This window comes from uncultured Roseobacter sp., from assembly GCF_947495025.1.
Taxonomy (GTDB): Bacteria; Pseudomonadota; Alphaproteobacteria; order Rhodobacterales; family Rhodobacteraceae; genus Roseobacter.
The window spans coordinates 627644-854860 of the sequence record NZ_CANLXG010000001.1 but is presented as its reverse complement, the minus strand read 5'-3'; the positions used below and the strand labels follow the sequence as shown (position 1 = coordinate 854860).

Genomic DNA, 227217 nt, shown 5'->3' with positions numbered 1-227217 from the left:
GATCGGGATCAGGCGGGAAGGGGCCGGGAGGCCGCGCTGGCCTGTTCCGCGTCCCGTCGGGTTTCCATTTCGCGGATATGACAGCCGAGCAACACCAGAGCAGGCCACATCAGATAGGCTTCGATTTCGATGTTCTCGCCAAACGACAGCAGCAGAAAGGTCATCAGGATGCCCAGTGGCAGGCGACCCTGTGATGACCGTACTGTGTCGACGGTAACCATCAGAAAATGCACCACAAAGGGAATAAAGAAGGCGAAAAAGCCCACCACGCCTTTAACAAAAAGCAGCGCATACCAGGTGTGGTGACTGCCGATCGGCATGTATTCAACAAGATGCGGTCCGGGCTGGACGGTACCATGGCCGAACCAGACCGCATCGTTCTGCCAGCGTTCCCAGGCAATCCGCTGGAGCGTCTCGCGCACCCGCGTGCTGTCGGCGCGGGCGCTGCGAAACCCCTGAATACCGGCGCGGCCGGCGTCGATGGCAAAAGAACCCCATATGGCCAGGCTGGCCATCAGACCGGATACCATCATCCAGGCCCAGGTCCGGGCGATCAGAGGCAGCAGGCGGGGGCCCATCGTACAGGCCACCAGACCGACCAGCCCCATGCGGGACTTTGATGCAAGGATCATCAGCACGCCGGCGCCAAGTCCGGCGATCATCCATCCTCTGTGCCGTTCCTCGAGCGCAAAGAGCACCATCAGGATACCGAGAATCGCCGCAAAGGGTGACCAGGGTGCATAGAATTGCCAGCGCACCGTCCAGCTGGCCGGATCGAGCGTGTAGAGATAAACGCTGAAGTATTCCGGACCGGGACCGCCAACCGCCCTGAGTGGTGACGTGAAAATGCGTTCCGGCAAACCGATGAACGGGGCAACCAGCAACAGGGGGGCAATGATCAGCGTCGCCAGTCCCAGAATACACTGTGCACGGATCAGCACCTCGCGCCGGATCGGAAGCACGGCGCCTGCCAGCGGGAACAATGCGAGCAACGCCCAGCCCTTGGCCCAGCCCACCGATGATTTTATGGTCTTTTTCAGACCGAGGCCCCAGTCGATATGGCCGGTCCACAGCGCAAAAAGCATCACCGCCATGCCCGCGAACCACAGCCAGATCAGCCAGGGCACCGGGCCGGTCGCCCGCAGGTCGGACCGAATTGCCGGCCCCAGAAACAGCGAGAGGAAAGCCAGCGCACCGAGACACCAGGCCAGAACAGGGCCAACCACGTAGAGGCTGCCAAAGGCATAAAACCCCCATGTCCAGATCAGCGTTGTCCAGACGATCTTTTCGGCGGGATTTTCGGGCGCTGCTTTCATGCCCCGTTCTGCCCGCCGGGCTTACTGATCAGCCGTGAGATCAGCGGCTGGCGCAGCCACGCAAGGAGCAGGCCCATAAACAGCATAAGGGTCGCTGCGACGCCGGCCGCAAGCGAGAGTTTTCGCTTGGGTGACGAGGGGGCGGCCGGCAGGGATGGGTCCTCAAGGACCTGGATCAGCGGATAGGATGCGTAAACATCGGTTTTGGTGGATTCCGACCGTGCAATCGCCGAGGCAAAGACCGCTTCGGCAACAGAGAAATCTCGCTGGCGGTCTTCGAGCTCTGCAGCAACCGGCGCCAGATCGTGCAGGCGGCTGCTTTCGGCTTCTGTACGTTCCGTCAGATCGGTGACCTTTTGCGATATCCCTGCAAACCCGGCATTCGCGCGCACCAGCTCGCTCAGAAGGGTCGCTCTTTCGCCCGCGGGAGCACGGTCGAGGCCGTCCAGCAGTTCCGGGGCAAGCCCGGTCACAACAGAGGCACGCTGACGTGCGGCCAGCTGTGCACCGCGATAGGCTTCTTCAGCGCTGATATAGGTAGGGTGTTTCACGCCGTATCCGGTGCTCGCCTGCGCCAGAACGGCACCATGCGCAGCGACGTCATCCAGCAGCGACAGATACTGGCGGTCCGCAAAAAGCTTCAGGGTGATCGCAGCCGTTTTCGGCGGCAGGCCAAGCGCAGTTTCGAGCGCAGCAACGCGTTGCGACTGTTCGGCAGCCTGAGCCCTGAGCTGGCGAAGCTGTTCCTTCATCCGGTCGTTTGCGGCTACCTGGTCGGCGTATTGCGCGGCTGTGAGCAGACCACTCTGTTTCTGCAGTTGTGTAATGGCGGCACGGATTTCGCTGACGGACCTTGTGTATTCCTCAATGGCACCCTGACCACCGGTTTCGCGCGATTTGATTTCGTCGGCGCGCAGCGCGTCGATTTCGGTAAAGAGTGCGCGGATCAGGGCGTCGCCATATTGCTGCGCCTCTTCTGGCGAGGCGCCTTTGAGCTCAATGTGAATGAGACTTGTCTGATCGACGAGGGTCACTCTGGGTTTGCCCAGCACCGCAGGTGAAATCTCCAGTTCATCGGCCGCAGCTGCGAGGATACGATCCGCGCCGATAAGGCGTTTGTAGGTTTCTGTCGGGCTGATGGATCCGTTGGAAAACGCCGAACTGGCATATGATGAGGCCTGACCGATGTTGCTCAGGTTAACAGAGGCTGATGCGCCCGAGCCGGGCAGAATCAGCGAGGCATGCGAGCTGTACTGCAGTGGTGCGGTTGTCAGATATCCGACTATGGGCGCCCAGAGACAGCTGGCGCCCAGCAGAAACACCGCAAAGTAGCGGGGCAGGCGGCCGGCATCGGAAAGGCGTCCGCCGCATATCAGCCTGCGCCATCCAAGGCTCGCCAGTGGCCGGCGATAAATGCTCAGCCATCCGGCAGGCTGTGTGTTGTGATGTTCAGCGACGGTGGGGGTAACAGATCCAAACATAGAATACCTCTTAATCTGAGGTCGTTCTACATCGGGGTGGCAGCCAGCGTCCGCTGCGACCAGGGATAGGTCAGGGGGCAATTAGTTCGTGGACTATCCGGAAGGATAGGGCCTGTCAGAAGAGACCCGCTTCGCGTGCGGTAAGTGCCGCCTGTGTCCGGTTGCTGGCGCCGACCTTGCGATAGAGCGTTTTCACGTGCAGCTTGATTGTCGGTTCCGAAAGATCAAGATCGCGCGCTATCTCTTTGTTTGATTTGCCTTCTGTCAGGCCTTTGAGAACCTGCATCTCGCGCTGAGTGAGTTTCTTGGCGAGCGGGTGATCACTCTCTTTGTCCGCGGCGGCCATGAAACCCGCAGGCAGATACTGCTCTCCCATCGCCATAAATCGGATCGCATTGACCAGTGATTTCGCCGGCAGTGTTTTGGGCACGAAACCAGCAGCGCCGGCTGCCAGCGCGCGTTCGGCAACGTCACGACCAGCCTCGCCAGTCAGCAGCGCGACACGCGATGCTCCTTCCATGTCGATGGCCGTTTTCAGACCCTCAAGGCCGTTCATACCGGGCATGTTCAGGTCCAGAAGGACAAGATCGAAGGGCGGCTGGTTTTCTATATGATCTTTTGCCGCGTGAAAGTCCGGAGCGGTTACAACCTCAATACCGCCCGCCGCTTCAACAAAGGCGACAATCGTGTCGAGTACCAGCTCGTGGTCGTCGGCGATCAATACTCTCACTGTTCGTCTCCCGCGGCGAATCATATCTCTGGGGTAAAGCTATACCCTTCCTGAATTAATCAAATAATACGGGCAATTGGACAGTGTTTTCTACCCATTCGGGTAGGAAGGTTTCCACCTGGCATGAATTCCGCTGCTTTCAGACAGCCCGATGGCTCCGGCTGCGTCGTTCACTGTCCGGACGCCCGTCTGTTGCAGATCTGTCTCTTTAAGCATCCTGGAGGCAAGACGAAAACATTCCCCGGAGCGAACCCATGCACTATCAACCCGCCCAGTCACTGATGCCCGGCGCTCTGCCGGCCGCCGCCAGAACCCTGCCTGTCACAACGGTTATGGGCATACCGCTTGTCAGCGCAGAACCCCACGACGTGGCCCGCCACCTGCTGTGCGGCAGTCGCGCAACGGTTGCTTTTGCGAACGCACATTGTGTCAACGTCCGGGCGCGCGACCGGGCATATGCAGCAGCGCTCAGGCGCACGGATTACATCCTGCCGGATGGCATCGGCGTAGAGTTGGCGGCCCGGATGCAGGGCCGGAACCTCACTGCCAACCTGAACGGCACGGATTTTGTACCGCTCCTGCTGCAGCATGCCGCAAGGCTTGGCCTGTCCGTTTTTCTGATCGGCGGCAAACCGGGCACAGCCGCTGCTGCAGCGGCGCGTCTGAGTTTTGACATTCCGGGCCTGCGCATCGCGGGATCGCGCGATGGTTATGGGGGTGCAGTCCCGGCAGGTCCGGCTGTGCGAGACATTAATGAAAGCGGCGCCGATATTGTACTCGTGGCAATGGGTGTGCCGCGCCAGGAACTCTGGGTTGACCAGAACCGCCACCTGCTGAATGCCTCGCTTGTTCTGAGCGTCGGGGCGCTCCTTGATTTTCTCGCAGGCAATGTCAGGCGTGCGCCTGCGGTTGTCCGCAGGGCGCGCATGGAATGGGTCTGGCGGCTGGCGCTCGAGCCGAAGCGCCTTGCCCAGAGGTATCTGATCGGAAATCTGACCTTTATGACGCGCGCCGCACACTATGCCATTGCCCGCGCCGACCGGGAGCAGGCGGCGCAACGCGGACTTGATGCGATGTTGACCGGAACAGCTCTCGTGGCGCTTGCATTGCCGATGATGGTGGTGGCCATGCTTATCCGTCTGGACAGCAAAGGGCCCGCATTGTTCCGCCAGACCCGCATTGGACGCGACGGTAAACCCTTTGAGATGCTGAAGTTCCGTTCCATGCAAACAGACGCCGAAGCGCGTCGCGCAGATCTGCTGCAGACCTCTGATCGGGAAGGTGTCTGCTTTAAATCCCGCAATGATCCACGGGTGACACGTATCGGGCGTTTCCTGCGCCGTACGTCGCTGGATGAACTGCCGCAGCTGATCAACGTGCTGCGCGGTGACATGTCCCTTGTCGGACCGCGTCCGGCTCTGCCCGAGGAGGTTGCGGCCTATCCCGGTCACGCCAGGGGCAGACTGAAGACGCGCCCGGGTATCACCGGCATCTGGCAGGTTTCAGGCCGCGCAAGCATCGGTTTTGACAAAATGATCGATATGGATCTGGCCTATGTCCGGTCGCGTTCCATCCTGCTCGACCTGATGCTGATCGCCCTGACGTTCCGGGCAGTGGTCTCTGGCCGCGGCGCTTACTGAGTTTCTGATTTACCCTGAGGAGAATAACCATGACACACGTAACCAAAGCAGTTTTCCCTGTCGCAGGTCTTGGGACCCGCTTTCTGCCCGCGACCAAATCCGTTCCCAAGGAGATGTTGCCCCTGATTGACCGGCCGCTGATCCACTATGCGGTCGAGGAAGCCCGGGCCGCGGGTATCGAAGAATTCATCTTCATCACTTCAGCGGGCAAAGCTGCTCTGGAGAATTACTTCGTGGACATGCCGGAGCTTGAGGAAACGCTGGCCAGGGCGGGCAAGACATCTGCGCTGCATGCATTGCAGTCGACACAGATCGCAGGTGGCACTGTCCGCTTCGTACGTCAGGAAAACCCGCGCGGTCTGGGTCATGCGGTCTCGCTGGCGCGAGACCTGATCGGTGACGAACCCTTTGCGGTCATTCTGCCGGATGATGTCATCCGCGCAGATACGCCGGCGCTGGACCAGATGATCCGCGCTTTTGGCCAGTTCCCGGCCCACATGGTCGCCACCGAAACCGTCCCTGCCGAAAAGCTCAGTTCCTATGGCGTTGCCGATATCGCGCAGACTTTTGGCAGAATTCAGAACCTGCGCGGTCTGGTCGAGAAACCGCGCGCCGGAGAAGCGCCGTCCCGTTCCGGTATTGTCGGCCGCTACATCCTGCAGCCGTCGATTTTCGACCATCTGTGCGGTCTGGCGCCCGGCTCCGGTGGAGAGATCCAGCTGACTGATGCAATTGCAGCCGACCTTGCGAACGCGGGCGTGAACGGTTTTGCCTTTGAGGGGCAGCGCTTTGACTGCGGATCGGTACGTGGCTTTCTTGAAGCGACAATGGCGTTTGCACAGGATCGCCCTGAGTTGTCGGACGTCTTTGCAGGTGACAGCAGCAGCTGCATCCGGGCGGCCTGATACGTGGGAACCTATCCGAAAGGGTAGCATGCTATACGCATGCCTGATTGTCGCGGCGGACCGCATTTGTGCATAAGGTCCCTGCGATCTGTATGGAGGAAATGATGCGCATCCTACCTGGAATTCTTGCCGGTCTGGTACTGGCGCTGGCGGCACCGGCCTCTGCTGAGCAGCTGGCCGACCCTCAAAGCGATGTCGTTCTGACAGTAAGTGGTGACATCGGCCTTCTCAATGACGACGGTACGGCCCGCTTCGACCTTCAGATGCTCGCTGAAATGCCAGCCGTTTCCTATACAACCAGCACAATCTGGACAGAGGGCGAAAAGACATTTGTCGGTGTGCCGCTTGCAGACCTGCTGGATGTCGTGGATGCCAGCGATGGCACGGTCCTGGCCACCGCAATAAACGACTATACCGTAGAGATCCCGGTCGCATCAGTAACGGCGACCGCACCGATTGTGGCCTATCAGATGGACGGCAGGGAAATGTCACGGCGTCAGAAAGGTCCGCTCTGGATTGTCTACCCCTATGACAGCGACCCGGAATTCCGAACCGAAGTGATTTATTCGCGCAGTATCTGGCAACTCGACAGGCTGGAGGTCGTGCAATAGCGTGAAGCCACGGAACGCTGTGACGGGATGTGTCAGTGAAGCAGTCTGAACCGGAATACCTTCGGCAAAGCCGGTGGGCCATATGGCTCATCGGCTTTGGGTTTTTTGTGATTCTGACGGCAACCGTTCTGCTGGGGCGGCAGGTCGTGGAGGATCTCGAACAACAGCGATCGGCCAGTTCGGACAATGTGCAGTGGACCCTGACGCAGGTCGAGGTAGAGTATCTGTCCTTTCTCAATGCACTGGAACACCACGGCCACGACGGTCCGGATGAAGCTGCTGACCAGGAGGAATTTGACCTCTCGGAGATCCGCCGTCAGTTCGATGTTTTTTACAGCCGCGTAGACACGCTGGAACATTCGCGGCTGTTCAGTGCCCTGCGGGAAACGCCGGAGTTCGCCAAGCCGCTTGCGGCGCTGTCGTCACTTCTGGACGCAACGGTCCCTGCAATTGATGGTGACGATGCCGCTCTGGAGCGCAGCATCGGGGATATATGGCTGGATGCCAGCACGTTGCGCGATGATGTCAGGCGGCTGTCTGTTTCCGGTCTCGATTTTTTCGCGCGTCAGTCTGATGCGCGCAGGGCCGACACCGCCGCGACGCTGGCAAGACTTGCTGCGTTCTCGGCAGCATTGCTGCTGGCGCTGGCTGGTGTCAGCGTCTACCTCTTTTTCACCAACCGGATGATCCGCCGCAGCAGCGCACGCCTTGCACAGGCAAACGCGCGGATGAACACGGTTCTGTCGACCTCGCTGGATGGCGTGATCGTGTCGGATGCCGAAGGGAAGGTAATCCAGTTCAACCCGGCCGCAGAAGCGATTTTCGGCTACACAGAAGCCGACGTCAGGGGGCGTTCAGTCGGTGAACTTGTTGTGCCACCCCATTTGCGTGACGCTCATGACGAGGGCATGGAGCGCATGCAGCGGGGCGGGGACCGTCATGTGGTCGGCAAGGGCAGGGTGCAGCTGGAAGCGATGCGGGCCGATGGCGCGGTGTTTCCTGTCGAACTGGCGCTGCAGTCGGCCACGGACGAAAGCGGCGAAATCGTCATCGGGTTTCTGCGCGATATCTCGAGGCGGGTTGCAAACGAGCAGGAGCTGATTTCAGCGCGGGACAGAGCCCTGGCAGGACAGAAGGCCAAGGATGATTTTCTGACGGTGATGAGCCATGAAATCCGGACACCTCTGAACGGGATCATCGGAAACCTGTCGCTGCTGGGTGATACGCGCCTTTCTGCGGATCAGAAGCAGTTCATCCGGAACATGGAGATATCAGGCGAGGTTCTGCTCAGTCACGTAAATTCAGTGCTCGACATTGCCCGCTATGAGGCCGGGAAAATGACAGTCACGCGAGAGCCTGTTGATCTGGGCGCGCTTGTCCAGGAGATTGTCGACAGCCAGAGCGGCAGCGCGGCAGAGCGCGGTAATGTGATCGAGTGGCAGTGGCTGGGAACGCCTGTGCCCTGGGTGCGCACCGATGGTCCGAAGATACGCCGGATTCTGCTGAACCTTGTAGGAAATGCGATCAAATTCACCAAAGATGGCCGTGTCTCTGTCGAGGTCGAGATTGACGGCGAGGACGATCAGACCGGTGCGCCGTTTTATGAGTTCCGTGTGATCGATACCGGCGTCGGCATCGCACAAGAAGACGCCGGAAAAGTGTTCGAGGATTTTCACACAACGGATCCCTCTCTGGGCCGTGTGGCAGATGGTACCGGTCTTGGGCTGGGCATTGCCCGGCGTCTGGCACGTGCTCTGGGCGGCACTGTCGGTGTGGAGAGTGAGCCGGGCGAGGGCAGTGTCTTCTGGGTACGTTTGCCGCTTCCGGCCTCTGATCCCGGGCTGGCCAGCGCTTCGGAGCAAAGCGCAGCCGGCGCGCAGAAAGCTCTTGATCTGCTGGTGGTCGAAGACAACGAGATCAACCTTCTGGTGATCCGTAAGATGCTGGAAAAAGAGGGCCACCGGGTTACCACGGCCACCGATGGCAGATCAGGTGTCGATGCCGCCGGTACCCGGCGTTTTGATGCGATCCTGATGGACATCAGCATGCCGGTGATGGACGGTCTGACGGCAACCCGTCACATCCGCAGCGGCGGGGGGCCGTCCGCGGATGTGCCGATCATTGCGGTATCGGCGAATGTGCTGGCAGACGCCGTGGAAAAATTCCACCAGGCAGGCATGACATCCTTTGTGGGCAAGCCGATCACGGTGCCTGCGTTGCGTGACGCGTTGCAGTCAGTGACCGGAGCGTTCAGTGGTACAGACAGTGCCGGTCCGGTGCCGACCAGCCTCGACGACATGCGCGAAGACCTCGGAGATGCAGCATTTGAGCGTCTGCTGAAACGGTTCTGCGAAGAGATGGATGCTCTGGCAGTGCAGCTCAGGACGGCGGCATGGCAGCATGGTGATCAGAGCGCGCTGAAGATGGAATGCCACCGCATCGCCGGAAGTGCAGCACTGTTTGGCCTGTCCGAACTGCGAACGGTACTGATTGACGTGGAAAACGCGATTGAGGCTGCGGAGAACGATCGCCTCGAAGTGCTGGCGCACCGGACAAAAAGGCTGTGGGCAACCTCCCGCAGGAGATTGCCCCTGGCCGTCTGAAGGTTACTGCGCCAGCAGCAGACCGGTACCGACAACGCCCAGCACGCGGCCGATTTCGGCAATACCGGTTACCGTGCTGTCGTAGCAGGCGATGGAATCGCCCGGCAGAACATAGGGATCAAAATCATCCCGGTCGCCCCGGCGCAGCAGATCCTCGATATCGCGCTCGATCACAACAGAAACGCCGGTGATCGGGTTGCGCGAAAACAGGACCGCGCTGCGGTTTGCGTTGGTCGTTTTTGACCCGCCGACGCAGTTGCTGTCGACCACGGCCTGCATGAAACGCGTGCCATAAGGGGTCTGGCGCACTTCGCGACCAATGGCCGAAACGGCATTGCCTGTTGCCGGCTGGGTCAGGTTCGACAGGAACAGCGACACACCCGGAGGGCTGATCGGACCCGGACGCATCAGTTCGTCCTGAAAACAGTGGCGGCTTTTGACGACGATTTCATCACCCGAGAGCATCATGATGTCAGTGGGATCTGTACCGTCAAAAATGCCACGCAGGTCCATGCGGTAAACCCGTCCGGCCCGGTGCAGCTCAACCGATGACAGATCGGCATCCGGGCGCACACCACCGGCGGCGCGCAGTGCTGCTGCAAGGTTGCGGCCTTCTGTCGATGCGCCGAGCGCATTCTGGCGACCCGTGTCCAGCGCATCACCAGCGATGCCGCCGACTTCAACCGCGTGTGGTTCGAACACGGCTCCCTTGACCCCGACCACAACGGAGGCAAAATCGGTAATGCGCACGGTCAGGCGCGGCGGGTTTTTGTAGAACTGTGCGGAAACGAGCGCATTGCTCAGCATGCGTTCCACCTCGACGGCCGTACGTCCCTGTGCGGGGACAGCGCCCAGATAAGGCAGCTTGAGCGTCCCGTCGCGGGACACGACAAATGTTCCGCTCAGCGCGTCATCGCCATCAATCGTGACCTGAACCATATCATTGCGCGACAGCTTTTCACCCAGCAACCCGTTCAGCGACGGGCCACCCCATTTTGCTGCGATGGCTTCGCGGCTGCCACCGGCTTCGGGCAGGCAGCTGCTTTCATTCAGCATGCTGGATTGCAGGAACCCCATGGAATTCCGCGCAACTGCCGGTTCGCGGTACTGCGACTGGTATCCTTTGCCGGTCTCAACCGCTTCAATGTTCTGCGGTGTTTTCATGCTGGTGCACGCGGTAAGCGCCGCCAGAGAAGCTGCACCGAGAACAGTATTTTTCAGAAATCTTTTCATCTTTAACACACTCCGTTTTTCTGCCCCTGACCTACGCCAGACCGGCTCATTGCATAAGACTGGCAAGGGGATGGCCGAAGCATCCAAACGGATAGGTCATACCCCCGATGGCCTGCCACGCTGTCCGCCCGGGCGGGGGACCTGCGTTCTCAGCCTGTTTAGAACGGCAGCATGTAACCAGTTCGGATCGGATGAGTGATGACACGTTTTTTTGCAGGGAACAGATTTGCGCAGCAGCTGCTGTCCTATGCGGCATCAGAAGCGGCGGGTAAGATCACCCGCCTGCTGGTGGTCGTTGTCATTGCGCGCACCATGGACCCGGCGGCCATCGGGGTGGCCGCTGCCGCGCTCGCTGCCGGTGACCTGCTCAAGGCACTTACAGAGAACGGCGCAGGCCAGCGGATTATCGCATCGCCGGAGAACGAGCTGGAACAGCGCTGCAACACAGCGCGCTGGATTTTCCGCTGGTGGTGCGGGGGGCTTTTCCTGCTGCAGATCTCTGTTGCCGGTCTTTGTGCTCTGATGGGCCAGCCGACGCTGGCGGCGCTTCTGGCGCTGCTTGCGGCAGAGTATCTTTTTATGCCTGCCGGGCTCGTGCAGGCAGCGCTGGCAATGCGCGAAGGCAGGCTTCACCAGACGGCTGCGATTGCCGGGGCCCAGGTGGCGGGCGCAAATATCGCTACTGTCATTCTGGCGCTTTTCTGGCCATCTCCGCTGGCGCTCGTACTGCCGCGTGTGATTGCTGCCCCGATCTGGCTGGTCCTGATGCGGCGGCTGCGCCCCTGGCGCGCGGATGAGAAATACGGGTTCGCACCGCTGCGTGATTTCATGACCTATGGCTGGGCCGTGCTGGGGACCGAAGTCGTCAGGGTGCTGCGCATGCAGGCGGACAAGCTGATCGTCGGCGCCATGCTGGGGGCGGAAAGCCTCGGGATATATTTCATGGCGTTCAACGCCGGGCTGGGACTGGCCACTTCCTTTACACAGGCCTTCTCGGTGGTGCTGTTCCCCTATCTTTGTGCCGCCGGTGACCGGCTTGCCGCACTGCGCGGGGGGCTGGGGCTGTCGCTGGTCGTGCTGACCCCCGTGGTCGCGCTTCAGGCCGCGCTGGCGCCGTTTTACGTGCCTGTGCTGCTGGGGGATGGCTGGCAGGATATTGCACCGGTTGTCTCCATCCTTTGTTTTGCCGCCCTGCCGTCAGTGATCTGGTCAGCTGTTGCAGGCTGGCTGCGCGCCAGTGAGCGCCCGGCGGAAGAATTTGCTGTGAGCGTCCTGATTGCTGTCGCACTGATGCTGAACACTGCCGTGCTCACGCCGCTTGGGCTGACCGCGGTTGCCACCGGGTATCTGGTGACGTCGGCGGTCATCATGCTTGGCGCTGCTTTTTACTATGTCCCAACGGGTTTTCGTACCCACCAGAGGAGGAGCTGATATGCCCCTGTTTTCAGTTATTGTCCCTTTCCTGAATGAAGCCGAAGTGATCGCACCGACGCTTGAAAGCATCCGCACTCAGACCTGTGCAGACTGGGAAGCAATCTTTGTCGACGACGGGTCACAGGACGGCACAGCACAGATGGTCGCTGCGGCAGCTGCTGCGGACAGCCGGATCCGCCTGATCCGCCACCCGGGCAGGGGGCCTAGCGCCGCGCGCAATGCTGCGGCGGTTGTGGCGACCGGCACGTATCTGTCCTTCTGTGATGCAGACGACATCTGGGCGCCTGAACGTCTTGCTGAACTCGCTGCTGCTTTTGCACAATCGGATGCGGACGGGCTCTATGGACAGATCGGCTTTTTCAGGCAGACACCTGCGGACAGCCGTACGGTTTCCACAGTGCATGATGCACCACTTACAGTGCCTGTCCTGCTGGCCGAAAACCCGGTCTGCACCATGTCCAATCTGACAGTCGGGCGGCACGCATTTCTGGCTGCAGGCGGGCTGGACACCGGTGTTGTGCACAACGAGGACCTTGAGTTCCTCGTGCGGTTCGTGGGCAAAGGGGCCTGCATCCGTTCGGTTGACAGCCTTCAGGTCTGGTACCGTGCCAGCCCCACCGGCCTTTCCTCTGACCTGCCGGCGATGCGCGCCGGACGCGAAAACGCCCTCAGGACAGCCCGTCGCTTCGGCTATGCCCCGGACCCGTCCGCAGAAGCTGCTTACCTGCGGTATCTCGCCCGCCGCGCATTGCGGATCGACAGTGGTGCCTTCGATCCGGCGCGTTTTACGCTGCAGGGACTGCGATGCAGCGCCCGGGGTTTTCTGTTCCCCTTGTGCCGTGGCGGCATGACCGCGCTCGCGGCATTCGCGGCGCCGGTTCTGCCACGCAGAACCCGCCATTTCCTGTTTTCCAACTGACCGAGGACACAGCCATGCCAACAGCTTCGATTGTCGTACCCGCCTTTAACTCTGAAACCACGCTTGCCGGGACCCTTCAGTCACTGCTCGCGCAGTCGTTCCGGGATTTTGAGATACTCGTTGTCAACGACGGCTCTACGGACGGCACGCTGCGCGTTGCAGAGGCATTTGCATCTGATCCCCGGCTGCGGATCATCACCCAGGCCAACCGGGGCCTCGCCGGCGCGCGGAACTCCGGTATTGACGCGGCCCGGGGACGGTATGTGGGGTTCTGTGATGCAGACGATATCTGGATGCCCGAGAAACTGGCTGCCCATGTCGATCACCTGAACGCATCGCCTGACGTCGGTCTGAGTTTTTCGGGGTCTGTGCTGATTGACGACGCATCCCGCCCGACCGGGATGAGACAACGCCCGCGGCTGCGCAATATTTCGGCACGCACTATTCTGTGCCGCAACCCGGTCGGCAACGGATCGTCCGCTGTCATGCGTCGCGCAGCGCTTGACGACATCGCGTGGCGGCCGGCAGTCGAGCGCCGGCGCGACTGGTATTTTGACGAAACGTTCCGCCAGTCAGAGGATATCGAATGCTGGCTCCGGCTGGTGCTGACAACAGACTGGCAGGTCGAGGGGATTCCGGGGTTTCTGACAGGCTACCGGGTAAACCCGAACGGCCTTTCTGCAGCGACCGAGCGCCAGCTGGCATCGTGGGAGCGGATGATCTCGAAACTGCGGCCCTGTAACCCCGGATTTTTCACGCGCTGGGAAGGCGTCGCGCGCGCGTATCAGCTGCGCTATCTGGCGCGCCGGGCGATCAGTGCGCTGGATACCCGGCAGGCCTGGCCGCTGGTCTGCAGGGCAATGGCAAGTTCCGCGCGCCCGCTGCTCGAGGAACCCGTCCGGTCCTCTGTGACCATAAGTGCCGCTGCCATGCTGCACGTCCTTGGCCCCGGGCCCCTGCGTCAGGCTGCGCGCCTGATTGCATTCCGCGCCCGCTGAATAGGAGAAAAAAGATGAAACCTCTGAAAATCGTACACCTTGTTGATGACTGCACGCCCGGCGGTGTGATGCGGATGCTTGATAATCTGCTGGCACTCCCCGACTTTGCCGGCAGGTTAAGTCAGACCGTAAAGCCCGTCAGTAAAAATGCGCTGGGCGCAGACAGACACGACGCTGATGTCGTGGTGTCTCACCTGTCGTTGCGCTGGCGTGGCCTGCCGGCGCTGATGACCCTGCGGGCGCTCAATCCGACGGTGCGCCTTGTTCATATCGAGCACAGTTATACACCGGCGTTCTCGGCCCTGAATGTTCCGAACAAGCGACGTTTTCATACGATGCTGCGCGTTTCCTATGCGCTTTTTGACCGGGTCGTAGCCGTCAGCAACGAACAGGCCAAATGGATGCAGGCACGTAACCTTGTGCAACCCGAGGCGCTGTCCGTGATCCATCCACAGGTCGATATGACCGGACTTGCGGATATTGCCCCGGTTCAAACCGCCCGTCCGGTTATCGGGGCTTTTGGCCGGCTGGAGCCGCAGAAGGGTTTTGACATGCTGATCGAGGCGTTCCGGATGTGTCCGCAATCAGACGCACAACTGTTGTTTTTCGGGGAAGGGGACGAGCGCGGACGGCTTGAAACTCTTGCCGGGCCGGATCCGAGGATCACGTTCTGCGGACATACAGATGATGTACGCGCGGCCTATGCCGCCGTGAGCATGGTCGCGATGCCTTCGCGCTGGGAGGCCTTCGGCCTGGTCGCTCAGGAAGCCAGGGCCGCAGGCCGGCCGGTACTCGTGGCCGATGTCGACGGGCTGCGCGATCAGGCGGGAAACGGCATCCGGGTTCAGTCCGGGCGGTCCGCTGAAGCCTGGGCCGCAGGCCTGCAGAAAATGATGACCGAGCCGCCGGTCTGTGAAACCGGTGGTATGGCTCGCGGCCTGTCGGAACCGTCACTTTATGCCGCCAGGTGGCTGCGCGTATTCACCGGCAGTTCCTTGGTGGAACAGCCGCTTGCAGACACCACATTGATGCAAGCGGTCTGAGATCACGGGTGACGGCGCACCGTCACCCGTGCCTGTGGATTCATGCGGCTTTCGCCACGGGTCCGGACAGCCGGATGCTCTGGCCCTTTTCGTCCGCGACGCTGCCCGCAATGATCCGGGCTGTGGCCGCCGAAAGAGTCCAGCCCAGATGGCCATGCCCGGTGTTATAGAAAACGCCCGGCGCTTTGCCGCGGCCGACGCGTGGCAACATGGACGGCATCATCGGACGCAGCCCGGCCCAGGGTGTGACATTCTCGGTCGAGACGCCGGGGAAGTGACGTTCGCACCATTCGGTCAGGGGCCGGATACGGTCTGCGCGGATGTCCCGGTTAGCGCCGTTGAATTCGGCCGTTCCCGCGATGCGGAAACGATTTGCGCCAAAGCGGCTGGCGACGATCTTGGCACGGTCATCCAGCAGGCTGATCCAGGGAGCAGCTGCCTGGCTTTCTGCATCATCCAGCGACACAGTGACGGAATAGCCTTTGACCGGATAGATGTTGACGCGGTCCCCCAGCTGGCGGGCGAACTCGCGGCTCTGAATACCCGCGCTGACGACGACAGCATCAAACACGTCGGTGACGCCACCAGCTGTAACACGCACGGCGCCATCACGCGCTGCGAGGCGCTCCACGTCGGCTCCGAACCGGAGCTCGGCGCCGCGGCGGGCGCAGGCCCGCGACAGACCCATGGTGAATTTGTGAATGTCACCCGAGCTGTCGGATTCTGTCACAAAACCGCCGATGATGTCGCCCTGCAGGGCGGGTTCGATTGCGCGCACCTCGTCGACGGAAACCTCGCGTCGGTCCAGCCCGCCTTCGCGCAGCAGTTCGTTTACGCGCCGGGCATGCGCCAGGTCTTTCTGACGGTCGTAAAAGTGCAGAATGCCGCGACGCTCCAGATCAAAATCGATGCCTTCGCGGTCGGCCATCTCGAAGAGAACCGCGCGCGCAGCAATGGCGAGCCTGACGGTTTCTATGGTGTTGGCTCTGTAGTTGGGGATGTTGGACAGAAACTCTGCCATCCAGCGCATTTTGTGCAGGGTGGGGGCCGGGTTGACCAGCAGTGGCGCATCGGCCTGCAGCATCCAGCGGATACCCTTCAGCACGGTCCCCCACTGCGTCCAGACCTCGGCATTGGAGGCCGACAGCTGACCGCCATTGGCAAAGCTTGTTTCCATAGCCGCATAGCGGTTGCGGTCGAACACTGTGACATCAAAACCCCGGTTCAGCAGTTCATAGGCGGTGGTAAGGCCGGTGACACCGGCTCCGATAACGGCAACTCTGGACATGTTTGCTTTCCTCGCACGTGCGGCCTCGGCCGCGTGCCCCCTCCGTGCGTGGAACCTGAGAGTTTCACCCGGTGTCCCGGGCTTTCTCCTACGGTGGACCCCGACAGGGGCCGCTTTCCGGAGTGTTTCAGCCATACCGGTCCTGGGACCTGAGAGTTTCCGGGGCGGTTGCTCCTTCGGCGACGGTGACCCGTCTTCTCCCGGTATAGCCTTGCTGAATCGCGGCTTAGTAGAGGACTGTGATTCGATCAACCGAAATCTCGGCAGCCCTGAAAAGGTGGTGTCCCGGCGCCGTAAGAGCACACCGATTGTCTCGCGACGTTCTGAGTTGTTGGTTTCGGGTAACTTTTGTGGCTAGTCTGTTCAAAACGAGCAACCAACCGGTATGAACAGGGCGATCTGAACACTTTGGAACAAGACAAACGCCCCTCATCTGCTGCAGCGCCCGACCCGCGTCCGGAACTGAGCGCTTCTGATCTGCAGGCGCAGCTTGCGGCGATGTCAGAGATCATGCAGGTGATGAGCACGTCACGCCATGATGAAACCCCGATATTTGATGCAATTCTGGAAAACGCCCGGACACTGTGCAATGCGCGCATGGGCGGGCTGATCCTGGCCACGGCACAGGACGAACACCAGACGCTGGCCGCGCACAAAGGCCTGTTGCCCAGGGCCGTCGAGATGTTTGAGACTGGCCAGCTGAAAATGGATCCGAACCTGTCATACGCCGCCAGGTGCGTTATCAACAACGAACTGATTGCCCATGCGGATATGGGCGAGAGCCGGCTCTACCGGGAAGGCAGCCCGGTTGTCCGGTCGATGGTGGATGAAAACAATATCCGCAGCGTTCTGTTTGCCCCGCTGACCCGGGACGGATCAGCCATCGGACTGATCACGCTTTTCCGTGACGAGGTCGATCCCTTTACAGAAAATGAGATTGCGCTTGTCCGGGCGTTTGGCGCTCAGGCCGTCATTGCGCTCGACAATGCGCTTCAGTTCAGGGACATGCAGGCGCGGCTCGAACGCGAGGCCGCGACGCGTGAAATTCTCGCCGTTATCAGCCAGAGCCGCGATGATGCAGAGCCGGTGTTCCGCGCCGTCCTGCAGCAGGCCGAGCGGCTTTGCGGCGCTGACGGCAGTGGGCTTCAGCTGGTCAACGATGCCGGGACGCATTTGTACATCGCAGCAAGCAGCGCGCACAAAGATTACGGCTCGTTCCCGCCAGGTACCGCGTTTGATTTGTCAGAGCCTCTGGGTATGTGCGTGGCGGTGCGCGAAGCGCGGGTGGTTCAGGTTGAGAACCTCGCGGACACAGACCTTTACAGACAGGGCCATGAAGGACGGCGCAAACTGGTGGACGTTGAGGGCGTTCAGACGCAACTCAGTGTACCGCTGCTGAAAAGTGGCGTGGCGTTTGGTAACATCACCCTGTCACGGCGCAGGCTCAGCGCATTCAGTGCCGATGAAATTGCTCTTGTCGAAACATTTGCCGCCCAGGCTGTGATTGCAATCGAAAACGTGCGCCAGTTCCGAGAGGTTCAGACCCGTCTGGAACGCGAAAAGGCCTCGGCGGAAATCCTCGATGTTATCAGTCAGAGCCGGGATGACGAAACGCCCGTTTTTGACGCAATCGTCCGGAACGCTGAACGGCTGTGTAAGGCACCGATGACGATGTTTCTGCTGCTGGAGGACAACGACACAAAATGGCGTCTGGTGGCCAGTGCGGGAGAAGCAACCCGGTCGATGACCGTGGGTGATACCTGGGAGGCAAACGACAGTCAGACCACTTTTCAGAGCATCCTTCAGCGGCGGGTGATCCAGCAGGATGACCTCAAAGAGACCGAATACTATCGGTCCGGTCACCCCATTGCGCGGCAGCTGGTAGACGAAGAGGGATTGCGGACACGGGTCTGTGTCCCGCTGATCTCCGAAGGAAAAGGACTGGGCGTTCTGGTGCTGTGCCGTCGTGAGGTGGCGCGCTTTTCCCCGGATGAGACGGACCTGGTTTCAACTTTTGCTGAACAGGCCGTCGTTGCTGTTCAGAACGCGCGTCAGTTCAGGGCGACGCAGGATGCGCTCGCCCGTCAGACAGCCACATCGGATATTCTCGGTGTGATTGGCGGGTCGCAGTCGGATACCCGGCCGGTTTTCGAGGCAATCGTCCGGACCGCTTCAGAGATGAGCAAGGCAGTGTACTGCATGCTGCTGCGGGTTGATTCCGGCGTTTCAGAATTCTGCGCCAGTGCGGGGTATTCTCCGGCTGCGCTGGACGAACACGATGTGCGTGAGCCGATTGCGCTGAATGAGAACACAATCGCCGGTCGTGTTGCCAGCAGCGGTGAGATTTACCTGCTCGAGGACGCGTCATCGCCTGACTATCATGACCACGCTCTGGCCAGCCAGATGGGGCTCGAAAAAGCAATGGGGATACCGATCCGCGTCGGCGGCAGGGTATGGGGCGTGATCTCGCTGGGCTGGCATCGCGGGTATACGCCGCCCGCCGAAGACGTGCAGCTGGTCGAAACCTTTGCGGATCAGGCCAGCATTGCCATTGAGAATGCACGGCTCTTTGATGAAACACAGGATGCTCTGGCCCGCCAGACTGCAACATCGGATATTCTGCGTGTTATCAACAGCTCAGGAAACGATCTTCAGCCAGTATTCGATCTTGTTACACGCAGGTCAGCGGAACTCTGCGGGGCAGCGTTCTGTATTGTCTGGCGCTACGACGGACAGCTGAACCATTTCTGTTCCAGCCACGGTTTCAGTGATGAACGGATTGAGGCTTACAGGGCCAACTGGCCGGCCCCTCTGATCGAAGACAACATCACCACAAAGGTGATCCGTTCCGGTGAGATTGTTCATCTCGAAGACGCTCAGGACCCTTCGTACTATGACCACGCAATCGCGCGGGAAGTCGGGTTCAGACATCTTGTGGGCATACCGATGCGCGTTGGTGAGGACATCTGGGGCACGGTCGTACTGGCGTTTCCGGACGGAAAAACGCCCTCGCAGGCTGACATTGATCTGGTTGATACATTTGCGCGGCAGGCCGGTATCGCGATCCGGAACACGCACCTTTTCAAAGATACCGAAGAGGCCCTGCAGCAGCAGACCGCGACCGCAGATGTGCTCAAGGCGATCAGCGAGGATGCTTTCGACCTGCCGTCGGTTCTGCAGCGACTGATCGAGGCCGCGGCAAGGTTGTGCGATGCCTCAATATGTATTCTGTTCAACCGCGTAGGCGACGAGCTTCATCTGGGCGCAAATACCGGATGCTCGGCGGAGATGATCGCATTTCATTCTGAAAACCCGCACAGGCTTGATCGCACGAATGTCGCCGGGCGCGCGGTCATCGAAAAGCGGACAATCCACATTCCCGACATCACGCAGGACGCGGATTTCGCGACACCGGAATCAACTGAGCTGGGGGGCTGGCGATCGATCATTGCGGTGCCACTGATCCGTGACGGGCAGGTCATTGCAGTGCTTGATCTGGCCCGTCCCGAACCCACGCCGTTTACGCCCAGACAGATCGAACTGGTGGAAACCTTTGCGGATCAGGCGGTCATCGCCCTGAACAACGCGCGCCTGTTCGAAGAAGTGGAGGCACGCACCGCAGAAGTCACCGAAGCGCTCGAATATCAGACAGCCACATCCGAAGTTCTGGATGTCATTTCCCGCTCTCCGAACGAACTGGACCCGGTTCTGGAACAGATCCTGAGCGTGGCCTCCCGTATCTGTGCGCCGGAATATGCGTTCTTTGCCATGCGCGACCCGCTGGACGGCCTTTACCGTGTTGCGGCGTCAAACAATGTTTCGCCCGCGTTCCTTCAGTACCTGAGCGACCATCCGATTGCGCCGGGGGAAGGCTCCTGCATCGGCCGGACGGCGCTGCACGGAAAAACGGTCTGTATCTCTGACACGCGAAACGACCCGTCCTACACCTGGAAAGAGGCCGCTGATATTGGCGAATATCTTACCACGCTTGGTGTGCCGCTTGTGCACAAGGGCATTACGGTCGGTGTTATTGCCATGGCCCACAGTGAAGCGGGGGCGTTCACGAAAAAGCAGATCGGGCTGCTGGAAACCTTTGCCGCCCAGGCTGTGATTGCGATCAGTAATGCCCGGCTCTTTGATGAGGTACAGCAACGCACAGCCGAGGTGGAGGACGCACTCGTGCGCGAACAGGCCAGCGCAGAAATCCTGCAGGTCATCAACGAGGCAACCTCCGATCTGCAGCCGGTTTTTGACCTGATCGTGCGCAAATCGGCCGAGCTGTGCGGCGCCAGGTTCTGTGTGTTTGACCGCGTTGAAGGCGGTGTTTTTCACTTCACGGCCCAGCATGGCTTTCCGCCTGAAGCCGAGACTGATCTCAAGGCGGATTACCCGGTCACGGACGGCACCGGGCATATGTCGTACAAAGTCAGCCAGTCAGGCCGGACTGAGCATTTTGAAGATGCCTGGAACGGAGAGTACTTTTCGCCGGAACTGGCCCGCAGTGTCGGGTTCCGCAGGGTTCTGGGCGTTCCGGTCAAGGCGGAAGGCCGCGTCTGGGGCGTGATCATTCTTGCATGGCCCGACACCACGCCACCGGCGTCGGAATATGTCGAGGTGGTTCAGACATTTGCCAGCCAGGCGAGCATCGCGATCGAGAACGCCCGGCTTCTGCGCGAAACCCAGGATGCGCTCGCACGGCAGACTGCAAGCGCGGATGTCCTGCGGGTGATCAGCGAGTCGCCTTCTGACACCAGACCCGTGTTCGAGGCGATTGTGAAACAGGCAGCCGCACTGATCTCGTGTGATCTTGCCATCTCGCTGCTGCTGGAGGGGGATGAGTTCTGGCAGGTTGCTGTGGCAACACCTGACGGTCTGGAAAAAGAAATCAGCGAGATGAGGACAAAGCTTGACCCAGAGGCAAACCTGCCCTCGCGCGTGCTGGCCGGAAAGAAAATCATTCATCTTCCCGACTGGGATGCGGTTGATCTGCCGGCGCGCGACGCCGCGATCCGGGACAGGCACGGGTTCAGATCGTCGCTGATGCTGCCCCTGATGCGGGGTGATGTGTGCCTCGGCGGGCTTGGTCTGATCCGCAAAACCAAACGGGCCTTTACCGACGACGAGACCGCAATTGCGAAATCGTTCTGCGATCAGGCGGTGATTGCTATTGAAAATGTTCGTCTGTTTCATGAAACGCAGACAGCGCTGGCGCGCCAGACGGCCAGTGCGGATATTCTGCGTGTTATCAGCCAGTCGCCGACTGATACCACGCCGGTGTTTGAGGCCATCGCGCGGGCAGGGTGTCAGTTGCTCGGGTGTGACGGATCAGTTGTTATGCTGCGTGACGGCGACACGCTGACCCCAACTGCCGGCGTTCAGAACGGCGGGGTGCTTGATACGCTGGTGCGGCGGAAAATTCCGATTGATCCTGGCCGGAATTACCCCTCACGCGTGGCCGCAACAGGGCAGATGGTGCATATCCCGGACCACCGGGAGGCGGAACTGTTGCCGCATGAGGTCGACACCTTTGAAAAGTTCGGTCTGAAATCAGTTCTTTACCTCCCACTGCTGCGCGAGAATGAAAGCGTCGGGGTCCTGATCTTTACCCGAACAGAAACCGTGCGCAGTTTCTCGGAGGACGAGATTGAACTGGGCCATTCGTTCTGTGATCAGGCCGTTATTGCCATCGAAAACGTCCGTCTTTTCAATGAAACTCAGTCCGCGCTTGCCCGGCAAACAGCCAGTACAGATATCCTGCGTGTGATCAGCAGCGTTCAGACGGATGTTGCGCCGGTTATGAACGCAATCTGCGAGGCTGCGACATCCCTGCTGTCCAGCGATCTTGCCTTTGTCATGATAAGCGACGGCAAAACCTATTCACCTGTGGCGGGCGCGACGCCCGACGGCAAACTGGAAGACCTCGGGCCGCAGAACCTGCCGGTTGATCCTGCGGCGAACTTTCCGTCGCGCGCGATCAGCGAACGCAGAATTCTGCACCTGCCGGACTGGACGAACATTGAACTGCCGCCGCATGAACAGAGAATCCACGACCGGTACGGCGTTCATTCGGCGCTCTACGTCCCACTGGAATACAAGGGGGATTTCCAGGGTCTGCTGGTGTTTGCCCGGGCGGAAAAGAAGGCCTATTCCGGGGACGACATTGATCTTGCATCTTCGTTCGGCAATCAGGCGGTCATCGCGATTGAGAACACCCGCCTGTTCCGCGAGGCCGAGGAAGCGCGGGCTGCGGCCGAAAAGGCAAACGAGGCCAAGAGCGCATTCCTTGCCACGATGAGCCACGAGATACGCACGCCCATGAACGCGGTGATCGGCATGAGCGGGCTGCTGATGGACACCAGTCTGGATGCCGAGCAGCATGATTACGCCCGTACGATACGCGACAGCGGGGATGCGCTTCTGGGGATTATCAACGAAATACTCGACTTCTCCAAAATCGAAGCCGGCCAGATGGACATTGAGGATCATCCTTTTGACCTTCGGGAGTGCATCGAATCTGCACTGGACCTGGTTGCCGGCCGTGCAGCGGAGAAGCAGCTCGATGTTGCCTATATTCTGGATGACAATGTCCCGGCGGCCATCAGCGCGGACCTGACCCGGTTGCGACAGATCCTGCTGAATCTTCTGTCGAATGCCGTGAAATTTACGGAAGAGGGCGAGGTTGTCCTGTCGGTCAGCGCCACGCGCAGCAGCGGCAAATCGGTGTCGCTGGAATTTGCAGTCCGGGACACCGGCATCGGTCTGACGGAAGCCGGAATGGGACGGCTCTTCCAGTCTTTCAGTCAGGCCGACAGTTCCACCACACGCAAATACGGTGGAACCGGACTGGGTCTGGCGATCTCAAAGCGTCTGGCCGAACTGATGGGCGGCACCATGTGGGCCACCAGCGAGGGCGCGGGCAAGGGCTCTTGTTTCTGCTTTTCCATCGATGCGCGAAAGAGCGATCTGCCGGAAGCGCGCTCCCGCAGCCTGGCGGGAGAGCAGTCCGAGCTTTTGGGCAAGCGCCTGCTGGTGGTGGATGACAATGCAACGAACCTGAAAATCCTGTCTCTGCAGACACAGAAATGGGGTACCCGGACCGAAGCGTTCTCCTTACCGGGCGAGGCGCTCGATGCTGTGGTGCGGAACGATGCATTTGATCTGGCCATTCTTGATATGCACATGCCGGACATGGACGGTGTGGCCCTGGCGCATGAAATCCGCAGGCATCGCCCGGATCTGCCACTTGTGCTCTTCAGTTCGCTTGGCATCCGCGATGCAGAGGCGGAGGACGACCTGTTCGCAGCCTATCTTGCGAAACCCCTGCGCCAGTCGCATCTCTTTGACACGCTGGTCACACTTTTTGCGCCTGCGGGCGTTCCGAAAATCGAACCAAAACGCAGCGACAAGCCCAAAACCGATCCTGGAATGGCCATGCGTCACCCGCTGCGGATTCTGCTGGCAGAGGATAATCTGGTAAATCAGAAACTTGCGATCCGTCTGCTGGAACAGATGGGATACCGGGCGGATCTGGCCAGCAACGGCAAAGAGGCGCTCGAGAGCGTCGCACGCCAGACCTATGACGTTGTCCTGATGGATGTGCAGATGCCCGAAATGGACGGGCTGGAAGCGTCCCGCAGAATTACGTCGGAGTACGACGCTGACGCGCGCCCGCGGATTGTTGCGATGACAGCCAATGCCATGGAAGGGGACCGTGAAATGTGCCTTGCTGCAGGCATGGATGATTACATCGCCAAGCCCATCCGCGTTGACCGGCTGATCGAGGCACTGCTGAATGTGCCGCCTTATGTCAGGGAGAAAACATGACAGAAACTCTTGTAGACCCCGACGCCATTGCCGAACTGGCGGATACGATGGGCGCCGATTTCGCGTCCGAGCTTGTTGAAACCTTTCTGGGAGATGCGCCCGATATGATCGCAGCGCTCAAAGAGGCGCTGTCAGCCGGTGATGCAGATGGCTACCGGCGTGCGGCGCATTCCATCAAATCGAACGCACAGACGTTTGGCGCCGGCGCGCTGGCCGATCAGGCACGCGAAATGGAGCTGACAGGGCTGTCTGCCGGCGCGCCCGCGATACCGGAGCTCGAAGACATCTGGCATCGGACAGCCGCCGTGCTGAAGGGCCTTCCGGATGGGTGATGAAAAGGGTCATCTGCTGATTGTTGACGACAACAAAGTCAACCGTTTGCTGATGTCGCGCAGCGTCGAGCTTCTTGGCCACCGGGCGTCGGTTGCCGAAAACGGCGCTGTGGCGATGCAGATGCTCGGGCAGGGGGCGTTCGACATGATCCTGCTTGATATCGAAATGCCTGAGATGGACGGTTTTGAGGTGCTGGAGGCGCTGAAAGGCGATGCGGAACTGCGCGATCTGCCGGTTATTGTCACATCGTCTGTCGAAGGCCTCGACAATATTGTCCGCTGCATCGAACTGGGCGCGGATGATTACATTCCCAAGCCTGTGAACAAGACGCTGCTCAATGCGCGGGTAAGCTCGGGACTGGAGAAGAAGCGTCTTTACGACGAGCAGAAACGTCTTCTCAAACGGTTTGCGACGGACGAGGTGGCTCAGGACCTGCGCGAACAGGGATTTGCCATCGGCGGGCGGCGGATTTCGGCAACGGTCCTGTTCTGTGACATCCGGGATTTCACCGCCATTTCCGAAAACATGTCGCCTGAAGACACGATTGAGCTGCTCAACACCTACTATACGCTGATGTTCGAGGCGGTCACCTCACAGGGCGGCATCGTAAGTCTGATGGTCGGAGACGGTCTGATGGCGCTTTTCGGTGCGCCGCAACCTCTCGAAAACTCAGCGCAGAGCGCCGTTTCTGCAGCTCAGGAGATGCTTGGCATGATCGAGGTTCTCAATGCCGAACCCGTATCGCTGGATCAGCCCGAACTCCGGGTTGGTTTCGGTATTGCGACAGGTGAGGTTGTCGCCGGGTATGCAGGGACAGATGCGCGCGCGACCTATACCTGTATAGGCAGGACAGTGAACCTCGCAGCACGTCTTGAGGCGCATACCAAGCTCGCAGGGCACAGCATTCTTCTGGACCCTGAAACGCACCGTCACCTTGACAGTCCGGAAAGTTGTTCGCCGGTTGAGGCCGTACGGTTCAAAGGGTTCACAGATGCTCTGGACGTCTTTGGCCTGTAAAAGACTGCGCGCAGCAGCAGGTGAAGTGTACCCCGGGTCTGAAGCGGGCCGGGCACTGGCCTGCGCAGAATAAACGCGCCGTTGCCACGGTGGTTCTGGCTGATGGTTTTGTGCATTCAGGGAATGGTGCCCCCACACGGACTCGAACCGCGGACCTACTGATTACAAATCAGTTGCTCTACCAGCTGAGCTATAGGGGCACTGGGCGGTCGTTTAGTCAGTTTGTGGCGCTGGTGCAAGAGGGGAAATACGAGAAATTTCGCCATTGCGATAAGGTTTGAACCCGCCGCATGCACACGATAGCCTGCGCTCACTGAAATTGCCTTTTCCCGGGATACTGATGCAGCTGGTTTTCCACACAGGCGCGCACTTCACGCAGGAAGATCGCGTGATGAAATGTCTGCTGCGCAACAAAGACAGCCTGGTGCCGAACGGAACAGCCGTGCCCGGACCGGGACGGTACCGCAAGCTCATGCGCGGGATGCTGTCTGCGATGGAGACAGCCCCTGCAGCACCTGATGCGCGTGAGTTGTTGCTGGATGCCATTCTTGAGGGGGAAACAGCAGACCGGGTGCTTTTGTCCCATCCTCATATATTTGGCGTGCCCCGGGCAGCACTGCGCAAAGGAGTTCTTTACCCTAAAGCGCCCGCGCGGATGGCCGGCCTTGCAGAAGTCTTTGCACAGGATGATCTTGAGTTCTTTATGGCTCTGCGCAACCCGGCAACTTTTCTGCCTGCTGCTTTTCGCGAATCCCCGCGCGAGGAAATGGCCGACTTTACGGATGGTTTTGATCCGCGCGTGATCCGGTGGTCAGATACGCTGTTGCGTATGCGGGAGGCAGCGCCGGATGTTGCCCTGACGGTCTGGTGCAATGAAGATGCGCCGATCGTCTGGAGCCAGGTCATCCGCGAGATTGCGGGACTGGATCACGGCGTGTCCGTGACCGGGGCATATGACCTGCTGGAAGATATTATGGAGCCGGACGGGCAGGTGCAGTTTCGCGAGTACGTCAGAACGCGACCGGGGCTCACCGAGATCCAGCTTCGCCGCGTGATGGTTGTTTTTCTTGACAAATTTGCCCGCGACGACGCCATCGAAGAAGTCATCGATATGCCCGGCTGGAACGCGGAGCTGATCGCTGACATGACCGCCGCCTATGAAGAGGACGTCTTTGAGATTGGCAGAATCCCGGGCGTCACGCTGATCGCGCCCTGAAGTCTGTGATTATGCTGACCCCATGGTAACGGCCTGACCTGTCAGCGCCGACTGCTGAGCAGCCATACCCATCCGTACGGCCATCAGCCCGTCGGCAAAGGACACGTCGGGAGCCGCGCGCGCGCCCTGCACCAGTTCAAGGAATCCGCGGTGCTGGTAGAAGGTCGATCCGTTGTGGTCGCCGGCTTCCAGCAGTTCGGGGTCCACAGGGATTTCGCGGACCTCCGGGCGCTTCGGGTGTCTCGGACTCAGCTCCAGAAGCGGTGTTGGCGCCGGGCCAAGATCGGCAGGCCAGAAGCGACCCGGCCCGGGAACAAAGGCCTCGATGCGGCCAGCGGGGCCGACGGCAGAAATTTCTTCCTGGTAGCGTGCCCCTTCGGCGAACATGCACAGTTCGAGCATCGCGCGGGCGCCATTGGCAAAATCAACGATGACATATCCGTTGTCGATAATGTCGGGTGTCTGTCCGTCATAGCTCTCGTCCAGATGGTTGACCGACTGATCCGCGCTGGCCATCACACGGACCGGCTCTGACCCGATGGCAAGTCGCATCAGATCAAAGAAGTGGCAGCACTTTTCGACGAATGTGCCGCCGGTTTTGGCATTGAAACGGTTCCAGTCACCGACCTTTTCCAGAAACGGAAAGCGGTGTTCCCGGATGCTCAGCATCCGGATGCCGCCTGTAACCTCCGGCGCTGTCAGCAGCAGGGCCGAGATCGGCGGCATATAGCGGTACTCCATTGCCACCCAGACCGGCGCGGGATAGGCCGCAATGACCTGCTGCAGCGGTTCGATGTCAGCGGGGTCTGTCAGCAGAGGCTTTTCGACGAGCAGGGGCAGGGGGCGGATGCGCGCGATCTCGGATATCTGGCCGGCATGGCAATGGTTCGGGCTGGCAATAACCAGACAGTCCAGCGCATTGACGGCGAGAAGCTCTGCGACTGAACTGGCAAACTGCACATCCGGCACTAGCGCCGCAGCCTCGCGGCGCATGCCGGCGTCGGGCTCGAAAATGGCGTGGACCTGCGTATCCGGCAGCAGCGCGATGTTGCGGATGTGCTCCTGGCCCATCATGCCGCAGCCAATGATACCGTAACGTGTTGGAGTGCTCATGAGGTCATTTTCCTATTTCAGACGCTGCACATAGTTGGCCCGTGCCGGATCAAACCATGTGCGTGAAAATTCGATGGCCCCGGGCCGGTCTGCCCAGGAATAGCGTTCGATGTATCCGCAGGGCGCGCCTTTGCGCCCGAATCTCTCTGGTGTCCAGTCCGGAAGCGCACCGATGCTGACCCGGTCTTCGGCCCGTGTCACCCAGAAGCCCAGACGCTGCAGATAGGTCTGGTAAAGCGAATCGGACAGCATATCGCGGCTCAGTTCTCCCATGCCCGCATCCAGCCAGATCTCTTCGACAGCAATTGCTGTATCATTGAGGAAACGCTCGCGGCGGATGCGCGTGGCCCGGTCTGACGTACCGAACTCCGGCAGGTCTGCCGGTTTCACAAGAGTCTTCACATCAAGAACGTCAGCGCGCGGGAGCCCGCCACCCGACAGCAGCTCCAGTCGGAACATCGCATATGTCCCGCCGGGTCCGCCTTTGCGCTGTATATAATTTCCCGAGCCCTGCACGCGCCGCAGCAGACCTTTCTGCTCCATTACACGCAGAGCCTTGCGCAGCGTACCAACGGATGTGCGCAGCTCAGCAGCCATCCTGCGTTCCGGTGGCAGGCGTTCACCGTCCATCAGCCGACCGGTGTCAATATCGCGGATCAGCAGCTCAGCAAGCTGCACGTATTTGGGCAGGGGCCCCGGATTTTCTGGTGCAGATGACATGTCAGCCCGCGGGGAAACCGAAAATTGATACACGATTGATCTACCACGAAACGGATGCTATGCAAGAACAAACCGAAGATCTTTTCACAGGGAACAACAATGACGATTGTGCCGGTCACATCTGCCGATCTGGACGCCGCTGAGGTGTCCTGGTTCTCGGCGCTCTGTTCTGACGATTACCAGTTTCTGGGCGTGCCGGACGGCGACCTGCGGTCAAGCTGGGCGCATTGCTCGGACATCGTAAAAACAGCTGAAGCGCAGGGGTTCCGCAATATTCTGTGCCCGTCCTCTTATCAGGTAGGGCAGGACACGCTGAGCTTTGTGGCGGGCTGCGCGCCGATCACTGAAAAGATCAACCTGCTGGCGGCCGTGCGCTGCGGTGAGATGCAGCCCATTATGCTGGCACGCACCATCGCGACGCTTGATCATATGCTCGAAGGGCGGCTGACCATTAACATCATCAGCTCGGATTTTCCGGGCCAGAAAGAACCCAGCCCCTATCGGTATCAGCGCTCGCGCGAGGTGGTCGAAATCCTCAAACAGGCCTGGAGCCGGGACGAGATCAACCACGCCGGCGAGGTGTACAACTTCTCGGGTCTGACAACCGATCCGGTGCGCCCGTATCAGACCGGCGGTCCGCTGCTGTACTTTGGTGGCTACTCTCCGGATGCGCTCGATCTGTGCGCTGAGCATTGCGACGTTTATCTGATGTGGCCGGAACCCAAAGACCAGCTGGCTGAGCGGATGAAGGCCGTGCACGCGCGTGCGGTGGAAAAGGGCCGGACGCTGGACTATGGCCTGCGGGTACACATGATCGTGCGCGACACCGAGGCAGAAGCCAAGGAATACGCGGAGTATATCGTCTCGAAACTGGACGACGAATACGGCCGGAAAATCCGCGAACGCGCGCTGGATGCAACATCGCTGGGCGTTTCTCATCAATCCGCCAACCGTGATATCGCCGACGAGTTCGGGTACATTGAACCGCATCTGTGGACGGGCGTCGGGCGCGCCCGCTCGGGCTGTGGTGCGGCGATGGTGGGTTCGGCCGATCAGGTGCTGAGCCAGATCGAAGAGTATCAGAAAATGGGCATGCGCGCGTTTATCTTCTCGGGCTATCCGCATATTGACGAAGCCGAGCACTTTGGCCGTCTGGTTATGCCACAGCTGAAAACCTGTTCGCTGCCAGAGGCTTATGGCAGGGTGCCTGCCAGTGCTCCGAACACACCTCTGGCCGCAGGAGAGCGCCGATGAAAATGCCCCGTGTGACCCTCTCTGAAAGCCTTGAGGTCAGCCGTATCGTATATGGTATGTGGCGTCTTGCCGATGACAGCAACACGTCACCCGAACATGTGCGGGCGAAAATTGATGCCTGCCTTGAACAGGGCATTACCACGATGGACCAGGCTGACATTTACGGCGGTTATGCTGCCGAAGAAGTGCTTGGTGCCTGCCTGCGGCAGAGTCCCGGCCTGCGCGATCAGCTCGAGATCGTCACCAAGTGTGATATCGTGGCACCCATCGGAAAATACAGTGACCGGCGGGTAAAGTATTACGATACGTCCGCGGCTCATATCACTGCCTCTGTTGAGGCGTCGTTGAACTATATGGGGATTGATCACATTGATCTCCTGCTGATCCATCGCCCCGATCCGATGATGGACGCAGCCGAGACCGGCGCTGCGCTCGATGCGCTGATCGCGGGCGGCAAGATCCGGAATGCAGGCGTGTCCAATTTCCGCCCCTGGGACTGGGATCTGCTGCAGTCGGCGATGACAAACAAACTGGTGACCAACCAGATAGAACTGAGCCTTGCCGCACGCGACAGCTATACCAACGGCGATCTGGCCCATCTTCAGATGCACGGCATTGCGCCCATGGCCTGGTCCCCGCTGGGCGGCGGAAGTCTGATGACTGAAACCAGCGATGTTGCGACGCGCATGGATGCCATCGCTGCTGACCAGGGCGTTGATCGTGCGGCGGTTGCCGTGGCCTGGCTGCTGGCGCATCCGGCGGGCATTCTGCCGGTGATGGGCACAAACACGCTTTCACGCATTGCGACGTTCGGCGATGCGCTCCGGGTCAGTATGGACCGCCAGACCTGGTTTGAGCTTTACGAGGCGGCAAACGGATACGAGGTGCCATGATGGCTGACGGATCGCTCCAGATGACTCAGATGCAGCAGTTTGTGCCTGACGCTGCAAACGCCCGGGACCTGCGCGATGCTTTTGGCCGTTTTGCCACAGGTGTGACCGTAATCACCGCGATGACGGATGACGGCCCGATCGGCATGACCGTCAACTCTTTCTCCAGCGTATCGCTCGACCCGGCGCTGGTTTTGTGGTGCCCTGCCAAATCATCGGGGCGTTATGATCATTTTATCAACGCAAAGCATTTTGCGGTTCACGTGATGGGTGCCGACCAGGCGCATATCGCGATGGGTTTTGCAAAATCGGGCGCTGCGTTTGACGGGCTGGATGTTGCGGTCAATGCATATGGCGTGCCGCTGCTGGGAGGCTGTCTGGCGCGCTTTGAGTGCGAAACACAGGATATTCACGACGCCGGCGACCATTCGATTGTTGTCGCACGGGTAAGGGCTGCCGCGTTCCGGGAGGGGGATGCGCTGATTTTTTGCCAGGGGGGCTTCGGACAGTTTGACAAAGACGTCTGAAGACGCGCCAATGGTACCGCGGGGAAAACCCGCAATCTGATCCGGGGAAAACCCGGGCAACAGGGAGGAGGCGCCTCATGGGTGCACTGCTGGCGGTTATGACACCGCTCCGGCTGGTCAACGAGGCCGTTCTGGCGGTTGGCCGGGTTATAGGCGTCGTCGCTGTGGCCGCTATGGTGGTCGCAATCCTGATACAGGTATTTTATCGCTACGCCCTTAACAACGCCCTGCCATGGCCGGACGAGGCCGCGCGTTTCTGCATGCTCTGGATGACGGGACTTATGGCTCCCACGGCGTTTCGCCGGGGGGGCTTTGTGTCGATTGATACGCTGGTGCGTCTGCTGCCCAAAGCGGTCGGCGCGCTTTTGTCCCTGCTTCTGCTTTTCATGAGTCTGCTGGTGCTGATCGTCGCAGTGCGCATCGGATGGTCTGAAGTAACGGGTTTTGCCGGGCGGTTTGCGACTGCCTCGCTCTACTTGCCTACAGACATGAGTTTCGAGAACTGGTTCAGGGTCCCGCGCAGCTGGATGATGGCCTCATTGCTGGTCGGCGTCGTTCTGCTGATATCGGTGAACGTCGAGCTGATCCTGCGCGCGCTTGTGCGCATGATGGGGGGCGAAGATCATCTGCCGCCTGTGTCCCTCGAAGAACAGGTGGGGGCTGAATAATGCTGGTCTGGTTCCTTCCGCTTTTCCTCGTCTTCCTGATGATCGGCCTGCCGGTGTTCTTTGGGTTGCTGGCTGCGCCCGGACTGCTTCTCTGGCTGGACCCGGAATTCAGTACCAAGGACATCACACTGCTCTACCGCAATGTTTACAACGGGATGGACAGCTTTCCGCTGATGGCGATCCCGTTCTTTATGCTGGCGGGCGAGCTGATGAACCGCGGTGGCATCACCATGCGTCTGGTGGAGTTCAGCCAGGCGATGATGGGGCATTTCCGGGGTGGCCTGGCGCACGTGAATATTCTCAGCTCCATGCTTTTTGCCGGTCTGTCCGGTTCGGCTGTGGCGGACACGTCAGCGCTCGGATCCATGCTGATCCCGGCCATGGAAAAGCAGGGCTATACACGTAAATTCGCCGCCGCAATCACGGCGGCCAGTTCCGTGATCGGGCCGATCATTCCGCCGTCGGGCATCATGATCATCTACGCCTATGTCATGGGCGAAAGCGTTGCAGCACTCTTTCTCGCGGGCATCGTGCCGGGTATCCTCGTCGGACTTGGTCTGATGCTGATGGTCAAACTTCAGGCGGATAAATACGACTTCCCCGTCGCCACCAAAAAACACAGCTGGGGCGAGCGGGGGCAGGCGAGCCTCAAGGCCTTTTTCCCGCTGCTGACACCTGTCATCATTCTTGGTGGTATCCTCGCGGGTGTTTTTACGCCAACGGAGGCGGCGGCCGTTGCCGTTGCCTATGCGCTCTTTATCGGCCTGTTTGTCATGCGCACGCTGAAGCTCAGTGATCTGCCCGATGTGCTGGGCCGCTCTGGCCTGACATCGGCTGTTGTGCTGTTGCTGGTTGGTGCTGCGATGGCGTTCAAAACGGTTGTCAGCCTCAGCCATGCGCCCGAGGCGATGGCCGAGTTTGTCCTGTCGCTGACGTCCAACCCGCTGATCCTGTTGCTGCTGATCAACCTGTTGCTGTTTGTGGTGGGGATGTTTCTAGATGCGGGCCCGGCGATCATCATTCTCGGCCCCATTCTTGGCCCGATCTTTGTCGAGCTGGGTGTGGATCCGATCCACTTTGCCATCATCATGAGCGTGAACCTCACGGTGGGTCTTGCAACACCGCCTATGGGGCTGGTGCTTTTTGTTGCCTCATCAGTTTCCGGTGAACGTGTTGAGGCGATCTCGAGGGCAATTCTGCCGTTCCTGGCTGTTGAAGTCGTGGTGATCTTCCTGATCACCTATTTCGAGCCGATTTCCATGACGATCCCGCGTCTGACGGGTTTCGCGAACTGAGTATAAACAAGATCCAATGGGAGGATACTATATGATCAGAACAACCCTGAAATCGCTGACGGTAGCGGCCATGCTGGCCGGGTCGGCGATGTCGGCAGCCGCAGCGGATTTCTCGATCCGTGCGACGGCCAACTCCAACGAGAACGACGAAGACTATGACGGTCTTGTTGTATTCAAAAACTACGTCGAGGCAGCCTCCAACGGCGCCATCGAAGTGGAGCTTTTTATCGGCACACAGCTGTGCGGCAACGGCGCTGAATGTCTGCAGGGCGTGGCAGACGGCACGATCGACGTCTATGTGTCCACGTCGGGCGGCGCATCCGGCATTTTCCCTTATGTTCAGGTGCTTGACCTGCCGTATCTGATGGCGGATGACCGGATCGCCGAGCATGTCCTTTCGGGCGATTTCACCCGCAAGATGCGTGAGATGGCTCTTGAAGATTCCGGTGACAGCATCCGTCTGATGACGATCGGTAACACAGGCGGCTGGCGCAACTTTGCCAATACCAAACGCCGTGTTGCAGAGCCGGCGGACATGGAAGGCCTGAAAATCCGGACGGTGGTTGCGGACCTGCCGCAGGAACTGGTCAAAGCGCTGGGCGCTGCCCCGACGCCGATCCCGTGGCCCGAGCTCTTCACGTCCTTCCAGACCGGTGTGGTTGAGGGGTCCAAGAACGGTATCACCGACATCATGGGGATGAAATTCCCCGATGCGGGCCTGAAATATGTCACGCTGGACGGACATGCTTACATGGGTGCGCTGTGGTGGATGAACAACGAGAAATTCAACTCGATGCCTGAAGACATGCGCCGCGTCGTGGTCGATGGTTTTTATGCGCTCCAGCAGGCAACCTTTGCATCGCCCAAGCGCAAGTCCATCGCTGCGTATGAGCAGTTCGTGGCCGAGGGTGGTGATCTTTATGTTCCGACACCCGAACAGAAAGCAGCCTTCAAAGAGGGCGCTGCACCGGTGTTTGACTGGTTCAAAGCCAACGTTGGCCGCGGAGAGGAAATCTTTGACGCGCTGACAGCCGCCGTTGCAGAGGCTGAGGCCGATGTGAACGCTGCGCGCGACGCCGACCTGAACTGATACCGGCTGGGGCGGTCATGTGACCGCCCCGCCATTTACCGGAACGGGTACATCCAGACCTTGTAATCTGCGACGAGAATATGCGCCTTCTCAATCTCTTCCGCCGTCATCTTTTTCACAACTTCCTCAAGACTGATCGCCGCGTCGGGGTCACCGCCAATGGCGCTGAGCGTGTACCACATATATGCGCGCACCAGGTCGGGGGCGGGCATGCCGCGCCCGACCTCATAATACCAGCCGATGCCCGACTGCGCACCGGGATGGCCTTTCATGGCCGACCGCAGATACCATTCAAAGGCGCGCTGATCGTCCCGCGGAACACCAAGACCCATGGCATACATCACGCCGATAAGCTCCTCGGCATCGGCATTGCCCGACCGGGCCGCGGGCCAGAGCGCGTCATAAGCCTCTTCAAAGAGACCTTCCTCCATCATGTCCCGCGCGGCCTCGATCTCGGCAAAAGCCGGCGTGGACATCAGGGCAAGGGCAAAAAATACGGCGCGCATGGTCTGGTTCTCTCCTGCTTTGCAACGCTTGCGATGGCGGGTGATCTGCCGCCGCCGCTGACGCAGGCGGATTTCATTCAGTTTGATCCCGCCCAGGCCGCTCTGGGCCATTCGCTGTTCTACGATACGGTGCTTTCCGGCAACCGCAATATCTCCTGTGCGCATTGCCATCACCCCGACCTCGGCACCGGCGACGGGCTGTCTCTGGGCATCGGCGAAGGCGGGCAGGGGCTGGGGCCGGAACGGACACCGGGCACGGGTGCTGACCGCGTGCGCAAACGAATCCCGCGCAACGCGCCGGGCCTCTGGAACCTGGGCGCACGGGATCTGACAGTGATGTTTCACGATGGGCGTCTGAGCATATCGGACATATACGGCAACGGTTTCAACTCACCGGCCGAGGAATGGCTGCCCACAGGGTTCAATTCATTGCTGGCAGCCCAGGCTGTTTTCCCGCTGGTAGCACAGTTTGAGATGGCCGGAAATCCGGGCGAAAATGAGGTGATCGGTGCGGTGCATGACCGGATGGACAACGCCTGGCCCATTCTGGCAAAGCGCGTGCGGACAACCGGTGACTATGGACCGCGGTTCGTCGCAGCCTTTGATCACATCACTGCACCCGAAGAGGTGACAATCGTCGAGATTGCCAACGCGCTTGCTGCCTTTATGGCCGTGGAATGGACGAGCTTTGACAGTCCTTTCGATCAGTATCTTGCCGGTGACAGTTCTGCGCTGACGCCCGACCAGCAGGCCGGAATGGCGCTCTTTTATGGCGATGCTGGGTGCAGCACTTGCCATGCGGGGGCGCTGATGTCGGATCAGGAATTCCATGCCCTCGGACTGCCGGCTTTCGGTCCGGGCCGGACCCGCGTTTTTGACCCCTATGCGCGGGATGTGGGGCGGATGAGCGAGAGCAATCGTCTGGAGGATGCCTATGCGTTCCGGACACCGATGCTGCGCAATGTGGCGCTGACCGCACCCTATGGGCACAATGGTGCATGGCCCACGCTGGAGGCGGCGGTGCGCCACCATCTGACTCCGCAGGCCGCGCGCGAAACATGGACACGGGCGGACGCGGCCCTGCCAGAGATCCCCTGGCTCGCGGCCGTCGATTTTGTCATACAGAACGACCGGCTGGAGATGGCGCGTCAGGCCGCAGTAGTGCCGGGCGACACCCGTGTTCTGGAGGCGCGCCAGATTTCTCAGATCGTTGCGTTTCTGGAAAGCCTGACGGGCAGCACCGTCGACACGCCACCCTTTGGCGTGCCGGCATGGTTTCAACCCTGATCAGCGACGCAGCGCCTCGGCGACGGCATGATATGACGCCTTGGGGGTGCGTTCGAGCGTATCAAAATCCACATGCACCATGCCAAAGCGTTTCTCGTAACCCAGCGACCATTCGTAGTTGTCCATAAGCGACCAGAAGGTATAGCCGGCCAGGGGTACGTCCTTGTCGATCGCGCGCAGCGCAGCCGCAAGATGGCTGTCGAGATAGGCCATGCGTTCGTCGTCAGGGCGGTCCGGTGTATCGGCGTTCGCCATACCGTTTTCCGTAATGTAAACGGGCAGATCGCCGGTATAATTCTGGTGTAACCAGGTCAGGATATATTCCAGCCCATCAGGTTCGATCTCCCAGCCCATCTGGGTTTTTGGCAGCGGCCCAGGCACTTCCTGCAGGGAGGGCCAGGCGCCGCTGTCGGGAGCAATTCTCTTGCAGGTGTAATAATTTACCCCGAACCAGTCGAGTGGCTGACCGATGAGGTCAAAGTCATTCTGCCAGCCCTTCGGCATGTAGGGTTCGATCCCTTCCATGACCTCTGCAGGGTATTCGCCTCTGAAAAGCCCTCCCACAAAGAAACGGTTGTAAGTCGCTTCATAGGTGGCCGCCGCGCGCTGCGCCTCTTCGCTGTCGTCGACGGGCATCACATGTTCAAAATTGCATACCGCACCGATGTTGCTGATCCCCAGTGCACGCATGGCCTGAACCGACCTGCCGTGGGCCGTCAGAACGTGATGCATGGCGTGTGCCGCCGCGCTGATATCGCGCATGCCCGGTGCCTGCAGTCCCAGAAAATGCGACAGCCAGGCCACGCACCAGGGCTCATTGATCGGCGCGACGCTGAACACCCGGTCGCCGATGCGCTCCATGATCACAGTGGCGAAATCGGCAAGCCAGTGGCTGATGTCCGGATTGCGCCAGCCGCCCAGATCCGCCAGCGCCGCTGGCAGCTCCCAGTGGTAAAGCGTGGCCATGGGCTTCAGATCCCGTGCCAGCATGCCGTCGACCAGACGGTCGTAGAAATCCAGCCCTTCGGCGTTCACAGCCCCGCGCCCTTCGGGCATCACACGCGCCCAGCTGGTGGAAAACCGATAGGCATCCAGACCCATGGCCTGCATCAGATCGAGGTCTTCTTTCCAGCGGTGATAATGGTCGCAGGCGGTCTGCCCATGCTCTGCGCGCACCACATTCCCGGGAGTAGCTGCGAAAGTGTCCCAGTGTGTCCGGCCGGCACCGCCAAAGGCATGTCCTTCGATCTGATAGCTTGATGTTGCAGCTGCAAACCGGAAGTCGGCCGGGAAATCGGAACGGCTGAATTTCATGATACACATCCTTCGGGGCAGGGGCCGGTGGACTGGCCAAGGATCAGTTCGGCTTCCCACAGATCGTGACACAGGGGGCCGTCGGGTGCTCTGATCCGGTCAATCAGCATCTGCGCGCATCTGCGGCCGGCATCCCGCACAGAAGAGCGGACCGCCGTAAATTCCGGCCGGTCACCCCCGTTGCTGAGATAAGAGATGTCGTCGTCGAAACAGGCTACAGAGATATCCCGTCCCAGCACATGGCCCCGCGCGCTCACAGCCCGCCGGATTCCCAGCGCAGGCACGATCGAGGATGCAACAAAAGCCGTCGGGGGCTCGTCGAGATCAAGCATTATGCTGGCCGATGTGTGACCATTCTGCTCGCTCATTTCAACCGAATGCATCAGCGCGGGATCCGGTTCGATCCCTGCTTTTTCCAGTGCACGCAGATACCCCGCACGACGCCGCTGTGCAAAATCCATTTTTTCCTGCCCGTTGATGAACCCGATCCGCCGGTGCCCGAGATCCAGCAGATGACCGGTCAGAACCTCAAGCGCGCGGGTGTTGTTGACGTCCATCCAGGCATAGGGCGTGTCGATATCGGATGCGCGCCCGTGCACCAGAAACGGCACACTGAGTTGCGCCAGATGTGTGATCCGGGGATCATCGCACACGGGCGACTGAACGATCAGCCCGTCGACGCTGCCCGTTTCGGCAAGCCTGCGATAGGTGTCGAACTCTTCATCATCACGGACGACAGACAGGGTCATGTTATAGCCGTTGAGTGAATAGACCTCTCCGGCACCGGCAATGAAATCCGCAAATACGATGTTCACGATCTCGTTCTGTTTGGAAAACGGAATAATGTGGCCGATCGACATTGAGCGTCCGGTGGCCAGATGCAGTGCCCGGGCGTTGGGGCGGTAATTGTACCGCTCGGCGGCTTCGGTCACGCGCCGTCGTGTTGCCTCATTGACCTCCGGGTACCCGTTCAGCGCCCGGCTTACCGTGGTGGGAGACAGGTCGAGCCGCTCTGAAAGTTCCTTGAGATTCATCCGCGCTGGTCCGCTTGTCGACGCAATTTCCGACCGACCCTAGGCAGAGAGCCGGTCCAGGTCAAAGAAGAATCCGAATTATGTTAGCGCCCAAACTGGTCTGCGATTCAAAACCTCCTGATTTTTCATCCCTGAGTTGACAGACTCGTCAGCTTGCTTCACCTTTTCGCTATTCAAAGCGCTTTGGAGTGATTCTTGGCGCCTAAATAATGAGCACTAAGGCGCCGCCAGAAGGCGCTGCAACGGGAGAAAATCATGACGGCACGCTTTTACGCCGGCGCAGCAGCGCTGGCTCTCTTCGCAGGAATGGCGCATGCGGACGGGCATCAGCCTTTCGCCGTGGGCGAGGGTGGCTTCAGCTGGGACAGCTTCAACGAATTCGCCGAAAAATATGACCTGTCCGGACAGACCGTGGAAATCACCGGGGCATGGACCGGAAACGAAAAAGAGAAAGTCGATGCCGTCTTCTCGTATTTCGAAACGGCGACCGGCGCGACTGTCAACTATTCAGGCTCGGACAGCTTTGAGCAGGACATTGTGATTTCCACGCGCTCAGGCTCTGCGCCGAACCTGGCAGCCTTTCCGCAGCCCGGTCTGGCAGCAGATCTGGCCAGCCAGGGTCTGCTGAGCCCGCTGCCCGAAGGATCGGCCGAGTGGATCGCTGACAACTACGCTGCGGGCCAGTCGTGGGTCGATCTGGGCACCTACGCAGATGCGGATGGCAACGATCAGACCTATGGCCTGTTCTACCGTGTCGATGTGAAATCGCTCGTCTGGTATTCGCCCATCGCTTTTGACGAAGCCGGTTATGACATTCCGGAAACCATGGAAGAGCTCAAGGAGCTGACGGACCTGATCGTTGAGGATGGCGGTACGCCCTGGTGTATCGGTCTGGGTTCCGGTGCGGCGACCGGCTGGCCGGCAACTGACTGGGTTGAGGAAATGATGCTGCGCACGCAGCCACCAGCGGTCTATGACCAGTGGGTTTCCAACGAAATGAAGTTTGACGATCCGGCAATCATCGCTGCAATGGAAGAATTTGGTTACTTTGCGCTGAATGACGACTATGTCGATGGTGGCGCCTCTGCGGTTGCCAACACAGACTTCCGTGACAGCCCTGCAGGCCTCTTTGCTATCCCGCCGAGCTGCTACATGCACCGCCAGGCGTCCTTCATCCCTGCCTTCTTCCCTGAAGGCACCGAAGTGGGCGAAGACGTGGATTTCTTCTACTTCCCGGCCTACGAAGGCAAAGATCTGGGCAAACCGGTTCTGGGTGCGGGTGCACTCTTCGCGATCACAAACCCATCCGAGGCCACCAATGCGATGGTCGAGTTCCTGAAGCTGCCCGTCAGCCATGAACTCTGGATGGCGCAGGGCGGTTTCCTGACGCCGCACAAGGGTGTGAACCCCGAGACCTATGCCAGCGACAGCCTGCGCGCACAGGGTGAAATCCTGCTGAATGCGACCACGTTCCGCTTTGACGCATCAGACCTGATGCCGGGCGAGATTGGTGCGGGCGCATTCTGGACCGGTATGGTGGATTACACCACAGGTGCCAGCGCCGAGGACGTCGCCAAAGGTATTCAGGAACGCTGGGACGCAATCCAGTAAACCTGTCAAAGACCACGAGCTCCGGCGTGTTCTGCGCCGGAGCCCATTCAACAGGGTACATTACGTCTTGGGAGGGATGCTATGTCGCCGCTGGTTCAGGGCCTGCTGACAATCTTCATCGGTGTCGGCGGCTGCGTCGGATACTTCTTTCTGTCCAACCTCATTCTCGACAAGGTGATCTTTCCGGCACGCGCCGAAAACCCGGGCCTGAATATCAACCGTGCCAATCTGGTACGGCCCTGGCTGTTCCTGTTTCCCGCGATGGCGGCTCTGGGGCTTTACCTCGTTTACCCGGTTGTGGGCTCGTTCTGGCGGTCCCTGTACAACAGGTCGGGCGATGAGTTCATCGGTTTTGGCAACTACGCCACGATGTTCTCAGACGATGGCTTCCAGGTGGCCCTGTTCAACAACTTTCTCTGGGTCCTCATCGTGCCGGCCTCGGCAACCTTTCTGGGCCTTCTTGTTGCCCAGCTCACCGACAGGCTGAAATGGGGCAACATTGCCAAATCCCTGATCTTCATGCCGATGGCGATCTCCTTTGTCGGCGCCTCGCTGATCTGGAAGTTCGTCTATGCGAATAATGCGGACATTGGTCTGATCAACGCGCTGCGCGACTTTTTCGGCGCTGAAGAGCCGCTCGATGTGCTTCAGGTTCGCTTCTGGAACAACTTCTTCCTGATGTTCATTCTGATCTGGATCCAGACGGGTTTCGCGATGGTGATCCTGTCGGCTGCACTGCGCGGCATTCCCGAAGAGACAGTCGAGGCCGCGATTATCGACGGGGCCAATCCGTTCCAGGTTTTCTTCAAGATCAAGGTGCCGCAGATCATGGGAACGATTGTGGTTGTCTGGACGACGATCACCATTCTCGTGCTCAAGGTTTTCGACATCGTCTACACCATGACAGGGGGCAACTTCGGGACTGAAATCCTGCCCAGCTACATGATGTCCTATATGTTCCGCGACGACGGTCGTGCCACCGCCGTGGCCTTTGTCATCATGATTATCGTTCTGCCGGTGATGATCTGGAATATCCGCCAGGCCCGCGCTGAGATGCGCTGAGAGGAAAACTGACATGGACAATATTGCAGGAACAAAATCTTCTCTGACCTGGGCGGTGCAGATCTCGGTCGTTCTGCTTGTGGTGCTCTGGCTCATTCCAACGGTCGGGCTGCTGGTCTCGTCTTTCCGGGATCGCGATCAGATTTCGGCGTCCGGCTGGTGGCTGTCGCCCTTTGCGGTTGAGCAGAATTTCCAGGCCAGTATCCCGGCTGAAGAAGCGCGTAAAGACGGCGAATTCTTTGTCATCGAAGGCAACATTTTCGCCGGTGGCGAGGGCGAGGTTATCCGCTTTGGCGGCGCGCGCTCGGCACCGACCGCCTATGCACCCGGAGAGACCGCTGACCTGCGCCGGGACCGGACGCTGGTGGTGCAGGCAAATGGTGATTTCGTCTACAAAAACCCGCAGGAAATCAAACGCGACCCGAACATCTATTATTCGAGCTCAACACCGCCGGAATTCTCGCTGGGCAATTACAGGACCATCCTGTTTTCGAATGGCATGGACGTGGCGTTTATCAACACCTTCACCGTGACGATCCCGGCGACGATCATTCCCATTCTCATCGCTGCCTTTGCCGCATATGCGCTGGCGTGGATGGACTTCAAAGGCCGTGGCTTTCTGATCGCCATGGTCGTCGGGCTGCTGGTGGTGCCCTTGCAGCTGGCGCTGGTGCCGTTGCTGCAGCTGCACAACAAGGTCGGCATCGGGCAGAGCTTTCTGGGTATCTGGCTGGCGCACACCGGCTTCGGACTGCCGCTCGCGATTTACCTGCTGCGTAACTATATGGTCGGACTGCCGCGGGACATTATCGAGAGCGCAAAAGTTGATGGCGCGACGGATTTCCAGGTATTCACCAAAATCGTTCTGCCGCTCAGTTTCCCCGCACTGGCGTCCTTTGCCATTTTCCAGTTCCTCTGGGTCTGGAATGACCTGCTGGTTGCCAAAGTTTTCCTGCCGTCGAACTCTGAATCCTGGGTGATGACCGTGAAAATCGCGGACGACCTTCTGGGGTCGCGGGGGGGTGACTGGGGCATCCTTGCCGGTGCGGCCTTTATCTCGATCGCGGTCCCGCTGGCCGTGTTCTTTACGATGCAACGCTATCTGGTGCGCGGTCTGCTGGCCGGCTCCGTCAAGTAATGAAAGCCCCCTCTCATGAGTAAGATGGACACTGTGGCCATGCCTGTAAACGCGCTCTCTGATGATACCGACTGGTGGCGTGGTGCGGCGATATACCAGATCTATCCGCGCAGCTTTCAGGACAGCAACGGCGATGGCATCGGCGATCTGTCGGGCATTATTCACCGGCTGCCCTATGTTGCCGAGCTGGGCGTGGACGCGATCTGGATATCGCCTTTCTTCCGCTCGCCGATGCTGGATTTCGGATATGATGTTTCGGACTATCGCGACGTGGATCCGATGTTCGGCACGCTGGGTGATTTCGACGCGCTGATCGAGCGCGCGCACCAGCTGGGCGTTCGCGTGATCATCGATCTGGTGCTCAGCCACACAAGTGCACAACACCCCTGGTTCCGCGAAAGCCGGACATCGCGGGACAACGCCAGATCGGACTGGTACGTCTGGGCCGACCCCAAACCCGATGGATCGCCCCCGAACAACTGGTTGTCGATCTTCGGCGGGTCCGCCTGGGAATGGGACGGCGAACGGATGCAGTACTATCTGCACAATTTCCTGTCTGAACAGCCTGACCTGAACTTTCACAACCCGGATGTGCAGGACGAACTGCTGGACATCACCCGCTTCTGGCTGGAGCGCGGTGTCGATGGGTTCCGTCTTGATACAGTGAACTTTTATGTTCACGACAAGCAACTGCGGGACAATCCTCCGCTGCCGGAGGAAGAGCGCAATGACAATACGGCGCCGTCTGTAAATCCGTATAACTTCCAGGATCACCTCTACGACAAATCGCAGCCTGAAAACCTGGAGTTCCTGCGACGGTTCCGCGCGCTGCTGGATGAATATCCGGGTTCGACAGCCGTGGGCGAAGTTGGCGAAAGCCAGCGGGGCATGGAAGTGCAGGCGGCCTATACTGCCGGCGATGACCTGCTGCACATGTGCTATGACTTTGCTTTTCTGGCGAACGCCTATCCTACAGGCGGACATGTCGGAGACATTCTTGAACGGTTTAACCGCATAGTCACCGAGGGCTGGGCATGCTGGGCCTATTCCAACCACGATGTGGTCCGGCACGCGAGCCGCTGGAATATGGACGAGCCGCGCCTGCGCCTTTACGCGGGCCTTCTGATGAGCCTCAAGGGCTCTGTCTGCCTCTATCAGGGCGAAGAGCTGGGTCTGACCGAAGCCTATGTGGCCTACGAGGACCTGCAGGACCCTTATGGCAAGCGGTTCTGGCCGAAATTCAAAGGGCGGGACGGTGCGCGTACACCATTCCCCTGGACGCGGGACAACCGGAACGGCGGGTTCTCTGACGAGAAACCCTGGTTGCCGGTTGCCATGGAACACGTCCAGCGTGCGGCACAGGAACAGGCCACGGACGCGGGCTCGATGCTGCAGTTTTATAAAAACATGCTGGCGTTCCGCAAGGCGCACGAGCCTGTTCTGAAAGGCGACATCGAACTGATCGCTGCAGATGACAATCAGATCAGTTTCCTGAGACACCACAATGGTGCGCGGGTCTTCTGTCACTTCAATCTCTCCGGGGAGGATCAGCGCGTTGCGCTGCCGGATGGGCAGTGGGACATTGACCGCGGGGCGCCGTTTTCATTCACAGAGACAGCGGATGGCATCAGTCTGCCACCGCACCAGGCGCTGTTTGCAATCGCGTCGGACGCGCAGGCCTGAAACGGGAGGGACAGCAATGGCAAATCTTAAACTGACGGATGTAGGCAAAGCCTACGGAGGCACCGTCGAAGTTCTTAAAAACATCAACCTGGACATTCAGACCGGTGAACTGATTGTGTTCGTCGGCCCGTCGGGTTGCGGCAAATCCACCCTGCTGAGGATGATTGCAGGTCTGGAAAAAATCACTGCCGGCGAGTTGCAGATTGACGGTGACCGGATGAACGATGTCCCACCGGCGCAACGCGGTATTGCGATGGTCTTTCAGTCCTACGCTCTTTATCCGCACATGACGGTGCGGGACAACATGGCCTTTGCACTGAAACTTGCCAAGAAATCACCGCAGGAGATCGACGAGGCCGTGAACCGGGCAGCCAAGGTCCTGCAGCTTGATGAGTATCTCGACCGCCTGCCCAAGGCGCTGTCGGGCGGACAGCGCCAGCGGGTTGCCATCGGGCGCTCCATTGTCCGGGACCCCAAGGTTTACCTCTTCGATGAACCTCTCTCGAACCTTGATGCATCCCTGCGTGTCGCAACCCGGATCGAGATCGCGCAGCTGAAAGAGAGCATGCCGAACTCAACGATGATCTACGTCACGCACGACCAGGTCGAGGCGATGACACTGGCGAGCCGTATTGTCGTGCTTGCCAACAAAGGCATTGCGCAGGTGGGGACACCGCTGGAGCTGTACGAGAAACCAGAAAACGAATTCGTTGCACAGTTCATCGGGTCACCGGCGATGAACCTGCTGTCGGGCGAGATTGTCGAGGCCGGAGCTACCACACGGGTCTGTCTGGATGCCGGTCAGGGTACAATTGCAGCAGCCATTCCGACACGCGAAAGCGACAAGGGCATGAAGGTCAATGTTGGCATTCGTCCCGAAGACATGGTGCCTACTGACGACGAAAATTATGCTTTCGCCGGAAAGGTGGAAATTGTCGAAGCGCTGGGTGAGGTGACCCAGCTCTACTTTGCGAAGAGTGGTGCTGAGCAGTCCTCGGTTATCGGCAAGCTTCCGGGGATCCACGCAGATGTGCGCGGGAAAGTCCTCCATATGACCGCAGTCCCTGAAAAGGTTCACCTTTTTTCCAACGGACACTCTCTTCTGTACCGTGACTGATGTGTAGCAGGGGAGGGAGGCGCGGGCCTTTTTTCCCCTGAAACGGGTGCGTCGGACGCTTCATAACGAATATTTAGCGCTTATAGGTAAAATTGCGTGCAAGGCGGATTTACAGGTCGGGTCCGCTGGTCTTAACCTTTGTTAACGATCTGGTGTGTGGAAGGACGCGTCTTGGGCGAAACGTACGGTGTGTTACTGGTGCTGCTGTGTTTGCTGCAGATCAAACACATGCTGGGCGATTATTTTCTGCAGACACGGATGATGCTGGACGGCCGTGACCAGTACGCCCATTTCGGACGGTTCCTGCATGCCGGTATTCATGCGGCAGGTTCTCTGATCGCGTTTATCGTCATTGGTGCGCCGCTCGGTTTTGTAATCCCGCTTGTTCTCGCAGAGTGGGTTGTCCACTTTCACATCGACTGGTGGAAGGGACGACATACGTCGGATCAGAACCTGACGCCTGCTGATGCAGGATACTGGCGCGCCTCCGGTGTCGATCAGGCCCTCCATCAGCTCACATACATCGCGATGATCTGGGTCTGGCTGATGATGATTGCCGCCTGAGACGGTTGATCGGCGCCGGATATTTACTCGGAATTCCACCCTAAGTAGCAGACTTTTCAGCAGATTGCTTTTTCCCGGCAGTTGGTTAACGTTGGGGCATAGTTAAAGTGTCCGGGCTTTTCTGCCTGTCGGGGGAACATCTGTTGAAGAAACTAAACCGGTTTTTGTGTGCCTGTTTTCTGGCGCTGCCGGCCGCAGGTTCTGCGTCGGCTGAAACCCTGCGCGACGCTGTTCGCTTTGCCGTGACAACCAATCCGTCGGTGCGCGCGACTGAGGCCGAGATGAAAACGGCGGCTTTTGAACTGATGCAGTTGCGTGGGGAATATCTCCCGACACTCACGCTCAGCGGCGAAACGGGCTACCAGCGCGTCGACGACGAAAATTCGTTGTCAGAAGCGGACAACCGCGAGACCAAACCGCGGCACCAGCTGGGCGTACGGGCCGAAATCGTGTTGTTCGACGGGTACCGCCGGTCAAATCTCGTCTATGCTAACGCAGCCCGTGTCGATGGCAGTATCTTCCGGTTGCTGGATGCTTCCGAAACGATGGCGCTGAACGCGACAGAAGCCTATATCGACGTCGCCCGCCACAGGAAACTGCTTGAGGTTGCGCGCCGAAATGTCAGTAAACACGAGGAAATCGGGCGTCAGGTGACCGGCCTCGTTGAGGGCGGCCGCCTGCCGTTCAGTGATCAGCTGACAATCGAAGACAGGATCCGGTCCGCACGTCTGGCCCAGCTCGAAGTGGAACGGGCGCTGCGCGATGCCGGCGCCCGGTATGAGCGTGTCGTTGGTCGCCAGCCGTCGGGGTCCATGCAGGTATCGGCTGCTCCAGCTCCTCAGTCTCTCGAAGTGCTCACGCAGAACGCTCTGAACAACAGTTACAGACTGCTCTTTGCGCGCTCTCAGATCGACCAGACGAAGTCAGAAACCGAAGCTGTTCTGGCCGACAGATATCCGCGCTTTACGCTGGGTGCAGGAGTTGTGCGTGACATCAACCGCAACGGTGTTCGTGGCAACCGGACGGATGAGAATATCGGCATTGGCATGCGCTGGACGATTTATCAGGGCGGACGCAAGGCTGAACGCAACGCGCTTGCCGCAATGAACAGCCGTGCGATTGCCGCACAGGAAGTTGCGGTGCGCGAGATACGCGAACTGGCGGCACGGACCTGGAACACCTATGTCACGGACCGTCAGAGGGCCTCTCAGTTGTCGGACCAGCTCCGCATCAACAGGTCGATAGTCGAAGTCTATGGCGATGAATTCGAGGCGGCCAAGCGCACACTGCTGGATCTGCTCGAGGTCGAGCGGGCGCGGTTCACAGTCGAATTTGAAAGCGTCGGGGCCCAGTCGGGGCTGGTATTCAGCACCTATCGCGCGCTGGCAGCGCAAAGTCAGCTGGCGTCGTTCTTTGGATTGCCCAGAAGCGAGCTCGCCCTTGAACCGGCGTTCCGTGACCGGGCCAGGGTCAGTCCTGAGAATGTCTTCAACGTCAACATCGAGCCGCTGAAGTGACGCCCGAAGACGGCACCGCCCCCAAGGCTGTGCCAGCGGGGAAAACGCCGGTGACAGACCGGTTGCGTCTTGTCGCCTGGCTGGCCGCGCATTTCGGAAGCACCTTTACCGAAGCAGCCGTTGCAGCCCGTCTGCCTGAAGGAGCTGATCCGGACGACCCGGAAATGCTCGCACGCGCGCTCGAGGCCGTTGGCCTGCGCAGCAGGCTCATCACACGCGACATCGCCCGCATTGATCCGGTGACGTTGCCCTGCGTCGTGTTTCGCAGATCGGGCGATCCGCTCGTTGTCACAGGTTTCAGCGACAAACGGCTGGTCACCACCGTTGACCCGGTGGCGGGGGGGCTCGAGACCGAACAGAAGATTTCGGCTCTGAAGCGCAGCCTGCGCCCTGGTGTTCTGCTTGTGACACGTGCTGATGACGCGGCAACGGGGCGGTTGTCACCGGAAGCGGCGGCGGTCACACCCCCGCGCGGACACTGGTTCTGGGCGCCCGTGCGCGCCAGCTGGTCCGGATGGTTGCAGGTGCTGCTTGCTGCATTTCTTCTCAACCTGCTGACACTTGCGTTGCCGCTTTTTGTGATGAACGTCTACGACAAGGTGATCCCGAACCTTGCCTATGTCACACTCTGGACGCTGGCAGTCGGAGTATCGGTTGCGCTGGCGCTTGATCTGGTCATGCGCACAGTCAGGGCCAATGTGCTGGAAACCATCAGCCGTCGGGTGGATCTCAAAGTGGCTTCGGGCCTTTTCAGGCAGGCAATGCAGGCCCGCCTGCTGGAGCGTCCCGGCGGGGCCGCGGGCATCGTCAGCACGATCCGTGATTTCGAGGTGGTGCGGGAATTTTTTGCCTCTGCGACCTTTGTTGCCGTAATTGACCTGGCCTTCATCGGCATTTTTGTGGCGGCTCTCTACTTTATCGTCGGGCCTGTTGCGCTTGTTCCGCTCTGTGCTGTGCCAGTGGTGCTGGTACTTGCTCTGCTGGCGCAGCTGCCGCTGGGCCGGGCTGCATCCCGTGCCCAGCAGATGGCAACCAAACGCCATGTGGTGCTGGTTGAATCGCTCAGCGGGATTGAGACCATCAAAAGCCTGAATGCCGAACCTCTGATGCAGCGCGAATGGGAGGCTGCGGTCACGGCGTCCTCACGCGTGAACGGGCGTACGAGGTTCTGGTCGAATGCAGCGGCGAACGGGACAATGCTTGTGCAGCAGTCCGTCAGCGTTCTGATTATTGTATGGGGTGTTTTTCTGGTAGCGGAAGGGCGGATTTCCATCGGGGGTCTGATCGCTGCCAACATTCTGGCGGGACGGGTTCTCGCTCCACTGGGGACAATCGCACAGACGATCTTCCGCGCTCAGTATGCGTTCAGAGCACTCGGGGCGCTCAACCGTTTTATGGCACTGGAAGTGGAAGAAAGCGGACCAGTCCGGTCAGATGCCATTGTCACACGCGGTGCCCTGGCGATCCGGGATGTGAATTTCACCTATCCCGGCGCGCAGCGACCGGCACTGGCCGGGCTGAGTTTTGACATGGCGCCGGGCGAGAGCATTGCGCTTCTGGGGCGTGTCGGGTCCGGCAAAACCACAACGGGCAAGGTGCTTTCCGGGTTGATCCGTCCGTCATCGGGGACCGTGCTGGTGGATGGTATCGCGCTGGATCAGTATGACACTGCAGAGCTGCGTCGTGGTGTCGGTTATCTGCCCCAGATGCCCGAGCTCTTTACCGGAACGCTGCGCGAAAACCTTGTGATCGGCGCGCCCGATGCGACTGACGAAGAGATAAACCGCGCGCTTTACTATGCGGCGATGGATGAATTTGTGGCGGGTCTGCCCGAAGGTCTGGACCTGTTTATCGGCGAACAGGGAGCGCGGCTGTCCGGAGGTCAACGCCAGGGGATAGCGCTTGCCCGTCTGCTGTTGCGCCGGCCACGGGTTCTGTTTCTTGACGAGCCGACGAACGCGATGGATCACCGGATGCAGCAACAGATCGTTGAGCGGCTGCAGGAACTGAACCGGAGCGGTATGGGGCTGTTGATTTCCACCCACAGGCAGTCACTGGCAGCCGTGGCAGGTCGCCTGATCGTGATGGACGAGGGCCGCGCGGTGCTGGATGGCGCGCCGGGCGACGTCATGGACAAACTGCGCAGTATGGGCGCGGCCAGAACAGCGGGAGACAGCAGTGTTCGGTAACCGGGACGAAGATCTGTTCGTCAACGAGATACGCTCTGCCGACAGAGCAGGACGTGATCGCGGACCTTTGCGTCTGCTGCTGGTTGTTGCCTCCGGTATCGCGCTTTTTGTTGCCTGGGCCGCGACGCACAGGATCGAGGAAACCGCCCGCGCGACGGGTCGTGTGATACCGTCACAGCAGGTGCAGGTCGTACAGAGCTCCGAGGGCGGGATCGTTCGGGATATTTCTGTGCGTGAAGGTGATCTGGTCGAGGCGGGTGATGTCCTGATGCAGATTGATGATATCCGCTTTGATGCCGAAAGGGGGCAGCTGCTGGAGCGGGAGGCGGCCATTCTGGCCGAAGCTGCACGGCTTGAGGCAGAGGCCTCTATGGAGAGGACGCTTGAGTTTTCCGCAGAACTCGCCGCGCGGGCACCTCTGGCGATAACGGCCGAGGCACAGCTTTTTGACAGCCGGCGAGAGCAACTTACACGCGAGCTGGAAGTGCTGAACTCGCAGCTCACGCAGCGCCGCAGCGAACTGGACGAGGTACGTGCGATCCGTATGCGGACCCGTGCCGTCATAGCGCCGCTGACAGAAGAAATCTCGCTGACCCGGGACATGTTTGACCGTGGTCTGGTGCCGCAGATTGAACTGTTGCGCCTGCAGTCCCGCTTTGCTGAACTGAGCGGTGATATCGCTGTGAGCGAGGCCAGCGAGCCGCGTCTGCAGGCGGCCATTGGAGAGGCTGAGAACCAGATTAACGCAGCACGCTCAGCCTATATTCTGACCGCACGCCAGCGACTGGCGCGGCTTCAGCTGGAACTCGCTGTTGTGCAGGAAACGCTGCGCAGTGCCAATGACCGTGTTACGCGCGCGCAGTTACGGGCGCCGGTGCGTGGTACGATCAACAGGGTCAACACGACCACGATCGGAGCCGTTGTGCAGCCCGGTGCTGCGCTTGTCGAGATCGTGCCGGCGGATGACAGCCTTCTGATCGAAGCTGACCTTGGTCCGCGTGATATCGCCTTTGTGCGCACCGGCGAGCCAGCCTCGGTCAAGATTTCCGCATATGACTATCTGGTTTATGGCGCTCTGGACGGCGAGGTGGTGAGGATCGGGGCAGATACCATCACGACACAGGAGGGTATGGAGTTTTTCCGCGTCATTGTCAGAACGGACAAATCCTGGCTGGGTACCGACGACAACCCTTTGCCTATCACGCCGGGTATGATCGCTTCGGTTGACATACAGACAGGTGAAAAGACGGTTCTTTCCTATCTGGCCAGGCCCATTCTGCGTGCCCGGTCCGAGGCGCTGCGCGAGCGCTGATCTCTCACTTTCTTGTTGAGGCGTAGACGCCGTCCCAGTCAGCCGGCGGTGGATCTGACCGCAGTTCCGAAATCCTGGTTGCGTAGAGTGACAGGTATTCATCCAATTCCAGCCCGGCGTTCGCGCAAAGGTCCCGCAAATCGTGCAGCACGGTTTCAGCGTCTTCCCAGTCTCTGGCCCGATAGGCTGACAGCATATCGGCATTGCGCGCGACCATTGCCTGGAACGCCTGCGTCGACCGCATGCCGTCGTGACCAAACAGCCCGTAAATTGTCTCGGGGACTTCTTTGCCCACTACGCGGATACGGTCCAGCTCCATCAGCGCCATATCGGCCGATACATGTGCGGCTGTCGCCTGTCCGAGAATGATCGCACAGCCATAATACCGCGACTGGCCCTCCAGCCGCGAGGCAACGTTCACCGGATCGCCCAGGGCAGTATAGTCAAAACGGGTATCGCTGCCCATATTTCCGACCACACACTGGCCTGTGTTGATCCCGATACCGACCTGCAGACGGTGCACTCTGTGTCCGTCACGTCCTTTGGTCCGCGTGCCGGATTTCATGCGCTTTGTGTTGAAGTCTTCGACATCGGCAATCATCCGCAGCGCAGCATAGCAGGCGGCATGGGGATGCTGTTCATGATCCAGAGGCGCATTCCAGAAAGCCATTACCGCGTCGCCCATGAATTTGTCGATGGTCCCTTTGTTGTCCATGATCGCCTCTGACAGGATTGTCAGGAACCGGTTCATCAGAACTGTCAGCGCCTGTGGGTCGTCGCGGTACTCTTCGGCGATCGCTGTGAAGCCGCGTACGTCGCTGAAAAGCAGGGTAAGTTGCCGGGATTCTCCGCCCAGCGTCAGCTGCCCCTGGTTGCGGCTCAGCTGATCGACAAGGTCCGGTGAGACATACTGGCCAAAGGCGTTGCGGATTTCGCGCCGCTGACGTTCTTCGCGCAGGTAGTTGACCGTCGAAATCAGCATAATTGCTGTTGCGGTTGCCAGAACCGGGAACGTCGGGTCCACCAGCACCCTGAACTCGTAGAACATGTAATAGGACCAGCCGACATAGCCTGACAGCAGCACGACTGATGACGAGATCAGCAGACGTGCAGACAGACTTGGTGCAAAGATGATCACCAGCGTACAGAGCACAAATGTCAGCACCAGTTCGACCGCGATCGCGTAGTTGGGTCTGTTCAGCAGGGTCTTGGCCATGATGTTTTCAAGAACCTGTGCATGAATTTCTACTCCGGCCATGGGTACGCCGAGAGGCGTTGCGCGGAAATCCTCGAGGCCGATGGCAGATGTCCCCACAAGGACCAGATGTCCTGCAAGGCGACCCGGCGGCATCCGGCCTTCGAGCAGATCAGCCGCCCGGACATAGCGCGACTGTGACGAAGGAGTGAGGTACGGCCAGACTGTGCCATCCCGGGCGGTAGGCACAAGCTGGCGGGCCAGAACCACACCCTCGATACCGGCGTCATTGGTCCGGATCGCATAGGTGCCGCCCCCCGTCGCAACACGCAGCAGTTCCGGCGTGAGACCCAGCCGTATCTTGTTCTGAACCAGCATCACCAGCGGCACCCGGCGGTACACACCGTCTGCGTCAGGACGGGTGGCAAACATGCCCCTGCCTGCGGCATTGGCTTCGAGCTCCGGCAGATTTTGCAGAATGTCAGGAAAACTCAGCAGAAAGGGTTTAGGGTCCTGGCCGATCAGAGCAGGGGGCAGGTCTACCATTTCGCGTTTTTCGCTGCGGTTCCCGGCCAGTGAGCGCACGGTTGCCTGTCCGACAATAACCCGTGACCGCGCAAAGGCCTGCGCCAGAAGTGTATCGTTTTCAGGCATGCGGCTGAGCTGATCCGCGAGCTCTTTCGGCATGCCCGGATTGTCGCGCGCGATCTGCGGAGGCGACAGCCGGTCCGGCTCGGCAAACACGATATCAAATCCGATTGCGACTGCGCCGTCCGCCGTCGCCCGTTCCACCATTTCGGCAACCAGCGTCCGGGGCCATGGCCACTGGCCGATCTCTTCGATGCTGCTGTCATCCACATCAAGAACGGCTACGGGCAGCGGGGTAAGCTCCCGTGGCTTGGACTGGTGATAGAAATCAAATGCGGCATTGCGTAGCGTTTCGAGCGGCAATGGATCCCCGATCCGAATCGCAAGACCGCAAATAAGTCCGAAAAAGGCAATTACCCTGATCCAGCCCAGCCACTTTGAAAACCATTCTCTCATGTCCGGACGCTTCCTGACCGCATTTTTCTGAATGAAATCAGCGCTCAGGCCGAAATCGTCGTGGGCTGCGCCCGATTGTGACGAATTTCATGCACGGATCAACCCCGTCGGATTCGTGTAATTGTTTCTAAAGTGTTACTAAAAGACTAAAAAGCTTGCCCTTAATGCGCTTTGTGGCAGCATTCAGGCAATTAACTGGTGGGAATGTGTCGTGGTTCACATACGAACCACCCGGGTGTTGTTAAAAAGTTATTTAAATTGTTCTAGCGGGGATTACCGATGTGTCGTTACGCGTCACTGGCATAAGTCAGCCTGAGGCTGCCGTTACTGCTCTGAGCGCAGACAGCAGCGGGCGCCTGGTTGCTGAAAACAGTACACAGCTGTTTTCCGGAAACTATTCCCGTGCAGGCAACGACCTTTATATTTCCGCCGATGGTGCGCCGGATCTCTATGTGCCGGGTTACTTCAGCAACGGCACTCCGGCGGATATCTTTGACAGTGCCGGCGCGGTCATTCGCGGCGATACTGTTGCGCAGCTTGCCGGTCCTGCTGCACCGGCTCAATACGCTCAGACAGGCGGTTCCCAGGCACCCGGCGCCAGCCCGATTGGCCAGGTAGAGACGCTTGCAGGTGAAACCACCGTTCAGCGTCTGGACGGATCGGTCGAAGTGTTGCAGGTGGGGTCCAAAATCTACCAGCAGGATGTTGTCCAGACATCGGACGGCGGCGCCGTTTCGATCACCTTTGTGGACGGTACGATTTTCACCCTTGCCTCGGCATCGCGGATGGTCATTGACGAGCTGATCTATGATCCGCAGTCGAATGAGAACTCCGGTGGCTTCAGCCTTTTGCAGGGCAGTTTTGTATTTATTGCAGGTCAGGTCGCAAAAACAGGGGACATGGAAGTCAGCACGCCGTCCTCAACCATGGGGATCCGCGGCACAACAGTGCTGGTCGAGGTGACCGCAGATGGTGGGGTCGTCACCAGCGCGGTAACGCTGACGCGCGACCCGGATGGCAGCGTCGGACGTGTCGAGCTGCGCGATACCGAAGGAAACCTGGTTGCAACACTGACCGATACGAACACCAAATGGCTGGTGTCTTCTGCGGGTGGCGAAACCCGCGAGGTTGTTCGCACACTGCAGGATGATGTTGATGACAATCTGCTGATTGCCGAGGCTTTTGCCGCGTTCCGCTCGGCTGTATCGCGCGTGGACAGCGGAGATACGTTTGTGACCCTCAGCGATCCGGGGGGCGCGGCACTCGACAGCATTTCCGGTACGGGCGATGGCAACAGTTTTGGCGTGGATGCAATCGATGAGCCCGACGCCATCGAACAGCTGCCTGATGTCGAGGCGGACGATGCGGATGATTTCGAACCCTTCGATGATGGTGAACTGCAGCCCGATCTGAGCGAGGAGCCGCCGGTTTTTACGTTCACGGGCTTTGAGGATGCATCCGAAGATGATGCCATTACCGGTGTGATCGACGTCGAGGGTGGTGTTGGTGAACTTACATATGCGCTGGGCACGCCTCCGGGCAGCGGGAGCGTCACTGTCGGCTCCGACGGATCGTTTGATTTTGTACCGGCTCCGGATTTCAACGGAACAGAAACGTTCACGTTCAGCGTTTCGGACGAAACGGGTGCGACCACCGAGGCGATTGTTATTGTCACGGTCCTGCCGGTCAATGACGATCCGGTTGCAGCTGACGCGGCGGCGACAGTTCCTGAAGACGGCATTCTGATCGGAACAGCGCCGGCCAGTGATGTTGACGGTGACGTTCTGGTCTTCTCTGTCGTCAGTGGCCCGTCAGACGGAGAGATCGCCCTTTTGTCGGATGGGACTTATTCCTATACGCCTGATACGGATTTCGCGGGCACCGACAGCTTTGAATTCCGTGTGACCGATCCCGCAGGCGCGACGTCGCAGGGCACGGTCACGTTCTCGGTCACTGGAACCGCGGATGCGCCATTCGTGGTCACAGAAGACTCCGATGTGAGCGGAGCGCTGACGGTGACGGAAACCGCAGCAACCGTCAGCGGCACACTGGTGGCGGACGATCCGGATGAAGGTGATACGCTGACCTGGACGGGTGCGGCAACAGCGACGCCCGGATCTTTCAGCGTTGAGCCGGACGGCACATGGACCTTCACACTGGACCCGGCAGGCGCGCGCAGCATCGCGGCCGGCGCCACAGATGAAGTGGTTTTCACCGCGCTTGTCACTGACGCATCCGGCGAGACCGCCGAGCAGCAGGTGACGATCACGCTGACCGGGATCAACGACGCGCCGGAAGTCAGCGACGAAGACAGCGCGCTGACCGGCGCGATAGAAGAGGCGGCTGAGGCTGCGACGATCTCGGGCACGCTGGTTGCCACAGACGTTGATGGGCCTGCGACCCTGACCTGGACAATAGCGGCCACCGCGGCCGTCTACGGTACATTCGCTGTCACGCCCGATGGCGTCTGGTCCTATACCATAGACAATGAACTGGCCGATCCGCTGCGCGCCGGCGAGACAGTGACTGAAACACTGACTGTGACGGTCTCTGACGAATTCGGGGCCAGCGACAGCGAAACGGTCTCGGTGACGGTCACCGGGACGAACGATGTGCCCATCGTCAGCCGCGTCAGTGTCTTTGAGACCACCGAAGAGACTGCTGTCTCGGGTGCGCTGACGGCAACCGATATCGATGGTGCCGGAACGTTCAGTTTTGCCGCCGGTACAGATGCGCCTGACAATGGATCCGTGAGCATTGCGGCGGACGGGACATTTACCTACACGCCCGACGAGGGGTTCGTGGGTGTCGACCGTTTCACCTACGTCGTGACCGACGAAGACGGCGGTGAGACCACCGGGGTTGCCGAGGTTGAGGTCGAAAAGTCAGATGTCGAGATTGACGGGCTCAGTATCTCGATCGGATTGAGCACTGAGGCAGTCGCGGACACAGCAGCCGGGGCAATCGAGATTGATATCGAAGGTGAAATCTCGCCTGCACAGATCAATCTGTCCGTCCTGCTCGACAGTTCCGGCAGTATCCCGGTGCCTCTGTGGAACAGCCTTCTGGCCTCGGTAGATGAGGCAATGAGCAGTCTGGCCGCGCTGTTCGCGGGAACGTCCACCAGTATTGAGGTTCAGTTCACGAGTTTTGGCACCTTTACGGCATCATCGCCCGTCCTCAGTCTGACGGATCCGGGACTGTCCGATGCGATCCTGAGCCTACCTTATACCGGTACCGGTACGAACTGGCAGGTTGCCTTCAGGGAGGCCGCTGACTTCCTGCTAGAGGAACCGGCAGGCGAGACAAACTATCTGTTGTTCGTGACAGACGGCCGCCCCACAAGCGGCGGCTGGGAGACCGCGCTGGCTGAACTGACCGATCCGGCGGACGGCCGCGATCCGGTGGACGTCAGCGCCTTTGGTTTCGGCGATGTCGATATCACCCAACTGCAGGGCGTCGATCCGGATGCTGTGCTTTTTGACGGTCCCTCGGACCTTACCACCGCGATCGAGGCGTCATCGCTGTTCACACCCGAACTTGTCGGCCTTTCTGTTCAGCTGGAATCCGATGGTGTCAGCTTTGGCGTGGTGGCGGATGAAACCAGTCCTGCTCTCCTGACGGAGGACATCGATTACGAACTGCCACTGGCCGCGATTGAGAACATTGCCGACATGTTGGGCGAGGACAACCGCATCACAATTACTGCGCAGTTCGACACAGATGGTGACGAGAGCACGGCCGAGATCGAACTGTCATCCTTTGACGCTTTCGGGCGGGCAGATACCGCACAGTCACTGACCGGGCTGGACGGGGACGATCTGCTTTTTGGCAGTAACGAAGATGACACTGTGAATGCGGGCGCGGGCAACGATGTGATCCTTACCTTTGACGGCGACGATACGATCAACGCAGGTGCAGGGGATGATACCGTTCTGGCGGGGGCAGGGGATGACCGGATTATCGCGACCGAAATGCCTGCCGGTAACGATGTGGTGCGCGGCGGTGCTGGCCGCGACGTTTTCGAAGCCGACGTGGCAGATATCACAGCGCTTCTGGCCGCAACCGAACTCTCCGGGATAGAAGCGATCGACATGGACAACGGGCGCTCAGATACGCTCGCGCTGAGCCTGACCGACATTGTGTCTCTGTCCGACACTGCCGATACAGAACTGGAAGCGCTGCTCGATGCGGCACTGCCCGAAAGTGTGACAATCTATGGCAACAGCGGCGACCGTGTGGATGTCAGCACGGGTTCAGGCGAAAGCCTGCTCGCGGCTTCGGCTGGCCCGGTGACTGACGCCGGGGGTAATCAGTTCACGATCTACGAATACGTCGATTCGGGCGGCGAGGTGCTGGCCACTCTGGCGGTGGAGTCAGAGGTTGCGGTGGCGTCGGACGGCGCAACCGTCTGACACTGCAGAACCCTCGCTCCGGTCATGTCTGAAACCCTGCGGAAAGTCGCGCAGATTGTGTCCCGTGCGGGCTTTTCATCCTCTGTCTATGATGGTTATCTGTGCGCCTGATTACCCCCTGAGATCCCGAGGAAAAGATGTCTGAACAGACGAATGCGCACAGCAATGCTGACTGGTGGAAAGGCTGCACAATCTACCAGGTTTATCCCCGCAGTTTTCAGGACAGCAACGAAGACGGTATCGGAGATCTTGGCGGTATAGTCGAGCGGATGGACTATATCGCGGCCCTTGGCGTGGATGCGATCTGGATTTCGCCGTTCTTTACCTCGCCGATGAAAGACTTCGGCTACGACGTCAGTGATTACTGTGATGTCGATCCGATGTTCGGAACTCTGGCGGACTTTGATGCGCTGGTCGAAGCCGCGCATTCAAAGGGCCTTAAGGTGATGATTGATCTGGTGCTGTCGCACACATCAGATCAGCACCCATGGTTCACCGAGAGTCGCGCCGGCCGCGATGGTCCGCGCAGCGACTGGTATGTCTGGGCAGATCCAAAGCCTGACGGGACAGCGCCCAACAACTGGCTGTCAATTTTCGGAGGACCTGCCTGGCAGTGGGATGCACAGCGCGAGCAGTATTATCTGCATAACTTTCTTACCTCCCAGCCGGATCTGAATTTTCACAGCGTCGATGTGCAGAATGCGCTGCTGGGCGTGACGCGGTTCTGGCTGGACCGCGGCGTTGACGGTTTCCGGCTCGACACGGTCAATTTTTACTATGCGGACGACCAGTTGCGGAACAACCCGGCGCTGCCGCTCGAAGAGCGCTCGGCGGTTCTGGCGCCATCGGTGAACCCGTACAATCATCAGGACCACGTCTATTCAAAAAACCGGCCTGAAAACCTTGAGTTTCTGTCGCGTTTCCGTGCGTTGCTGGACGAGTACTCGGCCATCACCTCGCTGGGAGAGATTGGCGATGCACTGCACGGACTTGAACTGCTGGGTCAGTATACGTCCGGCGAAAAGGCACTGCACATGTGCTATGCTTTTGAGTTTCTGGCGCGTGAGAAGCTGACGGCATCACGGGTCGCTCAGGTTTTTGACGAGCTGGGCCGAGCGGCGCGGGACGGCTGGGCGGCCTGGGCCTTTTCCAACCATGACGTCATGCGGCATGGCAGCCGCTGGGAGCTGACGCCGGCGGCACTCCGGCTGCATGCAACGCTGCTGATGTGCCTGCCGGGCACCGCCTGCCTGTACCAGGGAGAAGAGCTTGGTCTTCCCGAGGCGGATGTCCCATTTGAGGATCTTCAGGATCCCTACGGGATTGAATTCTGGCCTGAGTTCAAGGGGCGGGACGGATGCAGAACCCCGATGGTCTGGGCGGCAGAAGAGCAGAACGCAGGGTTTACGCCTGCGATTCCCTGGCTGCCCGTGTCGCACAGCCATCTCGAGAATGCGGCGGATATTCAGGAACGTACGCCGGGCTCTCTGCTGCACCATTACCGCCATGCTCTGGCGTTCCGGAAGAGACATCCGGCACTGCGCCACGGGACCCATGACGGCGTTTTCGCCTATGGCGATGTACTTCATTTTACCCGTGTGGCTGACAGCGAAACGCTTTTCTGCGCGTTCAACATGTCAGATACGCCGTCGATGCACGCGCTGCCGCCTGGTGAGTGGGAAACCATTGCTCAGGAACTGGGCGGTGGCAGTCCGGGGCCGGAAAACCGGCTGCACCTGGGCCCGTGGCAGGTCTGCATTGCGCGGCGCACGGGCTGAAAAGCCGCCTGCGGCAAATTTCCCCCCTGAGACTGTTTGCAGTCCGGTGCCCCGCTCCGTTACACATGACCGTAACAGGGTGCGGTTCTGCCGGCCGCGCTGCTCACTCAGCTGCCTGGGGGCGGAATATGCGATGTAAGACGATGGCCCTCCGTGGCCTGGTCAGTGTTTTTTGTGCGGTAACGATTTGCATTTTCCTGGCCACAGGAGTGGCACGGGCCTTCGACGTCCAGATCAGGGGTAACATTGATGATGCCCTGCGTGCGCAGCTCGAAGGCGGTTCGCTGCTGGTTGAGCAGGCTGCCGGAGAGCAGGCTGTTTCCCCCCAGGAGATCGTCTCCACTGCTCAGGCGGATTATCAGCGCCTGCTCGCGGTGCTCTATGATGCGGGTTATTTCGGTGCGGCAATCGATATAGCACTGGACGGGCGTGAGGCTGCCGCAATTCCCCCGGTAAATCCGCCTGCTGCCGTCAGACAGGCGGTGATCACGATTACGCCAGGCCGGGTTTTCCGGTTCGGCCGCGCAAATATTGCTCCGCTGGCACCGGACACGGATCTGCCCGAAGGATTTGCCAGCGGAGAAATCGCCGGTCTCGGTGTTCTCAAGTCGGCGGTCGGTGCAGGCGTGGATGGATGGCGTAACGCAGGCTACGCCCGTGCTGCCCTGGAAAGTCAGTCTCTGACAGCCCGCCATTCACAACAGGAAATCAACGCCGATCTGGTGCTGGATCCGGGCCGGAAGTTCCGCTTCGGTCCGCTGGACATCAAAGGTGAAAGCACCGTCCGGCGCGAGCGCATTCTGGAGATCGCAGGCCTGCCTGAGGGAGAGGTCTTTTCTCCCGAAGAGCTGCGAAAGTCCGGTGACCGGCTGCGGCGCACCGGCGCCTTCAGTTCGGTTGCCATGGTGGAAGCCGAAGGCCCGGTTGCGGGCGATGAGCTGCCTGTTACAGCGCGTGTTGCAGATGCAAAACCGCGTCGTTTCGGGTTCGGCGCCGAGCTGGCGACAGTCGAGGGCATTACCCTGAGCGCATTCTGGCTGCACCGGAACCTGTTTGGCGGAGCAGAACGCCTGCGGGTCGAGGGTGAAATAAAAGGTATCGGTGGCGAAACAGGTGGTACTGACTACAGGATTGAGACGCGGTTTGACCGGCCGGCGACCTTTAACGAGGACACCGGGTTTTATGCGCTCACAGAGATCGAGCAGCTTGATCAGGTCAGTTTCTTTTCAAGACAGCTGACGCTCGAGGCAGGCATCGAGCGTACTGCATCTGACCAGCGCAGCTACCGTCTCGGACTCGGTCTGCGCCGCGCAACAACGCGCGATGACTTTGGCGAGGCGGACTACACGCTTTTTCTGGTGCCGGCTGGTGCGACATTTGACTATCGAGACCGGCCACTGGATGCCCGCCGGGGATTTTATGCAGATGTGGAACTGACACCCTTTCTCGCGCTCTCTGGTGCTGACAACGGGCTGCTGACGACGGCTGATCTGCGCGGCTACCGCACATTCGGCAGTGACCGGAACACAACTCTGGCCCTGCGGGTGCAGCTGGGGTCTGTCGCGGGTCCCGCGCTGAACGTAGCGCCTGCGGATTTCCTGTTTTATTCCGGCGGCGGCGGCACGGTGCGTGGTCATGACTTCCAGTCACTCGGCGTTGATCTGGGCGGCGGACGGGAAGTCGGGGGGCGATCATTTCTGGGCTTCACCGCAGAGCTTCGGTTCCGCAGCAGTGGCAATCTGGGGTACGTGGGCTTTTTCGACGCCGGATACATCGGTGCGGAATCCTTTCCCGACGGCTCGGGGGAATGGCAGACGGGGGCAGGTGTCGGCCTGCGCTATGCCACCGGAATCGGCCCCATCCGCGTTGACCTGGGAACGGCAACATCAGGCAGTGACGATGCTGCAGCCTTTCAGCTCTATATCGGCATAGGACAATCGTTTTGAAACGACTCTCACATCTCCTGATCTGCCTGCTGGTATGTCTTTTTCCGGTCACGTCCATCGCTCAGGATAACGGGGACGAGGACGGGGGCGGCTTTCTGACCCGCACGATAGAGGGTGCTCTGTCCGGTGCGGGCCGCGATGTGCAGATCAGAGGTTTTCGCGGTGCGCTGAGTTCCGAGGCCTCCTTTGACAGTATGACGATTGCGGATGATTCCGGCGTCTGGCTGACACTTGAGGACGTGACACTGAACTGGAGCCGGGCTGCACTGCTGCGCGGCCGGCTGCAGGTTGACCGGCTCAGTGCGGCGTCACTGGAGCTGCCGCGTCTGCCAGAGGCCGGGGAGACCGAGGAACTGCCGGCGGCGGAGGCCACGGGATTTGCGCTGCCGGAACTGCCTGTCAGCATAAACATCGAGGCCTTTGAGGTGGAGCGCATCGTGCTCGGAGCGCCGCTTCTGGGTGAGGAGACTGTACTTCAGGTGCAGGCCTCAGCGCGTCTGGATGACGACGGGTTGCAGCTTGATCTGACGGCGGACAGGCTCGACGGTGCTGCCGGGCGGTTCGGTCTGCGCGCTGGATTTGCCCGCGAGACGGAGATTGTGCTGCTTGACCTGGACCTGAGCGAAGAAGCCGGCGGGATAGCGTCACACCTGCTCAGTCTGCCTGGTGACCCTTCTGTTGATCTGACCGTCGCCGGCGAGGGGCCTCTTGATGACTTTACCACTGACATCCGGCTTGCGACTGATGACGCGCCGAGGATGGAAGGACAGGTCCGGCTGACCGCTCTGGCACCGGCCACCGAAGGTGCGGCACCTGACAGGCGGATTGTGGCAGACATTGGCGGCGACATTACCGCTGTGCTGGCGCCGGAGTACCGGGACTTCTTTGGCACGGATGTTGGTCTGACAGCCGACACTCTGATCGAAGCTGCCGGAGCGATTTCTGTGGACAGCTTTGCTCTGCGCGCCGAGGCCGCGCAACTGCAGGGCAGGGTGCGGATAAACGAGGACGGATGGCCTGCCTTTATCGACGTTGACGGTCAGATTGGCCGGGGCGGTGCGCCGGTTGTTCTGCCTGGAACGGATGCGGGTACGACCATCAGCGCAGTAACGCTGTCGGTGGATTTCGACGCAGGCAATGGTGACGCGCTGAAAGGGGCCTTTGATATCCGCGATCTGGTACAGAAGGATGTCCGGATCGACCGGACCCTGCTGTCGCTGGATGGCACGCTCGAAGGCACGCCGGGCAGCATCGGTCAGCTGCTGACGGATCTCGACCTGGCGGCGACGGGTATTGAACTGAACGACCCCGACGTCGCCCGCGCACTTGGTGACAGCATTACCGGCCGCGCGGAAATCAACTATATCGAAGACCAGCCAATCCGGATCAGCGATCTCAACCTCGGGGGTGAAGACTACGCGCTGGATGGTGATATCATTATCCGCGGGCTGGGCGATGGCTTTCCGACGCGGCTCGACCTCACGGTCCAGGCCGAAGACCTGACACGGTTTGCACCACTGGCAGGTCAGGATCTTTCCGGTGCCGCCGATCTGACTGTCGCAGGCATGATAACGCCGCTGGCCGGTACCTTTGATCTGCGGATTGCCGGCAATACACAGGACATCGGCGTTGGTATATCCCAGGCAGACAGCGTCATGGCCGGACAGACAGAGCTGTCCCTGCGGGCGTTGCGTGATCAGTCCGGGACGTTTGTCGAGAACCTTCTGCTCAGGAATGCGGCTCTGGATGTGGCGGCAGACGCTTCGCTGCAAAGCGGTAACAGCAGTGTCCGCGGGCGGGCGGCGCTGTCGGATGTGGCCCTGGTTCTTCCGCAGTACGAGGGACCTGTCATCATCGTTGCTGATGCCACTCAGGATGCCAGGGGCTGGTCAGTGGATGGCGGCATCGATGCTCCCTATGATGGCAGGGTGACGGTGAACGGCCTTGTGACAGGGCCCGACGCGGACATGACCGTAACGGTCAGGCTGCCGGAGATCAGTGCGCTGGTCCCGCAGGTGTCCGGACCGCTGGACGCAGCGGCACGGATCTGGCAGGCGGAGAGCGGTTACCGAGTGGATGCGACCGCCGGAGGCCCGTTCGGTGCAGATGTGGTGGTCAAAGGTCTCGCGACCGGGCCTGACGCGGCTGTGGATTTTGTGCTGGACCTGCCGGATATCGGCGTTCTGGTGCCCGAGATCCGGGGACCTCTGAACCTGACCGGGCGTGCCGCACGCGCAGGAGAGGACTGGCGTGTGGATACGGACGTGCGCGGGCCATCTGGCACTCAGGCAAATGTCGCCGGGACTGTCGCGCAGGACGGGAACCTTGATCTGGCGGTGGCCGGTGCGTTGCCGCTGGGCCTCGCGCAGCCGTTTCTTGCGCCGCGCAGCCTCCTGGGTGAGGCGCAGTTTGATCTGGCTCTCAGGGGCGCACCGGGCCTTTCTGCCGTCAGTGGCCGCATCACGACCAGTGATGCCACCTTTACTGCGCCAAATCTGCGTCTGGGGCTGACCGGGCTGGACACAACCGTGGCGTTTAACAACGGAACCGCACAGATTGATTTGGGCGGAGATGTCGTCTCTGGTGGACGCATCGAGGCGTCGGGCAGTCTGGGGCTTGGTGGATCACTGCCCGCCGATCTGGAAATTCTGCTGCGCAACACGGTACTGACCGACCCGCGCCTTTACACGACCACACTGAACGGTGCGATCGGAATTGACGGTCCGCTCAGTGGCGGTGCCCGAATTACCGGGCAGATCAATATCGGCGAGACGACGATATCAGTGCCTTCCACCGGACTGACCAGCATTGGTGATATTCCGCCGATAGCACATGTTGGCGCACCGCGTGAGGTCAACGTCACGCGGCAGCGCGCTGACGTTGTTCCCCAAACCCAGAGCGACGGACAGTCCGCAGGGTCGGGTGGTGCGGTTTACGGGCTGGGCATTCAGGTGAATGCACCGGGACGGATTTTTGTACGGGGTCGCGGGCTTGATGCGGAACTGGGCGGCGGTCTTGAAATCACCGGCAATACTGCGCGGATTATCTCGGCGGGTGAGTTCAACCTGATCCGTGGCAGGCTGGATATTCTGGCCAAACGTTTTGATCTGACCGAAGGTACCGTGCAGTTTCTGGGCGGCCTGACACCCTACATTCGCTTTGTAACGACATCGACCACGCGTGACGGCACGGCCAGCATTGTGCTTGAGGGTGCAGCTGATGATCTGGAAGTGTCTTTTGTGTCTGACCCCGCCGCACCCGAAGACGAAGTGCTGGCCCAGCTCCTTTTCGGACGCAGCCTCAGCCAGCTGTCCGCTTTTCAGGCGCTGCAGCTGGCAAATGCTGTGGCAACCGTGGCCGGTCGCAGCGGTATTGGTCTGATTGGGCAGCTGCGTCAGGGCTTTGGCCTTGATGACTTTGATATCACCACCAACGACGACGGCGAAACAGAGGTGCGCGCCGGGAAATACATCTCGGACAACGTCTATACGGATGTCACAAGTTCGGGGGGAGACTCTGAGATTTCGCTCAATATTGACCTGACAGACTCCTTTACCGCGCGTGGATCGGTTGATGGAAACGGCAATACCGGTGTCGGCATCTTTTTTGAGCGCGATTACTGACCCGCTGGCCGGTGGTCTGAAAAGTGTCCGAAACGGCCGCGGTCAAAAAGCAGTCCCGGGGCATCGGGGTTGTGCAGACAGACACGCGTCACCAGCCCCAGAACAAGGGAATGATCGCCCGCGGGGTGCACCGCATGCGTTTCGCAATGAAACTCTGCCAGACATCCGCGCAGTTCCGGCGTTCCGCGCGCACCCGGCGCCCAGTCTGATGCGCTGAAACCATCGCCCTGACCGGCAAAGTGTTTTGCGACGTGCAGCTGCTCTGCGTTCAGCACGTGGATGCAGAACCGCTTTGCTGTGACAAAAGCGTCATGGCGGCGCGAGGACCTGGCAGGGCACCACAGGACCAGCGCGGGATCCAGAGAGACCGAAGAGAACGAGTTGGCCGTCATGCCAAGTGGTCCGTCTTCAAGTTCGGTGGTTATGATCGTGACCCCGGTGCCGTAACAGCCAAAAGCGCGGCGCAGATCGGCGCTGCGTTCGGGGGCAGGTACAAAACTGTCCGGCGCGCCACTCACAGGGCGCGATCCTGAACAGCCGGGCAGAGGGTTCTGGTCATCATCTGGGTGAGCTCCGGTCGGGGTACCCGAGAGGTAACCCCCGCGCGGATGCCGGCAAGGCGCGATATGGGAAAAACATCCCTGCCGGAAAATCAGACGCGCGGCGCCGGGGCCCCGCGCGTCCTTTACTGAAGTGCTGTTGTCAGCGGTTCATGCGGTTTTCGATCAGATCGTCGACGACAGAGGGATCTGCAAGCGTGGACGTATCTCCCAGCGCTCCATAATCGTTTTCGGCAATCTTGCGCAGGATGCGGCGCATGATTTTACCCGACCGTGTCTTGGGCAGACCGGGCGCCCACTGGATCAGATCCGGGCTGGCGATCGGGCCGATTTCCTGACGGACCCAGGTGCGCAGCTCTTTGCGCAGTTCCTCGGTCGGTTCCTCGCCGCCCATCAGGGTCACATAACAGTAAATGCCCTGGCCCTTGATGTCATGCGGGTAACCGACCACGGCTGCTTCGGCGACCCTGGTATGCGCGACCAGTGCGCTTTCCACCTCGGCGGTGCCCATCCGGTGACCCGAGACGTTGATCACATCATCCACACGACCGGTGATCCAGTAGTCGCCATCTGCATCCCGCTTGCAGCCGTCACCGGTAAAGTAATAACCCTCGTAATCTGCGAAATAGGTTTTTTCGAACCGCTCGTGATCACCCCAGACCGTGCGCATCTGACCGGGCCAGCTGTCGGTGATGCACAGAACGCCTTCGACATCGTTGCCCTCGATAACTTCACCGGAGGCCGGTTCGAGAACCACAGGCCGGATGCCAAAGAATGGTTTCATCGCCGAGCCGGGCTTCATGGCATGTGCGCCGGGCAGCGGTGTCATCAGATGCCCGCCCGTTTCTGTCTGCCACCAGGTATCCACAATCGGACAGTTACCCTTGCCGACCACATCATTGTACCAGGTCCAGGCTTCGGGGTTGATGGGTTCTCCGACGGTGCCCAGTAGTCTGAGGGAACTCAGGTCACATTTTTCAACGAATTCTTTGCCCTGACCCATCAGCGCACGAATGGCTGTCGGTGCGGTGTAGAACTGGTTTACCTTATGTTTTTCGCAGACCTGCCAGAACCGCGAGGCGTCCGGCCAGGTTGGCACACCCTCGAACATCAGCGTTGTGGCACCGTTGGCGAGCGGGCCATAGACGATATAGCTGTGCCCGGTGACCCAGCCAACATCGGCCGTGCACCAGTAGATATCGCCATCATGGTAATCGAAGGTGATTTCATGGGTCATGGCCGCATAAACGAGGTAGCCACCGGTCGTGTGAACAACACCCTTGGGCTGACCGGTAGAGCCGGACGTATAGAGGATAAAGAGCGGATCCTCAGCCCCCATTTCCTCGGGCGGGCAGTCGGCAGAGGCATCGGCCGCCATTGCATAGTAGTCAACGTCCCGGCCGTCGATCCAGGTGGTCTGGCCGCCAGTGCGTTTCACCACGAGGCATTTCACTTTGTCAGAACAGTGCAGCAGCGCCTGATCGGCGTTGGACTTGAGCGGTGTGTTCCGACCGCCGCGTGGCGCCTCGTCGGCTGTGATAACCACTTTTGCTTCGCAGCCGTTCACGCGGGCAGCCAGGGCATCCGGAGAGAACCCGGCAAAAACAATGGAATGGATTGCACCGATCCGCGCGCAGGCCAGCATGGCATAGGCCGCTTCGGGGATCATGGGCATATAGATGATGACCCGGTCGCCCTTTGTGACGCCAAGATCTTTCAGAACATTGGCCATTTTGCAGACAGACGCGTGCAACTCGGTATAGGTAATTTGCCGTGCGTCTTCTTCGGGGCTGTCAGGCTCCCAGATGATCGCGGTCTGATCGCCGCGTGTCTCAAGGTGCCGGTCGATGCAGTTTGCGGCGACATTCAGCGTGCCATCGGCAAACCAGTTGATCGAGACATTGCCAAGGGAAAAATCAACATCCCGCACCTGGCTGAACGGTTTCATCCAGTCGATACGGTTCGCCTCCCTGCGCCAGAACCCATCCGGATCGCTGATGGATGCGGCATACATCTCCTCATACGCTGCGCCGTTGACGTGGGCGTTTGCAGCCATCTCGGCAGAAGGTGGAAAGGTTTTTTGCGCGGAACCGGTGTCGGCCATGAAGGTGTCCCCCCTGAAGTTTCATTCGTTGCACTGCGGTTGCCTGTTACGCAGAACAGACCTCTCCGCCGGTCAGTGCTGAGCGGATCATACCGGTATTTGAAAAGAAGTGAATAACCCTCCGGAATATAAGGGTTTAATTGTAAATTACTTGATTGTGCGCCTGCGGCATCTGTAAACGAATTGCCGGTGATGCCAAAAACTCCCGTCTTTCCCACGTATTGCCTGTCAATCCGGAGCAGGTGCGGAGGCTGGCATCCTGCGCTGTTCTGCTCTGCAGCATTCCCGGAATTCGGGCAGTTGCTGCCGGAACTGCACGCGGCGGGTGCTCCGGATGCGACAATCACTTTTCAGGGCTTGGCACCAGGCGTCTGCGGCACTAGTTTTGCGTCAAGCGCGCCCCGGATGAGGCGTGCAAACAGGGAGAAACACATGAACAGATATCTCTGCGCCGCAGCTGTCGGCGCTATCAGCTTTGCATTTGTAACCGAAGCCGCTGCAACCGAATGGAACGTTTCCGTCTGGGGTAAACGCCGCGCATTCACTGAGCATGTCGAAAAGCTCGCTGAACTGGTGTCCGAAAAGACCGGCGGCGAGTTCACAATGAACGTCAGCTATGGCGGTCTGAGCAAGAACCGTGAAAACCTTGACGGTATTTCTATCGGTGCTTTTGAGATGGCACAGTTCTGCGCGGGCTATCACCGTGACAAGAACCGTGTGATCACTGTTCTCGAACTGCCGTTCCTTGGCGTTGAGAACCTGGAGCAGGAAGTGGCAGTTTCCAAGGCCGTCTATGCGCACCCGGCCGCGACCGAAGAGATGGCGCAGTGGAACGCAAAACTGCTGATGACCTCACCGATGCCGCAGTACAACCTGGTTGGCACGGGCGAGCCCCGCGATGAGCTGGCCGATTTCGAAGGCATGCGTGTTCGCGCGACCGGTGGTCTGGGCGAGGCGTTCAAAGCGGTTGGTGGTGTTCCCACATCGGTAACAGCAACCGAAGCCTATCAGGCGATGGAAGGCGGGGTGGTCGACACAGTAGCCTTCGCCCAGCACGCGCATCTGAGCTTTGGCACGATCAACCAGGCGGACTGGTGGACGGCGAACCTCAACCCCGGCACCGTGAACTGCCCGGTTGTTGTGAACATCGACGCCTACGAGTCGCTGTCGGACGCTCATCGCGAAGCGCTGGACAGCTCGGTTGATGAAGCCATCGCGCACTATCTGGCCAACTACGCCGAACTGCTGGAGCGCTGGGATTCCGTGCTCGAGGAGAAGGGCGTTCAGAAGGTCGAGATTGACCCTGCGGTGATTGCGGAGTTCCGCACGATTGCAGCCGAGCCGGCCAAAAATGCGTGGATCGCAGATATGGAAGCCCAGGGCCTGCCGGGCCAGGAGCTTTACGACCTGGTCGTAAACGCACTTGCTGAAGCCAAAGGCGGCAGCTGATCCTTCCGGGCCGTCCCTCAGGGGGCGGCCCTTTTCAGGAAAACTAACCGGGGGGAAGGGCAATGGCAGGATCTGCTGCAGTGCTCGAAGACTCCAGCCTGCTGAGCCGGCTGGACCGCGCACTACTGCCGCTTGAGCGCTTCTGTGCGCTGCTGAGCGGACTGGCAATCTTTTCGCTGATGTTTCTGGCGGCCTGGTCGGTGACCGGGCGCAAGTTCTTTGCATCCCCGATGGCCGGTTACGTGGACTACATCGAGGCGATGATGCCGATCATTGCGATCATGGGCATTTCCTATGTCCAGCGTGACGGCACGCACGTGCGCATGGACATGCTGGTCAGCGCGCTCAGGGGCCGGGTCCTGTGGTTTTTCGAACTGCTCTCGGTGCTGTTGATCCTGGTGCTGATCGTGGCCCTGACATGGGGCGCCTGGGATCACTTTGACCGCTCCTTTGACTGCGCGCGTCCGCTCTGCAGCCGGGACAGCTCGATCGATATCGGCATCCCGATCTGGCCCTCGAAACTGGTGGTGCCGATCGCGTTTGCCGTGCTGGTGCTGCGGCTGCTCCTGCAGGCCTGGGGTTATGGACGTGCGTTTGTGCTGGGTCTTGAAAACCCGGTTGCCGTACCTCTGAACCTGTCCGTTGCAGAGCAGGCCCGGCTTGAGGCCGAAGCGCTGGAGGGCTCGGACTGATGGAACCCATTGAAATCGGACTGTGGGTCAGCGGTGGCCTGCTGGTGATGGTCGTGCTCGGCATGCGCGTGGCCTTTGCTGCAGGTCTTGCGGGTTTTGTGGGCCTCGTCTGGCTGCGCTGGAACGGGTTTGACTATGACCCCGAGCGGTTCGGCAAGGCACTGGAGATCAGCGTCAAAATCGCGGGTCTGACGCCGCACTCCAAAGTGTCCGCGCAGGTGCTCAGCCTGATCCCGGTCTTTATCATGATCGGCTATCTGGCCTATCATGCGAAACTCACGACGGCTCTGTTCACAGCTGCCAAGCGCTGGATCGCCTGGGTGCCTGGCGGGCTGGCCGTTTCGACGGTCTTTGCAACTGCAGGTTTTGCCGCTGTTTCGGGCGCGTCGGTCGCGACTGCAGCCGTCTTTGCGCGGATCGCCATCCCCGAGATGCTCAAGATCGGCTACAACAAACAGTTTGCAGCCGGCGTGGTTGCTGCAGGCGGGACTCTTGCATCCCTGATCCCGCCGTCAGCCATTCTGGTCATCTATGCGATCATTGTGGAACAGGACGTGGGCAAACTGCTGCTGGCGGGTTTCCTGCCGGGAATGTTTTCGGCCGTGGTATATGCCGTGCTGATCATCGGTATTGCGGTTGTTTTCAAAAACGTCGGTCCACCGGTGGGCGGCTTTACCTGGCGGGAAAAATTTGAATCCCTGCCACCCGCGCTTCCCATTCTGGCCGTGGTCGTGATCATCATCTTCTTTGTCTACAACCCGTTTGGCGATGCCTGGGGTACACCGACCGAGGGTGGGGCCATCGGTGCTTTCATCATCTTTCTGATGGCGCTGTACCGCGGCATGCGCTGGAAGCAGCTTAAAGTGGCACTGCTGGATACGGCCAAACTCACTGTGATGATTTTCTCGATCATCTGGGGCGTGCTGGTCTATGTCCGGTTTCTGGGTTTTGCCGAACTGCCAGAGGCTTTTTCCGACTGGATCACCGGCCTGGAGATGTCACCGATGCTGATCCTGATCTGTATCCTGCTGGCCTATGCGGTGCTGGGGATGTTCATGGATGCGATCGGTATGCTGCTGCTGACCCTGCCGGTGGTCTATCCGGCAGTCATGGCGCTGAATGGCGGCGAATTTGTCAGCGCTGCTGACAGTGCGTTTGGTATGTCAGGACCCATGTGCGCGATCTGGTTCGGTATCCTTGTGGTCAAGATGGCCGAATTCTGTCTGATCACGCCGCCCATTGGCCTGAACTGTTTCGTGGTCGCCGGCGTGCGCGACGATCTGACTGTCCAGGATGTCTTCAAGGGTGTGACACCGTTTTTTGTCGCGGACGGGGTCACCATTGCACTGCTGGTCGCCTTCCCGGGTATCGTATTGTTTCTGCCGTCCCTGGCGGGCTGACAACGCGCACTGCGGATGTGCTGCCATCCCGTTGCTGCGGGATGGGCAGGCATGCGGACAAAAGAAGGCTCGGGTGGGCTCCTTTGTTTGCGGACACTTCCCCTGATAGCCTGATCGTGGCTAGGGTGGGGAACCGGGTTTCGCCTGAAGTATTGCTGTTCAGCACAGGACGGCCGGCTCGGCACAGGCGTTGGCTGAGACAACAACCCTCCGGTGACGCACAGATCATTCGCATATTCAGGCAGAGAGGCTGAAGACATGAAAACTGACGATCGTGCTCTTATGCCGGATTACCTGCGGCTGGTCGCCCTCTTCGGGATTGTCATCGTGAATGTACAGTTCATCGCTTTTTCCGCCCTGCATGATTTCGCGAAGCCTGCAGGAGAGACCGTTGGCGATATGATTGTCGTCTGGCTGGTCAACGGGCTGGCACTGCTCAAAACCTACGGCCTGTTCTCTTTCATGTTCGGGGTAGGCCTCGGGTTTCTGATGCGGTCCGCCGAAAGGCGAGACCTGCCATTCGGCAGGATTTACCGCAACCGTATGATCGGCCTGGCGCTGTTGGGGTTCCTGCATGGCTGCCTGTTCTATCCGGGAGACATCCTCGTCATCTACGCTGCAGCCGGCGCTGTCTTATTCCTGTTTCGCAACTGGAGCGTTTCCAGGCTGGTCCGGGCCGGTGCGGTCCTGCTGGTTCTTCAGCCGGTCATTGGCCTGCCTTTGCTGCTGATGCCGACGGATACACCAGCCGAGGTTTTCCGGTTCGAAGAAGCGGCCCTGGCGCAGGGTGGTTTTCTGGATGCCGTTGCCTTCAGAACCATAGGATTTGCGTTTACGATGCCGCTGTTTCTGCTGATACAGGGGATCTCGGCACTGGGCTGGTTCTGTCTGGGCCTGGCTTCGGTCAGGTCGGGCATGATTGACAATGCACAGCACCCGCTCTGGCTGCGTGCGCGGCGGGTGTGTCTGCTGCCTGGCGTTATTCTGAGCCTGACCGGTGCTGCGATCTGGCAATGGGGCACTGCCGGGTGGGGGGCTGCTGTGACTGTTGCAGTCGCGCCGGTTGCGACGCTGGGCTATCTGGGTCTGATCGCCGCGGTGGCCCGCCCGCCCGGGCCGGTAATGTCCAGGGTCCTGGCCGCCGGCGGATCAAGTCTGAGCATTTACCTGGGGCAGTCAATTATCCTGACGGCTGTATTTTCAGCCTACGGTCTGGGGTTATGGAATGAGGTAAGCCGGATGACGGCTACGGGCATTGCGATCCTCGTCACGATCCTTCTGATCGTGGCGCTGACCGTCTGGCGAAGCTGGTTCAGGCTGGGCCCGTTCGAGTGGCTGTTAAGGCGGATTACCTACGCCGGTACCGGCGCAGGATGACCTGACCACCCGCAGGAACCCGGTGTTTTTCAGGATCGCACCCCCGGTTGCAAGGATCCCGGGGTGGTTCGATCTGCCAGCCTTACGCATTGGATGCGCGACAGCAACAGCCTCACAGGCCCGCCACTGAGTCCAGAGCTTCGATCTCGTCAGCGCTGAGGTGGCGCACTTTTTCCCAGGCATGCGATTTGCCCGGGTTCAGCAGGCCCGCCGGATCAAGCCTTTTCTTCCAGGCAAGGTGGCCGAAATCCGGCTGCATGTGATTGCCCTCAATCGCGCAGACATGCGCGTCATAGACGGTGAAGTCATCGGCTTCGTACGTCGCGTTGATCTCTTCCAGACGTTCTGGGGTGCTGTACCAGATAATCGGCAGATCAGCACAGATCACACTACCTTCCCATCGTGTGAATTCGTGGTGTGGCCAGACGTCCTCGCCCTGGCGGTCGCGCATTGACGCGACCCGCGCTGCATCGCCGGGATCCGGTACGCCGATCTGTTGATACGTTGCAGAACGATCCGCTTTCAGCACCTGAAGTGTGGTGTGATTATATGCGAATTCAAACACATGAGGCAGTTTAAGTTCCGTACGTTCTGCCTCGTCCATTGCCAGATGAACTTTCCCGCCCTGCGCGGCCATCAGAGCCCGGAACGCCGGCAGGTGTTCGCGCGGGACAAGGCTGACCAGAAGATGCCGGCCCCGGGGCACATGCCCTTCAAGCCGGGGAAAGTAATCAACGATGCGCGCGTCGACCACGGAACACAGTTTGCGACCGATGGCGTGATCATCAGCGCTCGCAAGCGCGTGGCCGGCTGCGTAACATGCGGCATAGCTGTCAAACCCTGCCATGCAGCCGATCCAGTCGCGCGTCGGCACGGTGCGCAGGGTGATCTCTGTTATTGCACCATTGATCCCCCAGGCGTGGTGGATGCGCAGCACGTCGTTGCCGTCGAATACATATTCCTGCGGGGAGTCTTCGACCGACAGCGCCCGGATGCGGATGATGTTTCCGTTCTCGCGCAGTGGACCATTAGAAACCGAGCCGATACCAGCGCTGCCACCGGCGACAAAACCTCCGATTGTGGCGATATCCTGCGTCGAGGGAAACATGGCCAGTTCATATCCCTCCGGCTTCAGCGCGGCATTGATATCGGCCATCAGCGCACCGGCCTCCACGCGCACGTATCCCGCACCGATTTCCAGCACGCGGTTCATGCCGGTTGTCTGGATGATCAAACCGCCCTGCAGAGGAACGGCCTGACCGTAATTGCCGGTGCCGCCACCACGCATGACAACCGGAACGCCATGCCGGCTTGCGACCGACAGGCACTGCGCCAGCTCCTTCGGGCTCGCCGGCATTGCAACAAGATCGCCAAAACTGCGTCGCAGTTGTGCGTTCAGCAAAGGTGAGTACCAGAAAAAGTCCCGGCTGCGCTTTCTGATCGTTACCGGATCATCGGAAACCTCTACCGGAGAAAGCTCAGCCGCGATGCGCGGCCAGTCAGCTGTCGAAGTCATTCTGTGCCTCCTTCATCAGATCAGTCAGCGGAACGGGCAGGGCGGCTCCTGCCAGCAGTTCGGAAAGGTCGGTCGCCCTCACCGCGATCAGGCCGGCGGGTGACAGCTCATCCACCATTGATGCCGGCAGGCCCATGGCACGCCGCGCGTGGGTTGTGATCATGCTCAGATGCCGGCCAAAGGGTGGATCAAGGTGGCCTGCGAGCGCTGCAAGGGCCAGTGAATGGACCGGATCATGCCGGCCCACGGGGCAGAAGGCGTCCCGAACATTGTCTGTGCCGATAATTGTGGGCACGCCTGCAGCGGAAAGCTCGTGCAGCAGGGTCAGACCCCGCGCCACCGGCGCCCCGTTGCGCCGTCCCTGCAGATAGAGGTTGGTCGAGGGCAGGGCGGCTACCGCCACGCCTGCGCGGGCCAGTTTCTCGCATATCCTTATGACGTCAGCGGCATCGCGGGTCGCGAGACTGCAGGCATGCCCGCACAGCACCGGCCCTTGAAATCCGGTTTCAAGGGCGGTGTCGGCAATCATCTCGAGCCCGTCAAGCGACGGGTCCAGCCCTTCATCCACGTGAAAATCGAGCGGCACGCCGAACCGCTCAGCGGCCCTGAACAGTTCCCGCAGGCCTGCGCGGCGGTTTTCATGGTCCAGAAGGAAGCCGCCGAGTGCGCCACGATCCCGTGCAACGCGCCGTGCAACAGCATTTGCGGCACCGGGCTCTGCCATTTCCGTGATGCCTGTCAGAGCGGCGGGTTGCAGAATGGTGCCTTGTGCCCGTGCCCTGTCCGTAAGCCCTCTGAGAATTTCCCAGGCCAGCGGAGCTTCGGGCCGTTCCGTCCCCGTGGCCCAGTCGATGTGGCTGCGGATCGCGCCGCATCCCGCCCGGGTGAGTTCTGCGAGTCCGCGGGTCATGCGTGCCTCCAGATCTTCCGCGGTCCAGTTTTGTTTGTCCCGTCTCTGCGCCTCCAGGGCCGCGGCCAGATCGCCACCGACGTGTCCCAGGCGATGGATGCTGTGGCACTTGTCCAGATGCACGTGCGCTTCGGTAAGCTGAGGCAGCACAATGTAACGAACAGCATCCTTGCTTTGGCCTGGTTCGAGGCGTAGCGGCTGATCCGGCCCGATGATCAGTGTGCCGGAGCGTATATCGCCGTTGTCAGCGCCACCAAATCTGTCAGGATCGGCAAGCAGGCTCAGCGGCACAGCAACGCCGGGCAGGCGACAGGATCTGTACTCAGACACGAGGCCGCTCCCTGCGGACCGGTCGCAAAGATGCCTGTGTCCTGTCACAGGCCCGGGCGGGATCGACAATTTTTTCAGATGTACTCATGGCATGCCTCCGTTGCCCCTGCGGTGCAGAAGAAAAGAACGGCCCTGAAGTTCTGTGCCAGAGATGATGAAAGCGTGCCAGAAGGGTGCCGCCCGGGCAAGCTGTTTCGCACCCCCTGTGGGTGGTTGCAGCTGCATGAAGAAACAGCGCCGAAAACTGCGGTGACTGAAACGCTGCAGAACACGCCAGCACGGTGTCGGGCCTCAGAACCCAATTCCACTGTTGCACTCCGGGGCGCGTAAATGGTGTGATCAGGCATGTTTCTGCCCGTTGATTCCAGCGCTTCTCACACTGATCTGCCACGTCACTGCACGTTTTCTGAAAGTGACTGGCGTATTCTGGCCGGGTTCTGGCACCCGATCGCCTTTTGTCATGAAATCGCAGACCGTCCGGTTCCTGCCCGGTTGCTGGATGTGGATCTCGTTGTCTGGCGCACAGCCGGCGGCATCTCTGTGGCGCGTGATCTCTGTCCCCATCGTGGCACGCGGCTGAGTGCTGGCAGGATAGACGCAGACCAGCTGATCTGCCCGATGCACGGGCTGCATTTTGACCCACAGGGCGCCTGTTCGAAAATTCCCTCCAACCCGGATCAGCAGGCGCGGGTATCGCCCCGACTGCGTCTGCAGTCCCTTCGGGTCTGTGAAAAATATGGCATCGTCTGGACCTGTCTGGCGGACAACCCGGCCTGGCCCTTACCGGACTGGCCAGGTCTGCGTGATCCGGCCCTGAAGAGGGTTTTTGTGCCGCCAAACACATGGGCCGCTGCTGCCAGCCGGCATGTCGAGAATTTCAATGACGTCGCCCATTTCCCCTGGGTGCACAAAGAAACATTCGGCGGCAGTGAAGAGGACAGGTTTCCGTCTTATGATGTTGAAGAGACCCCATATGGGCTGATGTTCCAACTGGGCTATGATGAAGGTGGCAACAGGTTTCCTGATGATGTGCCGGGCGACAGCCGGCATGTGGTCTATACCTACCAGCTGACCTGGCCTTTCTCGACGATCATCATCATCCAGCCCAACGACAGCACCTATGTGCAGTATTTTGCGGATACCGTCTGTCCCGTTTCTGCGCATGAGACACGTATTTTCCAGGTGGCGACGGACACAACCGGCGCGCCGGACGAAGATTTCCTCATTGCGGAAAGTCTGATGATCAATGACGAGGACAAAGCGCTGGTCGAGGCACAACGCCCCGAAGATCTGCCGCTGAACGTGCGGGACGAGGTACACATACCGGCTGACGCAATGTCGGTAGCCTACCGGCGCGGACTGGTCAGGCACTTTGGTCTGGGAAGAAACGTGGTCAGCTGACGCGCCGGCCTGCGACCCATGTCTGGCGGATTTCCGCAGGAGTTGCGCGCATAATGATTTTTTGCAGCAGATCTTCAGGCGGCCCGAAATCATCGTCCAGCTGAACCAGAACTGCATCCATCTGCAGACCGGGCTCAAAAGCGCCGACCGGCAGATCGAGCACTTCGGCGCCTCCTTTTGTTGCAAGAAAGAATGCGTCGCGGAAATCAGTACGGGCTCCTGCTACACCGCGCAGGTTACCGGCCGTGCCGGGGTCAACGCCATCTTCCAGCATACGCGAGGCGGTAACAGCAGCCCGTGCGTTGTCCAGCAGAAATGCGCTGGGACCGCCCGAAATGTCCGTACCCAGCCCGACATGCAAAGCCTTTTCCAGTGCGCGCCGCAGGGGAAAGACAGCATTCCCGAAATAGGCGTTGGACAGCGGGCAATGAGCAATCCCGGCGCCGCGCTCGCGGATCAGATCCATATCGGCGTCCGTGATGTGTCCGGCATGTGCCAGAACAGAGCGCCGCGTCAGCAGGCCGAAATCATCCAGAGCCATCGTGTCGGTTTTGCCGGTCCGCTCCAGTACATGCGCGTGTTCCCAGTCACTTTCCGAGCAGTGGGTCTGAACAGCGACGCCGGTGCGTGCGGCGAGGTCACCCAGGCCCTGCAGTGCTTCGTCGCTGCAGGCGGGGATGAAACGCGGGGTGATGACCGGTTCGACGAGCGTATTGCCGGGCAGGGCGCGGACCGCATCGATAAAACTGGCCGTATCCTCAATGGCGGCAGTGGCGTCCCGGTCACGGTAATAGTCAGGGCAGCCCTCGGCCAGATCCATCGCCACGCGGCCCACCAGTGCCCGCTGGCCCAGACGCAGGCAGGTTTCGGCAAGGTTCAGACTGGCAGGACCGTGGATCGTGGCAAAATAGACCGCCGTCGTGGTGCCATTGGCGAGCAGCCGCCGCACCAGGCGGTCATGCACGTCACGCGCATAGGCCAGATCGGCAAAGCGTGCCTCCAGCGGGAAAGTGTAGCGAAAGAGCCAGTCCTCCAGCGGCACATCAAGTGCTGTGCCCAGCTGCGGGAACTGCGGCGCATGGATATGCAGATCGACAAAGCCCGGCAACAGGACCCCCTGATCGCGCAGGTCGAGCGTGTCGGGCGCGCTGCCCCCTGCGGCGATGTCAGTGATCTCGCCGGTGTCTGAAACGGAAACGAGCGCATCGTCGATGCGCTCGATCCGGCCCCGTTCAGGGCTGTGTATCAGATGGGCACGGATGGCCTGCATCAGTTGGGCAGACGTGTCTCGACGCCTTTGACCAGCCAGTCGATGCCCAGCAGATCCTGGTCTGCAATCGTCACGCCGGCGGCCAGACGTTCCGTCCCGTCCTGATCCACAACCGGACCTGTCAGCGGGTGGAACGTACCCGCCTTCATCGCGTCTGAAGCCTCCATGATTTTCGCCATTGTGGCTTCAGAGATCTTGTCCGACCAGCTCTTGACGTCAACGGTTCCGTCGGACATGCCGCCCCAGAAGGCTTCGCCCTCAAAGGTGCCGTCCAGTGTCGCCTGAACGCTTCTGACAAAGAACGACGACCAGTCGGCAATCTGCGAGGCCAGAAGCCATTCAGGTGCATAGGCCTTCATGTCCGAGGATGTGTTGATCACAAAAACCCCTTCTTCCTCGGCAACGGTCACAACAGATGGTGTGTCCTGATAGAGCGAGTAAATCACATCCGCCTGCTGCGCCATGAGGGCACGGGCGCTGTCCTGGGCCTTGGGCGGATCAAACCACGAGTTCAGCCAGACCACCTTGATCGTGACATCCGGGTTCACCTCCTGCAGACCAAGGGCAAAGCCGTTGATCATGCCGATCACTTCGGGGATCGCATAGGCGGCGACGATGCCCACGACATTGCTCTCGGTAACGTCGGCGGCAGCCATACCCACCAGATAGCTGCTCTCATAGTTGCGGCTCTGGAAGTTGCTGAAATTCGGCGCGAGCTTGAAACCTGATGCATGCAGGAAGGTCATTTCCGGGCGCTGCTGCGCCAGCTTGATGCCGTCGTTCATATAACCGAAGGACCCCAGCATGATCATTTCGGCCCCCTGGGCGGCCATCTGGTTCATGATGCGTGCGGCATCCGGACCTTCGGGCACGTTTTCCACAAAGATCGTTTCGACCTTGTCGCCAAAGGCTTCCTCAATCGCGAGGCGGCCGGCGTTCAGTTCCGCCGACCAGCCGACATCGGCAATCGGTGACGGATAGACAAAGCCGATCTTCAGCTTGTCTTCGGCCAGTGCGGGCAGGGCGGTCAGCCCGACCAGCGCTGTTGCCAGCAACGTTTTTGCAAGTTTCATTTCAGGTACTCCCCATTGGTGTCGTTACAGTCTGAAAGTCGCCCCAAGGCTTGCCGGGCTGTTGAGGCGGATGAAAAGCGTGTTGCGCGAGATCAGTGCGAGCATGAAGATTGTCACCAGATAGGGCAAAGCCGACATGAGCTGACTGGGCACATTTACCCCCAGCGCCTGGATCGACAGCTCCAGCAGTGAGATGGAGCCGAAAAGATAGGCACCAAATGCAACACGCGGCACCATCCAGGTGCCGAAAACCGTCAGAGCGACCACGATCCAGCCGCGTCCGGCAATCATGCCCTCGGCCCAGAGCGGTGTGTAGGCTGTGGACATATAGGCCCCGCCGATACCGGCCATCGCGCCGCCGAACGCCACACAGCCGGCACGGATCCACAGAACAGGCAGTCCCAGCGCGTGGGCGTTTTCCGGGCTTTCCCCAACGGCGCGGATCGTCAGGCCCAGCCGTGTCCGGTTCAGCATGTACCATGTGGCGAAGACCAGCACGATTGACAGGTAAACCATCACATCCAGCTGAAAGAACATCGGGCCAATGACGGGTATCTGCGCCAGCGGTCCCAGCGGCAGATCGGGGACGCCCGGCAGTGTCATACTCTCAAACTTTTTGCCGATGGCTGATGAAAGCCCGAGGCCCAGAATGCCGATAGCAAGCCCCGAGGCGGTCTGGTTGGCGCGGAACACCAGAGTGAGAACGGCAAAGACCGCAGACAGGAGTGCGCCCAGCACGGCGGCGGCAAGAAAGCCGACCGTATAGGAGCCCGAGACCGTGGCGGCCACGAAACCCATCGCTGCACCGGTTGCCATCATACCCTCGATGCCAAGGTTCAGCATGCCGGACTTTTCGGCGACCAGCTCGCCCATGGCCGCAAAGATCAGCGCGGTTGCCGCAGCGAGAGTGCCGCTGACCATAAAAATCAGAACGTCCATCAGACCGGCGCCTCCCGGACAAGACGCAGCCGCATGGTGAGCAGCAGTGAGCAGGCGAGATATGAGATCAGCAGGATGCCCTGCAGAATACCCGTGACAGCATCCGGTACGCCCACACTGAGCAGCGCGAAATCACCGCCGACGTAGACCAGCGCCATAATGGCCGAGGCAAACAGAATGCCGATGGGATTCAGACCGCCGAGCACCGCCACGATGATCCCCGCATAGCCATATCCCGGAGAGATATTCCGCTGCAGCTGTCCCAGCGGCCCCGCCACTTCGCCGACACCGGCCAGCCCGGCTGCGCCGCCCGAGACAAGCAGGGCAATCCAGATGGCCCGTTTTGAGGAAAACCCGGCATAAAAGGCGGCGCCCGGCGCCAGACCTCCTACAGAAAGCTTATAGCTGGCAAAGCTGTAGCGCACGAAAATGACTGCGACGGCAGTTGCCACAAGCCCGAGATACAGTGAGGCATTCGCGCGTGTACCATCAATGATCGTCGGGAAGAGGGCGCTTTGTCCAAAGCTGATGGACTGTGGAAAGTTGAAACCCATCGGGTCCTTCATCGGGCCTGTCACCAGATAATACAGCAACTGCAGCGCAACACTGGTGAGCATGAATGTCACCAGGATTTCGTTTGCGTTGAACTGCGTCCGCAGAAAGGCCGCGATGCCGGCCCAGGCCATGCCGGCGAGCATGCCGGCAACGATCATCGCAGGCAGCAGCAGAGGCGAGCCTGTTCCGTCAAACCAGATTGCCAGCGCAGAGGCGGCGATCGCCCCGAGGATCAGCTGACCCTCGGCACCGATGTTCCAGACCTGGGCGCGGAAGCCGATCGCCAGCCCCTGGGCAATCAGCAGCAGGGGGGCCATTTTCAGCAGTACCTCACCGATGCCATAGGTCGTCAGCAGCGGTTCGACAAAGACCGCATGCAGCCCTCTGAGTGGCGAGACACCATAGATCGCAAAAAGCACTGCCCCGCCGATCAGGGTCATCACCAGCGCGAGGGCCGCGACCTGTATCGGTGCGATGATCGAGTTCGTTTCCCGTGGCTCCAGCGCCAGTCTAGCCATGGGTCGCCTCCAGTTCGTCGAAATCGCCCGCCATTGCCAGTCCGATATGGTCGATGTCCGTCTGGCCTGCCGCGACAGCCGGTGACAGGCGCCCCCGGAACATCACCTGAATACGGTCACAGATTTCCATCAGCTCCTCGAGCTCTTCGGACACGATCAGAACCGCCACACCCTGGGCGCGCAGATCAAGCAGGCGTTGCCGGATCGCCGCCGCAGCGCCGACATCGACGCCCCAGGTCGGTTGCTCGGCAATCAGGACCTGCGGCGACAGCGCCATCTCGCGGCTGACAATGAATTTCTGCAGGTTGCCACCTGACAGGGACTGGGCGGCGGCATCAGGCCCGCTGCAGCGCACGTCCATCTTTTCGATGGTTTCGGCGGCTCGTGCGCGGCGTTTGCGCAGGTTCAGGAACCCGGAAGACAACAGCCCCGAATGGAATGTGGTCAGTCCGACGTTTTCCGCCAGCGAGTGGCCAGGGACAGCACCGCGTCCCAGCCGTTCTTCCGGGATGAAATGCAGGCCCTTCCTGCGGCGCGCTTCGGGCCCGGTGGCTCCGATGGCCTCGCCCTGCAGAATAACAGTATCAGGTGGCGTCGGAATTTCACCTGCCAGCACGCGCATCAGCGCTCCCTGACCGTTGCCCGACACGCCCGCTATTCCCAGGATCTCGCCGCTGCGCAGCGACAGTTCAAGACCGGACAGGCGTGGCGCATACGGATCTTCCGGCACATGATCCAGGCCCTCCACACGCAGGATTTCCCGGCTGGCGGTCGCAGGTGCGCGCGTTCCGAACTCGGCAATCTCCTGACCGATCATCATCTGGGTCAGGCTTTTTGATGTCTCTTCGGCGGGGTTCACAACCCCGACGACCCGACCGCCGCGCATGATTGTTGCCGTGTCACAGAGCGCGCGGATTTCGTCGAGTTTGTGAGAGATAAAGACCACCGCAATTCCCTCGGCTGCGAGGGTTTTCAGCGTTTCAAAAAGTTTTGCGATCCCTTGTGGCGGCAGCACGGACGTTGGCTCATCAAGGATGATCAGCTTTGGCTCCTGCAGAATACAGCGCAGTATCTCAATGCGCTGGCGTTCACCGACGGTGAGCGCATGCACGCGCGCGTCCGGTTCGACCTCCAGTCCGAAACGTTCAGATGCGCTGCGGATACGCGCGGTCAGCTCGGCTTTTGAACCTTCGACCGCGAGCGAGATATTTTCTGTCACTGTCAGCGTCTCAAAAAGAGAAAAGTGCTGAAAAACCATGCCGATACCCAGACGGCGGGCTTCTGCAGGCGAGGCGATGTCAACTGTTTCGCCCTGCCAAGAAACGGTTCCCGCGTCAGGTTTCACGACGCCGTAGATCACCTTCATCAGTGTGGATTTTCCCGCGCCGTTCTCGCCAAGCACAGCGTGAATCTGACCGGTTTCAACCTGAAAATCCACCGCGTCGTTGGCGACGGTGCGCCCATAGATTTTGGTCACGCCTGAAATGTTCAGGATCGGGTCAGCCATTTGTTCCGCTGGTCCCTTCGTGCCTGTAATGGATGCCGGGCATGGCGACAAAACCGGGCAGGCCGCGTATCGCGTAAAGCCAGTTTCTGATCGCCGGATAGGCGTCATGTTCAAGACCTGCATCCGGGCTCAGCGCCACGTAGGGAAAGCAGGCGACATCCGCGATTGTGGGGGTCTCTCCGGCAATCCAGAGCCCACCTTCGAGGACACGGTCAGTCAGGTGACGTTCCAGGATGCGCAGGTCTTTTACCGCAGCGGCACAGGCGGCTTGCCCGTCCACGGGCCAGTCCAGCATCGAGTGCAGCCGCGCGAGGCCTGCGCTTTGTGTCAGACGCCCTGAAAACCCCAGCCATTGCTGCACGACACCCAGCAGGGCCGGGTCTCCGGCAGGAAACCATGTGCCAGAGGTGTCAAAACTGGTTGCCATCCAGGTCAGCATGGCCTGGGTTTCGGTCAGGACCAGATCACCGGCCGTGAGCACAGGCAGCGTGCCTGCGGGGTTGAGCGACAGCATCTGCGGGGAGCGGTGTTCCATCCCGGGATAGAAATCGACAGCGACAGTTTCATATTCCACGCCAAGCAGCGCGGCCATCAGTCGGATTTTGTAGCAGTTTCCGGAAAGAACGTAGTTGTAGAGCGTGAAAGTCATGCGGCGGTCGTCAGCGCTCCATAGGTGGCGCCCTTACGCTTGAGCCAGCGGCGGTAGACCACCGACGTCAGATCACAGCGCGTGGGTATTTCCATTCTGGGGTCCAGCGGCAGCAGCGTGGGTTTCTGGTTTTCAAGGATCGAGCGGTCCTGCAGAAAAATCTCCTGCTGAAACTGTACAAGGTCCGCATAGGGGGACACATCGTCATAGAGCGCCATCCAGGGCCATGCGATGCACATATCCTCCGCCACCGGCTGTACAAAAATCGCAATCACGTCCCAGGCTTCGGGTTTTGGCGGGCAGGTTTTGTACAGCACAGCGGTCGTTGGGGCCGGGACCCGGTATTCATAGCGCGTTTCGATCGCCTCGGTTGCGCTTTTGGCAGCCTGAGGCTGGTGAAAGCCGATCTGCGTGGCCCAGACCTCGTCTGCATCCTCACGGATTTCCACCTTGTAGGGCGCAACCTGCGTATGTGGCTCTTCACCAAGGATACCGGTGTGCACAAAAGGAAAATGAGCGATGTCGAGAAAGTTCTCCACAGCGCGCAGCGGAGAACAGCGCACCTGAACCGCCCCACATGGCACGAATGTTCTGTCCGTTTCGTCAGCTTCGGCAATGTCAAAGAGCGGGCGGGGGGCAGAGCCGGTCGTTGTCCAGACATGCCCGTACCGCACCTGCACGGGCAGCATCCGGCCATCCCGGGCTGTGACCACAGGATTTTCAAAAGATCCGGATACCTCAAGGGGTTCACCCAGCAACCGGGTGGTGAAACCGTGACCGGGTATCATCCGGGCGGCATCGGCAACAGGGTACCAGTCGTTGGTTGCGTATTCTCTGCTCATGCTGGGCCTGCCTCGGCGGACTCACGCGCCGTTTCGCACCAGCGGGACAGGGCTTTGCGCCCGGCCAGAGATGTGCCGGCAGCGACAAGGAGATGGGCCAGTGTCTCTGCATCCCCGAGCGGCGCGCAGTGGACCAGAAGAGCCGTGCTGCCTGCTGTAAGGTGTCCGCTCGCGGCCCGTTCAGGCAGTTGCCCGGCAAACGGTGTATTTTCGATCGCGTGCCGGACCTTTTCCGGGGGGCAGGCAAATGACAGACTGCGAAGCGGCTCCCATTCACCATCTTCTGCCGGGGCTTTTGCCGTATCTGTTGCGCTGACCCAGATCACGCCCGCGTTTTCGGTTATGCTGAAGACTGTCGCGCTGATGGTTTCAGGAGGCTCCAGTTCGGGATGTGCCGGGATATAGGCGCAGCCACCGTCCTTACGGAAGTGCCAGCCGTGATACAGGCATGCCAGATGACCGTCCCGCACGAACCCGTGACTCAGCCGCATGCCCCGGTGCGGGCACCGGTTATTCCAGGCATGCAGTCCGCCATTTTCATCACGCCATACCGCGATGTCATACCCCTGCACCTCAGCGCGCATCACCCGTTTTGCCGCAAGATCACGTGACAGCCCGACAGCAACAGAAGTCATTTTACGTCCCCACCTCGTTCTTTGTGGTTAGGTCAAAAACAGCGATCCGGAAAACAAAAAACAGCACCCGGAAACATCCTAGCAGGCAGTTTGCGGAATTGCATAGTATTTGAGCAGGTGCATACCTTCACAGCATAACGAATGTATCAGGCTTCTCGTCAAAGGTGTGGCGCGCGCGCGTGATCGTGTCCACGAGAACGTCCCCGGGTCCGAGACTGCAGGCAATCTCCATCGCTTCGATCAGAGGTTCCGGCCCCGCGAGCGCCATGCGTATCGTCTGATCATCCTCGCGGCGGACCCATCCTGCGAGGTTCAGCAACTGACCCCGGTGGTGGATCCAGGGCAGCGCGCTCTCGGCACTCAGCTGCCCTGTCAGCGTCAGAATGGCGCCGCATGTCATTTTTTCCAGAACTGCACATGCTGGTCTGCGATCTCGCTTTCGAGCTCCGCAAATGGTCCGCGAACGGCGACAGGCCTCTGACCGGACGCAAAAATCACGCGGCATTCCAGATCCTGTGTCGGATTTTCGGGGTCATCACCGGTCAGTTCACCAAGGCGTTTTTCAGTCATACCAAAGACAACTGTGCCAATTTCGGCCCAGTAAACCGTACCGGAGCACATCGAACAGGGTTCCACCGAGGTATAGAGTGTTGCATCGCGCAGGGTCGGGACATCGAACCGGCGTGCAGCGTCACGCGCCAGATTGGTTTCGGCATGTCCCGGCCCCCGGTCAACAGAAAACGAGTTTTTTCCTTCGGCCAAGATCTCGCCCCCGGCGGAAACCAGTATGGCGCCGAAGGGGTGATTACCTTCGGAAACGGCCTCATCTGCCAGCTCTATCGTGCGTCTGAGAAACTGCAGGTCCTGTTCTTTGCTCACGGCTGGTCCTCCATGGCTCAGCGGTTCCTCTTCAGTCTGCCTTTGCTGCTCCGGACAGTTCCGCGCCGCACTGGCAAGAGGGTAGCAACACAGCATGGACATGAAAACCCGTTGATGCCCGGACGACCGCGGGCCCCAACAAAAGACAGGCGGGAGGGTGCGACGGGTCAACAGACAGACGTCAGGGGGCGTGGTGAGCACGACCGCTGAACCCGGTCCGGTGTCCGCCCCCGGGCCCGAGGGCGCGCCAGACCTGCACGGGCCTCGTCACGAATGCGGCAGACTGTGCCGACCCGGTAACGTCAGACAACCGCCCCCCCCTAGGCGGCTGCACGATCACTTTATGTGATAACCCCGTCGCAGAGACCTTCCACAATTGCCCGGGCTGAAATGGCCGGAACCATTGTGCGCATGGCGCGGACCTGATTAGAAATACACAAAACCCATGGCGGTCTCAGAAAAGGCAGACACTGATGATAACTGACAATCCTACCCTGATGTCCGACATCCGCGCGCGTTTTGCACATGTTGAAAGCTGCCCCGTTGCCGGCCCGCGCGTGTTTTTCGAGAACGCAGGGGGCGCACTGACACTGAACAGCGTCGTGGATACCTCAAACCAGTTTGCGGCAATCCCGGACAATCAGGGACGCGACAATGAAATGGCTCATGAGCTGGTGCGCGTGATTGATCAGGCCAAAGAGGACATGCGCGTATTCTTCAACGCGCCGGAGGGGGATATCTTTGCCGGCGAAAGCGGAACGGAACTGCTCTTCCGGCTGATCATGAATGCCATCCTCGAAACAGAAGAGGGTGGCGTTGTGCTGGGGTCCACCCTGGAGCATCCGGCGACACGCAGTGCCTGTACGCGCTGGGCCAAAGTTGCAGGAAAGCCCTATATTCAGGTCGCGCACGACGATGCCACAGGCTGCGTTACGGCCGGGGATTACATCCCTTACCTGCGTCCGGATATCCGGGTAGCCACGATCCTGCACACTTCACCGGTAACGGGCATGGGCGTTGATGTCGCCGCTGTATCCAGAGCCATCCGCGATGTCGCACCCGACGCCATCATCATCGTTGATGGCATTCAGCACGCCAGCCACGGGCTGATCGACATCAAAGGATACGATATCGATGGCTATGTCATTTCGCCCTACAAGGTGTTTTCACGCCATGGATACGGGATCGCCTGGACCTCGCCACGGTTGAACGCGCTGCCGCACGACAGTCTTATCGGCGGGCCGGAAGGAAACTGGGAACTGGGTACGCGGGATACCGGTGCCTATGCGACGATGTCCGATGTGGTGGAATATTTCGACTGGCTGGGAGCACAGGTCAGCGATGCGCAGGACCGCCGCGCCCGGATCGAGGCAGCAGGCGCGGCTATTCACGGTCATGAACAGGCGCTGACGCATGCAATGATCCACGGCACCGGCAATCTGGCGGGGCTGGCGGATCTGCCGGGTGTGGGCATCATCGGCGGCGCGGACAACCCCGCGCGCGAGGGTCTGGTTACGATCACGCTGGAAGGAATGGAGGCGCCTGATCTGGTCACGGCCCTGCGGACACGGGGCATCCGTACGCATACCCGCAAAGCGGATCACTATTCCGGTAATATTCTCGACCCTCTCGGGCTGCCGTCGGCGGTACGTGTATCAATGTGCCATTACAACACGATCACTGAGGTTTCGGCCTTCCTTGAGGCCATGCGCGAGATCGTCGATGGTCTGGCCTCTCCGGACCCGTGATCGCAGCGGTACTCTGAGGACCGGAACCAGGGAGCCGCAGTTTCCTGGAGGGGGTTTTACGGCGCATCTGGTGTTGCGGGCTGTTTCGCCGCGTCCGCGCTCTGATAGCAGCAAAGGGACGATGCATGCAGGCGCAGAAACTGAGACAGCCGGGTGTTCCTGTGTGCCGGCGTGTGATCAGCATCAGCATGTAAGACAGACATCTTTCTGCCTGAAGCTGATCATGGTATCGGAGCGACCAGATTCCATGACCTGATTTCCATAAACCCGGATAACAATACCTGGAAACTGAAAGTACCACAGAAAACGGAGCGGAAAGCCGGACGTTCAATGGCTGATAAAGACAGAAAACTGAGCGTTCGCAATGCGTCGCGCCTGTCGGTCGCGCCGATGATGGACTGGACCGACCGTCACTGCCGTATGCTGCACCGTCAGCTGAGCGCTGAGGTGTTGCTGTATACCGAAATGGTGACCTCTGCAGCGCTGGTGCGGGGCGGGGCGACCCATCTGCTGACGCATTCAAACCAGGAGCACCCCGTGGCGCTTCAGCTTGGCGGCTCTGACCCTTCAGAGCTGGCAGAGGCTGCGCGGATGGGGGCAGAAGCCGGGTATGATGAGATCAATCTGAATGTCGGCTGCCCGTCGGACCGCGTTCAGTCCGGCTGCTTTGGCGCAGTACTGATGGAGCAACCGGCGCTGGTAGCCAGCTGTGTGACCGCCATGCGCCGTGTGGTCGATATTGATGTGACGGTTAAATGCCGTATCGGTGTGGATGATCAGGACCCTGAGGAGGTGCTGCCGGAATTCCTCGCACGCATTGTGGGTGCGGGTTGCGAACGTGTGGCAATACACGCCCGCAAGGCCTGGCTGCAGGGGCTGAGCCCGAAAGAAAACCGGGACATCCCGCCGCTGGACTATGACCTGGTGCACCGGATGAAAGGGCTGTTCCCCAATCTGCATATCTCCATCAACGGAGGGATCACCACTCTGGAGCAGGCACAGACTTTCTTCGACGGCGGGCTCGACGGCGTAATGATCGGTCGCGAGGCCTATCACAACCCCATGGCGGTTCTTGCGCAGGCTGATCCTGTCATTTTCGGACGCGGCCACGGGCGCACAGCCGAAGACGCGGTTGCGGCGATGCTGCCCTATATCGACGCGCATACAGAAGACGGCGGAAAGCTGGGGCAGATAACGCGGCACATGCTGGGGCTGTTCAATGGTCGGCCCGGTGCGCGCGCCTGGCGGCGCATGTTGTCTGAGGGCGCACATCGCCCCGGAGCCGGCCGGGAGCTTGTCGAAGAAGCGCTGGCACAGATCCGGCCGGACGCCTCTCTGGCCTCAATCGCCTGAAAACCGAACGGACCTTCCGAAGATGCCTGATCCTCTACTGCTGGTGCAGATGACCTTACTGCTTGCCATTATCGGTGCTTTTGCGGGCGTGCTGGCAGGCCTGCTCGGCGTGGGTGGCGGCATCGTGCTGGTGCCGGCATATCTTTATGCATTTACTACACTGGGGTACGGCGGTGACATGCTGATGCAGGTCTGCGTCGCCACATCGCTGGCCACGATCATCGTGACATCGATGCGCTCCGTACTCAGCCACAACAGGACAGGTGCAGTAATCTGGCCCATTCTGCGTGGCTGGGCTCCGGGCATTATGGCGGGGGCTGTCGTCGGCGTGCTTGTCGTCGCACAGCTGCGCAGCACAACGCTCCAGCTGCTTTTTGGACTGCTGGCCATGACAGTGGGACTCTACATGGCGCTGGGGCGAAGTGAATGGCGGCTGGGCACCGAAATGCCGACAGGGATCAGGCGCATCGCGGCGTCGCCTGTGGTCGGGTTTCTGTCTGTGCTGATGGGCGTTGGCGGCGGCAGCTTTGGTGTCCCGCTCATGACCCTTTATGGCACGCCGATACACCGCGCCGTCGCAACTGCTGCAGGGTTCGGCCTGCTGATTGCCGCACCGGCTGTTGCAGGGTTCCTGCTGACGCCGGTGGATGCCGCTGCGCGACCGCCGGGCACGATCGGATCGGTCAACCTCGCGGCTTTCCTGCTCACAATTGCGATGACGCTGATTACGGCGCCGTTTGGCGCACGCCTCGCGCATCGGCTTGATCCTGCGCGGCTGCGGCGGGTGTTCGCGGTGTTTCTGCTGCTCGTTGCCGCAAATATGGTGCGCAGGGCACTGGGCGGGTGAACGGGTTTGATGACAAAGGCTGGTGTGTTTTTCCGCCCGAGCCGGCGGTGCTCGACTGGGTTCGCTATGCCGCGGCAGACGCAGCGCGCGCCCTGGCGGACCCCGCTCAGGCCCCCCAGTATCAGTGCGGAGGTACATGGTTTGTCGGACTCGACGCGCTGGGCAATGACGCTCAGGGGCGCGTGAGGGGGTCCGGCCCGCTGACCGGCCGGGCTGTGGATTTCCTGACGTCCGGGACCGGCTTCTGGCCTGCGCTGCACCGCGCGCAGGTATCCGTGACTTTTCCGGGGTACCCCTTGCCGCGTGAAGGCGAGACAGAGGCCGGGTTCCGGTACCGGAAAAACCGGGATGCGGCCCACGTGGACGGGCTGATCGGTCGCGGCACGCCCAGACGCCGGTTTGTCGAGGAACCACATGCGTTTGTTCTGGGTATTCCGCTCAACCACGCGGATGCGGGTGCAGCACCTCTCGTGGTCTGGGAGGGCAGCCATCACATGATGCAGACAGCCTTTGCCGGCGCATTTTCCGGACAGGCACCGGAAAAACTCGCGGCGCTTGATGTAACAGAGGTTTATCAGGATACGCGGCGGCGGGCGTTTGACAGCTGCCGCCGCACAGTGATTACTGCGCCGCCCGGAAGTGCCATTGTGCTGCACCGGTTGCTCCTGCATGGCGTGGCCCCCTGGGCAGAGGGCGCACAGGCCGAAGACGACCGGCGCATGATCGCATACTTTCGCCCGGAAATTTCCGGCGGACCTGCGGCCTGGGTTGCACCGGGCGCATGACAGCCTGCTGCCGGGCCCGCACCCCCTTGGCAAGGGCGCGGACCTCGCCTATACGCGCAGCCTGAACACCGCATGAGGGCCCGGATATGACTGGCAGCGCAAATCTCAACATCATGATCAAAGCCGCCCGCAAAGCAGGCCGCTCGCTGGTCAAGGATTTCCGCGAGGTTGAGAACCTGCAGGTCTCCATGAAGGGGGCAGGTGACTTTGTTTCCCGTGCGGATCTCAACGCGGAAAAGATCATCAAAGAAGACCTGATGGGCGCGCGTCCGACCTATGGCTGGGTGGGTGAGGAATCCAGAGAGGAAGAGGGCCAGGACCCGACACGCCGTTGGATTGTCGACCCGCTGGATGGCACCACCAACTATCTGCACGGCCTGCCGCACTGGGCAGTGTCCATTGCGCTGGAGCACAAGGGACAGGTCGTGGCAGGCGTCGTGTTCGATCCGGCCAAGGACGAAATGTTCTGGGCGGAAAAAGGGGCAGGGGCCTGGATGAACGACAGCCGCCTGCGCGTGTCCGGACGCTCGCGCATGATCGAAAGCGTTTTCGCAACCGGTCTGCCCTTTGGCGGGCGCGGCGATCTGCCGGATACGCTGCGCGAACTGGGCCGTGTGCTGCCAGGCTGCGCCGGCGTGCGCCGCTGGGGTGCTGCAGCGCTTGATCTGGCCTACGTTGCGGCCGGTCGCTATGACGGCTACTGGGAACGTCGGCTCAATGCCTGGGATATCGCCGCGGGCACGATCATTGTGCGCGAAGCGGGTGGTCTGATCGAACCTATTGATCCGTCGGGAAATATCATTGCCGATGGTACCGTCATCTGCGCCAATGAAGCGTTGTTTTCGCCGCTGGCCAGACTGATCCGCGACTGATCGCGGTCAGGTGTCCGACGGGTGGTTTAAGCCGTCATGCCAGACCATAGGTTCATAATCGGTCGGGTCCTGCCCGTCGATGCAGCCGATGTTCACACCAATTTCTGACGGGTCCGACCGGCGGCGGTGATGTGTGTAAATCCCGCAGGTGGCGCAGAAATAATGCTCTGCGGTCTTTGTCCCGAACTGATAGCAGCGCAAGTGCTCTGCACCTGAAAGAATGTCCAGAGAGCTGTACGCGCAGCTGACATTACCCGCCTGCCGGCGTCGGCAGAATGAACATGTGCAGCGCGCCGGTGACATGCCACGCCCCTGCAGACGGGCGGACAGGACAACGGCGCCACAGTGACAGCGTGCGGTGATGCGCGCGCCGGTCATTTTCGCCCCACTTTCGGAATGCGGCTCTGTACGATCGGATAGCGCGCTTCGGGATGCGGTGGCTGTCCATGGGTGCGTTCCCAGAATGCCAGACCGCCCCTGGAAAGCCATGCCGGAACCGCTAGCAGCAGACCAGCTGCAAATCCGCCCGCATGCGCCCAGTATGCCACGCCTCCCGCTTGTGCATCCGAGCCGATCCCCCCCAGGAACTGCATGCCGAACCACACCGCCAGCATGATCCAGGCCGGAATCGGAAAAATGCGGAAAAACACAATGAGGATCAGCAGAATATCAACTCTGGCCCTGGGGAAGAGCAGCAGATAGCCGCCCATGACACCCGCGATTGCACCGGATGCGCCAACCATGGGCACGCCCGAGCCAGGCTCGATCACCACCTGCGCCAGTGCGGCCAGAACACCCGAGGCCAGATAAAAGCCCAGATACGGGATATGGCCCAGTGTATCTTCAATGTTGTCACCGAATATCCACAGAAACAGCATGTTGCCCGCGAGGTGCATGATACCACCGTGCAGGAACATCGAACTGATCAGCGTGTAGTAGCCATCGCCCCCGACAATGCGCGCCGGGATCATCGCCCAGTCAAACCACAAAGCATTCATGACACGTGCGTTTTCCATATCCCCCCAGTAGCTGAGGAAAATAAGGATATTCAGGGCCATCAGCCCCCAGGTGACCCAGGGTGTGCGGCCGGACGGATTGTGATCGCGGATCGGAAACATGGACCCACGCTGTGCGATTGTGCAGCGGGGGTCAAGGACCGCCATGTCGCAAGGAGGCGGTCCTGTCTTTTCAGGAAACCTCTCCCAGCAGGGCGGCGTTTCCGCCTGATGCGGTTGTGTCCACACAGACATGACGTTCAGCCCGCACACGCGCCTCATCGGGCCGGCCGGGGATCATAGGGATGATGGGCCCGTCGCGTTCTGACAATGCGGTTTCAATGGCGCGCCCGGTCTCAGCATCGCCCCACCACAGCACGCCGCCCCATGCAGGGCCGCCGGTCAACGCAGCGGGATCAATCCGGCCGGTTGCCTCAACCGCGACGCCACCCAGCGCCCGGACAGCGCGTGCCTGAGAAGCGGCGGCTGTCTGGCCGGGCCCCATGCACAGCAGAGGTGGCCGCGGCATAGTGCTCAGACGGTTGGATTCGCCCGTTGGCCCGGGCAGTGACTGTGTGCTGAGCACCGTCCGCAGCGACGCCGGCGCCTCAGGCAGGCTGTCCATGGCGCCCTCCCACGGTTCGGCGCTGTTTTCGCGGTCTGGTGCACCAAAGCGCGGCAGATAGTTTGGTCCTCCCGCTTTCGGACCTGTACCGGACAGACCCTCACCGCCAAAGGGCTGACTGCCCACAATGGCGCCGATCTGGTTTCGGTTGATATAGACGTTTCCGGCCTCAATCCGTTCAGAGACATGCTGCACGCGGTCATCGATCCGGGTGTGCAGGCCAAAGGTCAGCCCGTAGCCGGTGGCATTGATGTCATTGATCACCTGATCCAGTTCGTGCGACCGAAAGGTCGCCAGGTGCAGGACAGGGCCGAATATCTCGCGTTCCAGGTCCTGAATGCCGTTGATACGGATCAGGGTCGGCGCCACGAAGGTACCGTCATCCGGCGCAGCAAGTTCTTCGATCACGCGTCCTTCACTGCGGGCCGCCGCAACGTGATCGGCAATACCCCTGCGGGCCTTTTCATCGATTACCGGGCCCAGATCGGTGGACAGCAGCCACGGATCGCCCGCCCGCAGCGCCTGCATCGCGCCCCTCAGCATCGCCGTGAAATGTTCCGCAATGTCCTCCTGTACGTACAGACAGCGCAGTGCGGAACAGCGCTGGCCGGCCGACTGGAACGCGCTTTCGATAATCGACTGTACGGCCTGTTCCGGCAGGGCAGTGCTGTCCACGATCATTGCATTCAGCCCGCCGGTTTCAGCGATAAGGGGCGTGCCGGGCGCGCAGTGTTGCGCCATATTTCTGCGGATGCGCTGTGCGGTCGCGGTTGAGCCGGTAAATGCCACACCATTCACCCTGGCATCCGAGGTCAGCATCGCGCCCACATCGCCGCTCCCGGGCAGCAGCTGCAGAGCGGTTGCCGGCACACCGGCCTGATGCAGCAGCGATACTGCAAGATGTGCAATCAGAGGTGTCTGTTCGGCGGGTTTCGCCAGCACGGCATTTCCGGCGGCAAGGGCTGCGGTGATCTGCCCGCAGAAAATCGCCAGTGGAAAGTTCCACGGAGAGATACAGGTGAATATGCCTGCTGCAGGTGTATCAGTCGCCTGCGCTGCGTAATACCGCAGAAAATCAACAGCTTCACGCAGCTCTGCTACGCAGTCCGGCAGTGTTTTTCCCGCCTCGCGTGCAAGCAGCGCAAAGATCCGGCCATGGTTCTCTTCGAGCAGATGGCTGGCGCGGACCAGCACGGCGCGCCGTGTTTCCAGCGGCGCGTTCCACGGAACCGCCGCGTCAAATGCCACGCTCACATCCGCTTTGCTGGCGTTCCGTACGGTCCCGGGGCTGTCGGAATGCTTTGCGGGGTTTTCGACAGCGACGGGCGCATCAGGGACCGCAGTACCAGCCAGAAGCGGCTCCGCCTGATGCGTTTCCCGCCGCCATGGTTCCCGCTGAGAATTGATCGCATCCAGGGTCTGAGTATGCGCGAGGTCAAATCCGCGGGCGTTCTCGCGCACTGGCTGAAACAGGTTGGGCCCTGCAGGAATAATGCGCGCCTCCGGCGTCAGCAGCGCGTCAAACGGGTCGGCGGCAACGGTCTCGGGCGCCACGTCTTCGTCAACGATCTGATTGACAAAGCTGGAATTCGCGCCGTTTTCCAGCAGTCTGCGCACGAGATAGGCCAGAAGATCGCGGTGTGCGCCGACCGGCGCATAAATCCGGCACCTTGTGCCGTTCTGCGCCATGACAAGCCTGTGCAGGGTTTCTCCCATCCCGTGAAGTCGTTGGAATTCATAGGATTCCGGATCACCCGCCATATGCAGAATCGCTGCGACTGTATGGGCGTTATGTGTGGCAAACTGGGGATAGATGCGGTCCGTCATGCGCAGCAGCCTGCGCGCGTTGCTGATGTAGGACACGTCAGTTGCGGCTTTGCGGGTAAATACCGGGAAGCCATCCACACCCTCGACCTGCGCGCGTTTGATCTCGGTGTCCCAGTAGGCGCCTTTCACAAGACGCACCATGAGGCGGCGATCATGACGTTCGGCCATGGAGTAGAGCGCGTCGATGACGGTGCCCGCCCGGGGACCATAGGCCTGTACAACAACGCCAAACCCGTCCCAGCCGGCAAGGGCAGGCTCAGACATAACCCGTTCGATGACGTCGAGTGACAGCGCCAGTCTGTCGGCTTCCTCGGCATCGACGTTCAGACCCATACCAGCCGATTTTGCCAGCAGTGCCAGTGCGCGCAGGCGCGGAACAAGGTCGGTCATGACAGCCTCTTCCTGCGCCAGTTCGTATCGTGGATGCAGGGCAGACAGCTTGACCGAAATGCCGGGGTTGCGCCGGATATCGCTGTGGGTGCAGGCCGTCGCGATGGCCGAGATCGCGCGTGAATAGCTGAGGTGATAGCGCTTGGCATCGGCCTCTGTGCGGGCGGCTTCGCCGAGCATGTCATAGGAATAGGTGAATCCGCTTTTCTCCATACCTTCAGCACGTTGCATTGCTGCGTTAATGTCCTCTCCCAGTACGAACTGACGACCCATTTCCTTCATCGCGCGGCTGACGGCGGTCCGGATGACCGGCTCTCCGAGGCGGCGGATCGCTGCGCGCAGGTGCCTGACGGGCCCCGGATGTTCGTCATCGAGCACACGGCCTGTCAGCATCAGCGCCCAGGTCGACGCATTCACCAGGCTCGACGTGGAATGCCCCAGATGGCGCCCCCAGTCGGAGGGGGCGATTTTGTCTTCGATCAGCGCGTCGATGGTGTCGGCATCGGGTACACGCAACAGGGCTTCCGCCAGACACATCAGCGCAACGCCTTCGTCGGTGGACAGCCCGTATTCGGCCAGAAAAACCTCCATCAGCCCCGGCGCCGTGCTGCTGCGGATGTCGCGCACCAGTGCCGCAGCCTGAGCGCAGATTTCCTGTCGCGCGTCAGCGGGCAGATCAGCTGTCGTTATCAGATCTCTGAGGACCTCGTCCTGACCGGCATAGGTTCCGGCGTCGATCAGATGGCGGAGTGATGTGGGCGTATCGCGGGGCATGGCGGTTCTCCAGAGCATGCATTTTCTCTAGCATACCCTGTTTCCGACAGACATAATGACCGAAAATGCCAGTTCTGGAAGGAAAGAATGTGAAACCAGCAGGAAAAAACGAGAAATTCGAGAAGGTGACGCTGGACCGGTTTGACCGGTCGATTCTCTCCGTTCTGGCCGAAGACGGTCGGATCAGCATTACGGACCTTGCCCGTCGGATCGGGTTGTCCAAATCACCGACACAGGCGCGGTTGCGCCGGCTGGAAGAAGCCGGGGTCATTATCGGCTATCGCGCGCTGCTTGATCCGATTCAGCTGGGGCTTGACCACGTGGCTTTTGTCGAGGTGCGGCTGAGCGATACGCGGGAGGCAGCCCTGTCTGCGTTCAATCAGGCGGTGGCGCGCGTGCCGGAGATCGAACAGGCGCATATGATCGCGGGAAACTTTGACTACCTGCTCAAAGTGCGCACGCGGGACATGTCGGCATACAGGCGCTTTCTGGGGGATACGATTTCCGGTCTGCCGCATGTTTCGAACACCTCCACATATGTGGCGATGGAAGCGGTCAAGGAAACGATGCTGTCTGACACCACTTGACCAATCGGGCCTGTGCGCCAGGATTCCCTTTATGAAAACACTCGCAATGATATTGTGCCTGATGGCAGGTGGCGCGCTGGCGTCCTGTCCGGCGCCACAGGATGTCACCGCAGAGCTTGAGAGCCTGTTTGAAGAGGCACGCAATGCCTCAAACGATGCAGAAGGGCAGGCTGCGGCGGCGCGCATGTGGCAGGTCTGGCTGCGCGCGCCCGATGAGACCGCACAGGAAGTACTGGACCGTGGTATGCGGTTCCGGTCCGGTTTTGATTTCGTTGCGGCGATAAAGGAATTCGACAGGCTGGCCGAATACTGCCCGCTCTACGCCGAAGGCTACAACCAGCGCGCCTTTGTGCATTTCCTGCGCGAGGATTATGAAAAAGCGCTGACGGATCTCGATCTGGCGCTCGGTATCTCTCCGGATCATGTGGGTGCGCGCTCCGGCAAAGCTCTGACCTTGATGAACATGGGCCGTATCGACGAGGCGCGCGCCGAACTGTTGCTGGCGCTGGAAAACAACCCCTGGCTTTCTGAACGGTTTCTGCTGAACGAAGGCGCGCCGCTTGCGGTGCCGGGAAAGGATATCTGACCGTTTACACCGCCGTTGCTGCCGCTATGGTGCGGCACAGGCCCGCGTGGTGGAATGGTAGACACAGGGGACTTAAAATCCCCAGGCAGAAATGCCGTGCCGGTTCGAGCCCGGCCGCGGGTACCAGGCGCCTGGAAACATTCGCAGATAACAGGCCGTGATCAGGGCGCAGATGGGTCTTGATTGCGCATGTCAGAATTTCACAAGGCGCTGCCCGGCCAACAAGAGAGCGGTGCCGCAATCAGTCCCGCACTCCCGAGAAACGCGTGCTCCAGTCTTCTGCCTGCTCGTCAGTGATCTTGGCAAACAACACGTCAGGCACGTCAAATCCGTGACCGGGCTCCAGCTCCCGCAGAAAGCTGTTCAGATCGTCCGGCCATGAGGTGTCGGTTGCGTTCAGAGCGGTCAGTATTTTTTCGGACGCCGTGGGCAGAAACGGCGATGAAAGCACAGCAAAAAGCCGCGCCAGGTTCAGGCCGAGCCTTGTCTGCGCAGCCGCCTGACCGGGGTCGGTTTTGAACAGGGTCCAGGGGGCGACAGACTGCAGATATTCATTCCCGCGCGCCCAGATGGCCCGCAGCTCAGCTGCAGATTTGCGCACTTCCATCTGCTCCATTGCCGTCTCGTAACGTGCCAGCATGTCGGTCAGGTCACTGATCAGCGCTGCCTCATCGGCTCCGTAATCGCCGCCCTGCGGTACGGCCTCGCCAAATCTGGAGCGGCAGAATTTGGTGATACGGCTGACAAAATTGCCCAGGACATCCGCCAGATCCTTGTTCACGGACTGCTGAAAATTCTCCCAGGTGAACTCTGAATCGCTGCTTTCGGGCGCATGGCTCAGCAGCCACCAGCGCCAGTAATCTGCCGGCAGAATTTCCAGCGCCTGGTCCATGAAGATGCCGCGCCCCTGCGACGTCGAGAACTGGCCGCCATCATAGTTGAGATAGTTGAACGATTTGAGGTGATCGACCATCTTCCAGGGCTCTCCCGACCCGATCAGGGTCGCGGGAAAACTGAGCGTGTGAAAAGGCACGTTGTCCTTGCCCATAAACTGGGTGTAGCGCACATCGTCCGCGCCCTTGTCTGTGCGCCACCAGCGCTCCCAGTCTGCATCCGGTCGCCCGTTTGCCTCGGCCCATTCTGCAGCACAGGCAATGTATTCGATGGGTGCGTCGAACCAGACATAGAAAACCTTGCCCTCCATACCTGGCCAGTCTTCCTTGCCCCGCCGGACGGGAATACCCCAGTTCAGATCGCGGGTGATGCCGCGGTCGCGCAGGCCGTCACCGTCGTGCAGCCACTTTTTGGCAATCGATGTGGTCAGAACGGGCCAGTCAGACTTGCTGTCGATCCACGCATCGAGCTGGTCTTTCATCTGGGACTGGCGCAGATAAAGATGCTTGGTTTCGCGCACTTCCAGATCGGTCGAGCCGGACACAGCAGAGCGCGGCTCGATCAGGTCGGTCGGGTCCAGCTGCTTGGTACAGTTTTCGCACTGATCGCCACGCGCCTTGTCGTATCCGCAGTTGGGGCAGGTGCCTTCGATATAGCGATCCGGCAGAAAGCGGCCATCAGCATTTGAGTAGACCTGTTTTTCGCTCACTTCGCGGATATGCCCGGCATCGGCCAGACGGCCCGCGAAATGCTGGGTCAGCGCATGGTTCTGCGGGCTTGATGATCGGCCGAAATGGTCAAAGGACAGGCCAAAGCCATCGGCAATTCCGGATTGCACCTCATGCATTTCAGCGCAGTATTCCGCCACCGGTTTGCCCGCCTTTGCCGCTGCCAGTTCGGCCGGTGTGCCGTGCTCGTCGGTTGCACACAGAAACATCACCTCGTGGCCGCGCGCACGCAGATAGCGGGCATAGAGATCTGCCGGCAGCTGGCTTCCGACAAGGTTTCCCAAGTGCTTGATCCCGTTGATGTAGGGAATGGCGGAGGTGATCAGGTGGCGTGCCATGGTGCTGTTCCGTACTTCTGAGCGTTGCGCATCCTCTACCCCAGCTTTCTGCCGAGGACCACGCTATTTGTGATCTTCCTGCGGATCGGCGGGATCACGGATGCCATTGCGGAACCGGCGGGTCAGCCGCCCGATCGTAAATGACGTGCGGGGCGCATAGGTGTAGCGCGTTCTCTCTGACGGGGCCGGGCGGGCGCGCATCCGGGCCAGACCAAAGACAACCAGCGCCACGTGGCCTGCTGCAATCATGACAAAGAGGGCCGCAGGCCCGTAGGCGTCGATGAAAAGTGAGGCAAGATAAGGGGCAGCAATCGCCCCCATCGCGTACCAGAACATCAGCGCGGCAGAGAGTTCGACGCGTTCGCTGTCGTGTGCGAAATCATGAGCGTGTGCTGCCGCTACGGAATAGATCGGGAAAGTCGTCAAACCGAAAAGGCCTGCAGTCAGCATGATCCCCGTGGTCCCGAGGCCTGCGGACAAGATACTGATGGCCGAACTGACAATTGCGGCGGCCGACAGCCACACAAGAACGTAACGGCGGTCATATTTGTCGGCCAGCCAGCCCATCGGATATTGCGCCAGCGCGCCACCCAGCACAAAGGCCGACAGAAACCAGGCGATCTGCGCGGTGCTCAGGCCGACCTCTTCGCCGTAAAGTGGTCCGACCATCCGGAACGATGCGCTGGACAGGGCAGCGACCAGAACAGCCGCTGCTGCCAGTGGTGAGCGGTGATAGGCCAGCCCGGGGCGCAGGCGCGGTGACGAGGGTGTTTCAGGCTGTGGTACACGGGTCAGTGTCAGGGGCAGCAGGGCAGCGCAGCAAACGATGGCCAGCAGATTGTAGGATACATAGGACGCCGGCTCGAGCACGCTGATGACCATCTGCGCGGCCAGCGATCCGGTCATGTCCACGACCCGGTAAACAGCCATGGTCCGGCCGCGGGTCTGGTTGGTCACCTTGGCCTGCAGCCACGCTTCGATCACCGTGTAACATCCGGCGACACATATCCCCGAGGCGACACGCATCACAGCCCATGCAACCGGATCGACCACAACCATATGGCTCATCAGGCCGATGGCCCCCGCCGCAGTAAAAGCGGCAAAAGCGCGCGAGTGTCCGACGCTGCCCATCAGTCGCGGTGCCCACCAGCAGCCGATGAAAAAACCGAGGAAATGCGCAGAGCCCAAAAGGCCGATTTCCTGGCGTGTGAAGTCAAGCGCGATGCCTGAAAGCGCATCAAGCGGGCCGACGCCACCGGATGAAAGCTGCAGCAGGATGACAGAGAGAAACAGGGCGGCAAAAGAAATCAGCAGGCGCATAATGGGGCCAGCATCTGCCTGTCGTGCAACTATTCCTTGTGGTTATTCGACAAAGGAGAGTCGTTTTTATGCGCGGGCACGGATTTCCGCGTGAATGTCGATGCGGACCCCGTCGGCCACGAAATCGGCATAGCCGCTGGCGCCCCAGGTGTTTCGGCTGAGCGCGCCGGTCAGATCCACGTAAAGCTCGGAAAGATCATCAGGGGCTGACCCGGCAGGGCGGCTCAGCTTTGCATCCAGGCTGAGGGGAGCGGTCACACCGCGCAGCGTCAGATCGCCTTCGATCCGGGCGCCTTCAGATATTCTGCCCTGAGCGCCGAGGCGGATCCGGGTGGAGCGGAACGAAACAACCGGATGGGTCTTTGCATCCAGAACCGACGCGCTCAGCAGCGCCTGGGTGACGGGGCCAAAACCGGTGCGCGCTTCGCGTATATCTGCAGTGACCTCGGCAGACGAGCGCGCGAGATTGCCCGGATCCACGCGGATATCGGCCGTGCTGACGGGCACCCGGCCTGTCTGCGCACTGCCGTTGACCAGAAAGGTGAACGTCACGGTCGATTTGTCCTTGAGCAGCCGGTAAGGCTGTGGCGCGCTGTGCGCTGCGGTAGCCAGGGTCGCAAATGCGCCGGCAATCGTTGTTCGCCGTGTCAGTATGAGCATGGGTTTTTCCCGCCTTTCCGTGATCAGATGGTAGTACGGGTATGTCCGCGTCCAGAGGTGTCACGCCGTTTTGATGCGCAGCACCCGGTCCTGGCGGTCCCTCGTGATCTGCCAGCTGCACCAGGGCGCGGTGCGTGCGCGCAGCCGCTCAAGCAGCCAGCCGTCCGGACCGGCGGTATGATCCGGCGCAAGATGCCAGCGGGTCTCGACCCCTGCAGCGCCGCCTTTGCCGGGGGTCAGCAGCAGCCCGACAGGGGCGTGCTGGCCTTCTGTGGCACCGGTTTCTGCAGCCAGATGCATGCGGCGCACCTGGGTCAGTCCGGGCAGACCCGGCAGATCCGCGACGGCCAGTGCCACGGCACCGGAGCGCAGGATTTCCTCCATCGTCCACAACACATCCTCGGCGCGGCGTGGCCGGACAAAGATCAGCCTGGCCGGATCAGTCCAGTCACGCAGGCCGTCTGCGTTCAGCTGGTCCTGCGCCCAGGCGGGGCTGACCCAGATGACAGGTCCGGTGGTGCGGGCGGCCAGCCAGACGGCCATGGTGCGGCGCGCCGTGCCACAGGCTTCGTGCACACGTGCCTTTGCAAGCTGCAGGTCAGGCGCATCCTCAAACAGGGGCAGAGAGGCGGTTGGACGGGCCGGGCGGCGGGAGAGGAGGGGGTGAGCTACAGGCATGTGTCAAATATACATGTTCCTGCTTTGTTCTCAATACCTGCCTGTTACCCGCGACGGAGCCCCGGAGCGCCGGGAAAACAAAACCGGGTTGCCCGCAGTATTCTGCGCATTACAGTCGCGGCAACGCAGATAAGGAACGCCACGATGAAGATGAATGAACTGGGCCGCACCGGTATTTCTGTTTCCGAGTTTTGTCTCGGTTCCATGACCTGGGGCTCACAGAATACCGCCGAGCAGGGCCACGACCAGATCGACAGGGCACTCGACGCCGGGATCAACTTCATCGACACCGCCGAGATGTACCCGGTCAATCCGATCCGCGCGGAAACCATTGGCCGCACCGAGCGCATCATAGGACTGTGGTTCGAGAAAACAGAGCGCCGCGAAGACGTGATTCTGGCGACAAAGCATTCCGGCGAAGGTATGGCCGCCGTCCGCGACGGCGCGCCTATTTCCTCGAAGACCATCCCGGAAACCATCGAGGGTTCGCTGCGGCGGCTGAAGACCGATTATATCGATCTCTACCAGTTCCACTGGCCCAACCGCGGCAGCTATATGTTCCGCAAGAACTGGACATATGACCCCTCGGGCCAGGTGCTGCTGGACACGGTTGGCCATATGGAAGATGCACTGGAAGCGCTTGAAAAAGAAGTAAAACGCGGCACAATCCGTGCATTCGGTCTTAGCAACGAGAGCGCCTGGGGAACAACCCGCTGGATCGACGTCGCCGAACGCAACGGCTGGCCGCGCGTGGCATCGGTTCAGAACGAATATTCACTTCTGTGCAGGCTGTACGACACCGACATGGCCGAAATGAGCATCCAGGAGGACGTATCCCTGCTTTCCTTCTCGCCGCTGGCAGCGGGCCTGCTGACCGGTAAATACCAGGACGGGCAGGTGCCCGAAGGGTCCCGCATGTCGCTTAACCCTGATCTGGGTGGTCGGCGCACAGACCGGGCCTTTGAGGCGGTCGCAGCCTATCAGGCGGTGGCAGACAAACACGGGCTCGACCTGACACAGATGTCGCTGGCCTGGTGCCGCACGCGCCCGTTCATGGGGTCAATCATTTTTGGTGCCACAACCATGGAACAGCTGGATGTCTGTCTGGGGGCCGCGGACATGGACCTGAGCGCTGAGGTGCTGGATGATATCGATGCGGCACATCGCCGGCACCCGATGCCTTACTGAGGCGTGCGGTACCGGGAGCGGAACCGGCTGGCGCTTTGCCCGGCATAGGCCGAGAAGGCGCGGGCAAAGGCTGCCTGCGATGAAAAACCGGTTGTAACCGCAATATCCTGAACGGCCATATCCGTATCACTGATCAGCCGCTCTGCCTCCCCCAGCCGCAGCGACAGGTAATGGGCCTGTGGGGTTGTCTGCAGGTCTCTCTGAAACCGCATCTGCAGGGCCCGGGGGCTCAGCCCGGCCTCGCGGGCAATCCGGGCCAGGCTCAGCGGATCTTCGATATTTGCCTCCATCATGGCATGAACTCTTGCCGTCAGTGCCGACACGCCAGCAGGCAGCCCTTTGCGCTGCTGCGGGCGGGCGGGTTGCGGCGGGGGCTCGTAGATAAAACTCCCGGCAATGCGTGCGGCCAGAGCCGGACCATGTTGTGCGCCGATAACGTGCAGCATCATCTCAATGGCTGGTGCTGCACCTCCGCTGGTGACGCATTTCCCATCCGCCACAAAGCGGGCATTTTCGGCATGAACCCCGGGAAACGTGCTGGCAAACCGGTCCAGATCCTCCCAGTGCGTGGTGGCCCGGTGCCCGTCCAGCACACCGGCGCGGGCCAGTATCCATGGCCCGCCGTCGATCCCGGCGATACGCTTGGCCCGGGCCGACAGCCGCCGCACAGCAGCACCCAGCGCGGGGGTTGCCTGCGCCTCGAGCCCGAACCCTGCCACAACAATCAGAAAGTCGACATGATCCACCGATGCCAGAGGCCTTGCGGGGATCGTCAGCCCGCTGGTGAGCGTTACCGCCTCCGGCCCCGGCGTCAGAAACTGCCAGCGATAGAGCCTGCGTCTGGCCTGGCGGTTGGCTGCACGCAGCGGATCAGCCGCTGCGGCCAGTGACAGCGTATTGCAATCGGCCAGAACGAGGATGCCGACCTGCGCTATTTCTGCGGATTTCATCAATCAGACTTCGTATTTTGCAAAGTGCTCTAACTCCTTTTGCGGCATCGTCAGCGCCGGAACAAGGGAGTTTTTCAGATGCCGCTGACCATGAACAAAGATGTGTTTATCACCTGTGCCGTGACCGGGTCGGGCGGCACGCAGGACCGCAGCCCGCATGTGCCCCGCTCGCCAGAAGCCATCGCAGACAGCGCCATTGCAGCGGCCAGGGCGGGTGCGGCCATTGTGCACTGCCACGTGCGGGATCCGGAAACGGGCGCGCCCAGCCGGCGCCTGGACTATTACCGCGAGGTCACCGACCGGGTGCGCAGCGCGGATGTCGATGTAGTCCTTAACCTGACTGCAGGCATGGGGGGCGATATCGTGTTCGGTGATCCGGAACACCCGCTGCCGCTGCAGGATACGGGCACAGATATGATCGGTGCCAGCGCACGCGTGGCGCATGTGGCCGAATGTCTGCCCGAGATCTGCACACTGGACTGTGGCACAATGAACTTTGCCGAGGCCGACTACGTCATGACCAACACCCCCGGCATGCTGACAGCCATGGGGCGGATGATGACCGACCTGGGCGTCAAGCCCGAGATCGAGGCCTTTGACACCGGTCATCTGTGGTATGCAAAACAACTGGTGGCCGACGGTGTGCTGGAGGCGCCTGCGCTTGTCCAGCTGTGCATGGGCGTGCCATGGGGCGCGCCGGATGATCTGAACACCTTTATGGCGATGGTCAACAATGTGCCCGATGACTGGACCTTCTCGGCCTTCGGGCTGGGCCGGAACCAGATGGCTTATGTGGCCGCTGCAGTGCTGGCGGGCGGCAATGTGCGCGTTGGCCTGGAGGACAACCTCTGGCTCGAAAAGGGCGTTCTGGCTGAGAACTGGCAGCTGGTGGAACGCGCGGGCACGATCATCGAAAACATGGGCGCGCGGGTGATCGGTGCCGCCGAGGTGCGCGAAAAACTGGGGCTGGTCAAACGGGCGCCCCGCTCATGACCCTGCGCCGGGCGGGGGCGATCCTGGGCCTTGCGCTGCTGACTGCCTGTACACCCGAACCGCAGACCTATCGGGATACCGGCGCGCCTCTGGGCGCCACAACACGGTTCGAGGCAGATCGTTTTGCCGGAGACTGGCAGGTGGTTGCAGGCTTTGGCCCGACGATGCCTGGAACGGTGCAGATTGTCCCGGACGACGGTGGCAACATACTGCAGATCACATCATACGGCCGGGCGACGCCGGGCGGTGCCTACCGCCAAGGCGTGCCCGGAGAACTGATCCCGGTGAGCGGTCGCGGTGAAACACTGGTGGTGATGTGGGTGGACGAAGGATTCCGCACAGCAGCAATCGGCACGCCGTCCGGCCGGTTCGGCGTGATCCTCAACAGAGACACCGATCTGCCGGCTGACCGGGGCGCGGCCGCGCGCGAAATACTTGATTTTTACGGCTGGGATATCAGCCGGTTACAAAGGACAGGCCAATGACGAATACAGCGGCAATCATCGGTGGCGGTGTGATCGGCGGCGGATGGGCTGCGCGGTTTCTGCTGAACGGGTGGAATGTCCGTATTTCCGACCTGGACCCGCAGGCTGAGCGCAAGATCAGCGAAGTGCTGAACAATGCGCGGCGGTCTCTGCCGGGTCTCAGCGATGCAGCCCTGCCACCAGAGGGAAAAATTACGTTCTGTGGCAGCATCGAAGAGGCGGTCAGTGGCGCCGGCTGGGTCCAGGAGAGCGTTCCGGAGCGGCTTGAGATCAAACAGGAGGTCTATGCGCGTATCCAGGCTCTGACAGGCAATGATGTGATCATCGGCTCGTCGACTTCGGGGTTCAGGCCGTCGGAACTGACCAGGGGTGCCGCGCACCCGGGCGCGATTATGGTCTGTCATCCGTTCAATCCGGTTTATCTGCTGCCGCTGGTGGAACTGGTGACTTCGGAGGCCGCGAGCGCGACGCAGATCGCTGACGCACGGGCGGTTCTGACCGGTCTGGGGATGTATCCGCTGCATCTGCGCAAGGAAATCGACGCCCATGTGGCGGACCGCTTTCTCGAAGCCGTCTGGCGCGAGGCGCTGTGGCTGGTGCGCGACGGGATCGCAACGACCGAAGAGATCGACAACGCCATCCGCTATGGGTTTGGCATCCGCTGGGCGCAGATGGGCCTGTTCGAGACCTACCGCGTGGCGGGCGGCGAGGCGGGCATGCGGCATTTCATGGCGCAGTTCGGGCCGGCGCTGAAGTGGCCCTGGACAAAGCTGATGGATGTGCCGGAGTTTACTGATGAACTGGTCGATCTGATTGCCGGTCAGTCCGATGAACAGTCGGGCCACCACAGCATCCGCGATCTTGAGCGGATCCGCGACAACAACCTTGTGTGCATGATGCGGGCGCTCAAAAGCCAGAACCAGGGCGCGGGTGCTTTGCTCAACGAGCACGAGGCTCAGATGCGCGCGGGAACCGTTCTGGCAGCGCTTGCGGACGATATTGAGGACGCATCGCAGCCGGTTGTGACCATTCACCGGGCCGTGCCGCTCGACTGGACAGACTACAACGGCCACATGAACGAGGCACGGTATCTTGATGCTTTCGGGCTTGCCACCGACCGGTTCATGGAACTCATAGGTTGCGACGCGGCCTACATCGCGTCCGGCGGCAGCTATTTCACCGCCGAAACCCATATCCGTCACCTTGATGAGGTTCATGCGGGCACCGTCATTACCGTCAGAACCCGTGTGCTGGCTGGCGGGGGCAAAAAAATGCACCTGTGGCACGAAATGTACGATGGTGACAGGGTGCTTGCTACGGGCGAACACTTCCTGTTGCACGTGGACCTGGCAACACGGCGGTCCGCGCCTGCAGGGCCGGATGTGGACGCGGCGCTGCGGCGGTTTGCGGATGCCCAGGCCGGTCTGCCACTTCCCGAAGGGGCGGGTGCCGCCATCCGGGCGCCGCGGTGAAACACGTTCTGATCACGGCCGGGGCTTCTGGTATCGGGCGCGCGATGGGCGAGGCTTTTGATGCGGCAGGATATGCTGTTGCCGTAACGGACGCAGACGCCGCGGCGCTGTCGTCCTGTCCGGACCACTGGGCCTGTTACGAGGCCGATGTGACAGATGAGGCGGCCATGCGTGATGTGATTGCTCCCATGGGTGCGCTTGATGTGCTCTGTGCAAATGCCGGTATCGCGGGGCCGACCAGTCTGGTTGAAGAAACAGATTTAAGCGACTGGAAAAAATGTGTTTCTGTCAATCTTGAGGGCGCTTTCCTCGCCTGTAAATATGCCGTGCCGGCGATGAAAGCCGCGGGCCGCGGCTCTGTCATTCTGACGTCTTCGACTGCGGGTCTTTATGGCTACCCCAACCGCGCACCCTATGCCGCAGCCAAATGGGGGATCATCGGTCTGATGAAAACCCTTGCGATGGAGCTGGGACCATCTGGCATCCGTGCAAATGCGATCTGTCCCGGTGCAGTAGAGGGTCCGCGCATGGAAGGTGTCCTGAAACGCGAAGCCCTCGCAAAAGGCATGACACGCGACCAGGTCTATCAGGGGTACGCAGGCGGTACATCGCTGCGCCGTTTCGTCGAGGCCCGTGACATCGCCGATATGGCGGTTTTTCTGGGATCCGATGCGGCCCGCAGCGTGTCGGGACAGGTCATCGCCGTGGATGGTCATACTGAAAACCCTGACCCCAGGCTCTGACAGATACTGGCAACTGCCGCGGATTTCCGTCATGACCGCTTCATGAGCACGGATTTTACGAGCCTCTGGGTAATTGCGGCCATTGCTGCTGCAGGTTTTCAGACCCTGCGTTTCATGTTGCAGAAGGTCCTGTCGACTGCTGTGCTCAGCCCCGCAGGTGCCACTTTTGCACGCTTTTTCTATTCGGCACCGGTGATCATCCTGCTGACCGGACTTTACCTTGCGACGACCGGTCAGGCCCTGCCACAGCAATCCGTCACGTTCTGGATCTTTGTTTTTGCAGGTGGACTCTCTCAGATTATCGCGACCATCTTCGTCGTCACTCTGTTCAAGTCCCGCAGCTTTGCCGTCGGTGTGACGCTGATGAAGACCGAAGTGATCCTGTCTGTGATCATCGGGCTGATCCTGCTGGGCGAGGGGGTCAGCGCCGCGGCATTCGCCGCCATTGCACTGGGCCTTGTGGGGGTCCTTCTGCTGTCGACGCCGCCTCAGGTGGCGGGCCTGGGCATGTCTGAAATGCTCAACCGCGGCGTGGCGCTGGGGCTCGGTTCAGGTATCCTTTTTGCGGTTTCGGCAGTGTCGTACCGGGGCGCATCGCTGGAGCTTGACGTGGCGGATCCTTTTGTACGGGCTGCTGTGACACTGGCCGTGGTGACCGGCTCGCAGATGATTGGCATGGCGGCGTGGCTGTGGCTGCGCGATCGTCCGCAACTGGGCGCGGTATGGGGCGCAAGACGCGTTGCGGTCTGGATCGGCGTGATGTCGATGGGCGGCTCTTTCGGATGGTTCCTGGCCTTTACCCTGCAGACCGCCGCCTATGTTAAAGCCGTCGGACAGGTGGAGCTGATCTTCAGTCTGCTGGCTTCTGTGCTGTTTTTCGGCGAGCGCAGTACCCTGCGCGAGCTTTCAGGGATGGCCGTTCTTGTGACGTCTATCCTGGCTCTGGTTCTGGTGATCTGACCCGTCAGTCAGACAGAGGCCTGCCTTTCAGGCGCAGAAACAGGCTCTCTTCATCGTTGTTTTTGAAGAACGGCACCGAGGCAGGTGGTGTCCGGTCCCTGACACGCGCTTCAATCTCGGCCAGGACCACTTCGGTGATGAACGGCATGTCAAACCGCCGGGCATCGGCCAGCGGAACCCACTGCAGATGCGACAGCTCGTCCGAAGCAGCGGAAAAGTCATCCGGATCGCCCGCGACCGCCCCAGCATCTGCCAGAAAAAACCGCGCGTCAAACCTGCGCGGGCGCCCCGGCGGTGTCAGCGCGCGAAAGACAAACTGCAGCGCAGACGCATCAGGCAGATGTCCGGTACTGTGAAATGTCTGCCAGTCTGCCGGTGGCTGACCGGACCATGTACCCCGGCGGCCCAGAACCAGTCCGGTTTCTTCCCAGAGCTCACGTATTGCTGCAACCGCCAGCGCGTGCCGGATATCGTTTTTGCTGTCTTCGAGTAACCGTTCGAAACACCCCGACGGAAGCGGCGCTGCAAGCGGTACTTCTGCATCCGCCCTGTCAACGGCACCGCCCGGAAAGACAAACTTATTGGGCATAAACGCCGCCTGAGCCCCGCGCTGCCCCATCAGAATCCGCGGATCTGTGTCCCTGTCGCGCAACAGAATAACAGTTGCCGCGTCGCGCACAGCGGATTTGTCAGCTGTCCGGTGTTCCGTCATCGGAATAGCCCCCGTTCGGGGCACTCCTGTGTCAGGCGGTTTTGCCAAATCCGCCCAGACCCCGTGCCCACTGGTAGCCTACAATGGCTCCCTTCAGTCTTGGCAGAAGATAGAGCGAGAGTGCCACACAGCCAACGGCAAAAACGGTGAAGAGCACCAGCGGATCAGGGCGCCACCAGACAAACACAAAATGCAGAAGGGGGGCCATAAGATGCCCCACAAACAGAATGGTCAGGTAGGCAGGGCCGTCGTCGGCGCGGTGGTGATGCAGTTCTTCGCGGCAGACCGGGCAGCTGTCATTCACCTTGAGATAGGATTTCAGCAGCGGGCCATTTCCACAGTGCGGACACCTGCGCTTCCAGCCTCGCAGGATGGACGTCTTTGTACTGCGCGCCGGTTGGGTGCCCGCGCTGGTCTGCGGGGCACGTGTAAGTCCATCGTGCTGAGAAACTGACTCATTCATGCTCTTGTCCTGCTCTGATGACGTTATGTGCGCCTTTCCGGGCGCGATGAAAAGGTGGCGACCGGTCGCTGCGGCGGGATGTCGCGAGGAGAAAAACAGATATTCTGCGACGGAAAGTCCGGACAGCCCCGTTGAATGCCATGTCCGACCCGCTGAAGGGCGGCAAAAAACATGATTGAGGAGAAGATCTGTGAAACATACTGCATTCATCGCTGTCGTTCTGACCGGGGCCATTTCCCTGACAACCGGCGTGGCCATGGCGCGCGACGATGTGGGCCGTGCGCCCGTTTCCTTTGAGTTGCTGGATACAGACGGCGACGGCGCCATTTCGCGCGCAGAAGCGGATGCGCCGCGCCTTGAGCGGATTACAGGCGCTGATACAGACGGTGATGGCTTTCTGACAGCAGAGGAGATTTCTCAGCAGGGAGCTGAGCGCATGAAAGACCGGTCCGCGCGCATGATCGAGCGGCTGGACACGGATGGGGACGGGCGCCTGTCGATGGAGGAGCTGTCCACATCGAAACGCGCTGACAAACGGTTTGACCGTGCAGATGCCAATGACGACGGGACTATCTCGAAAGAAGAGTTCGAGGAGGCGCGGGCCCGGTTTGCCGGCAAACGTCACGGTGGCGGACGCGACAGGAACTGAAGCGAAACGGGTCCGGGGCAGGGTGCGGCTTGAATGCCGCGCCCGGGCCTTTTAACCCTGTCGGGAATGGATATGCCGCGGGACACCCTCTCTGAAGTGTCGGATGATGCCTTGCTGCTGCTGTTTGCACAGGGCGACAGTGATGCGTCGCGGGTGCTGACGGCGCGTCTGTTGCCGCGGGTCTATCATCAGGCGCGGCGGATGCTGGGGGATCAGAGCGAGGCCGAGGATGTTGCGCAGGACGCGATGATGCGGCTCTGGCGCATGGCACCTGACTGGGAACAGGGCGGTGCAAAGGTGACAACCTGGCTCTACCGGGTGACTGCGAACCTCTGCACAGACCGGCTCCGGAAAAGGCGCAGCACAGGCCTCGATGACGTCGAAGAGCCTGCAGATCCCGCGCCGGGCGCAGAACAGAGGCTGCAGACACGTGCGCGGGCGGATGCCCTGCAGCAGGCGCTGGACAGTTTGCCGGAACGGCAGCGGCAGGCGGTCGTTCTGCGGCACATCGAAGGGCTGAGCAATCCTGAGATTGCGGAAATCATGGAAATCAGCACCGAAGCGGTTGAAAGCCTGACCGCCCGTGGCAAAAGGGCTCTGGCGGCTGTATTCGCCGGACGCAGGGACGAACTGGGGATAGCTGAAGATGACTGACCAGGACAGATCAACGAACAGACTGGATGCACTGTTGCAGGAAGCCGCACGGTCGCAGGACGATGTGCCCGCGGCTCTGACGTCGCGTGTGCTTGCGGATGCAGCCCGGGTGCAGTCGGAGCGGCCCGTCGCGCCAGGGCCTGTCCGGCGCCGCAGATCGTTCAGCTGGCTGCCCGGTGGCTGGCCGGGGCTGGGCGGGCTGGTTGCCGCGACCTGTGCGGGTTTCTGGATCGGTGTCAGCCCGCCAGACCTGCTGCCGGACACAGGGGCTGTGTTGCTGGGATACGACGTATCAGAAACGGCAGGTTTTGCCGGTGGCGCAGATGGTTTTGGCTGGGATGCAGAAGAGGGCTGAGGGATGACCGATACAGACAAGCACGCACCCGAAAAGCGACCGGACCGACGCCTGAAGCTGGCACTGTTTGCCTCTCTGGCACTGAACCTTGCCATCGCTGGTTTGGTTGCCGGTACATTGCTGCGCAGTGGTCCGGATCGTCCGGGCGGACCTGGTGCGGACAGCTATGCGCGCCCCTATATGGCCGCCCTGCCGCGCGAACAGCGCCGCGAGATGTTCCGCGGTATCCGTTCTGCAAACAGGCAGGCGATACCGGACCGTGGCGCGCGGCGGGCTCTTTACCGGGATGTGTTGTCGGCTCTGCGTACCGAACCCTTTGATGCAGTGGCACTTGAGACGGCCGCGCGCCGTCAGGCCGAGGCCGGGGTGCGGTTTCTGGAGGCCACTCAGACGGCCTGGGTGCAGGTTGTTGCGGGAATGTCTGCGCAGGAACGCGCAGCCTATGCGCAGCGCGTAGAGGAGGCGCTGTCGCGCGGTGGCCGTAAGAAGCAGTAGTGCCCGGTTCAGGCGGCGGGACGGGCCAGGTTGATCTGGTTGCGACCCTGTACCTTGGCTTCGTAGAGGGCTTTGTCGGCGGCATCCAGCAGGTGGTTGGCATCCTTGTCAGATGCGGGCATCCGTTTGCCCTGCATGCCGCCGATGGTCACACCGATCGAGACCGTCACGGTGATCGGGTCTGACGATCCGGGCACGGCAAATCCGGTGCCACCGATCTTCCGGCACAGTCTGCGGGCCGCCGCCCGCGCCTCGCTCAGTGGCGTTGCGGGCATTACGATCAGGAACTCTTCGCCGCCGATCCGGGCGACCAGATCAACACCGCGCAGGTTTTCGCGCAGCCGTCTTGCGGCCTCGACAAGCACAGCGTCGCCCGAGGCATGCCCATAAAGGTCATTGATCCGTTTGAAGTGGTCGAGATCGGCAACCATAACTGCAAAACTGCGTCCGGTTGCGGCAGAATGCTCCGCCACGCGCGCCAGATGCGGCATCGCGTAGCGACGGTTGTGCAGGCCTGTCAGAGGGTCCGAAACAGCCGCCTTCAGGCCGGTCCGAACGGTCGCACGCAACTGGTCGGCAACGCGTTTGCGACGCATCATCGCCTTGACCCGCAGAGACATTTCCTTGCGGTCAAACCCGTCTGTCATCAGATCATCGGCACCAAGGTCCAGCGCATAGGCACCGAGGCCGGGATCGGGACGCGACTGCAGTACCAGAACGCCCGCGTGACGGGTGATGGCGGTGGCACGGATCGCGGCAAGCAGACGCAGTACCTCTCCGCTGTGGCTGTCTTCCTCTTCCAGAACCAGGATGAACACATCCGGCACTTTTCCCGGTGTCAGGTCACGCAGTGCGGTCTCCGGCGCGGAATAGGTGAGTTTCGTGCGCAGCGATGGGGTGAGAAGTTCAATCAGCGCACCTGTATGAGCGCTGTCCGTGCCCACGACAATCGCCTGACCCGGTGGGCCGAAGTCGGCAACATCCTCTGCAAATCCCAGGGCGCGCGATGTGTCATCCCGCATCTGCCATTCAGCGGCCGTGTTATGCGCACGGATGAGACTGCGGACACGTGCCAGCAGCAGGGTGTCGTCGATCGGTTTCAGCATCACATCCTGGACGCCCGCTTCGAGCGCACGCAGGCGTGTGTCGGCATGCGGGCGGCAGCCGATCACCATCATGGGAATCGCGCGGGTCTGCGGGTTCTGCTGCAGCTTGCGGCACAGCTGCGCTGAATCGCAGTCGGGAAGAGCCATGGCAGAGATGATCAGATCAGGATTATGCCGCAGCGCCGCCACACAGGCTTCATCTGCTGTAGAAGCCTGAATGACCTCGTAAAATGCAGAGGCCAGCTTAACTTTCAGGACGATGCGGTTCGTTGAGATTGCATCAACAATGAGGATTTTGCCCTGCACGCGCTTTGCCATCCTTGTACTGGTAAATTCTGTGTTTAGACATTGCCGTCATATTGGTTAACAAAGGGTTTCCAATATTCTTAAAAGGATCGCGATCCATGGGTTATACGCGGGAATCTGCCGAGACGCTGGCCCTGCAGGTTCTGTCATGGCTGGCAGGAAATGATGACCTGCTGCCGGTTTTTCTGGGGGCGACAGGAGCCTCTGAAACGGACCTGAAATCAGGTGCTTCCGACGCGGCATTTCTGGGCTCGGTGCTCGATTTTGTCATGATGGACGATGCCTGGGTCGTTGAGGCCTGCGACGCTGCGGGTCTGGCCTATACCAGTCTGATGCAGGCCCGTATGGCACTTCCCGGTGGTGAGCAGGTGAACTGGACATGAGCGCGGTGCGTGGTGTGGTTTTTGACAAGGACGGGACACTCTTTGACTTTGCCCGTACGTGGGAAGCCTGGGCACTGGCGTTTCTGGACAGGATCTCTGACACGCCCGGACAGATGCGTGCGCTGGGTAACCGGATCGGCTTTGACACTGACGCTGCACGCTTTGAGCGTAACAGCATCGTGATTGCGGGAACGCCGGCCGAGGTTGCGGCGGCGCTTGCGCCGGGCCTGCCGGAGATGACCCAGAACCGCATGCTTGCCATCCTGAATGAAGAGGCCGCACGGGCGCCACAGGCTGAGGTTCTGCCGCTGGTGCCGTTTCTGAGCGGACTGCGCGGTCTTGGCCTGCGGCTGGGCGTGGCAACCAATGACGCCGAAGCGCCGGCGCGTGCGCATCTGTCAGCTGCGGGTGCTCTGGAGATGTTTGACTTTATTGCCGGGTCAGACAGTGGTTTCGGTGGCAAACCTGCGGCGGGCCAGCTGCTCGCGTTCTGCGAGGCGGTGGCGCTGAATCCGTCAGAGGTGATCATGGTCGGTGACAGCACCCATGATCTCTTTGCCGGGCAGGCGGCTGGGATGCGAACCGTGGGCGTTCTGACAGGTTTCGCAACAGCACAGACACTGCGTCCGCATGCAACGGTGGTGCTGGACGACATCAGTCATCTGCCCCGCTGGATTGCTGAACAGCCCTGAAACAGACGCACTGTCTGCCGAAAACGACTTTTCTGGTCGCGATTGGAACGGCTGTCGCGGGGGACCTCTGGCCTTCTTGTCTGCAGGACCAGACACAAAGAGGGGGTTCGTTGTGGCAGACGCTCCGGCAAAAAGACGCGGCAGAACAGGCGGGCGCGCAGGTGCGGCGCATCGCAGAGGCACGGCGGTCATCGAACAGATGCCCTGGAGTCCGCCCGTCATTACCGACAGACCGGTGGAACCTCTGAGCCCGGAGGGCGTAACAGCCATCCATGACGGCGCCATGCGGATACTCGAGGAAATAGGCGTCGAATTCCTCAACCCGGAGGCCGTGGAGATCCTGCGCAGGGCCGGGGCAGATGTGAACGGCGAAAACGTGCGGATGGGGCGCGAATTCGTGATGGAATGGATCGGCCATGCGCCGTCGCAGTTCACGCTGACGCCGCGCAACCCGGACCGGAAAATCACGATCGGCGGAAACAACCTGGTCTTTGGCAACGTGTCATCGCCACCCAACTACTGGGATATGGCCCTTGGCACCAAGGTGCCCGGCACACGTGAGATGTGCGCAAACCTGCTGAAACTGACGCAGTACTTCAACTGTATCCACTTTGCCGGTGGATATCCGGTCGAGCCGGTGGATATTCATGCCAGTGTCCGGCACCTCGATGTACTCTTTGACAAGCTCACGATCACGGACAAGGTCATGCACGCCTACAGTCTGGGCAAAGAGCGCGTCGAAGATGTGATGGAAATGGTGCGCATCGCCGGTGGTCTGACACATGAGGAATTTAATGCAAGTCCCCGGATGTACACGAATATTAACTCCACATCCCCGCTGAAACACGACTATCCGATGCTTGATGGCTGGATGCGTCTGGCGCGGCGTGGGCAGGGCCTTGTGGTAACACCCTTTACGCTGGCAGGTGCGATGGCACCGGTGACGATGGCCGGCGCTGTGGCGCAGTCACTTGCAGAAGGTCTGTGTGCAATTGTGCTGGCGCAGATTATCCGCCCGGGCTGCCCCTGTGCGATCGGGACGTTTACCTCAAATGTCGATATGAAATCAGGGGCACCGGCGTTCGGAACGCCCGAATACATGCGTGCGACCCAGATGACAGGGCAACTGGCGCGCTTTTACGGTCTTCCGATGCGGTCCTCGGGTGTCTGCGCCGCCAATGTCCCCGACGGTCAGGCGATGTGGGAGACATCAAACAGCCTCTGGGCTGCGGTACAGTCGGGCACCAATATGGTCTACCACGCGGCTGGTTGGCTCGAAGGCGGGCTGATAGCCAGCCCGGAAAAATTCATTATGGACTGTGAGATACTTCAGCAGATCCAGCGGTATATGGATCCGGCAATCACCGCGACCGGACCTGACGAGATTGCCCTGGACGCCATCAGATCGGTTGGCAACGCAGGGCACTTTTTTGGGATACAGCACACCCAGGACCGCTATACCACTGCGTTTTATCAACCGTTCCTAAGCGACTGGAAAAACTACGAGGGCTGGGAAGCAGCGGGAGCTGTCTGGACGCCGGAACGCGCCCACGTGATGTTCCGCGAAATCGTCGCCGGCTTTGAGGAACCGCCCATGGACATCGCAGTCCGGGACGAACTGCGGGACTTTGTGGATCGCCGCAAAGCCGAAGGGGGCGCGCCAACCGACTTCTGAAGTGATTTCGTTACAATTGCCGGTGTTTGGTGAATGTTAACGGGTTTCGCGCATGGTAGGCCAAGTATGAGAGTAAGAGGTCTCCATGCATGGGCTTGTGAACCGCGCGATCCAGCGCTTTGTGACGGACTGCTATGGCGAAGCACAGTGGCTGGCCGCAGTTGAGCGGGCAGACATAGGTCTGACCGAATTCGAAGCCATGCTCACCTACGAAGATGAGCTTACCGAGCAGGTGCTCGCCGCTGTCAGCGACGTTCTCGACAGGCCCTACGAGGAATTACTCGAAGATATCGGAACCTATCTGGTCTCGCATCCAAACGTTGAGGCGCTGCGCCGCCTGTTGCGGTTTTCCGGGGTCGATTTTACGGATTTTCTGCATTCCCTCGATGACCTTCCGGACCGCGCGCGGCTCGCGGTATCCGATCTGGAGCTGCCGCGGATCGAGCTGAAACAGCACGGCGCCGGCTTTTACAGGCTGAGCGTCCAGAGCCGCGTACCCGGCGCCGGGCATCTTTTCACAGGCGTCCTGCGCGCCATGGCTGACGATTATGGCGCACTCGTTTTTCTGGAGCATCAGGGAAATACCAACGGTTCAGAAGTCGTCGCTGTTTCGCTGCTCGAAACCGAGTTTGCCGAGGGCCGCGGTTTCGACCTGGGGGCGCGGGCGGGATGAGCGAAGCTGACACCTTTGGTCGGATGCTGGACGTTCTGTGTCCGATGCATCTGATCCTTGATCAGGACGGCATCATTATCAACGCCGGACCGACCACACAGAAACTGTTTCCCGAAGCGCCACTGGCTGGTCAGGTCTTTCTGGATGTGTTTGAAATCCGTCGTCCGCGCCAGATCACCGAATTCCACGATCTGGCAGACATGGCGGGCAACCGCCTGCATGTGATGTACCGGACGGATCCGCCGCGCGAACTCAAGGGCATACTGGTACCCGGACCCTCGAAAGGTCAGGTTACACTGAACCTGTCTTTTGGAATCTCAGTCGTTGAGGCGGTTCAGGAGTATGAGCTGACGGCGCGGGATTTCGCCGTAACTGATCTTACGGTGGAAATGCTCTATCTCGTCGAGGCCAAGTCAGCAGCAATGGAAGCCTCACGGCAGCTGAACAAGCGCCTGCAGAGCGCACGCGAAGAAGCAGAAGAGCAGGCTGTCACAGATGTGCTGACCGGTCTGAAGAACCGCCGTGCCATGGATATCGACCTCGCCAGAGCTCTTGCGGTGCGCGAAGACGTTGCGCTGATGCATATTGATCTGGACTATTTCAAAGATGTGAATGACACGCTGGGCCATGCGGCGGGAGATCACGTACTGCAGGAAGTCGCGCGCGTGATGCGCGAGGAAACCCGTAGCACCGACACGATAGCGCGAGTAGGCGGAGACGAGTTTGTCGTCCTGATGCGCAGCGTCAGGGATGAGCTCGTTCCGGTACACGTGGCTGGACGGATCATTGAGAAACTGATGGTGCCCATCATGTTTGAGGGCCAGCCCTGCCGGGTGTCGGCCAGTATCGGTACAGTTTTGTCTTCGGAATACGCAAGACCAAGTGCAGACCAGATGCTCCGGGACGCTGACGAAGCCCTGTACCACTCCAAACACGAGGGTCGGGGGCGCCATACCCTGTATTCTGAGCTCTCGGCCCTTTCCGCCGTTGAGGCAGAAAGTGGCACAGGCTGATTTCAGACAGGATGAATTCTGTTCACACAGGACTGAAGTCTTCGGAAAGGCAATGCACGGCTTTGTTCAGACAAGGGTTGATTAAGCACTCCTGTACGCGATCAGGCGACGGGCAAGGCACCCGTTTTTCGCATACGTGTAAGCAACCGGCGTCTTGAATGCGTTTCCGGGATCATTCCAAATTCCGCGCGGACCTGTCGGGCTGTCAGCCCTGGAACAGACAATAACAGACACGAAAAATGGAAAGCGGGCAGGATGCCCTGCAACGTTTCCCGTTCTGAGATCTTATGGCTCTGGTCTGTGCAATCGCCGCAGGATGTGGTTCAGCGCCACAGGACGGAATTATTCTGCAGTACAGGACAAGACCGAGCATACGTGTCGGATTACAGGCCATACATATTTTGCGGAGAGAAAAGTGGCAGCCCGTAGGGGAATCGAACCCCTCTTTCCAGGTTGAAAACCTGGCGTCCTAACCGATAGACGAACGGGCCACTCTTTGTGAGCGGTTGATTAGGCAATCCGACGCGGCGGCGCAAGCGGAAATTTCATCCCCGGTAAAGAAACTTTGCCGCAGGCAGAGCTTCAGGCGCGGGCGGCGTCATCAAGGCGCAGCTGCACTGTCTGACGGCCCCGCCAGGTGTTTATATCGAGTTTTCCCGCAAGGTGAAAACGCGCCCCTCCATGAGATTCCAGTGCAGGTCCCAGCGGGCCGTCATATGCCCCGAAGGCAATTGCATCCATGACCGGACCGGTGCCGTCACTGAAGCTTATTTTCAGGTGCGTTTCACCGACACGTCGTGCAAACCTGATTGCCATATCTGCAAATGCAAAGCGTGGTGCCGGTGCGCCGGCGCCATAGGGCCCTGCGGCCTCAAGCTGTTCGGTGAGTTCCAGCGATGCGGCGCCGGGCATCAGCACACCGTCCAGTCGCAGATCGGTCGGTCCGGCGAGGTGCGCGCCCTGCTTTTCAAGCAGTTCGCAGAGCCGCTCCATGGCGGCCTCAAGCCTGTCCTCGGCAACCGTCAGCCCTGCAGCCATTTTGTGCCCGCCGCCCTTTACCAGCAGCCCTTCGGCTGCAAGGCGCTGAATGGGCTGACCCAGATCGATACCGGACACGGACCGTCCGGAGCCTTTGCCGATCCCGTCTTCAAGGCCGATGACGATGCTGGGACGGTTGGAGAATTCTCTGAGGCGGGAGGCGACAATACCCACCACACCCGGATGCCAGCCGGGACCGGCGGCCCAGACCAGACCGCGGTCGAGACCACGTTCTTCGGCCTGGTCAAGTGCGGCAGCCCTTACAGACGCCTCGATATCGCGGCGTTCAGCATTCAGCCCGTCCAGCCTTTCAGCAAGCGCTGCCGCTTCATGCGGATCCTCGGTTGCCAGCAGCCGCGCGCCCAGATCGGCCGCGCCGATCCGTCCGCCCGCGTTGACGCGTGGTCCCAGCAGATACCCAAGGTGATATGCGCCTGGTTTCGTGTCCATACGCGCGACATCTGCAAGGGCCGCCAGTCCCGGTCGTTCGCGCCGTGCCATAACGCGCAGCCCCTGACGGACAAAGGCGCGGTTCACGCCGGTCAGCGGCGCCACATCTGCCACCGTGGCCAGTGCCACCAGATCCAGCATCGACATCAGGTCCGGGCCGGGTGAGCCGCGTTCCCGCAGCTGCCGGCCCAGTTCGACCAGCATCAGAAACACGACCGCCGCCGCGCAAAGGTGTGCCAGATCGCCGGTCTCGTCCTGCCTGTTCGGGTTCACCACAGCCAGCGCATCGGGCAGGGTCTCGGCGCCGAGGTGGTGGTCGAGGATGATCACATCCGCTGCGGTTGCCGCAGCCACAGGGCCATGCGAGAGTGTGCCACAGTCAACACAGACAATCAGGTCATGGTCCGCAGCCAGCTGGGACATCGCGGCATCATTCGGCCCGTATCCTTCGTCGATGCGGTCAGGGACGTAGAGCGTCGCGCCAAGCCCCATCGCCCGCAGCCAGGTCACCAGCAGTGCAGCTGAGCTGCCACCGTCCACGTCGTAATCTGCAAAGACTGCGATCTTTTCGCGCCTGTCCACGGCGCTGAGAAACCGCGTTGCAGCTTTCTCCATGTCGCGGAGGCTGCGGGGGTCGGGAAGCAGGTCGCGCAGGGCAGGCGACAGAAACTGCTCTGCGGTCTCGCCTGTGACCCCGCGGCGCGCCAGCACCTGGCACAACGGGTCGGGCAGGCCGGTCTGCTGGCCAAGTGCCTCTGCTGCACGCGCGTGTTCAGGCGCGGGCCCGACCCACCGCCTGCCGGTCAGCGAAGTTTCCACATTCAGAAAGCTCACAGGCCCCCCTGGTCCCCGTGGCAGAACGGCTTTGCGACACGTCGTGTCAGACAGGCGTACGGTAGTTGATACGCCGTACGGATCCGGTTTTGGACCGCATGATCAGTGTTTCTGTGGTAAACCAGCCGGGTTCGCGTTTCACCCCGGGAAGGATGTTGCCGCCCGTCACACCGGTTGCAGCAAAAATGACGTCCTCGGTCACCATTTCGTCGCGCGTGTAGATCCGGTCGAGGTCGGTCACACCGGCTTTGGCCGCGCGCCCCTTTTCGTCGTCATTGCGAAAGAGCAGGCGCGCATACATCTGACCGCCCATGCATTTCAGCGCGGCCGCAGCCAGAACGCCTTCTGGCGCGCCACCGGCCCCCATATACATATCAATGCCCGTGGAAGGGTCCGCACAGTGCATCACACCGGCCACGTCACCGTCGGTGATCAGGCGGATCGAAGCGCCGGTTGCCCGCACCTCTGCGATCATGTCTTCGTGGCGTGGGCGCTCCAGAATGCAGACGGTAATATCCGACGCCGAACAGCCGCGGGCTGTGGCCAGCGCCTGAACCCGTTCGCCGGGGCTCATGTCGAGGGTGACCACGTCGGTCTCATAGCCCGGTCCGATCGCCAGCTTGTCCATATAAACATCCGGCGCGTGCAGCATCGAGCCGCGCGGTCCCATAGCAATCACGGTCAGCGCGTTTGGCATGTCCTTTGCCGTCAGCGTTGTGCCTTCGAGCGGGTCGAGCGCGATGTCGACACCCGGTCCGTTGCCGGTGCCAACCTCTTCACCGATATAGAGCATCGGTGCCTCATCGCGTTCACCTTCGCCGATGACAACCACCCCGGCGATGTCCAGCATATTGAGCTGCTCACGCATGGCGTTGACGGCGGCCTGGTCTGCGGCTTTTTCGTCTCCCTGACCCACAAGGCGGGCTGATGCGAGTGCTGCGGCCTCGGAAACACGGGCGAGACCAAGGGAAAGCATCCGGTCCTGAAATTCGGCATGGGCGGGCATGAGGTCTTCCTTTGATCTGTTATCAGCCTGAAATCTGTTTAGCGGGCAGTGAGGTCCGGTACAACTGCAGCTCAGACCGCTTCAATGCGCAGAGCCACTGGTGCACTGGCCACAACGCCGGTGCCTGACATCGCTTCCAGCGCCTGTCGGAGCGCATCTGCGCTGGTTTTGTGGGTCACAATAAGAACCGGTGCCGAGGCATCTTCGTGCCCGTACTGGCGCATCCGGTCGATCGACACACCGGCCTCGCCCAGCACGGCGGCGACGCGGGCGAGTGCGCCGGGTTTGTCCTGAAGCGACATGCGCAGATAATACGGTGCCGGCAGTTCCGAGCTGGCAGGCACGGCCTGTGCCAGGCGCTTCGCCGGAATCCCGAAAACGGGGCCAGTGAGGCCGCGCGCCACATCACAGACATCCGCCATAACGGCACTTGCCGTCGGCCCTTCGCCGGCACCCGGACCACGCAGCACGATCTGGCCCACGGCGTCGCCTTCGAGCACGACCATATTGGTGCCACCGTCGAGCTGACCCAGCGGCGAGGTATCGGGCACAAGGCAGGGCTGCATGCGCTGCTCCAGACCACGCCCGGTTTTCTGTGCAACGCCCAGCAGCTTGATTTTATAGCCCATGTCGGCGGCGGCATGGATGTCGTCGATGCTGACCCGCTCGATCCCTTCAAGCGCTATGCCGTCAAAGTTCACCTGGGTGCCAAAGGCGAGAGACGCAAGGATTGCCAGCTTGTGCGCCGCATCGATCCCGCCGACATCGAGCTGGGGGTCCGCCTCGAGATAGCCCAGGCCATCGGCTTCGGCAAAAACCTCTTCATAGCTCAGACCGGCCGATTCCATGCGTGTCAGGATGTAGTTGCACGATCCGTTCATGACGCCCATCACACGTGTCACGTCATTGCCCGCCAGACCTTCGGTCAGGGATTTTATAACCGGAATGCCTCCAGCGACAGCGGCTTCATATCGCAGGGCACGGCCCGCAGCCTCTGCGCGTTCGGCCAGGGCCTGCCCGTGTATTGCAAGCAGGGCTTTGTTTGCCGTGACTACGTCTTTGCCTGCGTCCAGTGCCGCTTCGACGGCCTCTTTTGCCTTGCCCTCATGTCCGCCGATCAGTTCGACAAAAACGTCGATGTCGTCCCGCACGGCCAGTGCTGCGGCGTCCTGTTCCCAGGCATAGTCTTTCAGAGACACGCCCCGGTCCTTATCGGGATCACGCGCCGAGACAGCCGATATCGATATCTCGCGCCCTGTGCGCGCCGCCAGCAGTGCGCTGTGCTGGCGGATGATTCGCACCACACCGACCCCCACTGTACCCAGACCGGCGATTCCAAGACGAAGGGGCTGAGACATTAACAAGATCCTCTGGTGATAACGGCAGGTTGCTTTCGAAACGCGATTTAGCCGGTTCGGTCAGCCCGCGCAACGGGCTTGCGACCGGGCTCACTCTGCTGCCGCCAGTCTCGCCCGTTCTGCATCCGTCAGAACCGGTTTCCGAAGCTGTGCCGCCCGTGCGCGCAGTCCGTTTGCCCGGGCTTCCAGCTGGTCCGCGGTTTCGTCTTCCTGGACGGCGTTTTCGACTGTCTCACGTGCCAGCGGGGTGAGCGGTGCCAGGGCGGGATAATCGGCCGCCGCCGCTTCGGGGCTCGCCGCACCGGGCACATCGGGCAGTTCTGCGCAGGCAGCAAGCATCGCCATTGCAGAAAATATAGCCAGCCGTCGCATGAATTTCTCCAGATTACCCCCCAGTCTTGCCTCACCAGCAGGTCAGGCGCAAGAAAGCTTTCTTATGAACGACCGTTCAGTTAACGTTTCGGCATGCCAAGAACGACCGGGTCACATTCCGACATTACAGGACCGCGCATACAGGCGGCGGCGACAAAGCTTTTTGCCAGGGAGGGATACGCAGCCGTCTCTATGCGGCGCATTGCCTCCGAGGTCGGAGTGCAGGCCGGTGCGCTGTACAACTATACACCCGACAAGCAGAGCCTGCTGTTCGGTCTGATGCATGATCACATGCTGGCGTTGCTGGCGGCGGTGCCACGGGACACGGGACCGGACCCTGTCGCGCGTCTGGAACGTTTTGTGGCGTTTCACATCAGGTTCCACCACGACAGGCCGGATGCGGTTTTCATCGCCTATATGGAGCTGCGCAACCTGTCAGAGCAGAACTTCGCGGTGATCGAAGGGCTGCGACGTCAGTACGAGGATCTGCTGGAGGACATCCTGCGGGATGGTATTGCACAGGGCCATGTTGAAACTGCAGATACAAAAATCACCACGCTCGCGGTGATTGCGATGCTTACCGGTGTCAGTACATGGTTTCGCGAAAGCGGGCGGCTGTCACTTGAGGACATTACCGCCCGCTACTGGGAGCTCGTCTCGGGCGCGGTGGGCGCGCGGGTCAGTGCGCCGGTCTGATAAACGTGCCGTTGTTCAGGTCCCGCATGGCCTGCATCAGTTCGGCCTGAGTGTTCATCACAATCGGTCCGTGCCAGGCCACCGGCTCGTCGATCGGCGCGCCCGAAATCAGCAGAAAGCGCACGCCCTCCGGGCCGGCCTGCAGCGTTACCTCATCCCCGGTTCCGAAACGGATCAGAGTCCGGTCTCCGGAAAGATCGCGGATGTTGACCTCTTCGCCGGCAACTTCCTTTTCCAGCAGCACGCCCGACGGTGCGCTTGCATCGGCAAAGGCGGCCGATCCTTCGAACACATAGGCGAAAGCCCGTCTGTAAGTGTCTATTTTAAAGGTTTTTTTCACGCCCGCCGGCACCGTGATGTCGAGGTACTGAGGATCCGCCGCAATGCCGTCAACCGGACCAGTCTGACCCCAGAATGAGCCGGTGATGACTTTCACGCGGGTGCCGTCATCGTCCGTGATCACCGGAATGTCCGCGGCAGTCACATCCTGATAGCGCGGTGCGGTCATCTTCTGATCCGATGGCAGGTTGCCCCAGAGCTGGAACCCGTGCATCTGGCCACGCGCGTTTCCGGCCGGCATCTCCTGGTGGAGGATGCCCGACCCTGCCGTCATCCACTGTACATCACCGGCCCCGAGTGTGCCGGTATTGCCCAGCGAGTCGCCGTGTTCCACGGTGCCTTCGAGTACATACGTGATGGTCTCAATCCCGCGGTGGGGATGCCATGGAAAACCTTTTTCAAAGTCTTCAGGACGATCGTTGCGGAAATCATCGAAGAGCAGAAAGGGGTCCAGTTCGGTGGGGTCCTGAAATCCGAATGCGCGGTGAAGTCTGACGCCGGCGCCTTCCATAGTCGGGACGGCCTGGCGGGTTTCGAGTGTGGGTCTGAGGGACATACGTCATCTCCGTTCTGTTTGACCCAAAGATAACCGCCCGCTGAGATGGCGCAATCTGCCTGCGCGAACCAAGGCTGTGCGCGAATGCGGATACCATCAAAAAGTGTGATGCATTACATTTTAATAATTCGCTTTTGTGATGTCACTTGCGCGCTTATGTCTGTGTCTTAGGAACCCGAAACGTGAGGAAACCGACGATGACACTTACTGAAAACACCTTTCAGCGCGACCGTAGTGCCGGTCGTGCATTCATCCTTGTGCTGTCCGGCGTGCTGCTGGGGCTGTTGATATCTGCACAGGTGTCTCCCGGACCGCAGATGGTGCCGGATGTGACTGACCTTGCTGTAGCGCCCGAAGACTGGCACGGCAACGTGCGCCGCTCAGGGCTGTGACCCGCCGTTGTCCCACCACTGTGCTGGTTTACGGCGCTTCCCGCGACCGCGATCCAGCCAGAGGGCAACGCGCCGCCATGGCGAGAGCGCCAGTTTCAGCCACAACCGGTGGTGCCAGCGGCTGAAATCGCGGTTAAACGGACAGACCCGCATGCAGATTGCACAGTCGCTCGACAGTTTCGCCCAGAACCCAAAGCATTTCTCTGCGTCTGATGTCCATTTGCGCACCCCGCTGATGGCAGACACATTTGCGCCGCCGGTTTCCGGCGCACCAAATGGCAGGGCTCTGACAGGGCATGCGTCGGCACATTTTGTGCATATGTCACAAAAGGCGCTGACACCCTTTGGTCTGGCGGTGTCATGCGCCAGCGGCAGAGACGTGAAAATCTTGGAAAACCGGAGCCTTGGGCCGAATTCCGGCGTGATAACCATCTGATTGCGCGCGTATTCACCCAGGCCCGCCCTGAGCGCATAGGGGATCACCAGTGCGGTATCGTTCATGGACGGCACTGCATCATAGCCAAGATTGCGGATATAAGCGGCCAGCTGCATCACAACCGCTGCTTCATGACTGTATTCGCGCCCCGTGGCCGCCCCGCCGAGCGCCGAAGGGTAGGTGTCCACAAGGTCGCGGTCCATCTGATGGCCCAGCACGATCACAGACGTCATGCCCTCGGGCAGTTCGTTGGGCGCATCGGAAAGATCGCGGGTGTCCACGCGGCTGGCATAGTGCCACCTGGGATCAAGTGAGGTGATGCCACAGAGATCCGCTTTAAAGAACGATGCCACCTTTTTGATCTCGCGCGACATTTCTGACCTGTCGGTGACACTCACCTGTGTTGGTGCGACGGGCGTATCCGCGCTGATCGGCGCCTGGAATCCCTCGCGGCGACCCTGATCGGCAAAGCGGTCTGTCATGATGTCGGAAATCAGCCAGGAGGCATTGCGCAGGGCGAAGTCGCGCTGGCCGAAACCGTCGCCGCGCCGCGGGGTTGCCTCCATGCGGTAGGAGGCAAAGAACGCGTCTGTCCGGTCTGTCCTCACAGACGGGTCCCAGAAGGCGCGGGTAAAGATATCGTTGCGCTGATGAAACCGGGCAAAATCGTCTGTGACGTCGATACCGGCATCTGCGTCACCGGGCCGGGAATGCTGAGAAGAGGTCATGCCGGGAATCCTGACTGCAGGGGTGCCGCCGGTCAATCATAAAGGTCGCAAACGGGCGCGACGACGCATCATCCCCGCATAGGGTCACGGAAAAGGTCAGGGAGCGCGGCAATGAAAGTTGGATTTATCGGTCTGGGAAATGTGGGCGGAAAACTGTCCGGTTCGCTGGTGCGAAACGGGGTAGCTCTTGTGGTGCACGACCTTGACGCGGATCTTGTTGCCGCAAAAGTCGTCGCGGGCGCCACAGCCGGTGGCTCACCCGCGGAAATGATGCAGATCTGCGATGCGGTGATTACCTGTCTGCCCAGCCCGGCAGCCTCTGCCGCCGTGGTTGAGGAGATGCTGCCGCATATGGGACCCGGCAAGATCTGGATGGAGATGTCTACCACAGACGCGGATGAGGTGCGGCGCCTGGGCGCGGCTGCGATTGCGACGGGCGCCGCAGCAGTGGATTGTCCGGTGTCCGGGGGATGTCACCGCGCAGATACCGGCAATATTTCGATCTATGCCGGTTGTGACAGGCCTGTTTTTGAACAGATTTTGCCATTGCTGACGCTGATGGGGCGGCGGGTGCTGCATACGGGCGATCTCGGGTCGGCCAGTGTGTTGAAAGTGATGACGAATTACCTCGCTACAGCCAACCTGCTGACGCTGTGCGAAGCGCTGACCGTGATGAAGGGCGCGGGCATGGACCTTGCGACCACCTTTGAGGCGATCAGCATCTCTTCGGGCACGTCATTTGTGCACGAGACCGAAAGCCAGCTGATCCTGTCGGGGTCGCGGGATGTGAATTTCACCATGGATCTGGTGCTCAAGGACATCGGCCTGTTTCAGAAGCTGGCGGACGATGCGGGCATTCCGCTTGAGCTGTCTCCCATGATCATTGACATGATAAAAGACGGACAGGCGCGGTACGGCAACCGCGCCCAGTCGGACCGGATGATCGAGCGCCTCGAAGAAGCGACAGGGCTGGACATCCGGGCCCCCGGTTTTCCGCAGGAACTGGTTGATGACGAGCCGGAAGAGCGCGGGTACGAGGTTATTCCCGCGCGGTGATCCTCAGGCCAGCGTACCCTCTGACGTCAGCAGTGTTTTGCCGCCCAGATAGGGAGCAAGCGCTGCGGGCAGCTGCACAGAGCCGTCTTCCTGCTGGCCGTTTTCCAGCACGGCGATCAGGCAACGACCAACAGCCAGACCTGAGCCGTTCAGCGTGTGAACAAAGGCAGGTTTGCCGCCATCGGCGGGCCGGAACCGCGCATTCATGCGACGGGCCTGGAAATCGCCGGTGGTCGAGACAGACGAAATCTCGCGATAGGCGTTCTGACCGGGCAGCCAGGCTTCGATGTCATAGGTCCGGCGCGCGCCGAAGCCCATGTCGCCTGTGCACAGGATGACCGTCCGGTACGCGAGACCAAGGCGCTCGAGGATATCCTCGGCGCAGCGCAGCATGCGTTTCTGCTCTGCGTCGGAGTGGTCAGGATGTGTCACCGAGACCATCTCGACCTTTTCAAACTGGTGCTGACGCAGCATGCCGGCGGTGTCGCGCCCGGCGCTGCCGGCCTCGGACCGGAAACACAGGGTATGCGCCGTCATCCGCTGTGGCAGATCGCTTTCCTCAAGAATGTCGCCAGCCGCGGTAAAGGTCAGCGGAATCTCGGACGTAGACACCAGCCACCAGCCATTCGTGGTCTGATAACTGTCTTCGGCAAATTTGGGCAGCTTGTCCGTGCCATACATGGCCTCGTCCCGCACCAGCACGGGGCTGTTTATTTCGGTCAGGCCGTTTTCGTCCACATGGGTGTCGATCATGAACTGGGCCAGTGCACGGTGAATGCGTGCCACGGCGCCTCTCAGCATGACAAAGCGCGCACCAGAGGTTTTGGCCGCGGTTTCAAAATCCATTGAGGCCGCAACCCCGCCAATTTCATAGTGTTCTTTCGGCGCAAAGCTGAACGCGGGTTTCTCGCCCCAGCGGTTGACCTCGACGTTGTCGTTCTCGTCCGCGCCGTCCGGCACATCGCCGGCGGGGATGTTCGCGATCCACGACAGCCTGTCACTGAGCTGTGCATCCAGCTCCTTGGCCTCGGCCTGCATGGCACTGACTTCGGCCTTTTTCTCGGAGACCAGAGCGCGCAGCCGCTCAAATTCGGCCTCGTCGCCACTGGCTTTGGCAGCACCGACCAGTCTGGATGCCTTGTTCTGTTCGGCCTGCGCGTTTTCGGCTGCTGCAATCTTGGCGCGCCGTGCCTCGTCAATCGCCAGAATCTCCGAGGACTGGGGCGCATCTCCACGGCGGGCAAGGGCTGCGTCAAAGGCGTCGGGGGCCTGACGGATCGCGCGGATATCATGCATGGAATCGTCCTCGGGTCTGAATCGTTTCGCGCTCAGCTTATGCCGTATCTTTTACCGGATCGTAACCACGAGTTTTCAAGGCACTCTTCAGCGCTGCGCGGCCCTGTCCCTGGCGCGTTGCTCTGCGGCGGAAAGTTCCGCGCGGACCCAGTCGTTCACCGGAACAGCCAGCGCGTTACCGTCCGGACCCGACCGGGCCACCAGTACAGCAGCCAGCTGCCACGTGCCGTCCTGCTGCACCAGCAGCGCACCGCCCGAGTTGCCGCTGATCACCTCGCAGTCCGAAAGGATCATGGCGCCGTCCCGGGAGGTGCGGGCAGGGCAGTCAAACCGGCCATGCAGCTGGCGCTTTGCAAGGCGGTGATAGGCCAGCAGGGCAACTGTGTCTCCAAGAACGCTACCGGTCGCCAGCGGCATAGGTGTTGCGACCTCGGGGGGCACCGGTTTTTCCAGCTGCAGGACGCCGATGTCAAACTCCAGGGCTGCGCTGCCACTGGCCGACAGATATGGCGGGTAAACACGCATGGCCGCTGCATCGCGAAAAGCGATCTGAGTCGTCCCGTTCCAGCCGATCAGAAATACGCGGGGATTCTGACCGGCTTTTCGGCCGCCGGTGCAGTGGGCGGCCGTCAGAACCAGGTCCGGCGCGATCAGCGTGCCGGAACAGCTTGGGATACCCGCCGGCCCTTCGACATTCACGACGCCCACGGCCTGCCACTGCCGCAGATCCTGACCGGGCAGCGGCGGAAGCGGGCCGGTGCCGGCAACGGCCGCCGCAGCCAGCGTCAGGGCTGCAAACGCGCCCACGGCCCTCTGCCAGATAGGTGTTTTCTGTTGTCTCATGACACCGGTATCCTGCCCGCAATGACCCGCGTGGCCAAGAGGGCAGTCGCAGGGCACAAATACATTGTGACAGCGGCCACACGCCGCCTTGCAAACCTGCGTCCCAGACCATAGGTTCCGCCAGAATTTCGCGCACGCCCGACGGGCTGCCAGCGACCCTATTGCAAAGGACCCGACCGCCATGGAAGCATTCGCCCAGTTTGTCCCCCTGATCCTGATTTTCGCGATCATGTATTTCCTTCTGATCCGCCCCCAGCAGAAGAAGGTGAAAGAGCATCAGGCGATGGTTGCAGCCCTGCGTCGCGGTGACCAGGTCGTCACCCAGGGCGGGATTGTCGGCAAGGTCGCAAAGGTCAAGGAAGACGGCGAGCTGGAGATTGAGATTGCGGATGGCGTCAAAGTCCGCGTCATCCAGCACACCATCGCCTCTGTCGTGTCGAAAACCGAACCGGCGAAGTAACCGCGCCCCACAACCGCTGAAAAGGCGCCTTCATGCTTCAGATTGATCTCTGGAAACGCATCCTGATCCTGCTGACCTGCCTCGGCGGTCTGTGGATGGCGATGCCGAACCTGTTTTATACGTCCGTAGAGCAGCACAATGATGCCGCTCAGGCGATTGAGCTTGGGGCTGATACGCCGGAAAACCAGGCGCAGCTGGCTCAGTGGCCCGAATGGATGCCATCGGGTCTTGTCAATCTGGGGCTTGACCTGCGGGGCGGTGCGCATCTGCTTGCCGAAGTAAAGGTCCGGGATGTCTATGAGGCGCGCATGCAGGCCTACTGGCCCGAGATACGCGACGCGCTCCGCCCTGAACGTGCCACCATCGGTACCGTACGTCTTCAGCCATCGCCTGCGGACGAGGTCCATGTCCGTATCTCGCAGCCCGAGGGCATGGCACGCGCGCTTGAGGTCGTGCGCGGACTGGCAACGCCGATCCCAACACTGACCGGCGTCGGGGCAAACGACATCGAAGTCCGTGCCGAAGGGGACGTTATCATCGTTACCCTGTCGGATGCGGAAAAACTGGCCTCGGACGAGCGCACAGTTCAGCAAAGCCTTGAGATTATCCGTCGCCGGATCGACGAGGTCGGCACGCGGGAGCCGACGATCCAGCGCCAGGGCACCGACCGTATTCTGATCCAGGTGCCGGGCATCGGTTCTGCCGCAGAGCTCAAGGAAATCATCGGCACAACAGCACAGCTGACCTTTAATCCTGTGGTCAGCCGCGGCTCGGACGGCGATGCCGTGCCAGGCATCGGCAATGTGATTCTGCCGTCGATAGATGAGCCGGGGGCGTTCTATACACTTGAATCCGCTCCTGTCGTCACCGGCGAGGAACTCGTCGATGCACAGCCGGCATTCGATCAGAACGGACGCCCGGCGGTGAATTTCCGCTTTAACACAACAGGCGCGCGGAAATTCGGCGACTACACGGCGGAAAACATCGGCTCGCCTTTTGCGATTGTACTCGACAACGAGGTGATCAGCGCGCCAACGATCCAGAGCCACATTCCGGGTGGTTCGGGCATCATCACCGGACAGTTCACGGTCGAGGAATCCACAAATCTTGCGGTGCTGCTGAGGGCAGGGGCGCTGCCCGCCGGCCTCGAGTTTCTGGAAGAGCGTACCATTGGCCCGGAACTGGGACAGGACAGCATCGATGCGGGCAAAATTGCCACGATCATCGCGTTCGTTGCCGTCCTTGTTTTCATGTTCCTCAGCTACGGCCTCTTCGGGCTGTTTGCCAATGTCGCACTGATCATCAACATCGGTCTGATCTTTGGACTGCTCAGTATGATCGGCGGAACGCTGACACTGCCGGGTATTGCCGGTATCGTCCTGACGGTTGGTATGGCGGTAGATGCCAACGTGCTGATCTTTGAGCGTATCCGCGAGGAGCTGAAAACCTCCAAGGGTCCTGCGCGCGCCATTGAGCTGGGGTATGAAAAGGCCCTGTCGGCCATTCTGGACGCCAATATCACCACATTCATCACGGCGGTGATCCTGTTCGCCATGGGCTCTGGCCCTGTGCGCGGTTTTGCCATCACGCTGGGTCTGGGCATCCTGACGTCGGTCTTTACGGCAATCTTTGTCACCCGCCTGCTGGTGGTCATCTGGTTCGAGCGCAAGCGCCCGAAAACAATCGAGGTCTGATATGCGTCTGCGCCTGGTCAAACAGAATACGAACTTCGACTTTTTCAGCCGCTGGAAACTCTGGCTGGGCATTTCCGGCCTGATGATGGTGATCGCCTTTGCATCGTTCATGATCCAGGGTCTGAATTTCGGCATCGATTTCCGGGGTGGGACAACCATCCGGACAGAAAGCACGCAACCTGTTGATATCGGCGTCTATCGCGGCGCCATCGATACGCTGGAGCTTGGCGACATTTCGATCACCGAGGTGTTCGACCCCACGTTCGGTCCGGATCAGAATGTGGCCATGATCCGCATCCAGGCCCAGGAGGGGCAGGAGGCCGTCACGCCGGAAGTGATCCGGAATGTCGAGGCAGCGCTGAACACTGTCGTGTCGGATATCAGGTTTGTCTCTGTTGAATCAGTGGGCCCGAAAGTCTCGGGCGAGCTTATCCAGACCGCTGTCATCGCGGTGGTTCTCGCGATCGCGGCGGTGCTTGTCTACATCTGGCTGCGGTTTGAATGGCAGTTTGCCGTGGGGGCCGTGCTGGCCCTGGTGCACGATGTGATCCTGACCATCGGCGTTTTCTCGGAACTGCAGATCCGGTTTGATCTGGCCATCATCGCGGCTTTGCTGACAATTGTGGGATACTCGCTGAACGACACCGTGGTCGTGTTCGACCGGGTGCGCGAGAACCTGCGAAAATACAAGAAAAAGCCGTTGAACGAGGTGCTGAATATCTCGATCAACGAAACACTCAGCCGGACGTTTATGACATCTGTGACCACACTCCTGGCGCTGATCGCACTCTTTGTGCTCGGTGGGGACGTGATCCGCGGGTTTGTCTTTGCGATGATCTGGGGCGTGATCGTGGGCACCTATTCCTCGATCTTTGTGGCCTCGGCTGTCCTGCTGTACCTCGGCGTGAAACGCGACTGGTCCAAACCTGATGCAAACGCCGGAAACCAGTACGCCAACATAGATGCCTGAACTTTTCAGCAGCCTTCTCGAAATCGATGGGCTGTTGTGGCTGATTACAGGCGTAGTTGCGGCCGGCCTTGTGCGCGGATTTGCGGGCTTTGGCAGCGGCATGATCATCATGGCGACGGCATCTTCGGTTCTGCCGCCGGTATCGGCGGTGATTTTCATGATGATGGCCGAACTGATCGGCCCGCTTCCCAACCTGCGCGCTGCCTGGCGTGATGGTGAACCGCGGGACGTGGGCCGGCTGATGATCGGGGCGACACTGCTGGTCCCGCTGGGCATCTGGTGCCTCGCCAACATGTCGACCGAAATCTTTGGCTGGATCGTGTCCTTCTGTGTTCTCCTGCTGCTCGCAATGCTGATGACAGGCTGGCGTTACAAGGGCGAACTGACACCGCGCCTGACCGTGTTCACAGGCGCCCTCGGCGGTTTTATGTCCGGGTTCGCGGGTATTCCGGGCCCACCGGTCATCATGCTCTACATGTCCAGCCGCCTGCCCATTGCGGTGATCCGTGCGAACTTCCTGCTGTATCTGCTCGCCATCGACGTGGTGATGATTGTGGTGTTCTGGGGCAGTGGGCTCTTCGTCTGGGAAATCGCCGTGCTGGGTCTGCTGGCCGGAATTCCGAATCTTGTGGCCAATTATGCCGGCGCGCTGCTGTTTGATCCGGGGGCCGAGAGAATTTTCCGCATTGTGGCCTATATTGTGATCGCGGCCTCGGCAATCGCAGGTCTGCCTCTCTGGAACTGAACAGGAAACCGCTATGCGCCTGAACGAGATTACCTTTACCGACGCCAGACCCGTAGAAGGCTATGGCCCCGGATTTTTCCGGATCGGCGGCGATGTCTGCACCGGTCCGGTACTGACCGGCCCGACCGGGACCATGGCCTGGGGTGGGTTTGCAGACGCCGGTACGCTGCTGGCGCTTGCCGGGCAGGTGGACGTGCTTTTCGTGGGAACAGGCGCGGATATTGCGCACCTGCCGGAAGACATGCAGCAACAGCTGGAAGAGGCCGGGCTGGGCGTCGAGGTGATGGCGTCACCTGCCGCGGCGCGCACTTATAACATCCTGCTCAGCGAAGGCCGGCGGATTGCGCTGGCCATGCTGCCGGTCTGACAATCGCCAGAAACAGACTTTTGTGCTCAGCGGCAATAGGTTAACGCTTGTGCAATGACATTAGCGATCCGTGATCTCAGCGTTGCCCGTGGCGGACTGCCCGTTCTGGTGGGCCTGTCCCTGCAGCTAAAGCCTGGCGCGGCGCTGGTGCTGCGCGGTCCGAACGGCTCTGGCAAGACGACGCTGTTGCGCACGGTTGCAGGCCTGCAGCCGGCCTTGTCCGGCGAGATCGAGGCAGACACCGACAGTATCGCCTATGCAGGGCATTCTGACGGTTTGAAATCCATGCTGACTGTCACGGAAAACCTGCAGTTCTGGGCGGCTGTTTTTGGACAGAAGGATATCTCTGCGGCCCTGAAGGGCTTCGCGCTCGAAGACCTCTCGGACCGTCTGGCAGGGACGCTCTCTGCGGGACAGAAGCGCAGGCTCGGTCTTGCGCGGCTGCTGGTGACCGGCCGGCCGGTCTGGGTGCTCGATGAACCGACGGTCTCCCTGGACGCGTCTTCAGTGGCGCTTTTTGCCGATGCGGTGCGGGCGCATATGACGCGCGGCGGCTCGGCTCTTATCGCCACGCATATTGATCTGGGGCTTGATGCGGATGTGCTCGATATTTCACCCTGGCGGGCGACAGCAGACGCCCGCGCCGGTGCCAGCGACGAGGCGTTTCTGTGAACGCGCTGCTCCGGCGGGATCTCGCACTGGCACTGCGGGCCGGCGGCGGCTTCGGGCTTGGGCTTGCGTTTTTCCTGATTGTAACGGTGCTGGTGCCCTTCGGCGTCGGCCCGCAGTCTGACCTGCTGGCACGGATCGCACCGGGTATCCTGTGGCTTGGCGCCCTGCTTGCCTGCCTTCTGTCGCTTGATCGCCTGCTGGCGCTCGACTGGGAGGACGGCACGCTCGATCTGCTGGCGACATCGCCGCTGCCACTTGAGGCCGCACTCAGCATCAAGGCACTCGCGCACTGGATTACCACCGGTCTGCCGCTTGTCATCGCTGCGCCTGTTTTCGGGGTGCTGCTGAGCCTGCCCGGGCAGGGGTATCTGTGGCTTGTGCTGTCACTGGCGCTCGGCACGCCGGCGCTGTCGGTTATCGGAACCTTTGGCGCAGCACTGACGGTCGGGATCAAACGCGGTGGCCTGCTGCTGTCCCTGCTGGTGTTGCCGCTCTACGTTCCGACGCTGATCTTTGGCGCAGAGGCTGCGCGTCGCGGGGCAGAGGGCCTTGATCCGACGACGCCCCTGCTCATGCTGGCCGGTATCACCGCCGGGGTCATCGCACTGATGCCTTTTGCTTCGGCCGCCGCTTTGCGGATAAACCTGCGGTGATCGTGACGTTTTGTCCATTGAGCGCGCGCCCCGGGGGGCATAGATAAGAGCCATGTCTGTGACTGATGAGAAACCAGCGATCAAACGCCCGTCGGGCTTCTGGAGCTATGCCAACCCGGTCAAGTTTCTGGGCTTCAGCGAGCGTATTCTGCCTGCGCTCTGGGTTTTGTCCGCGATATCGCTGGTGACCGGCCTCGTCTGGGGGTTTTTCTTCACGCCGGATGACTTCCGGCAGGGCTCCACCGTCAAGATCATCTATCTGCATGTGCCGTCCGCGCTGATGGCGATCAACGCCTGGTTTATGATGCTCGTCGCTTCGCTGATCTGGATCATCCGGCGCCATCACGTGAGCGCCCTGGCGGCAAAGGCCGCGGCACCCGTCGGGGTCGTGATGACCCTTATCGCGCTGGCGACAGGGGCAATCTGGGGGCAGCCCATGTGGGGGACCTGGTGGGCCTGGGATCCGCGTCTGACGTCCTTTCTGATCCTGTTCCTGTTCTATCTGGGCTACATTGCACTCTGGGAAGCCATCGAGGATCCCGACACTGCGGCGGATCTGACATCGGTACTTTGCCTTGTGGGTACGGTTTTTGCGGTGCTTTCGCGCTATGCGGTCAATTTCTGGAACCAGGGTCTGCACCAGGGCGCGTCGCTGAGCCTGGACAAGGAAGAAAACGTCGCGGACGTCTTCTATTTCCCGCTGCTGGTCTGCATTGCAGGTTTCGTTCTGCTGTTTTTTGCACTGGTTCTCTATCGCACCGGAACAGAAATCAGACTGCGCCGCACGCGGGCCCTGCTGGCCCGACAGAGGGCGCGATGATGCCTGATCTTGGAAAATACGCCGACGCGGTTCTGTCGGCCTATGGCGCATCGCTGGTGCTTCTTGCACTGCTCGTTGTGCTGACGCTCCGCAAAGGCCGCCGCGCACGTGCCGCACTGGAGGCGGTCGAGCGAAAGGAAAAAAAGGATGGCTAAGGTCTCGCCCCTGATGATTGCGCCGCCACTGATTTTCGCCGGTTTCGTCGCACTGGCCGGGATCGGCATGTTCACGACCGACTCGTCAGAGCTCCGCTCGGCCCTGATCGGCAAGCCCGCACCACCCATTACGGAAACGCAGCTGGGAGATTTCCAGGCAGTAACGCCTGACATGATGGCCACGGGCGAAGTCACACTGGTGAACTTCTGGGCCAGCTGGTGCCCGCCGTGCCATGCAGAGCATCCGCGTCTGCTCGAAATGGCAGCTGAGGGCATGCCGATTATCGGCGTCAATTTCCGCGATCAGGAAGAACCTGCCTCCGGATATCTGACAGAAGATGGCAACCCGTTCCGCGCAGTGGCTTTTGACCCCGACGCCCGGACCGCAATTGACTGGGGCGTGACCGCACCACCGGAGACATTCATTCTGGATGCAGAAGGTACTGTGCTGTTCCGGTTTGCAGGGCCGCTGATCGGCAGCGATTACGAACAGCGTTTTCTGCCTGCGCTGAACAAAGCACTCGGACAATAAAAAAAGCGCTCCCGCGGGAGCGCTTTTTCCTGTTGAAAGGGTCTGGCTCAGGCCTGCTTGCGGCGCCGCATCCAGGCAAATGCACCCAGTCCGCCCAGCAGAAGTGGCAGGCCGGCAGGAACCGGAACTGCGGAAACCTCAATCTGGCCAACCGCGCCGGAGCGCGAGAATACGACCTGCAGGGTGTCACCTGTGGCACCACCGAAATCAAGCAGTGTGAATTCGTTGTCGGTTGAGCTGTTGCCTGTGTCAGATTCGTTTAGGCCTGTCAGGGTAAAGCTCGATACAATGTCACCGCCGGAAAACAGGGTGGCCATGGTGCCGATTTCTGAGTCCAGCAGGAACAGTTCACCAAGGGATACGTCGTTGAGGAACGCAAACGTCAGTGTGCCGCCGCTGCCGTTGTCATCCGGTCCACCGGTCGCATTCTCCTGTACAATCAGGGCATTGCCGAAATCGCGTACATCGCCTGCATCTTCGGCATTTGTGAAGTTGGACGTCAGGTCAGGGTCGTTGCCCGTGCTGGTTGTTCCGTCTGCGGTATCGAATACGACAGCCAGAGCCTCGCCGCCGATCGCAGAGATGTCTGCAACGATACCCGGCGCCAGAACTGTATCCGAACCAAGGACCTCGCCTTCGCCGAAACCGCCAAAATCCACTGTCGCCGCGTGGCTCATACCCGCCGCGCTGATTGCAACCGCTGCAACTGCGGCCATCCCGATTGTTTTCATGTTTCGTACTCCCACTGTACCATGTCAAAAAATACCAGTTATGCTGCGGTGATTACCCTTTCTTAATGTTTAGTCCAATCACGAAATTGCCATATTCTATCTATGGTAGTGTAGTGCCGCAGGGTAAATTGATTTTGCATCCCTGGCTTGAACGGGTGCCGGAGAATTGTGCAGAATTCGTCCTGCAGAAGCGCCCGACGAAAAAAAACCGATGCCGCAGGGGCACCGGGTTTTGTCTGATTTATGAAAGGCCTGGCTCAGGCTGCGCTGGCCAGATTGCGCAGCACATAATGCAGCACGCCACCGTGTTCGATGTATTCGATCTCGATGGCGGTATCGATCCGGCACTTCAGCGCAATTTCCTTTGTGCTGCCGTCAGCCATCGTGATGGTGCAGGCCACTTCCTGAAGCGGTTCGATGGTGTCCAGACCAGCGATCGAAACCTTCTCCTCGCCCGTCAGACCCAGTGACTTGCGGGTATCCCCGCCTGTGAATTCAAACGGGATCACACCCATGCCAACCAGGTTGGAGCGGTGAATGCGCTCAAAGCTCTCTGCGATGACAGCCTTGACACCGAGCAGCGCAGTACCCTTGGCCGCCCAGTCACGGCTGGAGCCGGCGCCATACTGCTCACCCCCAAAGATAACCAGCGGAGTGCCGGCGTCCTGATAGGCCATTGCCGCGTCATAGATCGACGTCTGATCGCCATCGGGGCCTTTGGTATAACCACCCTCGACACCGTCGAGCATCTCGTTCTTGATACGGATGTTGGCGAAGGTGCCGCGCATCATTACTTCGTGATTGCCGCGACGCGAGCCATAGGAGTTGAATTCACGCTGTGGCACCTGGCGTTCGATCAGGTACCGGCCGGCGGGTGTCGTGTCTTTAAAGGAACCGGCAGGCGAGATGTGGTCAGTTGTGATCATGTCACCCAGGATCGCCAGAACGCTCGCATTCTCGATATTCGAGATCGTGCCCGGCTCTTTGCCCATTCCCTGGAAGTACGGCGGGTTCTGGACGTATGTCGAGGACACCGGCCAGTCGTAGACTTTGCTGTCTGTTGTGCTGACGCCCTGCCATTTGTCGTCGCCTTTGAAGACGTCGGCGTATTTTGTCAGGAAGGCCTCGCGCGTTACGGTCTGCTCGACCAGCTCGGCGACCTCCTGGCTTGTCGGCCAGATGTCTTTGAGGAAGACATCGTTGCCATCCTGATCCTGGCCCAGCGGCTCTGTGGTCAGGTCGATGTCCAGCGTGCCCGCCAGGGCGTAGGCGACCACCAGTGGCGGCGACGCGAGGTAATTGGCGCGTACATCCGGGCTGATCCGGCCTTCGAAGTTACGGTTACCCGACAACACCGATGTTGCCACCAGATCGCCTTCGGCAATCGCGTCAGACAGCTCTTTCTGGATCGGGCCGGAGTTGCCGATGCAGGTGGTGCAGCCATAACCGACCAGGTTGAAGCCGATGCTGTCGAGGTCCTTCTGCAGATCTGCGGCCTCAAGATAGGCGGAAACCACCTGTGAACCTGGTGCGAGCGAGGTTTTGACCCATGGCTTGCGGTTCAGGCCCAGGGCAGCCGCCTTGCGCGCCACAAGGCCCGCGCCAATCATCACATAGGGGTTCGAGGTGTTCGTGCACGACGTGATCGACGCGATCACGACCTTGCCTGATTCCATTTTGTAGTCTTCGCCTGAGACGGCAACTTCCTTGCCCATCGGACGCTTGAACGTCTCCTCCATCTCGCGCTTGAATGCGGCTTTGGCATTGTCGAGCGCCACATAGTCCTGCGGGCGTTTGGGGCCGGAAATGGCAGGCACGATGGTGCCCATATCCAGATGCAGGGTGTCTGTGTAAACCGGTGCATAGTCAGCGCCGCGCCAGAAACCGTTTTCCTTTGCGTAGGCCTCGACAAGCGCCACGCGGTCTTCATCACGGCCGGTATTGCGCAGGTAGCGCAGCGTTTCGGCATCAATCGGGAAGAAGCCACAGGTCGCGCCGTATTCCGGTGCCATATTGGCAATCGTGGCGCGGTCTGCCAGCGGCAGACGGTCGAGACCCTCGCCGTAGAACTCGACGAATTTGCCGACCACGCCCTTGGCGCGCAGCATTTCCACAACCTTGAGCACGAGGTCTGTGCCGGTTGTGCCTTCCATCATAGTGCCTGTCAGCTCGAAGCCGATGACTTCGGGGATCAGCATAGAGATCGGCTGACCTAGCATCGCGGCTTCAGCTTCGATACCGCCAACGCCCCAGCCCAGAACGGCCGCGCCATTGACCATGGTGGTGTGGCTGTCGGTACCGACCAGTGTATCGGGGTAGGCAACCTCTTTGCCGTTCTGATCTGTGTCGGTCCACACGGTCTGCGAGAGATATTCCAGGTTAACCTGGTGGCAGATGCCGGTACCGGGAGGCACGACGCGGAAGTTGTTGAACGCTTTCTGCCCCCACTTGAGGAACGTGTACCGCTCCATGTTGCGTTCGTATTCGCGGTCCACATTCATCTGGAACGCGCGGGGGTTACCGAACTCGTCGATCATCACAGAGTGGTCAATGACCAGATCAACGGGGTTCAGCGGATTGATTTTTTCGGCGTCGCCGCCAAGGCTGATGATCGCGTCGCGCATCGCGGCCAGATCAACAACCGCCGGTACGCCGGTGAAATCCTGCAGCAGGACGCGGGCAGGGCGATAGGCGATCTCGCGCGGGTTTTTGCCGCCTTTGGCACCCCATTCGGCAAAGGCCCGGATATCATCGGTCGTAACAGTCTTGCCATCCTCGAACCGGAGCATGTTCTCAAGGACAACCTTGAGCGCGGCCGGCAGATCCGAGAAATCCCCCAGTCCGGCAGCGCTGGCTGCGGGAATGGAGTAGTAGTCAACGCTCTGTGCGCCGACAGTGAGCGTTTTGCGTGTGGCTGAGCTGTCGTGACCAACGGTAATGGGCATGAAATGGGTCCTCTGGCTTGAATGAAGTCATCACTGGATTGGCTGCTGAATGCCTGATGCGCGCTGTCAGTTCAACTCAATTCAGCGCCTCTGCGTCAAAATGTATACCATTGTGTACCGAAAACTGAAAGAATTCCTTCACCACTTTCAAGAAACCTTGATTGGCGTTTCATCGCTTGTCTCAATATGTGTTGTCTGCGGGGCGGAACCGGAGCATCGGGGAATCGGATGAAACGACTATTTCAGGCATTTGTCACATATTTGGTTCTGGCAGCCCCGCTCCAGGCGGAAGACAGCCCTGTTGTTGTCGAGCTCTACACATCGCAGGGCTGCTCGTCCTGTCCGCCGGCTGACGAGATTTTCCACCAGTTGTCCGACCGGGACGACGTGATCGCTCTGGCGCTGCACGTCGACTACTGGGATTACATCGGCTGGAAAGACGAGTTCGCAGATCCGCGCAATGCCGAGCGGCAGCGGGCCTATGCCACGGTCGCCGGGCGGCGATCCGTCTACACGCCGGAAATGATCGTCAACGGTACAACGGATATTGTCGGTGCCAAGCCGATGCAGCTTTCCGAAGCAATTGCGATGCATCGCGCAACTCCTTCTCCTGTGGCGGTCACCGTGGAACGCGACGGTGATACCGTACGGATCGACGCGCGACCCCGGGACGGAAAAGTTGGGCGATCGGTCGTGCATATCCTGCGGTATGTTCCGCGGCGCGAAGCGCGTATCACGCGCGGTGAAAACGCGGGCCGCACGCTCGATTATGCAAACGTCACGCAGGACTGGAAGGTTCTGAGGGAATGGGACGGAGCGGCGCCGCTTCTTCTTGAGGCGGATGCACCCGGTGACCTGCCGGTTGTTGTGCTGGTGCAGGCCGGTGACATGGGGCCGATCCTCGGCGCGGGCCGCGTACGCTGACCGGGCGCCGGTTCAGGCGGCGCGCCACCGGCGGTGAACCCAGAACCACTGACCCGGATCCGCGCGGACATGTGCTGCGAGGCTGTCGTTGAGTTGCTGGGTCATCTGTTCAGGCGTCGAATGATCCACCGGTGCTTCGAGTACAGTTCTGAAACTAAGTCCGTCTTTCTGTCTTATGCCATAAAACGGAATAAGTCTGGCGTTGTACCTGAGACTGAGCTCCGCCGCTGAAAGCGCAGTTTTTGCCGGTTGTCCGAGGAAGTCGAGGGCCGGGGCGTCGTAAACATGCTGGTCAAAAAGCAGAACCAGCTGCCCGCCTTCTTTGAGGTGACGCACAAAGCCAGCCGTGCCCCGCCGGCCCTTGGGGAACACCGGGCCGCCAAAAGCCTCCATCGTCCTCACATAATGCGCGTTGAAATATGGGTTGGCCATGTTCCGGTAAAGGCCACCGATGTTATATCCGCGGGCGACGAGAGCAGCGCGCACGGCCTCGTAATTTCCATAGTGGCCTGTCACCAGAACAACGGGCTGGTTGTCCGCTCGTGCACTGGCCAGGGCATCGACACCGGGGCCTTCGAGCGTGTTGCCTGCAAGCCGTTCGGGAAAATCCCGGCTGGAATAATTTTCGATGAATGTGCGGCCTGCGTTGTTGAGGCAGCGCGCCGCGATTTCCCGGCGCTCGGCCTCAGGTTTGTCCGGCATAATCAGGGCAAGATTGCTCAGCGCGCGGGCCCGGTATCCCGCCACCGGGCCGATTACGTACTGCACGACCCAGCCCACAAAGCGCACACGGGCTGCGTAGGGCAGGATCAGCGCAAGTTGGATGAGACCAACAATCGCCAGATTGCTCAGGTAGTGTCCTGCCCGTCGGCTGAAAGGTGTCTCCTGCGTGGACATTGTGGTGTCCTGGCCCTCGTCTGACTTTGGGAGCGGTGTGGCAGCTGCCCCTCCGCGCATTTCAGACATAGGCCGGACAGAAGGTGATCACAAGGCGCGTGTCCGGCCAGCGGGCAGGGGCTGCACGCTGAACCGGTGTTGGTGCTGCTGCGTCATGCCGCTCAGATGACCGGAGCGCTCACCTTCCGGTCAGTCACCGTCCTCATCATCAACAATCAGCAGCAGTTCGCCGGATGCTTCCATCTCGCGAATGGACTGAACAATAACGGCCGTGGCCTCTTCCATATCGGATGCCTTGACCTTTTCGCGCTCCGCGACGGATTCGCGAAGCTGGTCGGCCATCCTGCCTGACATATTTTCCAGGATGAAATCGGCGGATTTCTGAAAACCGGCCGCTTCAGCGCCGGCAAGCGCGGTGATCAGCACATCCTGGTCAATGCCGCGTACAACACGCGGGATATCGCGTGCTGCGATACGCTGTGGAATATTGCCAAAGGTAAAGATGGCCCGGCGCACCTGTTCTGCGAAACCGGCATCCGTTTCGTCCAGCCCCTCCAGCACATCATCGCGCGTCGTGGAGGTCGTTGAGTTCAGGATGGCGCCCACACGTTCCACAGGTCCGCTGTCGAATGCCTTTATGGGTTCAGCATCGAGCTGCGTGGCCAGCGAAAGGCCTATCCGGTCCACGGCGTCCGGGGTAACTGCGCTGGTCAGTGACACAGCATAGGTAATGCGGCGTGCTTCGGGGCCGGGAAGTTTGCCCAGCAGTTCAGCCGCGCGCTTCACGTCGATCTTTGAGAGCATAACCGCCGCCACTTCGGTGCTTTCGTTCTGGAGAACAGGCAATAGTTTTTCGGGCCCGAGCTGGCGCAGTCTTTCCCAGGGGTCGCCGTATTCACGCACACCCGCCTCTTTGCGCAGTCGCGCCGCGGTCTGTTTGGAAATTTTCCCGTCTAGCGCATTGAGTGCACCGGCGATGCCACCGGAAAAGGACAGCCCGACACTTTCCAGCTCTTCGGAGAATTCTGAGACGACACTTGCAAGTGTGTCACGGTCAACCAGCCTCATGGAGCCCATCTGCTGCGTCAGCTCGGCCTGCAGGTCCTCGGGAAGTTCTTCGAGGGGGATATCCGCACCCTCGTTGATCAGCAGCCTGACAACAATCGCTGCTTTTGCTTTCCGGCTCATTCTCGCCGGGGATGATGTGGCCGCTCCGCCCGGAAGGGCCGGGAACTGTGCCATGGGAACCATTTCAGTCATCTTTGCCCGCCTCTGTCTGTCTCAGAAGACTATGGCGGGCAAAGGTAAATATATGACTGAGATCAGTAGTTGTAGGTCCGGCCGGTTGCGATTGCCTTGCGCAGGGATGTTTCGGCCCAGCTGCCGGTACCACCATGGGCGCGGATCAGCTTCAGCTGCGCGACCGCTTCGGGAATCCGGCCTTCTTCGACAAATCCCTGTCCCATATAGGACCGCGCAAGGATGTTCGCCGGATCAGCCTCGATGGCCTCTTCATAAAACATATTGGCCACATCAAGGTTGCCCAGCTTACGGTTTGTGAAGCCCATATATGTCAGGCGGCCAGGGTCAGCGGGGTCCATCGTGTCAAGAATGCCCTGGGCATCGAGGTAGCGCCCCGCATAGGCAAGCTGCCGCACTGTCTGGTACCGCTCGTCGCGCTCAAGGCTGCTTTCCTGAGGGTCGACACATTTCTTTTTGTCTTTATCGTAGACCTTGGATCCGGTGCAGAAAACGGTTGGCGTTTTCGGTTCGCTGTCACCACCTGCGGCGAAAACAACTGTGGGCAGGGTCAGGGCTGCTGCCAGCAAAATTCTCATATCAAATCACTCCTCGTTAACATGTAGGTAAGACTTTAGGCCGCCATTTCCACGAGTAAAGGCGCACCGCAGCGGCGCGCCTTCACAATTTCGCGTGGCAGCCTGTTCAGCTGTTGATGTTCGTGGCCACACAGGTGCCGGACGCAGCATCGTACACCGTACCTTCGGCACAGGACACGGCCTGCTTGCCATAGCTGCAACCAGCCGCAAAAGCGACTGCCGGTGCAAGGACAAGGGCCACAGCGGCGGCCAGGGTTCTGATCGTCATTGCGGTACTCCTCTCAACATGAATACTCTCGAAGGTAGCAGTCATGCTGCACCGGTCAACAAAAATTGGGTTAACGGCGGCGTTGCGCGGGGCGACTGCTCAGTCTTTGAACACTCTGGCAAAGATCGTATCGACATGTTTGGTATGATACCCGAGGTCGAACTTTTCCTCGATTTCGGCCGGGCTGAGCGCTGCGGTAACATCCGCATCCGCGAGCAGCTCCTCTTTGAAATCCGTGCGGTGTTCCCAGACTTTCAGCGCGTTGCGCTGGACATAGGTATAGGCATCCTCCCGGCTCACGCCTGCCTGTGTCAGAGCAAGAAGCACGCGCTGGCTCATCACAAGGCCCGGGAATTTGTTCATGTTGTCCAGCATATTTTCCGGGAAGATCAGCATCTTGTCGACGACCGAGGTCAGTCGCGCCAGCGCAAAGTCCAGCGTGATCGTGGCATCCGGTCCGATCATTCGCTCGACTGAGGAATGCGAGATGTCGCGCTCGTGCCAGAGGGCGACATTCTCCATCGCGGGGATCACGGCAGAGCGCACCATGCGGGCGAGGCCGGTCAGGTTTTCGGTCAGAACCGGGTTTTTCTTGTGCGGCATGGCCGAGGAGCCCTTCTGGCCCATCGAGAAGAACTCCGCGCCCTCCAGCACTTCGGTGCGCTGCATGTGGCGGATTTCCGTGGCGACGTTCTCGATGCTGCTGGCGACAACGCCCAGAACCGCGAAAAAGGCGGCATGGCGATCCCGCGGAATCACCTGGGTACTGATCGGCTCGGGCGCGAGGCCCAGTTTTTCGCAGACATGTTCCTCGACCGCCGGGTCGATGTTGGCAAAAGTGCCGACGGCACCAGAGATGGCACCGGTGGCAATCTCATCGCGCGCGGTCTGCAGACGCACCAGATTGCGGTCCATTTCTGCGTAAAAACGGGCAAAGGTCAGGCCCATGGTGGTGGGTTCGGCGTGAATGCCGTGGCTGCGCCCGATGCGGACTGTGTCCTTGTGCTCGATCGCGCGGCGTTTCAGGGCGGCGAGCAGAGCTTTCATATCATCAATCAGAATGTCAGCGGCACGGGTCAGCTGTACGTTGAAACAGGTATCAAGCACATCCGATGATGTCATGCCCTGGTGCACGAACCGCGCCTCGTCGCTGCCCACATGTTCGGCCAGATGCGTCAGAAAGGCGATCACGTCGTGTTTGGTGACGGCCTCGATCTCATCAATGCGCGCGACGTCAAATTCCACGTCCTTTGCCTTCCAGACAGCGTCCGCGTTTTCCCGCGGGATCACGCCCAGATCGGCCATTGCGTCACAGGCGTGTGCCTCGATCTCGTACCAGATCCGGAACTTTGTCTGAGGGCTCCAGATGGCGACCATATCGGGGCGGGAATAGCGGGGGATCATGGGCAGCGTCCTTCATTTGCGATTGCGTCCGGGCTGAGGCGGCTCATAAACTGGCCGGGCAGGCATCACAAGACAGGAGCTTAGAAATGCGGGCGATCGGAGCGACACTGCTGTGCTTTGCCGCAGGCAGTGCTGCACTGGCAGACGACTGGGTGCCCCTGACCGGCAGCCAGATCAGTGAGGCCCTGACGGACCGCAGGCTGCAGTACGCCAGCGCCTGGCAGGAATTCCGGTCTTCGGGCCGGACGCTTTACCATGCGGGCGCAGACAGCTGGGGATACTGGCGCGTGAAGGGCGACCAGTACTGCAGTCAGTGGCCGCCCTCCGATCTCTGGGCCTGTTACACCATGGACCGCAGCGGTGACCGGCTGCGGTTTGTGGGGCAGGGTGACGATATCACAGAGGCAGTCTATGCCGACTGAACCACGCGTTCTTGCGGATTTCCTGGGGACGTGGTCGCTGAAAAAAACGATCCGCGAGGCAAACGGCCGGACAGCCGCGTTTGAAGGCACCGCCGTCTGGACGGCGGAAAATGACGGAGCACTTTACACAGAGCGTGGCACGCTCACCCTGGCCGGAGGCGCAGCTCCTCTGAGCGCAGAACGGCGGTACCGCTGGACGCAGGCGCTGGACGTTTTTTTCGACGACGGGCGATTTTTTCACCGTGTTCCGGACCAGGGCGGGCAAGCCGCGCACTGGTGTGATCCAGACCAGTACGACGTGACCTGGGGTTTTGAAAGCTGGCCCTGTTTCAGTGCGAAATGGGTCGTTCGCGGGCCGCGCAAGGATTATGAAATGATGTGTCGCTATGCGCCGGCCTGACAGATGAGCCCTTGCACTGGTGCTGCGGGTGCGGCATTCAGGGTCAGGAATTCGCAACAGGGGACAGATTTCCATGCAAACCACAGCATCTCATTCCGTTCTGGCAGAGATTTTCGGGCCGCGCGCCGGTGCTGCGCGCCTTGTGAAACAGGCCGTGCTGGTCATGCTCGGGATCGCGCTTCTGGCGGTTGCCGCCAAGATCAAAGTGCCGATGTGGCCGTCGCCTGTACCGATCACCATGGGGACATTTGCTGTCCTGACCATCGGTGCGGCCTACGGCGCGCGCCTCGGCCTCGCGACCATTGTCGGCTATCTGCTGATCGGCGCACTGGGATATGATGTCTTTGCCGGATCGTCGGCTGAGGCGGCTGGACTGACCTATATGATGGGCGGTACAGGCGGCTATCTGCTGGGCTATGTCCTGGCGACCGTCACACTGGGCGTGCTTGCCGCACGCGGCTGGGACCGCTCGGTTATGCTGATGGCGGCTGCGATGCTGATCGGGAATGCTATGATCTATGTGCCCGGCCTGCTCTGGCTGGGTCAGCTGTACGGCTGGGACAAACCGATCCTGGCATGGGGCCTGACACCTTTCCTCATCGGTGATGCCCTCAAGCTGGTGCTGGCAGCAATGATCCTGCCCGCGGTATGGAAGCTGGTCGGCGACGCGCGCCGCTGAACGCGCTCACAACCTGGTAAACGGCGAGGCGCGCCCCTGACGGGACGCGCCTCATTCTTTTTACGGGCGGCGGCTCGCAGGTGGGCCACAGATACCGGTATCAGTCTGCCATTTCGGTAATTACGGTGGAGCTGCGTTCGAGAGTCCGGTGCACGGGGCATTTATCGGCGATCTCGAGCAGGCGTGCTTTTTGCGAGGCGTCCAGCGGGCCGGTCACGGTGATGCGGCGGTGCCAGGTATCGATTTTGTCACCGACAGAGGTGCGCGCATCCTGGGCGTGAACCTTGTCGTGGGTAACATCGACCGAGACCCGCTCGAGCGGCCAGCCCTTCTGGCGCGCATACATGCGCAGGGTCATTGTCGTACAGGCCCCGAGCCCCGCAGAGAGCAGTCCGTAGGGGGACAGTCCCTTGTTGGTGCCGCCGTATGCCAGTGGCTCGTCTGCCACCAGATGGTGCCCGTCACCGGAGGTGATGTCCGCCAGAAATCCTTCTGCATCTGCCTCAGTTACCCGCAGCACGCCTTCCGGTGCGCCGGGGGGAGGTGCCGGGCGGCGCAGATCAAGGTAACGCCCTGCCCAGGTTGCAATCAGGTCTGCCGCATACTCCGCGTCTTCGGCACGGCTGACCAGGTGATCGGCGCTGTCGAGGGTCACAAAGCTCTTGGGGTGTTTTGCGCCGAGGAAGATCTGGCTGGCATTGTCGATGCTGACGATACTGTCACGGGGCGCATGCAGGACCAGCAGCGCGGCGTTGAGGTCAGGCAGCACGTCTGTCAGCGCACTGCTGGCCACGTCTTCAAGGAACCCGCGGCCAATGCGGAAGGGGCGGCCGCCAAGCGAGACCTCGGCGGAGCCCTCTGCCTCGATTTTCGGAACGGCATCGGCGAAGTTATGCGTCACGTGGCCCGGGTCGAAAGGCGCGCCGATTGTGGTCACGGCGCGGATATTATCCAGCGCCGCGGCGGCCTTGAGCACGGCCGCACCACCCAGCGAGTGCCCGATGATCAGCGACGGCGCCATGCCACGCTCCATCAGCCAGGCGTTGGCGGCCACAAGATCCTCGACATTCGACGAAAACGACGTGTTGGCGAATTCACCCCCGGAATGTCCAAGGCCGGTGAAGTCAAACCGCAGAACAGCGATCCCGATGGCCGCCAGACGTGCAGAGATCCGTCGCGCAGCCGGAATGTCTTTGCCGCAGGTGAAGCAATGCGCAAACAGCGCTGTCGCCACATGGGGGCCATCCGGCAGGTCAAGCCGTGCGGCGAGGGCCGAGCCATCGTGGCCGGGAAAAGAAATACGTTCGGTTGGCATGAGGCAGCTCCTGTCTGGATCATCAGAGTGGGCTGTGCGCCCGCGTCTGGCAAGACTTGTGACATCATTCTCACGCGCTCGTGCTGAATTCGCTGACAGAGGGTTCAGCAAGCACAGCGTTACAGCAAAGCCTCGCGCGGGATCACACCGTTGTGTGGGGACTTGTGTCGCGGCGGTAACTGAACAGAATACAGGCAGAGAAGGTCGCACCATGTCCATCCGTGGCGCGCAGAAGGGCAGGAGACCAGAGCATGAGGATCAACGGCAAGGCGTACCGTCGCGTATGGGCGGCTGCACTGATGGCGGCGATGCTTGTCACGACAGGCGAGAGGACTGTACGCGCCGAGGGATTTTCCTCGCCTGACGTGCTGATCCTGGGCGACAGCCAGATCTCGTTTGGCGCGGGTCACGCCTTTCTGGAATTCTTTTCGGATATCATGGCCAGCTGTGCGCCGGACCGGCGTGAAAAGAAAGCCCTCAGCAAACTGGGTGCGATGCAGGTGGGCGTGATCGGGGTGCGGTCAACTTCTATCCATTCCTGGGTGGCGCGTGGCGGGGCTGCCAAGGATGCGATCTGTGAGGTCGATAAAAAGTGGAAGGTGAATGCCGGAAGTTATGGCGTTCTGAACACGACGAAAAATCAGTTTGTGCAGATGGGACAGGGGCGCAACTATCAGGTCTGCGAGCCGGGACAGTCCGCCTTTGAGGCCATGTTCGCGCCGGGCTATTACGACCCCAGCCTGCTGATCCTGACGTTTCTGGGTAACTCGGCCAAACGCTGGGCGGAAAACCCTGATCTCGCCGTGCGGGACGTCCGTGCGCTGGAACAGCATCTGCCTGCGGATCTGCCATGTGTTTTTATGACGACGGCCCCGGCACATACCAAAAAAGTCGAGAAACAACGGCTTGCGGCACAGGAAAACATAAAGCGTGCCTTTGCCGAGACAGGCAGCCGCTGCACTTTTGTCGAAGGCTCAACACCGGCTACGATCAAAGCCAACCAGAGCACCAGAGCCTTTTTCCGCCAGCACAAGGACGGGCGTGTCAAAGACCCTTACCACCCCAACAAGCGCGGCGCGCGCAACACGCTGAAGCTGGAGATGGACAACATCTGCGAGGCGATCTTCACAGCGCTCGGACCGGACCGGCCACCTTCCTGAGACTGTGCTATGTGCGCGTCGCTGTGCTGCGCCACATGATGAACAGGCCGGACAGAACGATAAGTGCAGATCCGGTGATCATGCCCGCAGACAGGCTTTCCCCGAAGAAAACCACCCCCAGCGCGATGCCAAAGAGCAGCCGCGTATAGCGGAAAGGTGTGACAGCCGAGACGTCGCCCGTGCGCATGGCTTTCATCAGCGCAGTGTAGGCCAGAACACCACAAAGAACGGCGCATCCCAGAAAGACTGCGGCCTCCGCCTCCGGTACCTCAAAACTTCTGCCCTCCCAGAAGGCAAAGGCACAACCGGCTATGACGATTGCAATAAACCCGTAAACACCGAGGATATCTGTGCTGAGCCGTGCAGGTGCTGCCCTGCTTGCCAGGTCGCGGCCGGCAAATCCGAGCATGCCGAGGACCGCAAGAACGGAGAGCGGCGAAAAGCTGTCGGCACCCGGCTGGATGATCACCAGAACACCAGTGAGCCCGAGAATGATGGCGACCCAGCGACGCCAGCCAACTGTTTCACCAAAGAACATCGCAGCGCCTGCGACAACCACAATCGGCGTGGCCTGCAGGATCACCGTGGCCGACGACAACGGTGTCAGCGCGATGGCCAGAACATAAAACAGCCGTCCGGTTATTTCGAACACCATGCGGATTCGCATGGGCTTTGAAACAACGTCCGGCGTCCACAACGCTGCACCACGCAGCCGGGCGAGAGCGGCAAATAGCAGCGCACCACCCAGTCCGAACAGCACGAGGATTTCCCAGACGGGCAGCGTTCTGGCGGCGCCCTTGAGAAGCGCGTCTTCTGCGGCGAAAGCAGCCATCGCAGTGATCATCCACAGGCTGCCGGTCAGATTTGCATGGGCGTTACTGGTCTGGGACAATGGCGCTTTCACGATTAGACCGGCAGGCGGTCGGCATTTCAGCTCTGGCATACAGCGCGTGGCCCTTGCGAACCACATCAATCTGGTGTGGTGCGGGTCTGATGGGCGAGGGACGCACCAGAAAGACCCGCCCGGAACAAAGCCCCTTCGCGTAAGCCTTTCGGTCAGAAGGCAGGTCGCAGACGATTATTCATCACGCAACAGCAAAAGAGCCGCGCAACCATCGTCGCGCGGTCCGTTTTATCTGGTGAAGCGGTGACTTACCGGGAGCGGCGGCGCATCACACCAAAGCCCGCCAGTCCGGACAAAAGAAGCAGCATGCCGGCAGGCAGAGGAATTGTTGAGATCTCAACACGCAGCGAGCCGCTGTTGTCGCGATAGGCGCTGTCGGCAAAGAACACGTTGATGGTGCTGCCGGTCCCTTCGATCAGGGCGGAATAGACGTTGTCCGGGCTGTACGCGCCGAAATCAATATCCATGCCATTGACACCTACGCCGATTTCCCGGGACCGCACGCGGTCGAGCGGGACCAGCGGGTCAGATCCGAGATTGAAGAATTCTGCATCTGCCACGTGGCGTGTCGGGTTGCTGCCGATGGAGAAAGTGCCGGACACGGTCAGACGATAGGTCTTGCCAAGCTCAAGAACGATATTGGAGTCAGTGCCTGTGCTGGTCGTCACATCGAGATTGAACGCATCGACTGTGCTCGCAGAGGCTGAAGTGGAAATAAATACTGCCGCAGCAGCGATAATGAGCGATCTGAACAAGAGGGCATCCTTTTCTTTAACCGTACACGATGTTCGTTGATCCGGATTTAACGGAGCGCGGAATTAACCATGTTCGTCTAGCGGTCCGGCGTGTCCGGAATGTGGCAGCGCTGCGGAAAGGTTGTGACGCGGGGCGGTGCCGGATGGGGCCCCGGGGCTGCCGGACGGGCAGATACCCAAAGGTGAAGAGAGCGTGCGCACCGACCCCGGAACGGGTTTCGGTGATCCGTGCGGCTGCGCCATAAAAACAAGGGAAATGGGCTGTCGGTATGACGTCGGTTTCACGTCGGTGCGCGGCGTGCGGTGGGGCAGGGGGTTGGTAAGGGTTTTTGTTTGGTTTGGAGGGATTAGCGTTCGGTAAGCGCAGGAAGCGGACTTTGCAAAGTTTTAAGAATGGCCCCTAACGGACGGTGGACGAGCCGCGCGCAAACGTCAGCTTATGGAATACCAAAAGTGTTTCTTTATGTTGGGAAGGCCGGGAAACCGGTGGTTGCGTGACAATGAATAAACCACTTAAGTTAGCCAAGCCCATGCCAGATTTGTCAAAAGATCGACTTCCCGCTGATTATGTTCTTCGCCTTACCAAAAGAGCTTTGGAACCAAACAATATCATCGCGAGGCAGTGTTTTCTGTGCGGTGCCCAACCTACAAGCGGCAAGGGCGAGCACGTTATTCCAAAGTGGCTTCAAAAGCGGTTCAATCTTTGGGACAGCAAGCTAGGACTGCTAAATGGCAGTTTGTTGCCCTATAGAAATTTGCGTGTCCCGGCTTGCGCGACGTGCAATGGCGAAGTTCTTGGCAAAACCGAAAACTATGTTAGCAAACTCTCCGCGGAAAGTATCCTGGAATGGTCCACTGATAATAGCTATGAAGTTGGACGTTGGATGGCCAAAATTCTAGTAGGAATTTTGTACAAAGAGGCAAGCCTGTTGAATGACCAACGCCAGCCTGCATTGGGAGCGATTTTCCCCCCTGATGCTATGGGTGAGATGATTATGCTCCACCTACTTTTGCAATCTTGGCGAAAGCTGGTACATTTTAGCGCGATCCATACACAACATCCATTCACACTATACGTTTATTCGTTGTCCGAAGACATACAATACGGGTCGTTCAACCTTTCAACCAACATCTTCGGAAAATCGATTTGCATGCGCTTTGGCGATCTTGGGTTTGCTTTCGTTGGCGATGGAGGGTTGCAACATGAAATGGCAGATCTTGGTCCATACAACCTAGCGCGTCAGCAACTTCATCCCATTCAGTTTGATGAGTTAGCAGCCCGCATTCACTATAAATCCTCGCTTCGCGATGCCACGCACAGATACATTAACGCTGAAGATGCGGACACATTTAGGTTCCAGCAAATGGCGGTTATTCCATACACAAAAACCAAGCTACCAGACGGATCCGATCAGGTCTTTAAACCGTGGTCCCTAAAGCAACTCGCCGGGGTATTCGAAATTTATGAAGTACCTGGATTTGAATATTTGATCGACGAGGCAGGAGAAGCAGCGTTTACACGTTTAGTAAATGAGAATGGGCAGAAAATTTCAATCAAAGCCTGAATGACACTACAAGCGACCAGCAGACACCCGGTGGCAATGTCCGGTTTGGGCTGGCTGCAGTCATTGACCCGGTTGCAGCGCGCCCCGCACCCCCTACCGCCCCATCAGCGCGTCATCAAACGGATAGGTGGTCAGGCGCTCAAAACCATCCTCTGTAATAATCACCTGATCCTCCAGTTTGATCGAAAAGTCTCCGCCTTCTTCGCCTACAAGTGCCTCAACGCAGAGGCACATGCCCGGCTCCAGCGGGTAGTCATAGGCGCCCTCGACCGCCTGATCGGGGTAGGCCACGAGCGGCCATTCATCGCAGAGGCCGACGCCGTGCATCAGGCAGCCGTATTTGAGTTTCTGGAACTGCGGGTCCAGCACATGGGTGTTTGCCGAAAGCTCGGGGATCATGACGCCGGGTTTCAGCATTTCCATGTTGGTCATGATGTGTTCGACGCCGTGCTGCATGGCGTAGATCATATCGGGGCGCGGTTTGTCCGGGCCGATCCACCAGCTGCGCGAGATGTCGGTGCAGATGCCGTAGGGGCCCACAAGGTCGGTGTCAAAGGAGATGATTTCATTGGGCTGGCAGATGCGGGGGCCGCATTCCTGGAACCAGGGGTTGGTGCGCGGGCCTGAGGCGAGCAGGCGGGTTTCGATCCATTCACCACCGCGGCGCACGTTTTCGGCGTGCAGGATGGCCCAGATGTCATCCTCGCAGGTGACGCCGTCGCCGACGTTGCCCCGCGCGAAATCCTCCATCAGGCGCACGGCGGTTTCGCAGGCGTGGCTGGAGCAGCGCATGGCGCGGATCTCGTCGGGGCCTTTGACCGAGCGGGATTTTTCGGTGACTTCTTCGCCGTCCATGACCTCGAAGCCCTGAGCCTCGAGCGCGCGCAGGCCGTGCAGCATGACTTTGTCACAGGCGAGCCGTTTCAGGCCGGGCGCGTGTTCGGCCAGCAGCACGCGGATTTCGTTGGACAGGGCGTCGGCGGCCACATCGACCTTGTCACCGCGGTCAAAGTAGAAGAGGTCGGCGCCGGAGCGCTGTTCGCGCACCAGGGGGTTGAATTTGCTTAAGAAAGGCGAGTTCTTGTAGTCCCACATCACCATGTAGCCATCGGCACAGAGCAGCACGGCACGGAAGGGGTTGTGGGTGTTCCACAGCTGCATGTTGGTGCTGTCTGTGGCGTAGCGGATGTTGAGCGGGTCGGTCATCAGCAGGCCGGCATAGCCGCGGGCAACGATGTGGTCGGTCAGGCGGCGGTGGCGGAAGGCGCGCATGCGATCGAGGTTCGGCAGCTCGAGAACCGCGGCTTCCCATTCGCGGAACGCCAGCTGCGTGGGGCCGATTTCCACGCGGTCCATATCATTGGGGCTGCCGTCGCCCAGCGTGGCGCCGCGGTTGGGGTCGATTTTGCGCGTGTCGCGGTAATGAGTGTTCATGGCGCGCTCCTTCCATCTCAGTCTGAAAGAAAAAAAATTGTGCCGTTTTGTCATAACCGACCATGAAACATGTCGTTTTTCGCAGACAATCCGAAGCCGGATTGTCAGGATGCGGGCATGCAGGTGATCCTCCAGAACGCACTTCCGCCAGAGATGTCCGCCAAAGAACGGCTGCCCGGTGTGGCACCGCTGGCGCCGACCGACTGGTTGCGGGTGGATGACGCCTATGCCGCTCAGATGGCGCAGCGACGTGCCCGGCTGGCGCATCAGAGAGAGGACGTTCTGTATAACGCGGCCAGCGCGCAGGATGCGGCCGGGGAAGTGCTGCACGCGGCGCTGGAGATCCTGCCCGGGCTCGGGTTTCGCAGGGACGGTGACATGGTGCATTGTCCGGACGGGCATTCCCTGGACCTTTGCTCTGATACGCCGCTCGCCGTTCTGGGTCAGATCGTGCAGGAAGACATCTGTATTCTTCAGAAGCAGGGCCGTGAACATGTTCTGACGGCCGCGGTGCTGTGTTTTCCGGCCGGCTGGACACTGGCGGAAAAAGCGGGCCGGCCGCTGACTGCAATCCACAGGCCGGTGCCTTCTTATGACGCGGATATCGCTGCGCGGGTTCAGCGTTTGTTCGACGGGGTCCGGGCAGGGCGGCCTCTGTGGCGCAACAACTGGTTGCGGTACGACGATGCGGAGCTGTGGCAGCCGCATTCGGAGTCTGATCCGCCACGTGCGCCGGTAAATGCTGCAACCGCGCCCTGGATACGGGCCGAACGCCAGTGCATCCTGCGTCTGCCGCAAAGTCAGGCGGTCGTCTTTTCCATCCACACCTGGGTCGTGGCGGCGCAGTCCGCTCAGAGCTGAGCGATATAACGGCGGACGGCCTCCTGCACATGCCGGAACCTGTCGCCGCCCAGGTGTTTTCCACCAAACCAGCGCGTGACGATGATCAGGTGGTTGTGTAGCCCCTCGCGCTCCAGCATCCGCAGGATGACCATACCGGCACCGCTTTCTCCGTCATCGTTCTTCAGCGGGCCATCGTCCGTCAGCAGGGCCCAGGTGTTATGCGTGGCCTTTGCGAATTTCTTTTTGCGACAGAGCGCGCGCACCAGTGCGCGGGCCTCGGTATCTGACCTGCAGGGCGCGCCGGAAACAGCATATTTTGATCCCCGGTCCCGGATGACGTTTTCGATAATAATCATGCCCCGGTGCTAGCCTGCAGGTGCCGGAAAGAGCAAGGGCAGAGGGCACCGGTGGCACGGGCGTCTTCTGTCCGGTCAGGCCCGAACAACCCACATATTCTTCACGTATCGCGGGAATTACCCTCTCGCACAACGAAAAGGTAAACGGATGTGGCTGATGTTAAAGGACTTTGTGTTTTTACCTGCAGCATCCTTTGGAAAATGAATTAATTGTGTTAAAATTCTGCTTCATAACCAATGATATGAATAAAGGGACACATAAGTGATTTACAAAAAGTTTATTTCAGTGATTGCCGTCAGCCTGGCGCTGGCCGCACCTGCTTCGGCAGCAACTTTTACGGGTGAATTCTGGGATGTAGATACAGGCTCTGCCGGCGACCCGGCGAGCAATATAATCGACAACCTCGCTGATGCACTTTCCATTGTGGAAGGGGCGGACCAGCGCGATGCAGATGCAACCTTTGTATCGACGGGCATCGACTATCCGACAGGGCCGACAGGGCCCGGATCAACATCCCAGACCCTGTCGTCCTGGCTGGGTGCCGATGCTGCTTCGCTGAGCGGACTGGGCAGCACGACCATGCTGGGTTCGATCTTCCGGTTCACCGGATCCATATTCGTGGACGCCGGTATCAATAACTTCACCGTGGGGGCGGATGACGGTTTCCGTCTGATCATTGATGGCAACGAAGTTGCGTCCTTTGGCGGGACAAAGGCGTTTACCAATCACCCCGCAGTATATGACAACCTGTCCGCCGCCGGTGTGAAAAGCTTTGAGCTGATTTTCTACGAGGATAATGCCGTCGCTGTCGGTGTGGATTTCCGCAGGGACGGCGCGGTGGTTCAGCCTGAACCTGTGCCTCTGCCGGCCTCAGCGGTTCTGCTGCTCGGTGGTCTTGCCGGAGCAGGAGCCTTTGCGCGACGCCGTCAGAAAGCTGCCTGACCTGTTGTCATGTAATCAGAGTGATAAAGGCCGCGTCTGAAAGGACGCGGCCTTTTTTCGTATCGGGACGTCGGTGCCGTCCGGCACAGGCCGGTTTTCAGACCGCCGACCAGTGATCGGAAATGACCACATGGGGTGTCCCGTCCGAGGTTTTCTGCGGTGTGCGACCCGATGCATCCACAACGGCTGTCACCTGTTGGCGCAGGGCGGAGAAATGGCCGGAGCTGACCACATCCACGGGGTCATCGAACCTGAGCACAAGGCGCCAGTAGCCGTTCGCGCGGCGATCCGCTGCTTTGACGACGCCGGAAAACCGGTGTCCCAGATACCGACCACAGAGCCGCTGGCCCGGGCTGTAGCCCTGTGCGGGTTCGGTACCTGCCATAGCGCACAGCGTATTCCAGTCACGCAGGCCCCACTGATGTGCGATGGCTTCCAGCGCCTGTGCATGTGTGACGGGAGTACCGGCGGCAGTGAGTTTCTGGCGCAGACGTTTCGCCTGAGCCTTGAGTGCATCCCGCGAGGGGAGAGAGATGTCCATTTTCTGTTCCTCTGTAAGCCGCAGAAGAATACTGGGTATCCGCATTGCCGGTATCACATGCGACCCTGAAGGATCAGAAACCGTTCATCTGTTCATGGCTTCACCCTGATATGCGGACGGCGGGCGCCATGAGCCCACAGCGCGCGTTTACGCCGGAAACGCCTTGCGGGCAAGCCCCGTTAAACCGGACCGGCCCACCGATCCGGGCGTTCACCCGTTCATGATAAAATCTGCACCCGGTCCGGGGTCGCGCGTTGGCATTGCATCTGCCGCGGTCCCGTCGATGGTCAGGCGCAGGTCGCGGTAAAAGGTATCGCTTTCAAACCACCACCGGTGTGACCTTGCTTTGCTGCGTTTGCCCGGACTGACATCGCGCAGGAACTGGGCGCCGCAGCTGACATCGATCTGATTTGTCTCAGTGGCCGCGGGCAGCCCGTCGCGGCCAGCCCGTTTGCGGAACCCGTCGGTAAAGGCAGAGATCGGCAGGACGCGGTCGTTTTCACTGTAGTAGTTGGTGAACCTTTTGCATCGGTGCCGCAGAAGCAGGCCCGCCCAGGCCCCTTTGCCGAGCCATTTGCGTGCTACATCGGCAGACGCAAAAGTGACCTCATTGACCTTCCAGGCCCCTGACCCCGGGCCGGCGGCATCGTCAAAGACAGACAGCCCGCGCAGCACGACATAGGCGCCCATCGAATGTGCGATCAGGTTGATTTTCGGACGCGGCGACGCGTTCAGCAGAGGCAGAATGCCATCGGAGAACATGAAGTGCGCCGTCTCTTTGGCTCTGTTCCGGTCGTGGTCATAGGAGAAAATGCCGCCCTCACTCGGCCAGTCCCAGGCAATGAGCGCCCCGCGATACCCCTTGTCACGCAGACCTTTGCGTATTTTTCCAAGTCGGCGCAGCATATCAGACTGTCTGGTGTTGAATCCGTGCACGTAGATCGTGATTTCGTTGGTATCCGCCTCGGCGCGGACCTGTGACAGCCAGTCCGCCTGGCTGATGGTTCCGCCGCTCCAGCGGCCTTTGCTGTCCGGGCCGCTGCTGATCCGGACATAGCGCGTCAGCGCTGCGGTGTTGTTCGTGAACTTCTGCGAGGATGCGTTATACGTGCGGCGCGTGAAAAACAGCGTCATGGTTCAGCTCCTGAAAAATCATCATCAAATAAAACCGATGATGCACCAGAGCACCCAAACATATCAACCTCAGGTCGTGTGCACAAAAAAGGCGCCCCCTGGGGGACGCCTCTGACTGAAAGGCCGGACAGTGAACAGCGCCGGCGCTGACCTGACGGATCAGCAGCTGTAGTACATGCCGAACTCGACAGGGTGCGGCGTGTGCTCGTAAGTCTCGATCTCTTCCATCTTCAGCTCGATGTAGCCTTCGATCTGGTCTTTGGTGAAAACGTCACCGGCCAGCAGGAAGTCCATATCGGCCTGCAGTTCCTCGACCGCTTCACGCAGCGAGCCGCAGACGGTGGGGATACCGGCCAGCTCTTCGGCAGGCAGATCATAGAGGTTCTTGTCCATCGCCTCGCCCGGGTCGATCTTGTTCTTGATGCCGTCAAGGCCGGCCATCAGAAGTGCGGCGAAGCACAGATATGGGTTGGACGCCGGATCCGGGAAACGGGCCTCAACGCGCTTGGCTTTCGGGCTTTCCGTCCACGGGATCCGTACACAGCCCGAGCGGTTACGGGCGGAGTAGGCACGCAGCACCGGCGCTTCAAAACCCGGGATCAGGCGTTTGTAGCTGTTTGTCGACGGGTTGGTGAAGGCGTTCAGCGCTTTGGCGTGCTTCAGGATGCCGCCGATGTAGTACAGCGCCTCATCAGACAGATCCGCGTATTTGTCACCGGAGAAGAGCGGCTTGCCGTCTTTCCAGATCGACATGTTCACGTGCATGCCCGTGCCGTTGTCGCCTGCGATGGGCTTGGGCATGAATGTCGCGGATTTGCCGTAGGCGTGGGCCACGTTGTGGATCACGTATTTGTATTTCTGCAGCTCGTCGGCCTGTTTTGTCAGGCTGTCAAAGATCAGACCCAGTTCATGCTGACAGGACGCCACCTCGTGGTGATGCTTGTCAACCTTCATACCAAGGCGTTTCATGGTCGAGAGCATTTCGGAGCGCAGGTCCTGGGATTCGTCGGTGGGGTTTACCGGGAAGTAACCGCCTTTGACGCCCGGGCGGTGGCCCATGTTGCCCATCTCATAGTCGGTGTCGGTGTTCCAGGACGCATCAACCGCATCAACTTCGTAAGATACCTTGTTGATTGAGTTAGAAAATTTAACATCATCAAACAGGAAGAATTCGGCTTCCGGGCCCATATAGGCGACATCACCGATCCCGGAAGATTTCAGATAGGCTTCGGCCTTCTGCGCGGTCGACCGCGGGTCGCGCTCATAGGCTTCGCCTGTGTCCGGCTCTACGATCGAGCAGTGCAGGCAGACTGTCTTCTCTGCATAAAACGGATCAACATAGGCGCTGTCCACGTCGGGCATCAGCTTCATGTCGGAGGCTTCGATGGATTTCCAGCCTGCGATGGAGGAGCCGTCGAACATGAACCCTTCCTCAAGGAAGTCTTCGTCGACCTGGTCTGCCATCACGGTCACGTGCTGCAGCTTGCCGCGCGGGTCGGTAAAGCGGATGTCGACGTAGGCAACGTCTTCATCTGCGATCATCTTGAGTAGTTCTTTGCTCATTCTCGGATATCCCTCTTGGTTGGAATGATACTGTGCGCAGCTCTGTCTGTCAGAGCGCGTCGGAGCCGGTTTCGCCGGTGCGGATCCGGATTGTCTGTTCGACCGGTGTCACGAAAATCTTGCCGTCGCCGATTTTTTCGGTCTTGGCGGCGGAGACGATTGCTTCGATGGCGGAATCCACCAGGTCATCGTCCAGCACGATTTCAATTTTCACCTTGGGCAGGAAATCAACGACGTATTCCGCGCCGCGATAAAGTTCGGTGTGGCCCTTCTGGCGCCCGAAGCCCTTTACCTCGATCACTGAAAGGCCCTGAACGCCGACCTCCTGCAAGGCCTCTTTCACTTCATCGAGCTTGAACGGTTTGATGACAGCTTCGATTTTCTTCATTCTGGCCTCCCATGCCGCAGTCCACGTCGGACAGACCATTTAGCTCTGGCAGGGTCCATGGATTGCCGTATCATCACCCCGGGTGCGGATAATTTTGGCGCAGTCGCGCATTATTTTTGTGCATGTTGCACATTTTTTAGACGAAACTGAATCGCCGGGACTGAAATGACTGAATTGCTGACCGCAGAACAGATGCGAAACCTCGAACAGCAGGCCATCGCAGATGGTGTTGCAAGCGGTCTGGACCTGATGGAACGCGCAGGTCAGGGCGTCGTTGATGCCATGATGTCGAAGTGGCCGGAATGGGCGGATAAACCACGACGGGCGCTGGTTCTGTGCGGGCCCGGGAACAACGGCGGGGACGGTTTTGTCATTGCGCGACTGCTGGCAGCCAGGGGCTGGGACTGTGATCTTTATCTCTTTGGCACCGCAGATCGCCTGCCTGCGGATGCCCGCACCAACCACGACCGTTGGTGCGGGCAGGGGGCGGTCAATGCATGGAGTCCTGCAGATATCACTGCTGGTCCTGCGCCGGATGTGATTATTGATGCCGTATTTGGCATTGGCCTGACCCGCGCGCTGCCGGATGACGTGGCCGCAGTGCTGGGACACAATGCGCGCGATGCCTGGGCCAAGGCCCGCCGGATAGCCGTTGACTGCCCCTCAGGGCTGAACCTTGATACCGGTGAAATACCGTCTGCACCGGATCGGGAGCAGGCGGACAGCTGCGTCAGTCCCGCGGATCTGACGGTTACTTTTCATACGCCAAGGCCGGGACATTATCTTGCGATGGGGCCGGCGATCTGTCGTGATCTGGTGGTCGCAGATATCGGACTGCGCGGCGACGGGATGGCGCGCACAATCATCGGGCAACCGCCCGACGCAGAGCGTCTGCGCCTGACGGATCAGCGACATTTCGGGGCAGACGGTCTTACAGCGCTCAGACCGTCTTTCTGGCCGGGATCATTCATCCCCAAAAACCGCGGTGGCGACCACAAGTATGATTTTGGTCACGTCATCGTCTTTGCCGGTGGCGTCGGGCGGGGCGGTGCGGGCAGGCTTGCCGCGCGGGCCGCGTTGCGGGCGGGTGCCGGGCTGGTCACGCTGGTCTGCCCGAAGGCTGCGCTGCAGGAGAATGCAATGCGCCTCGATGCCGTGATGCTGCGCAGTCTGGATGATCCGGCGATGCTCGGCGATGTGGCTGATGACCGTGTCAGTGGTTTCTGTCTGGGGCCGGGGATGGGCGTTGGCGCGCGTACACGCGATACGGTTCTGGCTGTGCTGGAACGGCAGGCCGGGGAACGTGACCGTCGCAGGCCCTGTGTGGTTCTGGATGCTGATGCGCTGACCAGTTTTGCGGATGACCCCGATACGCTGTTCCAGGCCGTGCACGCGCGTACCATCCTGACCCCGCATGAGGGTGAGTTTGCCCGGCTCTTCCCGGATCTGGCTATGGCCGCACGGCAGGGGCTTTCCAAGGCCGATGCCGCGCGCGTCGCGGCGGCGCGTGCGGGATGCGTTGTTCTGCTCAAGGGAGCCGATACGGTAATTGCCGCGCCCGAAGGTGGCGCCTGTCTGCACGCGGCCTTTTATGAGCGTGCGGTGCCCTGGCTGGCCACGGCGGGGGCGGGCGACGTGCTGGCCGGGCTGATCGCGGGGCTGGCATCGGCCCCGGTCGCGCCGGACCTGATCGTTGCCGCGGAAGTTGCCACATGGCTGCACACCGAGGCGGCACGTGCATTTGGTCCCGGTCTGATTGCAGAGGATTTGCCGGAAGCGCTGCCGGGTGTTCTGCAAAAGGTGTTGGGTTAACGCGTACTGGCAAAAAGCGCCTCTGCCGTGACCTCACCCGAGCCCATTTCCATACCGTCTGCACAGAGGATTTTCGCGCCATCACAGAAGATCCGGTAGAGTGTCATCGGCGCGAGGCCGATGTCGCGCACATATTCGCCGTCCACCAGGCTGAGTGCCGGCATCCAAGCCGAGCGCATCCCTGTAAACGCCATTGCACGCCAGTCGCGGACGCGGACCGGCTGTCCGGCTGCCAGCAGTGTGTCAGAGGTCCGCCGGGCATGCCCCAGTGATCCGGCAATAACATAGACCCCGCGGGCAATAACGCTGCTCATCTCGACGCGCCGTACCTCGGCCATGACGGCACCGGGGCTGACCAGCCGGTCTCCGGGTACAAGCGCCTGAACAGGGATTTCGCCACGCAGTGTCAGGACCCTTGCGCCGTGTACCAGGCCAGAGGCAGTGTTCTCTGCGAGGCCGCCGGTGTCGGGTATTGCGCGCGTGGATGGATGCTCCGGGTGATCCTGTACAGACATAACCTGTCCTCGTCGTTAACCATGACCACTCTGTACCCGGACTGGATAACAACTGCTTAACAGCGGGAAGATTTTTTGCTCTCGCCAGCGCGCAAAGGGTTTGCTAGGAGACAGACGCGGGCAGCGATGCCCGGTGTGCGGGCGTGGCGGAATTGGTAGACGCACCAGATTTAGGTTCTGGCGCCGCAAGGTGTGGGAGTTCGAGTCTCCCCGCCCGCACCAGACCGGCACGCAGGCGGAGCCCGCAGTGCCCGCGTTCAGCATGGATCAAAAGCGCCTCTTGCACCTGCCGCCCGACGCACTTAGAAGGGCGCAAACTGATGCGCGCGCCGGGCGGTGCGCCTTATTCTTATGGAGCACACATGCAGGTCACAGAGACGCTGAACGACGGTCTGAAACGCGGCTATGCCATCAAGGTCACCGCGGCCGAGCTGGAGGCCAAGGTCAACGAGAAACTGGCCGAGGCGCAGCCCGAGGTTGAGATGAAGGGCTTTCGCAAGGGCAAGGTGCCTATGGCGCTGCTGAAAAAGCAGTTCGGCCAGCGGGTCATGGGCGAAGCGATGCAGGAAAGCATCGACGGCGCGATGAACGAGCACTTTGAAGCTTCCGGCGACCGCCCCGCGATGCAGCCTCAGGTCAAGATGACCAATGAGGACTGGAAAGAAGGCGACGACGTCGAGGTCGAGATGTCCTACGAGGCGCTGCCCGATATTCCGGAAGTCGATTTCTCCAAAGTCAAACTGGAGAAAATGGTCGTAAAGGCCGAGGACGAGGCCGTTGCGGAAGCACTGGGCAACCTCGCCGAAACAGCTCAGGACTTCAAAGCGCGCAAGAAGGGCTCCAAAGCCAAAGACGGTGACCAGGTTGTGATCGATTTTGTCGGCAAAGTCGACGGCGAAGCCTTTGAGGGTGGCTCTGCCGAGGATTACCCGCTGACTCTGGGCTCCAACTCTTTCATTCCCGGTTTTGAGGACCAGCTTGTCGGTGTCAAAGCCGGCGAGGAGAAGGCCGTTACCGTCACATTCCCCGAGGATTATCAGGCTGAGAACCTCAAGGGCAAAGAAGCTGTCTTTGACTGCACCGTAAAAGAAGTGAAGCAGCCGGTCGCTGCTGAAATCAATGATGAGCTGGCGACGAAGTTCGGGGCTGAGGATCTTGATGCGCTCAAGGGCCAGATTTCCGAGCGTCTCGAAGCAGAATACGCCGGCGCTGCTCGTGCGGTAATGAAGCGTGGTCTGCTGGACGCCCTGGACGACATGGTCGATTTCGATCTGCCACCAGCACTGGTCGACGCCGAAGCCGGCCAGATTGCGCACCAGCTGTGGCACGAGGAAAACCCCGACGTCGAAGGCCACGATCACCCGGAGATCGAAGCAACGGACGAGCACAGAAAGCTGGCATCGCGCCGCGTGCGTCTGGGCCTGCTGCTGGCCGAGATTGGCCAGAAAGCAGAAGTGCAGGTGTCCGACGCCGAAATGACCCAGGCGATCATGGCGCAGGCGCGTCAGTATCCGGGCCAGGAGCGCCAGTTCTTTGAGTTCGTACAGCAGAACCAGCAGATGCAGCAGCAGCTGCGCGCGCCGTTGTTTGAGGACAAGGTTGTTGACCATATCTTCGAAAACGCGACCGTGACTGAAAAGGAAGTCTCCAAGGACGACCTTCAGAAAGCTGTCGAAGCGCTCGACGACGAATAAACCGGGCCAACGTTCCGACAAAACAGGCCGGCGTCATTTATGACGCCGGCCTTTTTCTTTTCCCCGCTTTTTTGTATGCGGGATCGCCTAGCGTCCACACCAGCAGGATCCGTAAACGGGGTGTGGCAATGGCAAAGAAACTTCTGGCTGAATTTATCGGTACGTTCTGGCTCGTACTGGGCGGCTGCGGCAGTGCGGTGCTGGCGGCGGGTGTCGCTGATGTGGGCATCGGCTGGCTGGGGGTCAGCCTGGCCTTTGGTCTTTCTGTGCTGACGATGGCCTATGCGGTAGGACATATTTCCGGGGGGCATTTCAATCCGGCGGTATCGCTGGGTCTGATGCTGGGTGGCCGCTTTCCGGCAAAAGACCTGCCGCTCTACTGGGCCGCACAGGTCATCGGCGCATTTGCCGGCGCTCTGGTGCTCTATATCATCGTCTCAGGTGGTGCGGGATATGAGGGGCCGGGCGGGTTTGCCTCGAACGGCTACGGTGCGGCCTCGCCCCGGGGTTATTCGATGGCCGCCGTGCTGGTGACAGAGGTCGTCCTGACAGCTCTTTTTCTGATCATCATTCTGGGCGCCACTTCAGAAGGTACGCCCGCAGGCACCGCGCCTGTGGCAATCGGGCTCGGGCTCACACTGATCCATCTGATTTCCATTCCGGTGTCCAACACCTCTGTGAATCCTGCGCGGTCAACCGGCGCGGCGCTTTTTGCAGAAGGACCGGCGATGAGCCAGTTGTGGCTCTTCTGGCTCGCGCCTCTGACCGGGGCGGTACTCGGAGCGCTGATCTGGAAACTGATGACACCCAGAAACTGATACGAACCCTTGGGGAGGGTCTGGCGGCAGCCGCCAGAGGAAAGCGCCGCGCCCGCCTGAGGACGCGGCGCTTTTTACGTTTTGCGGAGGCCGTGCCTCAGGCCGCCAGTTCGTCGGCCATCTCGTGATTGCGGTCCCGGTGGCCGGCTTCGTCGGCACGCACAGCAATGATCACATCGCGCAGCGTCGCCGTCTCGCCCAGCTTCCAGTAGTCAATCGCCAGCTGCGGGGCAGGGACATTCTCGACCGTCCCCGCGTCGACCTCGGCCAGATACTGAGTATAGCTGATCACCGCTTCTTCCTCGAGATAACCAACCACACGGTGGGCCGTGCGTGGCGCAAAGAGATACAGGAAGAAATAGAGGTTAAAGAAAATCGCCTGGCCCCCCATGATCAGGTAGCGCTCAAACCGGCTGGGCTGGGCCACCTCGATGAAGGTCATCAGGTGCATGCGTTCGTTCTCGGCCTCATCCAGCAGTTCACGTACCCAGCCTTCATCGTCGCGGATCGTGCGCAGCGCCTTGAGGTGCTGCAGCAGGCCGCCGACCATTCCCGGAACCGCTGCAACCGTTTCAAGCACAACAGCCCGGTGGCCATAGCGTTTGGCAAAAAAGCGGTCTGCGAATATCCGCATGAATTTGACCAGCCTGAGAGCGAAACGGTCTTTGAAGTCCTTCGGCTCGGTGTGCTGGAACAATGCGTCATCGTCATGGGTCGTGATGTCAGTCATGGATACCTTTCCCTTTGTCTCAGGTATCTGGTGCGTGCCCCGCCCCGGACAAGGACTTGCGTCAATTCGCGCACCCCGGGAACGGCCACCCCAACGAAAAACGCCGCCCCCGGAAGGAGCGGCGTCATATCGTTCAGCAGATCGGAAAGATCAGGCCTTGCCGGCTGTGTCTTCCTGATCGCCGGATGCAGCTTCGTCACCGGCGTCGTCGGTTGCGACACCTGCAGCTTCTGCCAGATCTTCGTCGTCGGATGCGGCCGCACCGATGTCGTCAAAGAGCTCCTGGATCTCGAAGTCCGCTGCGGCTTCTTCTTCGGCGGCCAGTTCCTGAATGGACTTGCCGGACGCCTGAAGCTCTGCCTCTTCGGGCGAACGGGCAACGTTCAGTTCGATGGTGGCGTCCACCTCAGGGTGCAGAATGATCTGAACCGAATGCAGACCCAGGTCTTTGATCGGTGCCAGAACGACCTGTTTGCGGTCAACCGAGAAACCGGCTTCTGTGGCGGCCTCTGCAGCGTCACGCGTGGTGACCGAGCCGTAGAGCGATCCGGAATCGGATGCGGACCGAATCACGATGAACTGCTGACCGTCCAGCTTTTCAGCCAGGGCCTCAGCCTCTTTCTTCGTTTCGAGGTTGCGCGCCTCAAGCTGTGCCTTTTGCTGCTCAAAAGCTTCGATGTTGGCTTTGGAAGCCGACAGCGCCTTGCCCTGGGGCAGCAGGAAGTTGCGGGCGTAGCCCGGCTTGACGTCCACAACTTCGCCCATCTGGCCAAGTTTGGCGACGCGTTCGAGAAGGATAACCTGCATGATGTTCTCCTTACTTCACAGCGTAGGGCAGCAGGGCCAGGAAACGGGCGCGTTTGATGGCACGGGCCAGCTCGCGCTGCTTCTTGGCAGAGACTGCGGTGATACGGGAAGGCACGATTTTGCCACGCTCAGAGATGTAGCGCTGCAGCAGACGTGTGTCCTTGTAGTCGATCTTCGGCGCGTTGTCGCCCGAGAAGGGGCAGACCTTGCGACGGCGGAAAAATGGTTTTGCGGCCATGGGTTATGTCCTCTTTCTCAGGTTGATCAACGGCGTTCGCGGCGGTCGCCACGGTCACGGTCATCGCGTTTCTGCATCTGGACAGACGGCAGTTCGGCGTGCTCGTCGACCTTGATGGTCAGAACGCGCATGACGTCGTCATGCAGCCGCATCAGGCGTTCCATTTCCTGAACGGCCGGTGCCGGGGCATCCGAGCGCAGGAAGGCATAATGACCCTTGCGGTTTTTGTTGATCTTGTAGGCCATCGTTTTGACGCCCCAGTACTCGTGATCCACGAGTGACCCGCCGTTGTCAGACAGGACAGCACCAAAATGTTCGATCAGCCCTTCGGCCTGCGTGTTGGAAAGATCCTGACGCGCGATCATGACATGCTCATAGAGTGGCATGCGTACTCCTCATTTATATCAGGGCGCATTTCAAAGGCAGGGCCATTACCCTTCTGCGGCCCGGCCACGAGAGACTGCGCGGTTCAGAAAATCTGCAGAAGGAAGTGCTGCATATACACGGTCTGTATGACAGCGCAAGCCCTGTCGGCACCGCCTGGAATGTATACCCGCCTGCCGGGAAATCGCCCCGCTGCGGCCCGGATCGCGTCTTATTTCGGTCTTTTTTCATCCGTTAACTGTTCGTTAACCAGGATGAGGAAGCCCGACATGACCAGTGCCACAAATGCCGCCGACTTCAAAGCCATTGCCCCGCAGCCCGCGCGGATGCTTGACGGTGGCCGGATGCTGCTGCGTGGCGCGCTTGGTGTCATTGGTGCAGCCCTCATTCTGACCGCTGTTGGTCTGTGGCTGGCACCGGGTGCCGACTGGAGCCAGGATCTGCTGCTGATCAAGCTGCTGGTCTCGGTTATCGGCGGCATGGCCGGCATCGCCTTTCTGCAGAGTGCCGTGCGCCCCAACGCCCCACGTGTTGAGATTGATACCATCCGCCACGAGGTACGCCTGGTGCGGACCCGCGGTCGTGACCGCTGGGTACTGGACCGCTGCAGCTTTCAGGATCTGACCCGCGTCGAGAACTGCGGTGCCCATGTTCAGCTCTGGGGGCGCAACGACACGCTGCTGGCAGAAGTGGCCGCATCTGACCGCGTCGCGCACCGGTCGCTGGTCACGGCGCTGCGGGTGGCCGGCAAGCTCTGAGCGGAACACCGCCGGGTGTTCGCCTGCGCGCAGGTTCTGTTGAATTCTGACTGATTGTTTTCAGGTTTGTTGATGCCATTTTTTGACGCATCAAATCCAACCCGGAGACACACAATGAAATCCTTTATTCTTGCAACCGCTCTGACCGCTGCCGCGTCCATGGCCGCTGCTGCCGAGAAATACGTGCTGGACGCCAGCCACAGCCAGGTCGTTTTCAGCTATAACCACCTGGGTTTTTCGACCACGTACGGCATGTTCTCGGGCTTTGAGGGCGAGATCATGTTTGATCAGGAAAACCCTGCAGCCTCTTTTGTCACAGTCGCCATGCCCGTCATGAGCATGTTCACCGGCTGGGAGCAGCGCGAGGGTCACTTTATGTCCGAAGACTTTTTCGGAGCCGAGGAAGGTGACATGATTAACTTTACCTCGACCGGCATCGAGGTCACCGGCGATAACACCGCCAAAATCACCGGCGATCTGACGATGAACGATGTGACGAAATCTGTTGTTCTGGACGCAAAGCTGAACCAGACGGGCGATCACCCGCAGGCAGGCAAGCCCTGGGCCGGTTTTGATGCGACCACAACGGTGCTGCGGTCCGACTTTGGTCTTGGTGCTTTCGCGCCCTTCGTCAGTGACGAAGTTGAGGTGATCATCTCCATTGAGGCGATGAAGGCCGGCTGATCCGCTACGGCACTGACACTGTAAAGCCGCGCTCCTGGTCCGGGGCGCGGCTTTTTTGATCCGGTGGGATCTGAGTATTTGCAGAAGGGTGAAGGGGCGGTGTTATGGTGCCTCTGACGCGGTCAGGGTGATGTTCACAGAGACCGAAAATCCGAGGCTTGCTTCGTCTTTCTGGGCCTCTCCGATGGCAAAATCGCGGCGGTCCAGCGCAGTTTCTGCCTGCATGCGGGCGGTGCCATCCGCAATATCCAGCGTGAAGGGGAAGCTGACCGGCACGGCCATGTCTTTGATGGTCAGCGTGCCGTCTGCCATGTATCCGTTGCCCGTGCGGATCAGATCGGCGGTATAGGTTGCCGTCGGGAAGGTTTCGGCATTGAAGAAATCCGGGCCTAGGGCCTGCGAGGTGACGGACCCCAGCGTGAGCGAGCCGATGGAAATGGTCACTTCAACCGATCCTGCGGGTCCTTCGGTGACGCTTTCGTCAAAGCTGATGGCGGCAGTCCAGTCTGAAAAGCTGCCCGTGACGTCAGAGCCAAGCTGTTTCACGCTGATGGACAGGGTACCTTCCTGAACGGCCCAGTCGGATTGCACGGCCTCAAGCGCAGCGGCCTGAACCGTCTTCCCGTGCTGGTCATAGACACCGAGTGCGGAACCTGTGACCAGGGCGCCGCCCCAGATGATCCCGGCGGCCACGACGGGCAGGGCCACGCGGTGCACGCCTTTGACGGCCCCGACATCGGGATAGCCCGGCAGCATCCGGCGCAGAGTGCTGTCGCGGTCGATGACATGGTGTTTCAGTGCGCCCGCGACATGCAGCAGGATGGAGGCTGCGAGCACCCGCTCAAAGACAATGTGCAGCCCGGCGGTTGTCGCCGCGAGGCTGTCGGATTTTGGCACCATGGGCAGGTTTTGTCCGAACGGCCACCATATCGGTGCAAACCCTGAGGTCGCCGCGTGATGGATCCAGCCCGACAGGGGCACCAGCAGCAATGAGCCGTAAAGCAGCCAGTGCACTGTTTCCGCCGCAAGGCTTTCGAGTTTGCGGTCCGGATGCAGCAGCGCCGGTTTCGGCTGGCTCAGCGCCCAGGCGATGCGGGCCAGGGCCACAAAGAACACCGTCACCCCCAGCGTTTTGTGCAGCGAAAAGAGCAATGCCTTGCGCGCCAGCTCTTCGGATGTGTCATAGGGCAGACCGTTTGCATAAATACCCAGCGGGATCAGCGTTATGATCAGCAGGGCGGTCAGCCAGTGGAAGGTTTTGGTGACGCCACCATAGTGTGTAGCAGTATTGGTCAGGGGCATTTCAGCTCTCCGGTCGGCTCATTGGTGAACATAGGGTAAGCATTGATGCTGTCACCACAATCTGCCCTCACGCACAGAGAATGCGCGCGCCGCCGTTGCCCTTGACGTGCGGGCAGGCTAATCCATGCAGTAACCGAAAATAAGGGGCGTGAGATATGAGCATCGCATTTGTTTTTCCCGGGCAGGGCGCCCAGACCATCGGCATGGGCCGTGCGCTGGCCGAAGCCTGGCCCGCGGCACAGGCTGTTTTCGATGAGGTTGATGAGGCGCTGGGGGAAAAGCTGAGTGCTTTGATCTGGGAAGGCGATATTGAGACGCTGACGCTGACAGAGAACGCGCAGCCCGCGCTGATGGCGACATCCATGGCCGCCCTGCGCGCGCTGGAGGCCGAGGGTCTGGGCATGGACCGGGTGAGCCATGTGGCGGGACACTCGCTGGGCGAATATTCCGCACTGGCAGCGGCGGGCACCTTTTCGGTGGCTGACGCCGCCCGTCTGCTGCGCACACGCGGGCTGGCCATGCAACAGGCGGTGCCGGTGGGCCAGGGCGCTATGGCAGCGGTGCTGGGCCTTGATTTCGATACGGTCACGAAGGTTGCCGCCGATGCGGCCCAGGGCCAGGTCTGTCAGGTCGCCAACCAGAATGATCCGGCGCAGAATGTTGTGTCCGGCACCAGAGAAGCGGTCGAGCGCGCCTGTGTGCTGGCAAAGGAGGCGGGGGCGAAACGCGCGCTGATGCTGCCGGTATCGGCCCCTTTCCACTGTGAACTGATGGCCCCTGCCGCCGAAAAAATGGCTGAAGCGCTCGAGACGGTCACGATGAATGCGCCCTCCGTGCCGCTGGTGGCGAACGTCACGGCCGAAGCTGTAACCGATCCGGCGGAAATCCGGCGGCTGCTGATCGAACAGGTGACAGGGCAGGTGCGCTGGAGCTCGTCGGTGGAATGGATGGCGCAGAACGGTGTGACAGAATTCTGGGAGATCGGTGCAGGCAAAGCGCTGAGCGGCATGATACGCAGGATCGCAAAAGAGGCGGGCACGCGGAATATCGGGGCACCGGATGACATCAAAGCGGCCCTTGAGGCCTGAGCGGGAGAAGAGACATGTTTGATCTGACGGGAAAAAATGCGCTGGTGACCGGTTCATCGGGCGGTATTGGTGCGGAAATCGCGCGCAGCCTGCATGCTGCCGGAGCCACGGTCGGCCTTTCGGGTACCCGCACAGAACCGCTTGAAGCGCTTGCCGCCGAACTGGGCGACCGCGCGCATGTGCTGCCCTGTAATCTCAGTGATATGGAGGCGGTGGACGCGCTGCCGAAACAGGCCGCCGGGGCGATGGGGTCCGTTGATATTCTGGTGAACAATGCCGGGATTACGCGCGACAATCTGTTCATGCGCATGTCGGATGACGAATGGCAGTCGGTGCTGAACGTGAACCTGACGGCGACCTTCCGCCTGTGCAAGGGCGTGATGCGGGGCATGATGAAGGCACGCTGGGGCAGGATTGTGAACATTTCGTCTGTCGTGGGTGCCACAGGTAACCCGGGCCAGGCGAATTATGCGGCATCCAAAGCCGGTATGGTCGGAATGTCCAAAAGCCTTGCATATGAGGTCGCAAGCCGCGGGATTACCGTGAACGCGGTGGCGCCGGGCTTTATTGAGACGGCCATGACCGACAAGCTGAACGACGATCAGAAGGCCGGAATTATGGGCCAGATCCCGGCTGGTCGCATGGGAACGCCGGCCGAGATCGCTGCCAGTGTGCTGTATCTGGCGAGCCCTGAGGCCTCGTATGTCACAGGCACGACCTTGCATGTGAACGGCGGTATGGCCATGTTGTAAGCCGTGCCGGCCCCGGTCAGCGGGGTCCGCACAATCTGTTTGCCATCCTTTCAGCTTATGCTAGAGGGAGCGCAGAACGGATTCGGCGGCTGAGCAATCAGATACGTCACCGACCCGGGGTTCTGACAATTGTCATGACGGACCGGGCAAGAGCCGCCCCTTTTGGGGCAAACGCGGCCATTTCCCGGAATATCGGGGCGGCCGCAACCAAAGGGGGTCTGAGACATGACCCGAAAGAATGAGGGATTGATATGAGCGACGTCGCAGATCGTGTAAAGAAAATCGTTGTTGAGCACCTTGGTGTTGAAGAAGACAAAGTAACCGAGAATGCGTCGTTCATCGACGATCTTGGCGCTGACAGCCTCGACACGGTCGAACTGGTGATGGCATTCGAAGAAGAATTCGGTATCGAAATCCCCGATGACGCAGCCGAAACCATCCAGACATTCGGCGATGCGGTCAAGTTTATCACTGAAGCATCCTGAGCCCGGGCCGGGCCTGCCCGGTCTGTGAGCTGAAAAGGCGCCTTTCCCCGCGGAGAGGCGCCTTTTTCATGTGCGTGGTCCGCCAGGGCTTGAAACATGTCACCGTCCTGCGCCATCATTTGCACCAGAGGGCGAAAAGCTCCGGTGATTTTGAGGCTCAGGACATGTCGCGTACGATTCCGACCATTAATACGCAACGGCTGACCCTGCGCGGTATGCGCGCGGAGGATTTCAGCCGGTTTGCAGAGATCTGGTCCATGCCGGAGGTGGTCGAATTTATCGGCGGTGCGCCCTGGCCCCGCAGCAAGGCCTGGGCGGCGTTTCTGCGCAATGCAGGGCACTGGCAGATTACCGGTTTCGGGCAATGGGCCATCCACCGGCACCGTGCGCCCGATATGTCCGGTCAGGCCGGTTTCTTTTATGCCAAACGCGATCTGGGCGAGGATTTCGACAGTTTCCCCGAAGCAGGCTGGGTGCTGACACCTGACGCACATGGTCAGGGCTATGGTATGGAGGCCGTGCGCGCGGCGCATGACTGGTTTGACAGGGTCATTACCGGTCAGCTGGTCTGTATGATTACGCCCGAAAATACTGCTTCGTTCCGGATTGCCGAGGCGATGGGATACCAGCACATGCGTGACGCGGAACTGGATGGCGACCCTGTGACACTGCTGGTGCGCAAGGGGCCGCCGCAATAGCGGGTCGCTGCAGGGCAGCGTGCGCCGGGACTTGCACAGGAGAGCCTCCTCACTGTATGGGGAGCACCAAATTGAAGGGGGCAAAATGATGCGCAGAGTAGTTATTACAGGTCTGGGCCTGGTCACACCGTTGGCGGATGGCGTCGAGGCAAGCTGGTCGCGTATTCTGGACGGCCAGTCCGGCGCCGGGCCGATCACAGGCTTTGATGCCAGCAGGCTGGTCACGCAATATGCCTGCGAGGTGCCACTGGGTGATGGTTCGGACGGCACGTTTGATGCCAGCAGGTACATGGAGCCCAAGGAACAGCGAAAGGTCGACACCTTTATTCTGTTTGGCATGGCCGCAGCACAGCAGGCTGTTGAGGACGCGGGCTGGACGCCGGAGGACAAAGAGAGCCTTGAGCGCACTGGTGTTCTGATCGGCTCGGGTATCGGTGGTCTGAACTCTATCGCGAACACAGCCGTCATGATGCATGAGAAGGGACCGCGCCGCGTCTCGCCGTTCTTTGTGCCCGGCGCACTGATCAACCTGATCTCGGGTCAGGTGTCGATCCGGTACGGTTTCAAAGGGCCGAACCATTCGGTGGTCACGGCCTGTTCGACCGGTGCACATGCCATCGGGGATGCCTCGCGTCTGATCCAGCACGGTGATGCGGATGTGATGATCGCAGGTGGTGCCGAAGCCGCGATCTGCGAGATTGGGATTGCCGGGTTCAACGCATGTAAGGCGCTGAGCACGAAACGCGGCGATGATCCGCAGAAAGCCAGCCGCCCCTATGACGCAGACCGCGACGGTTTTGTCATGGGCGAGGGCGCGGGCATTGTGGTTCTGGAAGAATACGAACACGCCAAGGCGCGCGGTGCGAAAATCTATGCCGAAGTGCTGGGATATGGCCTGTCGGGTGATGCCTATCATATCACCGCCCCCTCTGAGGACGGTGAAGGTGGCGAGCGTTCCATGCGCAATGCGTTGCGCAACGCCGGTGTTGAACCTTCTGACGTGCACTACATCAACGCTCATGGCACATCTACCATGGCCGACACCATCGAGCTGGGTGCCGTTGAGCGCCTGATGGGCGATCACGCGGGCAATGTGACCATGTCGTCGACCAAATCCGCCACTGGCCACCTGCTGGGTGCGGCGGGTGCGATCGAGGCGATTTTCTCGATCCTGGCGATCCGGGATCAGGTGGCACCGCCCACGATCAACCTGGACAATCCGGCGGTTGAGACACCGATTGATCTGGCGCCCAACGCTAAACGCGAACGCGAGATCAACGTGGCGCTGTCCAATTCCTTTGGGTTTGGTGGTACCAATGCCAGCGTTGTCTTCGGGAAAGTCGGCTGATGTGGCGACATATCGCATCTAATGCGGTGACGGCGCTGATCGTGCTGCTGTTCCTGATGGGTGGCGTGATCCTCTGGGGGCAGCGCCAGTATCAGGGTGCGGGTCCGCTGGCCGAGGCGGTCTGTGTCCAGGTGGATCGCGGGACCAACATGCGCCGCGTGAGTGAGCAGCTTGAGGATCAGGGAGCCGTGAGTTCTGCCACGCTGTTCCGGATTGGCGCGGATTATGCGGAAAAGTCGTCCCTGCTCAAGGCGGGCAGCTATCTGGTTGAACCGGGTGCATCGATGTCCCAGATCGTGGATACGGTCACGCGCGGAGGCGCCAGCACCTGCGGGACCGAGGTGGTTTACCGCGTGGGTGTGAACCGCGTGAATGTGCAGCTGCGCGAGCTGAACCCGACCTCAGGACGGTTCGAGGAACTGGCATCGTTCAATCCGGCCGAAGACGCGACACCAGAGGTCTATGTCGACCGAAAGGGGAGCGCCGGGACGCGCTTTCGGATCGCGCTGGCCGAGGGTGTCACGAGCTGGCAGGTTGTTGAAAGCCTGAAGGCGATGGATGTTCTGGAGGGCGAGGTGGCCGAACTGCCGCCTGAGGGAGCGCTTGCACCCGACAGCTATGAAGTGCGCCCGGGCGATACCCGCGGCGAGGTCGTGGCGCGGATGGCGGATGCCCAGGCTGCGCGGGTCGCAGAAGTCTGGGAAACCCGCGCCGAGGATCTGCCGGTTCAGACACCCGAAGAACTGCTTGTACTGGCCTCTATCATCGAGAAAGAAACCGGCGTGGCGGAAGAACGCGGCCAGGTGGCCAGCGTTTTCGTGAACCGGCTGAACCGGGGGATGCGTCTGCAGACTGACCCGACCGTGATTTACGGCGTGACCGAAGGGCGGGGCGTGCTCGGACGTGGACTGCGCCAGAGTGAACTGCGTGCGGCGACCCCCTGGAACACCTATGTGATCGAGGGCCTGCCACCGACGCCGATTGCCAACCCCGGGCTTGCCAGCCTGGAGGCCGCAGCGCGCCCGCTGGAGACGCCCTATATCTTCTTTGTGGCGGACGGGACGGGTGGACATGCCTTTGCCGAGACCCTGCAGGAGCACAACCGCAACGTCGCCGAGTGGCGGAAAATCGAAGCGGAACGGCGCGAGCAGTCCACCGGAAACTGATATCCGGTCACGGTTCCGGGAGCGCGGCGAAAGACCTGTAAAACATCAGGTTTCCGCTTGTCGGGCGCCGCGCCGGACGCAAAAGGTTAACGGCACCGTACGGTCAACCATTTGACTTGACGTGATTTTTCTTGACTTTGCGCACGGTCCTGCGTATAACTTGTGACATGCTGGAAGAAATGGGCAAACGACCCCGGGAGTGATCCCGACGGGTCGTTTTTTCGTTTTTCTCGTGCGGAGACCTACGCGCATGAGAGGTAGAACCTGAATGACTCTATACACCCCGGAGCACGTAGCGGCACTTTCCGAAGACCTGCTGAAGTCGGTCATCGGATCCGTAAAAGATCTGCGCAAAGAACTTGAAGACCTCAGACAGAAGGTCAGCGCAGGAGAGGCCGTACAGACAACACAAGGCAGCAAAACGGTAGCGTCAGCGACGTCGCTGCTGAGAACCTGCCAGGAAGTGGAGAACCGACTTGTCGAATGCCGAAGCAAATCCGCCGGTATCGCCCAGGGGGGCTATGCCCTCGACCTTGAAAAAGCACGGGCTGATATCGGGTGCAAGCTGGATCGGCTCCGCTGCACGGGACGTGCAGGAGAGCTTCCTGAATGAACTGAATGAGGGAGAGCTTCTGGCTCTCCCTTATCTTTTCGAGTTCTGGGCCATGCCACATCAGTTGCCGCCCGGCGGCGACTGGCGGTCCTGGGTGATCATGGGCGGGCGTGGTGCGGGTAAGACCCGCGCTGGTGCAGAGTGGGTCCGGTCACAGGTTGAGGGAGCAAGACCGCTCGACGAGGGCAGAGCGCGCCGGGTGGCCCTGGTGGGCGAAACCGTCGATCAGGTGCGCGAAGTGATGATTTTCGGCGACAGTGGGATACTTGCCTGTTCGCCGCCGGACCGCAGGCCGGTCTGGGAGGCCGGGCGCAAACGCCTGGTCTGGCCAAATGGCGCCATAGCCACGGTGCATTCGGCGTTTGACCCTGAGGGACTGCGGGGGCCGCAGTTTGATGCGGCCTGGGTCGACGAGCTGGCCAAATGGAAAAAAGCAGAGGCTACATGGGATATGCTGCAGTTTGCACTGCGGCTTGGTGACAGGCCGCAGGTCTGTGTCACCACAACACCGCGCAACGTTGGCGTGCTGAAAGAACTGCTGAAGGCGCCGTCGACCGTTGTGACGCATGCGCCGACAGAGGCCAATGCAGCCAATCTGGCGGCGTCATTCCTGGAAGAAGTCCGGACCCGCTATGCCGGGACCCGGCTGGGACGGCAGGAGCTGGACGGTGTTTTGCTTGAGGACGCCGAAGGTGCGCTCTGGACCACTGCAGGGATCGAGGCGTGCCGGGTGCGCGACGCGCAGGCGCTGGACCGTATTGTGGTGGCGGTTGATCCGTCGACTACGGGCAGCAAGTCGTCTGATGAATGCGGTATCATCGTTGCCGGTGTCACCATGCAGGGGCCGCCACAGGAATGGCGCGCCGTTGTTCTGGCCGATTGCACGGTTGCGGGCGCAAGCCCTGCCGGGTGGGCCCGTGCGGCTGTAGAAGCGATGGAGTTTTATGGGGCTGACCGCCTGGTGGCAGAAGTCAATCAGGGCGGGCAGATGGTGGAAGAGGTGCTGCGGCAGGTTGATCCGCTGGTACCCTATACAGCCGTTCATGCGACCCGGGGCAAGTCTGCCCGGGCCGAACCGGTTGCCGCGCTTTATGAACAGGGCCGGGTCCGGCACATGCCGGGTCTTGAGGTGCTCGAAGACCAGATGTGCCGCATGACGGTACAGGGATATGAGGGCCGCGGATCACCTGACAGGGTAGATGCGCTGGTCTGGGCGCTGCATGCGCTGATGATCGAACCGGTTGCAAAATGGCGCGCGCCGAGGGTGCGTACGCTCTAGTAACCAGATTTCCTGAAATTTTCTGAACAATGAGGCAACGGACCGGCGAGCCCGGTGCCGGCTGCCGTGTTGCGCGGGCTTTGTCACCGCGCGGCGTCCAATTCTGAGGAGCGACACTATGGTTTTTGACTTTCTGAAAAAGGCGGCGCCGGTGAATGTGCCGGAACAGAAGGCGAGCGCGACCGGGCCTGTCGTGTCCTGGCAGTCGTCGGGACGTGTCGCCTGGAGCCCGAGAGATGCGGTGTCGCTGACGCGGACCGGCTTTTCGGGCAATCCGGTAGGGTTCCGGTCTGTCAAGCTGATCGCCGAAGCTGCCGCGGCCCTGCCGCTGGTGCTGCAGGACAGTGAGCAGCGGTATGAGACACATCCGCTGATGACACTGGTGTCGCAGCCCAATCCGATGCAGGGCCGCGCGGAACTGCTGGAGGCGCTTTATGCGCAGCTGCTGCTGACCGGGAACGGATATGTTGAGGCCGTTGCGGGTGCAGCTGGCACACCGGTTGAGCTGCACGTGCTGCGCTCGGACCGGATGAGCGTAGTACCCGGCGCGGATGGCTGGCCTGTTGCCTATGAATACGCAGTCGGTGGTCGCAAGCACCGTTTTGATGCGTCCGGCGATCTGCAGCCTGTCTGCCACATCCGCAGTTTTCACCCGCAGGACGACCATTACGGCTTCAGCCCGATGCAGGCCGCAGCCATGGCTGTTGATGTGCATAATTCAGCGAGCCGCTGGTCCAAAGCGCTGCTGGACAATGCCGCGCGTCCGTCGGGGGCCATTGTTTATCGCGGTGCCGAAGGGCAGGGCAGTATGGCAAACGATCAGTACGAACGACTGGTGGCCGAGATGGAAAGCCATCATCAGGGCGCGCGTAACGCCGGACGCCCGATGCTGCTGGAAGGCGGGCTGGACTGGAAACCCATGGGTTTCTCGCCCTCAGACATGGAATTCCAGAAAACCAAGGAAGCCGCGGCGCGTGAGATCGCGCTGGCCTTTGGTGTGCCGCCGATGCTGCTGGGCATTCAGGGTGACGCGACCTATTCCAACTATCAGGAAGCGCACCGGGCGTTTTATCGCCTGACGGTTCTGCCGCTGGCCACACGGGTTACAGCCGCGCTGGCCAACTGGATTGCCGGATATTCCGGCGAGGCGCTGACCCTCAAACCTGATCTTGATCAGGTACCTGCCCTGGCCACAGAGCGGGATGCTCAGTGGAACCGCGTTGCCGGCGCAGACTTTCTGACACAGGCCGAAAAACGTGCCCTGCTGGGTCTGCCCGCGCTCGGGGCCGGGGAGTGACCGGCAATGGATAAATTCGAGTGCGCGCCGGGGCTGCGTCTGCAGGCCCATGAACGGGTGGCCGAGATCCAGCACGCCAATCTGACACGCCGGCTCGACCGGATCGAAGAGATGATGGAGCGGTTGGAAAAGCGTTTGTGGTTAACGGTTTACGGCATCGTCGCAATGATCCTGGGACAGGGTCTGCAGTCTTTGCTGGCCGCCGCGCCATGATGCCGACCGGTCGCAGGTCACACCAGATATTCAAGGAGAAACGCCATGGAACATGATACCGGGCTGGAGCACAAATTTGCCCGTTTCGGCGATGCCGTCGCGGTTGAGGACGACGGGATTATCAGCGGATACGCCAGTCTGTTCGGCGCCGTTGATCAGGGCAACGACGTTGTCGCGCCGGGTGCATACAAAGCATCGCTTGAGGCGCTGTCCGCCCGCGGGGCGACCGTAAAGATGCTTTGGCAGCATGATCCCGCGCAGCCCATCGGGATCTGGGACGAGGTTCGCGAGGACGCACGTGGCCTGTGGGTCAGCGGACGACTGCTGGACAGCGTCGAAAAGGGTCGCGAGGCCGCAGCGCTGATCAGGGCGGGTGCCATTGACGGGCTGTCCATCGGCTATCGCACACGCAAGGCCACAAAGAACACGGAAGGCCAGCGCCTTCTGACGGAACTGGAGCTCTGGGAAGTGTCGCTGGTGACCTTTCCGATGCTGCCCAGTGCGCGGGTCGCCGCCAAATCGGAGGATTCCGGTCTGGAGGACACCCTGCGTGACATGGCCGCCGCCTTTGCGGGTGCGCGCGCTGATCTGGCGCGCCGCTGACGCGCACCTGTTGTACCGGCCGCGCCGGACGTGCGGCCGCAACCACCACATTGAGGAAACTGCCAATGAGCAAGACCGAAGCAAAGGCGGCAGGCGGGACAGGTTTGTCCCCTGCCGAGGACGTCAGACAGGCCGTGACCGGCTTTGTCACTGATTTCAAGAACTTCCAGAACGAAATTGACATGAAACTGCAACAAACAGAAGAGCGACTCACCATGCTGGACCGTAAATCGAACCTCCCCCAACGCACACCTCTCGGAGGTGCCGTTGATGCCGGCGCACCGCATCAGAAGGCTTTCAATGATTACCTGCGCTCCGGTGACGACGACGGTCTGCGCGGCCTGGAGATGGATGTGAAATCCATGTCCACGGCGCTGAACGCTGACGGTGGTTACCTGGTGGATCCGCAGACCTCTGACGCGGTCAACTCGGTACTGCGGTCGACATCTTCGATCCGCTCTGTGGCGTCGGTTGTGAATGTCGAGGCAACATCCTACGACGTTCTTGTGGACCACACCGATCTTGGTGCGGGCTGGGCAACCGAGACTGCGGATACGACCGAGACAGGCACACCGCAGATCGACCGCATTGTCATTCCGCTGCACGAACTGAGTGCATTGCCCAAGACATCCCAGCGCCTGCTGGACGACAGCGCATTCGACATCGAAGGCTGGCTGGCTGAGCGCATCGCGGACCGTTTTGCGCGGGCAGAAGCCGCTGCATTCGTGAACGGGGATGGTGTCGATAAACCGCGTGGTTTCCTGAACCACACAAACGTCGACAATGATGTCTGGACCTGGGGTAACATCGGCTATGTGCCGACGGGTATCGACGGTGATGTCACAGCAGATTCGGTGATTGATCTGGTCTATGCGCTGGGTGCGCAGTACCGCGCCAATGCAACCTTTGTCATGAACTCCAAGACAGCGGGCCTGATCCGCAAGCTCAAGGACAATGATGGTCGTTTCCTCTGGGCCGATGGTCTCGCGGCAGGCGAACCTGCGCGTCTTATGGGGTATCCTGTACTGATCGCCGAAGACATGCCGGATGCCGCCAGCGGTGCCGATGCAATTGCCTTTGGTGACTTTGACGCAGGTTACACCATCGCCGAACGTCCCGATCTGCGCGTGTTGCGCGACCCGTTCAGCGCCAAGCCCAACGTTCTGTTCTACGCAACAAAACGCGTCGGCGGTGACGTAAGCGACTTTGCAGCGATCAAGCTGCTGAAATTCGCCACCTCCTGAACTGTGAAGTGACGATACCGGTGTCGCGGCATTTGCCGTGTCACCGGGCCGGGTGCGCTCCGGCAGGTTCCGTGTTGTCTAGCTGCTCCCCTCCGACCGAGCAACACGGACAGGTGCGCACCCGGTTTCCACGACCGGGGAGCAGGAGAACTGGAGAGTTTCGATGATGTTGATCGAAGAGACGACGGTGCCGGACGGCGCGCTGCCGGTCGAAGATTTCAAGGCGCACCTGCGTCTGGGTACAGGCTTCGGTCAGGAAACGTCGCAGGACGAGGTGCTGACCGGCTTTCTGCGCGCTGCGATCGGTGCCGTAGAGGCGCGGACCGGCAAGGTCCTGATTACGCGCAGTTTTGGCTGGTCGCTGTCTTTCTGGCGCGATCTCAATGCCCAGGGGCTGCCTCTGGCGCCTGTGTCGGCCATCAGCAGTGTGACAATCGTCGCACGCAACGGTGATGAGGTACTGGCAGCGCCCGAAGCCTACTGGCTGGAGAAAGACAGTCAGCGGCCGCGCCTGCGGTCAACGGGCGCCGCACTTCCCGGCATTCCCGCAAACGGGTCCGTCGTGATCCGGTTTGATGCAGGCTACGGTGCTGCATGGGCCGATGTGCCGCCGGATCTGCGCCAGGCGGTGATGCTGCTGGCAGCGCATTACTATGAATACCGCAACGAGACCTCGCTCAGCGACGGCTGCATGCCCTTTGGTGTGACCAGCCTGATCGAGCGGTATCGCATCATGCGGATCGGGACGGGGGGTCTGCGGTGACTACGCCGCGGCTGAACCGCCGCCTTGAGCTCGAAGAGCCGCAACGGGTGCCCGATGGTGCAGGGGGCTTTGTCACGCAGTGGCAGGTTCTCGGTACTCTGTGGGCACAGGTTACCGCAAGGACGGGCCGTGAAACAGCCCAGTCGGGTGCGCCAATCTCTGCCATGAGCTACCGGATTGTTGTGCGCGGCACGCCTTTTGGTGCGCCGGACCGTCCGCGGCCAGAACAGCGGTTTCGCGACGGCGAGCGTCTTTTTGTCATCCAGGCGGTGGCTGAGGAAGACGCTGACGGCAGATACATCACCTGCTTTGCCACAGAGGAGACTGCGGTATGAGTTATGCCATGTCGGGCGCGCTGCAGGCCGCCATATACGAAACCCTCGTCAGTGACACGGCTCTGGCGGCGCTTGTCGGGACTGATATCTACGATGCCGTTCCCACAGGCACAGTGCCTGAAACCTGGGTCGGTCTCGGCCGTGAACGGGCGCGGGATGCGTCTGATCAGACCGGGTCCGGCGCGTTCCACACGATAGAGATTTCCGTCTTCACGACGCAGCCGGGTTTTGCAGGTGCAAAGGCAGTCGCTGCAGCGGTTTCTGATGTGTTGCACGATGCAGACCTGTCGCTGACACGGGGCCGTCTGGTGTTCATGCGCTTTGAGCGCGCCCAGGCCCGGAAGATTGATGACAACGCCGGACGCGAGATCCTGCTGCGATTTCGCGCCCGCGTCACAGACGAATAACGCCACACACACAACGCACGAGGAGAGAACCCATGGGTGCTCAGAACGGTAAGGACCTGCTGATCAAGGTCGATATGGATAACACGGGCCTGTTTTCGACACTGGCCGGGCTGCGCGCCACGCGCGTGAGTTTTAATGCCGAGACAATCGATGTCACCAGCCTGGAAAGTCAGGGGGGATGGCGCGAGCTGCTGTCAGGCGCGGGTGTCCGCTCTGTCTCCATCAGCGGCTCCGGGGTTTTTCGCGACGCGGATACCGATGAGCGCGCGCGTCAGCTCTTTTTCGATGGCGAGGCGCCGGCGTTTCAGGTCGTCATTCCGGACTTTGGCATTGTTGAGGGGCCTTTTCAGGTCACATCCATTGAATATGGCGGCAGCCACAACGGCGAAGCGACATACGAGCTGTCGCTGGCCAGTGCCGGTAGCCTGACCTTCACAGCGCTCTGACCATGACAAATCCCTGGAGGGGTGATGTGGCCCTGGTCATCGATGATGAAACACATGTGATGCGCCTGACGCTGGGGGCCCTGGCAGAGCTGGAGGACGGCCTGGAGGCCGGATCGCTGCTGGAGCTTGTGCAGCGCTTTGAAAGCAACAGTTTCACCAGCCGCGACGTGCTGGCCCTGCTTGGGGCAGGTCTGCGGGGAGGGCGGTGCGATCTGTCCTCTGAGGATCTGCTGCACGCCCGGATTGAAGGAGGCCCGATGGCCGCCGCGCGGGCAGCTGCGGAACTGCTTGCGCGTGCCTTTGTGGTGCCGGGCGCATGAGCAAAGGCCTCGACTGGCCGGCACTGATACGTGCCGGGATCCGGGGGCTGGGTCTCAGGCCAGAGGAGTTCTGGCAGCTGACGCCTGCGGAGTTTCAGCTGATGCTTGGTGAACCGGGTCAGTCCGGGCCGCTTCTGAGCGGTGGTCTTCAGGCGCTTATGGACGCCTGGCCAGACGAAGAGAAAAAGGACGGAACAGATGACCGATGAACGCGGCTTTGAGGATCTGGAGGCACGCGCCGACGGGTTGAACGAAACCCTGGGGCAGACAGGCACTCTGGTGAGCGGGTTCGACGCAGAACTGCAGCGTATGAAAACCTCGTTGCAGGCCACCGGCCGCGATGTGGCCATTCTGGAGCGCAGTCTGAGCAGAGGGCTCAAGAGTGCTTTCGACGGTGTGATTTTTGACGGCATCAACCTGTCTGAAGCGCTGAACACTGTTGCGAACAGCATGATCAATGCCACCTACAATGCGGCGATCAAGCCTGTCACCAACCAGCTGGGCGGCCTTCTGGCCAGCGGAGTTGGTGGTCTGGTAGACAACATTCTGCCTTTTGCCGACGGCGCGCCTTTCAGTCAGGGCCGTGTCATGCCTTTTGCCACAGGCGGTATCGTCAGTGGTGCCACGCCCTTCGGGATGCGCGGTGGTATGGGGATCATGGGTGAGGCCGGGCCTGAGGCGATCATGCCGCTGGCGCGTGGTCCGGACGGTAAACTTGGTGTGCGCGGAGCCGGCGGCACGGGCAGCACAATCGTCATGAACATTTCCACCCCGGACGTCCAGGGGTTCCAGCGCAGCCAGGGGCAGATCGCGGCGCAGATGACGCGTGCGCTCAGCCGTGGCCAGCGCAACCGATAAATCACTAAGGGGAGCAGACCCATGCAGTTTCACGAAGTCAGATTTCCGGTCACTCTGAGCTTTGGCTCGGTCGGTGGGCCGGAACGCCGCACCGATGTGGTGACAATCAGCAACGGATTTGAAGAGCGCAATGCGCCGTGGGCTCATTCGCGTCGGCGCTACGATGCAGGCGTGGGTATGCGGTCGCTCGATGACGTGGAGACAATGATTGCATTCTTTGAGGCCCGGTTCGGACAGCTTTACGCATTTCGCTGGAAAGACTGGTCTGATTTCCGCTCCCGGAAGCCGTCTGAAGAAATCACCGCCATCGATCAGGAGATCGGGACCGGCGATGACAGCCAGACCGCCTTTTCACTGACGAAAACATACCGTTCCGGTGAACATACCTACGTGCGGCCCATCACCAAGCCGGTTGCCGGCACGGTGCGGGTTGCAGTTGCCGGCAATGAGCTGGCTGAAACGGTGGATTACACGATGGACCTCGCCACCGGTACAATCACGTTCGTAACAGCACCTGCGGCTGGGGATCCGGTTACCGCCGGTTTTGAGTTCGACGTGCCGGTCCGCTTTGACACGGACAGCATTCTGACCAGTGTGGCGAGCTTTCAGGCCGGCGAAGTGCCCAATGTGCCAATTGTCGAGGTTCGGATCTGATGAGCGGCATGGATGCAGGGCTGAAGGCCCACCTGGAAAGTGGACTGACCACAATAGCTCATGCGTGGGCCATAAAACGCAAAGACGGGATCGTGCTGGGTTTTACAGACCATGACCGTGAGCTGTCGTTCGATGGCATTTCGTTTCGCGCGGATACCGGTATGAGCGCGATGACACTGGCACAGTCCACGGGTCTTTCAGTCGACAACACGGAGGCGCTCGGTGCTCTGAGTGATCTTTCGATCCGCGAAACTGATATCGAGCAGGGCCGGTTTGACGATGCCACGGTTGAGGCCTGGCTGGTCAACTGGCAGGACGTGTCGCAGCGATGGATGCAGTTCCGGGGCTCTATCGGCGAATTTCGAAGAGCAGATGGCGGTTTTCAGGCTGAACTGCGCGGGTTGACCGAAACACTGAACCGGCCGCTGGGCCGGGTGTACCAGAAACCCTGCACGGCGGTACTGGGCGACAGTGTCTGTGGCTTTGATCTGACTGCGCCGGGGTTTTCACTTGATATACCGGTTGAAGACGTCAGCAACGCCCGCGTGTTTCGCTGGCAGAATGTGGATGCTTTTGCCGCAGGGTGGTTTGCGCGGGGCCGTTTTGAGGTACTGGACGGGCCAGCGGCCGGGCTCAAGGGCATCATTAAGCAGGACCGTACGGACGGGAGCACCCGGATCATAGAGCTCTGGGAACCGGTGCGTGCTGACATTCCGGCCGGGACCATGGTGCGGCTGATCGCGGGTTGCGACAAGCGGAGTGAAACCTGCCGCACCAAATTCCTGAACCTTGCCAATTTTCAGGGGTTTCCGGATGTGCCCGGCGAAGACTGGATGCTTGCCGTGCCGAAATCGACCGGTCCGAACACCGGCGGGAGCCTGAGATGACGTATCAAACAGATCTGATTTTGTCAGAAGCCCGTGGCTGGATCGGCACGCCCTATGTGCACCAGTCATCTGTCAAAGGGGCGGGCACGGATTGCCTTGGGCTCTTGCGCGGGGTCTGGCGTGCGCTTTATGGCGATGAGCCGGAAAAGGTTCCCGCGTATTCGCTGGACTGGTCTGAAGTACGGCGGGACGAACAGTTGTGGGCGGCTGCCCTGCGTCATCTGACACCCAAAACACTGGAGGATGAAGCACCGGGAGACGTGCTGCTCTTCCGTATGCGGACGGGTGCTGTGGCGAAACACCTCGGTATCGTCGGCCGTATCGGCGCCGAAGCCAGTTTTGTGCATGCCTATTCGCGTTTTGGGGTCATTGAAAGCGCGCTCAGTCGCCCCTGGCGGCGTCGGGTTGTTGCCCGTTTTGCATTTCCAGAGGAGGCCAGCTGATGGCTACGATTGTTCTTTCCGCTGCGGGCTCGGCCCTTGGTGCCTCACTTGGTGGCACAGTTGCGGGCATTTCGACGGCGGTCATCGGCAGGGCCGTTGGTGCCACCGTTGGTCGCGTGATCGATCAGAAGCTGATCGGTGAAGGATCAGATGCGATTGAGACAGGTCGTGTCGATCGCTTTCGTCTGTTCAGCGCCAGCGAAGGCGAACCGCTGGCACAGGTATATGGTCGGATGCGTCTCGGAGGCCAGGTCATCTGGGCATCGGACTTTTCCGAGGTTGTCAGCGTGTCGGGCGGCGGTGGCAAGGGCATCAGCGCGCCGAGCCAGCCGCAGACCCGCAGCTACAGTTACACCGTCAACCTGGCCGTCGCGATCTGCGAGGGCGAGATTACGCGTGTCGGGCGGATCTGGGCAGATGGTGAGGAGATCGCCCCTGACGACCTGAACATGCGCATTTACAAAGGCAGCACAGATCAGCTGCCTGATCCTGTCATAGAAGCGATTGAAGGCACCGGCATGGTGCCGGCCTACCGGGGCACGGCCTATGTGGTTTTTGAAAACCTGGCCCTTGAGCCGTTTGGCAACCGGGTGCCGCAGTTTTCTTTTGAGGTCTCGCGCCCTGAGCAGACCGGAGAGGCGGATGCAGGCTTTGCGCCGACTTATGGCATCCGTTCTGTGGCTCTGATGCCCGGGACAGGTGAGTATTCGCTCGCCACGACACCGGTTTATTACTCAGACGGACCGGGCAGTCGCTGGACCGCCAACGTCAACACGCCGACCGAGAAACCGGACTTCCGGGTCTCCCTTGAAGCGCTGGACGAAGAGCTTCCGAACTGCGAGGCGGCATCGCTTATCGTTTCGTGGTTCGGCAACGATCTGCGCTGTGGCAGCTGTTCTGTGCGGCCGAAAGTCGAAAAGAAGGAATATGAAGGCGAAAACATGCCCTGGGTAGTTTCCGGTCTGAACCGCGGAACGGCCGAGGCCATGGTTCTGGATGAACAGGGGCGTCCCGTTTATGGCGGAACACCCGCCGACCGCGCCGTGATGCAGGCGATTCAGGCGATGCACGCCGCGGGCAAAGCGGTCATGTTCTATCCGTTCATTCTGATGGATCAGCTGAACGACAACACGCTTCCCGATCCCTATGCGCCCGGGTCGTTCCAGCCACGGTTGCCGTGGCGCGGGCGTATCACGCTGTCAGTTGCGCCTGGCGTGGACGGATCACCCGACGGAACGGCAGACGCTGATGCGGAAGTTGACGCGTTTTTCGGCAGTGTCTCGGCGTCGGATTTCGCCGTCGCCGGTGGTGCAGTTACCTACAGCGGGCCGGATGAATGGACGCTGTCGCGATTTGTGCTGCACTATGCCGCGCTCTGCAAGGCAGCGGGTGGTGTAGAGGCCTTCTGCATCAGTTCGGAAATGCGCGGTCTTACCTGGATACGCGGTGCGGGCAACAAATTCACAGCGGTTGAACGGTTGCGCCAGCTGGCTGCTGAAGTGCGCGCGATCGTCGGGCTGGAAACGAAAATCAGCTATGCGGCAGACTGGTCTGAATACTTCGGGTACCAGCCGCAGGATGGCAGCAACGACCGTTATTTTCATCTTGACCCGCTCTGGGCCGATCCGGAAATCGATTTCATCGGTATTGATAACTACATGCCGCTGTCAGACTGGCGGGATGGCGACACGCACCTCGATCGGGACGCGGGTTCGATCTATAACCTGGATTATCTGCGCTCGAATATTGCCGGCGGGGAGGGATACGACTGGTTCTACGCCTCAGAAGAGGATCGCGCCGCGCAGGTCAGGTCACCCATCGAAGACGGAGCGCACGGAGAACCATGGGTTTTCCGGTACAAAGATCTGCGCAACTGGTGGGAAAACGAGCACTACGAGCGTACCGGCGGCGTGCGCGCTGCTGCGCCCACGGAATGGGTACCCGGATCCAAGCCATTCTGGTTTACCGAATATGGCTGCGCGTCGATCGACAAGGGCACAAACCAGCCGAACAAGTTCCTGGATCCGAAATCATCCGAAAGCAGCCTGCCCAGATATTCAACGGGCGCACGGGATGATCTGATGCAGATGCAATATCTGCGCGCCATGGTCTCCTACTGGGACGATCCGGAAAATAACCCTGAAGCATCGGTGTATTCGGGGCGCATGGTCAACATGGATCGTGCTTTTGTCTGGGCCTGGGATGCGCGTCCCTATCCTTATTTTCCGAACAATGCCGACCAGTGGAGCGATGCGGCCAATTACGCGCGCGGTCACTGGATCAACGGGCGCACATCTGCGCGGTCACTGTCTTCTGTTGTTGAGGAGGTCTGCACCCGGGCCGGTCTGGTGAACTTCGATACCAGCGGGCTCTATGGAACCGTGCGGGGGTATATGGTCAGCGAGGTGGGAGATGCACGTCAGGCATTGCAACCGCTGATGCTGCGCTATGCCTTTGATGCGGTGGAGCGGGACGGTCAGCTCGTATTCCGGATGAGAAATGGTCTGAACCCTGTCCCGCTGGACCGGGAGCAGGTCGCGCTGAGTACCGAGCTGGATGGTGCCATTGAACAGACACGGTCACCCGAAGCTGAAATGGCTGGCCGCGTCAGGCTGCGGTTTGTGCAGGCAGACGCAGGTTTCGAAGTGCTGTCGGAAGAGGCCGTTCTCGAGGACGAAAAAGCGCATACGGTCTCAACGTCGGAGATACCGATCGCACTGACCCGGACGGAAGGACGCCAGACCGCGGAACGCTGGCTGACGGAGGCACGTGTGGCGCGCGAAGCGATCAGATTTGCGCTTCCTCCCTCGTGTCTGAGTATGGGCGCGGGAGATGTGGTGTCGCTGAGAAGTGACCAGTCCGGAAACCCCGCTCTGTACCGTATTGACCGGGTAGAGCAGGGCGCCCTGCAGATTGTTGAGGCAGTGCGGATAGAGCCGGATGTCTATCAGCCTGCTGAACTGTCTGATGAGGTCACCCGGCCGCGTTCTTTTGTGCCGCCTGTCCCGGTCCTGCCGCTTTTCATGGATCTGCCCCTGATCACCGGGGACGAGGTCGCCCATGCACCCCATCTTGCTGTGACGGCACAACCCTGGCCCGGAACTGTGTCTGTTTACCGCTCGCCCGGTGACAGCGATTTCAGACTGACGGATGTCGTATCGGCACGTTCGGTCATTGGTGTCACGGAAACTGAAATGCGTGCATCGCGCCCGGGTCGTTTTGATGATGGCGCACCACTGCGGGTGAAGCTGACCAGTGGCAGTCTGAGTTCTGTTCAGGAGGCTGCACTGCTGAGTGGGGCGAACCTGGCAGCAATCGGGGACGGTACGCCGGGAAACTGGGAGGTGTTCCAGTTCGGGGAAGCAGTCCTTGTCGATCAGAACACGTGGGATCTGACCCATCGTCTGCGCGGGCAACTGGGCAGTGACGCGGTGATGCCGGATGTCTGGCCAGAGCAATCATGGTTTGTGCTGCTGAACGGGATACCGAACCAGCTTGATCTGAGCCGGAACCTCAGACGTGTATCGCAGACGTATCGTATCGGTGCCGCGCGTCGGCCTGTGGATGATCCGTCCTATGTCGAGGACGTTGCGGCGTTCGACGGCAATGGCTTGCGTCCCTATTCACCTGTCCACCTGCAGTCGTCCACGGAGCCGGACGGTACTGTCCGGTTCGGCTGGATACGGCGTACACGCCTTGATGGCGACAACTGGGATACGCCTGAGGTGCCGCTGGCCGAAGAGACAGAAAGCTATGCGGTGAAAGTCCTGAAAGACGGTGATGTACGGCGGGAGACCACCACAGCTCTGCCGGAATGGCGCTACAGCCCGCTTGATCGCAGTGAAGATGGCGTTGTGGCACCGTTTACGGTCGAAGTTGCTCAGATCTCTGCAGTCTATGGCCCCGGACCGGCCACGGCGCTTGGGATCGATTTCTGATGCGCGCCTTCTTACTGTCAGACCTCGTCAGTACGGCACGTGTTCTGCATGCCGTCCCGGAAACCGAGCGCAGACCACTGCTGAACCGGCTGATCACGCAGTCTCACTATGCCGATGTGTTTTTCAGAAAGCTGGGCTATCCACATCCACGCTGGGGTAACGGCGCGCTGGGCAGTGCCGCCAGAGGGTATCCGGCTGGCAGGCGGTGTGATCTGACGGATCCGGAGTTCTGCGACTGTCTCCTTGTCGTTCTGGAGGGTATCCGGGCTTTCAGGAACCGCCCGACCTGATGAGAGTTTCCGACAGACATTCCTGTACGGAATGAGGTCCATCACGGCTTTGCGTTTGGAATTTCCGGGGTGAGAGGTTAAATGTTCCCGGGAAAGGAACATCACCATGGCTGAACTCAAGGCAAAGATTGCTGCTGTAGATCCTGCATGGGATCAGATCTGCAACGAAGCGCGACAGGCTGCGCTGGATGAACCGCTGATGGGTGGGTTCCTGCACGCCTGTATTCTGCACCACAAGAGCATAGAAAAGGCATTGTCCTATCGTATTGCAGCCAAGCTGGCATCCAATGAGATGTCGATGGTTGTCGTACGGGAAATGGTCGAAGAGGCATATGCGTCCGACCCTGAGCTTGTGCGGGCGGCGCGTGCTGATCTGGTTGCGATTTACGAGCGTGACCCGGCCTGTCACCGGCTTTTGCAGCCGATCCTGTACTTCAAGGGCTACCAGGCGATGCAGGCGTATCGTGTCGGCCATCACCTGTGGAAGCAGGGTAAGCGCGACCTTGCCTATTTTGTGCAGATGCGGGTTTCCGAGATTTTCGGCGTCGATATCCACCCGGCTGCCCGTATCGGGCGTGGCATTATGATCGATCACGCGCATTCCATTGTGATCGGTGAAACGGCCGTGGTTGGTGACAACGTGTCGATGCTGCATTCGGTCACGCTGGGCGGGACGGGCAAAGAAGAAGAAGACCGTCATCCAAAGATCGGAGATGGAGTTCTGATTGGCGCCGGTGCGAAGGTGCTGGGTAACATCAGGGTTGGTAACTGCAGCCGTATTGCTGCAGGTTCTGTTGTGCTGGAAGAAGTACCGCCGTGCAAAACGGTGGCGGGCATTCCGGCGCGGATCGTGGGGGAGGCGGGCTGTGACCAGCCATCGGTATCCATGAACCACATGCTGGGGCCTGACGCGTGACCCTTTGAAAAGACGAAACTGACGGCCCCGGTTTCCGGGGCCTTTTTTTGTTTGCGACAAATCCCTCACGGCCCGGGACATCCATGTTAAGCTTGGACACCAACGCAGTGGGGGAGAAATTGATATGACATCATCCTGTCGTCTGGCACTGGCTCTGTCCGGCATGTTTTTGCTGGCCGGATGCGATCTGATCACAGAGACGCTGAGAAATCTGGAGCCAGAGCGCTTCAGTCTGCAACCTGTGATACTGGGGATGCAGGTGACACAGCATCGTACCCGGTCAGGTACCTGCACAGGCATCGACGAGCAGGGCGGGCTGTCCAGTTCGGAGCGTTTGTGGCGGGATGGTGGTGGCCTTGAGGCGCTGGGCGCTCTGGTAGGATACGAATCCGTGCTGGTCAAAGGCCAGGATCCGTTTCCCTGCGATACCTGGATATACAGCGCGTTTCAGGCGAAGGTGTTCTTTGACCTGAGCGGGTTGCCGGAGGGTACGGTGATCGACGACGCGGTCCTGCGCTATACCCGTCGCAATGAAGGCGGTATCGAGGGTGTGTTCCAGACCTCTCCCTGCGTCTATGTCACGACGGAAACATCGGGCCTGTCGACCACAGAGGTCGTGCGTGCCAGCGGACCGGATGCCTTTATCACGGGGCGTGCTACGCGGCCCCAGACGCAGATCGGCAGTGGCGTCACTTTCGGTCTGGAGCGCACCGGCCACGTCGTCAGCAGCAGCCTGTCCCGGACGCTGCGCAGTGGCGCGGAAAACACCTGGTTTGTCTTCTCGCCTCAGCCGGGCAGGGCCTTTACCGAACATGACGAGGAGGGCGGTGCTTCTTATTGCACCATTGGGCTGCGTGACATTGTGCTGGAAATTGACGCGCTGGTACCTGTGAGCGGCTGAGCCCAACGGAAAACGGTCCGGGAAAACCGGGCCGCTTCAGAACTGTGATCGGATGACGGGTGTTACGCCAGCATGGTCATGGGATTTTCAAGATTGTCCTTGATCGCTGTCAGCAGTTGCGCACCCAGTGCGCCGTCAATCACGCGGTGATCGACCGAGAGCGTGACAGACATGACGGTGGCAACAGCCAGTTCGCCATCTTTGCCGACGACCGGTTTTTTGACCCCGGCACCGACGGCGAGGATCGCACCGTGTGGCGGGTTGATCACCGCATCAAAGTTGTCGATGCCGAACATGCCGAGGTTTGAGATTGCAAAGCTGCCGCCCTGGTATTCGTGCGGGGCCAGTTTGCGGTCGCGGGCGCGGCCCGCGAGGTCTTTCATCTCTGCCGACAGCGCCGACAGGGATTTCATCTCGGCATCTTTGAGGACCGGGGTGAAAAGACCGCCCTCGATCGCGACGGCCACGGCCACATCAGAGGGTTTCAGTTTCAGCATCCGGTCGCCGGCCCAGACGGCATTGGCATCCGGCACGGACTGCAGCGCCAGGGCGCAGGCCTTGATGATGAAATCGTTGACCGAGAGCTTCACGCCGCGCGCTTCGAGCTGTTTGTTCAGATCGCCACGGAATTTCAGGAGGGCGTCAAGCTCAATATCCCGGCGCAGGTAGAAATGCGGTATCGACTGTTTGGCCTCTGTCAGGCGGGCTGCAATGGTCTTGCGCATGCCGTTGAGGCTGATTTCCTCGTATTCGCGTCCCTGGTACATGGCCATAACCGCGTCGGCAGCAGGGCCAGCGGCGGGCGTTGCAGCCGGTGCCGGTGCCGCAGCGGATGCTGCAGCTGCCTGAGGTGCTGCGGAGGCGCTGAGGCCTTCAACGTCCGCCTTGACGATCCGACCGTGCGGGCCGGAGCCCTTGACCGATGCGAGATCGACGCCCTTGTCTGCCGCAATGCGACGGGCCAGCGGTGAGGCAAAGATACGTTTTCCATCAGACGCCTGCGGTGCCGCCGGAGCGGGGGCGGCCTTCTCGGGGCTTCCTGCCGGAGCCGCCTCGGCGGCCGCGTCAGCTGCTGGCGCAGCTTCCGGTGCGGGTGCGGGTGTATCGCCGATATCATCCGCACTCTCACCCTCTTCGAGAAGGATGGCAATGGTCGTGTTCACTTTCACACCTTCGGTGCCTTCAGCGATCAGGATTTTGCCGATGGTGCCTTCGTCCACGGCCTCAAACTCCATCGTGGCCTTGTCTGTTTCGATCTCGGCCATGATGTCGCCAGAGGAGACGGTATCGCCCTCCTTGACGTGCCATTTGGCGAGCGTGCCCTCTTCCATGGTCGGGCTCAGGGCGGGCATGAGAATTTCTGTAGGCATGATGCGCGCTCCTTACCTGTAGGTGACTTGTTTCACGGCGGCGATGACTTCGTCTGTCGTCACCAGCGCGTGTTTTTCAAGGTTTGCGGCATAGGGCATGGGGACATCCTTGCCGGTGCAGTTGATCACCGGCGCGTCGAGATAATCAAACGCCTCCTGCATGATCACCGAGCTGATGTAGTTGCCGACGGACCCCTGTGGCCAGCCTTCCTCGACCGTGACGCAGCGGTTGGTTTTCATCACTGATTTAATGATGCTGGCCGTATCCATCGGACGCAGCGTACGCAGATCGATCACCTCGGCGCTGATACCGTCCTCTGCCAGCTTTTCCGCGGCTTCCAGAGCGTACTGCATGCCGATGCCAAAGCTCACGATGGTGACGTCGTCGCCTTCGCGCCAGATACGTGCTTTGCCGAAGGGGACGGTATAGTCGTCCATGTCGGGCACATCAAAGCTGCGTCCGTAGAGGATTTCGTTTTCGAGGAAGATCACCGGGTTCGGATCGCGGATCGCGGTTTTCATCAGACCTTTGTAGTCCGAGGCCGAGTAGGGCATTACAACGCGCAGGCCGGGCACCTGCATGTACCACGCAGCATAATCCTGGCTGTGCTGCGCACCTACGCGGGCAGCAGCACCGTTGGGGCCACGGAACACCATGGGCGCGCCCATCTGACCGCCGGACATATAAAGCGTCTTGGCTGCAGAGTTGATGATGTGGTCAATCGCCTGCATGGCGAAGTTGAATGTCATGAATTCTACGATCGGGCGCAGACCGCCAAAGGCGGCACCGGTGGCAATGCCGGCAAAGCCGTGTTCGGTGATCGGTGTGTCGATCACCCGTTTGGCGCCAAATTCGTCGAGCATGCCCTGGCTGATTTTGTAGGCGCCCTGATATTCGGCGACTTCCTCGCCCATCAGGAACACGCTGTCGTCGCGACGCATCTCTTCGGACATGCCGTCGCGCAGCGCTTCGCGCACGGTCTGTTGTTTCAGGGTTGTGCCTTCGGGCCAGTCCGGTGTGCTGTCGGTTTGCGGTGCGGCAGGGGCGGGCGCCTCGGCGGCCGCTGGCGCGGACACCTCGTTGCCCGCGTCGGCAGCCGGGGCTGCCTCCGGCGCGGGGGCCGACACATTGTCTGCGGCAGAGGCGTCTTCGCCCTCTTCCAGCAGAACCGCAATCGCAATATTCACTTTGACACCTTCGGTGCCTTCAGCGACCAGGATCTTGCCGATCACCCCTTCGTCCACGGCCTCAAACTCCATCGTGGCCTTGTCGGTTTCAATCTCGGCCATGATGTCGCCGGAGGAGACGGTGTCCCCCTCTTTGACGAGCCATTTGGCCAGAGTGCCCTCTTCCATTGTGGGGCTGAGCGCGGGCATGAGAATTTCTGTTGCCATTGGTCAGGCCTCCTGCGGTACTTCTGTGGCGTAGATATCGGTCCAGAGCTCTTCGAGCGCGGGTTCCGGAGAGGTCTTGGCGAATTCGGCGCTTTCGTTCACGACGGCCTTGATCTCTTTGTCAATCGCCTTGAGATCATCTTCGGTCGCGTGTTTGCCTGTGAGCAGAAGCGAGCGTACTGCCTCGATCGGATCACGCTCGTCGCGCATCTTCTGAACTTCTTCGCGGGTCCGGTATTTGGCCGGATCCGACATGGAGTGGCCACGGTAGCGATAGGTTTTGATCTCCAGGATATAGGGGCCTTCGCCAGAGCGGCAGTGTGCGACGGCCTTTTCGCCGGCAGCTTTGACGGCCAGGACATCCATGCCGTCAACGGCCTCTCCCGGAATGCCAAAGGATTTTCCGCGCTCGTAGATTTCTGCCGAGGACGTCGAGCGCTGTTGCGATGTGCCCATCGCATACTGGTTGTTCTCGATCACGAAGATGCAGGGCAGTTTCCAGAGTGCGGCCATATTGAAGGCCTCGTAGACCTGGCCCTGGTTGGCAGCGCCATCGCCAAAATAGGTAAAGGTCACGCGCCCGTTTTCCTGGTACTTGTCAGCAAAGGCCAGACCGGCGCCCAGTGGCACCTGGGCTGCGACGATGCCGTGGCCGCCATAGAAATGCTTCTCTTTGGAGAACATGTGCATAGAGCCGCCTTTGCCCTTGGAATAGCCGCCTTCGCGTCCCGTGAGCTCGGCCATCACGCCGTTGGGGTCCATGCCGCAGGCCAGCATGTGGCCGTGGTCACGGTAGGATGTAATTCGCTTGTCGCCTTCTTCCGCAGCAGCCTCAAGGCCTACGACAACCGCTTCCTGTCCAATGTAGAGGTGACAGAACCCACCGATCAGTCCCATGCCGTAAAGCTGGCCGGCTTTTTCCTCGAACCGCCTGATCAGCAGCATATCCTTGTAATAGGCTTTCAGCTCTTCAGCTGAAACATTGGGCTTTCTGGCCGCTTTGCGGGTTGCCATATGGCTGTCCTCCGTCCTCTTTCCCGGCTTCTCCGGGTAGATAGTTTAGCGTTAAACTATCTATTATCGGATTCGGAAAGAATTTGCGAGTGTCATTCTGACGCGGCGTCAGAACAGACGCCAGAACAGCGGAAACTGGTTATCTGATGACGATTTCGTCGGCCCGTATCCGTCCGAGCACGCGGCGCGCCTGTTCATCGAGAAGGTCCAGATCAAGGTAGTCGTCTGACAGGCGCAGCGTCAGGTTTTCCATGCGCGCGACCTCAGCCTCAAGCTCGGCAAGCTGTGACCTGAGCACCTGGGCATCTGCGCTGATCTCGGCGCGCCGGAACAGCCCGAAGTCGCCCTGCACAGCTGCAAAAGTGAAATACGTCGCAAGCCCGAGGGCCAGGGTAAAGAACACAAAGGTTCCGAAAGCGGGACGGTTCTGCCTGTTCATCTGCGCGTTGCCTGTGTCACTGCCTCTTGGTGGGCATGCACGGACTATGCCACAAAAGCAGAGTCCTGTGAATCCCCCAAAGGGTGAAAACCGCAGAAAAACAGCGTTTTGCGCGCGATTTTACGCTGTTTCGAGAGCCGCAACGCCAGGAAGCGTCTTTCCTTCCATCCACTCCAGAAACGCGCCGCCCGCGGTGGAGATATAGGTGAAATCCGCGGCGGCACCGGCCTGGTTGAGAGCCGCAACAGTGTCGCCCCCCCCGGCAACCGAGATCAGTGTACCGGCTCTGGTCTGGCGCGCTGCATCTGCCGCCGCAGCATTCGTGGCCATGTCAAAGGGCGGGATCTCAAAAGCGCCCATCGGGCCGTTCCAGATCAGCGTTTTCAGGCTCGCAAAAGCATCCGAAACCGCGCTGACGCTCGCGGGGCCGGCATCGAGGACCATCTGATCCGCATCAAGCACCGTGTCGGGGCCAAGTGCCACCACCGCGTGATCCGCGCCGGCTCTGAATTCGCGCGCGACCAGGCCGTCCACAGGCAGCAGCACGCGGCAGCCGCTCTTTTCTGCCTGTGCCATAATCGCCCTGGCTGTTTCGACGAAATCGGGTTCCTGCAGGGAGGCACCGAGCTGCGCCCCCTGAGCGGCAAGGAACGTATTCGCCATACCCCCGCCGATCACCAGCAGGTCGAGACGTCCTACAAGGTTTTCCAGAAGGGCGATCTTGGTTGATACCTTTGCCCCGCCCACAACCGCGCCCACAGGACGTTCGGGAGCAGACAAAGCCGCTTCGAGCGCGGAAAGCTCGGCCTGCATCAGGCGTCCGGCGCACGAGGGCAGCAGGTGGGCGACACCGGTTGTCGAGGCGTGTGCGCGGTGAGCTGCGGAAAAGGCGTCGTTGCAGAAGATGTCGCCAAGAGTGGCGAGAAACTTTGCCATGCCGGGATCGTTTGCTTCTTCACCGGCGGCAAAACGGGTGTTTTCCACCAGCACAACCGATCCGGTGGGCAGGGCTGCCAGCGCTTCCGGATCGGGGCGTTCAACAAAGGTGACCTCCTGACCCAGGGCTGCTTCGAGGGCGGGCAGGGTGACGCGCAGCGACATCTCGGGAACATACTGGCCTTTGGGGCGGCCAAAGTGGGCCAGCAGGACCGGCAATCCGCCAGCGCTCAGGATATCCCGGATGGTCGGCACGATCCGGTCGATCCGTGTGGTATCGGTGACTTTGCCATCCTCAACGGGGACATTGATGTCGACCCGCACGAGGACCCGTTTGCCGTTCAGATCCATATCGTCCAGCGTTTTCCAGCTCATCATCGTCTCCTGTTCTGCGGTTTCGCCCTGTTTTGCGCTTATCCGGCCAGAGGTCAATGGACCTGCTTGGCAATCGCGGCGCCACAGCTTAGGTACTGTGCCAAGCATTCAGACAAGGAGCGCCCAATGGCCGAGATCAAAGACCCTGAAAACACAATACTGATGGAACTCAAGGGCGGAACTGTCACCATCCAGCTTCTGCCTGATGTGGCACCGAAGCATGTGGAACGGATGAAGGAGCTTGCGCGGTCAGGTCAGTACGACAACGTGGCATTTCATCGTGTGATCGAAGGGTTCATGGCGCAGACCGGCGACGTACAGCACGGCGATATGGAAGACGGGTTCAACCTGCGCATGGCGGGCACCGGTGGCTCTGATATGCCGAATGTCCCCGCAGAGTTTTCCAAGATACCGCATGCTCGCGGTTCCATCGGCGCGGCGCGCTCGGCCAATCCGGACAGCGCCAACAGCCAGTTCTTTATCAACTTCAAAGACAATGATTTCCTCAACGGCCAGTACACCGTGTACGGCCAGGTGATCGAGGGCATGGAGCACGTCGATGCCATCACACGCGGCGAGCCGCCCGCGGAGCCCGACCGGATGATCTCAGTAAAGGTGGCCGCTGATGCGTAAGGTCGTCGCCGCCGCCGTGATGCTGGCAGCAGGACCTGCGCTGGCAGACGGCATTCAGATCACTGTCGCAGGCGAGGCCAACGGCACCATCGTGATCGACCTGCTGGAAGACGTCGCACCCCAGCACGTTGAGCGCATTACAACGCTGGCGGCGAACGGTGCCTATGACGGTGTGGTTTTTCACCGCGTGATTGATGGTTTTATGGCACAGACCGGTGATGTCCAGCACGGTAAACTGGGTGGTGATATGCGCCGCGCAGGCACAGGCGGCTCGGATATGCCTGATCTGCCAGCGGAGTTTTCCGAAGTACCCTATGACCGGGGCGTTGTTGGTATGGCGCGCGCGCAGAACCCGAACAGCGCCAACAGTCAATTCTTTATCATGTTCAATGAAGGCTACTTTCTGAATGGCCAGTACACTGTTGTCGGACAGGTGACAGAGGGTCTGGACGTTCTTGATGCCATCAAGCGTGGTGACGGACCCAATGGCGCCATCATTGGCCAGCCTGACGTTATGCAGACGGTCGTCGTAACAGACTGATACCGGATCACTTTGACACAGTGAACGGCAGGCCCGTTGCGGGGTCTGCCGTTTTTCATTGCCGGGGCGTGGACAGATGGTGTTGGATACATCACGGGAATGCCGGGGGTGATATGCAGAAGAACTCAGTGTCCGTCATGGGGCACGAAATGGCCTGGACCGAGACCGGCAGCGGACGACCGGTCGTGTTTCTGCACGGCAACCCCACATCATCCTACCTGTGGCGCGATGTGATGCCCGAAGTGGCACACCTGGGACGCTGCATCGCCCCGGACCTGATCGGCATGGGTGACAGTGCAAAACTGCCCGACGCTGATGCGAATACCTATACTTTTGAGACCCACAGCCGGTTTCTCGCCGGGTTCATGCGGGCGCTCAATCTGCAGCAGGATGTTGTTCTGGTGATCCACGACTGGGGCTCGGCGCTGGGGTTCGACTGGGCCTTCCATAACCAGGGGGCGGTGAGCGGTATCGCCTATATGGAAGGCATTGTCATGCCGCTGCCGCGATGGAGCGATTTTTCCAGCGCCGCAACCCCGGTGTTTCAGGCGCTTCGGTCTGACGCGGGCGAAGAGATGATCCTGGACAGGAACATTTTTATCGAGCGTATCCTGCCGGGGTCTGTCCTGCGGGAGCTGACGTCTGATGAGATGGATGAATACCGGCGGCCTTTCCTGCGGCGCTGGGACAGGTTTCCGACCCTGACATGGCCCCGGCAGATCCCCATCGAAGGGGAGCCGCCCGAGGTCGTTTCGCGCGTACAGGCGTATGCCGACTGGTTGCGCGGCAGCGATCTGCCGAAGCTTTTTGTAGATGCTGATCCTGGCGCGATTCTCATCGGCGATCAGCGCGCATTCTGCCGGTCCTGGCCGAACCAGCGCGAAGTGCAGGTGTCGGGTATCCATTTTATTCAGGAAGACAGTGGCAGGGAAATTGGCCGGGCTGTTGCATCCTGGATCAGTGACACAGGAATCTGACGGGGCGGCTCGTACCTTGCGCCGATGCGGACTGAGGCAACCCGACCGGGCAACTGCCGTGTGCGATGTTCAGATCACAGGCCCGGCAAACTCCGCCCGACAAAAAAGGGCGCCGCGAAGACCGCAGCGCCCGATTGTCTGAACGTCTGCCCGGCTCAGGAAGCGGGGTTTGGCTTGGCCGCCGGCGCGGTCTTGGCACCTGGGTTCAGCGGGTCATCCTGACGCTGCACGGAACCTTCAAAGTGCGCGCCGCTTTCGATCGCGATGGTCTTGTGGATGATGTCACCCTCCACCCGCGCGGTCGATGTCAGGCGAACCTTGAGGCCGCGGACCCGGCCAACGATACGGCCGTTGATCACCACGTCATCCGCGACAACCTCGCCCTTGATCGTAGCGCTTTCGCCGATGGTCAGCAGGTGCGCGCGGATGTCGCCCTCGACCGTGCCCTCAACCTGAATATCGCCGGTTGTTTTCATATTGCCGGTCACGTGCAGGTCCGAAGACAGAACCGAGGCAGGGGGCTTTGGCTTGGGGGCCGTCGCTTTGTACTCGGTCGGCTTGGGCGTTGCGGGCGCAGAGGATGCGGCCGGTGCCGGAGTGTCTGTCTCGCCCTGCTTGGGGCCCGGTTCGTTGATTTTGCTCTTAGAAAACATCTTTTGCAGCCTTGATATAGATCATTGGGTTTACAGCCTTACCACCGACACGCACTTCGTAGTGGAGGTGCACGCCGGTCACCCGTCCGGATGCTCCCATATCACCAATATGGTCCCCGCGCGAGACCCTTTGCCCAACTTTAACGCGTATTTTTGACAAATGCGCATAGCGTGTCTCGATCCCGAAGCTGTGGCGGATTTTCACCAGGCGACCATAGCCCGAGGCCCAGCCTGCTTCGGTGACCACACCATCGGCTGTCGCCAGCAGATCAGTGCCAAGCGGGGCGGCGAAATCCACACCCCGGTGCATACGCCGTCCCCCGGTTTTCGGGTCGCGCCGGAAGCCATAGCTGCTGGTAAAGCGGAACGCCTGCGCCACCGGCAGGGCAAAGGGCACTTTCTCGGCGGCGATCCGGTACATGTTCAGCTGGTCCATCTGGGTCAGCAGGCGGTTGGCACGGATCATATCGGCAGTGGGTTCAGAGCCGCTGCTGGAAAAGGAGAGGGGGGTCAGCGGGCCGCCCTCGCCGGAATAGCCGCGGCGCACCTCATCCATTATGCGCTCTGTCGGCAGGCCGGCCTGACGGAACATCTTGTCCAGAGGTTCGACCGAGATTGTCATGGCTTCTTCGAGCTGTCGGAAGATCTGATCGTTATCTTCCTTCATCAGGGCAATCTCGAGCGCCAGTTCGTCGGCGTGCCGCAGTGCCTCCTGCGCATCTGCCACAACCTGATCCCGCTCTGCGGCTGTTCTGGACAGCGCGTCCGCGAGGAAGTCGACCGGGGCACCGGTCGTTGCTGCGGCGACGGCGGTCTGTTGCGCATCGTCCCCTGTTTCGTCCTGCAGCGCGGCCAGAGCCCGGCGGGCCGTTTCGCGTTCGCGCATGGTCTCGCGCAGGGCAGACTGAATGACCTCGATCCCGGTTTCCAGCTCGTGCCGGCGGGTTTCCGAAGCGAGCAGCTGTGACTGCATCACGGAAATCTGGTCCAGTGCGGCGTTGAACCGTTCCTGTGCCGCGAGCGCTTCGGCAGCGCGGCTGTCGCGCTGTGCCGACAGATCATTCAGGCGCGACAGATAGGTTGTCTGGTCCCGTTTGGCCTGTTCCCGGAAATTCCCGGAACCGATGCTGTCCATCAGGATAATTGCCGTGGCGATAATCGCCCAGGCGACAAGGGCGGCCCCGCCGGCAAAAGCGACAAGCTGTGTCCCGGGGCGCAGCCGGATGAAACGGGTATCGGCGTCAGACTTCAGAAACACCCTGCGTTCAGGAAAGACCCGCTCGAGCAGTGCGTGTGTTCTGATGGCCAGCCGTGTGCGCACAAGGCAATCCTTATTCCGTTTCTGCAGCGGACCGGCCTTCTGCGGGCCAGTCACGTGTCCCCGGCAAGTGATTAACGAGCCATCGGTCTGCGGGCAAGCAGCATTAACCTCCGGGCATCAACCTGTCGTTGAATGTTGCAAAATGGGCAAAAAACTGCCGAAGAACACTGGTCTGAGCGCTCAGACCTCTTCGGTCAGCGGCCAGTAAAAGTCTGGCGGGATACCGGCCTCGGCGCGTTTTTCCTCGTTGAACGGCGGCTTGAGCGGACCGTGGAAGTATTTGCGGACGAGGGCGTGAAAACGCTCCTTCGGGTCCTCGTCATGGCGACCGCACAGAAAATGGAACCATTTGGAACCATAGGCCACATGGGCGACTTCCTCGGCATAAATCGTCTCAAGGGCGGCAACGGCGGATGCAGCATCCGCCTTACGAAAGACCTCGATCATTCCAGGCGTCACGTCCAGACCGCGCGCCTCCAGCACCATCGGGACAACAGCCAGCCGCCCCATGAAATCTGACGCTGTGTCTTCGGCAGCACGCCACATACCTGCATGTGCGGGCAGGGCGCCATAATGGCTGCCAAGTTCTTCAAGACAGTCGCACATCAGGTTGAAATGTTTGGATTCTTCGTCTGCGGCTTTGACCCAGTCATCGTAAAACCCCAAAGGCATGGGAACATGCGCAAAGCGTGCGATCACGTCCCAGTGCAGGTCCACCGCGTTCAGTTCGATATGGGCGACCGCATGCAGCAGGGCGATGCGCCCCTCCGGTGTGCCAGGCCGGCGGCGTGGCACATCCCTGGGGCTCAGCAACTCCGGCTGCTCCGGGCGTTCGGGATGCATCGGCGGGGCGGCACGGCCGATTTCCGGTGTCTCGCCTCGGTCGCGCGCGGCCTGCCATTCTGCGGCGTACTGGCGGGACAACGCGGTTTTGGCGCGTCCGTCTGCGGTGCGCAGCACGGCCTCGGCCATCTGCGCGAGCGGCATCACAGTGCGCGTACCGCGTCCAGAACGGCCTCGGCGTGACCGGGCACTTTTACCTTGTTCCAGACCTGCGCCACTGTGCCGTCGGCTGCGATCAGATAGGTTGTACGCTCGATGCCCATGTATTTCTTGCCGTACATGTTCTTTTCTTTCCACACGCCGTAGTCCTCGCAGACTGTGCCGTTTTCATCCGACAGCAGCGGGATGGTCAGATCGCGTTTGGCAGCGAATTTCTCATGGCTGGCGAGGCTGTCCTTTGAGACACCGAACACTTTTGCACCCGCTGCCTCAAAATCTTCGCGGCTTTCGGAAAAAGCGATGCTTTCCTTGGTGCAGCCCGGCGTGTCATCACGCGGATAAAAGAAAAGGACCACCGGCTGACCCCGCAGCGCAGAGAGGGTGACCTCTTCGCCACCGGTCGCGGGCAGGGTAAAGTCAGGAGCGGTCTGTGAAATCTCTGGCATAACGGTCTCTTGGGTTTTCAGGAATGGTGTCAGATGACATAGTAGGTCAGGGCTGGGATGAGCCAAGCCCCGGACCGTCAGAAACCGCTTTTTAGCACACCGCAAGGCACAGGCCAGCACAGTTTTGACCAGCGCGCCACCCTCACAGGAAATCAGGCCAGCCCGCCGGCGGGCGCGGCGTGCTTTGTTGTGGTGCGTGGTCTTTCTGGCCATCGTTACGGGCGCACTTGCGGGCGGTGTATGGTGGCTCAAGGGACGGGAGGTTGCTGCACCGGACTGGCTGCGCCTGCAGATCGCAGAGAGGCTGCAGACTGCTGTGCCGGAAGCCACGGTGTCTTTCGGTGACCTGGTGCTGGTGCTGGACGATGAATGGCGACCGCGCGCGACGGTGCGCAATGTGCGGGTGACGACGCCGGACGGTGTGGATGTCATCGGTTTTTCCGAAATGCGGGCGGGCGCATCACTGGATGCGCTGCTGCGCGGACAGCTTGAACCCACGTCACTTGATGTCAGCGGTGTCTTTCTGGCACTGCGCCGGGCGCCGGAAGGGCAGATATCGATCTCTGGTACGCAGGGGCCGGCGCAGGTGACCCGTGAAGCACCGAACCTGGCGGAGCTGGTGAGTGAACTGGATGATTTTCTGCTCCGGCCCGGGTTTGCGGGTCTGAACCGGGTCAGTCTGCAGACACTGACGCTGCGCTATGAGGACGAGCGCGCCAACCGTGCCTGGACGATAGACGGCGGCCGCCTGTCCCTGACCCGCGACGGTGACGCGCTGCAGATCCTTGTCGATCTTGCCGTACTGGGCGGTGGCGCTCAGGTGGCGACACTGGCCGCCAGTTACGCGGGTGAAATCGGCGCCAGGGCCTCCGAATTCGGTGTCACGTTCCGGGATCTGGATGCCGCCGATGTGGCCAGCCAGGGGGCAGCGTTCAACTGGCTCGGCGCGCTCCGGGCACCTATCTCCGGCGCATTGCGCGGCGGACTGGATGAAGACGGCAGCATCCGCCCGCTCAACGCCACGTTCCAGATCGGTGCGGGAGTGATTCAGCCAACGCCCGAAGCCCTGGCCATCCCGATCGACAGCGCGCGGAGCTATTTCACCTATCTGCCGGACAGCCGTACGCTGCGGTTTGACGAATTGTCTGTCGAGAGCAAATGGGGCCGCGGAACGCTCGAGGGGCAGGCTGAAATCGGCCTGCCTGTGGATGGCAGGATCGGGGACATGGTGGGCCAGGTCCGCCTCAGTGGTCTGAGCGTCAATCCGGCAGATTTCTACCCTGAACCGGTATCTGTTGCGGTCGCTGAACTGGACTTTCAGCTCAGCACCAGTCCCTTTGTGCTGCAGGTCGGGCGGCTGCAGGTCGAGGACGACGGCAATGTGGCGGTTGGCAACGGCACCATCCGGGCCGACGAGCGTGGCTGGGAAATCGCGATGGATGGCCAGATGAATGCGCTGCGTCCCGCGCGGCTGCTCGAACTCTGGCCTGAAGCGGTCAAGCCCAAGTCGCGCCGGTGGATTTCGGAAAACGTTCGGGCCGGCACCATGCGCGATATATCCGGCGCGGTGCGCCTGCGCGCTGGCGAGGTTCCCGAGACCTTCCTGAGTTTTGACTTCAGCGACGGCGAGGTGCGGTTCCTCAGAACAATGCCGCTTCTGACCGGTGCGCGGGGTCATGCGACACTGGTGCGTGACCGTTTCGTTGTGGTGGCCGACGAGGGCATCGTCACTGCGCCGCAGGGCGGGCAGGTAGATGTAACAGGCACGGCATTCATAATTCCTGACGTAAAGATCAGGGATTTTACGCCGGGTGTCGTGCGCCTGCAGGCCACGGGCGGCGTTAGGGCCGCCTTGTCACTGCTGGATCTGGAACCTCTGGAGGTGATGAAAAAAGCCGGCCGGACGCCCGGCATTGCCACCGGTACGGCGCAGGTTTCCGGGACGATTTCGGTGCCGCTGGAAAAGGGCGTTCCGCTTGAGATGGTGAATTATTATCTGACCGGTCAGATCACCGGTGTAAGGTCTGATGTTCTGGTGCCGGACCGGGTGTTGCAGGCGCCTGTGCTGGAACTGGTTGCCTCTGACGAAGAGGTCCGACTGAGCGGCAAGGGAGATCTGGACGGCGTGCCTTTTGACGTCGTATGGCGCCAGTCCATCGGCGAAGGTCCGCAACCGCCCGGGCGGATTACCGGCACAGCCGTGATCAGTCAGGAGGCTCTCGACAGCTTCCGTGTTGATCTGCCACCGGGAACCCTGCGCGGCACCGGGACAGCCGGTATCGACATCATGCTGGAGCGGGACACGCCACCGGCGCTGGTGCTTACATCTGATCTGACGGGTCTGTCGTTGTCCGTACCGCCGGTTGGCTGGAGCAAGGGGGCTTCTGTGCCGGGCGCGCTGGAGATCGCAGTCAGCCTTGGCACCACGCCGCAGGTCGAAAGCCTGAGGCTCGAGGCGCCGGGGCTGCTGGCAGAGGGTGATGTGCTGCTTCAGGAGGGCGGTGCGCTGGACCGCGTGCGCCTGTCCAGACTGCGGGTGGGCGGGTGGCTGGACGTGCCCGCGGAACTCATCAGCCGGGGTGAGGGGGTCGCCCCCGCGATCCGTGTGAACGGAGGTCGTATCGACCTGCGCCGCGCGGATTTCGGCAGCTCGGGCGGCTCCGGCCAGGCGGGTGGACCGCTGACTGTTGCGCTCGATACGCTGCAGATCAGCGACTCGATTGCGGTGCGAAACCTGCGCGGTGATTTTACCACGGGCGGGGGCGGATTGCTGGGCAACTTTACCGGGCTGGTCAACGGGCAGGCCCGCATCGCCGGTCAGGTCATTCCGGAAAATGGCCGCAGTGCGATCCGTGTTGCTGCGGATGATGCGGGCAGTGTCGTTGCGGCGGCCGGCGTGCTGAAACAGGGACGCGGCGGGCAGATGGAACTGGCGCTGCGGCCCGTGGGAACGGCCGGGGCACTGGATGGCAAGCTCCGCGTTACTGATATCAGCGTGGTCGACGCACCGGCCATTGCCGCCCTGCTGAACGCGATCAGCATTGTGGGTCTGGTGAACGAACTGGGCGGCGACGGCATCTATTTTTCAGAAGTCCTGGCCGATTTCCGGCTGACCCCTGACCGGATCACCCTGCGCGAGGCCAGTGCTGTCGGGTCGTCCATGGGCCTGTCGATGGACGGTGTTTTTTTTCCGGACAGCGGAAGTCTGCAGATGCAGGGCGTCATTTCGCCGGTTTACCTGCTCAACGCGATCGGCCGGGTGGTGTCGCGGCGGGGCGAAGGCCTCTTTGGGTTCAACTATTCGATCCGGGGAACGACGCAGAATCCGGAGGTTTTTGTGAACCCGCTCACCGCACTGGTGCCGGGCGGTATCCGTGACCTGTTCCGGGCGCCCAGACCCGAGGTGCCTCTGGCCGAGGGAGAGGAGCCGCCCCCGCCCGAACCGAGGCGACGCCCGCCACCGAATGTCAGCGGCAGCGATCGCTGACCGGTAAACGGCTCTGAAGGGCAGGCGGGTGGTTTTCCGCCGTTGATCTTCGCGGCACTTTTGGGCATGTGCATGCATCATCACCCCGGTACCGGACGTGCAGTCAACAGTTCAGGACGACAACATCCCGTGAAACTGACCGATTTCGATTTTGAGCTGCCTGATGAGCTGATCGCCACTCGGCCTGCCGTACCGCGCACATCAGCAAAACTGCTGGTGGCGGGAGACGGGCAGATTACGGACAGCGTCGTGTCCTCGCTGCCGGACTGGCTGCGGCCCGGCGACAGGCTCGTACTGAATGACACCAGGGTGATCCCTGCGCGTCTCGAGGGGCTGCGACATCGTAACAGCGCACAGGGAGATACTTCCGCCCGGATTGGCGTCACGTTGCTGGAACCGCAGCCGGACGGGTGCTGGAGCGCGCTGATCAGACCGCTCAAGAAAGTGAAACCCGGTGAAGAGATTGTCTTCAGTGATGCGCTGCGTGCCACCCTGGAGGGAACGGTCGATGGGCAGGGAATGCTGCGCTTCAACCTGTCGGGCGATGATTTCGACGCGGCCCTGAATGCGGCGGGTGCGATGCCTCTGCCGCCCTATATCGCGGCAAAACGGCCCGCGGACGCGCGGGACAATGAGGATTATCAGACGGTTTTCGCGCGCAACCGGGGCGCTGTTGCGGCTCCGACGGCGTCGCTTCATTTTGACGAAGCGCTTCTGGCAGAGATTGCAGCGCGCGGGATCAGTTTCAGCCATGTCACCCTGCACGTCGGCGCGGGGACGTTTCTGCCTGTCAAAGTCGATGATGTGACCACGCACAGAATGCATGCAGAATGGGGGCGGGTCAGTCCACAGGCGGCGGCCGAAATCGCCCGGACAAAGGCTGCCGGTGGCAGGGTGATCCCGGTGGGCACAACAGCGCTGCGCCTGATTGAAACCGCGGCACAGAACGGCAGTATCGAGGCCTGGGAGGGTGATACGGATATCTTTATCTATCCGGGCTTCACATTTCGCGTGACAGATGCGCTGATGACAAATTTCCACCTGCCCCGGTCCACGCTGATGATGCTGGTGTCTGCGCTTATGGGTCAGCAGCGGATGCGGGACATCTATGCCCATGCCATCGATCGGAAATATCGTTTCTTCTCCTACGGCGATTCCTCGCTGCTTATTCCGGACAAACCCTGAGGCTCCAATACGACCCATTGCGTCGCGCACGGGCCTGAAATAGGGCGGGAAAAACGACACAACGGACTGAGTCGTACCACCGCGACGGACTATGGAGACCGCGCATGCTACAGGTTTTATCCAGCGCCTGGGCCCTGCTTCTGGGCATGTGCCTGCTGATGGTCGGCAACGGTATGCAGGGCACGCTGCTGGGCATCCGTGGCGAGATTGAGGGCTTTTCGACATTCGAGATGTCGGTTGTCATGTCCGCTTATTTTGTCGGTTTTCTGGGCGGCTCGCGCATGGCGCCGGGCATGATCCGGCGCGTCGGTCACGTGCGCGTTTTCGCAGCCCTCGCCTCGCTGATCTCTGCCGTCATGATCATATATCCCACGCTGACCGAGGTCTGGGTCTGGACGCTGGGTCGCGTGCTGATCGGATTCTGCTTTTCAGCCGTTTACGTGACTGCGGAAAGCTGGCTGAACAATGCGGCCACCAATGCAAACCGCGGTCAGGCCCTGTCGCTTTACATGATCGTCCAGACGGCGGGCATCGTGCTCAGTCAGGCGCTGCTGCTGGCTGCGGATCCGTCAGGCTATGTGCTCTTTGTCATACCGTCAGTGCTGGTTTCCATTGCCGTTACACCGATCCTGCTGTCGATCAGTCCGACGCCCGCATTCGATACCACAAAACCAATGAGCCTGCGCGGGCTATATGGGTTTTCCCCGCTGGGGTGCGTGGGAATGTTCCTGCTGGGAGGTGTGTTCTCTGCACAGTTTGGCATGGCACCGGTTTACGGTGCCAAGGCAGGGTTGAGCGTGGCGCAGATCTCCACCTTTGTTGCGACGTTTTTTGTGGGCTCAATGGTCCTGCAGTATCCCATTGGCTGGATCTCTGACCGGATTGACCGGCGCTTTCTGATCCTCATTGTTTCTGCGATCGGCGTCGCGGGATCGCTGCTTGGCATGATGCTCGGCAGCAATTTCACACTGCTGCTGCTCTCGGCCTTTGTTGTGGGGGGCATGTCGAACCCGCTTTATTCGCTGCTGATTGCCCACACCAATGACTTTCTGGAGCATGAAGACATGGCTGCCGCTTCAGGCGGGCTGATCTTTATCAACGGGCTGGGCGCCATCGCCGGGCCACTGATCACCGGCTACATGATGGATGTTGCGGGCCCCGGAGGGTTCTATCTCTTTACGGCTGTCCTGTTTGCCGCGCTGGTGGCGTATGCCGGCTACCGGTCAACCGTCGCCAGGCCGGTCCCGGTGGACGAGACGGGTGCGTATGTTCCGGTTACGCCTGCTTCTACATCACTGGCCGTGGAATATGCCCAGGAATACGCCATCGAAGCGGAACTTGAGGCGGAAAAAGCGGAAAACGAGAGCTGATTATGTCGCAATGTCGTAATTTGTGAATAGGTCAGAGCAGTACAAAAAAGCTACACTCCCTGTGGGGATGTTGTGAACGATGGAGTTGATATGGTTGATCCTCAGGACATTCTGAAATTCTGGCTCGACGACGTGGGGCCCGATGGATGGTATAACGCGACACCCGAACTCGATGCACAGATCCGCAGGAAGTTTGGTGACGCATGGGAAGGGGCCTGCGAAGGCCGGTATTCCCTCTGGCTGACGTACCCGACCGGTGCACTGGCCTACATCATTCTGACAGACCAGTTTCCCCGCAACATGTTCCGCGATACCGCCGGGGCATTTTCCACAGACCGGATCGCACTTGCCGCGGCCAAGTCGGCGATCAACAAGGACTGGGACATGCGGATCGATGAACCGGCGCGCCAGTTCTTCTATCTGCCGCTGATGCACTCTGAAAACCTGTGTGACCAGGACCGGTGTGTGCGTCTGATGTGCGAGCGGATGCCAGAGTACGGACGCAGTAATCTCCTGCATGCGAGGGCCCACCGGGCGGTTATCCGCCAGTTCGGGCGTTTCCCGACGCGCAATGCCGCGCTGGCGCGCACTGATACCGCGCTGGAAGCAGAATATGTGGCCCGGGGCGGATACGGGAACACCGTGCGCGCACTTCAGAACGAGACTGCAGCGGCCTGACAGGCGGATTGTCAGCGCCGGCAGAGAGGGTGCGCATATGTCGCGGCCCCCTTCGTGTTGAAGCGTCTTCGGATATAGTTTAATGGTAAACTATATTTCTGACACTCAACGTGCGAGGACATCTCATGGCGGCGAAATCCTTTGATCTGATCGTGATAGGCGCAGGGCCCGGTGGCTATGTTGCGGCAATCCGCGGCGCCCAGCTGGGCATGTCTGTCGCCATCGTCGAGCGTGAGCATCTGGGCGGTATCTGTCTCAACTGGGGCTGTATTCCAACCAAGGCAATGCTGCGGTCTTCAGAGGTTTTCCATCTGATGCACCGGGCCAAAGAGTTTGGTCTGAAGGCAGACAATATCGATTACGATCTGGACGCTGTTGTGAAACGCTCGCGCAAGGTTGCGGGCCAGCTGTCCGGTGGCATCGGCCACCTGATGAAAAAGAACAAGGTGACGGTCTTTATGGGCGAGGCCACCATCCCGGCAAAGGGCAAGGTTTCGGTCAAGGGCGACAAGGGTACAGAAGAGCTGACTGCGAAAAATATCGTTGTTGCGACAGGCGCACGCGCCCGGACCCTCCCGGGTCTGGAGGCCGACGGTGATCTGGTCTGGACATACAAACACGCGCTGCAACCCAAACACATGCCGAAAAAGCTCCTGGTCATCGGCTCGGGCGCGATTGGCATCGAATTTGCGAGCTTCTACAACACGCTGGGCGCAGACACGACCGTCGTCGAGGTCATGGACCGCGTGCTGCCTGTCGAAGACGCTGAAATCTCTGCGTTCGCGAAAAAAGCGTTTGAAAAGCAGGGCATGAAGATCATGCAGAAGGCGATGGTCAAACAACTTGACCGGGCAAAGGGCAAAGTGACCGCGCACATCGAAGTGGGTGGTAAGGTCGAAAAACACGAGTTTGACACCGTCATCTCTGCTGTGGGCATCGTTGGCAACACAGAAGGCCTGGGTCTCGAAGAGCTGGGCGTCAAGATTGACCGCACGCATGTTGTCACGGATGAATTCTGCCGGACGGGTGTCGACGGGCTTTATGCTATCGGTGACATCGCTGGTGCCCCATGGCTGGCACATAAAGCGTCGCACGAAGGTGTCATGGTTGCTGACCTGATCGCAGGAAAACATGCGCATCCGGTCAAACCCGAGACGATTGCAGGCTGTACCTACTGCCATCCGCAGGTTGCAAGTGTGGGTTATACCGAGGCGAAAGCCAAGGAACTGGGATACGATATCAAGGTCGGGCGCTTTCCCTTCATCGGGAACGGCAAGGCCATTGCCCTGGGCGAACCCGAGGGCATGATCAAGACGATTTTTGATGCGAAAACCGGTGAGCTGCTTGGCGCGCATATGGTTGGCGCAGAAGTCACGGAACTTATTCAGGGGTATGTGGTCGGCCGCCAGCTGGAGACCACCGAAGAAGATCTGATGAACACAGTCTTCCCGCACCCGACGCTGTCAGAAATGATGCATGAGAGTGTGCTGGATGCCTATGACCGCGTGATCCATATGTGATCCGGCCAGAAAGGTACGGGACAAAGAAAAAGCGGAGCCGGAGCTCCGCTTTTTTTGTTCCAGCCAGCTGAAAGGGGATCAGCTTTTGCGGCGTGACCGCATCGCACCCAGGCCTGCAACGCCGCCCAGCAGCAGCAGAGCGGAGGCTGGCAGTGGCACAGCAGATACCGAAGTCACGACAATTGCGTCGATGTCAAAGCCATCGGAAGACGCGGTGCCTGCAAAAGTCGATTTCGAGATGTCGACGAAACCAAGGAACGAGTAGGTTCCCGCGAAAGACACTGTCGAAGTGGTGCCGCGTGTGCCATCGTCGATGCCGCCCTGGTTGTCAGCGGTGCCCAGGATATCAAAGTTGATACCGTCATTCGATCCAAAGATACGAACCGCTTCCTTGTGGGAAGACGATCCGCCACCATTGGTGATCTCGATCACTGTGGCAGCGCCGGTGATGACCGGGTCAAATTCCAGCACGAGCGAACCGTTCAGGCCCAGCGAGAAGAAATCGTTGTCGCCCGAGCCGATGCCGTTCTCAAAGACTTCAATGTTGCCGGTGTCGAGGCGGTCAGCGGCGCCGCTGCAGGTGATTGTGCCGGCCTGCGTCAGTTCACTGCCTGTGCCGCCACAGTCCGAATCGATGCCCACAACTGCTGCACCCGCAGTACCGCCGAGCAGCATGGATGCTGTAAGCGCGCCAAAAAAGAGGGATTTCGTTGTCATTCCGTTACTCCTTACGACCCGGCGGCTGCACAAATATTCTGTGATCGCCGGAACCAATTACCCTGATGTCAGCGCTGGCTATCAGACATTCAGCACCTTGAAAAGATTTCCGAAGATTTTAGTGAATTTTTCATCTTTGGGTGGAACGACTTGCCTGACGTGCGCTCGTCGCGGTCTCTTTCAGGGCCGGATGCCAATTGCCACTGCGGGTGGCTTCTGACATCAACCGGGGCAGGGAGAGACCGGATGCAGAAGACACCCTGGGGACTTGTTCTGGCGTTGTGGGGTGCAGGCCTCGGTGCGGCGGCCCAGTACGGCAAATTCAGTGCGACTTTTGATCAGCTGCCAGCCCATTATCCGGATGCCGGCAACGCACTTGGCCTGATCGTATCAGCCGTTGGCATCCTGGGTATTTTCTGTGGTGTTGCCGCAGGCCTGCTGGTGGCGCGTGTCCGGTACAGGCGCGCACTGCTCTGGGGTCTCTGGGTCGGCGCAGGCATCTCGGCGTTCCAGGCGTTTCTGCCGTCGTTGCCATGGATGCTGGCCAGCCGTGCGCTCGAAGGGTTGTCGCACCTGGCGCTCGTTGTTGCTGCACCAACCCTGATTGCGCAACTCTGTGCACCCGCGGACAGGGGGCTTGCGCTGACGCTGTGGGGTACCTTTTTCGGCGTGGCCTTTACCGTTCTGGCATGGGTCGGCCTGCCGCTTGTGGCTGTCGGGGGGCTGCCCGCGCTGCTGGTGGCCCACGCGCTGTATATGGCCGGGTTTGCCCTGTATCTTGGCCTGCGGCTCAGGTCGCTTGACCTCGACACAAAACCGCGGCCTTTCTCGTTGCCGGGTCTGCTGCGTGAACATCTGGTGATCTATGCGTCCCCCAGAGTGTCAGCTCCCGGCCTCGGGTGGCTTTTTTATACGTTTTGTTTTGTCTCTGTGCTGACGGTCCTGCCTCCTTACATTTCGCAGGACATCCGCGCTTTTGTCATGGGGGCGATGCCGCTGGCGAGCATCGGATCGTCGATGACAGCAGGTGTGCTTTTGTTGCGTGTGATGCCTGCCGTTGGTGTTGCAGTGGCCGGATTTGCTGGCAGTGCTCTTTGCATGGTCTGGCTCTGGGCTGATCCGGGTGGGGCTATGGCATGCATTGCTCTTGCTGCCTCGATGGGCCTGATCCAGGGCGCGAGCTTTGCAGCCGTTCCGCAGCTCAATGAGACCCCGGCCGCTCAGGCGCAGGCGAATGGGGCTATGGCTCAGATGGGCAACGTCGGAAACACCCTTGGTACGCCTGTTATGGCCATAACCACCGCCGCCGTCGGGTATTCCGGGCTGCCCCTGCTGGCGGGGGCGGCTTTTGTGGTGGGCGGAGGTGTGCACCTCTGGCTGTCCGCACGCCGCAGGCGCCGCTGACACCGCAGTCCGTTGGCGCATGCAGGTCCCCGTCCTTCAGGCCGATCGCACCACCCCCCGGACAGGAGTTTGCAGGAACTGTACAGAAAGGATTTGCATCGGGACGAATATTGTTCTCTGTATGTTCTCATTTTCTGATTGGCTATCGGAGACAATCCACCTATGTGAGGGTGGTGCACCTTGGGGGTGAAAATGGCAGAGCTGAAAAACATCGAAGTACGCGGCGCGCGTGAGCATAATCTCAAAAGCATCGACGTGGATATTCCGCGTGATCAGCTTGTTGTGATTACAGGACTTTCCGGCTCAGGAAAATCGTCGCTGGCTTTTGATACCATCTATGCCGAAGGGCAGCGCCGCTACGTGGAATCGCTGTCCGCCTATGCGCGTCAGTTCCTCGACATGATGCAGAAACCGGATGTTGATCATATTTCCGGTCTCAGCCCGGCGATCTCGATCGAGCAAAAGACGACATCCAAGAATCCACGCTCCACAGTCGGTACAGTGACCGAGATTTATGACTACATGCGCCTGCTTTTTGCGCGTGTGGGCACGCCGTTTTCGCCCGCGACCGGAAAGCCGATCGAGGCCCAGCAGGTTCAGGACATGGTCGACCGGATCATGGCCATGGAAGAGGGCACAAGGGCCTATCTGCTGGCGCCGATCATCCGCGACCGCAAAGGCGAGTACCGCAAGGAATTTCTGGAACTGCGCAAGCAGGGTTTCCAGCGCGTCAAAGTGGATGGCGCGTTTTACGAACTGGATGAGCCGCCGACGCTGGACAAAAAATTTCGCCATGACATCGACGTGGTTGTTGACCGCATCGTGATCCGCGAAGGGCTGGAAACGCGGCTGGCTGACAGCCTGCGCACGGCGCTTGATCTGGCAGACGGGATTTCGATCCTGGAGACCGCGCCGTCTGAGGGCGACCCCGAGCGCACGACCTTCAGCGAAAAATTTGCCTGCCCGGTCAGCGGTTTTACGATCCCCGAAATCGAGCCGCGCCTGTTTTCGTTCAACGCCCCCTTTGGTGCCTGTCCGGAGTGCGACGGTCTCGGCGTCGAGCTCTTTTTTGACGAACGGCTTGTGGTGCCGGATCAGAACCTCAAGATCGCGGACGGCGCCCTGGCGCCCTGGCGCAAAGGCAAAAGCCCGTATTTCCTGCAAACGATTGAGGCGCTGGCGAAACACTACGGTTTTAAACAGTCCACTAAATGGAAAGACCTGCCTGACAAGGTGAAACAGGTGTTTCTCTATGGTTCCGGCAAGGAAGAGATCGCGTTTCGCTACGACGAGGGGGGGCGCGTTTACCAGGTGACGCGGGTGTTTGAGGGCGTCATCCCGAATATGGAACGCCGGTACCGTGAGACGGACAGTAACTGGATCCGCGAAGAGTTTGAGCGTTACCAGAACAACCGCTCCTGCGGTACCTGTGGTGGCTATCGTCTGCGCGAGGAGGCTCTGGCGGTGAAGATTGCCGGCCTGCACGTCGGCGAAGTCGTTCAGATGTCTATCCGCGAGGCCTTTGACTGGTGCGAAACGGTGCCGGAGCACCTGACCCACCAGAAAAACGAAATTGCCCGCGCGATCCTCAAGGAAATCCGCGAACGTCTCGGGTTTCTGAATAACGTGGGCCTTGAGTATCTGACACTCAGCCGCAACGCCGGAACCCTGTCAGGGGGCGAAAGCCAGCGTATCCGTCTGGCGAGCCAGATCGGCTCCGGCCTCACCGGAGTGCTCTATGTTCTGGATGAACCTTCTATCGGCTTGCACCAGCGCGACAATGACCGTCTGCTGCTGACGCTGAAAAACCTGCGTGATCAGGGCAATACGGTCATCGTTGTCGAGCACGACGAAGAAGCGATCCGCGAGGCGGACTATGTTTTTGACATCGGTCCGGGTGCAGGTGTTCATGGCGGGCAGGTGGTCAGTCACGGACCGCCCGCAGTGATTGCCGCAGACGAAAAATCGATTACCGGCCAGTACCTGACCGGGACCCGCGAAATTGCTGTTCCCGCCGAGCGGCGCAAACGCAACAAAAAGAAGCTGCAGGTTGTCAAAGCCACGGGCAACAACCTGAAAAACGTCACCGTTGATTATCCGCTGGGTCAGTTCGTCTGTGTCACCGGGGTCTCGGGCGGCGGGAAGTCCACACTGACCATTGAAACCCTGTTCAAAACGGCTTCCATGCGCCTCAATGGCGCACGTCAGACGCCCGCACCCTGTGAGACCATCAAGGGGCTCGAGCATCTGGACAAGGTGATCGACATTGACCAGCGTCCCATCGGCCGAACGCCGCGCTCAAACCCGGCGACCTATACCGGGGCCTTTACCCCGATCCGTGACTGGTTCGCGGGTCTGCCTGAATCCAAAGCGCGCGGATACAAGCCGGGTCGCTTCAGTTTCAACGTCAAGGGCGGGCGGTGCGAAGCCTGTCAGGGCGATGGTGTGATCAAAATCGAGATGCACTTTCTGCCGGATGTGTATGTAGAGTGCGAGACCTGTAAAGGGCAGCGCTACAACCGCGAAACCCTGGAGATCAAATTCAAGGGTAAGAGCATCGCGGATGTGCTCGACATGACAGTTGAGGATGCGCAGGCGTTTTTTCAGGCCGTGCCGTCGATCCGCGAGAAAATGGATGCGCTGATGCGTGTGGGCCTGGGCTATATCAAGGTCGGCCAGCAGGCGACGACACTGTCAGGCGGTGAGGCGCAGCGGGTGAAGCTGTCGAAAGAGCTCAGCAAACGCTCGACCGGTCGCACGCTCTATATCCTTGATGAACCCACGACGGGACTGCATTTTGAGGATGTACGCAAGCTGCTGGAAGTCCTGCATGAACTGGTTGATCAGGGCAACTCGGTCATTGTGATCGAACACAACCTCGATGTGGTGAAGACAGCGGACTATATCATTGATATCGGCCCCGAAGGCGGCGACGGTGGTGGCACGATCGTGGCGACCGGCACACCGGAAGAAGTGGCCGGCGTTGCAGAGAGTTATACCGGCAAGTACCTTGGCCCGATGCTGCAGCCGCGCGATCAGGTGGCGGCGGAATAACGCGTACTGTCTCCGGAATGTCAGCTGCCAGGACCTGAAAGGCACAGGTCCAGCAGGCGGCCAAAGTCACTGGCGTCCAGGCTGTCAAACCCGGCACAGAGCGTTTCAAGTTCCGTTGCGCGTTCTGCGCCGATCACCGGGTCCGAGAAGAGGTGGAACTTTTCGGATATGTCTGCATCAGACAGTGGCTGATCAGTGTCGCCCCGCGGCGTGCAGGGTTCTGCTGATACGCGGTCGCCATTTGTGAGCTCAAACGTGACCTGCGCCCATCTTTTCCCCACGCTGATCCGGGTAAAGTGTTCATCATCAATAAGTTGTGTCGCGTTGCTGATCCTCAGAATTTCCGGATCAGCAAGGGTTTCACGGGTCAGTTCCGGCAGTCCGATCTGCCCGCGTACGATCATGGCTGCAACCGGGAATGCAATGGAATAGGCAAATTCGTCCGGCGTGGCAGGCTGGTGCCCCGCAAGCCGCGTTGCATTGTGGAAAGTGCGGATTTCAACGCCGGCGATGTTGCTGTGATGCAGATTATGAATCTGCATCAGGCTGGCCGCGGCATCAATGGCGGGGTGCGCCCAGCGACAACAGGGATAGGGCTTGTAGTGCGTATCTGAAACAAGCCGCCAGGCCTCGCCCAGATCATCCCAGAACTGTGGTGCGTCCTCACAGGTCAGGGCGGGCGCGCCGGTGAAGCCCTCGCGGGCCAGCCATGCGGCTGTCACGCCCGACGGGGCGCCCCAGCCGACACCGTCCCGCAGCATCGTTGGGTGATCAATACAGCGCATCATCTGGCTGCGCGGCCCGTGGTATTCGCCGATCCCGGCGGCATGCCGGATCTGTTCCGGAGACGCATCAAGCGCGCGTGCGCAGGCAACAGCGACGCCAACGGCTGTCCAGGCCCCGGAGGTGTGGTAGTCTGCACACATATGGTGCTGTGCCAGTCCGGCGCGATAGCTTACCTCGTAGGCGACTGCCAGAAGCACAGCAAAATCAGCACCCTGCATCGGTTTCCTTACATCTGCAGCAGCCAGAAGTGCCGGAAAAACCGCGGAGCCTGCATGGCCTTTACAGGGCGAGGTCCCGTCATGGGCATCGACGCTGTCGACTGTAAAGGCACCTGCCATCGCCGCACCAGCCGGGCTGAGCCGGTCGCCCTGCATAAGAACCCGTGCGCCACCGGCATCACCGGGGCCAAAGAGCGCGCGCGCGCCACGATGTGCAATCTGAGACATCTGTGTGGTGGATCCCACGGCAGCCACGCCCATCGTATCGAGGAGAGACCGCCGCAGGACGCGCAGGGCGTCGCCGGGAATATCACGGATCGTCAGCCCGGCGGCAAAATCCTGGAATGGTACACTCATGCGTCGCCCCTGCGGTGGATGGTGAGGGACACCGGGATCAGCTTTCGCGGCTCCGGGCGGCAAACCGCGGCAACATGGCCGAAAAGTCCCGGCCGCGTCCGCCTTCATCCTCCACGAACTGCCGGTAGAGTTCCAGTGCCGCGGCTCCCATGGGCGTATCGGCGTCGACAGCGGCGGCAGCCTGCTGCGACAGGCCAAGATCCTTGAGCATCAGTTCCGCAGCAAACCCGGGCGTATAGTCATTGTCAGACGGGCTCTGCGGCCCGACACCCGGGGCCGGGCAATAGGCGTTCATGCTCCAGCTGTAACCCGACGATGTGCTGACCACGTCAAACATTTTCTGACGGTCCAGACCCAGTTTGTCCGCCAGTGCAAAGGCTTCGCAGGTTGCAATCATCGTGGCCCCGAGGATCATGTTGTTGCAGATTTTCGCGGCCTGGCCCGCACCTGCCGCGCCACAGTGTACGGCCTTCTGGCCCATCACGTCGAAAAGCGGGCGCGCTTTTTCAAAGGCGTCGTCGCTGCCACCTGTCATGAACGTCAGCGTGCCCCCTGTGGCCCCGCCAATACCACCGGACACCGGTGCGTCGACAAACAGCACGGACGCCGCACTGGCCTCTGCTGCTACAGCGCGTGCGCTCTCTACGTCGACGGTTGAGCAGTCGACAAACAAGGCGCCTGGTCTGGCGTGGGGCAGGACGGTGGCGGCAACACTGCGCAGGACAGCGCCATCGGGGAGCATGGTGATGATTACATCGGCGCCCGTCACAGCCTCCTGTGCTGATCCGGCAACCTTGACGCCGTCGGCTGTTGTGCCTGCGGTGTCAAAGCCGGTGACGGCATATCCTGCGGCGGCCAGGTTGGCAGCCATAGGCGCCCCCATGTTTCCCAGTCCGATGAACCCTACGGTTGGTTGTGTCACGCGTGTTTCCTCCAGCTTCAGCGCTGCCGCCCCCAGCGGGCGCAGCATTTTGCTGATCTCGCTGACCGGAACGGACTGTCCGGCATACTGCCACTTCGGTTGGCGGTCTTTGTCAATGATGGCGGCGCGAATTCCTTCGAGAAAGTCACCATGTTCCATCGAACGGGCTGTGAACCGGTATTCCAGATCCAGCGCTCTGCCGATACTGATGGACGGTCCGCGAAGCCGGTGCAGCAGCTCAACCGTAACCGCCATCGACAGCGGGCTGTTCCGTTCCATGGTGCGCAGAGTATCCCGGGCAAACGCGCTGTCTTCGCTGCGCAGGCTGTTGAGAATATCGGTGAGGGACTCTCCTGCAAAATGGCGGTCTATGTCGTCGGCACCGGCTGCCAGCGCTGAGGCGGGCAGGGGCTTTGCAGAGGCTTCGATCACAGACACATCGCCTGTCTGTTCCAGCTGCCGGATCAGTTCGGGCCAAAGATCTTCGGGTATGTAATGGTCCGCAAAACCGGCATGCACAGCATCTGCGGCGGACATCCGGGTGCCTGTCACGCCCAGGTATTCACCCAGCCGGCCGTCTGCCAGCGCCAGCATCAGCGTGGCACCCACATCTGGGATCAGCCCGATCCCGCATTCCGGCATTGCGATGGCCGTCGTGTCGCCGGCGATACGGTGCGTCCCGTGACAGCCTATCCCGACACCGCCGCCCATCACAAAGCCCTGGAGAAACGAGACCACAGGTTTGGGCCAGGCAAAAATTGCGGCGTTCAGGCGGTATTCGTCGGCCCAGAACGCCTGGCCATAGGCAAAATCACCCGCGCGACCGGTCTGATAAAGTTCGGCAATATCCCCACCGGCACAGAAGGCGCGGTCACCTGCGGCATCAATGACGACCAGCCGGATTTCCGGATCGTCGCGCCAGGACTGCATGGCGTCAGCTATCGCGCGGCACATGTCCCAGGTCATCGCGTTCAGCGCGTCGGGTCTGTTCAGGGTAATCCGGCCTGCATGTCCGGTCCGGCGGATAAGAATATCTGTCATCCCGTTTTTCTAGGGGAGCGGTGGACTGTCAGCAACCGAATCAACCGGCGTGACTGGCAAAAATAAGCGGTGGTCCGGCCGATTGTTTCCGTTGTGGAAAACTGACGACGGGAGTCCGTTCCGGAATCGCTACTTTGAGGCGAAAATCTGGCGCAAATTTGCCACTGTTTCTTCACAATACGGGGAATTTTTGTAAACCGGGATCACGGTTAATCTGCTAAGTATATGAAAAATATATATAATGATTTTGGCGAGGGGAGTGTCCCGATATGAAAGAAATTGCGGCAAAATTATGCTCATGTTACGTATCGCCGGGTAACCAGTATGTAATGACCCCTAATCAGGTCCATACGTGATTTTAACGAGAAGGACATACCAATGATCTTCAGGCATCTGGCAGTTGGGGCGACTGCACTTACACTGATGGCAGGTTCCGCTACTGCCGCCACATTCGAAGGCTCCACAGCCGGCCTTTTCCTCGGGTTTAATTTTTTCGACGGTGATTCCGCCAGCAGGCCGACGGCGTCTGACTGTACCACTGCGGGCTGCAAATCCGTGTCCTGGGGCAATCTGGAAGAGCCGGATGCGCCCACAACGCTGACCCGCACACGGCCTGCATCGTCGGACCGCAGCGTTATGACATTCCGCGACACGGACTTTTCTGCGGATCTGGAAGGCGACAAGGTAAAGGTCGATGTTGCGTATATCGACTGGTACAACGCCGAATGGTCAAATTTTGATGATCTTTTTGAGCTGAACGCCGAGTTCGAGTTCGGGATGACAAGCCCGGCATCGCTCACCAGTTTTGACCTGTTCACTCTCGTGATCGGTACAACCGGCAACGACAGCGCATCCAACGATGATACTGCGACACTCGCAGGTTTCGAGGACTTCCGTCTCGGAACGCCGCTGAACCTGACGCGCGGCTATGTGCTGTCCGGCTTCTCATTCTCGGTGCTGGGCGACGGCGGTGTTGACGGCGACGTCTGGAGCACACAGGAAAACCGTTCGAGCACTCTGGTGATCTCGGCGCATATCGAAGCCGTGCCGCTGCCTGCAGCTGGCTGGCTGCTGATTGCCGGTGTTGGCGGACTGGCCGCGATGAAGCGCCGGCGCAAAAACGCTTCCTGAGCACGACCGACATTCTGACAAAGCAAGCGGCTCCTTCGGGAGCCGCTTTTTTTCGTTCTGAACCGGACGGGCATGCAACCGGACTCTGAAGCATTGAAAAAATCCTTGCGGGTTGCCCGGGGCGGTATCTGATGGGTGTTCCCGGTCGCAGTCCGTGCGGCAATCTGAAATGCATCAGCGATTCAAATACTGGCAGGAGTGGGACCGGCTGAAGAACCGGTGACCTGACTGGAAGCAAACCATACCGGCGCGCGCCGGGTGTTGGTACCATGCGCTTTGTCACGCCCCGCAAAGTCCAGGCCCGGGGTCAACCGGCGTCCGGAGCGCAGGACCTGACCTGCAGTGACAGACGAGGGATGCGGCATGATTTTCGCCATGCGCGCAGCCACCAACGGGCGATCCGGACACCGAGCCGTTTCTTCTGAGCGCCGGGAATGCCGGAACTCTAGCCATGCCCGAAGTGCTTGTGATCGCTGGGATCAGGCACCCAGTGACATGGTGCAGCGGAAGGGTTCTTTGTTGAAGGCGAACCCGGGAAAGTAAAAGGTGTCTGCCTGTGTGTCGCGCTGTGGTACGACGACAGATCTGTGCATTGTGCTTCTGCCCCTCGGAGTGATGGCCATGGCGCGCCGGTGCCGGGCTGCCACGCATATGCACCTGGTGAAAGACGGCATCGGAAAACAGAAAAACGCGGCCCCGTCGGAGCCGCGTTCTGTCTGTGTCTGTCAGCGCGCTGCAGTCACGCGCAGCCTGTGAGACTTACTCCATCACCGGGATGGAGAATTCGCCGCCTTCTTTGATGCCCGACGGCCAGCGGGCCGTGACGGTTTTGGTGCGCGTGTAGAATTTGAAGGCGTCCGGACCGTGCTGGTTCAGGTCGCCGAACACCGATTTCTTCCAGCCGCCGAACGTGTGGTAGGCGAGCGGCACAGGGATCGGGACATTGACGCCAACCATGCCAACGTTCACGCGGTTTGCAAAGTCACGTGCCGCATCTCCGTCACGGGTGAATATCGCGGTTCCGTTTCCATATTCATGGTCCATCGCAAGGCTGAGCGCTTCTTCATAGGATTGTGCCCGGACGGTCGTCAGAACGGGTCCAAAGATTTCCTGTTTGTAGATGTCCATGTCTTTGGTGGCATGGTCAAAGAGATGCGGCCCCACAAAGAACCCGTCCTCATAGCCCTGAAGGCTGAAATTCCGACCATCCACAACCAGCTTCGCGCCCTGATCAATCCCGGTCTCGACCAGACGTTCAATGTTGGCCTTGGCTGCTGCTGTGACGACGGGTCCGTAGTCGACGTCATTGCCGGCGGTGTAGGGGCCGACTTTCAGCTTCTCGATCCGCGGGACCAGTTTTTCGATCAGCCGGTCCGCGGTATCGTCGCCGACAGGCACCGCAACAGAGATCGCCATACAGCGTTCGCCCGCAGCACCATAACCCGCGCCCACCAGCGCGTCCGCCGCCTGATCCATATCGGCGTCCGGCATGATGATCATATGGTTTTTGGCGCCACCGAAACACTGCACGCGTTTACCGTTCGCACAGCCGGTGCCATAGATGTATTCCGCAATCGGAGTGGAGCCGACAAAACCGATCGACTGGATCACGTCGTGATGCAGGATGGCGTCCACGGCTTCCTTGTCGCCGTTCACAACCTGCAGGATGCCTTTGGGCAGACCGGCTTCTTCCATCAGTTCGGCCAGCATCAGCGGGACCGACGGGTCACGCTCAGACGGCTTGAGGATGAAGGCGTTGCCACAGGCGATGGCTGGCGCAAACATCCACATCGGAATCATGGCGGGGAAATTGAACGGCGTAATGCCTGCGGTGACACCCAGTGCCTGGCGCATCGAGTACATGTCGATACCCGGGCCCGCGCTGTCGGTATATTCACCCTTGAGCAGGTGCGGCGCGCCGATGCAGTACTCCACCACTTCCAGCCCGCGCTGCACGTCGCCCGCCGCGTCGGGCAGGGTTTTGCCGTGCTCACGGCTCAGCGCTTCGGCCAGCTTGTCCATGTCCCGGTTCAGCAGGTCCACGAATTTCATCAGCACCCGCGCACGGCGCTGCGGGTTGACTGCTGCCCATTCCGGCTGTGCCGCGGCGGCGTACTCAACCGCCTGGGCAACTTCGGCGTTCGAGGCGAGCGGCACCTTTGCCTGAACCTCGCCGGTCGCCGGGTTCATTACATCAGCAAAGCGCCCTGATGTGCCCTTTACATGTTCGCCATTCAGATAGTGCGTCAGTTCCTGCATGTCTCTCTCCCGGAATGTCTGGCCTGCTTGCAGCGCAGGCGGTTCAGGTCGGACCATAGTCTTGCAAAAAACTGCTATAAAGAGGAAAGCTGTCAGGATCATTTTGCATTTTTGCAAAGGTAGAGAAATGCAGACCAACTGGGATGACCTGCGCCTGTTTCTGGCAGTGGCCCGTGAGCACAGTCTTTCGGGGGCTGGCAAGGTCTTGCGGCTTGATCCTGCGACGGTCGGGCGACGGATGCAGCGGCTGGAACGGGCGCTGCAGGCAACGCTCTTTGCAAAATCCCAGATGGGCTATGCTCTGACCGAGGCAGGCAGTGCTTTGCTGGTTCGTGCCGAGGCCGCAGAGCAGGCCATGCGCGTGGCAGAGGCTGGTCTGCCGGTCGAGGGAGAACGGCTGCGCGGGCAGATCCGTATCGGCGCACCTGATGGCTGTGCCAATTATCTGCTGCCGCAGGTCTGCACCGCGATTTCCGACCAGAACCCCGATCTCGATATCCAGATCGTTGCCCTGCCGCGGGTGTTCAATCTCTCGCGTCGTGAAGCGGATATGGCAATTGCCGTCAGCGCGCCGGAGGCCGGCCGTCTGGTTGTCAAGAAAGTGACCGATTATCGTCTGCACCTCGCCGCCAGTGCGGATTATCTCGCGCAGCATCCCCCGATCAGAACGCCGGAAGATCTGCGGGGCCATCGTCTTGTCGGATATATTCAGGATATGATCTTTGACCGGGAACTCGACTATCTGGACAGCATCGGACTGACGCGCGTGCCGCTGGCGTCAAATTCGGTCTCGGTGCAGGTCAACTGGCTGCGACAGGGCGGGGGAATCGGCATCGCGCATGATTTTTCCCTGCCCGCGACGCCCGGACTGCAGCGGGTGCTGGCCGACCAATTCAGTCTCCGACGCGCTTTCTATCTGATCCGCCACGCCGATGACCGTCACAACGCACGGTTGAGCCGGTTCGCAGAGGCACTGAGCAGCGGATTACGCGCTGAAGTGGCGCGGCTGGAAGCCCGTGCTTGACAGAATGCGCCTTTGAGGTGACGCTGAGAGTATTCACAGATACGTTACAGCGAGGTGCGTTATGCTTGTCTCTCAGATCCTTAAAACGAAGTCGTTACAGGATGTTGTGACCGTGCCCCCCAGTATGCTGGTATCTGAAGCGGCAAAAATCCTGTCGGAAAAACGCATTGGTACGGTGATTGTCTCCCGGGATGGCAAGGCGGCAGACGGTATTCTTTCAGAACGCGATATCGTGCGGGAGATCGGTGCGCGCGGGGCGGGCTGCCTTGTGCATGCTGTTGATACGCTGATGACGTCCAAGCTGGTCACATGTCACAGCGACGACCAGGCTGACGCGATCCTCAAGAAAATGACAGACGGCCGGTTCCGGCACATGCCGGTTGTGGAAAACGGTGAACTGCGCGGGCTGATCTCGCTGGGCGATGTGGTCAAGGCGCGGCTGATGGAACTTGCCATGGAGAAAGACGCGCTCGAAGGGATGATCATGGGTCACTGAGGCCCTGCCAGAACCCGGTACAGAGAAATGACAGGCTCAGCGCTTGCCTTTCGGCACCATTAATGCTGGTTTACCGCAACGATCCGAAGACTGGAGAGCCTGATGCGCGTAGGCCTTTACCCCGGCACATTTGACCCGATCACGCTGGGCCATCTCGATATCATCAGACGGGCTTCTGTACTGCTCGACAGGCTGGTGATCGGTGTTGCGATTAACCGCGACAAGGGCCCGCTTTTCAGTCTTGAGGAACGCGTGGCGATGGTCGAGGCAGAATGCGCGCTGCTGTCCGAGCAGACCGGGATGCAGATCGTGGTCCACCCTTTTGAGAACCTGCTGATCGACTGTGCGCGCGACGTGGGCGCTCAGATGATTGTCAGGGGCCTGCGTGCGGTTGCTGATTTTGAATATGAATACCAGATGGTCGGCATGAACCGGCAGCTTGATGACGGGGTCGAAACCGTCTTTCTGATGGCCGAGGCCGAGCATCAGGCGATCGCCAGCAAGCTGGTCAAGGAAATCGCCCGGCTGGGTGGTGATGTCAGCAAATTTGTCACCCCGCCGGTGCGGGAACAGCTGCTGGCCAAGCTCGGCCAGGACTGACGCCTACCTGTTTGTGGCAGCCACGACCCGGATCATGTCCCGCAGACGGCAGGAAAAACCCCACTCGTTGTCATACCAGGCGAGAACGCGCACCAGCGTGCCGCTCTGCACGCGGGTCTGATCGGTTGCAAAAATCGCGCTGTGCGGATCCCGCGCGAAATCCTGTGACACCAGTTTACGGTCGGTAATGCCGATAATGCCACGCATCGGACCATTTGCGGCCGTTCGAACAGCGTCGTTGACCTCCTCCACTGTGACGGCACGGGACACATCCACCGACAGGTCGATGCACGACACGTTCGGGGCTGGCACCCGGATTGCCTGACCTGTGATCAGACCGTCGAGTTCGGGGATCACGAGGCCCATGGTTTCAGCGGCACCCGTTGATGTCGGGATCATCGAAAGGGCCGCCGCCCGTCCGCGGTAAAGATCGGCGTGCGGGGCATCATGCACGGGCTGCGAGGTCGTGTAGCAATGCACCGTAGTCATCATCCCACGGGTAATGCCGAAAGCGTCATGCAGGACCTTTGCGACCGGCGCGAGGCAGTTGGTGGTGCAGGAGCCGTTCGAGATCAGCCTGTCATCGCTGCTGATCCGGTCATGATTGACGCCGTACACAACCGTCGGGCCGTCTCCCCTGGCCGGTGCCGACAGCAGCACCCGGCCCGAGCCGTTCTGAAAGTGACGTTCCGCATCCGCGATGCGTGTAAAGTGGCCGCTGCATTCAAGGGCAATGTCGATATCGCCCCATGGCAGGTTGGCAGGGTCCTGATGGCCGCTGATCCGCACGGGCCCTTTACCGAACCGGATGGTATCGCCCTCCAGGGTGACGGGATGCGGAAAGCGCCCGTGTACGGAATCAAATTCGAGCAGGTGGGCCAGCGCCTCTGCGGGGGCCGGGTCGTTGATGGCGACGACGGTGATGTCGTCTGTACCGGTTTCTGCAAGCACACGCAGCAGCGTGCGGCCAATGCGCCCGAACCCGTTGATCCCGATCCTGATGGCCATAGGGCCTCCTTCGCTGCCTCCCGGTCACCCGGAACGTGCTGTCACCGCCAGAAGGCCATCCATTCAATCAGCTCAAGCAGCCTGCGTCCGAGGAAGAGCAGCGCATCACCGTCGTTCAGCATCAGATCGAGCGCACAAAGCGCGACGATAGCCGCGCCCAGAACGATAGCGATACGGTTGGTCATCACGGATCTCTCAACAGGCCGGAAGCAGCAGACCATGCTGCTGTTCCCATATCGCCCGTATGACACCCGTTGCCCGGACGGGCAAGGGTCAGCCGAGACGGCCCATGGTGGCCGCGACATCCGCCATACGCGCCGAAAACGCCCATTCATTGTCGTACCAGGCCAGCACGCGCACTGTGCGTCCGCCGACCACCTTGGTCTGTTCGGGTGCTACGATGCAGCTGTGCTCTGTGTGGTTGAAATCGACCGATACCTTTGGCTCGGGGTCATAGGCCAGCACCCGCGACATGTGGCCGTTGGCCGCCGTTTCCAGCGCGGCGTTCACCTCTTCGACAGTAACATCGCGCGGGGCCTCAAAAGTCAGATCGACAGCGGACACATTGGGCGTCGGTACGCGCATGGCCGTGCCGTCAAGCTTGCCGGCCAGGTTCGGCAGCACCTCGCCCAGGGCTTTGGCAGCGCCTGTGGACGTGGGGATGATCGCCATGGCGGCAGCACGTGCGCGGTAAAGATCGCTGTGCCGGCGGTCCAGCGTCGGCTGATCACCTGTGTAGGAGTGGATCGTTGTCATGATGCCGCGCTCGATACCGATTGCCTCGTCCATCACCTTGGCCAGCGGCGCAAGGCAGTTGGTGGTGCAGGAGCCATTGGACACAACCGCATCTGAGGCGATCATATCCCTGTGGTTCACACCGAAAACGACCGTGCGGTCCACGTTTCTGGCCGGCGCCGAGATCAGAACACGCCCCGCGCCACGGTCGATATGGGTGCGGGCCCGGTCGCCATCGTTAAACTGGCCCGTGCATTCCAGAACCACATCGACGCCTTCCCAGTCCAGCTCGTTCAGATCGTAGCTGGACATCATGCGGATCGGGCCACGTCCCAGATCCATCGTGTTGGCGCCGGTGACGATTTCACCGGGATAGCGGCCATGTACAGAATCGTATTTCAGAAGGTGCGCCGCGGTTTCCAGGGGCCCGGTGGCGTTCACAGCGACCACGCTGATGTCATTGCGACCTGAACTGACGATGTGCGAAAGGGTGCAGCGACCAATGCGTCCGAACCCGTTGATGCCCACTCTGATGGTCATGTTCCACTCTCCGCTTTGTGTACCTTCGTATTCCCTGCTGTGCGTATAGCCAGAGGGGTGCTGTCGGGGAATGATAAAAACACTCTGATTTCGGTATGTTAGCGTTAAAATGAATGTTAGCGGTAAACCTGCGGCGCAGGTTTCGGGTTCATGTGAACAAAAACGGTATTTGCAGCGTTTGTTTACCTGTGCGCATAAATGAAACGCGACCTTTCGGGGCGGTGACAGGTGAAGGAACAGGTAACATGAGTGGTCTTCTAGCGCTTCTGGACGATGTAGCGGCGATTGCAAAGGTTGCGGCGGCATCGGTGGACGATGTTGTCGGGCAGGCGGCCAAAGCCGGCTCCAAGGTCGCCGGCGTGGTGATTGATGACGCCGCCGTGACGCCGAAATATGTGACGGGCTTTGAGCCGAAACGCGAACTTCCGATCATCTGGAAAATAACCCGCGGGTCACTGTTCAACAAGATGGTCATTCTGTTGCCTGCGCTTCTGATGCTGAACGCTTTTGCCCCCTGGATCATCACGCCGCTGCTGATGCTTGGCGGCGCATATCTCTGTTTCGAAGGTGCGGAAAAAATCTTTCACTGGCTTTACCCGCACGGGGACCCGCATGTGGAGAAAGACATGTCCGTGGGTGATCCTCTGCACCTTGAGGAAACGCGGGTCAAAGGGGCGATCAAAACCGACTTCATCCTGTCCGCGGAAATCATGACCATTATCCTCGCCAATATTGAGGCGGACAGCTTCTGGTTCGAGGCTGCAACGCTTGCTTTTGCCGGTATTGCAGTGACCGTGTTTGTCTATGGCACTGTCGCGCTGATCGTCAAAATGGACGACATCGGCGTGTGGATGGCCGCCAACGGGATGACCGGTCTGGGCCGGTCGCTCGGGCGCGGACTGGTGCGGGGAATGCCGGTGTTGCTCAAGGTCCTGACCATCGTCGGAACGGCGGCGA

Annotated in this window: 209 protein-coding genes, 4 tRNA genes, 1 pseudogene and 1 riboswitch (2 of these 215 only partly in view); of the genes and pseudogenes, 129 read left to right on the top strand and 85 right to left on the bottom strand. The window is 60.3% G+C overall.

Translation table 11 applies throughout. The annotated features are described in order from the left end of the window. Positions 1-2: a 2-nt sliver of a DUF3604 domain-containing protein gene (locus Q0792_RS04145; RefSeq protein ID WP_298836703.1), read on the top strand. It extends 2326 nt beyond the left edge of the window; just 2 of its 2328 coding nucleotides fall inside the window; the start codon falls outside the window, past its left edge; its stop codon straddles the left edge of the window (only 2 of its three bases are visible, at positions 1-2). Positions 3-8: 6 nt separating this feature from the next. Here the strand turns inward: Q0792_RS04145 and Q0792_RS04140 are convergent, their stop codons facing one another. The 3 genes from Q0792_RS04140 to Q0792_RS04130 form a co-directional block, all read right to left on the bottom strand. Beyond that, positions 9-1316, bottom strand: coding sequence for an O-antigen ligase domain-containing protein (locus Q0792_RS04140; RefSeq protein ID WP_298836701.1), 1308 nt, complete (start codon positions 1314-1316; stop codon positions 9-11). After that, complete coding sequence (locus Q0792_RS04135) at positions 1313-2797, bottom strand: hypothetical protein (RefSeq protein ID WP_298836699.1); 1485 nt, start codon at positions 2795-2797, stop codon at positions 1313-1315. The genes Q0792_RS04140 and Q0792_RS04135 overlap by 4 nt, the downstream gene beginning before the upstream one ends. Before the next feature lie 115 nt (positions 2798-2912). After that, the gene (locus Q0792_RS04130; protein WP_298836697.1) at positions 2913-3527 is read right to left on the bottom strand and encodes a response regulator transcription factor; all 615 of its coding nucleotides are present in this window, start codon (positions 3525-3527) and stop codon (positions 2913-2915) included. Positions 3528-3781: 254 nt separating this feature from the next. Between Q0792_RS04130 and Q0792_RS04125 the strand changes: the two genes are divergently transcribed. The 4 genes from Q0792_RS04125 to Q0792_RS04110 all read left to right on the top strand — a co-directional run bounded on the left by Q0792_RS04125 (position 3782) and on the right by Q0792_RS04110 (position 9286). Beyond that, complete coding sequence (locus Q0792_RS04125; protein WP_298836695.1) at positions 3782-5167, top strand: WecB/TagA/CpsF family glycosyltransferase; 1386 nt, start codon at positions 3782-3784, stop codon at positions 5165-5167. Between the two features lie 29 nt (positions 5168-5196). Further along, positions 5197-6072: a UTP--glucose-1-phosphate uridylyltransferase gene (locus Q0792_RS04120; RefSeq protein ID WP_298836693.1), complete on the top strand. Its 876-nt coding sequence runs from the start codon at positions 5197-5199 to the stop codon at positions 6070-6072. A 104-nt stretch (positions 6073-6176) separates the two neighbouring features. Then, entirely contained in the window at positions 6177-6683 is a 507-nt protein-coding gene (locus tag Q0792_RS04115; RefSeq protein ID WP_367276751.1) for a molybdopterin-dependent oxidoreductase, read from the top strand. Between the two features lie 35 nt (positions 6684-6718). Beyond that, a complete protein-coding gene (locus Q0792_RS04110) occupies positions 6719-9286 on the top strand; it encodes a PAS domain-containing hybrid sensor histidine kinase/response regulator (RefSeq protein WP_298836692.1) in 2568 nt (855 codons plus the stop codon). Positions 9287-9289: 3 nt separating this feature from the next. Here Q0792_RS04110 and Q0792_RS04105 read toward each other — a convergent pair whose 3' ends face one another. Continuing rightward, on the bottom strand, positions 9290-10519 hold the full coding sequence (locus Q0792_RS04105) for a polysaccharide biosynthesis/export family protein (RefSeq protein WP_298836690.1): 1230 nt from the start codon (positions 10517-10519) through the stop codon (positions 9290-9292). Between the two features lie 198 nt (positions 10520-10717). Between Q0792_RS04105 and Q0792_RS04100 the strand changes: the two genes are divergently transcribed. The 4 genes from Q0792_RS04100 to Q0792_RS04085 are packed head-to-tail and all read left to right on the top strand — an operon-like array spanning position 10718 to position 14913. Then, on the top strand, positions 10718-11950 hold the full coding sequence (locus Q0792_RS04100; RefSeq protein ID WP_298836688.1) for an oligosaccharide flippase family protein: 1233 nt from the start codon (positions 10718-10720) through the stop codon (positions 11948-11950). A 1-nt stretch (position 11951) separates the two neighbouring features. Beyond that, positions 11952-12872 (top strand): glycosyltransferase family 2 protein, encoded by a 921-nt coding sequence (locus Q0792_RS04095; RefSeq protein ID WP_298836686.1) that lies wholly within the window; start codon positions 11952-11954, stop codon positions 12870-12872. Between the two features lie 14 nt (positions 12873-12886). Then, entirely contained in the window at positions 12887-13870 is a 984-nt protein-coding gene (locus tag Q0792_RS04090; RefSeq protein ID WP_298836684.1) for a glycosyltransferase family 2 protein, read from the top strand. Between the two features lie 14 nt (positions 13871-13884). Then, positions 13885-14913, top strand: a complete 1029-nt coding sequence (locus Q0792_RS04085) for a glycosyltransferase family 4 protein (RefSeq protein ID WP_298836682.1) — start codon at positions 13885-13887, stop codon at positions 14911-14913. Positions 14914-14953: 40 nt separating this feature from the next. Here the strand turns inward: Q0792_RS04085 and Q0792_RS04080 are convergent, their stop codons facing one another. Beyond that, complete coding sequence (locus Q0792_RS04080) at positions 14954-16336, bottom strand: D-amino acid dehydrogenase (protein WP_298836680.1); 1383 nt, start codon at positions 16334-16336, stop codon at positions 14954-14956. Next, positions 16329-16414: riboswitch (glycine riboswitch) on the bottom strand. Its footprint overlaps the gene before it by 8 nt. Positions 16415-16609: 195 nt before the next feature. Here Q0792_RS04080 and Q0792_RS04075 point away from each other — a divergent pair. Genes Q0792_RS04075 through Q0792_RS04065 form a run of 3 tightly spaced genes read left to right on the top strand, consistent with a single transcriptional unit; the run spans position 16610 to position 25375 of the window. Next, positions 16610-24025, top strand: a complete 7416-nt coding sequence (locus Q0792_RS04075; RefSeq protein ID WP_298836678.1) for a GAF domain-containing protein — start codon at positions 16610-16612, stop codon at positions 24023-24025. Then, positions 24022-24357, top strand: a complete 336-nt coding sequence (locus Q0792_RS04070; RefSeq protein WP_298836676.1) for an Hpt domain-containing protein — start codon at positions 24022-24024, stop codon at positions 24355-24357. Before Q0792_RS04075 ends, Q0792_RS04070 begins: the two co-directional genes overlap by 4 nt. Further along, positions 24350-25375: an adenylate/guanylate cyclase domain-containing protein gene (locus Q0792_RS04065; RefSeq protein ID WP_298836674.1), complete on the top strand. Its 1026-nt coding sequence runs from the start codon at positions 24350-24352 to the stop codon at positions 25373-25375. The genes Q0792_RS04070 and Q0792_RS04065 overlap by 8 nt, the downstream gene beginning before the upstream one ends. Before the next feature lie 124 nt (positions 25376-25499). On the opposite strand, the gene Q0792_RS04060 is transcribed toward Q0792_RS04065, so the two are convergent. Further along, positions 25500-25575: transfer RNA gene (locus tag Q0792_RS04060), tRNA-Thr, on the bottom strand. A gap of 140 nt (positions 25576-25715) precedes the next feature. On the opposite strand from Q0792_RS04060, the gene Q0792_RS04055 reads away from it, so the two are divergent. After that, entirely contained in the window at positions 25716-26591 is an 876-nt protein-coding gene (locus Q0792_RS04055; protein ID WP_298836672.1) for a hypothetical protein, read from the top strand. Between the two features lie 9 nt (positions 26592-26600). Here Q0792_RS04055 and Q0792_RS04050 read toward each other — a convergent pair whose 3' ends face one another. Next, positions 26601-27704 carry a Gfo/Idh/MocA family oxidoreductase gene (locus tag Q0792_RS04050; protein ID WP_298836671.1) on the bottom strand — a complete coding sequence of 368 codons (1104 nt, stop codon included), beginning with the start codon at positions 27702-27704 and terminating at the stop codon, positions 26601-26603. 12 nt (positions 27705-27716) lie between these two features. Further along, positions 27717-28424 carry a GntR family transcriptional regulator gene (locus Q0792_RS04045; RefSeq protein ID WP_298836670.1) on the bottom strand — a complete coding sequence of 236 codons (708 nt, stop codon included), beginning with the start codon at positions 28422-28424 and terminating at the stop codon, positions 27717-27719. Positions 28425-28523: 99 nt separating this feature from the next. Here Q0792_RS04045 and Q0792_RS04040 point away from each other — a divergent pair, with 99 nt between their 5' ends. The 6 genes from Q0792_RS04040 to dctP all read left to right on the top strand — a co-directional run bounded on the left by Q0792_RS04040 (position 28524) and on the right by dctP (position 34148). Then, positions 28524-29678, top strand: a complete 1155-nt coding sequence (locus Q0792_RS04040) for an LLM class flavin-dependent oxidoreductase (protein WP_298836669.1) — start codon at positions 28524-28526, stop codon at positions 29676-29678. 2 nt (positions 29679-29680) lie between these two features. Further along, positions 29681-30571 carry an aldo/keto reductase gene (locus Q0792_RS04035; protein ID WP_298838604.1) on the top strand — a complete coding sequence of 297 codons (891 nt, stop codon included), beginning with the start codon at positions 29681-29683 and terminating at the stop codon, positions 30569-30571. Positions 30572-30591: 20 nt separating this feature from the next. Next, the gene (locus Q0792_RS04030; RefSeq protein WP_298836668.1) at positions 30592-31095 is read left to right on the top strand and encodes a flavin reductase family protein; all 504 of its coding nucleotides are present in this window, start codon (positions 30592-30594) and stop codon (positions 31093-31095) included. 77 nt (positions 31096-31172) lie between these two features. After that, complete coding sequence (locus tag Q0792_RS04025; protein ID WP_298836666.1) at positions 31173-31763, top strand: TRAP transporter small permease; 591 nt, start codon at positions 31173-31175, stop codon at positions 31761-31763. Next, entirely contained in the window at positions 31763-33058 is a 1296-nt protein-coding gene (locus Q0792_RS04020) for a TRAP transporter large permease (protein ID WP_298836664.1), read from the top strand. Before Q0792_RS04025 ends, Q0792_RS04020 begins: the two co-directional genes overlap by 1 nt. 31 nt (positions 33059-33089) lie before the next feature. Beyond that, on the top strand, positions 33090-34148 hold the full coding sequence (gene dctP / locus Q0792_RS04015; protein WP_298836662.1) for a TRAP transporter substrate-binding protein DctP: 1059 nt from the start codon (positions 33090-33092) through the stop codon (positions 34146-34148). 35 nt (positions 34149-34183) lie between these two features. On the opposite strand, the gene Q0792_RS04010 is transcribed toward dctP, so the two are convergent. After that, positions 34184-34654, bottom strand: a complete 471-nt coding sequence (locus Q0792_RS04010; RefSeq protein WP_298836660.1) for a tetratricopeptide repeat protein — start codon at positions 34652-34654, stop codon at positions 34184-34186. A gap of 33 nt (positions 34655-34687) precedes the next feature. On the opposite strand from Q0792_RS04010, the gene Q0792_RS04005 reads away from it, so the two are divergent. After that, a complete protein-coding gene (locus Q0792_RS04005) occupies positions 34688-35941 on the top strand; it encodes a cytochrome c peroxidase (RefSeq protein WP_298836658.1) in 1254 nt (417 codons plus the stop codon). Here Q0792_RS04005 and Q0792_RS04000 read toward each other — a convergent pair whose 3' ends face one another. Next, a complete protein-coding gene (locus Q0792_RS04000; protein ID WP_298836656.1) occupies positions 35942-37255 on the bottom strand; it encodes a GH1 family beta-glucosidase in 1314 nt (437 codons plus the stop codon). Beyond that, the gene (locus tag Q0792_RS03995; protein WP_298836652.1) at positions 37252-38289 is read right to left on the bottom strand and encodes a LacI family DNA-binding transcriptional regulator; all 1038 of its coding nucleotides are present in this window, start codon (positions 38287-38289) and stop codon (positions 37252-37254) included. Before Q0792_RS03995 ends, Q0792_RS04000 begins: the two co-directional genes overlap by 4 nt. A 255-nt stretch (positions 38290-38544) precedes the next feature. On the opposite strand from Q0792_RS03995, the gene Q0792_RS03990 reads away from it, so the two are divergent. The 9 genes from Q0792_RS03990 to Q0792_RS03950 all read left to right on the top strand — a co-directional run bounded on the left by Q0792_RS03990 (position 38545) and on the right by Q0792_RS03950 (position 50482). Beyond that, entirely contained in the window at positions 38545-39900 is a 1356-nt protein-coding gene (locus Q0792_RS03990) for an ABC transporter substrate-binding protein (RefSeq protein WP_298836650.1), read from the top strand. Between the two features lie 81 nt (positions 39901-39981). Then, positions 39982-40962: a carbohydrate ABC transporter permease gene (locus tag Q0792_RS03985; protein WP_298836649.1), complete on the top strand. Its 981-nt coding sequence runs from the start codon at positions 39982-39984 to the stop codon at positions 40960-40962. Between the two features lie 13 nt (positions 40963-40975). Continuing rightward, entirely contained in the window at positions 40976-42100 is a 1125-nt protein-coding gene (locus Q0792_RS03980) for a carbohydrate ABC transporter permease (RefSeq protein WP_298836647.1), read from the top strand. 15 nt (positions 42101-42115) lie between these two features. Next, positions 42116-43783 (top strand): alpha-glucosidase, encoded by a 1668-nt coding sequence (locus tag Q0792_RS03975; RefSeq protein WP_298836645.1) that lies wholly within the window; start codon positions 42116-42118, stop codon positions 43781-43783. A 16-nt stretch (positions 43784-43799) separates the two neighbouring features. Continuing rightward, a complete protein-coding gene (locus Q0792_RS03970) occupies positions 43800-44900 on the top strand; it encodes an ABC transporter ATP-binding protein (RefSeq protein ID WP_298836643.1) in 1101 nt (366 codons plus the stop codon). A gap of 171 nt (positions 44901-45071) precedes the next feature. Continuing rightward, on the top strand, positions 45072-45464 hold the full coding sequence (locus Q0792_RS03965; protein ID WP_298836641.1) for a DUF3307 domain-containing protein: 393 nt from the start codon (positions 45072-45074) through the stop codon (positions 45462-45464). 143 nt (positions 45465-45607) lie between these two features. Continuing rightward, positions 45608-46981: a TolC family protein gene (locus Q0792_RS03960; protein WP_298836639.1), complete on the top strand. Its 1374-nt coding sequence runs from the start codon at positions 45608-45610 to the stop codon at positions 46979-46981. A gap of 50 nt (positions 46982-47031) precedes the next feature. Continuing rightward, positions 47032-49170 (top strand): type I secretion system permease/ATPase, encoded by a 2139-nt coding sequence (locus tag Q0792_RS03955; RefSeq protein ID WP_298836637.1) that lies wholly within the window; start codon positions 47032-47034, stop codon positions 49168-49170. After that, positions 49160-50482, top strand: coding sequence for an HlyD family type I secretion periplasmic adaptor subunit (locus tag Q0792_RS03950; protein ID WP_298836635.1), 1323 nt, complete (start codon positions 49160-49162; stop codon positions 50480-50482). The genes Q0792_RS03955 and Q0792_RS03950 overlap by 11 nt, the downstream gene beginning before the upstream one ends. Positions 50483-50486: 4 nt before the next feature. Here the strand turns inward: Q0792_RS03950 and Q0792_RS03945 are convergent, their stop codons facing one another. Beyond that, positions 50487-52721, bottom strand: a complete 2235-nt coding sequence (locus tag Q0792_RS03945; protein WP_298836633.1) for a CHASE2 domain-containing protein — start codon at positions 52719-52721, stop codon at positions 50487-50489. A gap of 281 nt (positions 52722-53002) precedes the next feature. Here Q0792_RS03945 and Q0792_RS03940 point away from each other — a divergent pair, with 281 nt between their 5' ends. The 4 genes from Q0792_RS03940 to Q0792_RS03925 all read left to right on the top strand — a co-directional run bounded on the left by Q0792_RS03940 (position 53003) and on the right by Q0792_RS03925 (position 64483). Continuing rightward, the gene (locus tag Q0792_RS03940; RefSeq protein WP_298836631.1) at positions 53003-57136 is read left to right on the top strand and encodes an Ig-like domain-containing protein; all 4134 of its coding nucleotides are present in this window, start codon (positions 53003-53005) and stop codon (positions 57134-57136) included. A 137-nt stretch (positions 57137-57273) separates the two neighbouring features. After that, entirely contained in the window at positions 57274-58914 is a 1641-nt protein-coding gene (locus Q0792_RS03935; RefSeq protein ID WP_298836629.1) for an alpha-amylase family glycosyl hydrolase, read from the top strand. 209 nt (positions 58915-59123) lie between these two features. After that, positions 59124-60860 (top strand): autotransporter assembly complex family protein, encoded by a 1737-nt coding sequence (locus Q0792_RS03930; RefSeq protein ID WP_298836627.1) that lies wholly within the window; start codon positions 59124-59126, stop codon positions 60858-60860. Further along, positions 60857-64483 carry a translocation/assembly module TamB domain-containing protein gene (locus Q0792_RS03925; RefSeq protein ID WP_298836625.1) on the top strand — a complete coding sequence of 1209 codons (3627 nt, stop codon included), beginning with the start codon at positions 60857-60859 and terminating at the stop codon, positions 64481-64483. The genes Q0792_RS03930 and Q0792_RS03925 overlap by 4 nt, the downstream gene beginning before the upstream one ends. Here the strand turns inward: Q0792_RS03925 and Q0792_RS03920 are convergent. Then, the gene (locus tag Q0792_RS03920; protein WP_298836623.1) at positions 64477-65001 is read right to left on the bottom strand and encodes a flavin reductase family protein; all 525 of its coding nucleotides are present in this window, start codon (positions 64999-65001) and stop codon (positions 64477-64479) included. The two genes, Q0792_RS03925 and Q0792_RS03920, sit on opposite strands and share 7 nt — an antisense overlap. A 184-nt stretch (positions 65002-65185) precedes the next feature. After that, positions 65186-67147: an acetate--CoA ligase gene (acs, locus tag Q0792_RS03915; RefSeq protein WP_298836621.1), complete on the bottom strand. Its 1962-nt coding sequence runs from the start codon at positions 67145-67147 to the stop codon at positions 65186-65188. A gap of 432 nt (positions 67148-67579) precedes the next feature. On the opposite strand from acs, the gene Q0792_RS03910 reads away from it, so the two are divergent. The 4 genes from Q0792_RS03910 (at position 67580) to Q0792_RS03895 (ending at position 72065) form a co-directional block, all read left to right on the top strand. After that, positions 67580-68596, top strand: coding sequence for a C4-dicarboxylate TRAP transporter substrate-binding protein (locus tag Q0792_RS03910; protein WP_298836619.1), 1017 nt, complete (start codon positions 67580-67582; stop codon positions 68594-68596). 62 nt (positions 68597-68658) lie between these two features. Continuing rightward, positions 68659-69288, top strand: a complete 630-nt coding sequence (locus Q0792_RS03905; protein ID WP_298836617.1) for a TRAP transporter small permease subunit — start codon at positions 68659-68661, stop codon at positions 69286-69288. After that, positions 69288-70688, top strand: a complete 1401-nt coding sequence (locus Q0792_RS03900; RefSeq protein WP_298836615.1) for a TRAP transporter large permease — start codon at positions 69288-69290, stop codon at positions 70686-70688. Before Q0792_RS03905 ends, Q0792_RS03900 begins: the two co-directional genes overlap by 1 nt. Positions 70689-70946: 258 nt before the next feature. After that, positions 70947-72065: a DUF418 domain-containing protein gene (locus Q0792_RS03895; RefSeq protein ID WP_298836613.1), complete on the top strand. Its 1119-nt coding sequence runs from the start codon at positions 70947-70949 to the stop codon at positions 72063-72065. Positions 72066-72177: 112 nt separating this feature from the next. Here the strand turns inward: Q0792_RS03895 and Q0792_RS03890 are convergent, their stop codons facing one another. Next, positions 72178-73581 (bottom strand): FAD-binding oxidoreductase, encoded by a 1404-nt coding sequence (locus Q0792_RS03890; protein ID WP_298836611.1) that lies wholly within the window; start codon positions 73579-73581, stop codon positions 72178-72180. After that, positions 73565-74821, bottom strand: coding sequence for an amidohydrolase family protein (locus tag Q0792_RS03885; protein WP_298836609.1), 1257 nt, complete (start codon positions 74819-74821; stop codon positions 73565-73567). Before Q0792_RS03885 ends, Q0792_RS03890 begins: the two co-directional genes overlap by 17 nt. Positions 74822-75166: 345 nt before the next feature. Between Q0792_RS03885 and Q0792_RS03880 the strand changes: the two genes are divergently transcribed. Beyond that, positions 75167-76222 (top strand): aromatic ring-hydroxylating dioxygenase subunit alpha, encoded by a 1056-nt coding sequence (locus Q0792_RS03880; protein ID WP_298836607.1) that lies wholly within the window; start codon positions 75167-75169, stop codon positions 76220-76222. On the opposite strand, the gene guaD is transcribed toward Q0792_RS03880, so the two are convergent. From guaD to Q0792_RS03830, 10 genes are all read right to left on the bottom strand, one after another. Continuing rightward, positions 76215-77492 (bottom strand): guanine deaminase, encoded by a 1278-nt coding sequence (gene guaD / locus Q0792_RS03875; RefSeq protein WP_298836605.1) that lies wholly within the window; start codon positions 77490-77492, stop codon positions 76215-76217. The genes Q0792_RS03880 and guaD overlap by 8 nt on opposite strands. Beyond that, on the bottom strand, positions 77492-78565 hold the full coding sequence (locus Q0792_RS03870) for a BMP family ABC transporter substrate-binding protein (RefSeq protein ID WP_298836603.1): 1074 nt from the start codon (positions 78563-78565) through the stop codon (positions 77492-77494). Before Q0792_RS03870 ends, guaD begins: the two co-directional genes overlap by 1 nt. Positions 78566-78589: 24 nt before the next feature. After that, entirely contained in the window at positions 78590-79504 is a 915-nt protein-coding gene (locus Q0792_RS03865) for an ABC transporter permease (RefSeq protein ID WP_298836601.1), read from the bottom strand. Further along, on the bottom strand, positions 79504-80577 hold the full coding sequence (locus Q0792_RS03860) for an ABC transporter permease (RefSeq protein ID WP_298836599.1): 1074 nt from the start codon (positions 80575-80577) through the stop codon (positions 79504-79506). The genes Q0792_RS03865 and Q0792_RS03860 overlap by 1 nt, the downstream gene beginning before the upstream one ends. After that, a complete protein-coding gene (locus Q0792_RS03855; protein WP_298836597.1) occupies positions 80570-82084 on the bottom strand; it encodes an ABC transporter ATP-binding protein in 1515 nt (504 codons plus the stop codon). The genes Q0792_RS03860 and Q0792_RS03855 overlap by 8 nt, the downstream gene beginning before the upstream one ends. Continuing rightward, complete coding sequence (locus Q0792_RS03850; protein WP_298836595.1) at positions 82077-82733, bottom strand: glutathione S-transferase N-terminal domain-containing protein; 657 nt, start codon at positions 82731-82733, stop codon at positions 82077-82079. The genes Q0792_RS03855 and Q0792_RS03850 overlap by 8 nt, the downstream gene beginning before the upstream one ends. Beyond that, positions 82730-83575, bottom strand: coding sequence for an aromatic ring-hydroxylating dioxygenase subunit alpha (locus Q0792_RS03845; RefSeq protein WP_298836593.1), 846 nt, complete (start codon positions 83573-83575; stop codon positions 82730-82732). Before Q0792_RS03845 ends, Q0792_RS03850 begins: the two co-directional genes overlap by 4 nt. Beyond that, the gene (locus tag Q0792_RS03840; protein WP_298836591.1) at positions 83572-84210 is read right to left on the bottom strand and encodes a Rieske 2Fe-2S domain-containing protein; all 639 of its coding nucleotides are present in this window, start codon (positions 84208-84210) and stop codon (positions 83572-83574) included. The genes Q0792_RS03845 and Q0792_RS03840 overlap by 4 nt, the downstream gene beginning before the upstream one ends. A 127-nt stretch (positions 84211-84337) precedes the next feature. Further along, entirely contained in the window at positions 84338-84610 is a 273-nt protein-coding gene (locus Q0792_RS03835; protein ID WP_298836589.1) for an acylphosphatase, read from the bottom strand. Further along, entirely contained in the window at positions 84607-85089 is a 483-nt protein-coding gene (locus Q0792_RS03830) for a nucleoside deaminase (protein WP_298836587.1), read from the bottom strand. Before Q0792_RS03830 ends, Q0792_RS03835 begins: the two co-directional genes overlap by 4 nt. Before the next feature lie 473 nt (positions 85090-85562). On the opposite strand from Q0792_RS03830, the gene Q0792_RS03825 reads away from it, so the two are divergent. The 5 genes from Q0792_RS03825 (at position 85563) to Q0792_RS03805 (ending at position 90694) form a co-directional block, all read left to right on the top strand. Further along, entirely contained in the window at positions 85563-86837 is a 1275-nt protein-coding gene (locus tag Q0792_RS03825) for an aminotransferase class V-fold PLP-dependent enzyme (RefSeq protein ID WP_298836585.1), read from the top strand. 330 nt (positions 86838-87167) lie between these two features. Continuing rightward, on the top strand, positions 87168-88190 hold the full coding sequence (gene dusA, locus Q0792_RS03820; protein WP_298836583.1) for a tRNA dihydrouridine(20/20a) synthase DusA: 1023 nt from the start codon (positions 87168-87170) through the stop codon (positions 88188-88190). A gap of 22 nt (positions 88191-88212) precedes the next feature. Further along, positions 88213-89037 carry a sulfite exporter TauE/SafE family protein gene (locus Q0792_RS03815; RefSeq protein ID WP_298836581.1) on the top strand — a complete coding sequence of 275 codons (825 nt, stop codon included), beginning with the start codon at positions 88213-88215 and terminating at the stop codon, positions 89035-89037. After that, positions 89034-89822: a hypothetical protein gene (locus Q0792_RS03810; RefSeq protein WP_298836579.1), complete on the top strand. Its 789-nt coding sequence runs from the start codon at positions 89034-89036 to the stop codon at positions 89820-89822. Before Q0792_RS03815 ends, Q0792_RS03810 begins: the two co-directional genes overlap by 4 nt. Positions 89823-89908: 86 nt before the next feature. Beyond that, positions 89909-90694: an inositol monophosphatase family protein gene (locus Q0792_RS03805; protein ID WP_298836577.1), complete on the top strand. Its 786-nt coding sequence runs from the start codon at positions 89909-89911 to the stop codon at positions 90692-90694. A gap of 6 nt (positions 90695-90700) precedes the next feature. Here the strand turns inward: Q0792_RS03805 and Q0792_RS03800 are convergent, their stop codons facing one another. From Q0792_RS03800 to putA, 3 genes are all read right to left on the bottom strand, one after another. Then, positions 90701-90997 carry a GFA family protein gene (locus Q0792_RS03800; protein ID WP_367276766.1) on the bottom strand — a complete coding sequence of 99 codons (297 nt, stop codon included), beginning with the start codon at positions 90995-90997 and terminating at the stop codon, positions 90701-90703. 71 nt (positions 90998-91068) lie between these two features. Continuing rightward, on the bottom strand, positions 91069-91812 hold the full coding sequence (locus Q0792_RS03795; RefSeq protein ID WP_298838601.1) for a rhomboid family intramembrane serine protease: 744 nt from the start codon (positions 91810-91812) through the stop codon (positions 91069-91071). Between the two features lie 70 nt (positions 91813-91882). Then, positions 91883-95305 carry a bifunctional proline dehydrogenase/L-glutamate gamma-semialdehyde dehydrogenase PutA gene (putA, locus tag Q0792_RS03790; protein WP_298838598.1) on the bottom strand — a complete coding sequence of 1141 codons (3423 nt, stop codon included), beginning with the start codon at positions 95303-95305 and terminating at the stop codon, positions 91883-91885. An 89-nt stretch (positions 95306-95394) separates the two neighbouring features. On the opposite strand from putA, the gene Q0792_RS03785 reads away from it, so the two are divergent. The 3 genes from Q0792_RS03785 to Q0792_RS03775 all read left to right on the top strand — a co-directional run bounded on the left by Q0792_RS03785 (position 95395) and on the right by Q0792_RS03775 (position 96604). Then, positions 95395-95892 (top strand): Lrp/AsnC ligand binding domain-containing protein, encoded by a 498-nt coding sequence (locus tag Q0792_RS03785; protein ID WP_298836573.1) that lies wholly within the window; start codon positions 95395-95397, stop codon positions 95890-95892. Between the two features lie 31 nt (positions 95893-95923). Beyond that, on the top strand, positions 95924-96478 hold the full coding sequence (locus Q0792_RS03780; protein ID WP_298836571.1) for a tetratricopeptide repeat protein: 555 nt from the start codon (positions 95924-95926) through the stop codon (positions 96476-96478). Between the two features lie 40 nt (positions 96479-96518). Beyond that, positions 96519-96604, top strand: a tRNA-Leu gene (locus Q0792_RS03775). A 115-nt stretch (positions 96605-96719) separates the two neighbouring features. Here Q0792_RS03775 and metG read toward each other — a convergent pair. From metG to Q0792_RS03755, 4 genes are all read right to left on the bottom strand, one after another. Then, entirely contained in the window at positions 96720-98438 is a 1719-nt protein-coding gene (metG, locus tag Q0792_RS03770; protein WP_298836569.1) for a methionine--tRNA ligase, read from the bottom strand. Between the two features lie 63 nt (positions 98439-98501). Further along, entirely contained in the window at positions 98502-99758 is a 1257-nt protein-coding gene (locus Q0792_RS03765) for an MFS transporter (protein WP_298836567.1), read from the bottom strand. 66 nt (positions 99759-99824) lie between these two features. After that, a complete protein-coding gene (locus Q0792_RS03760; protein WP_298836565.1) occupies positions 99825-100418 on the bottom strand; it encodes a YceI family protein in 594 nt (197 codons plus the stop codon). Positions 100419-100478: 60 nt separating this feature from the next. Further along, entirely contained in the window at positions 100479-101096 is a 618-nt protein-coding gene (locus Q0792_RS03755) for a hypothetical protein (RefSeq protein ID WP_298836563.1), read from the bottom strand. A 144-nt stretch (positions 101097-101240) separates the two neighbouring features. Here Q0792_RS03755 and Q0792_RS03750 point away from each other — a divergent pair, with 144 nt between their 5' ends. Then, on the top strand, positions 101241-102284 hold the full coding sequence (locus Q0792_RS03750) for an aldo/keto reductase (protein ID WP_298836562.1): 1044 nt from the start codon (positions 101241-101243) through the stop codon (positions 102282-102284). Here the strand turns inward: Q0792_RS03750 and Q0792_RS03745 are convergent. Further along, positions 102278-103234, bottom strand: coding sequence for a GlxA family transcriptional regulator (locus Q0792_RS03745; protein WP_298836561.1), 957 nt, complete (start codon positions 103232-103234; stop codon positions 102278-102280). The two genes, Q0792_RS03750 and Q0792_RS03745, sit on opposite strands and share 7 nt — an antisense overlap. Before the next feature lie 78 nt (positions 103235-103312). Between Q0792_RS03745 and Q0792_RS03740 the strand changes: the two genes are divergently transcribed. Genes Q0792_RS03740 through Q0792_RS03720 form a run of 5 tightly spaced genes read left to right on the top strand, consistent with a single transcriptional unit; the run spans position 103313 to position 107887 of the window. Then, complete coding sequence (locus Q0792_RS03740) at positions 103313-104227, top strand: 3-keto-5-aminohexanoate cleavage protein (protein ID WP_298836559.1); 915 nt, start codon at positions 103313-103315, stop codon at positions 104225-104227. Further along, the gene (locus tag Q0792_RS03735; RefSeq protein WP_298836557.1) at positions 104224-104712 is read left to right on the top strand and encodes a hypothetical protein; all 489 of its coding nucleotides are present in this window, start codon (positions 104224-104226) and stop codon (positions 104710-104712) included. The genes Q0792_RS03740 and Q0792_RS03735 overlap by 4 nt, the downstream gene beginning before the upstream one ends. Continuing rightward, positions 104709-106184 carry a carnitine 3-dehydrogenase gene (locus tag Q0792_RS03730; protein ID WP_298836555.1) on the top strand — a complete coding sequence of 492 codons (1476 nt, stop codon included), beginning with the start codon at positions 104709-104711 and terminating at the stop codon, positions 106182-106184. The genes Q0792_RS03735 and Q0792_RS03730 overlap by 4 nt, the downstream gene beginning before the upstream one ends. Next, complete coding sequence (locus Q0792_RS03725; RefSeq protein WP_298836553.1) at positions 106181-106927, top strand: SDR family oxidoreductase; 747 nt, start codon at positions 106181-106183, stop codon at positions 106925-106927. Before Q0792_RS03730 ends, Q0792_RS03725 begins: the two co-directional genes overlap by 4 nt. Before the next feature lie 42 nt (positions 106928-106969). Then, the gene (locus Q0792_RS03720; protein ID WP_298836551.1) at positions 106970-107887 is read left to right on the top strand and encodes a DMT family transporter; all 918 of its coding nucleotides are present in this window, start codon (positions 106970-106972) and stop codon (positions 107885-107887) included. Positions 107888-107891: 4 nt separating this feature from the next. Here the strand turns inward: Q0792_RS03720 and Q0792_RS03715 are convergent, their stop codons facing one another. Together Q0792_RS03715 and Q0792_RS03710 are read right to left on the bottom strand one after the other, a co-directional pair. Further along, a complete protein-coding gene (locus Q0792_RS03715) occupies positions 107892-108599 on the bottom strand; it encodes an NUDIX hydrolase (protein ID WP_298836548.1) in 708 nt (235 codons plus the stop codon). 31 nt (positions 108600-108630) lie between these two features. Then, positions 108631-109062: a DUF983 domain-containing protein gene (locus Q0792_RS03710; RefSeq protein ID WP_298836547.1), complete on the bottom strand. Its 432-nt coding sequence runs from the start codon at positions 109060-109062 to the stop codon at positions 108631-108633. 190 nt (positions 109063-109252) lie between these two features. Here Q0792_RS03710 and Q0792_RS03705 point away from each other — a divergent pair, with 190 nt between their 5' ends. From Q0792_RS03705 to Q0792_RS03690, 4 genes are all read left to right on the top strand, one after another. Further along, a complete protein-coding gene (locus tag Q0792_RS03705; protein ID WP_298836545.1) occupies positions 109253-109711 on the top strand; it encodes a calcium-binding protein in 459 nt (152 codons plus the stop codon). Between the two features lie 66 nt (positions 109712-109777). Continuing rightward, complete coding sequence (locus Q0792_RS03700; RefSeq protein ID WP_298838595.1) at positions 109778-110365, top strand: RNA polymerase sigma factor; 588 nt, start codon at positions 109778-109780, stop codon at positions 110363-110365. Beyond that, positions 110358-110720, top strand: coding sequence for a hypothetical protein (locus tag Q0792_RS03695; RefSeq protein WP_298836543.1), 363 nt, complete (start codon positions 110358-110360; stop codon positions 110718-110720). The genes Q0792_RS03700 and Q0792_RS03695 overlap by 8 nt, the downstream gene beginning before the upstream one ends. Positions 110721-110723: 3 nt before the next feature. Then, positions 110724-111215, top strand: a complete 492-nt coding sequence (locus Q0792_RS03690) for a periplasmic heavy metal sensor (protein ID WP_298836541.1) — start codon at positions 110724-110726, stop codon at positions 111213-111215. 8 nt (positions 111216-111223) lie between these two features. On the opposite strand, the gene Q0792_RS03685 is transcribed toward Q0792_RS03690, so the two are convergent. Next, positions 111224-112627, bottom strand: coding sequence for a diguanylate cyclase (locus Q0792_RS03685; RefSeq protein WP_298836539.1), 1404 nt, complete (start codon positions 112625-112627; stop codon positions 111224-111226). A gap of 98 nt (positions 112628-112725) precedes the next feature. On the opposite strand from Q0792_RS03685, the gene Q0792_RS03680 reads away from it, so the two are divergent. The 5 genes from Q0792_RS03680 to Q0792_RS03660 all read left to right on the top strand — a co-directional run bounded on the left by Q0792_RS03680 (position 112726) and on the right by Q0792_RS03660 (position 117063). Next, positions 112726-113010: a DUF3572 domain-containing protein gene (locus tag Q0792_RS03680; RefSeq protein WP_298836537.1), complete on the top strand. Its 285-nt coding sequence runs from the start codon at positions 112726-112728 to the stop codon at positions 113008-113010. Next, positions 113007-113702 (top strand): HAD family hydrolase, encoded by a 696-nt coding sequence (locus Q0792_RS03675; RefSeq protein WP_298836535.1) that lies wholly within the window; start codon positions 113007-113009, stop codon positions 113700-113702. Before Q0792_RS03680 ends, Q0792_RS03675 begins: the two co-directional genes overlap by 4 nt. Before the next feature lie 112 nt (positions 113703-113814). Further along, positions 113815-115377, top strand: coding sequence for a trimethylamine methyltransferase family protein (locus tag Q0792_RS03670; protein WP_298836533.1), 1563 nt, complete (start codon positions 113815-113817; stop codon positions 115375-115377). 85 nt (positions 115378-115462) lie between these two features. Continuing rightward, entirely contained in the window at positions 115463-116050 is a 588-nt protein-coding gene (locus Q0792_RS03665; RefSeq protein ID WP_298836531.1) for a heme NO-binding domain-containing protein, read from the top strand. Then, the gene (locus Q0792_RS03660; RefSeq protein ID WP_298836529.1) at positions 116047-117063 is read left to right on the top strand and encodes a diguanylate cyclase; all 1017 of its coding nucleotides are present in this window, start codon (positions 116047-116049) and stop codon (positions 117061-117063) included. The genes Q0792_RS03665 and Q0792_RS03660 overlap by 4 nt, the downstream gene beginning before the upstream one ends. A gap of 416 nt (positions 117064-117479) precedes the next feature. On the opposite strand, the gene Q0792_RS03655 is transcribed toward Q0792_RS03660, so the two are convergent. The 5 genes from Q0792_RS03655 to Q0792_RS03635 all read right to left on the bottom strand — a co-directional run bounded on the left by Q0792_RS03655 (position 117480) and on the right by Q0792_RS03635 (position 122121). Beyond that, positions 117480-117554 (bottom strand) — tRNA-Glu (locus tag Q0792_RS03655). A 91-nt stretch (positions 117555-117645) separates the two neighbouring features. Next, complete coding sequence (gene recJ, locus Q0792_RS03650; protein ID WP_298836526.1) at positions 117646-119385, bottom strand: single-stranded-DNA-specific exonuclease RecJ; 1740 nt, start codon at positions 119383-119385, stop codon at positions 117646-117648. 46 nt (positions 119386-119431) lie between these two features. Then, positions 119432-120391: a class II fructose-bisphosphatase gene (glpX, locus tag Q0792_RS03645; RefSeq protein ID WP_298836524.1), complete on the bottom strand. Its 960-nt coding sequence runs from the start codon at positions 120389-120391 to the stop codon at positions 119432-119434. Between the two features lie 71 nt (positions 120392-120462). Next, positions 120463-121749 carry a homoserine dehydrogenase gene (locus Q0792_RS03640; protein WP_298836522.1) on the bottom strand — a complete coding sequence of 429 codons (1287 nt, stop codon included), beginning with the start codon at positions 121747-121749 and terminating at the stop codon, positions 120463-120465. 90 nt (positions 121750-121839) lie between these two features. Continuing rightward, entirely contained in the window at positions 121840-122121 is a 282-nt protein-coding gene (locus Q0792_RS03635; protein WP_298836521.1) for a hypothetical protein, read from the bottom strand. Between the two features lie 93 nt (positions 122122-122214). Here Q0792_RS03635 and Q0792_RS03630 point away from each other — a divergent pair, with 93 nt between their 5' ends. Beyond that, positions 122215-122817, top strand: a complete 603-nt coding sequence (locus tag Q0792_RS03630; RefSeq protein WP_298836518.1) for a TetR/AcrR family transcriptional regulator — start codon at positions 122215-122217, stop codon at positions 122815-122817. On the opposite strand, the gene Q0792_RS03625 is transcribed toward Q0792_RS03630, so the two are convergent. Continuing rightward, entirely contained in the window at positions 122801-123712 is a 912-nt protein-coding gene (locus Q0792_RS03625) for a pirin family protein (RefSeq protein WP_298836517.1), read from the bottom strand. The two genes, Q0792_RS03630 and Q0792_RS03625, sit on opposite strands and share 17 nt — an antisense overlap. 197 nt (positions 123713-123909) lie before the next feature. On the opposite strand from Q0792_RS03625, the gene Q0792_RS03620 reads away from it, so the two are divergent. Next, positions 123910-124104 carry a hypothetical protein gene (locus Q0792_RS03620; protein WP_298836516.1) on the top strand — a complete coding sequence of 65 codons (195 nt, stop codon included), beginning with the start codon at positions 123910-123912 and terminating at the stop codon, positions 124102-124104. Here the strand turns inward: Q0792_RS03620 and Q0792_RS03615 are convergent. Beyond that, positions 124093-125268 carry a reductive dehalogenase domain-containing protein gene (locus Q0792_RS03615; protein ID WP_298836515.1) on the bottom strand — a complete coding sequence of 392 codons (1176 nt, stop codon included), beginning with the start codon at positions 125266-125268 and terminating at the stop codon, positions 124093-124095. The two genes, Q0792_RS03620 and Q0792_RS03615, sit on opposite strands and share 12 nt — an antisense overlap. Before the next feature lie 111 nt (positions 125269-125379). Here Q0792_RS03615 and Q0792_RS03610 point away from each other — a divergent pair, with 111 nt between their 5' ends. Next, positions 125380-126324, top strand: coding sequence for an NAD(P)-dependent oxidoreductase (locus Q0792_RS03610; protein ID WP_298836514.1), 945 nt, complete (start codon positions 125380-125382; stop codon positions 126322-126324). 3 nt (positions 126325-126327) lie between these two features. On the opposite strand, the gene serS is transcribed toward Q0792_RS03610, so the two are convergent. Next, positions 126328-127620: a serine--tRNA ligase gene (gene serS, locus Q0792_RS03605; protein ID WP_298836513.1), complete on the bottom strand. Its 1293-nt coding sequence runs from the start codon at positions 127618-127620 to the stop codon at positions 126328-126330. Positions 127621-127707: 87 nt separating this feature from the next. Further along, entirely contained in the window at positions 127708-128463 is a 756-nt protein-coding gene (locus Q0792_RS03600) for a trypsin-like peptidase domain-containing protein (protein WP_298836512.1), read from the bottom strand. A 181-nt stretch (positions 128464-128644) separates the two neighbouring features. Between Q0792_RS03600 and yajC the strand changes: the two genes are divergently transcribed. From yajC to Q0792_RS03550, 10 genes are read left to right on the top strand one after another with little or no spacing between them, the layout of a single operon-like run. Beyond that, positions 128645-128923, top strand: a complete 279-nt coding sequence (yajC, locus tag Q0792_RS03595; protein WP_298836505.1) for a preprotein translocase subunit YajC — start codon at positions 128645-128647, stop codon at positions 128921-128923. Between the two features lie 32 nt (positions 128924-128955). After that, positions 128956-130617, top strand: coding sequence for a protein translocase subunit SecD (gene secD / locus Q0792_RS03590; protein WP_298836503.1), 1662 nt, complete (start codon positions 128956-128958; stop codon positions 130615-130617). Between the two features lies 1 nt (position 130618). Further along, positions 130619-131587 (top strand): protein translocase subunit SecF, encoded by a 969-nt coding sequence (gene secF, locus Q0792_RS03585; RefSeq protein ID WP_298836501.1) that lies wholly within the window; start codon positions 130619-130621, stop codon positions 131585-131587. Next, on the top strand, positions 131580-132332 hold the full coding sequence (locus Q0792_RS03580) for a sulfite exporter TauE/SafE family protein (protein WP_298836499.1): 753 nt from the start codon (positions 131580-131582) through the stop codon (positions 132330-132332). The genes secF and Q0792_RS03580 overlap by 8 nt, the downstream gene beginning before the upstream one ends. A gap of 13 nt (positions 132333-132345) precedes the next feature. Further along, on the top strand, positions 132346-132699 hold the full coding sequence (locus tag Q0792_RS03575; RefSeq protein ID WP_298836497.1) for an Mth938-like domain-containing protein: 354 nt from the start codon (positions 132346-132348) through the stop codon (positions 132697-132699). A 54-nt stretch (positions 132700-132753) separates the two neighbouring features. Further along, a complete protein-coding gene (gene ccmA, locus Q0792_RS03570; protein WP_298836496.1) occupies positions 132754-133371 on the top strand; it encodes a heme ABC exporter ATP-binding protein CcmA in 618 nt (205 codons plus the stop codon). Continuing rightward, the gene (gene ccmB, locus Q0792_RS03565; RefSeq protein ID WP_298836494.1) at positions 133368-134024 is read left to right on the top strand and encodes a heme exporter protein CcmB; all 657 of its coding nucleotides are present in this window, start codon (positions 133368-133370) and stop codon (positions 134022-134024) included. Before ccmA ends, ccmB begins: the two co-directional genes overlap by 4 nt. Positions 134025-134076: 52 nt before the next feature. Then, positions 134077-134844, top strand: coding sequence for a heme ABC transporter permease (locus Q0792_RS03560; RefSeq protein WP_298836492.1), 768 nt, complete (start codon positions 134077-134079; stop codon positions 134842-134844). Further along, positions 134841-134999, top strand: a complete 159-nt coding sequence (gene ccmD, locus Q0792_RS03555; RefSeq protein ID WP_298836491.1) for a heme exporter protein CcmD — start codon at positions 134841-134843, stop codon at positions 134997-134999. Before Q0792_RS03560 ends, ccmD begins: the two co-directional genes overlap by 4 nt. Further along, entirely contained in the window at positions 134992-135531 is a 540-nt protein-coding gene (locus Q0792_RS03550) for a DsbE family thiol:disulfide interchange protein (protein WP_298836489.1), read from the top strand. Before ccmD ends, Q0792_RS03550 begins: the two co-directional genes overlap by 8 nt. 47 nt (positions 135532-135578) lie before the next feature. On the opposite strand, the gene Q0792_RS03545 is transcribed toward Q0792_RS03550, so the two are convergent. Together Q0792_RS03545 and acnA are read right to left on the bottom strand one after the other, a co-directional pair. Further along, positions 135579-136262 carry a VPLPA-CTERM sorting domain-containing protein gene (locus tag Q0792_RS03545; protein ID WP_298836487.1) on the bottom strand — a complete coding sequence of 228 codons (684 nt, stop codon included), beginning with the start codon at positions 136260-136262 and terminating at the stop codon, positions 135579-135581. A 257-nt stretch (positions 136263-136519) separates the two neighbouring features. Continuing rightward, positions 136520-139207, bottom strand: coding sequence for an aconitate hydratase AcnA (gene acnA, locus Q0792_RS03540; RefSeq protein WP_298836485.1), 2688 nt, complete (start codon positions 139205-139207; stop codon positions 136520-136522). A gap of 228 nt (positions 139208-139435) precedes the next feature. Here acnA and Q0792_RS03535 point away from each other — a divergent pair, with 228 nt between their 5' ends. After that, entirely contained in the window at positions 139436-140131 is a 696-nt protein-coding gene (locus Q0792_RS03535) for a thioredoxin family protein (protein ID WP_298836482.1), read from the top strand. A 12-nt stretch (positions 140132-140143) separates the two neighbouring features. Here Q0792_RS03535 and Q0792_RS03530 read toward each other — a convergent pair whose 3' ends face one another. The 5 genes from Q0792_RS03530 to purB form a co-directional block, all read right to left on the bottom strand. Then, a complete protein-coding gene (locus Q0792_RS03530) occupies positions 140144-141028 on the bottom strand; it encodes a lauroyl acyltransferase (protein WP_298836480.1) in 885 nt (294 codons plus the stop codon). Positions 141029-141217: 189 nt separating this feature from the next. Beyond that, positions 141218-142279 carry a FliG C-terminal domain-containing protein gene (locus tag Q0792_RS03525; protein WP_298838592.1) on the bottom strand — a complete coding sequence of 354 codons (1062 nt, stop codon included), beginning with the start codon at positions 142277-142279 and terminating at the stop codon, positions 141218-141220. A 71-nt stretch (positions 142280-142350) separates the two neighbouring features. Beyond that, positions 142351-142866 (bottom strand): hypothetical protein, encoded by a 516-nt coding sequence (locus Q0792_RS03520; RefSeq protein WP_298836478.1) that lies wholly within the window; start codon positions 142864-142866, stop codon positions 142351-142353. 106 nt (positions 142867-142972) lie between these two features. Further along, positions 142973-143134, bottom strand: a complete 162-nt coding sequence (locus tag Q0792_RS03515; RefSeq protein ID WP_298836476.1) for an adenylosuccinate lyase — start codon at positions 143132-143134, stop codon at positions 142973-142975. A 99-nt stretch (positions 143135-143233) separates the two neighbouring features. Then, on the bottom strand, positions 143234-144538 hold the full coding sequence (gene purB / locus Q0792_RS03510) for an adenylosuccinate lyase (protein WP_298836474.1): 1305 nt from the start codon (positions 144536-144538) through the stop codon (positions 143234-143236). 86 nt (positions 144539-144624) lie between these two features. On the opposite strand from purB, the gene Q0792_RS03505 reads away from it, so the two are divergent. The 3 genes from Q0792_RS03505 to Q0792_RS03495 all read left to right on the top strand — a co-directional run bounded on the left by Q0792_RS03505 (position 144625) and on the right by Q0792_RS03495 (position 146039). After that, a complete protein-coding gene (locus tag Q0792_RS03505) occupies positions 144625-144960 on the top strand; it encodes a hypothetical protein (RefSeq protein ID WP_298836472.1) in 336 nt (111 codons plus the stop codon). Beyond that, the gene (locus Q0792_RS03500) at positions 144950-145360 is read left to right on the top strand and encodes a DUF6314 family protein (protein ID WP_298836470.1); all 411 of its coding nucleotides are present in this window, start codon (positions 144950-144952) and stop codon (positions 145358-145360) included. Before Q0792_RS03505 ends, Q0792_RS03500 begins: the two co-directional genes overlap by 11 nt. Positions 145361-145433: 73 nt before the next feature. Continuing rightward, positions 145434-146039: a biotin transporter BioY gene (locus tag Q0792_RS03495; RefSeq protein WP_298836468.1), complete on the top strand. Its 606-nt coding sequence runs from the start codon at positions 145434-145436 to the stop codon at positions 146037-146039. Positions 146040-146139: 100 nt separating this feature from the next. On the opposite strand, the gene Q0792_RS03490 is transcribed toward Q0792_RS03495, so the two are convergent. Then, the gene (locus Q0792_RS03490) at positions 146140-147354 is read right to left on the bottom strand and encodes a bifunctional alpha/beta hydrolase/OsmC family protein (RefSeq protein ID WP_298836466.1); all 1215 of its coding nucleotides are present in this window, start codon (positions 147352-147354) and stop codon (positions 146140-146142) included. A 251-nt stretch (positions 147355-147605) separates the two neighbouring features. Between Q0792_RS03490 and Q0792_RS03485 the strand changes: the two genes are divergently transcribed. Then, positions 147606-148514, top strand: a complete 909-nt coding sequence (locus Q0792_RS03485; RefSeq protein ID WP_298836464.1) for an SGNH/GDSL hydrolase family protein — start codon at positions 147606-147608, stop codon at positions 148512-148514. A 7-nt stretch (positions 148515-148521) separates the two neighbouring features. Here Q0792_RS03485 and Q0792_RS03480 read toward each other — a convergent pair whose 3' ends face one another. Further along, positions 148522-149406, bottom strand: a complete 885-nt coding sequence (locus Q0792_RS03480) for a DMT family transporter (protein WP_298836462.1) — start codon at positions 149404-149406, stop codon at positions 148522-148524. 260 nt (positions 149407-149666) lie between these two features. After that, positions 149667-150173: a VPLPA-CTERM sorting domain-containing protein gene (locus Q0792_RS03475; RefSeq protein ID WP_298836460.1), complete on the bottom strand. Its 507-nt coding sequence runs from the start codon at positions 150171-150173 to the stop codon at positions 149667-149669. A gap of 500 nt (positions 150174-150673) precedes the next feature. On the opposite strand from Q0792_RS03475, the gene Q0792_RS03470 reads away from it, so the two are divergent. Continuing rightward, positions 150674-151738: a hypothetical protein gene (locus tag Q0792_RS03470; protein ID WP_298836458.1), complete on the top strand. Its 1065-nt coding sequence runs from the start codon at positions 150674-150676 to the stop codon at positions 151736-151738. A gap of 93 nt (positions 151739-151831) precedes the next feature. On the opposite strand, the gene dddP is transcribed toward Q0792_RS03470, so the two are convergent. Next, positions 151832-153172, bottom strand: coding sequence for a dimethylsulfonioproprionate lyase DddP (dddP, locus tag Q0792_RS03465; protein ID WP_298836456.1), 1341 nt, complete (start codon positions 153170-153172; stop codon positions 151832-151834). A 117-nt stretch (positions 153173-153289) separates the two neighbouring features. On the opposite strand from dddP, the gene Q0792_RS03460 reads away from it, so the two are divergent. Continuing rightward, on the top strand, positions 153290-154033 hold the full coding sequence (locus Q0792_RS03460) for a DUF3445 domain-containing protein (protein WP_298836454.1): 744 nt from the start codon (positions 153290-153292) through the stop codon (positions 154031-154033). Here Q0792_RS03460 and Q0792_RS03455 read toward each other — a convergent pair. After that, positions 154024-154371: a YigZ family protein gene (locus Q0792_RS03455; protein WP_298836452.1), complete on the bottom strand. Its 348-nt coding sequence runs from the start codon at positions 154369-154371 to the stop codon at positions 154024-154026. The two genes, Q0792_RS03460 and Q0792_RS03455, sit on opposite strands and share 10 nt — an antisense overlap. A 262-nt stretch (positions 154372-154633) precedes the next feature. Here Q0792_RS03455 and Q0792_RS03450 point away from each other — a divergent pair, with 262 nt between their 5' ends. Continuing rightward, the gene (locus Q0792_RS03450; RefSeq protein WP_298836450.1) at positions 154634-155314 is read left to right on the top strand and encodes a VPLPA-CTERM sorting domain-containing protein; all 681 of its coding nucleotides are present in this window, start codon (positions 154634-154636) and stop codon (positions 155312-155314) included. Positions 155315-155411: 97 nt separating this feature from the next. Here Q0792_RS03450 and Q0792_RS03445 read toward each other — a convergent pair whose 3' ends face one another. The 4 genes from Q0792_RS03445 to Q0792_RS03430 all read right to left on the bottom strand — a co-directional run bounded on the left by Q0792_RS03445 (position 155412) and on the right by Q0792_RS03430 (position 158940). After that, complete coding sequence (locus tag Q0792_RS03445) at positions 155412-155855, bottom strand: glyoxalase superfamily protein (RefSeq protein ID WP_298836448.1); 444 nt, start codon at positions 155853-155855, stop codon at positions 155412-155414. A gap of 210 nt (positions 155856-156065) precedes the next feature. Beyond that, positions 156066-156989 carry an alpha/beta hydrolase gene (locus Q0792_RS03440; RefSeq protein ID WP_298836446.1) on the bottom strand — a complete coding sequence of 308 codons (924 nt, stop codon included), beginning with the start codon at positions 156987-156989 and terminating at the stop codon, positions 156066-156068. Between the two features lie 159 nt (positions 156990-157148). Further along, complete coding sequence (gene glnA, locus Q0792_RS03435) at positions 157149-158552, bottom strand: type I glutamate--ammonia ligase (RefSeq protein ID WP_298836444.1); 1404 nt, start codon at positions 158550-158552, stop codon at positions 157149-157151. A gap of 49 nt (positions 158553-158601) precedes the next feature. Continuing rightward, positions 158602-158940 carry a P-II family nitrogen regulator gene (locus Q0792_RS03430; RefSeq protein WP_298836442.1) on the bottom strand — a complete coding sequence of 113 codons (339 nt, stop codon included), beginning with the start codon at positions 158938-158940 and terminating at the stop codon, positions 158602-158604. Between the two features lie 165 nt (positions 158941-159105). On the opposite strand from Q0792_RS03430, the gene Q0792_RS03425 reads away from it, so the two are divergent. Beyond that, complete coding sequence (locus tag Q0792_RS03425) at positions 159106-160752, top strand: NAD(P)H-hydrate dehydratase (protein WP_298836439.1); 1647 nt, start codon at positions 159106-159108, stop codon at positions 160750-160752. Here Q0792_RS03425 and Q0792_RS03420 read toward each other — a convergent pair. Continuing rightward, the gene (locus Q0792_RS03420; protein WP_298836437.1) at positions 160749-161267 is read right to left on the bottom strand and encodes a Hint domain-containing protein; all 519 of its coding nucleotides are present in this window, start codon (positions 161265-161267) and stop codon (positions 160749-160751) included. The genes Q0792_RS03425 and Q0792_RS03420 overlap by 4 nt on opposite strands. Before the next feature lie 137 nt (positions 161268-161404). Between Q0792_RS03420 and Q0792_RS03415 the strand changes: the two genes are divergently transcribed. From Q0792_RS03415 to aqpZ, 3 genes are all read left to right on the top strand, one after another. Further along, positions 161405-161489: transfer RNA gene (locus Q0792_RS03415), tRNA-Leu, on the top strand. 140 nt (positions 161490-161629) lie between these two features. Then, positions 161630-162961 carry a trigger factor gene (gene tig, locus Q0792_RS03410; RefSeq protein ID WP_298836436.1) on the top strand — a complete coding sequence of 444 codons (1332 nt, stop codon included), beginning with the start codon at positions 161630-161632 and terminating at the stop codon, positions 162959-162961. Positions 162962-163089: 128 nt separating this feature from the next. Continuing rightward, a complete protein-coding gene (aqpZ, locus tag Q0792_RS03405; RefSeq protein WP_298836435.1) occupies positions 163090-163779 on the top strand; it encodes an aquaporin Z in 690 nt (229 codons plus the stop codon). Between the two features lie 97 nt (positions 163780-163876). On the opposite strand, the gene Q0792_RS03400 is transcribed toward aqpZ, so the two are convergent. The 4 genes from Q0792_RS03400 to rpsF form a co-directional block, all read right to left on the bottom strand. Beyond that, complete coding sequence (locus Q0792_RS03400; protein WP_298836434.1) at positions 163877-164509, bottom strand: alternative oxidase; 633 nt, start codon at positions 164507-164509, stop codon at positions 163877-163879. A 150-nt stretch (positions 164510-164659) separates the two neighbouring features. Beyond that, positions 164660-165316, bottom strand: a complete 657-nt coding sequence (gene rplI, locus Q0792_RS03395) for a 50S ribosomal protein L9 (RefSeq protein WP_298836432.1) — start codon at positions 165314-165316, stop codon at positions 164660-164662. Between the two features lie 10 nt (positions 165317-165326). After that, a complete protein-coding gene (gene rpsR, locus Q0792_RS03390; protein ID WP_005982441.1) occupies positions 165327-165554 on the bottom strand; it encodes a 30S ribosomal protein S18 in 228 nt (75 codons plus the stop codon). 26 nt (positions 165555-165580) lie between these two features. Then, positions 165581-165940: a 30S ribosomal protein S6 gene (gene rpsF / locus Q0792_RS03385; RefSeq protein WP_298836430.1), complete on the bottom strand. Its 360-nt coding sequence runs from the start codon at positions 165938-165940 to the stop codon at positions 165581-165583. 267 nt (positions 165941-166207) lie between these two features. On the opposite strand from rpsF, the gene Q0792_RS03380 reads away from it, so the two are divergent. Both Q0792_RS03380 and Q0792_RS03375 read left to right on the top strand, forming a co-directional pair. Continuing rightward, positions 166208-166696, top strand: coding sequence for a hypothetical protein (locus tag Q0792_RS03380; RefSeq protein ID WP_298836428.1), 489 nt, complete (start codon positions 166208-166210; stop codon positions 166694-166696). A gap of 114 nt (positions 166697-166810) precedes the next feature. Beyond that, positions 166811-167380: a YceI family protein gene (locus Q0792_RS03375; protein WP_298836426.1), complete on the top strand. Its 570-nt coding sequence runs from the start codon at positions 166811-166813 to the stop codon at positions 167378-167380. 102 nt (positions 167381-167482) lie between these two features. On the opposite strand, the gene Q0792_RS03370 is transcribed toward Q0792_RS03375, so the two are convergent. Further along, a complete protein-coding gene (locus Q0792_RS03370; protein WP_298836424.1) occupies positions 167483-168682 on the bottom strand; it encodes a cytochrome b/b6 domain-containing protein in 1200 nt (399 codons plus the stop codon). A 155-nt stretch (positions 168683-168837) separates the two neighbouring features. On the opposite strand from Q0792_RS03370, the gene fabD reads away from it, so the two are divergent. The 26 genes from fabD to Q0792_RS03240 all read left to right on the top strand — a co-directional run bounded on the left by fabD (position 168838) and on the right by Q0792_RS03240 (position 190626). Beyond that, positions 168838-169770 carry an ACP S-malonyltransferase gene (gene fabD, locus Q0792_RS03365; protein ID WP_298836422.1) on the top strand — a complete coding sequence of 311 codons (933 nt, stop codon included), beginning with the start codon at positions 168838-168840 and terminating at the stop codon, positions 169768-169770. A 14-nt stretch (positions 169771-169784) separates the two neighbouring features. Then, positions 169785-170522 (top strand): 3-oxoacyl-ACP reductase FabG, encoded by a 738-nt coding sequence (gene fabG / locus Q0792_RS03360; protein WP_298836420.1) that lies wholly within the window; start codon positions 169785-169787, stop codon positions 170520-170522. Between the two features lie 251 nt (positions 170523-170773). Beyond that, positions 170774-171007, top strand: a complete 234-nt coding sequence (locus tag Q0792_RS03355; RefSeq protein WP_028091986.1) for an acyl carrier protein — start codon at positions 170774-170776, stop codon at positions 171005-171007. A gap of 164 nt (positions 171008-171171) precedes the next feature. Next, complete coding sequence (locus tag Q0792_RS03350; RefSeq protein ID WP_298836408.1) at positions 171172-171705, top strand: GNAT family N-acetyltransferase; 534 nt, start codon at positions 171172-171174, stop codon at positions 171703-171705. An 88-nt stretch (positions 171706-171793) separates the two neighbouring features. Further along, on the top strand, positions 171794-173053 hold the full coding sequence (gene fabF / locus Q0792_RS03345; RefSeq protein WP_298836406.1) for a beta-ketoacyl-ACP synthase II: 1260 nt from the start codon (positions 171794-171796) through the stop codon (positions 173051-173053). Then, positions 173053-174219, top strand: a complete 1167-nt coding sequence (gene mltG / locus Q0792_RS03340; RefSeq protein ID WP_298836404.1) for an endolytic transglycosylase MltG — start codon at positions 173053-173055, stop codon at positions 174217-174219. Before fabF ends, mltG begins: the two co-directional genes overlap by 1 nt. Positions 174220-174487: 268 nt before the next feature. Next, the gene (locus Q0792_RS03335; protein WP_298836401.1) at positions 174488-174832 is read left to right on the top strand and encodes a hypothetical protein; all 345 of its coding nucleotides are present in this window, start codon (positions 174488-174490) and stop codon (positions 174830-174832) included. Positions 174833-174884: 52 nt separating this feature from the next. Beyond that, positions 174885-176111, top strand: coding sequence for a terminase family protein (locus Q0792_RS03330; RefSeq protein WP_298838589.1), 1227 nt, complete (start codon positions 174885-174887; stop codon positions 176109-176111). A 118-nt stretch (positions 176112-176229) separates the two neighbouring features. After that, positions 176230-177408: a phage portal protein gene (locus Q0792_RS03325; protein ID WP_298836399.1), complete on the top strand. Its 1179-nt coding sequence runs from the start codon at positions 176230-176232 to the stop codon at positions 177406-177408. Between the two features lie 6 nt (positions 177409-177414). Continuing rightward, positions 177415-177621 (top strand): hypothetical protein, encoded by a 207-nt coding sequence (locus tag Q0792_RS03320; RefSeq protein ID WP_298836397.1) that lies wholly within the window; start codon positions 177415-177417, stop codon positions 177619-177621. A 45-nt stretch (positions 177622-177666) separates the two neighbouring features. Next, on the top strand, positions 177667-178224 hold the full coding sequence (locus Q0792_RS03315; RefSeq protein ID WP_298836395.1) for an HK97 family phage prohead protease: 558 nt from the start codon (positions 177667-177669) through the stop codon (positions 178222-178224). 65 nt (positions 178225-178289) lie between these two features. Continuing rightward, positions 178290-179468, top strand: a complete 1179-nt coding sequence (locus tag Q0792_RS03310; protein ID WP_298836393.1) for a phage major capsid protein — start codon at positions 178290-178292, stop codon at positions 179466-179468. Positions 179469-179631: 163 nt separating this feature from the next. Then, entirely contained in the window at positions 179632-180231 is a 600-nt protein-coding gene (locus Q0792_RS03305; RefSeq protein ID WP_298836391.1) for a head-tail connector protein, read from the top strand. Next, complete coding sequence (locus Q0792_RS03300) at positions 180228-180566, top strand: phage head closure protein (RefSeq protein WP_298836389.1); 339 nt, start codon at positions 180228-180230, stop codon at positions 180564-180566. Before Q0792_RS03305 ends, Q0792_RS03300 begins: the two co-directional genes overlap by 4 nt. After that, a complete protein-coding gene (locus tag Q0792_RS03295; RefSeq protein ID WP_298836387.1) occupies positions 180563-180973 on the top strand; it encodes a DUF3168 domain-containing protein in 411 nt (136 codons plus the stop codon). The genes Q0792_RS03300 and Q0792_RS03295 overlap by 4 nt, the downstream gene beginning before the upstream one ends. Positions 180974-181005: 32 nt before the next feature. After that, positions 181006-181419: a phage major tail protein, TP901-1 family gene (locus Q0792_RS03290; RefSeq protein WP_298836385.1), complete on the top strand. Its 414-nt coding sequence runs from the start codon at positions 181006-181008 to the stop codon at positions 181417-181419. Between the two features lie 2 nt (positions 181420-181421). Further along, positions 181422-181739, top strand: coding sequence for a gene transfer agent family protein (locus tag Q0792_RS03285; protein WP_298836383.1), 318 nt, complete (start codon positions 181422-181424; stop codon positions 181737-181739). Beyond that, on the top strand, positions 181736-181948 hold the full coding sequence (locus Q0792_RS03280; RefSeq protein WP_298836381.1) for a rcc01693 family protein: 213 nt from the start codon (positions 181736-181738) through the stop codon (positions 181946-181948). Before Q0792_RS03285 ends, Q0792_RS03280 begins: the two co-directional genes overlap by 4 nt. Beyond that, positions 181938-182597 carry a phage tail tape measure protein gene (locus tag Q0792_RS03275; protein ID WP_298836380.1) on the top strand — a complete coding sequence of 220 codons (660 nt, stop codon included), beginning with the start codon at positions 181938-181940 and terminating at the stop codon, positions 182595-182597. The genes Q0792_RS03280 and Q0792_RS03275 overlap by 11 nt, the downstream gene beginning before the upstream one ends. A gap of 21 nt (positions 182598-182618) precedes the next feature. Further along, a complete protein-coding gene (locus tag Q0792_RS03270; protein ID WP_298836378.1) occupies positions 182619-183251 on the top strand; it encodes a DUF2460 domain-containing protein in 633 nt (210 codons plus the stop codon). After that, the gene (locus Q0792_RS03265; protein ID WP_298836376.1) at positions 183251-184138 is read left to right on the top strand and encodes a DUF2163 domain-containing protein; all 888 of its coding nucleotides are present in this window, start codon (positions 183251-183253) and stop codon (positions 184136-184138) included. The genes Q0792_RS03270 and Q0792_RS03265 overlap by 1 nt, the downstream gene beginning before the upstream one ends. Continuing rightward, positions 184135-184581 carry a peptidase gene (locus Q0792_RS03260; RefSeq protein ID WP_298836374.1) on the top strand — a complete coding sequence of 149 codons (447 nt, stop codon included), beginning with the start codon at positions 184135-184137 and terminating at the stop codon, positions 184579-184581. The genes Q0792_RS03265 and Q0792_RS03260 overlap by 4 nt, the downstream gene beginning before the upstream one ends. Continuing rightward, the gene (locus tag Q0792_RS03255) at positions 184581-188519 is read left to right on the top strand and encodes a glycoside hydrolase TIM-barrel-like domain-containing protein (RefSeq protein ID WP_298836372.1); all 3939 of its coding nucleotides are present in this window, start codon (positions 184581-184583) and stop codon (positions 188517-188519) included. Before Q0792_RS03260 ends, Q0792_RS03255 begins: the two co-directional genes overlap by 1 nt. Continuing rightward, entirely contained in the window at positions 188519-188809 is a 291-nt protein-coding gene (locus Q0792_RS03250; RefSeq protein ID WP_298836370.1) for a hypothetical protein, read from the top strand. The genes Q0792_RS03255 and Q0792_RS03250 overlap by 1 nt, the downstream gene beginning before the upstream one ends. Positions 188810-188915: 106 nt before the next feature. Then, the gene (gene cysE / locus Q0792_RS03245; protein WP_298836367.1) at positions 188916-189725 is read left to right on the top strand and encodes a serine O-acetyltransferase; all 810 of its coding nucleotides are present in this window, start codon (positions 188916-188918) and stop codon (positions 189723-189725) included. Positions 189726-189849: 124 nt separating this feature from the next. Then, positions 189850-190626: a hypothetical protein gene (locus Q0792_RS03240; RefSeq protein ID WP_298836365.1), complete on the top strand. Its 777-nt coding sequence runs from the start codon at positions 189850-189852 to the stop codon at positions 190624-190626. Positions 190627-190688: 62 nt separating this feature from the next. On the opposite strand, the gene Q0792_RS03235 is transcribed toward Q0792_RS03240, so the two are convergent. The 5 genes from Q0792_RS03235 to pgk all read right to left on the bottom strand — a co-directional run bounded on the left by Q0792_RS03235 (position 190689) and on the right by pgk (position 196155). Continuing rightward, the gene (locus tag Q0792_RS03235) at positions 190689-191996 is read right to left on the bottom strand and encodes a pyruvate dehydrogenase complex dihydrolipoamide acetyltransferase (protein ID WP_298836363.1); all 1308 of its coding nucleotides are present in this window, start codon (positions 191994-191996) and stop codon (positions 190689-190691) included. A gap of 12 nt (positions 191997-192008) precedes the next feature. Beyond that, entirely contained in the window at positions 192009-193391 is a 1383-nt protein-coding gene (locus Q0792_RS03230) for a pyruvate dehydrogenase complex E1 component subunit beta (RefSeq protein WP_298836361.1), read from the bottom strand. A 3-nt stretch (positions 193392-193394) separates the two neighbouring features. Beyond that, the gene (gene pdhA / locus Q0792_RS03225; protein ID WP_298836359.1) at positions 193395-194405 is read right to left on the bottom strand and encodes a pyruvate dehydrogenase (acetyl-transferring) E1 component subunit alpha; all 1011 of its coding nucleotides are present in this window, start codon (positions 194403-194405) and stop codon (positions 193395-193397) included. Positions 194406-194544: 139 nt separating this feature from the next. Continuing rightward, positions 194545-194844 (bottom strand): septum formation initiator family protein, encoded by a 300-nt coding sequence (locus Q0792_RS03220; protein ID WP_298836357.1) that lies wholly within the window; start codon positions 194842-194844, stop codon positions 194545-194547. 120 nt (positions 194845-194964) lie between these two features. Then, on the bottom strand, positions 194965-196155 hold the full coding sequence (gene pgk / locus Q0792_RS03215; RefSeq protein ID WP_298836355.1) for a phosphoglycerate kinase: 1191 nt from the start codon (positions 196153-196155) through the stop codon (positions 194965-194967). A gap of 126 nt (positions 196156-196281) precedes the next feature. Here pgk and Q0792_RS03210 point away from each other — a divergent pair, with 126 nt between their 5' ends. The 3 genes from Q0792_RS03210 (at position 196282) to Q0792_RS03200 (ending at position 198306) form a co-directional block, all read left to right on the top strand. Next, positions 196282-196788, top strand: coding sequence for a peptidylprolyl isomerase (locus Q0792_RS03210; protein ID WP_298836352.1), 507 nt, complete (start codon positions 196282-196284; stop codon positions 196786-196788). Then, the gene (locus Q0792_RS03205) at positions 196781-197329 is read left to right on the top strand and encodes a peptidylprolyl isomerase (RefSeq protein ID WP_298836350.1); all 549 of its coding nucleotides are present in this window, start codon (positions 196781-196783) and stop codon (positions 197327-197329) included. Before Q0792_RS03210 ends, Q0792_RS03205 begins: the two co-directional genes overlap by 8 nt. Before the next feature lie 113 nt (positions 197330-197442). After that, positions 197443-198306 carry a haloalkane dehalogenase gene (locus Q0792_RS03200; RefSeq protein ID WP_298836348.1) on the top strand — a complete coding sequence of 288 codons (864 nt, stop codon included), beginning with the start codon at positions 197443-197445 and terminating at the stop codon, positions 198304-198306. A gap of 155 nt (positions 198307-198461) precedes the next feature. Here the strand turns inward: Q0792_RS03200 and Q0792_RS03195 are convergent, their stop codons facing one another. The 4 genes from Q0792_RS03195 to bcp all read right to left on the bottom strand — a co-directional run bounded on the left by Q0792_RS03195 (position 198462) and on the right by bcp (position 201728). Continuing rightward, positions 198462-198959, bottom strand: coding sequence for a polymer-forming cytoskeletal protein (locus Q0792_RS03195; protein ID WP_298836346.1), 498 nt, complete (start codon positions 198957-198959; stop codon positions 198462-198464). Continuing rightward, entirely contained in the window at positions 198949-200280 is a 1332-nt protein-coding gene (locus tag Q0792_RS03190) for a M23 family metallopeptidase (protein WP_298836344.1), read from the bottom strand. The genes Q0792_RS03195 and Q0792_RS03190 overlap by 11 nt, the downstream gene beginning before the upstream one ends. 180 nt (positions 200281-200460) lie before the next feature. Continuing rightward, the gene (locus tag Q0792_RS03185; RefSeq protein ID WP_298836342.1) at positions 200461-201270 is read right to left on the bottom strand and encodes a ferritin-like domain-containing protein; all 810 of its coding nucleotides are present in this window, start codon (positions 201268-201270) and stop codon (positions 200461-200463) included. Further along, positions 201267-201728, bottom strand: coding sequence for a thioredoxin-dependent thiol peroxidase (bcp, locus tag Q0792_RS03180; RefSeq protein ID WP_298836340.1), 462 nt, complete (start codon positions 201726-201728; stop codon positions 201267-201269). The genes Q0792_RS03185 and bcp overlap by 4 nt, the downstream gene beginning before the upstream one ends. Positions 201729-201852: 124 nt before the next feature. Here bcp and Q0792_RS03175 point away from each other — a divergent pair, with 124 nt between their 5' ends. The 5 genes from Q0792_RS03175 to lpdA all read left to right on the top strand — a co-directional run bounded on the left by Q0792_RS03175 (position 201853) and on the right by lpdA (position 209968). Then, the gene (locus Q0792_RS03175) at positions 201853-205215 is read left to right on the top strand and encodes a hypothetical protein (protein ID WP_298836338.1); all 3363 of its coding nucleotides are present in this window, start codon (positions 201853-201855) and stop codon (positions 205213-205215) included. A 129-nt stretch (positions 205216-205344) separates the two neighbouring features. Then, positions 205345-206400 (top strand): tRNA preQ1(34) S-adenosylmethionine ribosyltransferase-isomerase QueA, encoded by a 1056-nt coding sequence (queA, locus tag Q0792_RS03170; RefSeq protein WP_298836336.1) that lies wholly within the window; start codon positions 205345-205347, stop codon positions 206398-206400. Positions 206401-206504: 104 nt separating this feature from the next. Beyond that, on the top strand, positions 206505-207770 hold the full coding sequence (locus Q0792_RS03165; RefSeq protein ID WP_298836334.1) for an MFS transporter: 1266 nt from the start codon (positions 206505-206507) through the stop codon (positions 207768-207770). Between the two features lie 90 nt (positions 207771-207860). Continuing rightward, positions 207861-208448, top strand: coding sequence for a DUF924 family protein (locus tag Q0792_RS03160; RefSeq protein ID WP_298838585.1), 588 nt, complete (start codon positions 207861-207863; stop codon positions 208446-208448). 125 nt (positions 208449-208573) lie between these two features. Beyond that, positions 208574-209968, top strand: a complete 1395-nt coding sequence (lpdA, locus tag Q0792_RS03155; RefSeq protein ID WP_298836332.1) for a dihydrolipoyl dehydrogenase — start codon at positions 208574-208576, stop codon at positions 209966-209968. A gap of 78 nt (positions 209969-210046) precedes the next feature. On the opposite strand, the gene Q0792_RS03150 is transcribed toward lpdA, so the two are convergent. Further along, positions 210047-210685: a VPLPA-CTERM sorting domain-containing protein gene (locus tag Q0792_RS03150; RefSeq protein WP_298836305.1), complete on the bottom strand. Its 639-nt coding sequence runs from the start codon at positions 210683-210685 to the stop codon at positions 210047-210049. A gap of 246 nt (positions 210686-210931) precedes the next feature. On the opposite strand from Q0792_RS03150, the gene Q0792_RS03145 reads away from it, so the two are divergent. Both Q0792_RS03145 and uvrA read left to right on the top strand, forming a co-directional pair. Next, positions 210932-212089 carry an MFS transporter gene (locus Q0792_RS03145; RefSeq protein WP_298836303.1) on the top strand — a complete coding sequence of 386 codons (1158 nt, stop codon included), beginning with the start codon at positions 210932-210934 and terminating at the stop codon, positions 212087-212089. Positions 212090-212281: 192 nt separating this feature from the next. Next, positions 212282-215143 (top strand): excinuclease ABC subunit UvrA, encoded by a 2862-nt coding sequence (gene uvrA / locus Q0792_RS03140; RefSeq protein ID WP_298836301.1) that lies wholly within the window; start codon positions 212282-212284, stop codon positions 215141-215143. 20 nt (positions 215144-215163) lie between these two features. On the opposite strand, the gene Q0792_RS03135 is transcribed toward uvrA, so the two are convergent. The 3 genes and pseudogenes from Q0792_RS03135 to Q0792_RS20110 form a co-directional block, all read right to left on the bottom strand. Continuing rightward, positions 215164-216504 (bottom strand): MmgE/PrpD family protein, encoded by a 1341-nt coding sequence (locus Q0792_RS03135; protein WP_298836299.1) that lies wholly within the window; start codon positions 216502-216504, stop codon positions 215164-215166. Positions 216505-216541: 37 nt separating this feature from the next. Beyond that, complete coding sequence (gene mmsB / locus Q0792_RS20115) at positions 216542-217474, bottom strand: 3-hydroxyisobutyrate dehydrogenase (protein ID WP_367276765.1); 933 nt, start codon at positions 217472-217474, stop codon at positions 216542-216544. Then, positions 217457-218467 (bottom strand): annotated as a pseudogene (locus tag Q0792_RS20110) (enoyl-CoA hydratase/isomerase family protein); the annotation flags it as partial. The gene mmsB and the pseudogene Q0792_RS20110, both read right to left, overlap by 18 nt. 378 nt (positions 218468-218845) lie before the next feature. Here Q0792_RS20110 and Q0792_RS03125 point away from each other — a divergent pair. Next, positions 218846-219598: a VPLPA-CTERM sorting domain-containing protein gene (locus Q0792_RS03125; protein ID WP_298836295.1), complete on the top strand. Its 753-nt coding sequence runs from the start codon at positions 218846-218848 to the stop codon at positions 219596-219598. A 759-nt stretch (positions 219599-220357) separates the two neighbouring features. On the opposite strand, the gene Q0792_RS03120 is transcribed toward Q0792_RS03125, so the two are convergent. Then, a complete protein-coding gene (locus tag Q0792_RS03120; RefSeq protein ID WP_298836293.1) occupies positions 220358-221857 on the bottom strand; it encodes a CoA-acylating methylmalonate-semialdehyde dehydrogenase in 1500 nt (499 codons plus the stop codon). A 127-nt stretch (positions 221858-221984) separates the two neighbouring features. Between Q0792_RS03120 and Q0792_RS03115 the strand changes: the two genes are divergently transcribed. The 3 genes from Q0792_RS03115 (at position 221985) to coaD (ending at position 223977) form a co-directional block, all read left to right on the top strand. Beyond that, the gene (locus Q0792_RS03115) at positions 221985-222881 is read left to right on the top strand and encodes a LysR family transcriptional regulator (protein ID WP_298836291.1); all 897 of its coding nucleotides are present in this window, start codon (positions 221985-221987) and stop codon (positions 222879-222881) included. Between the two features lie 61 nt (positions 222882-222942). Then, on the top strand, positions 222943-223377 hold the full coding sequence (locus tag Q0792_RS03110) for a CBS domain-containing protein (RefSeq protein WP_298836289.1): 435 nt from the start codon (positions 222943-222945) through the stop codon (positions 223375-223377). 102 nt (positions 223378-223479) lie between these two features. Continuing rightward, complete coding sequence (gene coaD / locus Q0792_RS03105; protein ID WP_298836288.1) at positions 223480-223977, top strand: pantetheine-phosphate adenylyltransferase; 498 nt, start codon at positions 223480-223482, stop codon at positions 223975-223977. Between the two features lie 3 nt (positions 223978-223980). Here the strand turns inward: coaD and gap (Q0792_RS03100) are convergent, their stop codons facing one another. The 3 genes from gap (Q0792_RS03100) to gap (Q0792_RS03090) form a co-directional block, all read right to left on the bottom strand. Then, positions 223981-224985: a type I glyceraldehyde-3-phosphate dehydrogenase gene (gene gap / locus Q0792_RS03100; RefSeq protein ID WP_298836286.1), complete on the bottom strand. Its 1005-nt coding sequence runs from the start codon at positions 224983-224985 to the stop codon at positions 223981-223983. Positions 224986-225026: 41 nt separating this feature from the next. Then, positions 225027-225170, bottom strand: coding sequence for a hypothetical protein (locus Q0792_RS03095; RefSeq protein WP_298836284.1), 144 nt, complete (start codon positions 225168-225170; stop codon positions 225027-225029). A gap of 88 nt (positions 225171-225258) precedes the next feature. After that, positions 225259-226260 carry a type I glyceraldehyde-3-phosphate dehydrogenase gene (gene gap, locus Q0792_RS03090; RefSeq protein ID WP_298836282.1) on the bottom strand — a complete coding sequence of 334 codons (1002 nt, stop codon included), beginning with the start codon at positions 226258-226260 and terminating at the stop codon, positions 225259-225261. Positions 226261-226505: 245 nt separating this feature from the next. On the opposite strand from gap (Q0792_RS03090), the gene Q0792_RS03085 reads away from it, so the two are divergent. Then, positions 226506-227217: the 5' portion of a DUF808 domain-containing protein gene (locus tag Q0792_RS03085; RefSeq protein WP_298836280.1), read on the top strand. The gene runs 260 nt beyond the window's last position; only the first 712 of its 972 coding nucleotides appear in the window; its start codon is at positions 226506-226508; the stop codon falls past the right edge of the window.

What these genes read in the sequence shown, in the direction of transcription:
- Q0792_RS04140 (WP_298836701.1), bottom strand. Translation starts at nt 1,316, where the DNA reads ATGAAAGCAGCGCCCGAAAATCCCGCCGAAAAGATCGTCTGGACAACG.
- Q0792_RS04135 (WP_298836699.1), bottom strand. Translation starts at nt 2,797, where the DNA reads ATGTTTGGATCTGTTACCCCCACCGTCGCTGAACATCACAACACACAG.
- Q0792_RS04125 (WP_298836695.1), top strand. Translation starts at nt 3,782, where the DNA reads ATGCACTATCAACCCGCCCAGTCACTGATGCCCGGCGCTCTGCCGGCC.
- Q0792_RS04120 (WP_298836693.1), top strand. Translation starts at nt 5,197, where the DNA reads ATGACACACGTAACCAAAGCAGTTTTCCCTGTCGCAGGTCTTGGGACC.
- Q0792_RS04115 (WP_367276751.1), top strand. Translation starts at nt 6,177, where the DNA reads ATGCGCATCCTACCTGGAATTCTTGCCGGTCTGGTACTGGCGCTGGCG.
- Q0792_RS04105 (WP_298836690.1), bottom strand. Translation starts at nt 10,519, where the DNA reads ATGAAAAGATTTCTGAAAAATACTGTTCTCGGTGCAGCTTCTCTGGCG.
- Q0792_RS04100 (WP_298836688.1), top strand. Translation starts at nt 10,718, where the DNA reads ATGACACGTTTTTTTGCAGGGAACAGATTTGCGCAGCAGCTGCTGTCC.
- Q0792_RS04095 (WP_298836686.1), top strand. Translation starts at nt 11,952, where the DNA reads ATGCCCCTGTTTTCAGTTATTGTCCCTTTCCTGAATGAAGCCGAAGTG.
- Q0792_RS04090 (WP_298836684.1), top strand. Translation starts at nt 12,887, where the DNA reads ATGCCAACAGCTTCGATTGTCGTACCCGCCTTTAACTCTGAAACCACG.
- Q0792_RS04085 (WP_298836682.1), top strand. Translation starts at nt 13,885, where the DNA reads ATGAAACCTCTGAAAATCGTACACCTTGTTGATGACTGCACGCCCGGC.
- Q0792_RS04080 (WP_298836680.1), bottom strand. Translation starts at nt 16,336, where the DNA reads ATGGCTGAAACACTCCGGAAAGCGGCCCCTGTCGGGGTCCACCGTAGG.
- Q0792_RS04070 (WP_298836676.1), top strand. Translation starts at nt 24,022, where the DNA reads ATGACAGAAACTCTTGTAGACCCCGACGCCATTGCCGAACTGGCGGAT.
- Q0792_RS04065 (WP_298836674.1), top strand. Translation starts at nt 24,350, where the DNA reads ATGGGTGATGAAAAGGGTCATCTGCTGATTGTTGACGACAACAAAGTC.
- Q0792_RS04055 (WP_298836672.1), top strand. Translation starts at nt 25,716, where the DNA reads ATGCAGCTGGTTTTCCACACAGGCGCGCACTTCACGCAGGAAGATCGC.
- Q0792_RS04050 (WP_298836671.1), bottom strand. Translation starts at nt 27,704, where the DNA reads ATGAGCACTCCAACACGTTACGGTATCATTGGCTGCGGCATGATGGGC.
- Q0792_RS04045 (WP_298836670.1), bottom strand. Translation starts at nt 28,424, where the DNA reads ATGTCATCTGCACCAGAAAATCCGGGGCCCCTGCCCAAATACGTGCAG.
- Q0792_RS04040 (WP_298836669.1), top strand. Translation starts at nt 28,524, where the DNA reads ATGACGATTGTGCCGGTCACATCTGCCGATCTGGACGCCGCTGAGGTG.
- Q0792_RS04035 (WP_298838604.1), top strand. Translation starts at nt 29,681, where the DNA reads ATGCCCCGTGTGACCCTCTCTGAAAGCCTTGAGGTCAGCCGTATCGTA.
- Q0792_RS04030 (WP_298836668.1), top strand. Translation starts at nt 30,592, where the DNA reads ATGACTCAGATGCAGCAGTTTGTGCCTGACGCTGCAAACGCCCGGGAC.
- Q0792_RS04025 (WP_298836666.1), top strand. Translation starts at nt 31,173, where the DNA reads ATGGGTGCACTGCTGGCGGTTATGACACCGCTCCGGCTGGTCAACGAG.
- Q0792_RS04020 (WP_298836664.1), top strand. Translation starts at nt 31,763, where the DNA reads ATGCTGGTCTGGTTCCTTCCGCTTTTCCTCGTCTTCCTGATGATCGGC.
- dctP (WP_298836662.1), top strand. Translation starts at nt 33,090, where the DNA reads ATGATCAGAACAACCCTGAAATCGCTGACGGTAGCGGCCATGCTGGCC.
- Q0792_RS04010 (WP_298836660.1), bottom strand. Translation starts at nt 34,654, where the DNA reads ATGCGCGCCGTATTTTTTGCCCTTGCCCTGATGTCCACGCCGGCTTTT.
- Q0792_RS04005 (WP_298836658.1), top strand. Translation starts at nt 34,688, where the DNA reads ATGGCGGGTGATCTGCCGCCGCCGCTGACGCAGGCGGATTTCATTCAG.
- Q0792_RS04000 (WP_298836656.1), bottom strand. Translation starts at nt 37,255, where the DNA reads ATGAAATTCAGCCGTTCCGATTTCCCGGCCGACTTCCGGTTTGCAGCT.
- Q0792_RS03995 (WP_298836652.1), bottom strand. Translation starts at nt 38,289, where the DNA reads ATGAATCTCAAGGAACTTTCAGAGCGGCTCGACCTGTCTCCCACCACG.
- Q0792_RS03990 (WP_298836650.1), top strand. Translation starts at nt 38,545, where the DNA reads ATGACGGCACGCTTTTACGCCGGCGCAGCAGCGCTGGCTCTCTTCGCA.
- Q0792_RS03985 (WP_298836649.1), top strand. Translation starts at nt 39,982, where the DNA reads ATGTCGCCGCTGGTTCAGGGCCTGCTGACAATCTTCATCGGTGTCGGC.
- Q0792_RS03980 (WP_298836647.1), top strand. Translation starts at nt 40,976, where the DNA reads ATGGACAATATTGCAGGAACAAAATCTTCTCTGACCTGGGCGGTGCAG.
- Q0792_RS03975 (WP_298836645.1), top strand. Translation starts at nt 42,116, where the DNA reads ATGAGTAAGATGGACACTGTGGCCATGCCTGTAAACGCGCTCTCTGAT.
- Q0792_RS03970 (WP_298836643.1), top strand. Translation starts at nt 43,800, where the DNA reads ATGGCAAATCTTAAACTGACGGATGTAGGCAAAGCCTACGGAGGCACC.
- Q0792_RS03945 (WP_298836633.1), bottom strand. Translation starts at nt 52,721, where the DNA reads ATGAGAGAATGGTTTTCAAAGTGGCTGGGCTGGATCAGGGTAATTGCC.
- Q0792_RS03935 (WP_298836629.1), top strand. Translation starts at nt 57,274, where the DNA reads ATGTCTGAACAGACGAATGCGCACAGCAATGCTGACTGGTGGAAAGGC.
- acs (WP_298836621.1), bottom strand. Translation starts at nt 67,147, where the DNA reads ATGGCCGACACCGGTTCCGCGCAAAAAACCTTTCCACCTTCTGCCGAG.
- Q0792_RS03910 (WP_298836619.1), top strand. Translation starts at nt 67,580, where the DNA reads ATGAACAGATATCTCTGCGCCGCAGCTGTCGGCGCTATCAGCTTTGCA.
- Q0792_RS03905 (WP_298836617.1), top strand. Translation starts at nt 68,659, where the DNA reads ATGGCAGGATCTGCTGCAGTGCTCGAAGACTCCAGCCTGCTGAGCCGG.
- Q0792_RS03900 (WP_298836615.1), top strand. Translation starts at nt 69,288, where the DNA reads ATGGAACCCATTGAAATCGGACTGTGGGTCAGCGGTGGCCTGCTGGTG.
- Q0792_RS03895 (WP_298836613.1), top strand. Translation starts at nt 70,947, where the DNA reads ATGAAAACTGACGATCGTGCTCTTATGCCGGATTACCTGCGGCTGGTC.
- Q0792_RS03890 (WP_298836611.1), bottom strand. Translation starts at nt 73,581, where the DNA reads ATGACTTCGACAGCTGACTGGCCGCGCATCGCGGCTGAGCTTTCTCCG.
- Q0792_RS03880 (WP_298836607.1), top strand. Translation starts at nt 75,167, where the DNA reads ATGTTTCTGCCCGTTGATTCCAGCGCTTCTCACACTGATCTGCCACGT.
- guaD (WP_298836605.1), bottom strand. Translation starts at nt 77,492, where the DNA reads ATGCAGGCCATCCGTGCCCATCTGATACACAGCCCTGAACGGGGCCGG.
- Q0792_RS03870 (WP_298836603.1), bottom strand. Translation starts at nt 78,565, where the DNA reads ATGAAACTTGCAAAAACGTTGCTGGCAACAGCGCTGGTCGGGCTGACC.
- Q0792_RS03865 (WP_298836601.1), bottom strand. Translation starts at nt 79,504, where the DNA reads ATGGACGTTCTGATTTTTATGGTCAGCGGCACTCTCGCTGCGGCAACC.
- Q0792_RS03860 (WP_298836599.1), bottom strand. Translation starts at nt 80,577, where the DNA reads ATGGCTAGACTGGCGCTGGAGCCACGGGAAACGAACTCGATCATCGCA.
- Q0792_RS03855 (WP_298836597.1), bottom strand. Translation starts at nt 82,084, where the DNA reads ATGGCTGACCCGATCCTGAACATTTCAGGCGTGACCAAAATCTATGGG.
- Q0792_RS03850 (WP_298836595.1), bottom strand. Translation starts at nt 82,733, where the DNA reads ATGACTTTCACGCTCTACAACTACGTTCTTTCCGGAAACTGCTACAAA.
- Q0792_RS03845 (WP_298836593.1), bottom strand. Translation starts at nt 83,575, where the DNA reads ATGAGCAGAGAATACGCAACCAACGACTGGTACCCTGTTGCCGATGCC.
- Q0792_RS03840 (WP_298836591.1), bottom strand. Translation starts at nt 84,210, where the DNA reads ATGACTTCTGTTGCTGTCGGGCTGTCACGTGATCTTGCGGCAAAACGG.
- Q0792_RS03835 (WP_298836589.1), bottom strand. Translation starts at nt 84,610, where the DNA reads ATGACATGCGGCGCCATTCTGACGCTGACAGGGCAGCTGAGTGCCGAG.
- Q0792_RS03825 (WP_298836585.1), top strand. Translation starts at nt 85,563, where the DNA reads ATGATAACTGACAATCCTACCCTGATGTCCGACATCCGCGCGCGTTTT.
- dusA (WP_298836583.1), top strand. Translation starts at nt 87,168, where the DNA reads ATGGCTGATAAAGACAGAAAACTGAGCGTTCGCAATGCGTCGCGCCTG.
- Q0792_RS03815 (WP_298836581.1), top strand. Translation starts at nt 88,213, where the DNA reads ATGCCTGATCCTCTACTGCTGGTGCAGATGACCTTACTGCTTGCCATT.
- Q0792_RS03805 (WP_298836577.1), top strand. Translation starts at nt 89,909, where the DNA reads ATGACTGGCAGCGCAAATCTCAACATCATGATCAAAGCCGCCCGCAAA.
- Q0792_RS03800 (WP_367276766.1), bottom strand. Translation starts at nt 90,997, where the DNA reads ATGTCACCGGCGCGCTGCACATGTTCATTCTGCCGACGCCGGCAGGCG.
- Q0792_RS03795 (WP_298838601.1), bottom strand. Translation starts at nt 91,812, where the DNA reads ATGTTTCCGATCCGCGATCACAATCCGTCCGGCCGCACACCCTGGGTC.
- putA (WP_298838598.1), bottom strand. Translation starts at nt 95,305, where the DNA reads ATGCCCCGCGATACGCCCACATCACTCCGCCATCTGATCGACGCCGGA.
- Q0792_RS03780 (WP_298836571.1), top strand. Translation starts at nt 95,924, where the DNA reads ATGAAAACACTCGCAATGATATTGTGCCTGATGGCAGGTGGCGCGCTG.
- metG (WP_298836569.1), bottom strand. Translation starts at nt 98,438, where the DNA reads ATGGCACGCCACCTGATCACCTCCGCCATTCCCTACATCAACGGGATC.
- Q0792_RS03765 (WP_298836567.1), bottom strand. Translation starts at nt 99,758, where the DNA reads ATGCGCCTGCTGATTTCTTTTGCCGCCCTGTTTCTCTCTGTCATCCTG.
- Q0792_RS03760 (WP_298836565.1), bottom strand. Translation starts at nt 100,418, where the DNA reads ATGCTCATACTGACACGGCGAACAACGATTGCCGGCGCATTTGCGACC.
- Q0792_RS03755 (WP_298836563.1), bottom strand. Translation starts at nt 101,096, where the DNA reads ATGCCTGTAGCTCACCCCCTCCTCTCCCGCCGCCCGGCCCGTCCAACC.
- Q0792_RS03750 (WP_298836562.1), top strand. Translation starts at nt 101,241, where the DNA reads ATGAAGATGAATGAACTGGGCCGCACCGGTATTTCTGTTTCCGAGTTT.
- Q0792_RS03745 (WP_298836561.1), bottom strand. Translation starts at nt 103,234, where the DNA reads ATGAAATCCGCAGAAATAGCGCAGGTCGGCATCCTCGTTCTGGCCGAT.
- Q0792_RS03740 (WP_298836559.1), top strand. Translation starts at nt 103,313, where the DNA reads ATGCCGCTGACCATGAACAAAGATGTGTTTATCACCTGTGCCGTGACC.
- Q0792_RS03735 (WP_298836557.1), top strand. Translation starts at nt 104,224, where the DNA reads ATGACCCTGCGCCGGGCGGGGGCGATCCTGGGCCTTGCGCTGCTGACT.
- Q0792_RS03730 (WP_298836555.1), top strand. Translation starts at nt 104,709, where the DNA reads ATGACGAATACAGCGGCAATCATCGGTGGCGGTGTGATCGGCGGCGGA.
- Q0792_RS03720 (WP_298836551.1), top strand. Translation starts at nt 106,970, where the DNA reads ATGAGCACGGATTTTACGAGCCTCTGGGTAATTGCGGCCATTGCTGCT.
- Q0792_RS03715 (WP_298836548.1), bottom strand. Translation starts at nt 108,599, where the DNA reads ATGACGGAACACCGGACAGCTGACAAATCCGCTGTGCGCGACGCGGCA.
- Q0792_RS03710 (WP_298836547.1), bottom strand. Translation starts at nt 109,062, where the DNA reads ATGAATGAGTCAGTTTCTCAGCACGATGGACTTACACGTGCCCCGCAG.
- Q0792_RS03700 (WP_298838595.1), top strand. Translation starts at nt 109,778, where the DNA reads ATGGATATGCCGCGGGACACCCTCTCTGAAGTGTCGGATGATGCCTTG.
- Q0792_RS03695 (WP_298836543.1), top strand. Translation starts at nt 110,358, where the DNA reads ATGACTGACCAGGACAGATCAACGAACAGACTGGATGCACTGTTGCAG.
- Q0792_RS03690 (WP_298836541.1), top strand. Translation starts at nt 110,724, where the DNA reads ATGACCGATACAGACAAGCACGCACCCGAAAAGCGACCGGACCGACGC.
- Q0792_RS03680 (WP_298836537.1), top strand. Translation starts at nt 112,726, where the DNA reads ATGGGTTATACGCGGGAATCTGCCGAGACGCTGGCCCTGCAGGTTCTG.
- Q0792_RS03675 (WP_298836535.1), top strand. Translation starts at nt 113,007, where the DNA reads ATGAGCGCGGTGCGTGGTGTGGTTTTTGACAAGGACGGGACACTCTTT.
- Q0792_RS03665 (WP_298836531.1), top strand. Translation starts at nt 115,463, where the DNA reads ATGCATGGGCTTGTGAACCGCGCGATCCAGCGCTTTGTGACGGACTGC.
- Q0792_RS03660 (WP_298836529.1), top strand. Translation starts at nt 116,047, where the DNA reads ATGAGCGAAGCTGACACCTTTGGTCGGATGCTGGACGTTCTGTGTCCG.
- glpX (WP_298836524.1), bottom strand. Translation starts at nt 120,391, where the DNA reads ATGCCCGCCCATGCCGAATTTCAGGACCGGATGCTTTCCCTTGGTCTC.
- Q0792_RS03640 (WP_298836522.1), bottom strand. Translation starts at nt 121,749, where the DNA reads ATGTCTCAGCCCCTTCGTCTTGGAATCGCCGGTCTGGGTACAGTGGGG.
- Q0792_RS03635 (WP_298836521.1), bottom strand. Translation starts at nt 122,121, where the DNA reads ATGCGACGGCTGGCTATATTTTCTGCAATGGCGATGCTTGCTGCCTGC.
- Q0792_RS03630 (WP_298836518.1), top strand. Translation starts at nt 122,215, where the DNA reads ATGCCAAGAACGACCGGGTCACATTCCGACATTACAGGACCGCGCATA.
- Q0792_RS03625 (WP_298836517.1), bottom strand. Translation starts at nt 123,712, where the DNA reads ATGTCCCTCAGACCCACACTCGAAACCCGCCAGGCCGTCCCGACTATG.
- Q0792_RS03620 (WP_298836516.1), top strand. Translation starts at nt 123,910, where the DNA reads ATGACACTTACTGAAAACACCTTTCAGCGCGACCGTAGTGCCGGTCGT.
- Q0792_RS03615 (WP_298836515.1), bottom strand. Translation starts at nt 125,268, where the DNA reads ATGACCTCTTCTCAGCATTCCCGGCCCGGTGACGCAGATGCCGGTATC.
- Q0792_RS03610 (WP_298836514.1), top strand. Translation starts at nt 125,380, where the DNA reads ATGAAAGTTGGATTTATCGGTCTGGGAAATGTGGGCGGAAAACTGTCC.
- serS (WP_298836513.1), bottom strand. Translation starts at nt 127,620, where the DNA reads ATGCATGATATCCGCGCGATCCGTCAGGCCCCCGACGCCTTTGACGCA.
- Q0792_RS03600 (WP_298836512.1), bottom strand. Translation starts at nt 128,463, where the DNA reads ATGAGACAACAGAAAACACCTATCTGGCAGAGGGCCGTGGGCGCGTTT.
- yajC (WP_298836505.1), top strand. Translation starts at nt 128,645, where the DNA reads ATGGAAGCATTCGCCCAGTTTGTCCCCCTGATCCTGATTTTCGCGATC.
- secD (WP_298836503.1), top strand. Translation starts at nt 128,956, where the DNA reads ATGCTTCAGATTGATCTCTGGAAACGCATCCTGATCCTGCTGACCTGC.
- secF (WP_298836501.1), top strand. Translation starts at nt 130,619, where the DNA reads ATGCGTCTGCGCCTGGTCAAACAGAATACGAACTTCGACTTTTTCAGC.
- Q0792_RS03580 (WP_298836499.1), top strand. Translation starts at nt 131,580, where the DNA reads ATGCCTGAACTTTTCAGCAGCCTTCTCGAAATCGATGGGCTGTTGTGG.
- Q0792_RS03575 (WP_298836497.1), top strand. Translation starts at nt 132,346, where the DNA reads ATGCGCCTGAACGAGATTACCTTTACCGACGCCAGACCCGTAGAAGGC.
- ccmA (WP_298836496.1), top strand. Translation starts at nt 132,754, where the DNA reads ATGACATTAGCGATCCGTGATCTCAGCGTTGCCCGTGGCGGACTGCCC.
- Q0792_RS03560 (WP_298836492.1), top strand. Translation starts at nt 134,077, where the DNA reads ATGTCTGTGACTGATGAGAAACCAGCGATCAAACGCCCGTCGGGCTTC.
- ccmD (WP_298836491.1), top strand. Translation starts at nt 134,841, where the DNA reads ATGATGCCTGATCTTGGAAAATACGCCGACGCGGTTCTGTCGGCCTAT.
- Q0792_RS03550 (WP_298836489.1), top strand. Translation starts at nt 134,992, where the DNA reads ATGGCTAAGGTCTCGCCCCTGATGATTGCGCCGCCACTGATTTTCGCC.
- Q0792_RS03545 (WP_298836487.1), bottom strand. Translation starts at nt 136,262, where the DNA reads ATGAAAACAATCGGGATGGCCGCAGTTGCAGCGGTTGCAATCAGCGCG.
- acnA (WP_298836485.1), bottom strand. Translation starts at nt 139,207, where the DNA reads ATGCCCATTACCGTTGGTCACGACAGCTCAGCCACACGCAAAACGCTC.
- Q0792_RS03535 (WP_298836482.1), top strand. Translation starts at nt 139,436, where the DNA reads ATGAAACGACTATTTCAGGCATTTGTCACATATTTGGTTCTGGCAGCC.
- Q0792_RS03530 (WP_298836480.1), bottom strand. Translation starts at nt 141,028, where the DNA reads ATGTCCACGCAGGAGACACCTTTCAGCCGACGGGCAGGACACTACCTG.
- Q0792_RS03525 (WP_298838592.1), bottom strand. Translation starts at nt 142,279, where the DNA reads ATGGTTCCCATGGCACAGTTCCCGGCCCTTCCGGGCGGAGCGGCCACA.
- Q0792_RS03520 (WP_298836478.1), bottom strand. Translation starts at nt 142,866, where the DNA reads ATGAGAATTTTGCTGGCAGCAGCCCTGACCCTGCCCACAGTTGTTTTC.
- Q0792_RS03515 (WP_298836476.1), bottom strand. Translation starts at nt 143,134, where the DNA reads ATGACGATCAGAACCCTGGCCGCCGCTGTGGCCCTTGTCCTTGCACCG.
- purB (WP_298836474.1), bottom strand. Translation starts at nt 144,538, where the DNA reads ATGATCCCCCGCTATTCCCGCCCCGATATGGTCGCCATCTGGAGCCCT.
- Q0792_RS03505 (WP_298836472.1), top strand. Translation starts at nt 144,625, where the DNA reads ATGCGGGCGATCGGAGCGACACTGCTGTGCTTTGCCGCAGGCAGTGCT.
- Q0792_RS03500 (WP_298836470.1), top strand. Translation starts at nt 144,950, where the DNA reads ATGCCGACTGAACCACGCGTTCTTGCGGATTTCCTGGGGACGTGGTCG.
- Q0792_RS03495 (WP_298836468.1), top strand. Translation starts at nt 145,434, where the DNA reads ATGCAAACCACAGCATCTCATTCCGTTCTGGCAGAGATTTTCGGGCCG.
- Q0792_RS03490 (WP_298836466.1), bottom strand. Translation starts at nt 147,354, where the DNA reads ATGCCAACCGAACGTATTTCTTTTCCCGGCCACGATGGCTCGGCCCTC.
- Q0792_RS03485 (WP_298836464.1), top strand. Translation starts at nt 147,606, where the DNA reads ATGAGGATCAACGGCAAGGCGTACCGTCGCGTATGGGCGGCTGCACTG.
- Q0792_RS03470 (WP_298836458.1), top strand. Translation starts at nt 150,674, where the DNA reads ATGAATAAACCACTTAAGTTAGCCAAGCCCATGCCAGATTTGTCAAAA.
- dddP (WP_298836456.1), bottom strand. Translation starts at nt 153,172, where the DNA reads ATGAACACTCATTACCGCGACACGCGCAAAATCGACCCCAACCGCGGC.
- Q0792_RS03460 (WP_298836454.1), top strand. Translation starts at nt 153,290, where the DNA reads ATGCAGGTGATCCTCCAGAACGCACTTCCGCCAGAGATGTCCGCCAAA.
- Q0792_RS03455 (WP_298836452.1), bottom strand. Translation starts at nt 154,371, where the DNA reads ATGATTATTATCGAAAACGTCATCCGGGACCGGGGATCAAAATATGCT.
- Q0792_RS03445 (WP_298836448.1), bottom strand. Translation starts at nt 155,855, where the DNA reads ATGGACATCTCTCTCCCCTCGCGGGATGCACTCAAGGCTCAGGCGAAA.
- Q0792_RS03440 (WP_298836446.1), bottom strand. Translation starts at nt 156,989, where the DNA reads ATGACGCTGTTTTTCACGCGCCGCACGTATAACGCATCCTCGCAGAAG.
- glnA (WP_298836444.1), bottom strand. Translation starts at nt 158,552, where the DNA reads ATGAGCAAAGAACTACTCAAGATGATCGCAGATGAAGACGTTGCCTAC.
- Q0792_RS03430 (WP_298836442.1), bottom strand. Translation starts at nt 158,940, where the DNA reads ATGAAGAAAATCGAAGCTGTCATCAAACCGTTCAAGCTCGATGAAGTG.
- Q0792_RS03425 (WP_298836439.1), top strand. Translation starts at nt 159,106, where the DNA reads ATGACTGAATTGCTGACCGCAGAACAGATGCGAAACCTCGAACAGCAG.
- Q0792_RS03420 (WP_298836437.1), bottom strand. Translation starts at nt 161,267, where the DNA reads ATGTCTGTACAGGATCACCCGGAGCATCCATCCACGCGCGCAATACCC.
- tig (WP_298836436.1), top strand. Translation starts at nt 161,630, where the DNA reads ATGCAGGTCACAGAGACGCTGAACGACGGTCTGAAACGCGGCTATGCC.
- aqpZ (WP_298836435.1), top strand. Translation starts at nt 163,090, where the DNA reads ATGGCAAAGAAACTTCTGGCTGAATTTATCGGTACGTTCTGGCTCGTA.
- Q0792_RS03400 (WP_298836434.1), bottom strand. Translation starts at nt 164,509, where the DNA reads ATGACTGACATCACGACCCATGACGATGACGCATTGTTCCAGCACACC.
- rplI (WP_298836432.1), bottom strand. Translation starts at nt 165,316, where the DNA reads ATGCAGGTTATCCTTCTCGAACGCGTCGCCAAACTTGGCCAGATGGGC.
- rpsR (WP_005982441.1), bottom strand. Translation starts at nt 165,554, where the DNA reads ATGGCCGCAAAACCATTTTTCCGCCGTCGCAAGGTCTGCCCCTTCTCG.
- rpsF (WP_298836430.1), bottom strand. Translation starts at nt 165,940, where the DNA reads ATGCCACTCTATGAGCATGTCATGATCGCGCGTCAGGATCTTTCCAAC.
- Q0792_RS03380 (WP_298836428.1), top strand. Translation starts at nt 166,208, where the DNA reads ATGACCAGTGCCACAAATGCCGCCGACTTCAAAGCCATTGCCCCGCAG.
- Q0792_RS03375 (WP_298836426.1), top strand. Translation starts at nt 166,811, where the DNA reads ATGAAATCCTTTATTCTTGCAACCGCTCTGACCGCTGCCGCGTCCATG.
- Q0792_RS03370 (WP_298836424.1), bottom strand. Translation starts at nt 168,682, where the DNA reads ATGCCCCTGACCAATACTGCTACACACTATGGTGGCGTCACCAAAACC.
- fabD (WP_298836422.1), top strand. Translation starts at nt 168,838, where the DNA reads ATGAGCATCGCATTTGTTTTTCCCGGGCAGGGCGCCCAGACCATCGGC.
- fabG (WP_298836420.1), top strand. Translation starts at nt 169,785, where the DNA reads ATGTTTGATCTGACGGGAAAAAATGCGCTGGTGACCGGTTCATCGGGC.
- Q0792_RS03355 (WP_028091986.1), top strand. Translation starts at nt 170,774, where the DNA reads ATGAGCGACGTCGCAGATCGTGTAAAGAAAATCGTTGTTGAGCACCTT.
- Q0792_RS03350 (WP_298836408.1), top strand. Translation starts at nt 171,172, where the DNA reads ATGTCGCGTACGATTCCGACCATTAATACGCAACGGCTGACCCTGCGC.
- fabF (WP_298836406.1), top strand. Translation starts at nt 171,794, where the DNA reads ATGCGCAGAGTAGTTATTACAGGTCTGGGCCTGGTCACACCGTTGGCG.
- mltG (WP_298836404.1), top strand. Translation starts at nt 173,053, where the DNA reads ATGTGGCGACATATCGCATCTAATGCGGTGACGGCGCTGATCGTGCTG.
- Q0792_RS03335 (WP_298836401.1), top strand. Translation starts at nt 174,488, where the DNA reads ATGACTCTATACACCCCGGAGCACGTAGCGGCACTTTCCGAAGACCTG.
- Q0792_RS03330 (WP_298838589.1), top strand. Translation starts at nt 174,885, where the DNA reads ATGCCACATCAGTTGCCGCCCGGCGGCGACTGGCGGTCCTGGGTGATC.
- Q0792_RS03325 (WP_298836399.1), top strand. Translation starts at nt 176,230, where the DNA reads ATGGTTTTTGACTTTCTGAAAAAGGCGGCGCCGGTGAATGTGCCGGAA.
- Q0792_RS03320 (WP_298836397.1), top strand. Translation starts at nt 177,415, where the DNA reads ATGGATAAATTCGAGTGCGCGCCGGGGCTGCGTCTGCAGGCCCATGAA.
- Q0792_RS03315 (WP_298836395.1), top strand. Translation starts at nt 177,667, where the DNA reads ATGGAACATGATACCGGGCTGGAGCACAAATTTGCCCGTTTCGGCGAT.
- Q0792_RS03310 (WP_298836393.1), top strand. Translation starts at nt 178,290, where the DNA reads ATGAGCAAGACCGAAGCAAAGGCGGCAGGCGGGACAGGTTTGTCCCCT.
- Q0792_RS03305 (WP_298836391.1), top strand. Translation starts at nt 179,632, where the DNA reads ATGATGTTGATCGAAGAGACGACGGTGCCGGACGGCGCGCTGCCGGTC.
- Q0792_RS03295 (WP_298836387.1), top strand. Translation starts at nt 180,563, where the DNA reads ATGAGTTATGCCATGTCGGGCGCGCTGCAGGCCGCCATATACGAAACC.
- Q0792_RS03290 (WP_298836385.1), top strand. Translation starts at nt 181,006, where the DNA reads ATGGGTGCTCAGAACGGTAAGGACCTGCTGATCAAGGTCGATATGGAT.
- Q0792_RS03285 (WP_298836383.1), top strand. Translation starts at nt 181,422, where the DNA reads ATGACAAATCCCTGGAGGGGTGATGTGGCCCTGGTCATCGATGATGAA.
- Q0792_RS03280 (WP_298836381.1), top strand. Translation starts at nt 181,736, where the DNA reads ATGAGCAAAGGCCTCGACTGGCCGGCACTGATACGTGCCGGGATCCGG.
- Q0792_RS03275 (WP_298836380.1), top strand. Translation starts at nt 181,938, where the DNA reads ATGACCGATGAACGCGGCTTTGAGGATCTGGAGGCACGCGCCGACGGG.
- Q0792_RS03270 (WP_298836378.1), top strand. Translation starts at nt 182,619, where the DNA reads ATGCAGTTTCACGAAGTCAGATTTCCGGTCACTCTGAGCTTTGGCTCG.
- Q0792_RS03265 (WP_298836376.1), top strand. Translation starts at nt 183,251, where the DNA reads ATGAGCGGCATGGATGCAGGGCTGAAGGCCCACCTGGAAAGTGGACTG.
- Q0792_RS03260 (WP_298836374.1), top strand. Translation starts at nt 184,135, where the DNA reads ATGACGTATCAAACAGATCTGATTTTGTCAGAAGCCCGTGGCTGGATC.
- Q0792_RS03255 (WP_298836372.1), top strand. Translation starts at nt 184,581, where the DNA reads ATGGCTACGATTGTTCTTTCCGCTGCGGGCTCGGCCCTTGGTGCCTCA.
- Q0792_RS03250 (WP_298836370.1), top strand. Translation starts at nt 188,519, where the DNA reads ATGCGCGCCTTCTTACTGTCAGACCTCGTCAGTACGGCACGTGTTCTG.
- cysE (WP_298836367.1), top strand. Translation starts at nt 188,916, where the DNA reads ATGGCTGAACTCAAGGCAAAGATTGCTGCTGTAGATCCTGCATGGGAT.
- Q0792_RS03240 (WP_298836365.1), top strand. Translation starts at nt 189,850, where the DNA reads ATGACATCATCCTGTCGTCTGGCACTGGCTCTGTCCGGCATGTTTTTG.
- Q0792_RS03235 (WP_298836363.1), bottom strand. Translation starts at nt 191,996, where the DNA reads ATGCCTACAGAAATTCTCATGCCCGCCCTGAGCCCGACCATGGAAGAG.
- Q0792_RS03230 (WP_298836361.1), bottom strand. Translation starts at nt 193,391, where the DNA reads ATGGCAACAGAAATTCTCATGCCCGCGCTCAGCCCCACAATGGAAGAG.
- pdhA (WP_298836359.1), bottom strand. Translation starts at nt 194,405, where the DNA reads ATGGCAACCCGCAAAGCGGCCAGAAAGCCCAATGTTTCAGCTGAAGAG.
- Q0792_RS03220 (WP_298836357.1), bottom strand. Translation starts at nt 194,844, where the DNA reads ATGAACAGGCAGAACCGTCCCGCTTTCGGAACCTTTGTGTTCTTTACC.
- pgk (WP_298836355.1), bottom strand. Translation starts at nt 196,155, where the DNA reads ATGAGCTGGAAAACGCTGGACGATATGGATCTGAACGGCAAACGGGTC.
- Q0792_RS03210 (WP_298836352.1), top strand. Translation starts at nt 196,282, where the DNA reads ATGGCCGAGATCAAAGACCCTGAAAACACAATACTGATGGAACTCAAG.
- Q0792_RS03205 (WP_298836350.1), top strand. Translation starts at nt 196,781, where the DNA reads ATGCGTAAGGTCGTCGCCGCCGCCGTGATGCTGGCAGCAGGACCTGCG.
- Q0792_RS03200 (WP_298836348.1), top strand. Translation starts at nt 197,443, where the DNA reads ATGCAGAAGAACTCAGTGTCCGTCATGGGGCACGAAATGGCCTGGACC.
- Q0792_RS03195 (WP_298836346.1), bottom strand. Translation starts at nt 198,959, where the DNA reads ATGTTTTCTAAGAGCAAAATCAACGAACCGGGCCCCAAGCAGGGCGAG.
- bcp (WP_298836340.1), bottom strand. Translation starts at nt 201,728, where the DNA reads ATGCCAGAGATTTCACAGACCGCTCCTGACTTTACCCTGCCCGCGACC.
- Q0792_RS03165 (WP_298836334.1), top strand. Translation starts at nt 206,505, where the DNA reads ATGCTACAGGTTTTATCCAGCGCCTGGGCCCTGCTTCTGGGCATGTGC.
- Q0792_RS03160 (WP_298838585.1), top strand. Translation starts at nt 207,861, where the DNA reads ATGGTTGATCCTCAGGACATTCTGAAATTCTGGCTCGACGACGTGGGG.
- lpdA (WP_298836332.1), top strand. Translation starts at nt 208,574, where the DNA reads ATGGCGGCGAAATCCTTTGATCTGATCGTGATAGGCGCAGGGCCCGGT.
- Q0792_RS03150 (WP_298836305.1), bottom strand. Translation starts at nt 210,685, where the DNA reads ATGACAACGAAATCCCTCTTTTTTGGCGCGCTTACAGCATCCATGCTG.
- Q0792_RS03145 (WP_298836303.1), top strand. Translation starts at nt 210,932, where the DNA reads ATGCAGAAGACACCCTGGGGACTTGTTCTGGCGTTGTGGGGTGCAGGC.
- uvrA (WP_298836301.1), top strand. Translation starts at nt 212,282, where the DNA reads ATGGCAGAGCTGAAAAACATCGAAGTACGCGGCGCGCGTGAGCATAAT.
- Q0792_RS03135 (WP_298836299.1), bottom strand. Translation starts at nt 216,504, where the DNA reads ATGAGTGTACCATTCCAGGATTTTGCCGCCGGGCTGACGATCCGTGAT.
- mmsB (WP_367276765.1), bottom strand. Translation starts at nt 217,474, where the DNA reads ATGCTGCGCCCGCTGGGGGCGGCAGCGCTGAAGCTGGAGGAAACACGC.
- Q0792_RS03125 (WP_298836295.1), top strand. Translation starts at nt 218,846, where the DNA reads ATGATCTTCAGGCATCTGGCAGTTGGGGCGACTGCACTTACACTGATG.
- Q0792_RS03120 (WP_298836293.1), bottom strand. Translation starts at nt 221,857, where the DNA reads ATGCAGGAACTGACGCACTATCTGAATGGCGAACATGTAAAGGGCACA.
- Q0792_RS03115 (WP_298836291.1), top strand. Translation starts at nt 221,985, where the DNA reads ATGCAGACCAACTGGGATGACCTGCGCCTGTTTCTGGCAGTGGCCCGT.
- Q0792_RS03110 (WP_298836289.1), top strand. Translation starts at nt 222,943, where the DNA reads ATGCTTGTCTCTCAGATCCTTAAAACGAAGTCGTTACAGGATGTTGTG.
- coaD (WP_298836288.1), top strand. Translation starts at nt 223,480, where the DNA reads ATGCGCGTAGGCCTTTACCCCGGCACATTTGACCCGATCACGCTGGGC.
- gap (WP_298836286.1), bottom strand. Translation starts at nt 224,985, where the DNA reads ATGGCCATCAGGATCGGGATCAACGGGTTCGGGCGCATTGGCCGCACG.
- Q0792_RS03095 (WP_298836284.1), bottom strand. Translation starts at nt 225,170, where the DNA reads ATGACCAACCGTATCGCTATCGTTCTGGGCGCGGCTATCGTCGCGCTT.
- gap (WP_298836282.1), bottom strand. Translation starts at nt 226,260, where the DNA reads ATGACCATCAGAGTGGGCATCAACGGGTTCGGACGCATTGGTCGCTGC.